The organism is Streptomyces sp. NBC_01497 (genome assembly GCF_036250695.1).
In the GTDB taxonomy this organism is placed as follows: domain Bacteria; phylum Actinomycetota; class Actinomycetes; order Streptomycetales; family Streptomycetaceae; genus Streptomyces.
On sequence record NZ_CP109428.1, the window covers coordinates 115,344 to 346,029 of the forward strand.

General features: G+C 64.1%; 124 protein-coding genes and 80 pseudogenes (1 of these 204 running past the window's edge). 102 read left to right on the forward strand and 102 right to left on the reverse strand.

The window, feature by feature from the left end; all coding sequences use genetic code 11:
• Positions 1-16, forward strand: partial view of an N-acetyltransferase gene (locus OG310_RS36550; RefSeq protein ID WP_329460588.1) — the 3' portion only. Its footprint begins 824 nt before the window's first position; only the last 16 of its 840 coding nucleotides appear in the window; its start codon lies beyond the left edge, outside the window; its stop codon occupies positions 14-16.
• Between the two features lie 373 nt (positions 17-389).
• Positions 390-575, forward strand: a pseudogene (locus OG310_RS36555) (hypothetical protein); the annotation flags it as partial.
• Between the two features lie 23 nt (positions 576-598).
• Here the strand turns inward: OG310_RS36555 and OG310_RS38710 are convergent.
• The 3 genes and pseudogenes from OG310_RS38710 to OG310_RS36575 form a co-directional block, all read right to left on the reverse strand.
• Positions 599-1,997 (reverse strand): annotated as a pseudogene (locus OG310_RS38710) (transposase); the annotation flags it as partial.
• A gap of 488 nt (positions 1,998-2,485) precedes the next feature.
• A complete protein-coding gene (locus OG310_RS36570; protein WP_329460591.1) occupies positions 2,486-3,082 on the reverse strand; it encodes a hypothetical protein in 597 nt (198 codons plus the stop codon).
• Positions 3,083-3,196: 114 nt separating this feature from the next.
• A complete protein-coding gene (locus OG310_RS36575) occupies positions 3,197-3,802 on the reverse strand; it encodes a DUF4158 domain-containing protein (protein WP_329460592.1) in 606 nt (201 codons plus the stop codon).
• 134 nt (positions 3,803-3,936) lie between these two features.
• Between OG310_RS36575 and OG310_RS36580 the strand changes: the two are divergent.
• A pseudogene (locus tag OG310_RS36580) lies at positions 3,937-4,425 on the forward strand (transposase family protein); the annotation flags it as partial.
• Positions 4,426-4,648: 223 nt separating this feature from the next.
• Here OG310_RS36580 and OG310_RS36585 read toward each other — a convergent pair.
• Positions 4,649-5,845: an acyl-CoA dehydrogenase family protein gene (locus tag OG310_RS36585; RefSeq protein WP_329460593.1), complete on the reverse strand. Its 1,197-nt coding sequence runs from the start codon at positions 5,843-5,845 to the stop codon at positions 4,649-4,651.
• Positions 5,846-6,120: 275 nt separating this feature from the next.
• Positions 6,121-6,890, reverse strand: a pseudogene (locus OG310_RS36590) (transposase family protein).
• A 77-nt stretch (positions 6,891-6,967) separates the two neighbouring features.
• Between OG310_RS36590 and OG310_RS36595 the strand changes: the two are divergent.
• Positions 6,968-7,725 (forward strand): annotated as a pseudogene (locus OG310_RS36595) (transposase family protein).
• 105 nt (positions 7,726-7,830) lie between these two features.
• On the opposite strand, the gene OG310_RS36600 reads toward OG310_RS36595, so the two are convergent.
• On the reverse strand, positions 7,831-8,991 hold the full coding sequence (locus tag OG310_RS36600; RefSeq protein ID WP_329460594.1) for a GDSL-type esterase/lipase family protein: 1,161 nt from the start codon (positions 8,989-8,991) through the stop codon (positions 7,831-7,833).
• A 1,895-nt stretch (positions 8,992-10,886) separates the two neighbouring features.
• Here OG310_RS36600 and OG310_RS36605 point away from each other — a divergent pair.
• Positions 10,887-11,627 carry an SDR family NAD(P)-dependent oxidoreductase gene (locus OG310_RS36605; protein ID WP_329460595.1) on the forward strand — a complete coding sequence of 247 codons (741 nt, stop codon included), beginning with the start codon at positions 10,887-10,889 and terminating at the stop codon, positions 11,625-11,627.
• 630 nt (positions 11,628-12,257) lie between these two features.
• Here OG310_RS36605 and OG310_RS36610 read toward each other — a convergent pair.
• A complete protein-coding gene (locus OG310_RS36610) occupies positions 12,258-12,746 on the reverse strand; it encodes a hypothetical protein (protein ID WP_329460596.1) in 489 nt (162 codons plus the stop codon).
• 972 nt (positions 12,747-13,718) lie between these two features.
• On the opposite strand from OG310_RS36610, the pseudogene OG310_RS36615 reads away from it, so the two are divergent.
• The 5 genes and pseudogenes from OG310_RS36615 to OG310_RS36635 all read left to right on the forward strand — a co-directional run.
• A pseudogene (locus tag OG310_RS36615) lies at positions 13,719-14,159 on the forward strand (IS110 family transposase); the annotation flags it as partial.
• A 167-nt stretch (positions 14,160-14,326) separates the two neighbouring features.
• Positions 14,327-14,666: pseudogene (locus OG310_RS36620) on the forward strand (transposase); the annotation flags it as partial.
• Positions 14,667-14,700: 34 nt separating this feature from the next.
• Positions 14,701-15,356 (forward strand): annotated as a pseudogene (locus OG310_RS36625) (ISAzo13 family transposase); the annotation flags it as partial.
• Positions 15,357-15,425: 69 nt separating this feature from the next.
• Positions 15,426-16,784 (forward strand): IS4 family transposase, encoded by a 1,359-nt coding sequence (locus OG310_RS36630; protein WP_329460598.1) that lies wholly within the window; start codon positions 15,426-15,428, stop codon positions 16,782-16,784.
• 17 nt (positions 16,785-16,801) lie between these two features.
• Positions 16,802-17,149 (forward strand): annotated as a pseudogene (locus OG310_RS36635) (ISAzo13-like element transposase-related protein); the annotation flags it as partial.
• 379 nt (positions 17,150-17,528) lie between these two features.
• On the opposite strand, the pseudogene OG310_RS36640 reads toward OG310_RS36635, so the two are convergent.
• Positions 17,529-18,610, reverse strand: a pseudogene (locus OG310_RS36640) (IS110 family transposase).
• A gap of 524 nt (positions 18,611-19,134) precedes the next feature.
• Here OG310_RS36640 and OG310_RS36650 point away from each other — a divergent pair.
• Complete coding sequence (locus OG310_RS36650) at positions 19,135-20,346, forward strand: IS110 family transposase (RefSeq protein ID WP_329460601.1); 1,212 nt, start codon at positions 19,135-19,137, stop codon at positions 20,344-20,346.
• Positions 20,347-20,405: 59 nt separating this feature from the next.
• Here OG310_RS36650 and OG310_RS36655 read toward each other — a convergent pair whose 3' ends face one another.
• A complete protein-coding gene (locus OG310_RS36655; RefSeq protein ID WP_329460602.1) occupies positions 20,406-20,711 on the reverse strand; it encodes a hypothetical protein in 306 nt (101 codons plus the stop codon).
• Positions 20,712-20,904: 193 nt separating this feature from the next.
• Between OG310_RS36655 and OG310_RS38715 the strand changes: the two are divergent.
• The 3 genes and pseudogenes from OG310_RS38715 to OG310_RS36670 form a co-directional block, all read left to right on the forward strand.
• A pseudogene (locus tag OG310_RS38715) lies at positions 20,905-21,332 on the forward strand (ISAzo13 family transposase); the annotation flags it as partial.
• Between the two features lie 991 nt (positions 21,333-22,323).
• Positions 22,324-24,114, forward strand: coding sequence for an AfsR/SARP family transcriptional regulator (locus OG310_RS36665; protein WP_329460604.1), 1,791 nt, complete (start codon positions 22,324-22,326; stop codon positions 24,112-24,114).
• A gap of 315 nt (positions 24,115-24,429) precedes the next feature.
• Positions 24,430-25,251, forward strand: a complete 822-nt coding sequence (locus OG310_RS36670; RefSeq protein ID WP_329460605.1) for an aquaporin — start codon at positions 24,430-24,432, stop codon at positions 25,249-25,251.
• Between the two features lie 223 nt (positions 25,252-25,474).
• Here the strand turns inward: OG310_RS36670 and OG310_RS36675 are convergent, their stop codons facing one another.
• Positions 25,475-26,506 carry a DUF4331 family protein gene (locus OG310_RS36675; protein ID WP_329460606.1) on the reverse strand — a complete coding sequence of 344 codons (1,032 nt, stop codon included), beginning with the start codon at positions 26,504-26,506 and terminating at the stop codon, positions 25,475-25,477.
• Between the two features lie 363 nt (positions 26,507-26,869).
• Between OG310_RS36675 and OG310_RS36680 the strand changes: the two are divergent.
• A pseudogene (locus OG310_RS36680) lies at positions 26,870-26,989 on the forward strand (IS5/IS1182 family transposase); the annotation flags it as partial.
• Here the strand turns inward: OG310_RS36680 and OG310_RS36685 are convergent.
• From OG310_RS36685 to OG310_RS36725, 9 genes and pseudogenes are all read right to left on the reverse strand, one after another.
• Positions 26,990-28,018: pseudogene (locus OG310_RS36685) on the reverse strand (IS1380 family transposase); the annotation flags it as partial.
• A gap of 411 nt (positions 28,019-28,429) precedes the next feature.
• Positions 28,430-30,346: a transketolase gene (locus OG310_RS36690; RefSeq protein ID WP_329460607.1), complete on the reverse strand. Its 1,917-nt coding sequence runs from the start codon at positions 30,344-30,346 to the stop codon at positions 28,430-28,432.
• A 234-nt stretch (positions 30,347-30,580) separates the two neighbouring features.
• A pseudogene (locus OG310_RS36695) lies at positions 30,581-31,846 on the reverse strand (AlkA N-terminal domain-containing protein); the annotation flags it as partial.
• Positions 31,847-31,994: 148 nt separating this feature from the next.
• Positions 31,995-32,399, reverse strand: coding sequence for a RidA family protein (locus OG310_RS36700; protein ID WP_329460608.1), 405 nt, complete (start codon positions 32,397-32,399; stop codon positions 31,995-31,997).
• 1,266 nt (positions 32,400-33,665) lie between these two features.
• Positions 33,666-33,995, reverse strand: coding sequence for a thioredoxin (trxA, locus tag OG310_RS36705; protein ID WP_329460609.1), 330 nt, complete (start codon positions 33,993-33,995; stop codon positions 33,666-33,668).
• A gap of 545 nt (positions 33,996-34,540) precedes the next feature.
• A complete protein-coding gene (locus OG310_RS36710) occupies positions 34,541-35,314 on the reverse strand; it encodes an SDR family NAD(P)-dependent oxidoreductase (RefSeq protein WP_329460803.1) in 774 nt (257 codons plus the stop codon).
• Positions 35,315-35,403: 89 nt separating this feature from the next.
• Positions 35,404-36,705: a cation:proton antiporter gene (locus OG310_RS36715; RefSeq protein WP_329460610.1), complete on the reverse strand. Its 1,302-nt coding sequence runs from the start codon at positions 36,703-36,705 to the stop codon at positions 35,404-35,406.
• Between the two features lie 31 nt (positions 36,706-36,736).
• Complete coding sequence (locus OG310_RS36720; RefSeq protein ID WP_329460804.1) at positions 36,737-38,470, reverse strand: thiamine pyrophosphate-dependent enzyme; 1,734 nt, start codon at positions 38,468-38,470, stop codon at positions 36,737-36,739.
• Between the two features lie 26 nt (positions 38,471-38,496).
• On the reverse strand, positions 38,497-40,080 hold the full coding sequence (locus tag OG310_RS36725) for an FMN-binding glutamate synthase family protein (RefSeq protein ID WP_329460611.1): 1,584 nt from the start codon (positions 40,078-40,080) through the stop codon (positions 38,497-38,499).
• A gap of 503 nt (positions 40,081-40,583) precedes the next feature.
• On the opposite strand from OG310_RS36725, the pseudogene OG310_RS36730 reads away from it, so the two are divergent.
• Positions 40,584-40,930, forward strand: a pseudogene (locus tag OG310_RS36730) (transposase); the annotation flags it as partial.
• Between the two features lie 17 nt (positions 40,931-40,947).
• On the opposite strand, the gene OG310_RS36735 reads toward OG310_RS36730, so the two are convergent.
• Positions 40,948-42,144 carry an IS110 family transposase gene (locus tag OG310_RS36735; RefSeq protein ID WP_329460805.1) on the reverse strand — a complete coding sequence of 399 codons (1,197 nt, stop codon included), beginning with the start codon at positions 42,142-42,144 and terminating at the stop codon, positions 40,948-40,950.
• A 237-nt stretch (positions 42,145-42,381) separates the two neighbouring features.
• Here OG310_RS36735 and OG310_RS36740 point away from each other — a divergent pair.
• The 3 genes and pseudogenes from OG310_RS36740 to OG310_RS36750 form a co-directional block, all read left to right on the forward strand.
• Positions 42,382-42,864: pseudogene (locus OG310_RS36740) on the forward strand (IS5 family transposase); the annotation flags it as partial.
• A gap of 44 nt (positions 42,865-42,908) precedes the next feature.
• A complete protein-coding gene (locus tag OG310_RS36745) occupies positions 42,909-43,235 on the forward strand; it encodes a histone-like nucleoid-structuring protein Lsr2 (RefSeq protein ID WP_329460612.1) in 327 nt (108 codons plus the stop codon).
• 471 nt (positions 43,236-43,706) lie between these two features.
• On the forward strand, positions 43,707-44,555 hold the full coding sequence (locus tag OG310_RS36750) for an alpha/beta fold hydrolase (protein ID WP_329460613.1): 849 nt from the start codon (positions 43,707-43,709) through the stop codon (positions 44,553-44,555).
• A gap of 226 nt (positions 44,556-44,781) precedes the next feature.
• Here OG310_RS36750 and OG310_RS36755 read toward each other — a convergent pair.
• Positions 44,782-45,173 (reverse strand): annotated as a pseudogene (locus OG310_RS36755) (transposase); the annotation flags it as partial.
• 93 nt (positions 45,174-45,266) lie between these two features.
• On the opposite strand from OG310_RS36755, the gene OG310_RS36760 reads away from it, so the two are divergent.
• Entirely contained in the window at positions 45,267-46,454 is a 1,188-nt protein-coding gene (locus OG310_RS36760) for an acyl-CoA dehydrogenase family protein (RefSeq protein ID WP_329460614.1), read from the forward strand.
• 208 nt (positions 46,455-46,662) lie between these two features.
• Here OG310_RS36760 and OG310_RS36765 read toward each other — a convergent pair whose 3' ends face one another.
• Positions 46,663-47,889, reverse strand: coding sequence for an RNA-guided endonuclease InsQ/TnpB family protein (locus OG310_RS36765; RefSeq protein ID WP_329460615.1), 1,227 nt, complete (start codon positions 47,887-47,889; stop codon positions 46,663-46,665).
• A gap of 24 nt (positions 47,890-47,913) precedes the next feature.
• Between OG310_RS36765 and tnpA (OG310_RS36770) the strand changes: the two genes are divergently transcribed.
• Together tnpA (OG310_RS36770) and OG310_RS36775 are read left to right on the forward strand one after the other, a co-directional pair.
• Positions 47,914-48,342 carry an IS200/IS605 family transposase gene (gene tnpA, locus OG310_RS36770; RefSeq protein WP_329460616.1) on the forward strand — a complete coding sequence of 143 codons (429 nt, stop codon included), beginning with the start codon at positions 47,914-47,916 and terminating at the stop codon, positions 48,340-48,342.
• Positions 48,343-48,456: 114 nt separating this feature from the next.
• A protein-coding gene (locus OG310_RS36775) for an IS5 family transposase (protein WP_329460043.1) occupies positions 48,457-49,274 on the forward strand; the annotation gives its coding sequence in 2 pieces (ribosomal slippage) (positions 48,457-48,799 and positions 48,799-49,274; 819 coding nt in all).
• A gap of 33 nt (positions 49,275-49,307) precedes the next feature.
• Here OG310_RS36775 and OG310_RS36780 read toward each other — a convergent pair.
• Complete coding sequence (locus OG310_RS36780; RefSeq protein ID WP_329460617.1) at positions 49,308-49,430, reverse strand: hypothetical protein; 123 nt, start codon at positions 49,428-49,430, stop codon at positions 49,308-49,310.
• 1,604 nt (positions 49,431-51,034) lie between these two features.
• Positions 51,035-51,210, reverse strand: a pseudogene (locus OG310_RS38720) (IS982 family transposase); the annotation flags it as partial.
• Positions 51,211-51,223: 13 nt separating this feature from the next.
• Between OG310_RS38720 and OG310_RS36790 the strand changes: the two are divergent.
• The 4 genes and pseudogenes from OG310_RS36790 to OG310_RS36800 form a co-directional block, all read left to right on the forward strand.
• Positions 51,224-52,293 (forward strand): annotated as a pseudogene (locus OG310_RS36790) (IS630 family transposase); the annotation flags it as partial.
• The gene (locus OG310_RS38725) at positions 52,229-52,795 is read left to right on the forward strand and encodes a SitI3 family protein (protein ID WP_443078959.1); all 567 of its coding nucleotides are present in this window, start codon (positions 52,229-52,231) and stop codon (positions 52,793-52,795) included. The pseudogene OG310_RS36790 and the gene OG310_RS38725, both read left to right, overlap by 65 nt.
• Before the next feature lie 188 nt (positions 52,796-52,983).
• Positions 52,984-54,819, forward strand: a complete 1,836-nt coding sequence (locus tag OG310_RS36795; protein WP_329460618.1) for a serine/threonine-protein kinase — start codon at positions 52,984-52,986, stop codon at positions 54,817-54,819.
• A 172-nt stretch (positions 54,820-54,991) separates the two neighbouring features.
• Entirely contained in the window at positions 54,992-56,932 is a 1,941-nt protein-coding gene (locus OG310_RS36800) for an FHA domain-containing protein (protein WP_329460619.1), read from the forward strand.
• 1,143 nt (positions 56,933-58,075) lie between these two features.
• On the opposite strand, the gene OG310_RS36805 is transcribed toward OG310_RS36800, so the two are convergent.
• The 3 genes and pseudogenes from OG310_RS36805 to OG310_RS36815 form a co-directional block, all read right to left on the reverse strand.
• Positions 58,076-58,895, reverse strand: a protein-coding gene (locus OG310_RS36805) for an IS5 family transposase (protein ID WP_329460806.1) whose coding sequence is annotated in 2 segments (ribosomal slippage) — positions 58,076-58,444 and positions 58,446-58,895 — 819 coding nt in all. Because the reading frame shifts where the segments join, the coding sequence is not laid out codon by codon here.
• 841 nt (positions 58,896-59,736) lie between these two features.
• Positions 59,737-60,045 (reverse strand): DUF6510 family protein, encoded by a 309-nt coding sequence (locus OG310_RS36810; RefSeq protein WP_329460620.1) that lies wholly within the window; start codon positions 60,043-60,045, stop codon positions 59,737-59,739.
• 675 nt (positions 60,046-60,720) lie between these two features.
• Positions 60,721-61,559 (reverse strand): annotated as a pseudogene (locus tag OG310_RS36815) (IS5 family transposase).
• A 189-nt stretch (positions 61,560-61,748) separates the two neighbouring features.
• Between OG310_RS36815 and OG310_RS36820 the strand changes: the two are divergent.
• A pseudogene (locus tag OG310_RS36820) lies at positions 61,749-62,402 on the forward strand (transposase); the annotation flags it as partial.
• Positions 62,403-62,436: 34 nt separating this feature from the next.
• On the opposite strand, the pseudogene OG310_RS36825 reads toward OG310_RS36820, so the two are convergent.
• The 7 genes and pseudogenes from OG310_RS36825 to OG310_RS36855 all read right to left on the reverse strand — a co-directional run.
• Positions 62,437-62,797: pseudogene (locus OG310_RS36825) on the reverse strand (transposase); the annotation flags it as partial.
• A 269-nt stretch (positions 62,798-63,066) separates the two neighbouring features.
• Positions 63,067-63,834, reverse strand: a complete 768-nt coding sequence (locus tag OG310_RS36830) for an ABC transporter permease (RefSeq protein WP_329460621.1) — start codon at positions 63,832-63,834, stop codon at positions 63,067-63,069.
• Complete coding sequence (locus OG310_RS36835) at positions 63,824-64,843, reverse strand: ABC transporter ATP-binding protein (protein WP_329460622.1); 1,020 nt, start codon at positions 64,841-64,843, stop codon at positions 63,824-63,826. Before OG310_RS36835 ends, OG310_RS36830 begins: the two co-directional genes overlap by 11 nt.
• Before the next feature lie 88 nt (positions 64,844-64,931).
• Positions 64,932-66,149: a cytochrome P450 gene (locus OG310_RS36840; RefSeq protein ID WP_329460623.1), complete on the reverse strand. Its 1,218-nt coding sequence runs from the start codon at positions 66,147-66,149 to the stop codon at positions 64,932-64,934.
• Between the two features lie 899 nt (positions 66,150-67,048).
• The gene (locus tag OG310_RS36845; RefSeq protein WP_329460624.1) at positions 67,049-67,969 is read right to left on the reverse strand and encodes a DUF2332 domain-containing protein; all 921 of its coding nucleotides are present in this window, start codon (positions 67,967-67,969) and stop codon (positions 67,049-67,051) included.
• Between the two features lie 32 nt (positions 67,970-68,001).
• Positions 68,002-69,006, reverse strand: a complete 1,005-nt coding sequence (locus tag OG310_RS36850; RefSeq protein WP_329460625.1) for a polyprenyl synthase — start codon at positions 69,004-69,006, stop codon at positions 68,002-68,004.
• 181 nt (positions 69,007-69,187) lie between these two features.
• Positions 69,188-69,325: a hypothetical protein gene (locus OG310_RS36855; protein ID WP_329460626.1), complete on the reverse strand. Its 138-nt coding sequence runs from the start codon at positions 69,323-69,325 to the stop codon at positions 69,188-69,190.
• A 396-nt stretch (positions 69,326-69,721) separates the two neighbouring features.
• Between OG310_RS36855 and OG310_RS38730 the strand changes: the two genes are divergently transcribed.
• Positions 69,722-69,904 carry a hypothetical protein gene (locus OG310_RS38730; RefSeq protein WP_443078939.1) on the forward strand — a complete coding sequence of 61 codons (183 nt, stop codon included), beginning with the start codon at positions 69,722-69,724 and terminating at the stop codon, positions 69,902-69,904.
• Positions 69,905-70,241: 337 nt separating this feature from the next.
• On the opposite strand, the pseudogene OG310_RS36865 reads toward OG310_RS38730, so the two are convergent.
• Positions 70,242-71,608 (reverse strand): annotated as a pseudogene (locus OG310_RS36865) (IS1380 family transposase).
• 367 nt (positions 71,609-71,975) lie between these two features.
• On the opposite strand from OG310_RS36865, the pseudogene OG310_RS36870 reads away from it, so the two are divergent.
• Positions 71,976-72,224 (forward strand): annotated as a pseudogene (locus OG310_RS36870) (methyltransferase domain-containing protein); the annotation flags it as partial.
• Positions 72,225-72,241: 17 nt separating this feature from the next.
• On the opposite strand, the gene OG310_RS36875 reads toward OG310_RS36870, so the two are convergent.
• On the reverse strand, positions 72,242-73,867 hold the full coding sequence (locus OG310_RS36875) for an ISAzo13 family transposase (protein WP_329460627.1): 1,626 nt from the start codon (positions 73,865-73,867) through the stop codon (positions 72,242-72,244).
• Between the two features lie 106 nt (positions 73,868-73,973).
• Here OG310_RS36875 and OG310_RS36880 point away from each other — a divergent pair, with 106 nt between their 5' ends.
• The 3 genes and pseudogenes from OG310_RS36880 (at position 73,974) to OG310_RS36890 (ending at position 76,510) form a co-directional block, all read left to right on the forward strand.
• Positions 73,974-74,405: a hypothetical protein gene (locus tag OG310_RS36880; RefSeq protein WP_329460628.1), complete on the forward strand. Its 432-nt coding sequence runs from the start codon at positions 73,974-73,976 to the stop codon at positions 74,403-74,405.
• Between the two features lie 190 nt (positions 74,406-74,595).
• Positions 74,596-75,364 (forward strand): annotated as a pseudogene (locus tag OG310_RS36885) (transposase family protein).
• A gap of 13 nt (positions 75,365-75,377) precedes the next feature.
• Positions 75,378-76,510 (forward strand): annotated as a pseudogene (locus tag OG310_RS36890) (IS630 family transposase).
• A 400-nt stretch (positions 76,511-76,910) separates the two neighbouring features.
• On the opposite strand, the gene OG310_RS36895 reads toward OG310_RS36890, so the two are convergent.
• The 3 genes from OG310_RS36895 to OG310_RS36905 all read right to left on the reverse strand — a co-directional run bounded on the left by OG310_RS36895 (position 76,911) and on the right by OG310_RS36905 (position 79,537).
• Positions 76,911-77,372, reverse strand: a complete 462-nt coding sequence (locus tag OG310_RS36895) for an LmrA/YxaF family transcription factor (RefSeq protein WP_329460629.1) — start codon at positions 77,370-77,372, stop codon at positions 76,911-76,913.
• 680 nt (positions 77,373-78,052) lie between these two features.
• Positions 78,053-78,706 (reverse strand): TetR/AcrR family transcriptional regulator, encoded by a 654-nt coding sequence (locus tag OG310_RS36900; protein ID WP_329460630.1) that lies wholly within the window; start codon positions 78,704-78,706, stop codon positions 78,053-78,055.
• A gap of 204 nt (positions 78,707-78,910) precedes the next feature.
• Entirely contained in the window at positions 78,911-79,537 is a 627-nt protein-coding gene (locus OG310_RS36905) for an RNA polymerase sigma factor (protein ID WP_329460631.1), read from the reverse strand.
• A 785-nt stretch (positions 79,538-80,322) separates the two neighbouring features.
• Between OG310_RS36905 and OG310_RS36910 the strand changes: the two genes are divergently transcribed.
• Positions 80,323-80,763, forward strand: coding sequence for a DUF5709 domain-containing protein (locus tag OG310_RS36910; protein WP_329460632.1), 441 nt, complete (start codon positions 80,323-80,325; stop codon positions 80,761-80,763).
• A gap of 102 nt (positions 80,764-80,865) precedes the next feature.
• Here OG310_RS36910 and OG310_RS36915 read toward each other — a convergent pair.
• Positions 80,866-81,558, reverse strand: a pseudogene (locus OG310_RS36915) (IS5 family transposase).
• Between the two features lie 8 nt (positions 81,559-81,566).
• Here OG310_RS36915 and OG310_RS36920 point away from each other — a divergent pair.
• A pseudogene (locus OG310_RS36920) lies at positions 81,567-81,895 on the forward strand (transposase); the annotation flags it as partial.
• Here the strand turns inward: OG310_RS36920 and OG310_RS36925 are convergent.
• Positions 81,803-82,210, reverse strand: a complete 408-nt coding sequence (locus OG310_RS36925; RefSeq protein WP_329460633.1) for an RICIN domain-containing protein — start codon at positions 82,208-82,210, stop codon at positions 81,803-81,805. The pseudogene OG310_RS36920 and the gene OG310_RS36925 overlap by 93 nt on opposite strands.
• A gap of 45 nt (positions 82,211-82,255) precedes the next feature.
• Between OG310_RS36925 and OG310_RS36930 the strand changes: the two are divergent.
• A pseudogene (locus tag OG310_RS36930) lies at positions 82,256-83,119 on the forward strand (IS5 family transposase).
• A 158-nt stretch (positions 83,120-83,277) separates the two neighbouring features.
• Here the strand turns inward: OG310_RS36930 and OG310_RS36935 are convergent.
• The gene (locus OG310_RS36935) at positions 83,278-85,206 is read right to left on the reverse strand and encodes a DUF5010 domain-containing protein (protein WP_329460807.1); all 1,929 of its coding nucleotides are present in this window, start codon (positions 85,204-85,206) and stop codon (positions 83,278-83,280) included.
• 1,215 nt (positions 85,207-86,421) lie between these two features.
• Between OG310_RS36935 and OG310_RS36940 the strand changes: the two are divergent.
• Positions 86,422-87,625, forward strand: a pseudogene (locus OG310_RS36940) (IS3 family transposase).
• Between the two features lie 333 nt (positions 87,626-87,958).
• Positions 87,959-88,278 (forward strand): annotated as a pseudogene (locus OG310_RS36945) (IS110-like element IS110 family transposase); the annotation flags it as partial.
• A 678-nt stretch (positions 88,279-88,956) separates the two neighbouring features.
• Here OG310_RS36945 and OG310_RS36955 read toward each other — a convergent pair.
• Positions 88,957-89,559: a GNAT family N-acetyltransferase gene (locus OG310_RS36955; RefSeq protein WP_329460634.1), complete on the reverse strand. Its 603-nt coding sequence runs from the start codon at positions 89,557-89,559 to the stop codon at positions 88,957-88,959.
• Positions 89,560-89,906: 347 nt separating this feature from the next.
• A pseudogene (locus OG310_RS36960) lies at positions 89,907-90,722 on the reverse strand (IS5 family transposase).
• 129 nt (positions 90,723-90,851) lie between these two features.
• Between OG310_RS36960 and OG310_RS36965 the strand changes: the two are divergent.
• Positions 90,852-91,007: pseudogene (locus tag OG310_RS36965) on the forward strand (IS701 family transposase); the annotation flags it as partial.
• Positions 91,008-91,044: 37 nt separating this feature from the next.
• Here the strand turns inward: OG310_RS36965 and OG310_RS36970 are convergent.
• Both OG310_RS36970 and OG310_RS36975 read right to left on the reverse strand, forming a co-directional pair.
• Positions 91,045-91,422: a hypothetical protein gene (locus OG310_RS36970; protein ID WP_329460635.1), complete on the reverse strand. Its 378-nt coding sequence runs from the start codon at positions 91,420-91,422 to the stop codon at positions 91,045-91,047.
• Positions 91,419-92,264: an ISAs1 family transposase gene (locus tag OG310_RS36975; protein WP_329460636.1), complete on the reverse strand. Its 846-nt coding sequence runs from the start codon at positions 92,262-92,264 to the stop codon at positions 91,419-91,421. The genes OG310_RS36970 and OG310_RS36975 overlap by 4 nt, the downstream gene beginning before the upstream one ends.
• 88 nt (positions 92,265-92,352) lie before the next feature.
• Between OG310_RS36975 and OG310_RS36980 the strand changes: the two are divergent.
• Positions 92,353-92,988, forward strand: a pseudogene (locus OG310_RS36980) (transposase); the annotation flags it as partial.
• Between the two features lie 427 nt (positions 92,989-93,415).
• On the opposite strand, the gene OG310_RS36985 reads toward OG310_RS36980, so the two are convergent.
• The 4 genes from OG310_RS36985 to aroQ form a co-directional block, all read right to left on the reverse strand.
• Complete coding sequence (locus tag OG310_RS36985; RefSeq protein WP_329460808.1) at positions 93,416-93,988, reverse strand: sigma-70 family RNA polymerase sigma factor; 573 nt, start codon at positions 93,986-93,988, stop codon at positions 93,416-93,418.
• A gap of 450 nt (positions 93,989-94,438) precedes the next feature.
• Positions 94,439-94,672: a WhiB family transcriptional regulator gene (locus OG310_RS36990; RefSeq protein WP_329460637.1), complete on the reverse strand. Its 234-nt coding sequence runs from the start codon at positions 94,670-94,672 to the stop codon at positions 94,439-94,441.
• 1,189 nt (positions 94,673-95,861) lie between these two features.
• Positions 95,862-96,782: a phosphogluconate dehydrogenase (NAD(+)-dependent, decarboxylating) gene (gnd, locus tag OG310_RS36995; protein ID WP_329456878.1), complete on the reverse strand. Its 921-nt coding sequence runs from the start codon at positions 96,780-96,782 to the stop codon at positions 95,862-95,864.
• A gap of 471 nt (positions 96,783-97,253) precedes the next feature.
• Positions 97,254-97,829: a gamma subclass chorismate mutase AroQ gene (gene aroQ, locus OG310_RS37000; RefSeq protein WP_329460638.1), complete on the reverse strand. Its 576-nt coding sequence runs from the start codon at positions 97,827-97,829 to the stop codon at positions 97,254-97,256.
• A 719-nt stretch (positions 97,830-98,548) separates the two neighbouring features.
• Here aroQ and OG310_RS37005 point away from each other — a divergent pair.
• Both OG310_RS37005 and OG310_RS37010 read left to right on the forward strand, forming a co-directional pair.
• Positions 98,549-99,517, forward strand: coding sequence for an SDR family NAD(P)-dependent oxidoreductase (locus OG310_RS37005; RefSeq protein WP_329460809.1), 969 nt, complete (start codon positions 98,549-98,551; stop codon positions 99,515-99,517).
• Positions 99,518-99,695: 178 nt separating this feature from the next.
• Positions 99,696-100,464 (forward strand): annotated as a pseudogene (locus OG310_RS37010) (IS5 family transposase).
• Positions 100,465-100,578: 114 nt separating this feature from the next.
• Here the strand turns inward: OG310_RS37010 and OG310_RS37015 are convergent.
• A pseudogene (locus OG310_RS37015) lies at positions 100,579-101,002 on the reverse strand (transposase); the annotation flags it as partial.
• Positions 101,003-101,162: 160 nt separating this feature from the next.
• Positions 101,163-101,399 carry a hypothetical protein gene (locus OG310_RS37020; RefSeq protein ID WP_329460639.1) on the reverse strand — a complete coding sequence of 79 codons (237 nt, stop codon included), beginning with the start codon at positions 101,397-101,399 and terminating at the stop codon, positions 101,163-101,165.
• Between OG310_RS37020 and OG310_RS38735 the strand changes: the two are divergent.
• A pseudogene (locus tag OG310_RS38735) lies at positions 101,292-102,241 on the forward strand (IS701 family transposase); the annotation flags it as partial. The gene OG310_RS37020 and the pseudogene OG310_RS38735 sit on opposite strands and share 108 nt — an antisense overlap.
• On the opposite strand, the gene OG310_RS38740 reads toward OG310_RS38735, so the two are convergent.
• Positions 102,162-102,392 (reverse strand): ricin-type beta-trefoil lectin domain protein, encoded by a 231-nt coding sequence (locus OG310_RS38740; RefSeq protein ID WP_443078940.1) that lies wholly within the window; start codon positions 102,390-102,392, stop codon positions 102,162-102,164. The pseudogene OG310_RS38735 and the gene OG310_RS38740 sit on opposite strands and share 80 nt — an antisense overlap.
• Positions 102,393-102,409: 17 nt before the next feature.
• Here OG310_RS38740 and OG310_RS37035 point away from each other — a divergent pair.
• Positions 102,410-102,649, forward strand: a pseudogene (locus OG310_RS37035) (transposase); the annotation flags it as partial.
• Here the strand turns inward: OG310_RS37035 and OG310_RS37040 are convergent.
• Both OG310_RS37040 and OG310_RS37045 read right to left on the reverse strand, forming a co-directional pair.
• Positions 102,582-103,574, reverse strand: coding sequence for an IS3 family transposase (locus OG310_RS37040; protein ID WP_329460640.1), 993 nt, complete (start codon positions 103,572-103,574; stop codon positions 102,582-102,584). The pseudogene OG310_RS37035 and the gene OG310_RS37040 overlap by 68 nt on opposite strands.
• Positions 103,571-103,879, reverse strand: a complete 309-nt coding sequence (locus OG310_RS37045) for a transposase (protein ID WP_329460641.1) — start codon at positions 103,877-103,879, stop codon at positions 103,571-103,573. The genes OG310_RS37040 and OG310_RS37045 overlap by 4 nt, the downstream gene beginning before the upstream one ends.
• A gap of 69 nt (positions 103,880-103,948) precedes the next feature.
• Here OG310_RS37045 and OG310_RS37050 point away from each other — a divergent pair.
• From OG310_RS37050 to qcrB, 6 genes and pseudogenes are all read left to right on the forward strand, one after another.
• Positions 103,949-104,194, forward strand: a pseudogene (locus OG310_RS37050) (zinc ribbon domain-containing protein); the annotation flags it as partial.
• A pseudogene (locus OG310_RS37055) lies at positions 104,175-104,966 on the forward strand (IS5 family transposase). The pseudogenes OG310_RS37050 and OG310_RS37055, both read left to right, overlap by 20 nt.
• Before the next feature lies 1 nt (position 104,967).
• Entirely contained in the window at positions 104,968-105,351 is a 384-nt protein-coding gene (locus tag OG310_RS38745; RefSeq protein ID WP_443078941.1) for an IS3 family transposase, read from the forward strand.
• Positions 105,348-105,884: a DDE-type integrase/transposase/recombinase gene (locus OG310_RS37060; protein ID WP_329460642.1), complete on the forward strand. Its 537-nt coding sequence runs from the start codon at positions 105,348-105,350 to the stop codon at positions 105,882-105,884. The genes OG310_RS38745 and OG310_RS37060 overlap by 4 nt, the downstream gene beginning before the upstream one ends.
• Positions 105,885-106,823: 939 nt before the next feature.
• The gene (locus tag OG310_RS37065) at positions 106,824-108,035 is read left to right on the forward strand and encodes an acyltransferase family protein (protein WP_329460643.1); all 1,212 of its coding nucleotides are present in this window, start codon (positions 106,824-106,826) and stop codon (positions 108,033-108,035) included.
• 1,351 nt (positions 108,036-109,386) lie between these two features.
• Entirely contained in the window at positions 109,387-111,015 is a 1,629-nt protein-coding gene (gene qcrB, locus OG310_RS37075; protein WP_329460644.1) for a cytochrome bc1 complex cytochrome b subunit, read from the forward strand.
• 593 nt (positions 111,016-111,608) lie between these two features.
• On the opposite strand, the pseudogene OG310_RS37080 reads toward qcrB, so the two are convergent.
• Positions 111,609-112,581, reverse strand: a pseudogene (locus OG310_RS37080) (IS701 family transposase); the annotation flags it as partial.
• Positions 112,582-112,727: 146 nt separating this feature from the next.
• Between OG310_RS37080 and OG310_RS37085 the strand changes: the two are divergent.
• The 9 genes and pseudogenes from OG310_RS37085 to OG310_RS37125 form a co-directional block, all read left to right on the forward strand.
• A pseudogene (locus tag OG310_RS37085) lies at positions 112,728-112,874 on the forward strand (IS5/IS1182 family transposase); the annotation flags it as partial.
• A 35-nt stretch (positions 112,875-112,909) separates the two neighbouring features.
• A complete protein-coding gene (locus OG310_RS37090) occupies positions 112,910-113,281 on the forward strand; it encodes a DUF488 domain-containing protein (protein ID WP_329460645.1) in 372 nt (123 codons plus the stop codon).
• A 1,036-nt stretch (positions 113,282-114,317) separates the two neighbouring features.
• A pseudogene (locus OG310_RS37095) lies at positions 114,318-115,612 on the forward strand (IS1380 family transposase).
• A 263-nt stretch (positions 115,613-115,875) separates the two neighbouring features.
• Positions 115,876-116,184, forward strand: coding sequence for a transposase (locus tag OG310_RS37100; protein WP_329460557.1), 309 nt, complete (start codon positions 115,876-115,878; stop codon positions 116,182-116,184).
• On the forward strand, positions 116,181-117,098 hold the full coding sequence (locus tag OG310_RS37105) for an IS3 family transposase (protein WP_329460646.1): 918 nt from the start codon (positions 116,181-116,183) through the stop codon (positions 117,096-117,098). Before OG310_RS37100 ends, OG310_RS37105 begins: the two co-directional genes overlap by 4 nt.
• 2,908 nt (positions 117,099-120,006) lie before the next feature.
• Positions 120,007-120,360 (forward strand): annotated as a pseudogene (locus OG310_RS37110) (helix-turn-helix domain-containing protein); the annotation flags it as partial.
• Between the two features lie 126 nt (positions 120,361-120,486).
• Positions 120,487-121,040: pseudogene (locus OG310_RS37115) on the forward strand (transposase family protein); the annotation flags it as partial.
• A 678-nt stretch (positions 121,041-121,718) separates the two neighbouring features.
• Positions 121,719-122,105, forward strand: coding sequence for a GNAT family N-acetyltransferase (locus tag OG310_RS37120; RefSeq protein ID WP_329460647.1), 387 nt, complete (start codon positions 121,719-121,721; stop codon positions 122,103-122,105).
• A gap of 666 nt (positions 122,106-122,771) precedes the next feature.
• A pseudogene (locus OG310_RS37125) lies at positions 122,772-123,976 on the forward strand (IS110 family transposase).
• Here OG310_RS37125 and OG310_RS37130 read toward each other — a convergent pair.
• Positions 123,968-124,291: a hypothetical protein gene (locus OG310_RS37130; protein ID WP_329460648.1), complete on the reverse strand. Its 324-nt coding sequence runs from the start codon at positions 124,289-124,291 to the stop codon at positions 123,968-123,970. The pseudogene OG310_RS37125 and the gene OG310_RS37130 sit on opposite strands and share 9 nt — an antisense overlap.
• A gap of 1,113 nt (positions 124,292-125,404) precedes the next feature.
• Positions 125,405-126,202 (reverse strand): IS5 family transposase, encoded by a 798-nt coding sequence (locus OG310_RS37135; protein ID WP_329460811.1) that lies wholly within the window; start codon positions 126,200-126,202, stop codon positions 125,405-125,407.
• A gap of 2,651 nt (positions 126,203-128,853) precedes the next feature.
• Between OG310_RS37135 and OG310_RS37145 the strand changes: the two genes are divergently transcribed.
• From OG310_RS37145 to OG310_RS37160, 3 genes and pseudogenes are all read left to right on the forward strand, one after another.
• Positions 128,854-129,591 carry an HAD family hydrolase gene (locus OG310_RS37145; RefSeq protein ID WP_329459449.1) on the forward strand — a complete coding sequence of 246 codons (738 nt, stop codon included), beginning with the start codon at positions 128,854-128,856 and terminating at the stop codon, positions 129,589-129,591.
• On the forward strand, positions 129,588-131,942 hold the full coding sequence (locus OG310_RS37150; RefSeq protein WP_329460649.1) for a glycoside hydrolase family 65 protein: 2,355 nt from the start codon (positions 129,588-129,590) through the stop codon (positions 131,940-131,942). The genes OG310_RS37145 and OG310_RS37150 overlap by 4 nt, the downstream gene beginning before the upstream one ends.
• Positions 131,943-132,496: 554 nt before the next feature.
• Positions 132,497-133,414, forward strand: a pseudogene (locus tag OG310_RS37160) (IS630 family transposase); the annotation flags it as partial.
• A 483-nt stretch (positions 133,415-133,897) separates the two neighbouring features.
• Here the strand turns inward: OG310_RS37160 and OG310_RS37165 are convergent.
• The 8 genes from OG310_RS37165 to OG310_RS37200 form a co-directional block, all read right to left on the reverse strand.
• Positions 133,898-134,314, reverse strand: a complete 417-nt coding sequence (locus tag OG310_RS37165; RefSeq protein ID WP_329460650.1) for a DUF4913 domain-containing protein — start codon at positions 134,312-134,314, stop codon at positions 133,898-133,900.
• 102 nt (positions 134,315-134,416) lie between these two features.
• A complete protein-coding gene (locus OG310_RS37170; RefSeq protein ID WP_329460651.1) occupies positions 134,417-135,394 on the reverse strand; it encodes a DUF418 domain-containing protein in 978 nt (325 codons plus the stop codon).
• A 265-nt stretch (positions 135,395-135,659) separates the two neighbouring features.
• Positions 135,660-137,453 (reverse strand): type IV secretory system conjugative DNA transfer family protein, encoded by a 1,794-nt coding sequence (locus OG310_RS37175; RefSeq protein WP_443078943.1) that lies wholly within the window; start codon positions 137,451-137,453, stop codon positions 135,660-135,662.
• Entirely contained in the window at positions 137,450-138,940 is a 1,491-nt protein-coding gene (locus OG310_RS37180) for an ATP/GTP-binding protein (RefSeq protein ID WP_443078944.1), read from the reverse strand. The genes OG310_RS37175 and OG310_RS37180 overlap by 4 nt, the downstream gene beginning before the upstream one ends.
• Positions 138,937-140,433: an SCO6880 family protein gene (locus OG310_RS37185; RefSeq protein ID WP_329460653.1), complete on the reverse strand. Its 1,497-nt coding sequence runs from the start codon at positions 140,431-140,433 to the stop codon at positions 138,937-138,939. The genes OG310_RS37180 and OG310_RS37185 overlap by 4 nt, the downstream gene beginning before the upstream one ends.
• A gap of 55 nt (positions 140,434-140,488) precedes the next feature.
• Positions 140,489-141,712 (reverse strand): hypothetical protein, encoded by a 1,224-nt coding sequence (locus tag OG310_RS37190; protein ID WP_329460654.1) that lies wholly within the window; start codon positions 141,710-141,712, stop codon positions 140,489-140,491.
• On the reverse strand, positions 141,702-142,040 hold the full coding sequence (locus tag OG310_RS37195) for a hypothetical protein (protein ID WP_329460655.1): 339 nt from the start codon (positions 142,038-142,040) through the stop codon (positions 141,702-141,704). Before OG310_RS37195 ends, OG310_RS37190 begins: the two co-directional genes overlap by 11 nt.
• A gap of 416 nt (positions 142,041-142,456) precedes the next feature.
• A complete protein-coding gene (locus tag OG310_RS37200) occupies positions 142,457-142,750 on the reverse strand; it encodes a hypothetical protein (protein WP_329460813.1) in 294 nt (97 codons plus the stop codon).
• 1,131 nt (positions 142,751-143,881) lie between these two features.
• Here OG310_RS37200 and OG310_RS37205 point away from each other — a divergent pair.
• The 3 genes and pseudogenes from OG310_RS37205 to OG310_RS37215 form a co-directional block, all read left to right on the forward strand.
• Positions 143,882-144,658 carry a transglycosylase SLT domain-containing protein gene (locus OG310_RS37205; RefSeq protein ID WP_329460656.1) on the forward strand — a complete coding sequence of 259 codons (777 nt, stop codon included), beginning with the start codon at positions 143,882-143,884 and terminating at the stop codon, positions 144,656-144,658.
• 483 nt (positions 144,659-145,141) lie between these two features.
• Complete coding sequence (locus OG310_RS37210) at positions 145,142-146,281, forward strand: hypothetical protein (protein WP_329460657.1); 1,140 nt, start codon at positions 145,142-145,144, stop codon at positions 146,279-146,281.
• Between the two features lie 564 nt (positions 146,282-146,845).
• A pseudogene (locus tag OG310_RS37215) lies at positions 146,846-147,648 on the forward strand (IS5 family transposase); the annotation flags it as partial.
• On the opposite strand, the pseudogene OG310_RS37220 reads toward OG310_RS37215, so the two are convergent.
• From OG310_RS37220 to OG310_RS37230, 3 genes and pseudogenes are all read right to left on the reverse strand, one after another.
• Positions 147,647-147,748, reverse strand: a pseudogene (locus OG310_RS37220) (IS5/IS1182 family transposase); the annotation flags it as partial. The pseudogenes OG310_RS37215 and OG310_RS37220 sit on opposite strands and share 2 nt — an antisense overlap.
• 30 nt (positions 147,749-147,778) lie before the next feature.
• Positions 147,779-149,013, reverse strand: a protein-coding gene (locus OG310_RS37225; RefSeq protein WP_329460658.1) for an IS3 family transposase whose coding sequence is annotated in 2 segments (ribosomal slippage) — positions 147,779-148,734 and positions 148,734-149,013 — 1,236 coding nt in all. Because the reading frame shifts where the segments join, the coding sequence is not laid out codon by codon here.
• Positions 149,014-149,083: 70 nt separating this feature from the next.
• Positions 149,084-149,776 (reverse strand): annotated as a pseudogene (locus tag OG310_RS37230) (IS5 family transposase); the annotation flags it as partial.
• 869 nt (positions 149,777-150,645) lie between these two features.
• Here OG310_RS37230 and OG310_RS38750 point away from each other — a divergent pair.
• On the forward strand, positions 150,646-151,239 hold the full coding sequence (locus OG310_RS38750; RefSeq protein ID WP_443078945.1) for a ricin-type beta-trefoil lectin domain protein: 594 nt from the start codon (positions 150,646-150,648) through the stop codon (positions 151,237-151,239).
• A gap of 22 nt (positions 151,240-151,261) precedes the next feature.
• Here the strand turns inward: OG310_RS38750 and OG310_RS37235 are convergent.
• Positions 151,262-152,073: pseudogene (locus OG310_RS37235) on the reverse strand (transposase); the annotation flags it as partial.
• A 66-nt stretch (positions 152,074-152,139) separates the two neighbouring features.
• Between OG310_RS37235 and OG310_RS37240 the strand changes: the two are divergent.
• A pseudogene (locus tag OG310_RS37240) lies at positions 152,140-153,337 on the forward strand (IS3 family transposase).
• Between the two features lie 492 nt (positions 153,338-153,829).
• Here the strand turns inward: OG310_RS37240 and OG310_RS37245 are convergent.
• The 3 genes from OG310_RS37245 to OG310_RS37255 form a co-directional block, all read right to left on the reverse strand.
• Complete coding sequence (locus OG310_RS37245; RefSeq protein ID WP_329460659.1) at positions 153,830-156,877, reverse strand: helix-turn-helix transcriptional regulator; 3,048 nt, start codon at positions 156,875-156,877, stop codon at positions 153,830-153,832.
• Positions 156,878-156,965: 88 nt separating this feature from the next.
• Entirely contained in the window at positions 156,966-158,207 is a 1,242-nt protein-coding gene (locus OG310_RS37250; protein ID WP_329460660.1) for an ATP-grasp domain-containing protein, read from the reverse strand.
• 31 nt (positions 158,208-158,238) lie between these two features.
• Complete coding sequence (locus OG310_RS37255) at positions 158,239-159,558, reverse strand: MDR family MFS transporter (RefSeq protein WP_329460661.1); 1,320 nt, start codon at positions 159,556-159,558, stop codon at positions 158,239-158,241.
• A 939-nt stretch (positions 159,559-160,497) separates the two neighbouring features.
• Here OG310_RS37255 and OG310_RS37260 point away from each other — a divergent pair.
• The 3 genes and pseudogenes from OG310_RS37260 (at position 160,498) to OG310_RS37270 (ending at position 163,438) form a co-directional block, all read left to right on the forward strand.
• Positions 160,498-161,267, forward strand: a pseudogene (locus OG310_RS37260) (transposase family protein).
• Positions 161,268-161,920: 653 nt separating this feature from the next.
• A complete protein-coding gene (locus tag OG310_RS37265) occupies positions 161,921-162,331 on the forward strand; it encodes a carboxymuconolactone decarboxylase family protein (RefSeq protein WP_329460662.1) in 411 nt (136 codons plus the stop codon).
• Between the two features lie 245 nt (positions 162,332-162,576).
• A protein-coding gene (locus OG310_RS37270) for an IS5 family transposase (RefSeq protein ID WP_443078946.1) occupies positions 162,577-163,438 on the forward strand; the annotation gives its coding sequence in 2 pieces (ribosomal slippage) (positions 162,577-163,062 and positions 163,064-163,438; 861 coding nt in all).
• 506 nt (positions 163,439-163,944) lie between these two features.
• On the opposite strand, the gene OG310_RS37275 is transcribed toward OG310_RS37270, so the two are convergent.
• Both OG310_RS37275 and OG310_RS37280 read right to left on the reverse strand, forming a co-directional pair.
• Entirely contained in the window at positions 163,945-164,343 is a 399-nt protein-coding gene (locus OG310_RS37275) for a hypothetical protein (protein ID WP_329460663.1), read from the reverse strand.
• Positions 164,340-164,879 (reverse strand): annotated as a pseudogene (locus OG310_RS37280) (transposase); the annotation flags it as partial. The gene OG310_RS37275 and the pseudogene OG310_RS37280, both read right to left, overlap by 4 nt.
• Before the next feature lie 268 nt (positions 164,880-165,147).
• Between OG310_RS37280 and OG310_RS37285 the strand changes: the two are divergent.
• A complete protein-coding gene (locus OG310_RS37285) occupies positions 165,148-165,888 on the forward strand; it encodes a hypothetical protein (protein ID WP_329460664.1) in 741 nt (246 codons plus the stop codon).
• Between the two features lie 736 nt (positions 165,889-166,624).
• Here the strand turns inward: OG310_RS37285 and OG310_RS37290 are convergent.
• The 5 genes and pseudogenes from OG310_RS37290 to tnpA (OG310_RS37310) all read right to left on the reverse strand — a co-directional run bounded on the left by OG310_RS37290 (position 166,625) and on the right by tnpA (OG310_RS37310) (position 170,424).
• On the reverse strand, positions 166,625-168,133 hold the full coding sequence (locus OG310_RS37290; RefSeq protein WP_329460665.1) for a dihydrolipoyl dehydrogenase family protein: 1,509 nt from the start codon (positions 168,131-168,133) through the stop codon (positions 166,625-166,627).
• A 505-nt stretch (positions 168,134-168,638) separates the two neighbouring features.
• Positions 168,639-168,719: pseudogene (locus OG310_RS37295) on the reverse strand (IS5/IS1182 family transposase); the annotation flags it as partial.
• A 10-nt stretch (positions 168,720-168,729) separates the two neighbouring features.
• Positions 168,730-169,521, reverse strand: a pseudogene (locus OG310_RS37300) (IS5 family transposase).
• Positions 169,522-169,575: 54 nt separating this feature from the next.
• Positions 169,576-169,904, reverse strand: a pseudogene (locus OG310_RS37305) (transposase); the annotation flags it as partial.
• Between the two features lie 112 nt (positions 169,905-170,016).
• Entirely contained in the window at positions 170,017-170,424 is a 408-nt protein-coding gene (tnpA, locus tag OG310_RS37310; RefSeq protein WP_329460666.1) for an IS200/IS605 family transposase, read from the reverse strand.
• Positions 170,425-170,497: 73 nt separating this feature from the next.
• On the opposite strand from tnpA (OG310_RS37310), the pseudogene OG310_RS37315 reads away from it, so the two are divergent.
• Positions 170,498-171,660 (forward strand): annotated as a pseudogene (locus OG310_RS37315) (RNA-guided endonuclease InsQ/TnpB family protein).
• Here the strand turns inward: OG310_RS37315 and OG310_RS37320 are convergent.
• A protein-coding gene (locus tag OG310_RS37320) for an IS5 family transposase (protein ID WP_329460043.1) occupies positions 171,650-172,467 on the reverse strand; the annotation gives its coding sequence in 2 pieces (ribosomal slippage) (positions 171,650-172,125 and positions 172,125-172,467; 819 coding nt in all). The pseudogene OG310_RS37315 and the gene OG310_RS37320 sit on opposite strands and share 11 nt — an antisense overlap.
• Before the next feature lie 745 nt (positions 172,468-173,212).
• Between OG310_RS37320 and OG310_RS37325 the strand changes: the two genes are divergently transcribed.
• The 3 genes from OG310_RS37325 (at position 173,213) to OG310_RS38755 (ending at position 175,240) form a co-directional block, all read left to right on the forward strand.
• Positions 173,213-173,968, forward strand: coding sequence for a ferredoxin reductase (locus tag OG310_RS37325; protein WP_329460667.1), 756 nt, complete (start codon positions 173,213-173,215; stop codon positions 173,966-173,968).
• A 250-nt stretch (positions 173,969-174,218) separates the two neighbouring features.
• Complete coding sequence (locus tag OG310_RS37330; protein ID WP_329460668.1) at positions 174,219-174,548, forward strand: hypothetical protein; 330 nt, start codon at positions 174,219-174,221, stop codon at positions 174,546-174,548.
• Between the two features lie 545 nt (positions 174,549-175,093).
• Positions 175,094-175,240, forward strand: coding sequence for a TraR/DksA family transcriptional regulator (locus tag OG310_RS38755; RefSeq protein WP_443078960.1), 147 nt, complete (start codon positions 175,094-175,096; stop codon positions 175,238-175,240).
• A gap of 165 nt (positions 175,241-175,405) precedes the next feature.
• Here OG310_RS38755 and OG310_RS37335 read toward each other — a convergent pair.
• A pseudogene (locus tag OG310_RS37335) lies at positions 175,406-175,938 on the reverse strand (IS5 family transposase); the annotation flags it as partial.
• A 175-nt stretch (positions 175,939-176,113) separates the two neighbouring features.
• Here OG310_RS37335 and OG310_RS38760 point away from each other — a divergent pair.
• Positions 176,114-176,419: pseudogene (locus OG310_RS38760) on the forward strand (PAS domain-containing protein); the annotation flags it as partial.
• Positions 176,420-176,791: 372 nt separating this feature from the next.
• Positions 176,792-178,075, forward strand: coding sequence for a PP2C family protein-serine/threonine phosphatase (locus tag OG310_RS37340; protein ID WP_329460669.1), 1,284 nt, complete (start codon positions 176,792-176,794; stop codon positions 178,073-178,075).
• A 67-nt stretch (positions 178,076-178,142) separates the two neighbouring features.
• Here OG310_RS37340 and OG310_RS37345 read toward each other — a convergent pair.
• Positions 178,143-178,987 (reverse strand): IS5 family transposase gene (locus OG310_RS37345; RefSeq protein ID WP_329460814.1). Its coding sequence is split into 2 segments (ribosomal slippage): positions 178,143-178,262 and positions 178,265-178,987, totalling 843 coding nucleotides; the frame shifts between segments, so codons are not numbered across the junction.
• A 789-nt stretch (positions 178,988-179,776) separates the two neighbouring features.
• Between OG310_RS37345 and OG310_RS37355 the strand changes: the two genes are divergently transcribed.
• Positions 179,777-181,168 (forward strand): mercuric reductase, encoded by a 1,392-nt coding sequence (locus OG310_RS37355; RefSeq protein ID WP_329460670.1) that lies wholly within the window; start codon positions 179,777-179,779, stop codon positions 181,166-181,168.
• Positions 181,169-181,356: 188 nt separating this feature from the next.
• Here OG310_RS37355 and OG310_RS37360 read toward each other — a convergent pair.
• Together OG310_RS37360 and OG310_RS37365 are read right to left on the reverse strand one after the other, a co-directional pair.
• Positions 181,357-182,075 (reverse strand): annotated as a pseudogene (locus OG310_RS37360) (IS5 family transposase); the annotation flags it as partial.
• Between the two features lie 14 nt (positions 182,076-182,089).
• Positions 182,090-182,224 (reverse strand): hypothetical protein, encoded by a 135-nt coding sequence (locus OG310_RS37365; RefSeq protein WP_329460671.1) that lies wholly within the window; start codon positions 182,222-182,224, stop codon positions 182,090-182,092.
• Between the two features lie 357 nt (positions 182,225-182,581).
• Here OG310_RS37365 and OG310_RS37370 point away from each other — a divergent pair.
• The 6 genes and pseudogenes from OG310_RS37370 to OG310_RS37400 all read left to right on the forward strand — a co-directional run bounded on the left by OG310_RS37370 (position 182,582) and on the right by OG310_RS37400 (position 190,230).
• Positions 182,582-183,783: pseudogene (locus OG310_RS37370) on the forward strand (IS3 family transposase).
• A 351-nt stretch (positions 183,784-184,134) separates the two neighbouring features.
• Positions 184,135-184,734 carry a sulfite oxidase-like oxidoreductase gene (locus OG310_RS37375; protein WP_329460815.1) on the forward strand — a complete coding sequence of 200 codons (600 nt, stop codon included), beginning with the start codon at positions 184,135-184,137 and terminating at the stop codon, positions 184,732-184,734.
• A 507-nt stretch (positions 184,735-185,241) separates the two neighbouring features.
• Complete coding sequence (locus tag OG310_RS37385; RefSeq protein ID WP_329460830.1) at positions 185,242-185,496, forward strand: hypothetical protein; 255 nt, start codon at positions 185,242-185,244, stop codon at positions 185,494-185,496.
• A gap of 1,724 nt (positions 185,497-187,220) precedes the next feature.
• Positions 187,221-188,315 carry a bifunctional DNA primase/polymerase gene (locus OG310_RS37390; RefSeq protein ID WP_329460816.1) on the forward strand — a complete coding sequence of 365 codons (1,095 nt, stop codon included), beginning with the start codon at positions 187,221-187,223 and terminating at the stop codon, positions 188,313-188,315.
• Entirely contained in the window at positions 188,312-189,832 is a 1,521-nt protein-coding gene (locus OG310_RS37395) for a DNA primase family protein (RefSeq protein WP_329460672.1), read from the forward strand. The genes OG310_RS37390 and OG310_RS37395 overlap by 4 nt, the downstream gene beginning before the upstream one ends.
• Positions 189,829-190,230 (forward strand): DUF6009 family protein, encoded by a 402-nt coding sequence (locus OG310_RS37400; protein ID WP_329460673.1) that lies wholly within the window; start codon positions 189,829-189,831, stop codon positions 190,228-190,230. The genes OG310_RS37395 and OG310_RS37400 overlap by 4 nt, the downstream gene beginning before the upstream one ends.
• A gap of 1,832 nt (positions 190,231-192,062) precedes the next feature.
• Here the strand turns inward: OG310_RS37400 and OG310_RS38765 are convergent.
• A pseudogene (locus OG310_RS38765) lies at positions 192,063-193,008 on the reverse strand (transposase); the annotation flags it as partial.
• 269 nt (positions 193,009-193,277) lie between these two features.
• On the opposite strand from OG310_RS38765, the gene OG310_RS37410 reads away from it, so the two are divergent.
• Both OG310_RS37410 and OG310_RS37415 read left to right on the forward strand, forming a co-directional pair.
• Positions 193,278-193,799 (forward strand): RNA polymerase sigma factor, encoded by a 522-nt coding sequence (locus OG310_RS37410; protein ID WP_329460674.1) that lies wholly within the window; start codon positions 193,278-193,280, stop codon positions 193,797-193,799.
• A gap of 10 nt (positions 193,800-193,809) precedes the next feature.
• On the forward strand, positions 193,810-194,622 hold the full coding sequence (locus tag OG310_RS37415) for a hypothetical protein (RefSeq protein ID WP_329460675.1): 813 nt from the start codon (positions 193,810-193,812) through the stop codon (positions 194,620-194,622).
• A gap of 132 nt (positions 194,623-194,754) precedes the next feature.
• On the opposite strand, the pseudogene OG310_RS37420 reads toward OG310_RS37415, so the two are convergent.
• Positions 194,755-195,973, reverse strand: a pseudogene (locus OG310_RS37420) (IS701 family transposase); the annotation flags it as partial.
• A 210-nt stretch (positions 195,974-196,183) separates the two neighbouring features.
• On the opposite strand from OG310_RS37420, the gene OG310_RS38770 reads away from it, so the two are divergent.
• Both OG310_RS38770 and OG310_RS37425 read left to right on the forward strand, forming a co-directional pair.
• A complete protein-coding gene (locus OG310_RS38770; RefSeq protein WP_443078947.1) occupies positions 196,184-196,510 on the forward strand; it encodes a maleylpyruvate isomerase N-terminal domain-containing protein in 327 nt (108 codons plus the stop codon).
• A 33-nt stretch (positions 196,511-196,543) separates the two neighbouring features.
• The gene (locus OG310_RS37425) at positions 196,544-196,879 is read left to right on the forward strand and encodes a hypothetical protein (RefSeq protein WP_329460676.1); all 336 of its coding nucleotides are present in this window, start codon (positions 196,544-196,546) and stop codon (positions 196,877-196,879) included.
• A 191-nt stretch (positions 196,880-197,070) separates the two neighbouring features.
• On the opposite strand, the pseudogene OG310_RS37430 reads toward OG310_RS37425, so the two are convergent.
• Positions 197,071-198,384, reverse strand: a pseudogene (locus OG310_RS37430) (transposase); the annotation flags it as partial.
• 896 nt (positions 198,385-199,280) lie between these two features.
• Here OG310_RS37430 and OG310_RS37435 point away from each other — a divergent pair.
• Positions 199,281-200,089 (forward strand): annotated as a pseudogene (locus OG310_RS37435) (IS5 family transposase).
• 189 nt (positions 200,090-200,278) lie between these two features.
• Here OG310_RS37435 and OG310_RS37440 read toward each other — a convergent pair.
• From OG310_RS37440 to OG310_RS37450, 3 genes are all read right to left on the reverse strand, one after another.
• Positions 200,279-200,710: a hypothetical protein gene (locus OG310_RS37440; RefSeq protein ID WP_329460677.1), complete on the reverse strand. Its 432-nt coding sequence runs from the start codon at positions 200,708-200,710 to the stop codon at positions 200,279-200,281.
• A gap of 734 nt (positions 200,711-201,444) precedes the next feature.
• Positions 201,445-202,524, reverse strand: a complete 1,080-nt coding sequence (locus tag OG310_RS37445) for a ParA family protein (RefSeq protein WP_329460678.1) — start codon at positions 202,522-202,524, stop codon at positions 201,445-201,447.
• A 1,976-nt stretch (positions 202,525-204,500) separates the two neighbouring features.
• Positions 204,501-205,317 (reverse strand): IS5 family transposase gene (locus OG310_RS37450; protein ID WP_329460679.1). Its coding sequence is split into 2 segments (ribosomal slippage): positions 204,501-204,974 and positions 204,976-205,317, totalling 816 coding nucleotides; the frame shifts between segments, so codons are not numbered across the junction.
• 840 nt (positions 205,318-206,157) lie between these two features.
• Between OG310_RS37450 and OG310_RS37455 the strand changes: the two genes are divergently transcribed.
• Entirely contained in the window at positions 206,158-206,712 is a 555-nt protein-coding gene (locus tag OG310_RS37455) for a VOC family protein (protein WP_329460680.1), read from the forward strand.
• A gap of 1,491 nt (positions 206,713-208,203) precedes the next feature.
• On the opposite strand, the gene OG310_RS37460 is transcribed toward OG310_RS37455, so the two are convergent.
• Positions 208,204-208,980, reverse strand: coding sequence for a hypothetical protein (locus OG310_RS37460; protein ID WP_329460681.1), 777 nt, complete (start codon positions 208,978-208,980; stop codon positions 208,204-208,206).
• A 320-nt stretch (positions 208,981-209,300) separates the two neighbouring features.
• A pseudogene (locus OG310_RS37465) lies at positions 209,301-210,677 on the reverse strand (IS1380 family transposase).
• 831 nt (positions 210,678-211,508) lie between these two features.
• Between OG310_RS37465 and OG310_RS37470 the strand changes: the two are divergent.
• Positions 211,509-212,750: a PP2C family protein-serine/threonine phosphatase gene (locus OG310_RS37470; RefSeq protein ID WP_329460682.1), complete on the forward strand. Its 1,242-nt coding sequence runs from the start codon at positions 211,509-211,511 to the stop codon at positions 212,748-212,750.
• 161 nt (positions 212,751-212,911) lie between these two features.
• Here OG310_RS37470 and OG310_RS37475 read toward each other — a convergent pair whose 3' ends face one another.
• Positions 212,912-213,631 carry an IS5 family transposase gene (locus tag OG310_RS37475; protein WP_329460683.1) on the reverse strand — a complete coding sequence of 240 codons (720 nt, stop codon included), beginning with the start codon at positions 213,629-213,631 and terminating at the stop codon, positions 212,912-212,914.
• A gap of 299 nt (positions 213,632-213,930) precedes the next feature.
• Positions 213,931-214,032: pseudogene (locus OG310_RS37480) on the reverse strand (IS5/IS1182 family transposase); the annotation flags it as partial.
• 79 nt (positions 214,033-214,111) lie between these two features.
• Between OG310_RS37480 and OG310_RS37485 the strand changes: the two are divergent.
• The 3 genes and pseudogenes from OG310_RS37485 to OG310_RS37495 all read left to right on the forward strand — a co-directional run.
• Positions 214,112-214,929 (forward strand): IS5 family transposase gene (locus OG310_RS37485; RefSeq protein ID WP_329460817.1). Its coding sequence is split into 2 segments (ribosomal slippage): positions 214,112-214,454 and positions 214,454-214,929, totalling 819 coding nucleotides; the frame shifts between segments, so codons are not numbered across the junction.
• A gap of 50 nt (positions 214,930-214,979) precedes the next feature.
• A pseudogene (locus OG310_RS37490) lies at positions 214,980-215,797 on the forward strand (IS5 family transposase).
• Between the two features lie 1,403 nt (positions 215,798-217,200).
• A pseudogene (locus OG310_RS37495) lies at positions 217,201-217,718 on the forward strand (transposase); the annotation flags it as partial.
• A gap of 298 nt (positions 217,719-218,016) precedes the next feature.
• Here OG310_RS37495 and OG310_RS37500 read toward each other — a convergent pair.
• The 3 pseudogenes from OG310_RS37500 to OG310_RS37505 all read right to left on the reverse strand — a co-directional run.
• Positions 218,017-218,202, reverse strand: a pseudogene (locus OG310_RS37500) (transposase); the annotation flags it as partial.
• A 38-nt stretch (positions 218,203-218,240) separates the two neighbouring features.
• Positions 218,241-218,459: pseudogene (locus tag OG310_RS38775) on the reverse strand (transposase); the annotation flags it as partial.
• A gap of 265 nt (positions 218,460-218,724) precedes the next feature.
• A pseudogene (locus tag OG310_RS37505) lies at positions 218,725-219,258 on the reverse strand (transposase); the annotation flags it as partial.
• Positions 219,259-219,791: 533 nt separating this feature from the next.
• Between OG310_RS37505 and OG310_RS38780 the strand changes: the two are divergent.
• Together OG310_RS38780 and OG310_RS38785 are read left to right on the forward strand one after the other, a co-directional pair.
• A pseudogene (locus tag OG310_RS38780) lies at positions 219,792-220,881 on the forward strand (IS110 family transposase).
• Between the two features lie 16 nt (positions 220,882-220,897).
• Positions 220,898-220,984: pseudogene (locus OG310_RS38785) on the forward strand (transposase); the annotation flags it as partial.
• 4 nt (positions 220,985-220,988) lie between these two features.
• On the opposite strand, the pseudogene OG310_RS37520 reads toward OG310_RS38785, so the two are convergent.
• A pseudogene (locus tag OG310_RS37520) lies at positions 220,989-221,546 on the reverse strand (ISAzo13-like element transposase-related protein); the annotation flags it as partial.
• A gap of 614 nt (positions 221,547-222,160) precedes the next feature.
• Between OG310_RS37520 and ctaD the strand changes: the two are divergent.
• From ctaD to OG310_RS37535, 4 genes and pseudogenes are all read left to right on the forward strand, one after another.
• Positions 222,161-223,849 (forward strand): aa3-type cytochrome oxidase subunit I, encoded by a 1,689-nt coding sequence (ctaD, locus tag OG310_RS37525; protein WP_329460686.1) that lies wholly within the window; start codon positions 222,161-222,163, stop codon positions 223,847-223,849.
• 487 nt (positions 223,850-224,336) lie between these two features.
• On the forward strand, positions 224,337-224,765 hold the full coding sequence (locus tag OG310_RS38790) for a hypothetical protein (protein ID WP_443078948.1): 429 nt from the start codon (positions 224,337-224,339) through the stop codon (positions 224,763-224,765).
• Between the two features lie 77 nt (positions 224,766-224,842).
• A complete protein-coding gene (locus tag OG310_RS37530; RefSeq protein ID WP_329460818.1) occupies positions 224,843-225,475 on the forward strand; it encodes a glycosyltransferase in 633 nt (210 codons plus the stop codon).
• Between the two features lie 324 nt (positions 225,476-225,799).
• Positions 225,800-226,204 (forward strand): annotated as a pseudogene (locus tag OG310_RS37535) (DDE-type integrase/transposase/recombinase); the annotation flags it as partial.
• 291 nt (positions 226,205-226,495) lie between these two features.
• Here the strand turns inward: OG310_RS37535 and OG310_RS37540 are convergent.
• Positions 226,496-226,730: pseudogene (locus tag OG310_RS37540) on the reverse strand (ISL3 family transposase); the annotation flags it as partial.
• 568 nt (positions 226,731-227,298) lie between these two features.
• Here OG310_RS37540 and OG310_RS37545 point away from each other — a divergent pair.
• From OG310_RS37545 to OG310_RS37555, 3 genes and pseudogenes are all read left to right on the forward strand, one after another.
• Entirely contained in the window at positions 227,299-227,694 is a 396-nt protein-coding gene (locus tag OG310_RS37545; RefSeq protein WP_329460687.1) for a hypothetical protein, read from the forward strand.
• Positions 227,681-228,058 (forward strand): winged helix-turn-helix domain-containing protein, encoded by a 378-nt coding sequence (locus OG310_RS37550; protein WP_329460688.1) that lies wholly within the window; start codon positions 227,681-227,683, stop codon positions 228,056-228,058. Before OG310_RS37545 ends, OG310_RS37550 begins: the two co-directional genes overlap by 14 nt.
• Before the next feature lie 389 nt (positions 228,059-228,447).
• Positions 228,448-228,670: pseudogene (locus OG310_RS37555) on the forward strand (cold-shock protein).
• A 28-nt stretch (positions 228,671-228,698) separates the two neighbouring features.
• On the opposite strand, the gene OG310_RS37560 reads toward OG310_RS37555, so the two are convergent.
• Together OG310_RS37560 and OG310_RS37565 are read right to left on the reverse strand one after the other, a co-directional pair.
• On the reverse strand, positions 228,699-229,148 hold the full coding sequence (locus OG310_RS37560) for a transposase (protein WP_329460689.1): 450 nt from the start codon (positions 229,146-229,148) through the stop codon (positions 228,699-228,701).
• Between the two features lie 884 nt (positions 229,149-230,032).
• Positions 230,033-230,287, reverse strand: a pseudogene (locus OG310_RS37565) (transposase); the annotation flags it as partial.
• Positions 230,288-230,686: the final 399 nt, after the last annotated feature.

Consider the following 230,686-nt stretch of genomic DNA (forward strand, 5'->3'; position numbering starts at 1 on the left):
CTGGCGCGAACGGTGACGCCCGGTTCGCTTATGGCTACGGCTCGGTGTCGCCTGGAGGCCTTCGCCCTGGTGAACGGGCGGGACCTCCGCCGGGCACTCAGCGCTTCAAGTCCCTTCATTACCCGGTCACAGCCCGAGAACGGAACCGGACACGGACGCGCAGGTGAAGTACCAGGCCACGCTCGCGGAGAAGGTAGGTAAGGAGCTAACCAAGGCGAGGGCCCACAAGCCCATCACCGTCCTGGTCAGCCACTCCTAGTCGGCCCGCCTCCGTCGTCGTCATCGTCCAGCTCCGACCCGTCTGGGTCGCGCAGCGGGCGCAGGGCGCCGGTGGCGGGGACGTCGGCGGTGAAGCTGTAGCGGCCGAGCAGGTTGAGGTTCCTGTGCTTGAGCGCGCCCGCGGCCCGCACCTGACGAGAATGCTGGCCACGGGCCGCTTCCCGGTGCTGACCAAGGCCGTGTACGAGGGCATGGACGTGGACGCCGAGGCATCCTTCGCGACCGGCCGCCGACGTGACGCTCAGCTCCTGCCGAATGCGAGCGAGGCCGAGGGCCGTACTGCTCAACGGGCATGACAGGGTCGTCACAGAGGTGACGGTCAGGCGGCTGTGCTGAAGCCGGAGGCGGCCGGGTCCTGGTCGCGAAGCTGGGTGAAGTCGACGTCGAGTTTCGGGTCGTACGCCTCGGGCTGGATACCGAGTTCGTGGGTGGAGTACTCGCCGAATCGTTTGATGTGCTCGGTCAGGTACGGCGAGATGTGGGCCAGGTCCTCCGGGTCGATCTCCCAGCCCTCCTCAAGGAGCTGGCGGATGATCTCCGCGATATCCAGGGCGTTGTGGAAGATCACCGCGTTCGTGAGCAGGGCGTTGAACTTCATCGCCTTCTCCTGCTCGATGGGGTCGTTGTCGGCGAGGACGCCCTGATTGCCGAAGCCGACCCACTGGGAGAACCGGTTGAACGACTCGACCTTGTTGGTCGCCGCGGTCACCCGCCGGCGAAGCGGCGCGTCCGAGAGGTAGCGCAGCAGCTGCACCGTGCGGATCACGCGGCCGACCTCACGGAAGGCGGTGTAGGTGGAGTTCTTGTGCGAGCCCGACCGCAGCCGCTTGAGCAGCGTCGAGGACGAGATGGCGCCCTCCCGCACGGACACGGCCACCTTCATCAGGTGCCGGAACTGGGACTCGATCAGATCCCAGTCGATGACGTTCTTGCCCGGCTCGCCGAACAGGGACGATGTGGACGTACTCGCTTTGCTTGGACGGACGGTAGAAGGTCAGGCCCTTCCAGTTCCTGATCCTGGGCATCAGATCGAAGCCCAACAGATGCGCCAGGGCGAAAACGGGCACGCTCTGGCCCTGGGTGTCGGCGTGCACGGTGGTTGGCTTGACCTCGGAGGTGTTCTTGAGGAGGCCCTCGATGATGTAGACGGCCTCCCACACCCCGCACGGGATGAAGTGCGTGAACAGCGCGATATAGGTGTCCGAGATGTGGTGGTAGGCGATCCCGCCCGCCTTGCCGTACCGCACGCTCGTCTCGGCGAGCAGGTTGTTGAGGTACGTGTCCATGTGGGTGCCGTCCGCCGCCACGGCGGTGCCGTCGCCCCACGCCTGGGAGATGTCGAGGCGGGCGTGCGCGTTGACCAGGTCGGCGACGGCCTCGTTCAGCAGCGCGATGGAGAAGTGCCGGTTGGCCACGTACGACAGCTCGTGCCCGGACACCCCGGGGATGTGCTCGGCCGCCTCGTACGGGCCCATGTTGGTGCCCTTGACGAAGGTGGTGAGCACGTACCGGCCGATCAGCTTCGGGTCGTTGCCTGAGGGCGGACCGAAGCGGCGCCACCACTCCACCCAGTACGCGGTGCGGGCCACGATCCCCATCAGCGTGCGCTCCGGCATCCGGGCCTTGACCTCCTGCTCCAGGCGCTTCGCCGAGGGCCTCTGCCCCTCGGAGCGGTGCGGCTTGAGTGACGGGATGCCGGTCTCGGGGTCGATGACCAGGCCCTCGTTGTCCGGGTACCCGGCATCCGCCGCCGCGGCAGCATTCCGCAGTTTGTCTTCCAGCTGCCGGCGGAAGGACGCCGCGTCGAAGGCACCGGCCTCGCCCTCCTCGCACAGCCCGACCTCCACCAGGTAGTCGGCCAGTTTCTCCTGGATGTCCTCCCACGCGAGCAGCTGCTCGGACCAGTCGGCGTACTCCTCCGAGCCGACCACCGCGACGTCGCCGGTGCGCAGCTCCTCGGCGAGGTGGGTGAAGACCATCGCTTCGAAGTGCTTGCGGACGAACCGGCCCGGCCGCGTCTTGTCGAGTACGGCCTTGCGCCAGTTCTGCGTGGCGAAGGAGATGTCGATGGTCTTGCCGTTCTCGCCGAGCGCGGTGATGTACTCGCCGCGGGCGCTCTCGTGCCGCATCGCGTGCGCGAGCGCGGTCAGCACCCGCCCGTCCTCGGACGTGGTGGTGAACTCAAGCTTCTCCGCCAGGTCAAACATCACCGACCGGTCCCGGCCGAGCTGTCCGTACAGCAGCACTTCCCAGAAGTTGCCGTGATGCGCGGAGACCTTCTCGATCTGCTCGTACTGCCCCGCGAACCCGCCGAAGCCCTCGACCGCCTTGGTGACCGCCCCCAGGCCGCCGCCTGCACCAGCTGGGCCTTGGCCAGGGCAAGCACGGCCGGGGAGACCTCCCCGCCCAGGCGCCGGGCAACCTCCTCCACCGGCGCTGCCTCGTCCAGCCCTTCCAGGGCCTTCACGGCCTTGGCGGTCATCGCCGCGGCCTTCGCCAGAGCCTCCTGGACGGGGCCGCCGCCGCCGAGGTTCTTTAACACGATGCGGTAGTTCCCGATCAGGGCCTCGACGATCTCCCGCTCGGCGAGCCGGATCTCCTCCAGCTCCTCCTTGGCCTTCTTGATCTTCATGGTGACCCGCTTGCAGAACATCGTCGCCAGATCGTCCCGTACCCGCATCCGTGCCTTGTGGGCGAGGCAGGCCAGCAGCGCGATCCGCTTGACGGCCGCGTAGTCCCGCAGTTCGGAGGCGTCCGCCGCGTCCGCTTCCCCGGCGAAGTCGGTGACCTTCGGCGCCGCCACGCCGTCCACCCACACCGCGGTGTCGCCGAGCTCGTCCAGCCACTCCAGGTGCGTGAACAGGCGCTTGAAGTGCGACCAGCTCGGGCCCTGGGCGGTCTGCTTCAGTCGGTTGAACTACGTGGTGCCGTCGCTGTCGCGTTCTTCCAGCAGCCGTAGCATCCCCGCCTGCTCGGCGAGGCTCATCCGGTCGTGGATGCCGCAGCAGATCGAGACGTTCACCTCGGTGCGGATCGTGGAGGTCATCGTGTCGAAGGGGGAGAACGCCGGCAGTTCCAGCCCGGCCGCCACCACCTTCTCCAGTGCGATATTGATCAGGTCGGCGGGGCGGTTCTTCGCAGCGGCCTCCTTGCGGATCGCCGCCTCAGCGATCTGCCGGGCCTGGGACTGCTGGTACTTCCTCCCCACCCGCTGGCGCACCTCCGTACGCTGCCGCTCAGCGGTGCGGCCCGTCTCGTACAGCGGGAGCGTGCCCTCCGGCAGCTCGACCGTACGGCGGACGAAGTCGACCACCATCTCCGGGTACTCGTCCGGCTTCGGGAACCAGCCCATCCGCTGATACGACTTCAGCGCCAGCAGCAGCGCGAGCTGATGCCCGTCGGAGTCCATCCGCTCAGCCGCCCACGCAGCTTCCTCCCGCGTCGGCGCGAAGAAGAGATGCAGCTCATGTGCGGTGATCAGCCGCTTGAACCGCGGGTAAGCGGTCCGCTCGATCGAGGTCATAAGTCCCGCCCCAGGCCCAGAGATCAGTCAGTATCAGCACCAACGACCTTCGGCTGAATGGGTGACGGCCACTACTGCACAGGGCGCCAAGATCAAGTACTGGCGGCTTTTGGGCTTACCTCGGCGCTACCCCGTCGATGAAGGCATTCGTACCGCTGGACGGAACACTCCTGTCGATCGACCGGATTGCCGCCGACCGCCCGTACTACTCCGGGAAACATCGCAAGCACGGGATGAACGTCCAGGTCATCACCGACCCGTTCGGCGAGCCCCTGTGGGCCTCGCCAGCGCTGCCCGGCGCGATTCACGATGTTCGCGCCGCCCGCGAGCACGGCATCGTCGAGACCCTCGACCAGGCCGGGCCCATCTACCGGGCCGACAAAGGCCACCGGGGCGCCGGCGGAATGACCCACGTCCCCCTCCGCGGCCGTTGGAACACGCTTCCCACAGGTCAACAGGGCGCGAATCGACCGCAGGCCAAGATTCGATCCTTCGTCGAACGAGCCATGGCCACCCTCAAGAACTGGCGGCCCCCGCGCAAACCCCGGTGCTCGACCACCCGTATCACCGCCGTCCTCCACGCCATCGTGACCCTGAACCAAGCCAGCCCAGCCGCACGATGAAAAAGGCTCACTGCACGGAGCAACACGGAGGGGAATCCCCCACGATGTACAGCGACACCCCAACGGGGGTGTTCCGTCAAGTCTCCAATACCCCTTGATGTGCATCCCGGAGTCAACGCAGCAAACTAAATTGACTTAGCCAGTCGGCCGGGGCAGCCTCAGGGCCTGACGCGGGGTGGCTGCCCTTCTCCTCGTTGAAGTTCCCCACGCGACACACGTGAACTTAAACCATGGAGTTGGCCGGTTCGTCGCCGAACAGCACTCGCGTGTAAACATCGTGGTTCCGCTCGGGTGACAGCAAGACATGCCGACTTACGAACTCGACATCGCGCCATGCACGTTGAATTCGGCTCTGGCTGGAGAACGATCGGTTGCCGGCTGCGGTAAGCAGGATGCCGACAGCCTCTCGAGCTGCTTGAGTGGCCCGGCCGATGTCCATACGTACGCGCGCCCGGTCCTGCAGACTAAGTTGTCGGCCGGCGAGCGCTCCCGCTTCGACATCACGCAGGGCGCGGTCCGCGTGCAGCCGCGCAGTATCCATGAGTGAGAGGGCCGCTGCGAGGAGGGAGTGCGCCTGCGACAAGAGCCTGCCCGAGGTTGTCGGAGCGTGATTTTCAACGACGAGGGTTCGTACCTCAACAGCTACTGACTCCGCCATGCCGATGAGCGGCGCTAGGGTCGTCACCGCTAGCAAGGACAGCCATGTCGCTCCGTAGACTGAGCCCCCGGTCGCAGGAGCCCCCTTCCCGAGCAGAAGGCGGTCGATGGTGACGAAGCGATGCTGAGGTACGAAGACGTCGTTGGCGACCACAGTGTCACTGCCGGTGGCTCGCATTCCGACCGTTTCCCACGTTCTCTCTACAGCCATGTCTGTCATAGGGATCAAGGCAAGGCTCACCGGGCGTCTACGCGGATCTTTTTCTGCGCCCTGTACTGCCGCGATGATCCACTGCGAGTGGCGCACGCCAGACACCGGTTGCCACCTGCCGGATACCGTGCCGCCTCCCAGCGTGGGGTGTACTGTGCCGCCTAGTGTGAAGTTGCTGCACACCAGTGCGCAGCGGTCCGTACCCCAGATGTCTTCCCGGGCCCTGTCCTCGAATAGCGCAGCCGTATAAGCGCTACCGGAGAGGATCATCGCCACCCAGGCGCTGGAACCGCACCCGTGTGCAAGGTTGCGATAAACCTCAAAAGAGGTACGCGCATCCGCCTCTGGCCCGCCGAAACGGCCGGGCTGTTGCAGCAGGAAAAAGCCAGCCGCCCCCAGTATATCTACAGACTCGTCGCTCAAGTGGCCGCTACGGTCGGCTTCGTGGGCCCACTCCCGCAACGAGGATGCTGACCTGGCGGCTACAGTCGTGAGACTCTCCATGCGACCCAACTGAGTTGTGGGGGAATGCGCATCACTGACGTCGTTCATTTTCCTCCGAGCGCCGATGACACCTCAACACGCACTCTTATTGGCGAGCATATGCTCCTCCCGCTGCTCCGTGCACGTCCCTTCACCCTCAACTAGCACGCCGTACTCACCCCGGTGGCGTCCCCCCGGGCGTCGATGGGCTCACGCCACTTTAGTGACTTCCAGAGCAAGGGTCCACCAGCGCGCCGGGGGGACGCCGCAGGGCGCGACTGAGGGGAGTGTGCTTTGTAGCCCTGCTGGCCTTGGTCGTGTCCGGCTAAGACAGTGAGGCTTTTTCAACCTGCGGTTGAGCTGGCGTGATGCAGGGTGAGTACGGCCTGGACGAGGCCGGTGATGCGAGTGGTCGAGCAGCGAAGTTTGCGGAGTAGTCGCCAGGACTTGAGGGTGGCCATGGCTTGCTCGACGAGGGCTCGGATCTTGGCCTGAGATCGGTTCACGGCCTGCTGACCGGCGGAGTGAGCCTCCCATCGGCCGCGGAAGGGGACCCGGGTCGTGCCGCCGGCGCCGTGGTAGTCCTTGTCCGCCCAGCAGGGGGGTGGGCCTGGGCAAGAGCATCGATGATGCCGTGTTCCCGGGCTGCGCGAACGTCGTGGACGGCCCCAGGCAGTGCCGGCGAGGCCCACAGCAGCCGGCCGAACGGGTCGGCGATGACCTGCACGTTCATGCCGTGTCTCTTGTGCTTGCCGGAGTAGCAGGGCCGGTCGGCAGCGATCCGGTCGATGGGCAGGAGAGTCCCGTCGAGCAGGACGTAAGCCTTCGTCGATGCGGCTTGGACAGCCTCGTCGAGGGTCGGTGCGAGGGCGGCCAGGAGGTCGACGGCCTCGCTGATGTAGCGGTAGACCGTGCTCGTCCCCATCTCGAAACCCGCTGCGAGCTGGGCGTACGTAGTCCCGTTGCGCAGATGCGCCACCACCAGCAGAGCTTGACGGCCGACCGATAGCCGGCGCCAGCGGCTTCCGATCCGGCGACGGTGTCCGCGCAGACGAGTGGCGAGGTACGTCAAGGACCGACTGGACACGTCCAGCCCGCACCGGTAGACAAGCACGTGAAGCCTCTGGTGGGTATCGGGTGATCTTGGTCGTGAACCCGTCTACCAGAGGCTTCACTCATGTGTCGAACCAACTGAGCCGCTACCGGGCGCAAGTTGGCAAAGGCTCCTTGTGTTTCCTCGCTGCCCGTCTCCGTGAACTCCGCCGGATCGGGAGCCGCTGGCGTCGGCTGACTGCTGACCGGCAAGCTCTGCTCACGCTTGCGCATCCGCGGAACGGGACGACGTATGCCCAGTTCGCGTCCGGTTTCCGAGTCGGGACGAGTATCGTCTATCGCTATGTGGTCGAGGCCGTGGACCTGCTCGCTGAACTCGCGCCAACCTGGCCGAGGCAGTCCGTGCCGCGTCGATGAAGGCATTCGTACCGCTGGACGGAACACTCCTGTCGATCGACCGGATCGCTGCCGACCGCCCGTACTACTCCGGGAAACATCGCAAGCACGGGATGAACCTCCAGGTCATCACCGACCCGTTCGGCGAGCCCCTGTGGGCCTCGCCAGCGCTGCCCGGCGCGATTCACGATGTTCGCGCCGCCCGCGAGCACGGCATCGTCGAGCCCTCGACCAGGCCGACACCCCCCTGCTGGGCGGACAAAGGCTACCAAGAAGCCGCCGGCACCGTCCGCATCCCGTACTGGGGGCGACGGGACAACCTTTCAGCAGGTCAACAGGCAACGAACCGCTCTCACGCCAAGATTCGCGCACTCGTCGAACACGCCATGGCCACCCTCAAGTCGTGGCGGCTCCTCCGCAAGCTGCGGTGCTCCACCACCCGGATCACCGCCTTCGTGCAAGCCGTCCTCACCCTACATCTGGCCAGCTCAGAGCGATGATGGAAAAGGCTCAATGCCGGCGTCTCCCACGGCACAACCGCAGTCTGCCGGACAGCTGAGGGATAAGCTCAACCGCCCAGCTGAACTGGGGCAGTTCAGTGCAGACTACCGCCCTGGACGAAGGAGAAGAGCAACGTCGATACTGTCAGCCATTGCCTTGGCCCCCGCGTCGTTGGGGTGGACAAAATCTCCGCTATTGAAGTGCGGGTGCAGCCTGTCGACATCTTCCGGGTCCGCAAGGACCTGCGCGAAGTCGGCAACCGAATCTACAACCGAGGTGGTACGAATCCATTCGTTGACTTCACGGCGCACGTCGCGGCCTTGCGGAGTGTCAAAACCTGGGTACAGCGCACCCGCGAATGGCGGGATCGTCGCCAGGATGACCAGGAGACCCTGAGCATGGCACGTGTCGGCCAACTCGGTGAATCCGTCAATCAGATTCTTCTGGGTCGGCGGCGGACCTGGATTAGCATCGGCCAATCCCAGGCCGCCAGCTATTCCAAGATCGTTGACGCCCAAGTTGACTAGCACTGTTCCCGCTCCGGGCGTTGCGAGAACATCGTGCTCCAAGCGCTTCAACCCCCGCTGACCGATCTCGTCAGTGAGCAGCCTGTTCCCGCCCAGGCCCTGATTGACGACCCAACTGTGCTCCAACCTGCGGTTCAACCGGTTCGGGTATCGATGATTGGTGTTGATTGTAGTGAGAGCACCGGCAGTCAGGGAGTCGCCCAGCGCAACGCCAACACGGGCACCAGATTCGGCGGCTACGTCTACCCCGCTCAGGAAATAACGTTCCGTGACCGGCTCGACGTTCCGTAGCGACGGCGCGGACACTTGATCACCGTCCGCGACAAAAGCCGTCTCCAGCGCCGCATTCGAGTAGGTTGCCAGTCCGGTGTCACTGGGCAGGTACATGCTTACAGCCAGATCGTCTCCGGCTTTCACAGAAAGCTGAACCGAGTCGCTGACCGTCTCCTGTCCGGCCGGCACGGTGACCGCAGAGGAGCCATCGAAACGTACCCCGGCGTCTGTACCAAGATCGACCCTGTCACCCGAGATCCGGAGGGCCACTCGCGCAGCGCCTATCTCCAGGGGCTTCTTACCGAATCGATTATCGATTCGGAGCCGCAGGCTCTGCCCACCGCCGTCGAGGTGGGCGATCTGCCGAAGCGTCTGGGATGAGAAGGAACGGGAAGGGATTAGAACCAGCGTTTCGAACGGGCTGTTCAATGCACAACGCCAGCCTGCTATCCATTGTGTATTCACACCACGGACGCTAGCAGGGCATGTGCTGCTCGGGTGACGTCATTGTACCGATTCACAGGTACGCGCCACGCCTGACCTGATGTTGAGCCAGCTTGTACGAGAGTCTACCCTTCGCCTCGCGAAGTCCAGTGTTGAATAATCGGCAGCCCCGAGCCGAAACCACTGTCGACGGCCTTCCACGACGTCGCAATCCTGAATATGACCGAGGATGGTCCGGGTCGCACTCATCACAGCAAGCCGCTCAATTCCGCAAAGCGCTATCCACCAAATTCACCGGCCGCGAATCTTTAGAGACAAGAGGCCACGCAACGCAAAGTGGACTCAGGGCACTGAAATCCATTCGGAGCACCGGACACTTCAGTCTCGACACCACGCAGATGAGGACCGAGCCAAACATAGCCTCCCTGTGCTCGGCCCGCCCCCACGCTTGTCGGGTCGATCCGATCGATTCACGGCAGACGCGTCGGGATCTCCTCACCCAGTCGGAACGCACGGCCGCGCTCGACGGCGCAGTCATGCCTCTGCCTGACCAGATCCAGGACCTAGTTACTGCGACACCATGCTGGGACGTGACCTACGCCCGAGCAAGTGCCAACTTAAAGCACTAACTGAGACCTCGTCGAAATCAGCTGGAGCGTCACGGCCCGCATGCCAGCCGCCAGTCGTCACACTCACAGTGAAGCCGCCCGCTGAGGCGCCGCCTCCACTACTCCAACGCCAAAAACGAGCAGCGTGGCAGTGGCTGGCTCCTAGGTCGGTTGTCGCGGATTGCACAGCAGTACAGCTGCTTCACACCCCTAGCTTTGCAGCCCCTCCGCATCAGTCAACGCGGCCCCTGTCTACTGGACGTCTACTGGCGATAAGTTAGTGTCCCCTGTGCGACTGTCGTGTCGCACGTGACGTCTGGGCTTGGATCCTCTTGAGGCGCACGGTGTTGAGGCGCGGGCCCGCACTCTGGCTGGTCGAAGACCGCGTCACCCCCTGGATCAGAAGGCGGCTGCATCGGGTGCCCCACTAGATTCCGACTTAAGACATGGCCGTTAGCATCCCCAGGTTCGACAACTTGGACGCTCAGTTGGTGGGGGCCCCGTCCGCGCCACACCAAAACAGTGACCGTGCAAGGCAGGCCGACCATGCGAGCCGTCGTTCACTCCCCTCTGAGGTGAGCCCGACCAGGCCCCTTGAGGCAAGGCCACCCCAGTTAAGCCGCGGGCGGCGACTAAGACGCCGTACACCGCAGCACGCTACTGTTCCGCCCCTCTCCACTCCGGATCCACAACCACCCTGAGGAGCGCGTCACTGAAAGCAAGACCCGGCGAGACACATACTCATTGTCTCAAACACGCCCTCGTCTCTACACGTCAGACGATGACGATCCAAGCGAGGCACCGGCCACTCGGCAATCGACGCATGCCTCAGGACCTGCAAGGACCACAGCACCACCGCTGCGCCCGGCCGGTCCCGCTCGGGCTCTGAGTTCGGAGCCCGCCCAGATGACGTTCCCACTCCCTCACGTAAGGCGTGGCTGGATCTCGACGCTGACAACGAGGCTGCGATGTAGCACGCTTCCGCATTTTCGGCTTCTGGCCAACGGACGAGGCGCTGAAGGCACGGCTAGAGCCCGGCAAGCGCCGTGGACATCACGTACTGCCCCTCAGGTTGGATGTTCGCGCGCGACGCGGTGGATGGTGCCTTCCGGAAGCATCAAATTTCACAACTCCAACAGCCACGGAACTTACCTACTTCGCACGTAGGACGTACCAACCGAGCTTGAACCCCAAGCGCCAAAGTCCAGCACGAGCAGTGGCAAACTTCACCGCGCAACGCACTATTTACTCGGTGAAGACTCGAAGATCTCCCGACTAATGAATATGCAAATAAGGAGCGGGACAGCTATGGAATTCAATGGCAGGGTCGCTCTCGTTACGGGAGCGACCAGCGGCATCGGCCGAATGGTGGCAGTCAAACTTGCCCACGAGGGCGCCCACGTTCTCGTCTCCGGCCGGAGTGTAGCCCGAGGTCAACGAGTGGTCGAATTCATCCGCACCAATAGAGGAAGGGCCGACCTTCTTACCGCCAAACTCGGAACGGAAGAATTCGCTCGGTCTCTGGCACATAGAGCCGAAGCAGTCAGTAATGGCGGCGTCGATATTTTGATAAACTGCGCAGGGGTGGGCGTCGTGGCCTCCACGGCTGAAACGACGACTGAAATGTTCGACAGTATATTTGACATCAACGTTCGGACGACCTTCTTTCTTGTCGCCGAACTCGCACCTAGGATGGCAGCCCGCGGCCGCGGGGCGGTTGTTAATGTTTCAACCATGAGCGCAGGCCTCGGAATACCGGATAGCGCCGCGTATGGAGCAAGTAAGGCGGCGGTTGGCCTTCTAACAAAAGCATGGGCCTCAGAATTCGGACCACGTGGCGTACGGGTAAACGCCGTTGCACCGGGCCACACAGCCACGAGGGGGACCGAGCGAATGAAGGGCCTCGACGGACTCGCATCAAAGACGCCAGTGGGCCGCCCCGCGACCCCAGACGAGGTCGCAGATGCCATCGTTTATCTTGCAGGCGACCGCGCCAGCTACGTTCAAGGAGCGATCCTCCCCGTCGATGGCGGACGCAGCGCGCTCTAGCGGCGCGGAGCAAGCCGCCGCCACGCTGGGGTCCGTCGCACTGACCAGCCGGCGCCCATAGCCAGGTTGATCACCATTGCTGCGAGGAAGACCATGTCCATCGGTCAGGTCGCGGAAGCATCTGCGGGAGCAGAGGATGGTTCCCAGGCGCAGGGAGGTCAGATCGTTGCCCGCCGCCGCTCGTAGCGACGGTGGAGTCGACGGCAGCCGGTGCAAGAGGCAGTGCGTTTCGATGCCCTAATCGTGCGCTGGACTCGATGCCTCCGCAGGCAGCGTGGACATGTCGATGTGTTTACCCCAAGGCCATCACCGCATATGCGGGCGCTTCATAGTCCTTGCCGGCGTAAAGGCAAACGAGCCCGGAATCCAGAACGTGAACCTCTTGACCCTTGCAAAAATAGCCCGTTGGGGTCCGTAGGCTGGGAACTTGAAGTTGGATTACTCCGGACGAGGCCGTTACCCCCGTCACGTTTTCCGCGTCCTGCAAGGGGACCGCTGACCTCCGAGCCCGGCACCACTACTCCCCCTGTCGGGGAGATGACAATGCCGTTGCTTGAGCGGCCACGCCACTGGTTGCTCAAGGCCACCACAACCGGTGGACGGCGACGGCCGGCGGGTGCGTCTGGGGTTTCACTGGTGTAGTCGGCGATGCGCGACCGGGTCTTTCGCGGGCAGCCACCGGATCTTCGGCGCGGCACCAGGCTGCGGCCGATCTCGACGAATCCGAGGCACCGGTGCCGGCTGATCAGCGAGGCGGAAAAGACCGCTCGGCGAGATCGCTGAGCGGCGGACGAAGTGCAGGGCCCCCGTGAACAAGGTCCGCTCGGCGGTACTGCGCTGCAGGCGGGCGGCCTTCAACAGATCCCAGGTGGCGTGGTGCACGATCAAGTGCGCCGCGCAGATTTCCTGCCGCACGCCGTCCGGCGTCTGCGATCTGAAGACTGGTCGACCGCCTCGGTGGGCCTTGACGTCGTCGAAGAGGAGCTTGATCTCCCAGCGCCGGGCATAGACGAAGGCAAGTTCTTCGGCGGGGTACTTCTCGTGATCGAGCAGGATGGTGATGAGCCGGACGGCATCGGGCTGTCCGTCGACGCGGTACTCGATCACCCGGACCAGCACCGGCGGGGCCTTGACCGCCCGGCTGCCTCGCTGTGCTTGTTCGCCTCGATTCGGGCGAGGTAGCCGCCGGCGGGCAGGACATCCTGGACCCGGCGGGCCTTGCGCCGCTCGATCCGCCAGAGCAGATGCGCGCCCTGCTCCCGAAGCCGGTGCCAGCGGACCAAACCCCACAGACCCCGGTCGGCCGGCAGCAGCGGTCCCGTCCCCGTATGCGTCGGAGACGATGCGCTCGGAGTCCTGGAACCCGCCAATCGCGGCGTGGGAGGAGCACTCGGCATACGGGTATCCCATAGAACCGCGATGAGAGCCGGACTTGCCGAAGGCGTCGTTGTTGCCCCCAGAGTCGGGCACGGCCAGCAGCATCCTGTCCATGGCTGGCACCCGCAGTCCCTGAAACAGCTCACCGACCGTGCCGAGTGGTCGGGCCACGGACTGGAACAGCTCCCGCATCACCGGCCAGCCGAGCCGCCCCCGGGCCCTGGCCAATGACGACTTGTTCACCCTGGACCAGGTCCGCGGCCCCTTGTCGCCGGTCTTCACCAGCCGCAAGACCTCCAGTAGTCCGCTGCGGAAACAAGCACACCGCTAGCACGAAGTACACCGTGACCGGGCGGAGAACAGGCGACGGCGCTTCTCCGAGCGCCCCGCCCCACCCACCACCCAGTCCACCAACTCGGGCGGACACGCCGAGTCAGGACCCCCAACCCCAGCCGCTCCAGACGTGACATCAGCACACCGCTACAACCACCCGACCCTCCGCAAGGGCAACGGCATTACAACGGATGGCTCGGGGGGTGCCACCGAGCCCGAGAGGCGCCATTGGAGACGCTGATGAGAGGTCCGACCACCGCCCGGCCCGGCGCAATACTCGGCATTCCGCAGGCGCCAGGCCCGCATAACGTGGACGCGCGCATACGACGCCTACGGTAACGCCCTGGCCAGCACCGCACGAACCCAGTTCGGGAGGATGGGTTGGACGACATCGACGACGTAGGCGACTTCCTCGGCCTGGACGCCGGCAAGAGCGCCCGCCACAGGCGTGGGCTGATTCCGGTCGGCGAGGAAGTCTTCGACAAGCAGCTCCCCAATAGCGAGGCGAAGCTTCGGGCCGTCTTCGACAGGCTGTCCGCGAAGTTCGGCACCGTGCTGGTGATCATGGACCAGCCTGCCCCCATCGGAGCACTCCCACTCACGGTCGCCCGGGAGGGAGTCTGCAAGGTCGCCTACCTGCCCGGCATGTCCATGCGGCGGCTCGCCGATCTCTACCCGGGCGAGGCGAAGATCGACGCGAAGGACGCCGCAGTGATCGCGGATGCCGCCCGGAACCTGCCGCACACACTGCGTTCTTTGGAACTGGCCGACGCGATCAGCGCCGAGCTCACCGTGCTGGTGGGCTTCGACCAGGACCTGGCCCTCGCTGGCAGGAGTGCTCCCGCGCCCACCTCCTGCGCCGCACCGCGGAGGGCAAGACAAAGCGCGAGGTCATCCGTTGCCTGAAGAGGTGCGTCGCCCGCGAGACCCCGAGGCCTAACGCTCCGTCCATCTCGACAGCCTCGCGACTTGACATCCATAGGGGCATCGGCTTGAAGGATTTCCCGGACGCCGTTGAGGCTGCCTGGCCCCGAACCATCGTCGAAACCTGCATCGTTCACGTTCTGTGCAACAGCTTCCGCTACGCCGCCCGGCAGGACTGGGACAAGAACGCGAAGGCACGCAAGACCGTCTACACCGCGCCGAACGAAAGCACGGCGATCGAACGCTCCGGAGAGTTCCAGGACGCCGGCGCGAGGGCGCAGCAGTCATAAAGCTGCGGGAAGCGGCCTCGGCCGAGTTCGTGCCCCTCCTCTCCTTCAACGTCGAGATCCGCAAGGCCATCTGGCCGACGAAGCAATCGAGAGCTTGAACACCTGCATACGTAAGCCAAGCCCGCTTCCCGCACCAAGCCGCCGCGTTGCGCGGTGATCCGATGTCGCCGCTGCACTGGACGACGAAGTCGCTGCGGCACCTGGCCGCCGAGCTGTCCCGCCGGGGACACCGGGTGAATGCGCCGACGGTGGGCCGGCTGTTGAAGGAGCACGGATTCAGCGTGCGGGGCACCGCCGAGGCCCTGGAAGGTGATCAGCACCCTGACCGGGACGCGCAGTTCCGCTATACCAACGAACAAGTCAAGGACCGCCAGGCTGCCGGCGAACCGGTGGTCAGCGTGGACGCGAAGAAGAAGGAGCGGCTGGGGCAGCCGCCGCCGGCCGGGCGTGAGTGGCGACCTGCAGGGCAATCCGTCGAGGTCGAGGACCACAGTTTCTTCGCCGGCCCGAGCGTCGATAGGGTGATCCCGTACGGGATCTACGACATGACTACGACACGACCGCGAACACCGGCTGGGTGAATGTCGGGGTCGACCACGACATGGCCGCGTTCGCGGTCGCCTCGATCCGCCGCTGGTGGCAGGCCTGCGGCCGAGACGGCTACCCGCAGGCGTCTCGGCTGCTGACCACCGCGGACGCCGGCGGGTCCAACAGCTACCGCTACCGGCTCTGGAAGGCAGAACTTGCCGCGTTCGCAGCCGCGTCCGGGCTGGCGATCACGCTCTGCCACTTCCCGCCGGGCACCCAATGCCGTTGCTTGAGTGTGGCAAGCGGTTCGTGGTGACGTTGGAGGAGCGCGGTCGTTGGACCCGGCATGCATCCGTGGGTGGGGTTATCTGATCATGTGCGGCTGGGGGTGGTGACCCGATGGGTGACCCCGGAGCTCGTCGCTGAGGTGCTGGAGAAATGCGGGGTTCGCGACAAGAAGTCCGGTGCCCTGCCGGCCGGGCTCATGGTCTACTTCACGCTCGCCCTGGCCCTGTTCCAGCAGGACTCCTACGACGACGTGGCGGAGCAACTGGTCGGCGGTATTGCAGAGTTGAGCGGAAGCATTCCCAACAAGTCTTCGTTTACGCGGGCGCGCAGACGCCTGGGGCCGCTGGTCCTGGAAACTATGTTCCGCGAGCTGGCCGGCCCGTTGGCTCCTGTCGGTTTGGAGAGCGCCTTCTATCGCGGGATGCGTCTGGCTGCGGTGGACGGGTTCGTGCTGGATGCGCCGGATACGACGGCCAACCGGGCCGCGTTCGGCGGGCCAGTCAAGAACGGGCAGCCCGCGGGGTTCCCGCAGGTGCGGGTGGTGACGCTGACCGAGTGCGGCACGCACGCGCAGATCGATGCGGCGGTGGGCGGGTTCAACGGCGGCGAGCCGGAGTTGGCGATCAAAATGGCCGGCTCGGCCGCCGGGATGCTGGTGATCATGGATCGGGGATTTCCCGGGGTGGCGCTGTGGAAGGCGTATACCGGGGCCGGGGCGCATCTGCTGATCCGGGCCCGTTCGAGTGTCGCGGCTCGTCCGGTCCAGCATCTGCCCGACGGCACCTATCTGGCGAGGATGAACCTGGCCGGGCAGAAAGGCGCGCATCCCGGCGGTGTGCTGGTCCGGGTGATCGAGTACCGCGTCGATGGCGGCGAGGTGGTCAGGCTGTTGACTGATCTGTTGGACCCGGTTGCTTATCCGGCGGCGGAGTTGGCAGGGCTTTACCATGCGAGGTGGGAGGCGGAATCGGCGTTCCGGCAGATCAAGACGTTCCAGCGTGGCCCGGTCGAGGTCCTGCGCTCGGGCGACCCGGATCTGGTGCGTCAGGAGGTCTGGGCGCACCTGGCCGTGCACCACTGCCTCACGCAGGTCATCGTAGGTCTGGCTGACGACAACGGCATCGATCCGGACCGGGTCTCGTTCGTCAAGGTCCTCAAGCACGCACGGCGCAGCGTCGTCCGCCAGTCCTCGGACACGCCTACAAAAATCAAAGAGTTCCTGGCCGTGCTGGCGGCGAAGGTGCACCGGAAGCTCGACAACGGCGCCAGGCGCCTGCGCGAGGCGGACCGGCACCTGAAGCGTCCGGACTCGAAGTACTCCTCGAAGCTCTCCTACCGGATCAACACCCGGGACCGGCGGCCGACGCGACAGATCACAGCCAAGGTCATCACGCTGCAGCCCGCAATGGTTCAGTAGTCAAGCAACGGCATTGGCCGGGCACCTCGAAGTGGAACAAGATCGAGCACCGGCTCTTCTCGCACATCACCATGAACTGGCGCGGACAACCCCTGACCAGCCACGAAGTCGTCCTCAACACCATCGCCACGAACACCACTCGCACCGGACTGCGCGTCGAGGCCGCTCTCGATCGCGGCTCCTACCCGACAGAAATCGCTGTGAGCCGCGAACAGCTGCAATCCCTGCCGATCACCACACACGCCGACCACGGCAAGTGGAACTACAGCATCGCCCCCGACGGCGGCACGGCCCTCACCCCCGAGCCGATGAACGGACCGCCGCCCGCCAGCGCACCCTGCGGATACTCGCTGGCCCCCGCCTGACCGGCGTGACCACCACCGAACCGGATCAATTACGGGCAAAATTGGCACCGGTCCAGGAAGCCCAGGCCGAAACAGCGCCGCTACGTACTGCGCGGAGAGCGACGCGTCGCCACGACCGGCCGCAGCCGAGCACTGCTGTCGGACGCCGACGAGGTACTTCTCACCTGCGGCAGGTCTGCCCGCAGAAGGTGCTCTGCGACCTGCTCGGGATCAACCCTGTCACCATCGGCCAGGCCATCAAGGCGCCCCGGAAGCCGCTAGACGAACACAAGATTGACATCACGCCGACCGCCGTGCGCTACTTCACCCGCGCCGAAGACCTCCGCGACTGGGCCACCAACACCGAACCCGGCCGAGCCCCCGAGGCTGCTATGTGGTGTCAAGCAGCTTGTGCAAGCTCCTCGACGCTTCCGATCTTGGTTCGGTGAATCCGTTCGAGAATCTTGAAGATCTGGCGGCAGATGGTGCGCTTGAGACATCGCTGAGCGTCGCGGGAGGTCTTCCCCTCAGGGATTCTCCGGGCGACGTACACCGTCGTTGTGGGGTCAAGCCGCATGCGGATCAGGGTGATCGTGTGCATAGCCCGGTTAAGCTGCCGGTCTCCGCTGCGGTTGAGCCGGTGCCGGTTGGTGAGCCCGGAGGAGGCAGGGATCGGTGAGACGCCGGCGAAGGACGCGAAGGCAGCTTCCGAACGGAAACGGCCCTGGTGGGACCAGCTGACCAGGATCTGAGCCGCGGTGATCGGCCCGACCCCGAGCAGGCCGAGGAGCGCGGGAGCGACTCCCTTGACCAGGTTGAGGATGTCCTTCTCAAGGTCTTTGGCCTCGGCCTGCAGGGCCTGGATGCGTGGTGCGGTGGAGCGAAGGGCCCGTGTTGTCATCCGGTGCTCAAGGTCCTGGACGGGGCGGCCCCGGAGCTGGGCGCAATAGGTGACCTGGGCCGGGCATTTGAGTTTCCGCAGCTCGGCGCGAAGGTCGTCGGGCGCGGAGACGATCAGGGCCTTGAGCTGGTTGATCGCGGCCGTGGAAGCGAGGACCGCCCCTTGGCGGGTGGCGAGAAGGACACGCGGCGCCTCGCGCTCCCCGCGGAGTCGGGGCTGGATCAGGTGCTCAGTGGACAGGGCATCCTTCGCGGCGCGGATGGCATCGACCATGTCGGTTTTCGTCCGCCCCGGTTGGCGGCCCGCTTGGGCCGGCAGACCTCGACGACATGCTCGCCAGCCTGGTCAAGGAAGGCGGCGAGTCCGGCGCCGTAGCTGCCGATGCCCTCCAGAGCCCAGCAGCAGCGTCCCTGGACGTGCTCGCCGGCGAAGTCCAGCAGGCGCCGGTAACCGCGGGCGTTGGCCGGTGAGTCGGTGCTGGCCAGGACGGCGCCGATGGGACTGACCGCCGCCGCTGCGAGGGTGTCCCGGTGGGTATCGACGCCGATGACGCCGTCGACCTGTTCTGCGAGGATGGCCACTCGGTTGTTCTCCTTGATAGGCGGACGGCTGCAGTCGGCGGCGGCCTGGATGGAGTCACCGCGTGGCGGAACTGTGATGAGTCACGCCGCAAGGCGGACAAGCTGCTGATCAAGCCAACGGGTGGGCCAGTCCGACGCCGATGTCCGGCAGACGTCTCGGGGGAACGACAGCCCCTGACGGGTCGCCAGTTATGTTTCGAGTCATGCCGGATCACCAGCGCCGAGCCTGGCAGCAACCCATCCCGGGCCGCAGAAGAACTCTCACAGTTATGTTTTTCGCGGTCCTGCAACGGGACCGCCGGCCTCCGGGCCCGGCATGACTGTTGCCTCCTGTCGAAGTCATGACCTGGGGGTGGTGTCACCAGGCCCGGGAGGTGCCGTCGGAGACGCTGATGAGAGGTCCGGCCACCATCCGGTCCGGCGCAATGCCGGACAGCCCTTGGGCGGCAGGTCTGCATAACGTGGATGCGCGCGTACGACACGCTCGCCGAGGCCAGCACGTTTAACTCGACTGGAAGGGACCGATGTTCGATACCGAAGACGTGGGCGCGTTCCTCGGCCTGGGCGTCGGCAACAGTGCTCATCACGGCCATGGGCTCACCCCGGCCGGTAAGAAGGTCTTCGACAAGCCGCTCCCGAACAGCGAGCCCAAGCTCCGGGCAGTCTTCGACAAACTGGATGCGAGGTTCGGGACCGTGCTGGTGATCGTCGGCCAGCCCGCCTCCATCGGAGCACTCCCTCTGACCGTCGCTCGCGATGCGGGCTGCAAAGTCGCCTACCTGCCCGGCCTAGCCATGCGCCGCATAGCCGACCTCTACCCGGGCGAGGACAAGAGCGACGCCAAGGACGCCGCGGTGATCGCCGACGCCGGCCGCACCATGCCGCACACCCTGCGCTCCCTGGAACTGACCGACGAGATCACAGCAGAACTGACCGTCCTCACCCCCTTCGACCAGGACCTCGCAGCCGAAGCCACCCGCACCTCCAACCGCATACGCGGCCTGCTCACGCAGTTCCACCCCAGCCTCGAACGCGTACTCGGGCCACGCCCCGACCACCAGGCCGTCACCTGGCTGCTGGAACGCCACGGCTCCCCCGCAGCTCTGCGGAAAGCCGGCCGCCGACGCCTCATCGAGCGCATCCGCCCCAAGGCCCCACGCATGGCCACCCGGCTGATCCACGACGTCTTCGACGCCCTGGACCAGCAGACCGTCGTCGCGCCCGGGACCGGCACACTCGACACCGTCATCCCCTCCCTGGCCCGCTCCCTCTCAGCCGTCCATGAACAGCGCCGGGCCATGGAAACCCAGATCAACACCCTGCTGGAGGCTCACTCTCTTTCCCAGGTCCCGACCTCGATGCCGGGCGTCGGCGTCAGGACCGCCGCCGTGCTGCTCGTGACAGTCGGCGACGGCAGCGACTTCCCCAGCGCCGCCCACCTCGCCTCCTACGCCGGCCTCGCCCCTGCCACGAAGTTGTCGGGCACTTCCATCCACGGCGAACACGCACCCCGAGGAGGAAACCGGCAGCTTCAAACGCGCCACGTTCCTCTCCGCCTTTGCCTGCATGAACGCCGACCCAGCCTCCCTCACCTACGACGACCGGCACCGCGCCCGCGGCAAAACCACACCCAGGCGCCCCTGCGCCTCGCCCGCCAACGCATCAGCGTCCTGTCCGCCATGCTCCGCGACGAAACCTTCTACGAATCACGAGCCCCCGAAGCAGTCGTCGCATGACCAGCCCATCAGCAGTCCGGGCCGCCAGCACAACATTGCAGCAGCCGTCACGGCCGTCGTCAGCGTGCTGCGCCGCCCGCCCACACCAAGATCTCCGCAGCCGCGTGACGGACAGCCACCTCACCGTCCCCCGCGAGCTGCACGCAGACCGCCGCAACATCAGGCAGGCTGTCCGCTCCGGCGAGGGCGTCATCCACCCCGGTCTGTATCCAGGTGGTGTGGCTGTCGTCGGCCGCGGCGAGCGCCAGAGCGATGAGTCGCACCGCTGCCAGCGTCCCCACCCGTGCCAGCGCCTCTGCCGTCTGTCGAGTCACTGCCGTGTCCTCGCGGTCCAGCAGCAGTGCCAACAACACTTCCGCTGCCACGGAGACAGCAGCAAGCGGAGCAAGGTCACGCCCGGCTCGAACACGCCGCGACGACAAAGGGGACAAAGTCCCAACCAAGGCCGTATGCAGCCCGATCATCGACTCCGACACACCAGACGCTCTCCACGCCGCACCGAGAACATCGAACCAAGACCGCAGCCCGCTATGCACATAACGAAGTACATAGAGGCCCCCGGCGACAACCATCCACCACAGCCTGACCGACCCGACGCTGACCGGCATGCGCCGCGAGGCACTGCACGCCCTGCTCGAAGAGCTGATCGTGCCTTACGCCTCGATCATCGAACAGCGACGTCACCGCCAGCGCGGTGGCAACCGCCGCCTGGGCACTCCTGCGGCGTCTTCCAGCAGAAGATCACCGACGGTGACCGGATCCTCTCGACCATCCTCTACCGACGCCGCGTCTGCACCCTCAACGTCCTCGCCGAACTGTTCGGCATCAGCCGCAGCACCCTCTGGAACGCGATCAACGACGTCCAGCCGATCCTCGACGCCCGCCGCGTCACCATCACCCCAGCCGAGCACCAGCACTCCACCGCAGCTGGCCTCCTCGCCTGGATCGACGAGACGCATCCTGAAGACCACCGAGATGGGGACTGATAACCAACGTGTTGTTTTGTGACGGCTTCAACTACGGCGGAACCCTCTCCTCTACGCCGGCCGTCAAGTCGGGGACGAGATGACGAAGGGGCTCAAGCCTCACAGGCGTTTCGGGGCAGGTGACGCCTGTACACCGATCGCGCGGCATCGGAAACGTTGGACCTCAGCCTGTGGTGAGACGTTCCGGCGCGGCTGGAACCGTCGCCGAAGGCATCCTTTGGCCGTCGTAGGAGAGCCGCTGGTCCCTGACGCGAAGGGTAGTACCAGTACGACCTTGCAGTACTATACACGCAGTGAGTAGTCCACTGCCCCTCTGCCGCACCCAACTGGACCCCTCCGGTCACGTACGCAATACGGACCGTCCACCCCCGATCCGCGGCAGCATGCCGATCACCCTCCGCCGCCCCGAACGCTGCCCAGCCCTCCTCAATCACCGCCCCCGAAGCACGCCTGAGGCCGGCCGTCTCCGGCGATCGTCTAGACAAACTTGCCCCATAGCTACCTGCGCAGTACGAACTACCGTTCGCCGAGGCCTAACGATCACGTACTCCGGAGCGAGTTGAGCCCCCTTCACGGACAGTGGCCGGCGCGCCCTCGACCCGCTCATGCAGCTGCACGACACTAACGCGACCTAGAAACTGAACTTGACAGTCCTCTTTCGGAAACTCGATAGTGGTGCGGCAGGGGCACCTCACGGCTGGGGAAACTCCGTCAACAGGCTCCGAGCTGGGTGTTTTGATCACTTAAGGGTGGCGGCACATCATAGGCGACCATCGCCGTTGTGGCCGTTAAGGTCCGTTCTAAAGGACGGTGCAGGGCGTTGGCCGTAGACCTTGAATTTTCACTACTGGGCCCGCTCCGAGCGTGGCGCAACGGGACGGAAGTAAGCCCAACCCAACCTCTTCAATGCGCAGTTCTGGCCTCACTACTCCTGCGCGGTGGGGCACCGGTAAGCCTGCCCACCCTTGTAGACGACGTCTGGGGCCAGGAGGTGCCACCCTCCGCGATCGGGTCCCTTCGCACCTACATCTACCGCCTCAGGCAGGGCCTCGGCGGCGAGGATGGAGCCGCGATCAAGTTGACAAGCGCCGGCTACTCCCTTGAGGTCGAGCCTGGCAGCCTAGACTTGGACCGGTTCAAGACGCTGACGACGGCGGGTCGGGCGGCCCGCACAGCGGGAAACCACACGGAGGCCGGCGAGCGGTATGCAGCTGCCCTCGCTCTGTGGAAAGGCGCAGCCCTGGCGGGTGTCCCTGGACCGTACGCGCGGGCGCAGCGCACGAAACTGAGCGAACTGCGACTCGCCTCGCTCGAAGAAAAGCTGGCTGGCGACGTCGAACGAGGCCAGCATGTCGAGGCAGCCGCAGAGCTCTCAGCCCTCGTGGAGGAGTACCCCCTGAGGGAACGATTCTGCGAGCTGTTCATGACTGCCCTGTACCTCGCGGGACGCCAGGCAGAGGCCCTCACCGCGTTCCACGTCGTCAGTCACACACTGCGTGAGGAGCTGGGCGTCAGCCCCTCTCCCAGTCTTCGACGTGTGCACGAACTGATCTTGACAGAAAGACTCGGCCAGGAGCGCCCGAACCAGAACGATACCGCGACGCAGTCACCGATCTCTACATTCGTCACACCAACGCAGCTCCCAGCCGCATTGCCTCACTTCGTAGGCCGCCAGGCCCAGCTCGATCGGGTGGAGAGTCTACTGAGTGCCGAACGGACAACGCCTGGCCCATTGACTATGTGCGTCATCGGCGGCCTCGCTGGCGTAGGGAAGACAGCATTCGCCGTCCAATTGGCCCACCGTCTAGCGTCCCGCTTTCCTCATGGCGTGCTCTTCTCAGACTTGGGCAGCTTCGGTCCGACGGTAGAATCACAAGCCTCCGACGGCCCCGGACGAGCAGCATCCGACGTACTTGAAGAATTCCTCACAGCACTGGGCACCGCCCCAAGAAACATCCCCCCAAGTCGAAGAGCCAGATCGGCCCTCTTCCGCGGGCTCACCTCTGAGCGGAAGATGCTCATAGTTCTGGACAACGTGCACGGGTCCCACCAGGTCCGAGAGCTATTGCCGGGCGCGGGCGGATGCGCGGTAATCGTGACAAGCCGCAATCGACTGCCCGGGTTGCTTGCAACGCATCAAGCAGTGCCTTTGACCCTCGGCCCCTTCACCCGGGATGAAGGCCGAGAGTTGCTTACACACCAACTCGGCTATGCCCGGACCACGGACGATCCGGCAGCCACCAATGCCATCGTCCGCTTGTGCGGCGGTCTCCCGCTCGCCCTTTCCATTGTCGCAGCCCGGGCGGTTTACCATCCAGCTCACGCCCTGTCGGGAATTGCTCAATCAATCGGAACACACCCTAGCCGTCTCGACGCCTTGAAAAACGAAGATGAGCCTGGGCTCGACACCAGAGAGGCCCTCTTCCAGTCCTACTCCATACTGGACTCTGCCTCTGCTCGTCTGTTCCGGCTGCTTGGCCTGCACGCTGGCCTTCGTTTTACAGATGACTGCGCAGCCCGACTCTCCGGAATCCCACTCTCACGTGCGCGATCCCTCTTGGGACGCCTCTCCCATGGCTCCCTGATCGAAGAGAACGACGATGGCCTGTACAGCTGCCACAAGCTGGTACTGGCCTACGCGGCAGAACTCGCGAAGGAGCACGAGACGATGGAACCGCAGCACATTCATTGCCTCTGCGTCGAGCGTCGCATCCGGACTACCCAGTCCAAACCACCCTGTCTACCCAAACCCACGTCGTCGCATCTTTGCACAAAAAGCTGAAGAGCCAAGCGAGTGCATTCAAATTTTGGCCCCCTCCTCCAGAATGTCTGCAACTGACAGAGGATGCAGGGAGCCAAACGGGTGAAAGAGAACTGTCGGCGACGCATCCAGTGGTATGGTGCTCGCTCGATCGAGCGCAGCAGAGATACTTGAATCGACCACGGACTCATACTCCCCCGAGCCTGCCGACGAAGTAAACCACGACGACGTAAGCCCGGTATGCCAGGACTGCTCTGCACCCCGAGCCCGGCGGCCAAACAAAGTCTGCGGCCTTGAGTCCAAGGCAAAGCGATGCATCGAAGCTGAGCCTGAAGCGTGGCGGCCGGAGCGGAGGCGAAACTATTGGCCAAGCGGGATTACCTGGCAGAATTTCTCGGCACAGCCGTCTTGTTCGGGCTCGGGCTGTGCTGTTTTGCGCTCGGCTTCTCTCACGGCTCACCTCTACTCCGTGCCGTACCGAATAGTTACCTACGCAGCTTGATTACTGGAACAGCCTTCATCAGCATCAACACTGCCTTGATCTACTCACCACTCGGGAAGGTGAGCGGTGGGCACTTCAATCCGATGCTCACTGCGGCGTTCTATCGGCTCAGTAAGCTGACTGGGCCAGCCGCTGCAGCCTACGTTGCCGCTCAAGTAAGCGGCTCGCTGCTGGGATCCTGGGCAGCAGCGGCTGCCTTACATGGCCGCGTCGACGAGCTGGATCTCGGAGCGACGATACCCCGTCACGGACAAGCCGTCTGGGTTTTCTGTATCGAATTCACAGCGACCCTTCTACTGACGACGATCATCGTGAGGTTCGTTGATAGTCCGCGACTGATCCCGTTCACTGGCCTGGCCGCCGCCGGGCTAGGTATCCTCGTAATGGCCGTCGAGGCACCCATCTCGCGGACAAGCCTCAACCCTTTGCGCACACTCGGACCGGCAGTAATGAGTGACAGCTGGTCATATGCCTGGCTCTACCCTGCCGCCGCGCTCTCGGGAGCGTTTCTCGCCGCCGAAGGTTATAAGCACCTGCGCGGAGAAGTGGCATGCGGAAAGCTCATTCACGACAACAGGTACACATGCCACTTCGTGAACTGCCGTTATACACCGCAGAATCTAAACCCAAAGAGCGTTAATACCACGCGTGACTGACGATTTATGAAGATGCGCCTCGGCCGGTGCAGCGTTGAATATCTGCGACGTAAGATCAGCCTCAATCATTCCTGATCGGCCGGCGGCGCCAAGCGAGAGTAGCGAGACAGTCCCGCTTCAAACCAACTCGCAGGGCGCCGTCGAGGCGAATCAGCCCTGGACTCATGGGCGACTTAGCTAAAGCGTCCCGGCTCCCCCCGTAGAGACGCTTCACTCCTTACCGTCAGTCCGTCGCAGGGTGAGCGTTAGGCGATCCGTAGTACGGGAACTCATTGATGATCCCATCACGATCGACAGCCACACCGTTATCGATCGGCGTATTCGTCTGCAGCGACAACATAACATTCATCACGTTGTCAGTCAGAGTCCGGCCATTGAACCCCGCGAAACCGAAGGAGGCCTCGGAACCGAGCACGTAGGGGAGGGTGCTCGGGAAGAGGCGTGCCACGACCCGTTCAGCGTAAGCGACAGAGTTTTCCGTCGAGGCCGCCAGGTCGCACACCTTCCGCACGTTCTCGGTGACGATCTGCGAGAACCGCGGGGTCTCCATCGACGGAACAGTCTCGTTGTAGGCGTCTTTCTCCTCGGGGCCAGTGATGAAAATGTGCGTCATCAGGGGCAGGCCCCACCGGGCAACCTGGACCTCCGGCGCGTGGCCGTGAAGGGAGACCGTTGCCCAGGCGCGAACCGGATCTCCAGCATTGCCGATCAAGTCCGATGGGACTTCAAGCACGATCGCAGTAACGTTCCGGTTGCCGAAGTAGTTCTCACCGTTCCTGAAGGACTCCGGGGCAAAACGGCCCTGCACGTAGGCGTCATGGAAGGCGTGGAGCCCAGACCGATTGGCTGCGAACAGCTCCGGCGCGATTCCCGCGAATACCTTCACATCGGAGGCTGCAGAGATGACATCGCCGGTGGTGCCGCGCGCGATCACCTCACCGCCGGCTCCTTCGCTGGCGTCTGCCCCGACGGCTCGTAGGACTTCGACATCCTGAACGTGCTGGTCACTACTAGAGTGATCGACTTTCCCGAACCGAATTTTGAAGGTGACTTCTTCGCGGGCATCACCATTGACATCGAACCGAAACGCGTACAGTCCTTCCTCGTGGAACGTGTCAGGGGCCTTAACGCCCGCATTCGGGTTCACTGCCAATGCCATGACGGTCTTCCCGGGTCCTCCGCGGAAGAGGTAGAAGTCCGTGATGTTCAGACGCGGGTCTTCCCTAGCGATGGTGGTGTCAAAGTGATGAGACATGACTCTGGCCTTTCTTTCGGGTTACGGCAGTGACGCATTGACGAGGGTCTTGATTGCACCGCACACCCTCGTGAGCTTCTTGCACATTAGGGGTCGGCTGTGATCTGTCATGAAGAGGCCGCCTGAAGACAGCTCGCGGTCGCTTCGTTCTGACAACCAGAGACTGTACCCACTCGACGCGAGCAGGCAGGGTCGGCACGCTCGGCTCCGCCATCAACAACGTTAAAGTAATATCCCAGCGACCTGTCTACGGAACATCCTTAGAGGGTCGGTCGGGCTACGTGAGAAACACGTCCCCAAGGCAATAGCACCCCGCTCAACGCCGCACCTCGACGTCTTGCTTTGGCCTGATCGTTCGTTGGACTGAGCACGGAGACCCTTGCTGAGCGGTTGGTACCGAATGAGTTGTGGGAACTGTTTTGGCCGGTAGTGCCACCGACGGAGGACATACGCCTGCAGCGCGGCGGGCGCAGGCGAGTCGGGTTCGGCGAGCTGACCCCCTTTGGTATTGGTGGCGAAGCGGGTCAGCCGCAGTCCGTCGAGGTCGGTGAACCGCAGTTGGGCAGCGCGGGTGCGGGCGTTCCTTGCGGACGATCAGGCGCATGCCCTTCGCCCATGAAGAGAGGTCGGGCATGTCGGTGATCTCTGCGACCCAGGCGCCGGGCCGCTCGGTGCTGTCGGCGTCGTATGCCGGTGTCCATGCCTTCCTCAGGATCTTCAGGACGGCCTGGTGGATGAAGTCGGTGATGGTCACTCCGACGGAATAGGACAGACACCGGCCCGTCTCGGAGAGCCAGTCGAGGAAGGCATGGGTGCCGCCAGCGGAATCGGTGCGGATCAGAGTCTTCCAGCCTCGCCGCAGGCGCTTGGGGAGTTGGGCCAGGGCGAGTCGGGCGGTTTCGACGTGATCGCTCGCGGTGTTTGCGTTGCCGGACCGCAGCAACGCGGCGGCCGGCTTACCGGAACCGGCCTGGCCGTGGTCGACGAACGCGACGAGCGGACGATGGCCGAACGTCTTCTTCCAGGTCCCAGTGGCATCCTGCTTCTCGGAGTGAGCCAAGGACGAGCACGCCGTCGATGTCCACAGTCACCGAGCCCCCGGCGGCCGGACTTCTCGCCCCTGCCAGTTCCCGGACCCACGAGCGTACTTCGGCCCGATCCGACCGGATCGCGGTCAGCGCCTTCGGTCCGGCTGTGGCAAGGACGTCGATGAGCCCGGAGACCGTCGAGTCGGGTGCCACCGGGCCGAACACGTCCGGCTCGGCCTGCAGCACGCGACATCGGCGAGGCACTCCCCGCCCAGAGCCGCCGCGAGCGCGACATCCAGCAGGACCTTGCCCGGATCGTGCACCGCAGACGGCTTGCGCCACGGCGCCAGTACCGCCGCCACGCGGTGTCGAGACCACACCTGCGGATCGGCTCGACCAGCAGCACCGCTCCGGCCTGCGAAACCGTCCCGCTGCCCCCGCCCTCGACGTGGACACGCGGGTACAACCCGATACGCTTACCCACTTGGAGAGTGGTTCTTTCCTGCAGCTGACTGGACCCTAGAAAAGTCCCATCGTTTCAGGTCAGGGGCACTCTGCGCCCATTTGATCAAGGCATGGGCGAGCCCGCTCGTGAAAGCGTGATCCTAATATTGTAAGCAACAATCGAGTGAGTTCGATGTGGCTGCTGCCATGCTGACCCCACTGTCGTACTCACGGTGGGGCCAGCACATGTCAACCGCACTAAATTCCGCCATACCCGCTCGACTCGGCCTCACCGCGGGGCTCGAGCACCGCGAACGGCTATAGGCCGCAGGCCCCCAAGATCCGGTCCTGTCGGGCAACGGGATGGGCAACCACGACCTCTCAGCCTTGACATCCAAGACTGCTTCCGGCGACGACCGGCCTTACGAGTTGGTGACGTCTGTCTTCATGACTAGGTGTTCTGAGCTACCAACGCCCGCGCTGCGACTTCAATGTGATCCGCGTCGATGCCTGCCGACGCAAGGAGTTCCCCGGGAGTACCCGATTGGGGGAGATCACGTACGCACAGGTGAATGACCTTGTAAGGCCCCGACCCCTCTTCGTCGACCAAGGCATCCTTGACTGCCGAGCCGATACCGCCCTCTGCATGATGATCCTCTGCCACCACTAGCCTGCCACCCGTCGCATGTACCGCGCTCTTCAGCAGTGCCTTGTCAACCGGCTTGACTGAATAGAGATCGACCACTCGAGCGTGGATGCCGGCCTGCGCCAGTCGATCGGCTGCCTCCAGACACTCATGAAGTGTGACACCCGCCCCGATCAGGGCAACTGTGTCCTCTTCGTGTGAACGAAGGACCTTCGCTCCGCCAATGGGGAATGTCTCGTCACCCGAGTAGAGGACCGGGTACGCCCCCCGAGTGGTCCGCAGATAGCTGATGCCGGACGTGTCCGCCATGGATCGCACAAGCGCGGCAGCGCTTGTCGCATCGCTCGGGTAAAGAACTGTCGCCCCCTGTACAGCACGCATCATCGCCAGATCCTCAAGGGCCATCTGTGAGGGCCCGTCAGCGCCGATCTCAACGCCCGCATGGGAACCAACAAGCCGGAGGTCGACCTGGGAGATAGCAGCCATCCGAATGAAATCGTGTGCCCGCGTGAGGAAAGCAGCAAAAGTGGAGGCGAAGGGGCTGTATCCACAAACGCTGAGGCCGACCGCCGCGGCCACCATTTGCTGCTCGGCGATGAACATCTCGAAGTAACGATCAGGATAGGCTTTAGCGAACTGATCAGCGTGAGTCGAGTTGCTGACCTCGCCGTCCAGGGCAACCACCCTTGAGTCCAGCGCTCCCAGGGCTTCAAGGGCGTCACCGTATGCTTTCCGCGTGGCGACACGCGTCCCCAACTCGTAGCGCAGGGGTTGAGTTGCGCCGACTGCCGTGGTCGCCGACGCTGGCATGTCAGACTCACGAGGCTGAGGGAGCGGCCCACGGACAGTCAGGGAACTTTCCCCCCCGAGCTCCGCGATGGCTCTCTCAGCCATATCTTCAGGAAGAGCCTTCCCGTGCCACCCCTCACGGTCTTCGATTTCAGCGAAACCGCGTCCCTTAATGGTACGGGCGAGGATTACAGTTGGGCGATCGCCGTCAGTCGGCGGGAGCGAGGCAAACGCATTATCGATTTCCTCGATACTATGGCCGTCAAGGACAACCACATTTGCGCCGAACGCCCTCGCCCTGGCCGCGTAGGTCTCAGTGTCCCAGCCGAGCTCCGTCGGTCCCCGCTGGCCAAGCCGGTTTACATCAACGATGACGATCAAGTTTGCCAGTTGGTAGTGAGAAGCCTTGTCAAGGGCCTCCCACACTGACCCCTCCGCCATCTCACTGTCCCCGCACAGAACCCATACGCGATAGGGCAGCTTGTCAAGATACCGCCCGGCAAGGGCTACACCGACACCATCCGGGAGCCCTTGGCCCAGCGAACCAGTCGCCACGTCCACCCAGGGCAGCTCGGGCGTGGGGTGGCCTTGCAACCGGCTCCCAAACCTTCGGTACCCAGTCATGAGCTCTTCGTCAGAGACGACACCAACGGCCTTGTACACAGAGTACAGAAGCGGCGAGGCGTGTCCCTTGGAGAAGATGAGGTGATCATTTCCGAGCTCATCCGGTTTATCCCAGTCGTATCGCAGGTGGGACGAAACCAGCGTCGCGAGGATGTCTGCAGCGGACATGCTCGACGTCGGATGCCCCGATCCCGCACTCGTGCTGCACCGAATCGAGTCAACACGCAGCTGGCGCGCCAGGGCGGCGACGTCCGCATGCTGTACGGAAGGGTGTGATGGACCTTGCGACTCAAAGGTACTCACGCTCATTTTCCTTTCAGTGTCTCGAGTCATGCCGTAACCCGGACTGACTCGGATCAAGAGACCACGCAGTGGGATAGAGAACCTCGAGCAACGCTGCCATTACGGACGATCTATGAGACCAGTTATAGCCGGATCGAGATGAGTGGCGAGCAAAGCTCTCGTACGCACAGAATCGTCGCCTCATCTGATGACGTGCACGTACAGCAGGGAGGGGACCGTTTCACGCTTCCTGACATTTCGTCAGAGGCTTCCGGCCACCTTCGGTAGGAAATTGATGGGATGACTGTCGGTGGCCCAAAGGTACTGAGTTGCGTAGGCACGCCACGGGCGCCACGCCCGGCTTCGTTCGACGAGAGCCGCCGGGGCCGCGGGCAGCGCCAAGAGCTTGGCTGCCTTCTTGACACCGAGATCGGTAGACGGGAACGCGTCTGGGTCACCAAGGGCACGCATCGCGATAACCTCCAGCGTCCAAGGGCCGATCCCCGGCAGTGCGGCCAAACCAGCACGAGCAGCCTTATGGTCGCCCTTTGGGTCGAGGTCCAGGTCGCATCGCGCCAGAGCATCTACAAGGGTCGTGAGCGTTGTCCTGCGGCTCTTCGGCAGAGCCAAGGACTTCGGATCGAGCGTCGCTAGCGCTGAAGACGTGGGAAAGAGATGGGTCAGCTCTCCCTCAGGGTCGGGCACGGACACACCATGCGCTTCCACCAGCCTTGCCGCGTGTGTCCGTGCTGCTGCAGTGGAGACCTGCTGTCCGAGCACGGCGCGCACAGCGAACTCTGCCGAATCCACGGCGCCCGGTACGCGCCTCCCCGGCGCCTTGTGGACCAGGGGGGCCAGCACCGGGTCCTCACGCAATCGCGCGTCCACCGCAATCGGATTCACGTCCAGATCCAGCAGACGCCGGCAGCTGCCGATGGCCGCATCCAGGTCACGGAGATCCGTCAAGAACAGACGGCAGGCGACGTGTTGCGGCCAAGGGGCGAGAGACACCACCGCATGTCCGTGCGGCAACCGGAGGGTGCGGCGGTAGGCGCCATCACGCCACTCCTCTACGCCGCGCACGCTCGTGGCAGCCAGGTGCCCAAACAGATTGTCTGGGTTGAGTGGGGCCGTAAACGGCAGTTGCAGGCAGATGGCATCAGCAGGCGGGCGCATGAAGGCCTGACGGCATTCGCGACTCCGAAGACGCATTTCCCTCGGGGAAAAACCGAACTCCTGCCGCATGCTGTGCTCGAATGCGCGGAGGGATGAATATCCTGCTGTGAGAGCAGCTTCAGTCATGAATAGGGACGATGCCTCGACAAGCAGTCGGGCCGTACGGACCCGTTGGGCATGAGCCAGCGAGAGCGGACCAGCACCGAACTCGTCCTTGAGTAGGCGTCGAATCGCGTCAGCGGAGTATCCGAGGCGCGCCGCCAACCCAGTGACCCCTTCCCGGTCGACGGCACCGTCTTGGATGAGCCTCAACGCACGTGCCGCAGTGTGCGTCCGCGCTTTTGGAGCGGGCTCTTCGAAGGGCATCACGCCCATGCATCTCGCCGCCGGGCACCAACAATCAAAGCGGATGACCGAACTACCATGCCCCAACCTCGCCGACGTCGACATGCTCCAGCTGACGCACCGCTCACAAGCTTCCTCTGCGGCGAGGGTGGCATCAGCCCTTAGATTCTTCTGCAAGGACCGCAGCCACGACTTCAATCTCAACACGAATCTGCGGCCAGACCAGCGCAGGGATAACGGCAAGCATGGATGCTGGCTCATGTTTGATGAACTGTGTACGAATCGGCACATAGGCAGCGATATCGTCCGGGCTGATAAACCACTGCCGGATACTGATGATGTCAGACAGTCCGGCTCCCGCCTGAGAGAGAATCGCCTCGACGTTGCGCCACGCCTGAGTGGCTTCGTCAGCGAAGCTTTCGGGCAGCGTCCCATCCGCGGTCAAACCAGGTGTCCCCGACAAAACGATCGTGTCGTATCCTGCCGGCACGCGAACCGCATCCGCGTAACGACCAATCTGATGCGAGATTCCTGCGTTGATCGACTCCGGGCTTTTCATCAATGTTCAACCTTTCAATCATCAACCCCGAATAGGGCTTTGAGGTGTGCCAGGATGAGGCTGACGCCACAAGCCAGTATGCAGGGGTGAACACTCACCTGTCACCTGCAGCATAAATCGGGCTCACGTCCACGCCGTACAGTGAATAGGTGACGCCGCGGGATTCACGGGGCATCAACAGGGGTGCCGGCCAACTCACCCCGCAGGTGTCGAGGTACGGCCAAGCGCGCCACGCTTCGCCACTATGCACTACAGGGGACAACCTGATGAGCACGAGAGGCCGCAATGCTCCGCACACTGCCGATGAGCCCACGAACGCGCGCCGCCAAGGTGATCCCGTTCACGTGGCCGACTTGGCACCCCCTTCACTCTTGCTCGGTGGAGTGGCCCATCAAGTAGCGTCTGACGTGTCCATCAACGGACTTCTCTAAACCAACCAACTGCGGACAAGAGAATCACCCCACCCGTCGCCGAGCTTACCGAACGCACAGAAAGAGAGCCACGATGCAGCGGGAGACCGACTACAGCCAGATTCTTAATGACCCCGGAGATCCAGAGCAGGCCCCCCGCCGCCCCCGTCGCAATCGGGTTACCCCTATGGGCGATATTGAGGCAATCCCGCTACGCGGCGCTTGGACAGGAAATCGAGGAATTCTCCACTCGGGAAAAAACATTGTTCGATTCCACGTCAGCAACCTCTGGATTACTTGCGCTCTTGAGTTCCAAGGGCGTTATCATGAGGACCAGTGGCTTCCTCACCACTACACGTTCCTCTACTTTCACGATGAAGCAGTCGCCTTCGCCGCCGGCCACCGCCCGTGCGGTGAGTGCCGGTATCGTGACTACCAGATGTACCGCTACTCGTGGTCAGCTGCATTGGGCGTGGATCTGCCTTCTGCGCGCACCATGAATCGGCAATTGCACAGTGAACGAATCGTACGAGGCACGCACCGTAGGCGCCTCCACACCATGCCGTGGGGCGAGCTCCCCGATGGCACTTTCGTTCGCGTCGGCGCCACAATCGCTGTAGTGGTCGGACCAGAGTTGATCGAGTGGACCCGGCAGGGCTACGGGCTGAGGCACTCCAGGCCCTGGACCGGTGACGCCACAGTGATCACACCCCCGTCCTCCGTTGCCGTGCTCCAGGCAGGCTACCCAGTGCAGCTCGATGACTCAGCACAGGCAATAGCGCCAGGCATCACAGCCCCCAAGACGCACGAGCTGTGACGCAAAAGGAGACTCGCGCACGATGCGCCGAACAACGCCTCAGAGGTGCTTGAGCACGACCTCCTCAACGGCCGGACGAGGCTGCGCGCCGAGAATTTCCTCGACCACGACCCCTCCCTTGAAGAGCAGAAGCAGCGGGATCCCCTGGACACGGTACTTCTCTGCAGTAACGGCATTCGCGTCAACATCGATCTTGGCGACCTTGAGCCTGCCCACGTAATCGTCCGCGATCGCGTCGACGACAGGGGCCAACGCCTTACACGGCCCGCACCATGCGGCCCAAAAGTCGACCAGAACAGGAGACTCTGAGCTAAGCACCTCCGACTCGAAGTCGCCGTCCGTTACATTTGTGACGTGGACACTCGCCATAGCCAACTCTCCTTTGAAATCCATACAGCACAGCGGCGGAGCGTATTTCAACCTGCCCGCCGATCTTCTGATACGCCCTGTTCAAAACCTCTCGGCAAGGATGGAATTTTCCTCACCGAGAGGTTTGGAGATCCTCCCGGCGCCCAGGCCTGCACAGGTCACTCACCATCAATGCAATGGTTTTTGCAGGGACACCGCCGAAAAACATCAACTCACGAGGATCAATCAGCACGTGCGACCTCGTAATGAATTCGACTACTGTCCAAGCAGCGGAACTCGGAAGTTCACTTCCCATGGCGGCAAGCCGAGCAGTACCTCGCCACTCGGCATGCCGCCTTTTCACTTCAGCGGGGGCTCGAACTGTTGCCGACCGGAAACAACGTCCGGCTCAGGGGGCGGGCAGCCTCTATAGAGATCGGCATCTCCCCTAAGGTTCCGGCGCCGCCCTCGGCTGTTGCGTAGCTGCCACGCGTCTGCGCATCCAGGACGCCACTTCGCAGATTCCCCAAGTGAACCGGAGTTTGTGTGCTGGCCAACCCCGGCAGTTAGTTGCGACCCGCCATGACCCCACCATCGACGTTGAGGATCGCGCCCGTGGTCCACCCGGACTCCGGCGACAGCAGGAAGGTGATCGCGGCTGCGACCTCGCCCGCCGTGCCGATCCGCCCGAGCGGGTGGAGGCCGCCGAGGCCGTCCAGGGCGTTCTTGAGCTGATCGGCAGGAAAGACCTTCTCGAACAGCGGCGTGCCGGTAACAGCCGGAGCAACTGCATTGACCCGGATTCCCTCGCCGGCCAGCTCGATGGCCAGGTTGTGCGTCAGGGCGTGGATGCCGGCCTTCGCCATCGAATAGGCAGAAGAGGGGGTCACCGCCAAGGCCTGCTGGGCCCACATGCTCCCGACGTTGACGATGGCTCCCCCATTACCGGCGGCAATCATCCCCCGCACGATGGTCTGAGTGAGGAAGTAGAGCCCTCTGTTGATGTCGAGGTAGGCGTCGTAGTCGTCCCCCTCGACATCGAGGAATGCCTTAGGGATGTAGAAGCCCGCGGCGTTCACCAGGAGTGTCGCGTCCGGGTGGTCTTCGGCGAGCTCCTTCTGCGCCTCCATGACTTCGTCCCGGTTGGTGAGGTCTGCACAGACCGACCAGGCGGTGCCTGCCTTGGACAGGTCTGCTACCGCATTGTCAAGCTTGACACCCTTTCGTCCTACAATCACGGCGCTGCCCCCGCCCGCGAGGACCGAGGCCGCTGCCTCCTTGCCCATGCCACTCGCGCCGCCGATCACTACAACCTTCTGACCCGTGAAGTCGTACGTCACCATAGTTCGCTCCTTTTGCTCGTAAAGAGACGAGGCGGGCTTGGCCCGACAGGTCAGGACGGGGGTTGGAATCCTCGGAGCAGCGCGTCTTACATACCCGGAGGGAATTCCCCCTCTGTCTCGCCCACGCCTCCTGCGGCGGGCACTCCGACGCCGGGTATAGACCCATTTGACGCGACTTCCCGGCTCGTCGCATCTTCGCCCTCGGCTCCCGGATCCTGTCGCGCTCTGAGGAGCCTCACTCCTGCGGCGGGGAACAGCAGCACAGAGAGGACGCCGGCGCAAGTGAGAGCCCCGGCGTTCAGCGGCGTGATCAGCCCGACTTGCACCCCGATCTGCGTGGCGCTCACGATCACCGGCAGAGAGGTTGCCTGAAGGAGGGCAATGGCCGTCGTTCCCCTCCGGCCGAAGGTGGGCCAGTACAAAAGCGCCGGGAGCCCGCGGACGACCAGGAGGGCTGCAAGGAAGAGGACAACACGGAGGAGTGCTGCCGGGCTCGTGACGAGATCCCGCAGGTCCAGGCGTAGCCCACTGCTGATGAAGAAGACGGGAATCAGGAAACCGTTCCCAATCGCGTCGAGCTTCGTTCGGAACTGTGGGTGGTTGCTTCCGTCGCGGTCCACTACCCCGATGAGCGCTCCCGCGAGGAACGCACCGAGGATGTCTTCTAGTCCGAACTTCTCCGCCAGAGCGGCAAACCCCACCAGCAGCAGCATGGCCCCGCGTACCCGCACCTCGGCCGCGGTGTCCTGTAGTCGGGTGAGCACATTGCCGAGTTCGCGTGACCGGGAGGCCAGCCAAACTACGACACCGGTAACGGCAACCAAGAGGCCAAACGCCGCCAGCAGGACCGCACGTCCCGATGCAGAGCCTCCTGCGGTAGGGAAGGCCAGGGACAGCAGCAGAACGGCCCCGAAGTCAGCCACGGCGACTGCGGCGATGATCGTCTGCCCGATGTCGTCACCTGTATGGCCGCTGTCGGAGAGAAGCGACACCACGAGTCCCGACGATGTCGCTGCGAGAGCTACGCCCACGAGCAGGGGGCTGTGTACCCATCCGACCAGATTGAAACCGTAGCCCGCTGCCAGGCCAATTACGAAACTGATGGCGTAACCGAGAACCGCGAGCTGCAGTGTCCGCCCACGCAACCGGTGGAGGTCGATCTCCAATCCCGCAAGGAACAGCAAGAAAGCGAACCCGAGGAGCGACAACACCTGCACTGGCAGGTCAATTTTGACCCACCCAAAACCGGTAGGGCCCAAAACTATGCCGACCACGATCTCGACCACGACTGCGGGAACCCTGATTTTCGGCATCAGACCGAGGGCCAGCGGCGCTATCAGGGAAATCGCAGAGATCACCAGCAAGTTGATGAACGCGATGTCCTTCATTCGAGCTCTCTACCTACCTGAGGAAATATCTTCATATCTCCTCACCTGGGCTCTGCAGGAGCTCCTTGACCTTCGCGATCGCATACCCCCACCCTTGCTGAACGGTCGCCCGGGCCGGCACGGAGATCTCATCCGGATTGGTCAGAACGTCGAGAAGTACGGGCCCTTCGGTGGCGAAGGCGCGCTTCACGGCGTCGCGCACGTCCGCTGGCGCTGTCACACGAATACCAGGTATACCGAGGGCCTCGGCGACTGCAGCGAAGTCAGGGTTGTGCAGCTCGGTCCCGAACTCGGGTATCCCCGCCTGCTCCTGCTCGAGTTTCACCATGCCGAGCCTCTTGTTGTCGAACACGACCAACTTCACGGGGAGCCTATGTGTGCTGATGGTGATCAGGTCTCCAAGAAGCATACTCAGCCCCCCATCTCCACAGAAGGCAACGACTTGCCGGTCCGGGTAGGTGAACTGTGCACCGATCGCTTGAGGCATAGCGTTCGCCATCGATCCAAGGTTGAAGGAACCGACCAGGCGTCGACTGCTGTGCATACGCACAAACCGAGCCAGCCAGACCGTGGACATACCTGTGTCCGACGTGAAGACAGCATCGTCCGCTGCTACCTCGTCCACTGCGGCGGCAAGTGCCTCCGGCCTAATGAGATGGTGCCGGTTGTCCAGCGCTGATCGAACTTCCCCTACCGCGTGGTGCTCATAGTCCGCAGCAGCGAGCCTCTTCTGACCGCTCCGCCAGCTGTCGTACCGATTCCTGGCGTGACTCAAGTGGCGGCTGTCCTCCTTATGCGACAGATGCTTCAGCAACGCCCGCACCGTCGGCCCCACATCTCCAACCAGTCCAAGATCGACGGCCACCCGTCGACCTATATGCTCCGCGACCGTGTCCACCTGGATGACGGTCTTACCCTTGGGATACCAATCCCGATAAGGAAAGTCGGTTCCCAGCATCAGCAACGTGTCGGCCTGCTCCATCGCGAGCGCCGCAGCCGGGTTTCCAAGCAACCCCGTCTGCCCGACCTCGTAGGGATTGTCACCATCGAACCCCTCCTTGGCCTTCAGGGTCAGCACCATCGGTGCCCTGAGCTTCTCAGCCAGCAGAAGCACGTCATCTCGCGAAGTGCGCGCACCACGGCCGACAAGCAGGGTGGTGCGGTGCGACGCGTTCAGAAGCTCTACCGCCTGGTCAACGTCAGGATCGTCAGGCCGCGCGTTCGGACGGGTCAGGGAAAATCGCGTAGGCCGGTCTCCAGGCACCGTCTGGTCCCCGAGGTCACCGGGGATGCTGAGGACAGACACTCCGCTACGGCCCACAGCGCTGCGGACGGCCAACTCCAAAACTCCGGGCATCTGCTCTGGCGACGTGACGGTGGCGCAGAACTCCGCGACGTCATTGAACAGAAGGTCGTTGTTCACCTCCTGAAAGTAGTCAGAGCCGACGTCCACCAACGGCACCTGGCCAACGATGGCTAGCACCGGTGTCCGGCTCTTGGCTGCGTCGTACAGCCCGTTCAGCAGATGGACAGCGCCAGGCCCGACAGTCCCCATACACACAGACAGCTCTCCAGTGAGCTGAGACTGTGCACTGGCGGCAAAAGCTGCTGCCTCTTCGTGTCGACAACTCACCCAGGTGATCGACGTACTGCGGCGAATGGCGTCTGTCAACGGGTTGAGCGCATCACCAACTACGCCGAAAACCTGCCGTACGCCAAGTTGTTCAAGCGCATCAATGAATACCTTAGCCACTGTGCGGGCCATCATCTCTCCTAAAGTTAATGAGAACGTCAGACGTGGAAGCTGTCAGGTTCAGCGGACTTCCAATCAGCAGCCCAACCCGCCGGGGCCTCGGCCAGCAACTGCCCGGGCTCCAGCCAATCGTAGAGCTCCTGATAAGAGCGGATAACGGATGGTCCGAGGCGACGCATCAACATGTGGGGGCGCAGCTCCGCCGGATTGATGACCCCCATGGACGCCATGATCTGCTGTGCGCTGGAAACGGTACTGCGCTGGAAACGCTCGACCCTCAGTGACTTATCCGGGACATCAAGCGCTCTCGCGCGGCGCGAGTCTTGCGTAGCGACTCCAGCCGGGCAGGTATTCGTGTGGCATCGCTGCGACTGAATACAGCCAACAGCGAACATCATTGCGCGCGCCGCATTGGTGTAGTCAGCACCTTGAATGATCCGTTTAACAATGTCAGCCCCGGTCGCAATCTTTCCGCTCGCACCGATCCTGACACGGTCACGCAGACCGACCCCGACCAACGCATTATGGACCGTTATCAGCCCCTCAGTCAGGGGCATCCCGAGGTGATCGGCAAACTCCAGGGGGGCAGCTCCGGTGCCACCCTCTGCACCATCGACGATGATGAAGTCGGGAGTACTGCCTTCTTCGAGCATCGCCTTGCAGACGGAAAGAAACTGCCTGCGTGAGCCGACACACAGCTTGAAGCCGACAGGCTTGCCCTGCGCCAGCTCTCTCATTCGCCTGATGAACTGTACGAGTTCGCGGGGGGTTTGGAATACCTGATGGTAGGGGGGAGATATAACAGTCTTGCCTTGGACGACACCCCGGATCCGCGCTATCTCCGCATTAACCTTCTCACCGGGAAGGACTCCGCCAATGCCAGGTTTCGCTCCCTGCGAAAGCTTCAGTGAAACACACCTGACCTGTTCAGTTGCCGCCTTCTCCGCGAACAGGTCTGGTGAGAACGCGCCTTCTGGGGTACGGCAACCAAAGTAACCTGTCCCAACTTCCCAGATCAGATCGCCGCCTGGCAGGAGATGGTGATCGGAGAGTCCGCCTTCTCCTGTGTCGTGCGCAAACCCGCCTAGCCTCGCCCCTGTATTCAGTGCAAGAATCGCTTGAGGGGACAGCGCACCAAAACTCATAGCTGAAACGTTGAGCAGCGCCATGTCATAGGGCTTTTGGCAGTCGGGACCTCCAATATGCACGCGCGGGGGGGCAGCGGCAGTCTGGCGGGGGTGGAGCGACGGGGTAAGGAATTCGTAACCGCTGGCATACACATCGCGCTCGGTCCCGAAAGGCTCTTCAGCGTCGGTCCCCTTGGCCCGCTGGTAAACGATGCTACGGACACTTCTGTCATAGGGACGGCCGTCGAAGTTGCGCTCAACAAAATACTGCTGCAGCTCAGGTCTGATGTACTCCATCAAAAAACGGATGTGGCCTACCACGGGATAGTTCCGCAGCACAGAGTGCCGTTTCTGCATTAGATCGTATGCACCGACCACCGCCAGTACGGCACACAGGGAGGCGATGATCCACCACCAGGGGGAGACCGCCACCGCGGCTTCTACCGTAACTGCGGACACGAGGCCCGCAAGAACCACCAAACCAGTTCTGATCACTCGACGAGGTTATAAGCAGCTGATAGACGCGTCGTCTATCAGCTATGAATCAGCCAACCACGCCCTTGGCGTGGGTATCGACGGGACCCGGCAGGCCGAGCCCCGGCAGGGAAGCGGCACAACCCGGGGATGGGAGAGTCCAAGCCGAATCGCACAGTCGGTCCCGCTTAACACCTAGCGACCATGATCGCACTCCGCCTGCACTGATCGATCGAGGCCGAGGCGAGTACGAATCCATGAGGGGCCGCCCGAAACTACGTGGCCGTGGCGTGACACATAACATTCAAGCTGCCGTGCGTCAAGAAACTGCCTGGAGACGACCCAGTCAATCGCCGCCTCACCTACTAGCCCAAGTACTACATAATGCGATTATTCATATAAAATGTAGCAAGTTGACCGTGTCAGTCTTTCACATGTATCTCATGGTTTTGGCCGTCCAACGACACCGATCTTCTCCAACCTAAAACCGCGTCCGATGTGGTCTCTGGCCCGTTGATCTGAACATGGGTAGAGGTACCTGGAGTTGGATCGTTCTGGACGGTTTCTGGGAGATCGCGGAGCCATTGATCCCGCCGTCCAAGGTGCGTCCGCAGGACGGCGGGACACAAGACACGTCTGATGGGACGGTGTTCGCCGCGATCATCTACGTCCTGGTCAGCGGCTGTGCCTGGCGGGCCCTGCCGCCCTGTTTCGGTATATCGAAGTCCACCGCGCAGCGCTGCCTCCTGATCTGGTCACGGGCCGGCGTCTGGGGTCGACTCCAGACGCCGTGCTGGATCGGATCGACGAGTACGGACTACTGGATCTCACGCGCACGGTCCTCGACTCGGCGCACGTGCGGGCTAAAAAGTGCCCCTATCGTTTTCGTCAAGCAGTGGCAGTGGATGGAGCCGCGTAGAAGGTGCCGTCGCGGAGCATCGCGAAGAGCACGTCAATTCGGCGTCGGGCGAGGCAGACGATCGCTGCGACGTGGTGCTTGCCCTCGTGTCGTTTCTTGTCGTAGTAGGCGCGTGAACCGGGCTGGGACAGTGAGGCGAACGCGGCGAGGTAGAAGGCTCGCTTGAGCTGTTTGTTGCCTCGCCAGGCCGGGTGCCCGCTGCGGATCGAAGAGCCGGAGCGGCGGGTGGCGGGCGCGAGCCCGGCGCAGGCGGCCAGGTGGCCTGCGGTGGCGAAACTGCTGCCGTCACCCACGTCGATGAGAATCCGGGCCGCGGTCCTGACCCCGATGCCGGGCATCGAGGTCAGGACCCGTGAAAGAGGGTGTGTCTCCAACAGTTCCTCGACCCTTGTTGCGAGGCGACGGCGTTGGTCGAGCACGGCCGTGAGTGAAGTGGCCAGGCTGGGGACGATCAGCGCTGCAGCATCGGTGCCGGGGACGACGACGCTTTGTTCGTCGAGTGCCTCGAAGACGTCTGCGCCTAGTCGTTCAGTCATGCGCGGTGCTTTGGGTAGCAGCCGGGAAACCAGCCGCCGTCTGCCGGCCTTCCTCAACTCGGGTGGGGATCCGTAGCGTTCAAGAAGGAACAGGACGGCCGAGTGGTCCAGCCGGGGACCCAGGACCCGCTCAAGTGACGGGTGGATCTGGGTCAGCAACCGACGCAGACGATTCTTGGTGACCTCGCCGGCCAAATCGTCGTCGAAGCCCACCAGCATGTTCAGCTCGGCAACGGTCTCGTCGTCCGGCGCCAGGTCCCGCAGCGTGTGTGGCATGGTTCGGGCGGCGTCCGCGATGATCGCCGCGTCGCGGGCGTCGGTCTTCGACTCACCGTGGTAGAGGTCGGCGATCCGTCGCATCGTCAGCCCCGGAAGATAGGCGACACGGCAGCCAACATCCCGCGCCACAGCCAGCGGCAGCGCCCCGATCGAGGCCGGCTGGTCCACCACAACGAGTATGATGCCGTGCCTGGCCTGCAGTTTAGTGAACAGCTCACGCAGCCGCGGTTCACTGTTGGGCAGCGGCTTGTCGAACACTTTCTTGCCCGCCGGAGTCAGCGCGGTGCCGTGATGCTCCCCCTTGCCGACATCCAGACCGAGGTAGATGTCGATCTCGCTCTCGTCGCTGATAGGCCCCTCCGAAGCAGATTCTTCCCAGCCTCACCTGCGGCATCCACGTGCCGGCATCCACGTTACGAAGGCCTGCCCACCCAATGAGTACGGATGAAGAGGTCGTGCCCCCGATCAGCGGTCTGCCGATGCTTCCGGTCCGGTGACACCACTTTTTCGACCATGATCGACAAGGGGCAACAGTCATGCCGGACCCGGAGGCCGGGAGCCCCATTGCGGGACCACGAAAACGGTAACGGGGGCGAACTTGCAGGTCCGAGCCCCGTGGGCCGAGGTAAGCCGGGCTCCACGATGCACGTCCTGTCGGACGCGAACGGGCTGCCCCTCGTCGTCGGCCCCTCCGCAGCCAACGTCCACGACAGCCAAGGTCTGAAGGCGGTGGTCGCCGGTCTCCAAACGAGACACGTCCGAGAAAACGGTTGGCACTACAAGCCGCGCAAACTCCACGCCGACAAGGCGTACGATCAACCTGACCTGCGACGATGGCTCGGCGGCAAACGCATCGGCGTCCGCATCGCCCGCAAGAGCATCGAGTCCAGCGAACGATGAGGCCGCCGAAGGTGAGTGATCGAGCGGACCATGTCGTGGCTGACCGGCTACCGCAGACTCAACCACCGCTACGAACGACACCCCCGCAACTACCTGGCCTTCCTCGGCCTCGCCGCCGCCCTCTGCTGCTACAAACGACTCGTGCACCTCACCACACAGGACACAGTCTGACTAAGCGGTTCTATTTCTCAAACAGGCATAGAAAGGGGAATGTGATGATACAGAAAGTCCAGGCGCTCCTTATCGACGACCTCGACGGAAGCGAAGCTGATGAGACCGTAAAATTCGCGCTGGACGGTAAGGCCTGCGAGATCGACCTGTCGAAGGAGAATGCTGACAAACTGCGGCAGCTCCTGGCGCCGTACATCGAGAAGGCCCGGCGTGCCGGTGGCTGGCCGAAGCCCGGCCACGCACCAGCCAGGACGACGGGGGTAGACAGCGCCGAAATTCGGGCATGGGCAACTGACAACGGGTATACGCCTCACACTCGCGGGCGGGTTCCGATCGAGATCAGAATGGCCTACGAGAAGGCCAACAGCTGACCGTTCAGTGCCTCGATGCGACAGGGACTTCCATGGTCTTGAGGAAGCCAGGACAGCAGGTCCGAGCCTCGCTTCTGCGTCTGCTGCTGTTCCATCGCAGTCCGAGCGCCTTGGGGCTTCTTCGGCAGCGTTGAGCTGAACGGCGGCAACTGTCCGGCGTAGCCGGGCCGTCCAGGTCGGCCCCAACAGGAGTTCTATGCATCTCACTGTAGCGCCCGGAGCCCGCCTGCGGCCGCTCGGCTCGCGCGCCCAAGCGGCCGACGATCACGGCTGCGGCGTGGATGTCACCGACCGTGAGGGGCGACAGGCACACGCGAGTCAGGATGCGCGTCAGCGGGTGGCGGGCACGACCCGCGCCGGGACCGTCTTCGCTTGACGGCAACAGTCGACCGACACGGGCGCAGGGGAGCTGTGGGTGGCTATGGTCAGGCTGTGACTCAGCACCGTGACACCAGAGAACTTATCCATGGGATGGCCGACATCGAGCCCGGCCTCCGCCTTCACTACGTCACGGCGGGGCAGGGTGATCGCACCATCCTTCTACTGCACGGTTTTCCGCAGACCTGGTGGGAGTGGCGCCGCGTCATCACGCCGCTCGTCGAGGCCGGCTTCCGGGTGGTTGCCCCCGACTACCGAGGGGCCGGGCACTCGTGGAAACCCGTTGGAGGGTACGACAAGCGCACACTTGCGCGGGACACTCACACCTTGCTGCGTGAGCATCTCGGAATCAAGGGCCGGGTTGTCGTAGCGGGCCACGACATCGGGTTGATGGTGGCCTACGCCTTCGCGCAGGCCTACCGGGAGGAGGTCTCGCACCTGGTGCTGATGGACGCCCCGCTGCCGGGCACCGAAGTCTTCGACCGACTGCGCAGCGACCCTCGGGTGTGGCATTTCGCGTTCCATGGCGCGCGGGATGTTGCGGAGATGCTGGTCGCAGGACGTGAGCGGCAGTACCTGCACACATTCTTCAACGTTCGGAACTCCGATCCGTCGGCGATCAGCGCTGAGGACTTTGACATCTACGTTGCGGCGTACTCGGCACCGGGTGCTATGCGTGCCGGGTTCGAGCTCTACCGCACGTTCGACCAGGACGCGGCGCACAACCGGACGGCGCAGAAGAAAAACGGCCGCCTGAGCATGCCGGTGCTCGCCATTGGTGGCGCCATCAGTACGACGGGCGCACTCATGGGCGAGATGATTCGCGAGGTGGCCGAGAACGTTGTCACGCGGATCATTCCAGGGACCGCCCACTGGATCGCGGAAGAGGACCCCGAGGCGCTTGTCCACTGTCTGCTGGAGTTCCTCGAGAGCGGCTTCTAAGGGCTGTCCCGTAACCCTGGGCAGCGCTTGCCGATGCCCGGTTCGGCCTACTTGGTTAGGATCCAGTTTAGGCCGCGACTCGGGGCGCAACCGGACAATCAGATCTGCTTGTGGTGACCTACCGACCTCCGCCCCGGGTTACGGGACAACGCTTAGCTTGAACTTTAACCTCGGGGTCCGAACGGCTCGTCGTACTTGATCACTCGGACTGGTAACTGCGGTACATACCACGGTCCACGGGGCTCGGACCTGTGAGTTCGCCCCTTTTTTAGCCCTCACGTGCGCGGAGTCGAGCACCGCCCGGGACAGGTCGAGCAGGCCGGCGTTGTCCAGGCGATGCAGGATCTCCTCGTGGAGCCGGCCCCAGACATCGGCCCCCGACCAGATCAAGAACCTGCGGTAGGCCGTCGACTTCGATATCCCGAAGCAGAGCGGCAATGCCCGCCAGGAACAGCCGCTGACCAGGACGTAGATGATCGCCGCGAACAGCGTCTCATCAGGCGTGTCCTGCCTCCCGCCGCCCTGCGGTCGTACCCTCGACGGCGGGAGCAGCGGCTCCGCGATCTCCCACAGGTCCTCCGGAACAACCCAACCCCACGTACCCCGCCCCCTGCGCAGACCAACGAGCCAATCCCACTAGGACACGGTCTTATTGAACTTATTCCACTTCAGTGACGTGAGGAAGGGAAACGAGAGCGGAATGAAGGACTCATGATGGGAAATAGTGTGATGGCTTCGGGTGTGACCGGTGACGCGGATTTGCTTGATGGCGCTGGGAAGCTGACTGAGCAGTTGCGTGCGCGCGCGTCGGAAGCGTCTTCTTCTGGAACGCTGCCTGACGATGTCGTCCTGGCGCTTGAGTCGGCAGGCATGTTCCGTCTGGGATTGCCGAAGGGGCTCGGTGGGTTCGAGGCGGACCCGATGACGCTGGTGGTCACTGCGGAGAAGCTCGCTTATGCGGACGGGTCCGCAGCATGGGCCACCATGACTGGCAACAGTTCGATGTTTTTCGCCTGGCTTGACCAGGATGTTGCAAGCAGCTTGCTGGACGGTCGCCCCGGTCAACCGGTCGCCTCGTCGTTCGCTCCGTCAGGGCGCGGTGTCGAGGATGGTGGGGGTTTTCGCATCTCAGGCCGTTGGTCCTATGTGAGTGGTTCATCGCACGCGGCGATGATTCTCCTGGCTTTTATGGTGGCTGGTCCTGATGGTTCTCCCCGCATGGTGGACGGCAGACCGTTGATGCGGTGGGCAGTGCTACCGTCGGCCGATGTCGCTGTTCAGCAGACCTGGGCGGATGCGGCTGGCCTGCGTGGCTCGGGTAGTCACGACGTGATTGTCGAGGACGTTTTCGTTCCTGCGGAACGGACGCTGATGCCGTTTTTCGAACCGCCGAGGGCTGAAGGCGCACTTTATCGGATGCCTTTCTTCACGGGTGTCCGCTCGCTGTTGGTGGGAATTCCCCTGGGTCTGGCTCGTCGCGCGCTGGACGAGCTGACTATTCTCATTCAGCACAAAACACGTGAGATGGCACCGCTTGTGCAGGATCAAGACGTGCAGGTCAGACTTGCTGAAGCGGAAGCGTCCTTGCGAGCCGGCCGTCATTTTGTTCTTGATGCGACGGATCGGACATGGGCGAGCGTTCGTTCGTCCGACACGGTGTCTTTGCCGTTGCGTACCGAATACACGCTGGCTGCCCAGTTCGCGATGCGTAGCGCCGTTCAGGCTGTCAATCTCGCTTTCGAGATCGCGGGAGTGTCCTCCGCACTTGTGAACGACGCGATTGGCCAATGCTGGCGGGATGTGAACGTCGCCAGCCAGCACATCGCGTTCTCTCGAAATCGTTGGCGAGGTGCTGGACAGGCCCTGCTCGGAGTGGATGTCGACCCGTTCTATCTGTAGGAGGCGAGGCCGTCATGAAAGCCTGCGGGGTATCAGCGGATCCGGGCGCGGGTGCGCTCGACGACCCACGAACCGCACCTGGGTCACGGGGTTGGTGATGGTCAGCCGTGTTGTGGCGCCTGACATGAGGATGATGTCCTGCCATCAACGACCTCATGAAGCGGCCCGTCGGAGGCCGTTTCTCTGAGCCAGTGACATCCTCTCCGCCCTAAAGGACGGAGATTCCCGTCTGCCTGCTGGTGGTCGCCGGCTGGGGCTTCGGGTGGGTTCCTGTTTCTTCGCGCTGTGCCGGGACGAGTCCCGGTCTTACCCGCGCTCCGCAGGCTGATACGGCCAGTCCGGCCGCCTTGGCGACGTTGACCGCCGCGTTGATGTCCCGGTCCAGGTGGGCGCCGCAGGCCCTGCATGTCCACGTACGGACGTGCAGGGGCTTGGGGCCGTCCTTGACGCCGCACTGCGAGCACACCTGAGACGTCGGCTCGAAGCGTGCGATGCGGATGAAAGTGCGGCCGTACTTCACCGCCTTGTACTCCAGCATCGTGGTGAACGCCGACCATCCGGCGTCGTGCACGGATGTGGCGACGCGGGTGCGGGCGAACCCTTTGACCGCCAGGTCTTCCACTGCAACCGCTTGGTTTTCGCGGATCAGCTTGGTGGAGAGCTGGTGGTGGAACTCACGCCGCGCATCGGCCGTCCGTGCGTGGGCACACGCAACCTTGACCCGGGCCTTCGCCCGGTTCTTCGACCCCTTGGCCTTGCGGCTGAGATCCTGCTGCGCCTTCTTCAGCTTCTTCTCGGCCCGGCGTAGGAAGCGGGGGCTGTCGATCTTCGTGCCGTCCGAGAGGATCGCGAAGTGCGTCAGTCCCAGGTCGACGCCGACCACGCTGTCCGTGGCGGGCAGCGTCCCGGGCTCGGTTGCGACCACGAACGAAGCGAAGTACCGTCCCGCGCTGTCCTTGAGCACGGTCACCGTGGACGGGGTGGACGGCAGGGAGCGCGACCACCTGAGCGGAACGTCACCGACCTTCGGCAGCCGGAGCTTCCCGCCGGTCGTGATCTTCCATCCGGCGTTGGCGGTGAACCGGACCGACTGCCGGGTGTCCTTGCGGGACTTGAACCGGGGCGGCCCCATCTTCGGCCGCTTGCCCTTGAGGCCGTCGAAGTAGTTCTTGTAGGCGGTGTCCAGGTCCGTCAGAGACTGCTGCAACACGACCGAGGACACCTCGGCGAGCCAGGCCCGCTCGGGGGTCTTCTTCGAGGCGGTGAGCTGCTTGGACAGCTCACCTGGCCCGATGAACGGCAGCCCGGCGGCACGGGCGGTCTCACGGGCCTGGAGGGCGTCGTTGAAGGCAACCCGAGCACACCCGAACGCCCGTGCCAACGCGATGCGCTGACCGGCACTCGGGTACACGCGGAAGCTGTACCGAAGCTGCATGTCGATCACACAACCCTTTGGTTCATGTCACCACGATGGAACCATAATCCCGATGTACGCACCGGACGTCACGTTGTCTACAACCTGCACGTCCACTTGGTTTTCGTCACCAGGTACCGGCGCGAGGCCATGACCGACGCCATGCTGACGCGGTGCGAGGAGATCATGCGGGAGGTCTGCGCGGACTTCGAGGCCGAGCTGAAGCAGTTCAACGGCGAGGACGACCACGTGCACCTCCTGGTGCACTACCCGCCCAAGGTCCAGCTCTCGAAGCTGGTCAACTCCCTCAAAGGAGTGTCGGCCCGGATGCTGCGCAAGGAGTACGACGCACACGTGCGCCAGTACCTGTGGGGCGGACACTTCTGGTCCGGCTCCTACTTCGCCGGGTCCTGCGGCGGCGCACCGCTGACTGTGGTCAAGCAGTACATCGAGAACCAGAAGCGGCCCGTCTGACCGTCACAGCGGAGGCGCAGCGAACTCCGGCGCTTCGCGCCTCCGCCCCAAGAATGGCCTTCACCCCCTGCCCTAAGACAGTGTCCTATGTGGGAGCGTCTCGTTGAGCTGAACATGGGGCGAGGTACGTGGAGTTGGATTGTTCCGGATGGTTTGTGGGAGATCGCGGAGCCATTGATCCCGCCGTCGAGGGTGCGGCCGCAGGGCGGCGGGACGCAGGACACGCCTGATGAGACGCTGTTCGCGGCGATCATCTACGTCCTGGTCAGTGGCTGTGCCTGGCGGGCCCTGCCACCCTGTTTCGGCATTTCGAAGTCCACCGCGCATCGCCGGTTCCTGATCTGGTCGAGAGCCGGGGTGTGGGGCCGGCTCCACGAGGCCGTGCTGGATCGGATCGACGAGTGCGGACTGCTCGACCTCACACGCACTGTCCTCGACTCCGCCCACGTACGGGCTAAAAAGGGGGCGAACTCACAGGTCCGAGCCCCGTGGACCGAGGCAAGCCGGGCTCCAAGATGCACGTCTTGTCGGACGCGAACGGGCTGCCCCTCGTCGTCGGCGTCTCCGCAGGCAACACCCCTGACAGCCAGGGCCTGAAGGCGATGGTCGCCGGTCTCCAAACGAGACACGACCCCGAAAACGGCTGGCACTACAAACCCCGCAAGCTCCACGCCGACAAGGCGTACGACCAGCGCGACCTGCGACGATGGCTCCGCGGCAAACGCATCGGCGTCCGCATCGCCCGCAAAGGAATCGAGTCCAGCGAACGATTAGGCCGACGACGATGGGTCATCGAGCGGACCATGTCCTGGCTGACCGGCTACCGCAGACTCAACCACCGCTACGAACGTCATCCCCGCAACTACTTGGCCTTCCTCGGCCTCGCCGCCGCCCTCTGCTGCTACAAACGACTCATTCGGCTCACCACATAGGACACTGTCTAAAGGACGGAGCACTGGCGAAGATCAGAGGTAGACGCCCGGCGCGACGTCGGGGCGGATCAGCTCCCCCTTGGTCGTCAGTGTTCCCGCGTCCGGCTTCTTGGCCGGTGGAGTCGAGCAGCAGGAACGCGGCGCTGGCAAGTACACCGCCGGCGGTGCCTTTCGTGATGACCCCCAAACTGCCCGCGTCCGAGGACGGTGCCTCGGCGGGCGCGGCCATCGAAGAGGGAGCCGGACCGGAGGGCTGGGCGCTCGTGGCCGGCATCCAAGTGAGGGTGCCGGCCACGACGACAGGCCGGACGGGACGTGCGGGCACGAGGAAGAGGACTCTTTGGAGAGGGGGCAGGGAAGGTCGGCTGGACCGGTCGGAGGGCGGAGCGGGGGCGGCAGCACACAACGATCTGTGGGACACCACTTTTTCGACCCTGCTCAACGAGGGATTCCCGGAGATCGGGAACCTCATTGCGGGGCTGCAAAGAAGGTAGCTGTGAGACTTCTTCTGTGGCCCGGGATGGGTTGTTGCCAAGCTCGAAGCTCGTGATCCGGTATGACCCGCAAGATAACTGGCGCCCCTTCAGGGGCTGCCGGTTCCCCGGAGATGTCTGTCGGATGCGGGCATCGGCCTGGCCCACCCGTTGGCTTGATCAGCAGCTTGTCCGCCTTGCGGCGTGACTCATCACAGCCGCCACGCGGGGTAACTCCATCCAGGCCAAGCCCGTTAACGGCCGTCCCCTGGGGGGATCAGCGGCGTGATCATGCTCGCGGAACAAGCTGCCGGACGTCATCGGCGTCGACACTCACCGCGCCACCTCGCCGCGGCTACCGGCGCCTGCTGGAATTCGCTCGTCAGCACATCCGGGTCGTCGCTGCCGGGCCCCGGAGGGCATCGGCAGCTACGGCGCTGGCCTTCCCGGACCACGCAGGTGAGCAGGTCGTCGAGGTCCGTCGCCCGAAACGAGCCCCCAACCGCGGAGGCCGCAAGACCGACGTGCTCGACGCCATCAGCGCAGCCAAAGAAGCTCTGTCCACCGAGCATCCGATCCAGCCCGGCCTCCGGGGCGAACGCGAGGCACTACAGGTGCTTCTTGCCACTCGGCACGGCGCGGCCATCGCCTCCACCGCCGCGATCAACTACCTCAAGGCCCCGACCGTCTCCGGACCGGACGAGCTCTGCACCGAGCTGCGCAGGATCAAGTGTCCCGATCAAATCGCCTACTGTGCTCAGCTCTGCGACCGTCCGGCCCAGGACCTCGAGCACCGGATGACGGCGCGGGCCGTGCGGTCAACTCCCAGCGCATCCAGGCCCTGCAGACCGGCGCCAAGGAATTCGAGAACGAGCTCCTCGCCCTGGTGCGACAGCAGGCTCCCACACTCCCCGATTTGCTCGGTGTCGGACCGATCGCGGCTGCCCAGACGCTTCGAGACGAGACGAAACCCTGTCGACCGGGGCAGGACAGGCAGTAAGCACCATCTGATCACCGACGCCACGGGCATCCCGCTCGCCGTTACCTTGACCGGCGGCGACGGCAACGACGTCACTCAGGTGACCCTGCCCTTCAGGCCGTGCCTCCGGTGTGAGGCAAGCGCGGGCGGCCCCGACGCCGCCCGAACGTGACGCTCTCCGATTGCAACTATGAGCATGACAAGTACCACCATCTGGTCTGGGACCTTGACGTGAAGCCACTGATCGCTCACCGGGGCATCGAGCACGGCTCCGGGCTCGGCGCCTAACGCTGGATTGCCACCGCTCCAGTGTGCTGGGCCGGGAGCCGGATCATGCTGTTGGGTAGGGGTGATACGGCGCGCAGTCGTTTGCCGTAGCCGGACTGCTGGGCACGTAGGGGAACGGGCTGCGGAAATCAGGGCCAACGCGACGCAGCCAGTGCCGCTCGAAGGTGTAGCCGAGCAGCGCCGACACTACGGCGATCCCTTGGACTCATTGGGCCTTGTGGTGCAGGATCATCCTGGTCTGTGCAACGGGGGCTTCCAACAGGGATGTTACGGCCGAGTTGAGATCGACACCTCATGCCGTGGGCCGCTGGCGGGCCCGGTTCGTCGAGCACACGATCTCCGGCCTGGGCCGCACTCCCCGTTCGGGCGGCCCACGCACGGTGAGCGACGAGCAGGTCGCGGACCTTGTCGCGAGAACCCTGGAACGTACCCCGAAGGACGCCACGCATTGGTCGACGTGGTCGCTGGCCAAGGAGACGGGCCTGTCACAATCGACGGCGTTCCGGATTTGGAGGGCTTTCGGTTTGCGGCCACACCGCTCAGAGACGTTCAAGCTGTCGACCGACCCGTACTTCGTCGACAAGGTCCACGACGTCGTCGGCCTCTACCTGGACCCGCCGGAGCGGCCCCTCGTCTTCTGTGTGGACGAGAAATCCCAGATCCAGGCCCTGGACCGCTCCCAACCGGTCCTGCCCATGATGCCCGGTGTGCCCGAACGCCACACCGCCGACTACGTCCGCCACGGCACCACCACCCGCTTCGCCGCCCTCGAGGACGCCACGGGCAAGGTCATTGGCTCCCTGCACCGCCGGCATCGGGCCAACGAGTTCAAGAAGTTCCTGAACAAGCTCGACAAGGGCCTCCCCGAAGGCCTGGACGTGCACCTGGCCCTGAACAACTACGCCACCTGCAAGACCACGGCCATCAAGACATGGCTGCTGGCGCACCCCCGCTTCCAGCTGCACTTCACACCGACCAGCTCCTCCTGACTCAACCTCGTCGAGCGGTGGTTCGCCGAACTGACCAATAAGCAGATGCGGCGAGGCGTCCACAAATCCCTCCAGGCCCTGGAGACCGACGTACCCCAGTGGATCGCCATCTGGAACACCGACCCCAGGTCTACACCTGGATCAAGACCGACGGAGGACTGGATGGAGCAGGGCGCCACGACGAAGCGGTCCCCCAGGCGTTCGAGGAGCACCCACAACCGCGACATCCCGTGGTCACCACCGACCGTGTCGGCGTCGTTCCGCCTCGACAAGTTTACCGACGTGACTAGCCAGCAGGACGACTTGGTCCGCGCGGTGGACGTCCTCCTCGCCATGGCCCCGGGCGACGCACTGCTCGAATACCAATCGCAGAACATCTGGCTGCTGCACCGGTCGACTTGTCGATCGCCAGCCCGGCGGGCCTTGCTCACAACCCACTTTCTGCTCAAACTAGTCACCCATCCAATCTCAGCCCTGTTGGCGACAGACCAAACAGGCCGGAGAACGTCGCGGCAGCGACCGTCTACATGGACCTGGGCGTGCCGAGTCGTCCTGCGACGACCTATCCACGGGCCCCGCCCGTTTCGCTGGCTGGACCGTCAGCGGGACGGGCGGGCAAAGCTCTGCCCCGGGCAGCGCGAACGCCTCACGGACCTCGACATCGAGGCGCCCGCGGGGCAGCAGGCAGGCCACAGAAAGGCCAGCGCCCCGGACGAGCCGACACGTCCCCGCGTGAGAACGGGCGTGGCCTGTGCCGAACACTCGGCACCCGTGCGCCACCGGACCGTGTAAATGCCGGAACGCCGGTCGCCCCACGAGCGCCCGTCGCCTGCGCCGGGCTAGTCAGAGGCGGCGCAGGCCGGGTCACGGGGGGCGCTAGGCTAACCGAGCCCGCACGGGCGATCCGCGAGCGACATCGTGCATGTCCGGAACGAGGGAGAACCGCTGCGATGCACCATCAGGACTCAGAATTCCCGGCAGTGGGATCTGAGCGGCTGATCGCTGATCGCTACCGTCTGCTCGGCGCCCTCGGCGAGGGTGGCATGGGCACGGTGTGGCGCGCTCACGACGAGACCCTGCAGCGCGAGGTCGCGGTCAAGGAAGTCCGCGCGCCGACAGGACTGTCCGGCGCCAAGGTTGAGCTCATGTACACGCGTCTCCAGCGGGAGGCATGGGCCGCAGCCCGCATAAACGCATCCAACGTCATCACCGTGCACGACGTGGTCACCGACGACGGACGTCCCTGGATCGTCATGGAACTCGTCCAGGGTGGATCGCTCGCCGATCTGCTGCGGACGCGGGGGGCACTGCCAGCACGAGAAGCGGCACGCATCGGCGCCAATGTCGTAGACGCACTGCGTGCGGCGCACACCGCCGGTGTCTTGCACCGTGACGTGAAACCCGCGAATGTCCTGCTCTCCGAGGACGGCAGGGTGGTACTCAGCGACTTCGGCATCGCCATGGTCGAAGGTGACACGTCGCTGACCATGACCGGCGAGCTCGTCGGTTCTCCCGAATACCTCGCACCGGAACGGGCCCTGGGCCGCGCCCCGGGCCCCGAGTCGGATCTGTGGTCAGTCGGCGTCCTGCTCTACGCCGCCGTTCAGGGGCGTGCGCCCTTCCGTAAGGACACGGCCCTGAGCACGCTGCGTGCCGTCGTCGACGACGACCCGGCGTTCCCCGACAAAGCAGGCCCCTTGGCCGCCGTTCTGGAAGGTCTTCTGCGCAAGGACCCGGCCGAGCGGGCCTCCGCCGGGCAGGTGGCGCGTGACCTCCGGCTGATAGCCGATGGCGCCCTGCCCGACACCGTCACCACGCCGCGCGCACCGCTCGGCGAGAGCCCTCCACCGATACCTTCCTTGGCGACGGAGAACACCGCCACGGATACGGTCACGGCCGCGCGACCCGATGGTCCCAGCGAACGGCAGTCCGCTGTTCCGTCCATGGATACGGACACGCTCACGAGCGCGGGCGCGATCGCCGTCACTGGCGCTGGCACTGGCACTGCACCAGTGGCAACGGACGACACCTCCACGGCCGTGCGTAGGGCGACTTTCCAGCGCCACAACGTGGTACCCCCCTCCAGAATTTCGGTCACGCCAGAGCACCAGGCGGCCCCGTCAGCGCCCCTGGCCGATCCCCTGCCGCCCATCCCACCGACGGCCACCACGCCGCACCCCCTCCCCTCGGCCACGCCCTCGCCGGCCGCCGCCGGATCAGCCGCATCCGGGCCCAGGTCACGTGACAGGCGCAGGACGTACGTACGGGCGTCGACGGCCGCGGCGGCCGTCCTGCTCCTAGCTGGCGTGGGGTACGCCCTCACGAGCGGCGAAGGCCAATCAGGAGAGGGGGCCGGCGTCACGGCGGCGACACCGGCGGCGGGGACGGGGAGGACCCCGGGCAGCGCCTCCCACACTGCGGCGGACAGCGGTTCGAGCGCCTCCGCCCGTCAACCGGTTACGGTGAACGTCACGGGCGCAAACACGGCGTTCACGGGCGCCTGCCCACCGTCGGCGGGCCAGGCCCCCACGTTCACCGCAACCTTCAACGTGGTTCAGCTGCCTATGCAGTTCTCCTACCGGTGGGTGTCATCGAGCGGAGCCGTGGTCGACCCGGACTGGCGGACGCTGTCGTTCCCGGAAGGCGGCCCCCACAGCCACCAGGAGACCGTGAGCCTGACGACGTACGCGGGGAGTGTCCAGCTGCGCAGCGCCATGGCCGTGGAGATCAAGTCGCCGCTCCACGCGGTGTCCAATACCGTCCCCTTCTCGCTCTCGTGCGCGGACCCTGCGGACGAAACATCCCTCAAGCACTGACGTTGAGGCGGTGCGGACACACCGACACCCTCGCCGCTGCCCCTGGAACCCGGGGCTGACATTCTCCGACAGCGTTGGATTCCGCTTTTATGACAAGCCAGTTCGCCCTGGTTCCGGCTGACCGCGTGGTGTGGTCGCGTACGGCAGCCGGGCATGTTCGCAAGGAGTACGAGTGTCGTCGGTCATCGTGGGACGCACAGGTCCCTTCACAGGACAGAGCGTTGTACTGGGCGCCGCACCCCTGCGGTTCGGACGCAAGGGCGACAACGATGTGGTCATCGTCAGTGCCAGCGCCTCCCGCCTGCACGCCGAGGTAACCCCTGAGGACGGTGCGTTCGTCCTCCACGACCACAACAGCAGGAACGGGACGTACGTCAACGGACAGCCTGTCACGCGGCACGTACTCCAGGCCGGTGACGTCATCCAGATCGGCGACGAAACCTTCCTGTTCGAGACTCAAGAAGCGCTGGAGACGGTCATGGACCTCTCCCATCTCGACCGGCCCGGCGCGGGCGGCCCGCCGAAGCCCGGCGAACTGCTCGTCACCGTCGCCGGCGGCGGCCCGGTCGGACTGGCCTTCGCCCTGATGCTCGACGACGCGCTGGCGGGACGTGTGTCCATCGCCGTCCACGACGGACGGTGGATCAAGAACGGGCCCACCATCACCTGGAAGGACGAGACCCAGGGCAACTCCCGACGCCAGCAAGTCGTGACCATCCAGAGCCGCCAGTACCTCGCTCTCACCGAAGAGATGCGCTCGGCCCTGTTCGACGCGGGTGAGTACTCCGAGATGTGGCCCGTCGGGCCGGACTCCGTAGACGGCATGCCGCCCCGCAACATCCGGATCGCCTACATCGAGGACCGGTTGCTGGAACTGGCCAATCGCAAGAAGTCGATCCGCCTCGTGCCCCGGCGCTTCGACCCTTCCGAGAACGAGGACCAGCTCGCGCAGGACCACGTCCTCGCCATCTGCGACGGCGGTCGGTCCCACACCCGCGAGCACCACGCCGACCGCTTCGGCGCGGCCGACGCCTCCATCTACTCGCTCGACGGCGAGCACCTCCAGGACGTGGTGCTCGGACTGCGGGTGAAGTCGTCGCTCCCGGACCCGATGAGCGTCCTGCTCACCGTGTCGCAGAACAGGTTCCTACTCAACTCGCTGCGCGGCGAGGGCTTTTTGAACATGCGACTCACCCGCGACGAGATCAAGAACGTCATCGGCATCGACCCCGTCCGCCAGGTCTTCGAGGAGTGCATCGCCTCCCGGCCCTGCGTGATGAGCCGTGACGAGGAGAACGAGTTCGTCTGCCCCACCCATGGGACCCTCTTCCTGCCGGCCCTCCTTCGCAGCTCGCCGCTGTGGAAGCAGATCCAAGAAGGCCTACGGCTGTTCGGGGTTGCCGAGGAGGATCTCAGCGCGATCACCTCGTTCCGGCTGGACATGGTGCAGCGTCCCCGCTTCACGGCGCAGCTCAGGCGCACCACCGCGACAAGTCCCGGCACCTACGGCTTCCTGCTGGGCGACGCGGCGAACGCCATCCACTTCTGGCCCGGCCGCGGCCTCAACAGCGGGCTCGCCTCCGCTACTTCGCTCGCCCGCTCGCTGGCCCGCGCGTGGCGGGGAAGGCCCTTGCGGGACGCCGACTTCATCCGGCACGAAGCCGCGATGTCGATGTTGCAGTACCGGCACAAGAGCCGGGCGTGGAACGCCATGGTCACCACCGATGAGCGCGGCGCCACTCACGCCATCAGGGACCTCATCGCCCGCAGTATCGACCAGGGCCCCGCGGCCGGCCGGGAGCCGGAGCAGGGAGACCTGGACACACTGCTCGATCGCATGCGCGCGGTGCGTGAGCGTCTCGCGCCGCGGCTTCCCGGAATGCCCACCGACGAGGAGCTGCGTGACCACCTCGCAGCGCTCGCACCCTCGACCCTCCGGACGCTCCAGCACAGCGGCGCGTGGGACACGCTGATCGTCGGCGGCGAGGAAGCGGATATCGACCTCTTCTATCAGTCGGAAGTCCCCGTCTTCGTTCCCCGCCCCGCAGACCCGCGATCGACCATAGAACCCGACGCGGACCCGCAGCCGCCCGCGGCCCTCACTCCGGCCTGACGCGCCCGCGTCCGGTCGCCGCCGGACCGACCGGCCGGCTGTGGCCCCGGCCGGCCCGGCGACGGGCAGCGCCACTGCCGCCGATGCAGGCCGCCGGACGCATATCCTTGGCGGTGCATGGGGTTTTTGTCCGCCGTCAAGCCCAGCGCGGCGCGAGCGGATGCAACCTCTCGGCGCCCGCCAGCCGGAGGGCTGACGGGTTTCCTGGAAGCAAGGCTCTACGGGGCCGGCGTGAAGGTCACTCTGGTGCCATCACAACCTGAGGCCACACTGTCGAGGACGGCGACCTCGGAGGCGTCGGCCGCCAGGCCCCAGCGCAGCCTCGCCGATCGCCACCCGTTGCGTGCTCGCCGACACTTCACCATGGGTCGACCGGCCGTACGGGCACGTGCGCGCGACCTAACGCCACTGGCCGCCGCCTAGCAGAAGGCCACCGAAGCGCGCGGTAGCCGATGCTGCCGAGCGAGGGGCCGCCGCGCTCGGTGCGGTCCTCGACTCCGATCAGCAGCCCGCCCGTCTGAAGGTAGCTGCCGCGGCCGCGCGCCTGGACACAGCCGCGGGTAAACTCGCCGCCGCTGACGACCACAACCGGCGGGCGAAAGGGGTCTACGGCGAGATCGGCGGCCTGTACGAGATCAACCGCAGCGAGATCGCGACCGAATCCGCGATCGGCGCCCGGGCCGCGCTCAAGCGGTCCGCCCTGCTGAGCACCACGGCGGCCTGCTGCGTGACGCCGACGCCCTACGCGAACGGATCAGCGTGCGCATCGGGCAGATCGTGGCCCTTCGCTGGGACTCCGCTGCAGTCCCCGACCAGGCGCGTGTGCAGCGCGAGCAGACATAGGGGCCTGATCGCGTAGGGACGTGACTACACCTCCCGCAAGCCCTTGACCGCCCAGCCCTCCGAGCAACGAGCCGCGCCGCGCGCTTCGACGGCGACGACCGCCGTCAGCACCGGGCGTCCCTGCAAGAAGCTACCCGCGCCCGCAAGGAGACGGCCACGCGGGCGCGGCGGGCGAGCGGCCTACGGGACGAGGCCGCGCCGCGTGCCGGCCCGACGCCTCAGCAGACCATGCAGGAAACGAGAAGGGCATAGACAGCATCTGGCGGCCGGACCACAGCGGACCATGACTCGGACCGTGTCCTATGTGGTGCGGTGGCTGAGTCGTTTCTGGCAGCAGCGGGTGGCTGCCAGTCCGAGGAGGGCCAGGTAGCTGCCCGGATGCCGCTCGGATCGATGGTTGAGCCAGCGGTAGCCGGTCAGCCAGGACATCGTCCGTTCGATGACCCATCGTCGTCGGCCTAACCGTTCGCTGGACTCGATTCCATTGCGGACTATGCGAACATCGATGTGTTTGCCGCGGGGCCATCGTTGCAGGTCGCGCTGGTCATAGGCTTTGTCGGCGTGGAGTTCGCGGGGTTTGTAGTGCCAGCCGTTTCCGGGGTCGTGTCTCGTTTGAAGGCCGGCGACCATCGCCTTCAGGCCCTGACTGTCGGGGGTATTGCCTGCATGGGACGCCGACGACGAGGGGCAGCCCGTTCGCGTCCGACAGGACGTGCATTGTGGAGCCCGGCTTGCCGCGGTCCACGGGGCTCGGACCTTGTGAGTTCGCCCCCTTTTTAGCGCGGACGTGAGCGGAGTCGAAGACAGTGCATGTGAGGTCGAGCAGTCCGCACTCGTCGATCCGATCCAGCACGGCCTCGTGGAGCCGGCCCCACACCCCGGCTCTCGACCAGATCAGGAACCGGCGATGCGCGGTGGACTTCGAAATGCCAAAGCACGGTGGCAAGGACCGCCAGGCACAGCCGCTGACCAGGACATAGATGATCGCCGCGAACAACGTCTCATCAGGCGCGTCCTGCGTCCCGCCGCCCTGCAGCCGCACCATGAACGGCGGGAGCAGCGGCTCCGCGATCTCCCACAAACCCTCCGGAACAACCCAACCCCACGTACCTCGCCCCATGTTCAACTCAACGAGCCACAACCCACATAGGACACAGTCTTAGTAGGCAGCTCGGAAGACCCTCACTAAGGGCTGTCCCGTAACCCTGGGCGCCGCTTGACGATGTCCGGTTCGACCTACTTGGTTAGGATCCCTCTTAGGCCGCGATTCGCGGCGTAATCGGACAATCAGATCTGCTTGCGGTGACCTACCGACCTCTGCTCTGAGTTACGGGACAACGCTTAGCTCACACGCCCGTTTGACGCTGTGACCCTCGCGTTTCTCCGCCTCGATGAGCAGGTGCACGCCCACCAGGACCCCTTCGCGAAGAAAGCCACGGCCGCTTGAGAATGTCGACATCCTCGCGCAGCCTGCGGTTCCCCCGCCGCAACACGGCCAACTCCTCGCGTTCGCCACGAGTCAAGCCCTGGCATTCGCCAGCGTCGACCTCGACCTGCCTCACCCAGACACACACCGCGGTCTCCGTCAGATCGAAGTCCTTGGCGATCCAACCGACCGAGCGGTCACCGCGCCGGCACAGGTCAACGATCTACGGCGTGAACGAGCGGCAAGGGCGAGACTTCTTCTTCCCCATGCTCTCCCTGATGGACACCCCCCGGGGGGGCAGAATCCCATGATCTCGAATGTCCGCCAAAGCGGATCAAGCCCAGAGCCCTGCAGGAAGACCCACGTCCAGGCTCTTCCCCACCTCGCCCGCCACCGCATCAGCGTGCCATTCGCCTTGCCCTGCAGGGACACCTTCTACCACCCAGGAACCACACGCCCCGCTTGACGAAAGGCATCGAGGCACCCTCCGAGACTTTGCAGACACAGTCCACAACTCCGTGGAGACAGACGCGGCCTACATGTCCGGTAGGCGCATAGTCAGCGTCACGGTGCCCCGAAGATCGATCCTCGCAGTCTCTGGCGTACGGACCAGCTTCAAGACCACCCCCCCACACTCTTGGCACCGTGCGACGTAACCAGGCGCATCTGCATAGACCACCAGGCACGCAACTGGTCCGATACAACCACACTGGGCACACTCTGTAGTCGCAACAGTAATATCGGTCGTGAACAGCTCCGCGAAGGCTCCGGCTAGAGCGTTCCCATCCACGTGGTTGTCAGATGCACTCTGTCCTCTTGCGGCCTCCATGCCAGCCTCCTTCATCGTCGGTTCTCACCGTGCAACTAAATCTGAGACCCCGCTCGCGGCCGAGAGAGGTCTGACCTCAAGAGGCTAGCGGGCGAGTCTTTTCACAGCGAACATATCGCAGACGCACAGAGCCTCATAGCCCTATCGTTACGCGGCTTCAAAGCCATCCCACCCGAAGAGTGACCGACCTGACGTGACCTAGCCAGACCAAAGCGCGGGCCTCTCCGCATAGTCGCACGCCAAGCCAAGGGTAGGAGCAACATCACGACCCACAGATGAATCCGGCTCTGCCCGACCCGCCGAAGGGTCTACGGTATCGAATTGGAACATGTAAGCACCGTTGGTCTAAGCGAAGAGTCAAGGAGCCCAGACCAACTATGGAGGCGACCCTGGCGACCGCCGGATCCACAGGCCCGCGACCTCCCACAGCCCGCCAAGAAATTCATCCCTACCCTCCCGGCGACATTATCGAGGCAACGACCGAGTTCCGCATAAGAAGCGGGCAGAGGAACCATCTCATTTGACGGGCCCTGCAGTCAGAGTGAGCACGCAAGCTACACTCATCGGGGCGAATGTACGCTCGGCTTCTCGCGAAACGGCGGTAGAATGAGTCCCGGTCCGCTAACCTGCCCGCAGTGCGTTCAACGCCCTGCCGGTGGCGACCCAGTCGCTCTGAGGACTTAAGAGGTTTTAAGAAAGCCGCTGGACGTGGCGGTGGGTGATGAGGCAGGCGGCGAGGCCGAGGAAAAGGCTTCGTGGATGTCGTCACGTCGTTCCCAGCGGATACGCAGATGTCGGAAGCCGTGGAACGAGGCGATCGTGCGCTCGACGACCGAGCGCTGAGCACCGAGGCCGGAGCCGTGTGGAATGCCGCGGCGGGCGATGACCGGTTTGATGCCCTGAGCCCAGACGAGGCGGCGGTACTTGTCGTGGTCGTAGCCGCGGTCGCCGAGCGGGACGTCATGGCGGCGACGGGGACGTCCCGCGAGGCCCTGGATAGGTGGGATCTTGGCGAGCAGGGGCGTGAGGTGGGTGACGTCGCCCACGGTTTCCGCCGGTCAGGGACACCGCGAGCGGTGTGTCCTGGCCGTCGATGAGGAGGTGGTGCTTGCTGCCGGGCCGTGCGCGGTCGACCGGGCTGGGACCGCTTTTGGGCCCCGTCGGGCGGCCCGGGCATGGGAGGAATCGCTTCCCCGCCCGAGACCAGTCGAGCTGCTTCGCCGCCCGGGGCTTGGCCAGCAGCACGAGGTGGAGCCTGTCCCAGACGTTGGCCTCGTTCCACGCTGCCAGCCGCCGCCAGCACGTCATGCCCGAGCCGAAGCCCAGCTCCCGCGGTAGGTACTCCCACTGGATCCCGGTATGCAGCACGAACAGGATCCCGCACAGCGCCTGACGGTCAGGAACTCTCGGCCGGCCAGGCACCAGCTTCGGCGCCGGGAAGGCAACAACGCCTCGACCAACGACCACAGTTCATCCGAGACGATCCACGGACGCGACCCTCTCTTCCCCACGGACAGCCCAACGAGCATCCAAGTCGACAGTCACATCGTCTGAGGCTTCTGTTAGGGCCCCTAAGTTAGGGCGAAGCGGGCGACGTCGAGTGCCCTTGCGAGTTGCAGGACAGTCCCTTGATCTTTAACGTTCAGCGTCGAATGGTGCGTCGAACTTGATCATTCGGTCCGGGAACTACCGTACGTGGATGCGGCCTTCGTCTGAATATGCGCTCCGGCCAAGGAACACGCACGTTCAGAACGAAGGCCGTGAGGACGAGTCTGCTGCATCACCATGCCCGGGCGGACACATTGGCGCAACTGTCATGCGTCCGGGACGAGTTCCACTCGTGCCTGGCCGCTCGCTCGGACGCGTTGTTCGATCTTGCTGATGCCGTTCTGTGCGGCGACGGCCCGGCAGGGTCGCTGGCGGAGCTGTCGCTGGTGGGTGAACACCGCCGGGGCCATGTAGGTCTCTACGCCGCCCTCGTCCGTGGAAGCATCGATGCTGGCCGGCTGCGGCGGGTCCTGGCCGAAGTCCCGCTGCCACGGGCTGCCGACGGCCGGCTGGTCCGGGCCATCGAGGTCCCCTGCTGGCTGCGGCCCGACGCTCACACCTCACCGCAGCGGATTCCGTGCCACACCTACGGCCGGGGAAGGGACCAGCACATCTCCGTTCCCGGTTGACCTTATTCGATCGTCTGCGCACTGAAGCCGGGCCGCAGTTCGTGGACCGCGCCTCTGGATGCGCTGCGCCTGGTGCCTCGGGAGGACACCGCCCGGCAGCTGCGCGATCTACTTCGGCAACTGATCACAGCCGGGCAGTGGCACAAGGGCGACCCGGACATCCTCATCGTCGCGGGTGCCGGATACGACGCTCCCCACCCCGGCTGCCGCACACCCAGGGCCGACCGCCCAGGCGCGGAGTCGAGCACCGCCCGGGACAGGTCGAGCAGGCCGGCGTTGTCCAGGCGATGCAGGATCTCCTCATGGAGCCGACCCCAGACACCGGCTCTCGACCAGATCAAGAACCTGCGGTAGGCCGTCGACTTCGATATCCCGAAGCAGGGCGGCAAGGCCCGCCATGCACAGCCGCTGACCAGGACGTAGATGATCGCCGCGAACAGCGTCTCATCAGGCGTGCCCTGCGTCCCACCGCCCTGCAGCCGCACCATGAACGGAGGGAGCAGCGGCTCCGCGATCTCCCACAAACCCTCCGGAACAACCCAACCCCACGTACCCCGCCCTCTGCGCAGACCAACCAGCCAACCCCACATAGGACACGGTCCTTTAAGCGTTGTCCCGTAACTCAGGGCAGAGGTCGGTAGGTCACCACAAGCAGATCTGATTGCCCGGTTGCGCCCCGAATCACGGCCTAAACCGGATCCTAACCAAGTAGTTCGAACCGGACATCGGCAAGCTTCATTTCTGACCGCTGCCCGACGCGGTGCAGTCAGGCTCGGTCCGGCGGTCAATGCGGTCCCCGGGTCTGATTACGAAACAGCACGATCACTTGAGGGGCCCTTGCCTTACGCCAAAGGGTCTGTCAGAGATTCTGCCGAGAAAATGTACGAACTGCCCACAAGAAGGCCACCGATGTCATGACTGCCAAAGCGGCCATTCCGGGAAACAGCGCGTGAACTGAGAAATCGCCACGGAAGCTTGCCCTGCTGGCATCCATGACGTAGGCGACTGGGTTTAGTCTGGAAAGTTCCCATAGCCAAACCGGTGCAAGCTTAGCGGTGATTGGCAAGAGTGTTCCCGAGAGCAGAAACAGGGGTAGCAGGAGTGCGTTCAGTACTGCGGGGAACCTCTCCTCGCTCTTCAACCGCAAGGCCAAAGCATAGGAACTTGATGCGATGGCGATGGATAGGAAAGCGACGATAGACATACACAAAATCACGCCCAGGACTGGAGGCTCGACACCGAACACCACGACACATAGAAGCGTGATCGCACCAGCCTGAGTCAGCACGTTGAGGGCAACTGCAAGCAGCTTTCCTGTTAGCAGAGCAGTCGGCCTCATAGGGCTAACACTGAACCGATCAAATACGCCAGAACGGTACTCTGCAAGCAGGCTTCCGCCCACGAATGAGCTGCCGATAATGACCATTTGAACCATGAGGGCCGGTGCGAACACCGTCCAAATCCCGCCGGGCGGGAAACCAGGTGTATATGTTACAAACTTGCCGACCAATGGGCCGAAGAAGAACATGTATAGGACAGGTTGAGCGAGACCCATCACGAGCCAGGCTGGCTGACGGTATTGGTGGACCATCTCTCGACGGAAGACCAACCATATATCAAGCGACAACGTAGGAGTCAGCCTCTTCCGGTTGAGTTTCCTTCGATCGAAGGATACCTTTTTCTGCGGAGCGGAGGCTACGGCCGGTGAGGTTAAAGAAAACATCATCCAAGGTCGGCCGACTTACCGCGAGCGCGAGTGTTGGGATGGCGGCACTATCCAGTGTACGCAGCAGCTCTGGCATCACGGAGTGAGCACGCTGGACGCGGAACTGTACCTGCACTCGGGAGGAAATGACATCTTGGGTGCCGACAATCTGCTTGACGAGGTCAAGGACAGCTTGCACGTGGTCGGGCGCTACCTCTACAACTATGTTGTCTCCCGAGATCTTCGCTTTGAGCGAGTCCGGACTTCCTTCACCTACGATTCGTCCGTTATCCATCACCAGTATCCGATCACATAGGGCGTCAGCCTCCTCCAGGTAGTGGGTGGTGAGGAAAACCGTTGTGCCTTCCTCGCGATGCAGGTAACGGATGTGGTCCCACAGGTTGGCGCGGCTTTGTGGATCGAGTCCGGTGGTCGGCTCATCGAGGAAGATAAGTTCTGGCCTGTGGATCAAGCCCATGGCAATGTCTAGGCGTCGGCGCTGCCCTCCTGAAAGCTTCGCGGCCAGGCGCCCCTCTAGGCCCACCAGCTCGAACCTTTGCGCTAGCTCGGCGACGCGCTGCCTGGCGACCCGCTTGGTGAGGCCGTATAGCCGGGCTTGCATCTCGAGTTCCTCCGCAACAGTACTTTGCGGCGAGCTGCCGAATCCTTGGGCCACGTACCCGATTTTTCTACGTACCCCGCGCGGGTCCTTCAGCAAATCACAGCCGCCCACGGTTGCCTCTCCCGTAGTGGGCCGCAGCAATGTCGTCAACATACGCAAGGTTGTGGTCTTCCCCGCGCCATTCGGCCCAAGGAAGCCCACGAGCTCACCGGGTGCAACAGAGATATCGATGCCGTCAACGACATTGATCGGGCGGTCCTTTCGGCTCCCCCCCGGGAACTGTCGCGTAAGCCCTCTCGCTGTGATCATGCTGCTCTTGGTTTTCCTTCCCAGGCTGCCGGCTTGTCGGCTGTGGATGCGATGCGCGGATGCAGGACCTGGCAGCGCAGGGTATTATCTACCAGGAAACGGGTAGGCTGCCGACCCCGTAGATCGCCGATGAACGTCGAAAAGGAACCTTCTCAAGAGGTACATCGAGACGGAGTCCCGGAAATCGCCTGAGGAGTGCAGGGAAGGCGATCTGCATTTCCATTCGGGCGAGTGGTGCCCCTATGCAGTAGTGGATTCCATAGCCAAAGGCGAGATGTGTCCTGATCCCGCGCGCAGGGTCGAAGCGGTCACCATTTGGGCTGAGCGCTTCGTCGTGGTTTGCTGAAGGAAGAGAGCACAACAGCCGCTCCCCCCGCCTAATGCTTTGGCCGGCGAGGACTGTGTCGGTCCGGGCCACACGCGGAACGCCAGTCTGCACCACGGACAGGTAACGCAGCATCTCCTCGATGATGTCACCGGTTCCCTCATCGGCCCGCATTGCAGCTGCGTGTTCGGGATTTAGAAGAAGCAGTAGTGTACCGAGCGACAGCATGTTGACGGTTGTCTCGAATCCGCCGAGCAACAGCAGGTCACCGACACCAGCAAGCTCCCGATCATCGATCTCACTGCCGTGCTCACGCACAAGCATACCGAGAACGCCTTCGTCAGGGTCGACGCGTAGGCGGGGCACGAGCCGGGTCATGTAGGCCAGCGAAGCACGAGCTGCTGCCATGCGAGTTGCTCGGTCGCGTGTCCCATCAAAGCGGACGACATTGTGCTCATTGAACTCGGCCCTGTCCTCGTAAGACACGCCAAGCAACTCGCAGGTCACCATTGCCGGTACAGGTAGAGCGAACGCCTTGACGAAATCCGCTGGCGATCCGGCATGTTCCATTGTTTTGAGGATTCGCTCGACGGTCTCCTCAACTTGAGGCCGCAGTGACTCGACACGCCTAGTAGAGAAGGCTGGGGCGATCATGCGACGCAGCCGCCCATGTTCCGGTGGGTCATAGGTTGTGAGGTCGCCGTGGCGGGCTGGAGCTCCAGTAGCCATAACGTCTACTCGACCCGACGGGTCGGGTAGGGTGCCATCGCTGCCGAACCTCTCTGGGTCCGAGAGCACCTCGCGGACGTACTCGTACCGGGTGACGATCCAAGCCAGCGCCCCCGTGGGTAGCATCAGCCGCTTCACAGGCTGCTCCGCGCGGAGGGTGGCGAGCTCGCTCGATAGACCAAAGGCATTTCGTCTAATGTGTGGCGGAACTTCAATGTCTTCTTCGACCGGCACGGACTCTTTGTCAACCATTCGCTGATGTCGTTTCTCGTTGACCAATCGCCAGGCCAGCCGGGCCGCGGTGCCTAAGTCGCCTCCCAGCTCTCTGGGTTCACAGCACCGGGCACGTAGACCGTTTCATACATGGCGAGTTGGTCGTCGTCGTGGGCATTGGGAGTGGATGGTGGCGGTGGACCGTTGCAGACGGACTATGCGCGATTACCCGACCGTTGTTGCCACAGGCGCATGTGCCTTCAGGGCAGTGGAGTGAGGAACATTGATGATGATGCGGTCTTCGAGGCGGTCATCTATGCGTCAGTCAATGGCTGCGCCTGCCGTGTGTTGCAGCCGCGTTTCGGTGCGTGGTGGTCGACGATGCAATCGTCTGTTCGTCATCAGGTCTCAGGCAGGACTCTGAGGCTGGCTGGACCAGTAGATCCTCCGGCTCCTGGACGAACGGGGACTGGTCAACCTGTCCTGCGTGGTCCCGGACTTACGGGTTCGAGCCTATGAGGTGAGCATGTCCTGTCCGATGCAGACGGATTACTCTCACGCGTTGCTTTCTCCGTAGCTAAGCTGATGCTGTCCCATTTCCCCATTTGACACGACGACCACGCGACCGGTTCCAAGCCCAAACGTCCGCATGCCGACAAGGCGTAGGGTGTCCGCCATCTGCGGCGGCGGGTATGGGGTCGACACATCAGCGTCCGCCATGGCTCGCAAGGGCATCGAGTCCAGTGAGTGATGAGGACGGGACGTCGACGGCGGGTCATCGAGCGCACCGTACTGTGGCTGACCGGCTCCCGCCGACTCCACAACGGTTGCGGACACCACTCTGGCAACTGCCTGGCTTTTCTTGAGCTGGCAACCGCCCTTTGCCGCTACAAACGCTTTCGCAACCCGACCAAGTAGGACACGGTCCAAGTCCAGCATTACGAAAAAACCGTGACCTGTAGCCGCGGCGCTGCTGCCCAGGCGTTTGGTTCGTAACAAATACGGGCCAGCCGCATGTTTCGTGCAGCTGAAGCGAGGATCTCCTCGATTGCGGCCTGATCCCCAGTACTTAGGTACCACCAGAAGAGGCTATGCCACACCACTGTGTAAGTTCCGGGTGGGACAGGGAGGGAGAGTTGTTCCTTGAGCCACTCCACAGCGTTCGCCTTATCAATCTGCACGCCAGAATGGACGGCGAGCGCTATAGCGTCGTCCAGTTCGAGTTGTTCCACATAGCTCTCTTCTGCAATGAAGGAACGCAAGATCATCGCGTCCTGAAGATTGGAGGCGTCGCGCGGGGAGATGTCACATCCCGCCCGGTGGACAATCTGGATCTCGCCAGGTCGTGGCCCCATAGCAGTCAAACGTACGGAGGATGAGGTGTCACCCCATTGCCAGCCGCTTCCGAACCACCGGTAGTGGTCGAAGATGAGGTTCAGGCCGGCACATGCACCGATCTCCAACAGTCGCACTTTGGGTGCGGCTAGCATTCCTAGGCCGCGTAGAAGGTAGCCAGCGCGACGAGGTTGGTGCTGTTGAACGGGACGGTCCATGGCTTCGCGTATTGCATCAGGATGGTCGAGCAGGGTTCGCCGAAAAAGGTGGCGAGTGCGCTCTGAATAAACAGGGTCACCGAGGCGTGCCGTCAGACTTTTAAGATGTACAGCCAGTTCAGGTGCACGACCGGTAATGGTCAAGAGCCTAACGCCTGCTAGCGCACGTAGATAGTATAGTGGCGTGGCGGAGTCTGCATGGTTGGCAAGAATTTGAGCGACGGGTCCGAAGGCCTCCAATTCATCGGTGAGCATGGTGAGCATGTCCGCCGACATCGGCGCGGACTGCACCATCGATGCAGCCATGGACCTCAGTTCCCGGATACTCTGTTCAGGGATCACACAGCACCTCTTTCAGCCGTGAGGCGTGCATCCTCTGCGGAAGCGTCAATCATCCACTGGATGAGGTCTCGGTGCTCTGAAGGCTTGGCCAGCGCCCCGAGCAGGCCTGATAGTTTCCTACGAATGACATAGATTCGGTCGTTATACGCAATGGCCGCGCTTGTTCGAGACAGATGTTCACGAATCTCTCTTCGAGCTACGGTATCCAGCCTCGCTCGGTCGCGCAGCGCCGCGAGAGCATCCGCCTCAGTGGGGTTAGCCATCTCTACTGCCAGAGCCATCAGCAAGGTCCAGGTGCCATTTTCCAGGTCCCTATCTTCACCAAGGCCATGCGAGGCACGATCATTGGCCATCTGACGCAGGATGCCGAAAAGCTTACCGAAGACCCGCCAACCTTCGATCGCTTGGTTGCCGACGCGAGCAAGCATGGCTGTCATCGCAGCGTCTCTGCCGTACGGAGCGCCGGACTTGCCAGCATAGATCCGCATAGTAGTAGACCAGGTAATCGCGTTCGGACTTGCAGAAACATCGTCGAGTTGACCCTCGGCCGAACGGAGCGAACTTGTTACAAACTCACGCGCCCACGCGGCTCGCAGCTTTGCTGGAACGTCTAGATGTTCGATTAGCAATTGAGGAACCAAAGTGAGGCATGCTGCGCTCGAGATGCTTGCCTGGGCTGATGACAGCCCCACTTGCTCTGGGTCAAAGTCGCCATCGGTAAGATCGTCAAAGCTCTCCGCGCCAGTCCACCACAGCCTGGACAGCATTGCCACTGGCAGTGCTGACTGGGGGTCTGCAGTGATCGCTCCAAGCACAGGGAAAGGCAGCAGGCGAAAAGGGCTTTCTGTGCTGCCGTCGCTGTCGAGTAGCTGCAATATTGCTGCAGACAAAGACGGTCGGTCTCGGGCAAGTAGGGCAAGCTCCGAAGAAAGAGCAGCGGTTACCATCCGGCGACGCTCCAGCAAGGTCCGGTAATGCTCAGTCACGTCTTTATCGGACATACACGCCTCCTCGGCAACCCCACAACGAGAAATCACAAGCGCAGCGGCGAGTAGCCTATGAAGGCGAGGAGTTAGACGGAACTCAATTACCTTTGCCACGCTCCCACCTCATCCGATCCCCCTCGAATTGGGAGGATCGGATGAGGTGCTACACATGCTCAGCGAAACCGAGCGTGGTCGGTCAGCACCAGGTGTTGGACCCGCCGCCATGCTCGTTCGTTACCACGTAGGTGGATTCTTCCTCGGCGCCGACAGAACCGGCCTCCCAGCTTCCATCGCCGTCAAGCAGCAGTACAACTTCCTCAATTTCAGCGTTCATGAGTCTCCTAAGTTAAAAGGACCAAATAAATACTCACTGAATGAGTTCAGGAGCATCTCGCATCGGCAACTTAGCATCCATTCTTCTTTGTGATCAAGCAACCCAGCATCGTCGCCTGCAAAAAATGATCGCCTGTTCATAGAAAATAGATATTGAGCCTTTGCCAACTTGCTTGCGGCTGTGAGTCAGTTGGTTCGACACATGAGTGAAGCCCTGGGTGGACGGATTCACGACCAAGATCACCTGTACCCACCAGAGGCTTCACGTGCTCGTCCACCCGCGCGGACTGGACGTGTTTAGTCGGTCCCTGCCGTTCCTCGCCTCTCGTCCGCGCGAACACCGTCGCCGAATCGGAAGCCGCTGGCGTCGATTCCCGGCTGGCCTCAAGCCCTGTTGGTGCTGGCCCATCTGCGCAACTGGGCCGCGTATACCCAGCTCGCAGACGGTCTCGAGATCGGGACCAGCACGCTCTACCGCCATGTCAGCGAGGCCGTCGACGTCCCGGCCGCTGAAGCGATCGCCGATGCGGCGACCGCCCTTACAACCCAACATAGGGTCGGACAGGCCGTCATCACGTGAGCCTCGCGTGTTCGCTAACCTCGATCTTTCGTCACGGTCCGCTGGGCTCTCTCTCACGGATCGTTTCGGTTGTCCGGGCTGAGCCTAAGGGTTGTCCCGTAACTGGTTCGACGTCTTGCGCGCGTCCGGTTCGACCCGATTCGCGGCGATGTCGTCGAGCCTCGAAACTCAGGCCAGAAGCGGACAACCCGTCCGAGTGACGATGACCGTCCGCCCCTCCAGTGACTTACGGGACAGCCCTTAGGCAGTTCGGAGGCCCGACTGTCGCGTCGGGTGGGCGCCCGGTTCCACTGGCCCGGTGGGGATGGTGCGGCTCGAAGGGGCGGGTTGCTGCTGGTCAGCCGGGGTTTAGTAGGGCTTGGAGCCGTTGCAGGGCCTCGGTGATCACGTCGGTCCAGGGCCAGTGGCCGGCGAGACGGAGGATGCGACGGCGTCCGGTGGTGACGACCTGGCCGGCGGCGGAGAACAGGCGCAGTCGCAGGCGGCGGGGCTCCTACCGGCGAGCCGCGCCGCTCAGTGCGAGCGTGGGCATCCAGGCGAGCAGGTCAAGGGCGATCTGGACGATCTCCAGCCAGATCTGGTTCTGCGCCGCGTCGTGCAGGGGGAGGTTGCGCAAGCCGATAGCGCGGGCGTTTCGGATCCGGTCTTCGGCAAGGGCTCGCTGGCGGTGGCGTAGGCGATCGGCGTTTTGGTGGTGTTGGTGGCGAAGCAGGTCAGGCGCAGTCCGCCGGCGCCTGTGAGGCGCAACTGAGCTCCAGGGTGCGGCCGTTCCTTGCGCACGATCATCCTCAGACCCTCGGGCCAGCCGTCGAGGACGTCGCCGTCGAGTCCGGCAACCCAGGCGCCGTCGCGGATCTCGCCATCGGGTTCGACGGCCGGTGTCCAGGCCGCGGCCGGCATCTTGAGGACGGCCTGGTGGAGGGTGTCGGTGATGGTCATGCGCACCGAGTAGGACAGCCACCGGCCGCGCTGGGCGAGCCAGTCGACGAACGCATGAGTGCCGCCGTCGGAGTCGGTGCGGATCAGCGTGTGCCGTCTGCGCCGGTACTTCTTGGGGAGCTGCGCCAGGGCGAGTTGGGCGGTGGTGATGTGGTCGGCGACGGTGTTGGAGCCTGCGTTGCCGGGCCTGAGCAGACCGGCGGCGGGTTCTCCGAACCCGCCGCGGCCGTGGTCGACGAACGCCACCAGCGGGTGGTGGCCGTAGGTTTTCTTCCAGGTGGCGGCGGCGTCCTGCCTCTCGGAGTGGGCCAGGACGAGGACGCCGTCGATGCCCACGGTCACCTGCCCGCCGGCATCAGGCGCCTCCCGGCCGGTCAACTTCCATCCTCGATTGCGGACTTCGAAGCGGGCCTGCCGAAGCGCGGTCAGGGACCGCTGCCCGCCCGAGGCGAGGGTGTCGATGAGGCGGGAGACTGTCGGGTCGGAGGCCACCGGACCGAACGCTGCGGGCTCGGCGCGCAGCATGCCCACATCGGCCAGGCAGTCCCAGCCGAGGGCGACCGCGAGCGCCACGTCCGGCAGGATCTTGCCCGGGTCGTGCACCGCCCGCGGCTTGCGCCACGGCGCGAGCGCCACCGATATCGCCGTGTCCAGGCCCGACTTACGGACTGTCTCCAACAGCAGCACCGCCCCGGCCTGGGCGACCACACCACGACCGCTGCCCTCGACGCTGACATGCGGGTAACACCCGATACGCTTCTTCACCTGGGAAGTGCCTCCGACGGTGGCGGGAGCAAGGGCCTCAACAACCCTTACTCTCGCTGGTCAGAGGCACTTTCTGCCGCCCTGATCACCTGCCGGACAGCGCGCTTCATGAAAGCGCGAGGCTAACGAGATCATGACCTATCGCGGCCCTTGCCATACCCGTCCGTCAGGTCGGTTCGTGACGGGGCGCGGCCCGGCGGCTGGTCGCCTGCTCTGAAGAGCCTCATGAGTCACCCAGCGCCGCTGGCTATCGACGTGGACCTTCGGGCTGCCATGCAGGAGCGCGATCTAGTGCCGCATCAGGCAACGTTCGCCTCGTTGTGGGAAAACAGTTGGTAGCTGTCGGCGCTGCGTGGATACCGTCGCGGTGTTCTCCGACGCTGACGCCGCCGCGCCATACGACCTGCTGAACCCGTGGGACCCCCTGCGGTGGCCCAGCGACGGTTTCTATGACGAGTTGGTCATGGCTGCGGGCTCGGTCCTGGACGTTGGCTGCGGTACCGGCTCCATGCTGCACCGGGCACGTGAAAACGGTCATACCGGCCCTCTCGTCGGCCTCGATCCGGACCGTGCCGCACTTGCCCGGGCCCGGCGCCGCACCGATATCGAGTGGGTCTAAGGGCTTGCAGATCATTAACACGTTGTCTTGATCATGCTGGGGTCGTTGGTCAGGTATCGAACCCGCGACTGGAGGGCTGTGAGGGCGGAGGGCGGCGTGGCCGCCGGGGAGATGACGATACTGCGCGCCTTGAGCAGTGTCCTGATCTTCCGCAAGGTGCGGTGCATGGCGGCCCGGCTGCTGTCGAACAGCACCGCAAGGGGTTCTGCGGCCAAGGCGAGCCGCAGGTGAAGAACGGCCGCCAGGACCTGATCGGGGAAGGAGAGCCGGGGCGGCCGGCCGCGCTTGAGGTCGCCATCGACGGCCAAAGTGTCGATGAGATCGCTCAGTTGCTGCCGAGACATGCCGGTCAGTACGGGGTCGGACAGCAGAGCACGGTCCCACTCCGGGGCTGGCTTGTGCGGAGCGCGGGGCGCTGGGACGGCAGGGCGCGGCTGGGGGTGCAGGTCATAGTTCCAGTCGCCGTGGAAGGCGTGTCGGGTCAGAGGCAGGGCCGCCATCTCCGCGTCGTCGATCTGGACTCCGGTGGGGTAGATGTTGGTGTCCAGCTCGGCCGTGACGCGCAGTCCAGTGCGAGTGGCGGTCGCGGCGATGGACTGGACAATGACTTCGTGGCTGGTCAGCGGGCGGCCACGCCAGTTCAGGGTGATGTGTGAGAAGAGCCGGTGCTCGATTTTGTTCCACTTAGATGTGCCCGGCGGCAGGTGGCATACGGTGATCGTCAGTCCTGTTTCGGCAGCGAGCCGGGCGAGTTCGAGCTTCCAGGCCCGGGTGCGGTAGCCGTTCGAGCCGCCCGCGTCGGCGGTGATGAGCAGTCGCGTCGCCTGCGGGTAGACGGCCCGGCCCTGGCCGGACCACCAGCGGCGGATCGACTCAACGGCGAACGCGGCGGTGTCGTGATCGGTGCCCACGTTGACCCAGCCGGTGTTCGCCGCGAGATCGTAGATCCCATACGGGACGGCCTTGCCCAGCTGGGGGTCGGCGAAGTCATGGACGTTCACCGGCACCGGCTCAGCAGCAGTCCGCCACTGGCGGCCGTTGTTCTTGAACTCGCCGACGAGCTCCTTCTTCTTGGTGTCCACGCTGATCACCGGCTGACCGGTGTCCCTGTGATCACGGGCCTGCTCGTTGAGATAGCGGAACTGCTCTTCCCGGTCCGGATGTTGGCTTCCCTCAATGGTCTTGGCGTTGGCCTGCAGACTGAAACCCTCCTCCCGCAGCAGATCCGCGACAGTGTCCGCACTGACTCTGTGACCGGCCCGGACTAGCTCCCGCGCCAGCGTGCGGGTCGACTTCACCGTCCACCGCAGCGGCGACATCGGATCACCACGCTCGTCCGGCTCGACCAGCGCCAGCAGTGCCGGCCGCAGCCCCGGATCGAGATCTGCGACCCTCTTGCGGCCCCCGCCCGGCCGCCGCACCCGCCCCAGAGGCTCCTCGCCAGCCTCCAGCTCGAACACGCCCTTGCGGACCGTGGTCTCACTCACCGAGGCCACCCACGCGACGGCCCGAACACCACCGTGTCCCAGGACACGGGCCTCTGCGGCCATCAGCAGCCGGCGCTGCCGCTCATCCAAATGCGGGAACAACACCACAAACCTCATGGCGAGTTGAGTAAGGATCTCGTCCGGGATGCGCATACCACATCAACGAGCCATGGGACGGGAAGCAACACGTTGATGATCTGCAAGCCCTAAGGGCACTGCGGCGGACGCGGAGTGGAACGCCGAGTTCGGCCTCGCAACGATGGCCAGCCATGCGTTCCAATGCCTCCTTACCGACCGCGATCTGCGTGCCTCGCTGGTGGCGATTCACGCCGCACTTCGACCGGGTGCCCACTTCGCCTTCGAGACCCGTCATCCGCAAGCACGTGCCTGGGAGAACTGGACCCCTTCGAACGCAACCGATATCACCGACACATACGGCCGTGCCCTGCGCGTCTGGCACGAGATCGACTCGGTCACCGATGACGTGGTCACCTTCACTGAGACGACGGCAGCGCCCGACGGCGCCGTGCTGCGCGTCGACCGCACAAGCCTGCGCTTCTACGACGTCACGACTCTCGTCGCTCTGCTCGTAGAAACGGGGTTCGAGGTCGAGACCCGGTTCGGGGACTGGAATCGAGGGCCCGTCACCGGTACGAGCCAGGAGATCATCACGATCGCCCGCCGGACATAGCGCAGTCAGGTCCGCCGTGCCAAGCGTGTCGCCTCGTCAGCGCTACGGCCGAATGGTGCCGGACCGTCATGCTGTCCCAGTGAGCCTTTTCCAACCTGCCTCAGCAGTCTGCCGGTTGGGCTGACAACAGGGTGAAGCCCCTGGTAGATGGGTTTTCGACCAAGAGAACCGTCTCCACCAGAGGCTTCGCATGCTTGTCTACCCGCCGGGCGTCAACGTGTCCAGCTCCACCCTGCGCTTCCTCGCGCAACAACTGCGACGGCACCGCCGTGCGATCGGGTCCAGATGGCGGCGGCTGAGCGCGGGTCGCCAAGCCCTTCACGCACTCGCCCACCTGCGCGTGGGACACACCCACGCCCAGCTCGCTGCCGGATTCCGCGTCGGGACCACGACCGCCTACCGCTACGTCGCCAAGGCCGTCGACCTCCTGGCCGACCCCGCGCCCACCCTGGCCGACGCCGCCCGCACCGCGTCGATGAAAGCCTTCGTCCTACTGGACGGCACCCTGCTGCCGATCGACCGCATCGCGGCGGACCGCCCCTACTACTCCGGCAAACACAAGAAACACGGCATGAACGTCCAGGTCCTCACCCATCCCTTCGGCCGACCCCTATGGGTCTCGCCGACCCTGCCGGGCGCCGTCCACGACGTCCGCGCGGCCCGGGAACACGGCATCATCGACGCCCCCGCCCAAGCCGACACCCCCCTGCTGGGCGGACAAAGGCTACCCAGGAGCCGCCGGCACCGTCCGCATCCCGTACTGGGGGCGACGGGACAACCTTTCAGCAGGTCAACAGGCAGCGAACCGCTCTCACGCCAAGATTCGCGCACTCATCGAACACGCCATGGCCACCCTCAAGTCGTGGCGGCTCCTCCGCAAGCTGCGGTGCTCCACCACCCGGATCACCGCCTTCGTGCAAGCCGTCCTCACCCTACATCTGGCCAGCTCAGAGCGATGATGGAAAAGGCTCACTGGCAGAACGAGTACGCGTCCGTGAGATCGATAACGACGAGGGGCAGTGTCTGTTGCGGCCCGTCCGCAGAGGCAGCGGGACAGTGGTGACCTGGCGACGGGCCCAAATGGTGCTCTTGTCCGCGCAGGGCATGGCGGTGGCAAAGATCGCCGAGGTCACCTTCACCAGCGCCGACCATGTCCGGGATGTGACCACAACTTCAACGCCGACGGTTTCGACTCCCTGTATCCGAAGTACAAGGGCGGGCGACCGAGGACATTTACGCTGCCAGAGCGGCGTGAGATCAAGAAGATCGCGAAGTCCAAGCCGTCCGAGCATGACTTGCCGTTCTCCACCTGGAGCCTCACCAAACTGGCAGGCTTCCTGGTTGCCGAGGGGGTGGTCGACGACATCAGCCACGAGGGCCTGCTCATTTTGCTCAGCGAGGAAGGCGTCTCTTTTCAACGCCTGAAGACCTGGAAGACCTCCCCCGACCCCGACTACGCGGCCAAGAAGGCGCGTATCGAACACCTCTACGCGATCGCCGACGGCGAAGTCATACCGGAGAACCAAGAGCCCGAAGTCGTCTTGTGCATGGATGAGTTCGGACCGCTGAACCTGATGCCCCACCCTGGCCGGCAGTGGGTCGAACGTGGTGGCAAGCACAAGGACCCCAACCGGGAGCCGCGCCGCAGGCGGCGGGCGACATACAACCGCTACGGCGGAGTACGTCACCTCTTCGCCGCCTACGACCTGGCCAAGGACAAGCTCTACAGCCACATCAAGCCGGTCAAGAAGCGCAGCCAGTTCCTCGAGTTCTGCCGCTACCTGCGCACCCTCTACCCGCCGACGGTACGGATCGCGATCGTCTGCGACAACTTCTCCCCGCACCTGACGACGAAGAGATGCCAGCGCGTCGGCACCTGGGCTGCGGCCAACAACGTCGAGAGCGCCCACACGCCGACCAACAGCTCCTGGCTGAACCGGATCGAGGCCCAGCTCACCGCGCTGCGCTACTTCACCCTCGACGGCACCGACCACGCCACCCACAAGGAACAGGGCAGCATGATCCGCCGCTACATCCCCTGGCGAAACCGCCATACCGACGACCGGCACCTACGCACCGTTGTCGACAGGGCAAACGTTGCCTGATGCTGCACTAAGCGTTGTCCCGTAACTCAGGGCAGAGGTCGGTAGGTCATCACAAGCAGATCTGATTGTCCGGTTGCGCCCCGAATCGCGACCTAAACCGGATCCTGAACAAGTAGGTCGAACCGGACATCGGCAAGCGGTGTCCAGAGTTACGGGACAGCCCTTAGACGGCATGGAGTCCTGGCAGGCCGAGCAACTATCGCGCCGAAAGCAAGACCGGCCGCGAGGAAACGGTGGACGCATGCAGGGATCCGCGCTGCGAGTCTACAATTGGCCACACCGGTTGCAGACCACCTCTTTCGGGTCGCCCGAGTCTGGTTACCGTCGCGATCGGTCCATTGCCAGCCGCAACCGTCGACAGTTCCACTGGCGAGTCCCTGCTGTCTGCAGGCCGCCATCACTACGGACAGGCAAACGTCTCAATGTGATCGAGTGCCATGTCGAGGGCTATCCTCATCGGCCTAGCATCACGCGCAGTACGCATGAGGAGGTATCCGCCTTGCATGGCTGCCATCAGGCCGGTCGCGAGGTCCTCCGCGCCAATGTCATTTCTCAGCGTACCTTCATGCTGCATACGCATCAGTCCCGCTGCGATGAGGTCCCTCCAGGCTTTAAACCCCTCCGCGAGCGCGGTGCGTTCATCAGCGTCGACTGGGGCAAGTGCAACTATCGATCCGATGTCGCCGCCAAAGCTTCCTTGCTGCACGTCGAGTTCAACGAGTTCCTCAGCCCATCGACGTAGCTCTCCAATGGTTCTCAGCCCCCCCAAGGATCGCCTCTCACGCTCAAGCAATTCGCGTACCTGCAAGGCGACAACCCCGCGCACCAGAATATCCTCACCCGTAGATACCGATAGGGTCATAGCAGGCCAGGTTCCTTCGGTACATAAACGCCAAAAGAACGTCCTTGCCCTTTTCAAGCACTGCCGAATTAGGGGGTCCATGATATGGATCCTCACCTGACTCTGTGGCCTGAAAGCCCGCATTGTTCAGCCCTGTCAAGAGCATTTCATGCGGCAATCACATTCTCGGTCCCCAGCTCTACAGCACAGACTGGACCATAGAGTCCCACTTTACCAGCACTCAAACGCCCACGTCTCACGAGCCGGAACATCGAGGAGGTCCCTGGTCCGCCGGCCTGCGCTCTCGCTGAGGCAGCCACCGCGAGCTGTGTTCAGCGTCCTACTGAAGGGCCTTGCCGCAGGCGGTCGACTGACGCAAACCACAATCCGGGGTCTCACATCGCTTCAGGGAATCATCTGGTGCATACCAGGTCACAAGAGTAGGGAATAATCGGCCCTCGCACTGTCGGCCGCAGTACGTGATGACAACCGGTCATCCTGCAAGCGGAGTCTGGTTGAACAAACCGGTCTACGATGCCGCCCTTGACTGCCCGGCACCACTAGCGACTGCCGTGCACGAGCTCGACCGAGAGAATGCTCCACAGCCCCGCGACACGTGGCGGCGCACGGGCGCCGCTCACGCCGGCGTGCGAGCCGCACAGGCGTCAGGCCCACACCCTGGCGCCTTGAACCACATGTCGCTACAGGACGCTCTCCCCGGACCTAGACTTCACTGCATACAGTTTGACGTGGTCAATGGCCATGTCAAGGGCCACCTTCATAGGGGTGACATCGCGGGACGTCTGGGCTAGTAGGTAGCCCCCCTGCAGGGCAGCCATGAGGCTGGTCGCAAGCTTGTCAGGGTCGGCGTCCGGCCGAAGAGTGCCTGAATCCCGCATGCGGGTCAGGCCCCTGACCAGCAGCCCGAGCCACTCTCCGAAGTGGCCTGCGAACGCTAGGCGCACTTCGTCATCACCATCTACCAGTTCACTGGCCAGTGAACCCAATGGGCATCCGTACGCGCCGCCACGCAGCGCATTGCGCTGGACGAGCGCGTCACGCCATCTTTCGAGACCCCGCAGAGAATTGAGACGTTCCAATTGCTGCCGCTGCCGCTCGATCAGCTCGGTGGCCTGAAGCTCAATGACCTGGGAGACTAGGAGCTCTTTGTCGGGAAAGTGGCGGTACAGCTGTGACTTACTGGTGGCACTAGCCGCTCGGACGTGGTCGAGTGTCGTCGCCGCAACACCCTTGACATGCATGAGGTCCGCGGCCGCACGGAGGATCCGGTCCCTTGTGACCATGCCCCGTGCCGTGAGCCGCGACGCCTCAGTTCTTGTCTCCCGTTCCGCCACAGGTCAAGGCTACCCCGACCACCGACGGGTGGCACTATAAAGTGGACTAAAAGGTCCGGTTGTAGCTGCGGAGCCCGATCGCGGTGAGGGCCGCATCGTGGGTCAATCGATGCGAGAGACAAGGCCTCTCACCTCGACAGCCTTAACGCTGCTTCCCGGGCCGACTCTTGCCGCCCGAGTTACGCAGTCCCCTACTTAAGGGACTCATAATAATCTCGGCTGGGGGGCGATGTGCCCGTCAGCAACTAGCCGGGCACGTAGCTTCTTCCGCGCGTCGAACATGCACTTGTAGACTGCATTCCTATTGGTGTCAAGCTCGTCAATCAGAGCATCAACCGGATCACCATTGACGATCAGTGCAGTGAAGATCCTTCGCTGCCGTTCACTGAGCACCGTCTCCACTGCCCTGCGAAGCGCAACCAATAGCTCCCGCGCCTCCACCTCACCTGCAGGGTCAAAGCCAGGTCGATCCGGGAGACCGATCCATTGGTCCAGATCAAACGCTACTCGTTTCTTCCTCCAATGATGTCTGCCGAGCTTGGTCGAAATCTCTAGTACGACAAACTTGAACGCCCACGTCGTGAACTGGCTATCACCACGGAAGCCATCAACCTTCGCAATAATACGCATAAGGGCATCGGCTGCTGCCTGATGCGCCAGATCCGTCAGCTCCGGTCCATAAATTCGGTAGGCTGGCCCACGCCGAAAGGCCTCACCCAGGGCGATACGGAGCAGCAGCGCGTGGAGTTGCCTGCATGCCAGCTCATAACGCGGATTGCCTTCTTTGAGCACGTCTGCCCAGTCGGTCGCATTTGAATCAATCGAATGCACCTAGCATCCCTTCTCGGCACGTCCCCAGAACGGATGGGCTGGGTTCCGCGGTATCGACAGAAACATGCGTGCCCCCCGCGACCCATGCTGATGGCTGAGTACTCTCAGTCGACCACGCAGGCATCTATTTTAGATCTACGAGCACTGAACAGTGCGAAGGCTGAAAGGAGCCGATAATGCCCCACTCACACATTCACTTGCACTCTGACCGGTCATCAGCTCGCGAAGGGAATCAACGCATGCCACAAAAGAGCTCGGGAGATTAATTTCCACTAATCGAATCGTCAGTCACAGGCCACGGGAGCGGGCATACCGATCCTGCATGGACCACCGGCCGAAAAGGCTCCGATGCGCGCGGGCGAGCAACCCGAACCTACCTTCCTGCTGATGGGCGCCAACTCCAGAGACCCGCACTGATCATTGAGAGGGGGAGGGTGGGCAATGGCGTCCGCCTGAGCCGGCCGGTCTCCGCGGCCCCATCTTCGAGACCGCCTGGACGAGTAGGGGGCGGTAGCACAGGCCGGCGTCAGGCACCATCCGAACGCATGAAGGAACCATCTGCCAGAGGGAGTGGCGAAGGATGAGGCCACTCCCTATAGACACCCCGTAGATTTACATGTGGGAGGATGGTGAGCAGCGATAAGTTTGGGATCAGGTTGTGACGCCTAGAACCCAGGCGCCGATCCGCAAGCGAAACCCTCCCACGCAGGGGGCTCGTACTGCAGTGCTGTCAGGCAGACCTGATTACAACCTGCCTCCCCCCACCTCCACCCGGAAGGATCGTTATGAGTGAGGATGACCAGGAGCTTGGGCTCCTCAGGGAGTCGGAGGAATTCGATGAGGACGAGATCGGAGACTACTTGGACGCTGGCTACTCACCGGCGGAACGTCCGCAGGCGGTAAACGATTGGGGCATCACTGAACGCGAGTCTCACGGGCATGAACCCCTCTCCAAGCGGTTGGCCCGCGAAGCTAGAGACAGCCAGGACTTGGAGGACGATGGTGACGGGATCGGCGACACGATCGGCACAGATGGCGAGGCCATTGACGATCAGGTGGGATCGGCTCGTGCTGGTCGCCTCCTCTCATGGGATACCGACGTGACCGGGGTGCGCTATGACGGCGACGACTACTGGGCCAAGGACGTAGGGATTGATGGCGGTGCCGCGTCCGCCGAGGAGTCGGCTATCCATGTCATCGATCCTGACGGTTTCCGTACCGAGTGACAGGCTGATGCCGGCTAGGCGTCTAATGTTCAGCCACGAACGGAGGCCTGCCTCTGCCGGATCGCGCACTTAGACCGTTTCCTACATGGTGAGTTTGATGAGTCATTTGTAGCAGCAGAGGGCTGCGGAGGCCGAGAAAGGCCAGGTGGTTGCCCGGATGCCGGCGTTCGTATCGGGGGCTGAGTCTGCGGTTCCCCGTCAGCCACGACATCGTCCGCTCGATCACCCACCTGCGGCGCCCTAATCGTTCACTGGACTCGATGCCCTTGCGGGCGATACAGACCCCGAAGTTTGCGGGGTTTGTAGTGCCAGCCGTTTTCGGGGTCGTGTCTCGTTTGGAGGCCGGCGACCATCGCCTTCAGGCCCTGACTGTCGGGGGTGTTGCCTGCATGGGACGCCGACGACGAGGGGCAGCCCGTTCGCGTCCGACAGGATGTGCATTGTGGAGCCCGGCTTGCCGCGGTCCACGGGGCTCGGACCTTGTGAGTTCGCCCCCTTTTTAGCGCGGACGTGGGCGGAGTCGAAGACAGTGCATGTGAGGTCGAGCAGGCCGCACTCGTCGATCCGATCCAGGACGGCCTCGTGGAGCCGGCCCCAGACGCCGGCTCTCGACCAGATCAGGAACCGGCGATGCGCGGTGGACTTCGAAATGCCAAAGCACGGTGGCAAGGACCGCCAGGCACAGCCGCTGACCAGGACATAGATGATCGCCGCGAACAACGTCTCATCAGGCGCGTCCTGCGTCCCACCGCCCTGCAGCCGCACCCTCGATCTTGGTCGGCAGGGTGTCCGAATGCGTGCTGATCCTGTTCGTGCTGCGGACCGGCGTTGCTTGGCAGGACGTCCCGGCGGAGACCGTGGGCTGTTCCGGTGTGACTGCCTGGCGCCGGCTGCGGGACTGGACCGAGGCCGGCGTCTGGCAACGGCTGCACGCCGCCCTTCTGACCGAGCTTCGCCGCGCCGACCTGCTGGACCTGGACGACTGCTCCGTAGACGGATCGCACGTCCGGGCCCTCAAAGGGGGGACCACGTCGGCCTCTCACCCGTCGACCGCGCCCGCCCCGGCTCCAAGCACCACCTGATCGTCGACCGGCACGGAATCCCGCTTGCCGTCATCCTCACCGGCGGCAACGTCGAGGCACTTCCTGGAGGCGGAGCCGACCACCGTGCCATCCGCCTTGATATTCCACTGCTGGGCACTGCCGGCGTCGCAGTCGTTGATCTCCACACCGGCTCCGCTCGCAGTGCTGTCACCCACGGGCGCGAGGCACTTGGTGCCGTAGACGCTCAACTGGTTGGTGGTGGTTGAAGTCCAGGCCTGGTTGCCTCCGCCATTGCAGCTGTAGAGGGTGGGCATGGTTCCGTTGGTCTGACTGAGCGCCGGCACGTCCACGCAGCGGTTTGACTGTTTGCCTCGCAGGAGGCCGTCAGCATCCCTCGCCACCACTGTTGGTCCTGACAGAAGTCTCGGATGATGTGACTGTCGGCTCGGATGCTCGTTGGGCTGTCCGTGGGGAAGAGAGGGTCGCGTCCGTGGATCGTCTCGGATGAACTGTGGTCGTTGGTCGAGCCGTTGTTGCCTTCCCGGCGCCGAAGCTGGTGCCTGGCCGGCCGAGAGTTCCTGACCGTCAGGCGCTGTGCGGGATCCTGTTCGTGCTGCATACCGGGATCCAGTGTGAGTACCTACCGCGGGAGCTGGGCTTCGGCTCGGGCATGACGTGCTGGCGGCGGCTGGCAGCGTGGAACGAGGCCAACGTCTGGGACAGGCTCCACCTCGTGCTGCTGGCCAAGCCCCGGGCGGCGAAGCAGCTCGACTGGTCTCGGGCGGGGAAGCGATTCCTCCCATGCCCGGGCCGCCCGACGGGGCCCAAAAGCGGTCCCAGCCCGGTCGACCCCGCACGGCCCGGCAGCAAGCACCACCTCCTCATCGACGGCCAGGACACACCGCTCGCGGTGTCCCTGACCGGCGGAAACCGTGGGCGACGTCACCCACCTCACGCCCCTACTCGCCAAGATCCCACCTATCCAGGGCCTCGCGGGACGTCCCCGTCGCCGCCATGACGTCCCGCTCGGCGACCGCGGCTACGACCACGACAAGTACCGCCGCCTCGTCTGGGCTCAGGGCATCAAACCGGTCATCGCCCGCCGCGGCATTCCACACGGCTCCGGCCTCGGTGCTCAGCGCTCGGTCGTCGAGCGCACGATCGCCTCGTTCCACGGCTTCCGACATCTGCGTATCCACTGGGAACGACGCGACGACATCCACGAAGCCTTTTCCTCGGCCTCGCCACCTGCCTCATCACCCACCGCCACATCCAACACCCTTGTTAGGACCTCTAAGCGTCCAGGCACTTAAGGAGTGGCGCTCTAGACGCTGGGTGCGCTTCGGACCCCCAGAGATGCGGCCCGGAGGGCGGTCGAATCAACGCTTGGGGCGGCCGAAGACAATTGCTCCTTCGACCGCCCCGCCGCTGACCGATGGCTCCATCGCCACCATCGGTCAAAATCGATCTTTCACTGAGTAGGTACGGACCACTTCTGGTTGGCACCGCCTGTGCATGTCCAGATCTGCAAGGGCGCGCCGTCCGAGGTGTTCTGCCCGGTCACATCCAGGCAACGGCCCGACGCCGGGTTCATCAGTTGCCCCGAGGCAGTCACGGTCCACTGCTGCCCCTCGCCACTGTTGCAGCCCCACAGCTCGACCTTGGTTCCACTTGCGGTGGCGCCACCCGCAACGTCCAGGCACTTGCCGAGAGCCTGCACGGTACCGTTGTTCGCCATAGTCCACTGCTGGGACGAACTAGTGCCACAGCTCTCCATGGCTATCGCGGCTCCTGCTGTGGCGTTCGACGCCGTTGCGTCCGCGCACTTGCCGCCGAGGCCGCTAACGTGTCCTGTCGGAGCAGGCCGGGTAGTTCCCGCCCAGTAGTTGAGGGCGAAGCCTCCAGCAGGGAACTGGATCTGGACCGTGTGGTACGTACCCGGGGCAAAAGTGAACGTCCCGGCATCAAGGGTCTGCCAGTTCTGGGCGCCGCCAGTGTCGGGCACACTGACGGTGGGCCCAGCAACCCCGTCAATTACAAAGCGGAGTTGACCCCCAGCCGCCGGGGCGGCGACGCGCGCTGTCAGGTCAACTGTTCCCTGTAGCGGTACCTGCTGCCACTGAAGCCACTCGCTGGGAGCAATGTTCCCGACATCCCAGCCTTCGCCAGTGTCGGTACTGTCCTGGACATCAATGTCGCCGGCCCTGTAGTCGTTGAACTGGTTACCCGGAGTCGTATCACTGAAGGAGTCGGCTCCTTCTGCCTCTACCCGATAACTTGCAGGAAAAGGATTGCGTGAGAATCGCCGCAAGATGTTGATCGACTGGTTGGGGTAGTCGACGTGTCTCTGATCATAGGTACCGTCGGCCACTCGGAATCCGGCAGCATTCTCGAGCACATCAGTGAATCCCTCCATGAGGGTCACTGTTGCCTGGTTGTTCACTGTCGCGGTGAGGTTTTTGACGAAGGTGTTGCCGTGATCGGGGTCAATCACCATGTTCGTGCTTCCTTCGACAACGTTGAATCCGGGGACCGCTACCCCGTACTTCCGGCCATCGAAGGTGTCGAGCGTCTCACCGCCGTTGTTAAGACTGAACCAACCGTTGGCCCCCATGACTTGCGAACTCACGGTGGAATCGTTGTTGAGCCAGCTCTGATCGACAATCAGATAAGGATCGACGCCGAACTCAGACTGAGCCTGCTGCCGGACGTACGCCAGCATGGCGGCAGAGTTTCCGTTGCCTTGATCCGTGAAATCCGGCGAATTATCCGACCACTCATATATGACAGGACGGCCGTTGAGTTTGAAGCGCATACTGTCGGGAACTGCTTGAAAGTAGGCTTCTTCGTTCTGCTGCCAGATGTACTTGTAGCCGCCTTCGGGTGAATTAGCAGCCATATCGAACGGCGGCGACGCGCCCCCGGTGTTGTGCACCAGCTGGTTTTTTTTGTCCGCCAGAGATGCAGCCGTGTCATCAAGGGCAGCAATTTTTATCTGCCCAGCGGCTCCTCTCCGGTTAATTGCGTCCACCAACTGAGTGAGGAAGCGCGGGTCGCCTGCCTCGTCCGGGACGGGTTTGCCGGGCCGGAAGCCTCGAAGATCCGCCGCTACGAAGTCAACGCCGGTGGCGAGGAGCTGTTCAACGTAGTTGTCCCAGAACTTAGTAGTGTCCGACGTGGGGATGTACTGGGGAAGATCGTAGAGCTTGTTTTTCTGGTTGCTGTAATTACCCGACAGAGTGCTCCCCTCGTATCCGAAAGTCACACCCAGATATCCCGTGTTCACAACGGTGCGGCCCGGTAGGACTGTCCCGCCATTGTCAACGATAGGAGCTGAGCTCGAAGGGCCCGATGCGGTGGCTAGGGGTGACAGGGCCGCAAGCACGGCCAAGCCGATCACCCCCGCTCCAATGGAAAAAATCCCTCTGCGTCTGGTCCTGGCGTGGGTCCTGATGGATTTAAACAAATCCGTTCCTTGCTAACTCGGGGGATGGGAGGAACGTGGGACGGGAACACTGACGCCTGATCTGACCTACCAGCCTGACAGAACTTTGGTCGGCCGATAGATGCGAACCCCGTTCGCTCATGTCTGCGGAACGTGTCCGCGGCTGTTGATTCAACTGTCGACTGCGGAACGCAAGGGCCTACCCACGCATGTAGAGGCAGACCCCTACCTCCGAGGGGCACGCCCGATGATCCCCAGTGTTACAGCAGCCCGCCCAGCAACACAGAGCGGTCCGCAGGAGCACACCTGACGAGCACACCTGGTCTCAGTGCCTTCTCACCCCGTCAGAGCCGAGGCGAGCGCTACGGTTTCTACCACATCCATGACCACTGGCCGCACTGGTATATATACAACCAGGTGCGCTGCGCGCCCGTCGGCCCACGTCTCCAACTGCCGTTCTCACGAAGGTCCTCCTTCACCGCGACATCGTCAGGCGCCAGGGAGACGGAGCCTAGGCACTGGGACGCACCCAGGTGATCCGACGCCACTGACCACGACACCCCCATGACCGGAATCAACTAAAACGTCAACCCTGCAGGTTCGGTGCGAGCCAGACCTCGGGAATCCCGCCCGTGCAAGTCGCCTCGTACAGCACAACATGGGTCTAAATGACTCGGAGGCGGAAGGCGGATGTACCGCCGTTGGGCAAGACACGATTGAACATGCGGACAAAAGGCGTCTCCGCCCCTCTCTATGACCTTCCCGTGTGCGATGCACTGCCTAAGGGCTGTCCCGCAACTCGCGATGGACTCTCCAGGGTTCGGTTGATCCCGACTCGAGGTAGGTCCACTCGCGACGGAGGGACAGGGCAAAAGTGGGCAAACGTCAGCTGTGATGTCGATCTGACTGCAACCTCGAGGAATACGGGACGGCCCTTAGCGAAGCGGGTCGGCAAGCCTTGCTCGCCCAGGAGGACGACGGTATGCGATGGTCACCCTCATCCCTGCCCACGCAAGACGGAGGCGCACGGGTCGGGGCGGGCACATGATCAGCACCCGCCAGCATCACGATCACACCGATGTCGGTTACGACCCGCAATTACCCGGGCCTTGACCCCTGATGTTGAACACACGAGACACTGGATCCTGAGGATCTGAGAACGGACACCTCGTGGTCATGAAGAACCACCCGCCGGAGTTCAAGGCGGACGCGGTCGCGCTGTACGAGTCGCGGCCCGGTGCGACGATCAGGTCGGTCGCCGCCGATCTGGGGATCAATCCGGAAACCCTGCGGAACTGGGTGAGGGCGGCTGGAGCAAGCCGGCCCCGGGGACGCCGGACGCAGGAGCCGGCCCAGCCGCCGACCCCGTTGGAGGCGGAGAACGCGGCTCTGCGGAAGAAGGTCCGCGACCTGGAGGAGGAACGCGAGATTCTGCGCAAAGCGGCGAAGTATTTCGCCGGGGAGACGCGCTGGTGAACCGCTTCCAGTGCGTTGCCGGCCCCCAGCGCCGTTATGGCGTGAAGCGGCTGTGCAGCATTCTCGGCGTCAGCCGCTCGAGCTTCTACTACTGGCGCCGGACAGCCGCGGACCGGGCCGCCCGGCAGGCGGCGATGCGAGGCTGGCCGCCCGGATACGGGCGGTGCACCAGGAATCGGACGGCACCTACGGAGCCCCACGGATCACCGCCGAACTTCGCGAGACGAACAGTGAAGCCGTCAACCACAAACGCGTCGCAAGGATCATGCGGGCGTCCGGGATCGAAGGGGTCCGGTTGCGCCGCCGGCACCGCACCACCGTCCCCGAGCCATCCGCGGCCAGAGCTCCGGACCTGATCGGCCGCGACTTCAGCGCCGAGAGGCCCAACACGAAGTACGTCGGCGACATCACCTACCTGCCTGTCGACGGCGGGAAGTTCCGCTACCTGGCGACCGTCATCGACCTCGCCTCGCGCCGCCTGGCCGGCTGGGCCATCGCAGACCACATGCGCGCGGACCTCGTCACCGACGCCCTTGCCGCGGCGGTCCGCACCCGCGGCAGCCTCGCCGGATCGATCATGCACACCGACCACGGAGCCCAGTACACAAGCAGGGCCTTCGCTCAAACCTGCAGGTCAGCAGGGGCCCGACGAAGCATGAGCGCGGTCGGCTCCAGCGCAGACAACGCACTCGCCCAGTCCTTCAACGCGACCTTCAAACGCGAGGCCCTGCAAGGACGAAAGAGCTGGAGCAACGAGCGCGAGGCCCGACTCGACGCCTTCAGATGGCTGAACCGCTACAACACCCGACGCCGACACTCCCGCCTCGGACAACGATCACCGATCGCCTTCGAGAACGCCTTCCACCTCACACCAACTACATTGGCACAAGCCGCATAACCCGTGTTCAGGATTCGGGGTCAAGGCCCGATGTCGGTCGGGCCACCCCGGGCCGCAGACGAACTCTCAGGGTTATCTTTTCAGGGTCCTGCGACGGGACTGCCGGCTCCCGGGTTCGGTATGACTGTTGCCTTTCTTTCGAAGGTGGGAATTGGCGGGCGGTGCCATTGGGCCCGGGAGGAGCCGTTGGAGACGCTGACGTTGAGGCCTGACTACCGCCTGGCCTGGCGTAAAACGGGGCTGCTTTTGGGCTGTAGGTCCGCATAACGTGGTTGCGTGGGGACAACCCGATGCCGAGGCTGCCACCGCGCGAGCCCGGTTCGGGAGGATGGGCTGTACGACACCGACGACGTGGGCTTCTTCCTCGGCCTGGATGTCGGCAAGACCGCCCGTCACGGGCACGGACTGACCCGGACCGGAAGGGAGGCCTGCGACAAGCCCGTGCCCACAACGAAGCTGAACTGCGGCCTGGCTTCGACTAGTTGTCCGTCAAAATCGGCATCGCCCTGGTGATCATTGGCCAGGCCGCCCTGCTGGAGCCAACCGGCAAAATCACCGCCGAGCTGCTGTGTTCGGCGGGTTCGACTACGACCTGGCGGCCGAGGCGGCCCGCAGCAACCGGATTCGCGGCCTGCTCACCCGGTTCCACCCCACCTAAGGGCTGTCCCGTAACTACGGGCACCGCTTGCCGATGTCCGGTTCAACCTACTTGGTCAGGATCCGGTTTTGGCCCCGATTCGGGGCGCAACCGGACAATCGGACCTGCTTGTGGTGACCTACCAACCTCTGCCCTGAGTTACGGGACAACGCTTAGGAACGTCTCCTCGGCATCCGTCTGGACCACCCTGCGGTGATCTGGCTGCTGGAACGCTACGGATCCCCAGCCTCCCTGCTCAGGTCGACACAGGTTGGTCGTGATCCGCCCCAAATCCCCGCGCATGGCCCAGCTGCTGATTGACGAGGTCTTCGACGCGCTCGACGAGCAGACCGTCGTCGTATCCGGCACCGGGGCCCCGGCATCGTGATCCCGTCGCTGGCCCGCTCGCTCGCACGAACAGCGACGCGCTGCGAAGCAGATCGCGCCAGCTGAGCCCTCTGAACTTTGACAGCAGGTCGTGCGGACCGCCTCGCCAGCACACGCTGTGACCTGACGGACCCGGTGTTCCTTGCCTGCAAGGATCGCACCAGCCCCGCGTCGCCTCGTCAGCTGCTGAAGTCGTGTCCCCCTTCCCCGACCAGCCTTTCGTCGTCAGTTCGGTCAGATCCAGCGACGGCGGCTTAATTACTCCGAGGTCTTCATGATCAGCTTCGGGGAAAACGGACGCAGGATGCTAAGGGCGCGCCTCTGGGTGTGCGGGGTCGGATGGATCGAGATCACTTTTCCGCACACGATAGACCTGGAGTCGGAGACCGTAGTACTTATCCGTCTCTCCCACCCACTCCATTCCGACACGTTTGGCCGTGGCGGCTCCGCGCTCGTTGCGAGGTCGGACCACTGCGAAAAGCTCATCCGCGCCCCCACAGAAGGCGTAGTGGGTAGCTGCGTGGCCGGCTTCCGCCGCATAGCCCTTACCCCAGGCGCGAGGGGCTAGCTGCCACGCGACTTCGAGGTCGACGTTGTACGACGGGAGGGGGAGAACCGCTGCACCTCCGACGAGTTCACCAGTGCTTCGTACCTCCACAGCCCAGCGCCCCATCGGGACCGTTGTCCTGGCGTCCTCCTCTATCCAGCGTGACAAGGTCTCTGCCATCGCGGCTGCATCTGTGATCCTGTCCATGGCGGGCGTAAGCCACTGTGAGACGTGAGGGTCTCCGTAAATCTCCAGAGCGGCATCGACGTCCCTCGATTCCCACGGCCGGAGCAGCAGCCTCGGGGTCTCGACCAGCCGACCTGTCACCGTCACACGGTGTTCTGGTCCACTCTTCGCTGACATGATCGTCACGTCCTACCTGCAGGGTTTGGCGGATGGAAGCCGCTGTACATCGGTCGCTCGTACCATACCGGCGGCGGAATTGTCCGGCGTGCCGAAGCACTCGCTCTTGCGTGTGGTCCGCCCTGAGGCTGGGGGGTGTCTACGTGAGTGCACCCTCACGCCTAAGGGCTGTCCCGTGACTCTGGACACCGCTTGCCGATGTCCGGTTCGACCTACTTGGTCAGGATCCGGTTTTGGCCGCGATTCGGGGCGCAATCGGACAATCAGATCTGCTTGTGGTGACCTACCGACCTCTGCCCTGAGTTACGGGACAACGCTTAGCCTCAACGCTGGTGACAGACCGTGTCCTACGTGGTGGGTTTGGTGAGTGCTTTGTAGCAGCAGAGGGCTGCGGCGAGGCCGAGAAAAGGCCAGGTAGTTGCCGGGGTGGCGTTCATATCGGAGGCTGAGTCTGCGGTAGCCGGTCAGCCAGGACATGGTCCGCTCGATCACCCACCGTCGACGTCCTAATCGTTCGCTGGACTCGATGCCCTTGCGGGCGATACGGATGCCGATGTGTTTGCCCCACAACCATTTCCGCGGGTGGGTGATGTTGGACGCTTTGTCGGCATGGAGACGCTGAGGCTTGGACTGGGCTGCGTGGGCTGCGTGTCCCATGTGGAAAGGGGACAGCATCGGCTTCAGCCCTTGGCCGTCGTGGGTGTTGGCCGCGGAGGGTCCGACGCGTAGGGGCAGTCCGTCCGCATCCGACAGGACATGCATTGTGGAACCGGGCTTACCTCGGTCCACGGGGCTCGGACCTGCAAGTTCGCCCCCCTTTTCGCGCGTACATGCGCCGAGTCCAGGACTGCCCTGGACAGGTCGACCAGGCCCTGTTCGCCGAGGAGTTGCAGAACTCTCTGGTGCAGCCGGCCCCAGACACCGGCGCGGGACCAGATGACGAACCGGCGGTGCACGGTCGACTCCGACACTCCGAAGCACGGTCGCAACGCACACCAAGCGCAGCCGCTGACCAGCACATAGATGATCGCGGCGAAGACCGCCTCATCGTCGATATTCGCCACCCTGCCGCCCTGCGGCCGCACACGCGCTGGCGGCAGCACCGACTCCGCGATCTCCCACAAACCGACCGGAACAATCCAGTCCCATCGCCCACGCTCCATACACGCACGGTCTACCCCAACTCGCCATGTAGGACACGGTCTTAGTACTGCAGCGACACTCCGTGACGTGGTGCGTGCGGCGTCGTTGACCTCTTCGTGGTGGAGGAGATAGCTGACGAGTGGTCAAGTATGTTCGATGACTTCGTGGCGCGGTTCTCAGGGCGCTTCGGGCGGGTGGAGTCTCGGCGACGGATGGTGTCCTACCTGCGGGGACGGCTGAGTGAGACGGAGCGCAAGAACGGCGGGATGCTGGCTGAGGCTGCCGAGGACGCGGGTCCCCAGGGGGCAGGGCTTCGGCGTAGTTCGGTGTCGTCCGTTTTGATCATGTGAGGCCGAGGAGGGCGAGGGGTCGGGTGTGGTCTCGGGCTGCCCGTCGGAGGCCGGCGGCGATGTTGCGGATGCCGGCGAGGCGGAGGGCTCCGATCGCGAGGTTTCTGCAGGTGGCCATTGCTCGGGGTGCGTTTCCGGTCCGCACCTGGGAGGCGTCCTCGGTGAAGGTGACGTCCCTGACGTGGTGCAGGGCCTCGACGGTCCAGTGTCCTCGGATCAGTCGGGTGAGTTGAGCCGGGCCGGCCTGCCCGGCGGTGAGGCTGGTGACCGCGTAGACGGTCTTGAGACTGATCTTCCCGGTCTTGCGGTCCACGCGGCGACGGACGATCTGGACGGCCTGACGGGCCCCGGGGAAGAGCAGGTTGCTCACCGTGCAGACCTCAACCGGCGGATCTCATGACGGCCGTGACCGGTCGAACGAGTCCTGTCCTGCAGCGGAATCCGCTTCCAGGGAAGGGACTTGAGCTGCTTGCGAAGCTTCTTCGTGTTGCGCTTCACGATCACGATGTAGTGAGCCTGCCGGTCGAGCAGGTAGACGGCGTGGGCATGCTGGGTGTGCATCGCGTCGCTGGTGACCGTGTCGGCCAGGTCCTCGAGGGTGTCGAGCAGAGGCTGGAATCGGGTGATCTCGTTGGTCTTCTCACCGACGTCCATCTGGGCGAGGACCAGTGCGCTCACGTGGTCGCAGGCGGCCAGGAGGTGGATCTTCCGTCCCTTCGCGCGGGCAGCACCCCGAAGCGACTTCCCGTCGACCGCCAGTCCCCGTAGTCCTTCCTTTCCGCTCTGCCGGTCCGCGAGCCAGGCTCCGACCGCGTGGTCCAAGGCGTCCGCGTCAACTCTGGCCAGCAGCCGCCGGATCGTGGATTCCGCGGGCCAGGACCGTTTCGGCACCAGTGGGTCGATGACCGTGCCGAGCCGTTCCAGCAGGGCCGGCGGTGCGTCGGACACCCATTCACCCACCGCGAGCAGGGATCTCGCTCCGGCGAGGACCGCGCAGGCCGTCAGCGCGAGGAGCGTAACGAGCGGATGCCGAACTCCCCGCGAATCACGCGGGTCCGGGACCTGCGCGAGGCGTTCCAGCAAATCCGGAAGCTCGCTCCCGGACACTTCCGGATGCGGCCTGAGCTGGTCAAAGACAGGGGAGATCAGAGAAGATGCAGCGGCAGGCACGGGCAGTCCAAGGTCACAGAGCGTAGAGAACTCCATGATCATGGACGTCCGTGCCTGTGCTGTATCCAACCCTGCCCAACGCGACGAGACGTCAGCAACCGGGCGTCAGCCGACTACGCCGAAGCCCTGCCCCAGGGGGATGCAGCTGCGGCTGTTGAACCACTACCTGTGGGACGCAGATGCCCTGCGCGTGATGTCCGTGACGCGGTGGTGGAGCACATCGGGGATCCGGTGCGGGGTACTGATTCTTGACGAGACGGGATTCCTGAAGAAGGATGCCCGGTCGGCGGGAGCGGGCCGGCAGTACGCGGCCTTCGACCCGGCCATCAGCCAGGTGAACGGGCCCCTCCACCGACACCACCGGGCTGCGGAGTTCAAGAAGTTCCTGGTCACGATCGACAAGGTCGTGCCAGCCGGCCCCGACGTCCGCCTGATCTGTGACAACTACGCCACCCACAACACCGCCGAGATCAAGACGCGGCTCGGAAAACACCCACGCTTCCACGTCCACTTCACCCCCACCGGCTCACCATGGATGAACCAAGTCGAGCGGTGGTTCAGTCTGCTGACGGACAAACTCATCCGCCGCGGGGTGCACACCTCCACGAAGTCCCCGGAACAGCACATCAGGACCTGGATCGCCGGATGGAACGAAAACCCCAGGCCCTTCACCTGGACCAAGACCGCCGACGAGATCCTCGACTCCCCCGCCGACTACCTCACCAAAATCGCACCACAGAGCAGCAGCAACCAGCCACAGACCTAAGCGTTGCCCCGCAACTCAGGGCAGAGATCGGTAGATCACCACAAGCAGATCCGATTGTCTAGTTGCGCCCCGAATCGCGGCCTAAACTAAACCGGATCCTAATCAAGTAGGTTGAACCGGACATCGGCAAGCGGTGCCCGGAGTTACGGGACAGCCCTTAGACGCCATCTGGCCGTAGCTATATGAGAACAGGGCCGTCATCCCTTAAGGTCCCAGGCCATCCAGACCCTCGTGAGCACCCAGCCAGCAAGAACACGCAGACGGTGCCCATGCCTCCTGTACGCCGTCTCTACAGCAGCCCAACCATGCACAGCCAGAAGCGCCCTCAGCGGGATCCAAGCAGTCCCGACCAGCGGCCAGCCATCGACTCATCAAACAGCCTCGCCGGGACAAAATACTCCTCAAGCCGCCTGCGTGCCGTCCCCTTTCAGCACTCGCTGACGTGGCCCTCCAGCAGTGCTCGCAACCTGCGCCGTCCGCGGTGGAGCCTGGACATAACCGTACCAATGGGTGTTTCCATGACTTCCGCGATCTCCTTGTAGGAGAAACCCTCTACGTCGGCGAGATAAACCGCCATACGGAACTCTTCCCGGATCGCTTGGAGTGCTGCGATGACATTGGAGTCAGGAAGTCGGTCAAGGGCTTCAACTTCAGCGGACCGCAGCCCAGTGGACGAGTGCGACTCAGCGCGCGCCAGCTGCCAGTCCTCAATCTTGTCAGCAGCACTGTACTGGGGCTCGTGCTGGCTCTTCCGACGCGTGTTAATGAATGCGTTCGTGAGGATGCGGTACATCCACGCTCTGAGATTGGTGCCCTCTCGGAACTGATGGAAGGACCCGTAGGCCTTGGCGTACGTTTCCTGTACGAGATCCTCCGCGTCCGCCCGGTTGCGCGTCATACGCAGAGCAGCTGAATACATCTGACTGAGGTAGCCCAGAGCGCCACGCTCGAAGCGCTGGTGACGCTCCGCCCTGTCATCCTCCTCACCGACCGGGCCCATTCGAGGGCGGGCATCAGGACGAAGACAGGGGTCGGTCTCCACGTCACGCATGTTGCACCCTCTGTAGGTGAGGTGGAATGTGGTCAGCAACGTTCCTCACTTACCCTAGTCGTGCGGCGGCAAGACATCGATCTATTGCCGCCGAGGCAAGAACATCCCAAAGACTCTGCCTCATAGCAGGTACCACTTGCCAGAAGGGCAGCATGAGGATGACACAGCAGAGAACCGAGGAGGAAGGCGCCTCGGCGCCTCGTCCGTGTTGGCCCCGCCGGCGGCTCACAGGGCTGGTGGGACGCGGGGTGGACTGGAAGTAAAATTCGCCTTCTGAGGAAGACACTTTCCCTGCAACTACACGCGAGGGCATTCCTCGAATTTGCCGGGCATGAGTCAGGCGATAATAACGGCTGAAAGGGCCCCCAGAGGCGACACCACGACTCCCCCAGTAGGTCACTAAGCTGAAGGGCGACGAATCTCAACTATCCGCTCGTGCTCGTCAAGTCCGCCCCAGATTCCATATTCCTCTCGGTTCAACAGCGCCCAGTCAGCACACTCCTTGCGGACACGACAGCGGGAGCATATCTTCTTTACTCGCTCCGCTTGTTGTCGCCCAAGGCCGCGCGCACTTATGGGAAAGAATTCATCCGTATCCACCCCTAGACATCCCGCGCGAGTCCACCATTCCAATTTTTGATCCTTAGCCGCCGGGGGAATTTCCCATCCCGAGTTTTAAGAGCGTACGACGATGTCCAAAGAAACCGCCCGCCTCGCCATGGAGGGGCGCTTACCGGCTAGATGAAGAAGAATCTCAAGCCTATACGCGTCGACAGAGACCGACCCTTCACCTGCACTGGGCCACGAAACGACGCACTGAAATTTTATCGACGACCCACCACCGCCCATGGGACCCGCCGATCAGTTCTCCACAATCAGCTTCACAGCCTCCACCAATAAACTTCTTAAACGCCGGATCGCATCTTATGGGGTCGCCAATCGACTTCCGCTCCAACTACTATCAGTTCACGATCTATCCGGGCTCTACTGCCTGTCGGCGGCGAGCAGTGACGCTTCTAGAAGAGTTAGCATGGTAGGCAGGGTGTTGCACTGTGAACTGGCAGTCGAAATGTAAATCGACGGTCATGCTCTCTCGAGTGGAACGGTTCACGCGTGCTCGGTCATGCGATGCCAGGATCATCTTTCAGAATGACCCGGGCTTGCGGGAGGCAGTTCATGGCGTGTGACGCAAGTGATCAATTCATTCAAAGACGGTGATGGCTATGGGGGAGGTGAAATCCGTAGGTCGCGGGCCCTTCAGGCGTCGAGATTCGCACCTGCAGTCGCGAGTTGTGTGCAATCCAGAGGACGGGCCGGATACAAGGTCGGCAGATGACTCGCATGCTTCGTGGATGCCCCCGCCGGGCCAAAGTGGTACTCCCACTCCATTCCCGCATTTCTGGAGTGGCAGTGGCCGGGGACCCGGTACCTCTGGCGTCTTGCATGATCCCACCTGTCGGGTTACTCCAGAGATCTCATCAGCAGACCCATCTCTAGCGCGCACGCTGTGGCGAGCTTCGACCAGCGCCGTACCCAGAACCGAGTGCGGTTCCAACAGCACTCATATGCATTGTCCCCTGGGAGCCCAGTCGGTACCGACTGGGCTCCCAGGGGACGGGTCTAGATCCTTGCTACAAGCGCCTGCTGATTTCAGACAAAAACCTCCTAGCAAGTATCTCCGAGGAACTAGCTTCCGTCTAAAACGGCTGACGTTAGGGCGTCAACCATTCGCAACCATCACCATGCTGCAGACTCAGTCTGCGGCCCGGTCGCGACGGCAATCCCCTGCCGTTTCTGTTTGATCTATCCACCAGCCGTCCGACTACTTGTCGGACTTCTTGGACTTCTTCATCGCCTTCGCCTCCGCGGCGTTGGCCTCGACGGCGTGGCCGCCGAACTGGTTACGCAGAGCGGCGATCATCTTCATCTGCGGGGAGTCATCCTGCCGCGAGGAGAACCGCGCGAACAGCGACGCCGTGATCGCGGGCAGCGGGACCGCGTGGTCGATCGCCGCCTCCACCGTCCACCGGCCCTCGCCGGAGTCCTCCGCGAAACCCCTCAGCTGCTCCAGGTGCTCGTCGTCGTCGAGCGCGTTGACCGCCAGGTCCAGCAGCCAGGACCGGATGACCGTGCCCTCCTGCCAGGAGCGGTACACCTCGCGCACGTCCGTGACCGAGCCGACCTTCTCCAGCAGCTCCCAGCCCTCGGCATACGCCTGCATCATGGCGTACTCGATGCCGTTGTGGACCATCTTCGCGAAGTGGCCGGCACCCACCTTGCCCGCGTGCACGGCGCCGAAGTCGCCCTCGGGCTTGAGCGAGTCGAAGATCGGCTGGGCCTTCGCGACGTCATCCGGCGTACCGCCGTACATCAGCGCGTAGCCGTTCTTGAGGCCCCAGACACCGCCGGAGACACCGCAGTCGACGAAACCGATGCCCTTGATGCCGAGTTCGACCGCGTGCCGCTCGTCGTCCGTCCAGCGCGAGTTGCCACCGTCCACGACGACGTCACCGGGGGACATCAGGTCGGCCAGCTCGTCGATCGTGGACTGCGTGGCGGCGCCCGCGGGCACCATCACCCACACGACGCGCGGGCCCTTCAGCGTGTCCACAAGCTCCTTGAGGCTGTGCACATCCGCGATGTCGGGGTTGCGGTCGTACCCGATGACGGTGTGGCCAGCGCCGCGAAGACGCTCGCGCATGTTGCCGCCCATCTTGCCGAGACCGATGAGACCGAGCTCCATCAGGGAATCCTTAACGTCGTGGCGATGCGTACGATTGCTTGGGCCCACACTCGGAGGAGTCATTCCCAAACTTGGGGCTGCGAACCAGGCCCCGGTCCCAAAATCACGCTTGGGGGCAAGGGCGAGTACTCCGTTCCGCGTCTACCTCGGGTCGCCGTTTGATCATCCACTCGCTACCCGCACGCATTGCAAGATTTTCACCCGGACAGACTCGGCCGAACGCGCCCTGTTGTCCCACAATCGATCTAGATCGCTTCTGGATTCCTGAAACGTGCCACAGCCGTTTCGTTCTTCACAAGCAAGCACACCATCCCCTAGATCAAAGGGCTGCTCAATCATTCCCACTCGTGGTGGCCTACGACCCCTCTCCAACGTAGCTCCTCAATGGGCGGGCGCCTAGAATCTTTGGTGAATTCTTCTGCCGACAACTACTCACGAAAGTCAAAAAAACTGCCCGCGCCAATGAACGACCTACCCTGCACCTTGATTGCACACGGATTTCAAAGCCACACTGAGCGCGCGGCGATGCAAGGAATCAAGTTGATGGAATGATGAATTAAATCCCGCAGAAATCATCATACCGATAGGGCAATTAGATAGACGGATTTGCGGGATCTGTGCGGATTTCAACCCATAGAGGATCTCTGTAGTGATCCGGTCGATGACTACGCGGATCCGATTGAGATCCGGTCGTACGAGAGGCGCCTCAGCAGGACGGGTCGACCACTGATCGAATAGTCCTCTCTGCACTAGCTTGCTTGCGGCAATCTGATCTCGAAAAAATCCCACCGCACCGTCTGGGGCAAGGCCAAGTGCACCCGCCTCGCACTTCACCTGTTCGAGTGCCTGACGCTCTCGCGCCGGATGATCGATCGGTGAATCCGTGCCGAACTTTGAGGCCGCAACATGATCGCTGACCAAGATTCGTCGCATGACGGAGTTGAGCAGCGGACTTAGCCGATCCAATTCGGCCACAATCACATCCGCATTTCTTATCGAATGGAGACACTCACCGGGCACAGACGTATCGAACATCGCGCCCTGCATGATGCGGTCACCTGATATTTTTTGATACCTCAATTGCATACCCTCGCTAGAACTGTTATTGAGAGACCCGCAAGGACCGTCCCGCACCTCACCTTGGGGAAATTACCGTCAGGGCGACATCGCTTTAACCAGCCTACCGTTACGACTCAGTGGCAGAATATTTAGTCGGCTTGAAATTGACGGCTCCGGAACCCTATAGTTGTTGCCGGACAGTCCTTAGCTCTCGATCACAGGCACGAACCGTGCCCAGTTACGTCGTAGGCGTCATCGCAGCGGCAGTCCTTACCGCGAGTCTTCGCGCTCCCTGAGACCCGCCTCACGCTCGCCTTGCTCCTACGAGGCGCTACTGGAAGTCACTGACGGCGTAACTGTCGACCCAAACGCAACCCCGACTGACTGCTTCGAGGGCGTCGAGGCCAGCCTGCTGGCAGTGTTCGATGATGCGGCATCGACCGGCCAGCTGGGCGAGGAAAGTGCTGGCCCGAGTGATCTCCTGTTTCATTTGGTTGGCGTGGGAGCGTCCAGGCGGTCCCCTGTCTCCCTTACTCCGCAGCCGCCGCTCCTGGTGCCAAGCGGCGAAGCGTTGAGTACGTGCTTGCCGAGTTCCGCTAGACGTCAGGTGCTTATGGCAGGCCAGTGGCTACCGAACGTGACGAGGGTCACCTGCATAGCTGTCGCGTAGCGTGAACACATCGGTGCTCGAACACGTTGGCTTCTATATGACGCTATTCACTACCCCTTTCGGCGTGCGTGCTACGGCCGCAGAGGTCCTTGCCGGGCTCGACCTGACTGGCCGACGCATGATTGTCACAGGAGGCGCTTCAGGGCTGGGGACGGAAACGGTCCGTGCTCTGGCGGACGCGGGCGCACGGGTCACCATCGCTACCCGTAACCCTGCTCTCGCCAAGCCGATCCTTGAGGAATTCCCGAACACCGAGGCCGTCGCGCTCGATCTCGCCGACCTGAGCTCCGTTCGCGCCTTCTGCGACGCCTGGGACCGACCCATAGATGCCATCGTTGCCAATGCCGGCGTGATGATGCTGCCCACCCGCCAGGTCAACGCGCAAGGGTGGGAGATGCAGCTCGCCACCAACTACCTCGGCCACTTCGCATTGGTGACCGGTCTACACAATGCCCTCCTGGCCGCGGAGAAGCCTCGTGTGGTCGTTGTCAGCTCCGGCGCTCAGCTGATGGCGGACTTCGACTTCGATGATCCGCAGTTCGAGCGGCGGCCCTATGATCCCTTCGTCGCCTATGCCCAGTCGAAGACGGCTGATGTGCTGCTTGCCATCGGGATCAGCCACCGCTGGGCCGCCGACGGCATCTCCGCCAATGCTTGTGCCCCAGGCTCGATCCACACCAACCTGGCACGCCACCTCGACCAGGCTACCGCGAAGGCTTTGGGCGCCATGGATGACGAGGGCAACCTCGTCACTCCGGACTATTTCAAGACGCCCGAGCAGGGCGCTGCCACCAGCGTTCTACTTGCCGCATCGCCACTCCTTGACGGCGTGACCGGCCGCTACTTCGAGGACAACCAGGAGGCCGAGATAATCGATGGCGGTCCCCACCTGATGGCGCGCGGCATTGACAAGCTGCCGGGTCTCGTCGCCAACTGGTCGATCGACCCGGCCGCCGCAGACAGGCTGTGGGACTACACGCTGCCTGTTGTGCGAGAGCCTGCGTAGGGAACCGTGATGGCTCGTTGATTATGCAGGGCAGCTCCGAGGAGCTGCCCTGCCGCCGCTGTCACTGAGCCTTTGCCAACTTGCGCCCGGTAGCGGCTCAGTTGGTTCGACACATGAGTGAAGCCTCTGGTAGACGGGTTCACGACCAAGATCACCCGATACCCACCAGAGGCTTCACGTGCTTGTCTACCGGTGCGGGCTGGACGTGTCCAGTCGGTCCTTGACGTACCTCGCCACTCGTCTGCGCGAACACCGTCGCCGGATCGGAAGCCGCTGGCGCCGGCTATCGGTCGGCCGTCAAGCTCTGCTGGTGTTGGCGCATCTGCGCAACGGGCCTACGTACGCCCAGCTCACAGCGGGTTTCGAGATGGGGACGAGCACGGTCTACCGCTACATCAGCGAGGCCGTCGACCTCCTGGCCGCCCTCGCACCGACCCTCGACGAGGCCGTCCAAGCCGCATCGACGAAGGCTTACGTCCTGCTCGACGGGACTCTCCTGCCCATCGACCGGATCGCTGCCGACCGGCCCTACTACTCCGGCAAGCACAAGAGACACGGCATGAACGTGCAGGTCATCGCCGACCCGTTCGGCCGGCTGCTGTGGGCCTCGCCGGCACTGCCTGGGGCCGTCCACGACGTTCGCGCAGCCCGGGAACACGGCATCATCGATGCTCTTGACCAGGCCCACCCCCTGCTGGGCGGACAAGGGCTACCAAGGCGCCGGCGGCACGATCCGGGTCCCCTTCCGCGGCCGATGGGAGGCTCTCTCCGCCGGTCAGCAGGCCGTGAACCGATCTCAGGCCAAGATCCGAGCCCTCGTCGAGCAAGCCATGGCCACCCTCAAGTCCTGGCGACTACTCCGCAAACTTCGCTGCTCGACCACCCGCATCACCGGCCTCGTCCAGGCCGTACTCACCCTGCATCACGCCAGCTCAACCGCAGGTTGAAAAAGCCTCACTGACGGTGTCGGCAGTCGACTCCGACGGTGTTTCTTCCCCCGCAGGGAGTCGGGCTGACGGTTCTGCCAGACAGCGCCCTTATCTTCGCGTCTACCGGCTTGGCGTCAGACACACGGTCAGGAGGATGATGGCCGCCCAGGTGATACGTGTTTCGGAGTGCTGGACGAGCCGTTCGTAGTACCGCGCGTGTCGGCAGGCGTGCACCATCCATGCCCACGTCCATACGACAGCCCAGCAACGGGGCAGCACGACGAACCCAGAGGCGTTCTTGGGACGCCTCACGGTCTCGATCGTGAGGCTGAGGTATTTCGCCACCCAGATCACAAGCTCTCCGGCGTAGGCGAAGTCGGCCTCAGACGATAGCGATCCCGGGCTGCATCAGACAGAAGCGGAAGAGAGGCTCCTTGACCGCGTCGCGGTCGGTCAGCGAGGCCGGGGTAACCACAACCAGCAGAAGCAAGCCGCGTGTGTCGACCACCAGGTGCCGTTTGCGTCCTTCGATCTCTTTGCCAGCGTCACAGCCGCGTGGGCAGGCCCTTGCCCCGTACCGCGATCACCGTGACCCGCGGCTCCGAGCTGTGGGAGTTGTTCCGACGGGTGGTGCTGGTACTCCAGCAGGCTTTCTGACCTGGAAGTTTCGCCGGGCGGCGGGAGTGTAGCGAGGCCCGGAACGACCTGGGGTGATCTCACGGAGATCGCCCCTCGATCGTGCGACACCGCCCGGCATAGTGACAGTGGCGGGGCAGCCTCCCAAGGTGATTACCGAGCATGCCGCCGCGCAGTGAAACCTTGAACTGGACGACCTCTTCGCAGCCATCGGTCATCGTTTCGACCGCGTGGAACTCCGCCGCCGTATGCGCGACTACGTGCGCGGTCTGCTCGCGCCGGTAGCCCGCAAGAACAGCTGGCAGCTGGCTGAGCATGAAGGGCATCGCACTCCCGACGGACTGCAGCACCTGCTCGCCGGCGCAAAGTGGGAGACGACCGCATCCGCGACGAGCTCCAGGAGACGTCGCTGACCAACTCGGCGAGGACGGCGGAGTCCTCATCGTCGATATACGGGGTTCATCAAGAAGGGCACCGCCTCGGCCGGGGCTCAGCGTCAGTACTCCGGGACCGCCGGCCGTACCGAGAACTGCCAGATCGGCGTTCGCCGCCTACGCCACCGCTCGCGGTCGTGCACTGGTCGATCGCGAGTTGTATCTCCCCAAGTCCTGAGCCGCGGACAGTGAACGCTGCCGGGCGGCCAAGGTTCCCGACGACCGGGAGTTCGCCACCAAGGGAGGACTGGCGCGGCGCGTAGTACTGCGTGCCCTTGCCTCACCGCTTCCCATAGCCTGGGTCACTGCGGATTCCGCCTACGGGTAGGAACCGCTTCCGCCGACTGCTGGAACAGTCTGGCGTCGGCTATGTGCTGACCGTTCCCAAGTCCCAGTTCACCGTGGGCTGTCCTCGCATCAACGGCCTGTTTGACAGGCCCCGGCGGAGGCGTGGGAGAAGATTTCCTGCGGCGACGGCGCGAAAGGTCCCCGCTTCTACTGCTGGGCGGCTGTGCAGTTGCCGGCCGTCGCCGAGTTCGACTATCAGGGCGAGGCTCCCCACCGGATGCGGCCGGCACTGGCTCGGCGCAGCATCAGCAAGCCCGACGAGATCGCGTGCTACCTCGCCTACGCCCCCCTTGGACGTCACTGTCGAGAAGTTGGTGAGGATCGCCGGGTCACGCTGGGCGATCGAGGAGTGTGTCCAGGCAGTACCGGAGTGGTGTCGGCCGTTGCGCCCCCTGACGGTGTTAGGCACTTACCCGAGGAAGTTTGGCTGATGCTGCCGTCGGCGTTAGTCAGCCACCGCTGGGTTGTGGAACCATTGCACGGCGCGATCACCACCGGCGTCCCGTCAGTATTGGAGGCTGGACTCACGTCCAGGCAGCCCGGGTAGGGTTGCGCGTGCCCACGAACGGACGGCCGATGCGCGGCGTGAGTTCCACCATCAGCCCTCCACCAAACTGATCCGCGAAAACCAAGCGGTCGCCGTGGAAGACCTGGCGGTCAAAGGACTCGCCCGCACCGGCCTGGCCAAGTCCGCACACGACGCCGGATGGCAGACGTTCACCACGATGCTGGAGTACAAAGCCGCCCTGTGCGGGCGGGCCTTCCACCGCATCGGACGCTTCGAAGTTTCCCCGTGATCATGGACACGTCTTTGTTATGCCGCGAGGGCTTGGTCTGTCGGTAGCGCAGGCGTGTCTCGTGGGGCGTGAGGTATCCCCAGTCGATGTGCTTGCGCAGGCGGCGTCTGTTGTAGAAGGTTTCGATGAAGTCGAAGATGTCGGCGCGGGCGGTGGCCCGGTCGGGCCAGAAGCGGGTGCCGATCTCTTCTTTCAGGACAGCCCAGAAGCTCTCCGCGGCGGCGTTGTCGAAGCAGCTTCCGGTCCGGCCCATGCTTTGGTGGTGCCCCAACGCGCCAATTCTGTGCCGCAGTTGACTGGAGGTGTATTCGGATCCGCGGTCGCTGTGGATCACGCAGCCGGGCTCCAGGCGGCCGAGCGCGGCGGCCACGTCGAGGGCGTCGATGACGAGGTCGGCGCGGTGGTGGTCGGCCATCGAGTACCCGATCACCTCGCGGGTGGCCAGGTCCAACCACGAGGCGAGGTAGAGCCAGCCCTCGGCGGTGGGGATGTAGGTGATGTCCCCGACGATCTTCGTTCCGGGGCGGCCTGCGGTGAAGTCCCGGCCGACCAGGTCGGGCGACGGGGCGGCCTTGGTGTCGGCCTTGGTCAGGCTGCGGCGTCCAGTGCGCCGGCTGTTGCCGGCGATGCCGTTCTCCCGCATGACCCGCTCCACCCGTTTGCGGCTGACCACCCGTCCCTGCCGGCGCAGTTGGGCGGTGACGCGCGGGACACCGTAGTTTCGCCGGGACGCGATGTGGATCACCGTGATCTCGTGCGCCAGAACCCCGTCCGCCCGTCGCCTCGCTTCGCGGGCCTCGGCTCCGGCAACCCACGCGTAGTACGTCGAGCGGGCGGTCTTCATCACCTTGCAGAGCAGAGTGATCGTGTAATTCGCCTTCTCCGCGTGGATGAACCGGCATATCTCGCTCACCGGTCGCTCTCCTTCACGAAGAAGGCGGTCGCTTTTTTCAGGATCTCGATCGTCTTCGCCTGCTCAGCCGTCAGCTTCCGCAGCCGCTTCAGTTCCTCGTCCCTATCGTCGGCGGCCCGCACGACACCGGGCCCCGATCCGTTGTCCTGGGCGGCGCGGGCCTTCTTCGCCCAGCCCCGCAGGGACTCCGAGCTGATCCCGAGTTCCCGGGCGACTTCGGTCACCGTCCGGCCCGACGACCGCACGAGCTCGATCGCGTCCCGCTTGTACTCGTCCGAGTACCGATTCGTGTACTTGCTTCCCACCTGGCACTACTTCCTCTGGAACCTCAGATCCCAGTCTCCAGGTGTCCGTGATCAAGGGGACGCTTCAGCTTCGAGCCGCCGTCCCAGGTGTGCTCGCAGTGCGGCGTCAAGGACAGCCCCAAGCCCCTGCACGTCCGCACGTGGACATGCAGGGCCTGCGGCGCCCACCTGGACCGGGACATCAACGCGGCGGTCAACGTCGCCAAGGCCGCCGGACTGGCCGTATCAGCCTGTCGAGCGCGGGTAAGAAGACATCTCATTTGGCTAGTCGGGGTATTCTGCGCTGGTGGGGATTGTGGAGCGTCTTGTACCTGATGACTTGTGGGATCTGTTCCAGCGGGTGGTGCCGCCGGCTCCGGTTCGGCCGCAAGGTGGTGGCCGGCGGCGACATGGGGAACGTGAGGTGTTGGCGGCGATTGTCTTCGTTGCCACGTCGGGCTGTACGTGGGCGCAGTTGCCGCCGTCGTTCGGGCCGTCAGGGCCGACAGCCCACCGGCGCTTCAGCGAGTGGTCGAAGGCCAGGGTGTGGGCCAAGCTGCACCGCCTGGTCCTGGACGAACTCGGGGCGCGCGGCGAGCTGGACTGGTCGCGGTGCGCGATCGACTCGGTGAACATGCGGGCCCTGAAAAGGGGGACCTGACAGGTCCGAATCCTGTGGATCGCGGTAAGTACGGGTCAAAGATCCACTTGATCACCGAGCGGACTGGTTTACCGCTCTCGGTCGGCATCTCCGGCGCGAACATGCACGACAGCCAGGGCCTGGAGCCGCTGGTACGAGGTATCCCGCCTATCCGCTCCCGGCGCGGCCCCAGGCGGAAAGCCGGGCAAGCTGCACGGCGACAAAGGCTACGACTACCGCCACCTGCGTCAATGGCTCAGCAACCGCGGCATCACCCACCGCATCGCCCGCAGAGGCGTCGACTCCTCCGAGCGCCTGGGCCGTCATCGCTGGGTCGTGGAACGGTCGATGTCCTGGCTCGCCGGCTGCCGCCGCCTCCACCGCCGCTACGAACGCAAAGCAGAACACTTCCTCGCCTTCGCCGGCATCGCCGCAACCCTCATCTGCTACCGCCGACTAGCCAAATGAGATGTCCTCTAAGACCGGTACTCGTACCGGCGCAGCGCGAAGAAACAGGAACCCACCCGAAGCCCCAGCCGGTGACCACCAGCAGGCAGGCGGGAATCTCCCTCCTTCAGGGCGGAGAGGATGTCCATACTGGCGCGCCAGGGCCGCGGACCAGCCCGGCCGGCAGGTAGCCGATACGGCGCTCGCCGAACGGATGCGGGCCGTGCATCGCAAGTCGGACGGAACCTACGGCGTCCCGAGCTTCACCGCCGAGCGCCGGGAAAGGGGACAGCATGTTAACCACATGCGGATCGCGCGCATGATGCGGAGCATCGGCCTGGAAGGGTGCGGCTGCGTCGCAGGCACTGCACTCCGGACTCGGCCGCAGCGAAGGCCCCCGACTTGATCGGCCGCGTTTTCACCGCGACGGAGCTGAACACGAAATATGTAGGCGACATCACATATCTCGCGCTGGAGGGTGGCAAGTTCCTCTACCCTGCGACCATCATCGACCTCGCCTCGCGCCGGCTGGGCGATCGCCGATCACATGCGCACCGAGCTCGTCACCGACACTCTGGCGGCCGCCGAGACAGCCGTGGCAGCCTCGCCGAGGCGGTCATGCACAGCGACCACGGCACCCAATACACCAGTCGGGCCTTCGCCGACGCCTGCCGCACAGCCGGCGTCCACCAATCCATGAGCGCGGTGGGTAGCTCGGCAGACAACGCGCTCGCCGAGTCCTTCAACGCGACGTTCAAACGCGAGACACCCCAGGGCCGAAGGATCTGGTCTAACGAGCGCGAGGGCCGCCTCGATGCCTTCCGCGGGCTGAATCGCTACAAGGACCGGCGCCGTCACCCCAGTCTCGGGCAACGTAGCCGGACCGCCTATGAGACAGCCTCAACAACGACATCAATTACGCTGTCGCCAGCCGCATAAGCCGTGTCCAGGAGTCAGGGTCAAGGCCCGCCGGCAGTTCAGCCCGGTCCTGGACGAGATCCGCGTTCCCGGCCTGGTCAGCCGGTCGCCCACCCGGCCTCACGTGGTGGTCGCCGATAAGGCGTACTGCGTCCCGCAGGAACCGTTTTCACTTGCGTAGACGCGGGGTCGAATTGACCGTGGTCGAGAAGAGGGATCCAGCTGCCCATCGCAAGAACCGCAGCTTACGCGGCGGACAGCCTGTCACCTGGGGTAAATCGCTGTAGAAGCTCCGCAGCAGTGTCGAATGCACCATCAACAACGTCAAGCATGGCGCCGTCGCCCGCTACGACAAAAACCCGAAAGCTACCAGGCTGGGCGTGCGTTGCGAGCCAGTTCCTACTGATCCGATACTCTCGAATCACGGCGTCGATCACAACTCCACGGGGACGCTTGTCGGTCAGGCCCCGCCCGCGGCTGGCTCTGCCGCTTGAATGTGAGGCGGGGTATGTGCCATGAGCGCAGCAGCGGCGATGCCGCTTGTGGATCTCGATCACGGCCCGAGCCGCTCCGGCAGATCTTGCCATTGCAGACCCGCCCCGCCCGGTAAGGGCTGTCCCGTAACCCTGGTCAGCGCTTGCCGATGTCCGGTTCGGCCTACTTGGTTAGGATCCAGTTTAGGCCGCGACTCGGGGCGCAACCGGACAATCAGATCTGCTTGTGGTGACCTACCGACCTCCGCCCCGGGTTACGGGACAACGCTTAGGAAGCCTGGTTGCCCACCCGGATGGTGATCGCTCCCCCGACCCCCACGCATGCCACCAGAAGGCAAGACCGGCTCTAGCCGATCTCGTGCGGTGTTATCGATGTCCCAGTCTTCATTGGCGTCGTCAGGTGGCACTATACACGGCATGTATAGTGCCACCCAATCTTGAATCCGTCATGTACTACGGAGGCTTCATGTTCGGGCAGACATCGATCGGCCGTCGACGGGACCACCACCAGCGTCGAGTCGCTGTCATTGCTCAAGTACCCGCACCAGAGCCACCTCACGGGACAACAGGAGTGGGTCGACTGGCAGCGATTGATGGGTTGCGACTCGTTGCCGCCCTGTCAGTGGCGATGTTCCACTACTTCGGAAGTATCACTCACGGCTTTTGGGGGGCGCACGACCTGCAGCAGTTCGCTCCAACGCTCCACGAAATAAGTCGATATGGCTGGCTGGGCGTGGAGTTTTTCTTCATGATTAGCGGGTTTGTTATCTGCATGAGCTGCTGGGGTCGCAGCCCTGTGCAGTTCGCAGTCTCCAGGGCTTCGCGCCTTTTTCCGGCGTACTGGTGCAGTCTCCTGCTGATAGTCGCTCTCGTTCTGATTGCTCGTGTAGTACACCTGAAGACGGCCACGCTTATCGATCCGCGCACTGATTTGGCTAACTTCACGATGGCGCCAGGACCCCTAGGGGTGGGGCTGACTGACGGTGTGGCCTGGACCCTGTGGGTAGAAGCTCGTTTCTACCTCCTCATGGCCATCATGCTTTGTGTAGGGCTCACTTACCGTAGGATTGTGGCTTTCTGTGGCATCTGGCTGACGCTTTCCCTTGCCGCCCAAGAGCTCGACTCCACTGTAATGAAAGAATTTCTCATCCCTCAATACAGCGGTCTGTTCATTCTGGGAATATCTCTTTACTTGATGCATCGTTTCGGGCAAAATGCTGTACTGTGGTTGCTTGCAGGATTCTCCTGGTCCTATGAATTGACCCTACTTCAGCAGCGAGTTGATAGCCACGGAGCAAACGCCACGTCAGGTGGGCACCTCTCGTGGGGGGTCTGCGCACTAGCGATCACCATCTTCGCGGTGGTGCTGGCATCCGTCGCGGTCGGTCCACTCTGCCGTACCCAGAGCCGGTGGCTGGTCCGGGCGGGAGCGCTCACGTATCCCTTTTATCTCGTGCATCAGAGCCTTGGTGTACCGGTAGCAAAGGCCCTGGTACAGCATGTTCCAGGCATGGGTGTCCTGAAGGCGTCCTTTACCGCAATCGGCCTATCCCTGGTACTGGCCGGGATCATATATCGTTGGGTAGACAAACCAGGTGCCCGAAAAATGCGCTACTGGTTGACGCGTGGAATGAATCCGGAAGGGCCCGTTCCCGCATCACCGTCAAGCGCCATGTAGAAGAGTGCTCCGGACCGTGGGATTTGACCCCAGCCGCCCGTACCGGTTCCCGTTGCAGACGCTGCGTCCAGTTTCCGTCGCGGCACCCGCGGCGCGCCCGCGCTCTCCGACCACAGCCGTCGTTGTCGAACGCGGGGCGTGAATGCCCAGCAAGTCGCTTGCATGGCGCACGAATACCCACACATCCCCTAACCGAATTTACGGGTTTTCCGGGTGGTGAGTCTCCACGGTATTTGACGAGGCTGGTGGCGATGACTGTGAAGCCCAGGACTTGTTCGGGTTTGCGTTCGTGGCCGCGGTGCAGACGGCGGCAGCCGGTGAACCAGGACGTGGTGCGGTCGGCGGTGTCGGGCGGCCCGCACGGACGTCGGACGGGCGCTACACCACTACGAGAGGCTGCACGGCGAGTTTTTGTGGTTGTTCGCCGCAGCGACGGAGATCGAAAAATTTAAACGTTGCGCCGAGTTCTTCGAGGGGCGCGGAACGCACGTGGCCATACGCAGGCCGTGGACTGTTGGGCGAAAGTAGCTCAGGCCGGCCCGGACACGGCGGCAACTGTCGGCCGGATGGCTAAATCTAGCGACGAACACGATCGCCGTCAGTACTTCCTGGTCGCCGGCCCTCTGCCGGCCGCCATCCTGTGGGTGCACGATCTCCGCCGCTAAGCGTTGTCCCGTAACTCAGGGCAGGGGTTGGTAGGTCACCACAAGCAGATCTGATTGTCAGGTTGCGCCCCGAATCGCGGCCTAGACCAGATCCTAACCAAGTAGGTTGAACCGGACGTTGGCAAGCAGTGCCCAGAGTTACGGGACAGCCCTGAGGTAACAGGGCGTCGTCCGCGCGGGCCGCGGGTCTCGCATGAAAGCCTTCATCTGCGGCATCAGATGAGTACGCGGGTTTTCCCGGACCAAGACGATCGAGCCCCTAGGTTGGTTAGGCGCCCGCGACCAAGCTGCTCTGCGCACGCGGGCCATCTCCGGCACCAGCCACTCTCTGGAGCATCCCAGGCCGTCGCTGCGCCCCTGCATCTACGTTTGATCCAAACAACCTCTACCCATGAGGCTTGCAGCTCATGGCGCAACCAGCCCTAGTAGATGGGCCCGTCGCTGTTTCGGCAGAGACAGCCAAGGTCAACGGCCTGCGAGTCGGCCGGCAGCAGCCGCAACGTTTCGGCCTGCACGTGCTGCGCCCTTTACGACACCTTCCGAAGGGATGCGCTACCGGCTCATCCCTGCCAGGATCCGCTTGGTGGCTTCGGCTGACCGGGCCTCTTGGCTTGGCCGCAAGTGGAACCAGCATCGGCTCTGTTTCCGAGCGCACTGACTCAGTTTCAGCACCCATAGGAGTACACGTGAGTACTGCCGTAGGCGACAGCGATCGTCCAGCCGCTCCCGGAGAGCGGCTCGCGGACTGGGCCGACAGTAGATTGGGAATTTATTCTCTAGCCAAATCGAACATGCGGAAAATATTTCCAGATCATTGGTCATTTATGTTGGGTGAGGTCTGCCTCTACAGCTTCATCATCATCATTCTCACAGGTATCTATCTGACCCTGTTCTTCCATCCTTCGATGAACGAGGTGGTCTATCATGGGAGTTACATTCCTCTACAAGGCATACGAATGTCGGAGGCGTTCAGCTCGACGCTGGACATCAGCTTCGACGTGCGCGGCGGGTTGCTTGTACGCCAAATTCATCACTGGTCCGCCTTGGTTTTTATTGCGGCAATGCTGCTGCATACTATGCGCGTTTTCTTCAACGGATCTTATCGGAAGCCACGGGAAGCGAATTGGATATTTGGGTTCCTGCTCCTCGTACTCGGAATGTTCACCGGGTTCACCGGATACTCACTCCCGGACGATCTCCTCTCAGGAACCGGCGTACGCTTCATGGAGGGTGCGGTACTGTCCGTACCGATAGTAGGAACGTACCTCTCTATGTTCCTGTTCGGTGGAGAGTTTCCAGGGGGCGACTTCGTCGCTCGATTCTACTCCATCCACATTCTATTGCTGCCGGGCATCATGCTCGGACTCCTCACCGTGCATATGATTCTGGTTTTTTATCACAAACACACTCAGTATTCCGGCCCCGGTCGGCGCGAAGAAAATGTAGTAGGCAGCCCGCTTCTTCCGATTTATGTCGCGAAGGCCGGCGGATTTTTCTTTCTGGTCTTCGGAGTTCTCTCCATTATTGCAGCTGTCGCCACCATCAACCCGATTTGGGCAATCGGCCCCTACAGACCTGATCAGGTATCTACGGGGGCGCAACCCGACTGGTACATGGGCTTCTCTGAGGGTCTCATCCGTATCATGCCAGGCTGGGAAGTAAATTTCGCGGGACACACCCTGGTCCTGGGCGTGTTCATACCGCTGATACTTTTCCCCATGGTCCTCATGATAATCGCCCTGTATCCGTTCATCGAAAGCTGGGCCACTCCAGATACCCGCGAGCATCATTTGACGGAACGCCCTCGCAACGCACCCGTCAGGACTGGCTTGGGAGTCGCCTGGATCGCTCTTTACCTCGTCTTGCTGATGGGGGGAGGCAACGATATCCTCGCCACCCGATTCCATTTGTCCATCAACGACATCACCTGGTTCGTCAGGATCGCACTCTTCGCCGCTCCAATCGCCTCGTTCACCGTGACCAAGCGATTCTGCCTTGCCCTTCAAAGGCGTGACCGTGAGAAGATTTTGCACGGCCGCGAGTCGGGAATCATTAAGCGGCTACCGCACGGCGAGTTCGCCGAAATTCACGAACAGCTAAGTCAAGGTGAGCTGTACAGGCTGACATCTCACGAACAGCCTCGGCCCATCACCGTTCAGCAGATCGTCCACGAAAGCCATCACCGTAGCGCGGCTAGCCTCCTAGAGGGACTCCGTGAAAGAATCAGCAAAGCATTGTACGGAGGTTCGGCCCGGGTAGATCTCCCTACCGTTGAGGAGTACCTGACCGCTCAACAACACGAGTCGCCACAGTGACTCGCGCACAGGACACGGCATCCAGGGCGTTATCTAGTCTTTTCCGCCATGCCTGTTGCACCTGAGGTTGTTGGGGTCGCGACAGGACTGGGGCGCACGGGCCAAGGCCCTTGTGATGTCGTGGTCCGGCTCCGCCGCTTCCAATCCAGGGTGCCGGGTGTACGCCGTGAGCTCAGGTGCCGCCGCGTCCCTGCCGGATCCGTCGGCCGTCAGATAATACGTTGGATCGTGCCTGACTATCGTGATAGTCCCTGTGATCTGTCAGATGTCTGCTGGGCGTTCGGTTGAACTGGTCCTGCTGCGGCGGAGCGTTGTGCACCGAGGTTCCCAGTCGGGCCTCAGCCAATCACTTGATCATGGTCTGTACATCCTGTTCCGCTCAGTTCTACGTGGGAACCGCAACACGACTACTTGTACCGGGAGTCCCGCCGCGACTTAGCACTGCAACGACACTCCGTGATGTCCTCTGCGTTTGTAGTGGCGGATGCGGGCCCGGGCTTGGCTTTTTCTCCGCCATAGTGACCAGGCGAGCAGGTGCTGGATGCTGTGGCGAACAGGAGAAGAGATGCGATTGAAGATCCGCCGGGCCTCGTTCATGTTGGCGGGTATGAGGGGTTGGTTGCTGCGGGTCTGCGGATCCCCTTTTCTGCCTCGGCCCGTCCGATAGCGAGAAAGGCGAGGGCTGCCGTGGAGAGGGTTACGTGCCGGCACCACGCCACGTAGCCGCGGACTTGGTAGTGATCGAGTCCCGTTTCACTCTTCGCGCTCTGGAAGCACTCCTCGACTATCCACCTCGATCCCGCGACTCGGGCGAGCTCTTCCAGCGAAGTCCCGGCCGGGCAGAAGCAGATGTAGTAGGCGATGTCCGTGGGATCCGTGAGGCTGCGCCGTGCCAGCAGCCAGTGGCCCCAGCCCTCTCGCCGCCAGGGCCTGATCGGGGCCGCCGCCCAGTCATACTCGCGCGGGCCGTGGGCACCCCCCACGGCAGCTCAGGCGTGTCCACGCACCGTCACAAAGCTCGCTGACCAGCTGGTGGGCGCGGGCCTGGCCGAAGAATTCCATGGTCATGACCATCTGTGATTTCAAGGCCCGTGAGAACATGAGGGATATCGTGTTCCTCCGGCCACATCCGCAGGCGGCTCGTCTGGCCGTATACCTCGTCCGCGGTCACCCACCCGAAGGGGATACCGGAAGCAACGGCACCCTGCAGCATGCGTACGCCCATATCCGGCTTGGTGGCGAACTCGACCTCGTCATTGATACCCGCCGCCCGGCACCGCTCACGATCCGATGTCCAGTCCTTCGGCAGATACAGCTCCCGGTCAACCAACTCCCGCCCCCGGCTGGATCCATAGGCCAGGAACACCCCGATCTGGGCATTCCCGATCCGGCCAGCACTCCCCGAGTACTGCCGGCCCACCCCCGCCGACCGGACACCCTTCTTCAAGAATCCCGTCTCGTCAAAAATCAGCACCCCCCGCACCGGATCCCCGACATGCTCCACCACCGCGTCACGGACATCACACGCAGGGCATCCGCGTCCCACAGGTAGTGGTTCAACAGCCGCACCGGGATTTCGTCGAGTAGGCCACAGCTCTTCGCACCAACGCAGGCGTCGCCTCGATGCGGGGGTTCGCCCAGCGGCTCCTGAAGAAATGCCTACTTACGGCTTAGATCGTGTCCTATGTGGGTTGTGGGTCGTTGAGTTGAACATGGGTCGAGGTACGTTGAGTTGGATTATTCCGGATGGTTTGTGGGAGATCGCGGAGCCGCTGATCCCTCCGTCCAGGGCGCGGCCGCAGGGCAGTGGGACGCGGGACACGCCTGATGAGACGCTGTTCGCGGCGATCACCTATGTCTGGCTACCGCCTACAAGTCCTAGGAGAATGACGCAATGAAGAGCCGACCTCACGTCCGAGCGGCACGCGTCTACGAACCGCCCCAGCCGAATGATGGCATCCGCATCCTGGTAGACCGGCTCTGGCCGCGAGGCCTATCGAAAGAAGTCGCAAGGCTGGACGTGTGGTGCAAGAATGTGGCCCCGTCCACAGAGCTACGCCGATGGTACGGACACGAAGCACAGCGGTTCACGGAGTTCGTCGCGCGCTACGAGGCCGAACTGACCAGCCCCTGCCAAGCCCAGGCACTGGGCTTCCTTGCTGAGCTATGCAGGCAGGGACCAGTGACCCTTCTTACCGCGACGAGGGAAGTGAGTCTAAGTCATGCGGCAGTGCTCATTGACGCCCTCGTCAACGCCTCGGATTGACCCCGTCCCCAGCCCTGCGAGGCCACCGAACGAATCGGACTGGGGGCGCTCTGTCATAGCGGAGGTCGCGGGGGTCAGAGCAAGGCCGCCACCGGCGCGCTCTCTTCAACTCGCGCGCCTAGACGTCATCAACCCGGCCTTCACGTCGACCGCGTTGCGTCCTCTCAGCTCCAGCGTGCACGCGGGCGGCGTGACGATGCACCACACTCGCCTGCGCGTTCTACGTCTGCGTCGCCATATGCCGGCTCCTCCCAACGCAGGCGTCGTTCGGCCGCCTCCGTCCTCTCCACCCACCTCAAACCCCAGGACATCACGTCACGCTTGAAACCCACCACGCGACCGCGAGGGCTCAGCTACGAACGCCATCACCTCTGCACCGCATAGACTGTCGTGCGTAGCACTCGCGCTGCTTCGCGTCAGCGGCCCCGAGTGCCACCGCAGTTTCCGTGAGCCTGCACGCGTCAGGACCTATCCTGGTTGTCATCGCTTTCGAGGCCCCCTCACCATGTGTGCGCACATGCCTCGGATCACAGCGTCACCGTTACTGTCGACCGCCACTCGCGGCGCCGTGGTATTCCGCTTCATCCTTAGTACCAGTCCGTGCGTGTGTTCCCTGTCAGCACGCCTTCGCTCACTGAGACTTCCGGTTCTCACCGGCCACCTGGGGGGCAACCAGTCTTGGGCACAGTAATCACTGCGTTAACCTCGCGCCTTCATGAGGTGGCCTGTCCGCGGACTGGTCAGGAACGCAGAAAGTGCTTTTGACCTGCAACGATGGGACTTACTGAGGATCCTGTTGGCTGCGAGGAAAAGAGCACTTTCCAGGTGCGAGACTGCCGCATTGTTCCCGCGTGTCCGTGTTCAGGGGGACGGCCGCTAAGGGCAGTCCCGTAACTATGGGCACCGCTCGGCGATGTCCGGTTCAACCTACTTGATTGGGATCCGGTTGAGGTCGCGATTCGGGGCGCAATCGGACAATCAGATCTGCTTGTGGTGACCCACCGACCCCTGCCTTGAGTTACGGGACAACGCTTAGGTGGTCTCGCAGACCGGCTCGGTCCTGCTGGTGGAGACAATCCGCAAGGTGGGTCTTGACCAGGCAATATCCGCGGCGCTGGCGCCGTGGCGCAAACTGCGGCCCGTCCATGATCCGGGGACGGTCGTCCTGGACGTCACACTCGCGGTCGCGTTGGCCGGGGACTGCCTGGCCGAGTCGGCATGCCAGGGGCCGAGCCGGCTGTGTTCAGGCCGGTCGCCTCCGATCCGACGGTTTCCCGCCCCATCGACACCCTCGCTGCCATTGGAGAGAAGGCACTGCGTCGGTCCGCGACGCGCGGGCCGAAGTACGCAAACAAGCCTGGCAGTTGGCTGACCGGCAAGCGCCCGATGCCGACAGGGCGGTGACCGTCGGCCTTGACGGGGTGCTGGTGATCGCGCACTCGGACAAGAAGGACGCCGCGCCGACGTGGAAGCGAACCTACGGTCACCACCTGCTGATGGGGGTCGTCGACTACGGCTCGGGCGGCACCGGTAAGCCCGTGGCGGCCCTGCTCAGGCCAGGGAACGCGGGCTCGAACACGGCAGCCGGCCACTCACTGCCACCTGCCTAGCGCTGACCCAACTGCCGAAGAAGTACCGGCGCGGGCGCCAAACCCCTGATACGCACCAACTCCGCGGATGGCACCCATGACTTCGTCGCCTGGCTCGCTCAGCGAGGACGGTGGCTGTCCTCTGCGGTCGGCGTGGTGATCACCGAAGCGATCCACGAGCACGTACTCAAGGTTCCGGCCTCGGCCTGGACGCCGGCTGTCGAGGCGGACTGCGAAATCCGTGACGGCGTTTGGGTCCCCGAACTCACCGATGACGTCCTGGACGGCTGGTCGAGCAGGATGCGGCTGATCATCCGGAAGGAACGGCCGCACCCTGGAGCTCAGTTGCGGCTCACGGACGCGGACGGCATGCGGCTGACATGTTTCGCCACCAACACGTCGGGCCGGCCGATCGCCGAAGCACCTCGAGCCGCGTCGCCAGCTGCGGGCCCGGGCCACCGGCCTGCGAACCCCGCTCTGAAGCACACAGCCCAAAACCGGGTCTGCCTGGAGATCGTGCAGATCGCGTTGGACCTTTTGGCCGGGATGCCGATGCTCGCTCTGACCGGCAAGGCCAGGCTCTGCGAGCCCCGCCGGCTACGGCTCCGCCTGTTCACCACGGATGGACAGCTCGTCACCACCGGCCGCCGCCGGATCCTCCGCCTGGCCCGGCACTGGCCCTGGACCCGGCCGCATAACCACCGCCCTCGAACGGCTCGCGCCCCTGCCGAACCCGGGCTGACCAAGGGTTCTCCCGTCCCTACTACAGCAGCTCAACAGCCGGAGCAATGGAACCCGGCACCACCACGAGGCGACAATCGCGCCCTCGGCCTGCACAGCCTTCGCCCACGGCACGAAAACGGTCCAGCGACTCCATCGGCGGACCGTCACGAAATTTCGAGGTTAACAAGTGTGACAGTACAGACGCCTGCAACCTGAGGTTCCCCCGAGATGCGGAGGAGGTTGACAGGGGGTCAGATGGTTCTCATGAGAGGAACTCTGACCGTGGCTGCTCCCAGGAAGTACCCGCTCGAATTGCGTGACCGTGCGGTGCGGATGTATCGCACATCTGATCCGAAGCCGCAGATCAAGAAAATGGCCGTCGATCTCGGGGTGCATCCGGAGGCACTGCGCGGCTGGATCCGGCAGGCCGAGGCCGACGCCGGCGAGCGCGATGACCGGCTGACCACCGACGAACGTGCCGGGCTCACCGCGCTGCGGAAGGAGAACGCCCAGCTCAAGCGAGCGAACGAGGTCCTGCGAACGGCCTCGGCGTTTTTCGCGGCGCAACTCGACCCGACCCGGCCCAGGTGACGGCGCTCATCGCAGAGCACCCCAACCTGGGGGTCGAGTGCGTACTCCGGGAACTGCACATCACCTCCTCCACCTACTACCGCTGGCGCCGAGCCGAGCGTGAGCCGTGTGAACGGCGCCGCCGGGATACAGAGCTGACCGAGCAGATCAAGGAGATCCACGCCGATTCGGGCGGGATCTACGGCTCGCCGCGGGTGCATGCCGTCCTGAAGCGCGAGGGCGTCCACGTCGGCCGGAAAAGGGTCGAGCGCCTGATGCGTGAGGCCGAAATCGCGGGCGTCAGCCCTCGCCGCAAGGGCTTCACACGCCGGGATCCCAACGCCACGCTCGCCCCTGACCTGGTCAATCGGAACTTCACGGCACCCGGACCGAACCGGTTGTGGGTCACCGACCTCACCATGATCACCACCGGTGAGGGGCCGCTGTGGCTCTCCGCCATCCGCGATGCCTTCTCGCGGCGGGTGGTGGCCTGGGAGACCTCCGCCCGCGCGGACGCCGACCTGGTCCTGTCCTCGCTGGAGTACGCGCTCGCCTCCCGCGAGGTCGAGCCCGGCAAGCTCATCCATCATGCGGACCACGGCTGTCAATACACATCGATCAAGCTCACAACCCGCCTGGTCCGAGCGGGGATTGAGGGATCCATGGGATCCATGGGCGACTCGTATGACAACGCCCTCGCAGAGAACCTGTGGATGCTGATCAAGACTGAGTGCATCCGCGGCCGCGTCTTCGCCACCCACGCCGAGGCGAACCTCGCCCTGTTCGAGTACATCGACGGCTTCTACAACAGCCGGCGCATCCAGAAACGACTCAACTACCTGAGCCCCGTCGAGTTCGAAGAGAGACACTACGCCAACCAGGCAACGGCCGAACCAGTGAACCAGAAACCCCGTCAACCCGTACTGACCAGCTGATCAGCACCTCCCGCACACCGGGGGAACCTCAACCTTCGAAGGATCCCACGACTTGAATGAAGTCTTTCTTGGCCCCCTCGACAGGGACTGATTGTCGCCCAGGTGTCAATTGGGTTTCCCGCCCCATGGGTAATCATCGAGTGTAAATTCACGTTTCCCGTAACATCCTCGCTGCCGAAGCCTGAAACAGTTGGCCCATCTTCGTTCAACCCGAGAAAATCTAACCTGGGGCCAGCGAGACAGTCAGTACTGTACGCACTCTGCCCAGCGTCAGAGCCGCGGCCGAAGAGCCGCGTCGTTACATATCATCTAAAAACGCGCCGGGGCCCCCGCTCCACCCCGAGCGCGGATGAGCACAACTCCCAATGACCCTCCGTAAGAATGGTCCAAGAATTGTGACACGGCTTCCAGGTCGATGACCTGAACGGTAGATGCTTTCCACAGACCGACAAGAACCTTGCCTCGGGGACCGGGGCGACCTACCCAGCGAAGAGGAGGTGTGCGGTCCCGCTGATGCCGGGACGAGCCAAGGTAACGTGAGGGGCAACTCGCCGACCAGGACTAAATAAGGGACTATTAGGTCCTTTTGGTCGGACTGAACGGCCTCCCGCCGGATGCGATCCGTTGACTGTGGGAACCGGCGACGCCACTTGCGGACTATATCCAAAAATGAGTCTCTTCAGTCGCTGCAACAAGAACATAGTGCCCCTGAACTGCACTTACAGACAGAGGCTGAGAACCAAGGAGCGATGGAGCTCGATCGCTCCAAGCTAGCGGGCGGTCGTTTGATCACCAGCGACTCGAACCTTCACGAGCAGTGCACTCAAGATGAGGAACTTGGTCGGAGGCGGCGACGGGACTCCGGTCCCCACTTACCCGGCTGTGGTCCTGGTTGACGTTGGGGGGTTTGCATATCTCCACGCCAAGGCATCCGCAGGCATATTCCGGGCGGCGTTTACGGAAAAATTCCATCGTTAGAACCCGAGGTAAGCAGGACGCGCCACGAAACGCCCTACCACTCAGAACGGACCTGCCACAACGGGCCGAGGTCCGCCATGTTATTGCTTAAGACAATGGTTGAATCAGCTCACCACAGATCAATTCCCCTCCGACCGTGCGGAACTTCTCCTGGACCCTACTCCAAGGGACCCAGCACCGACTCAGATTTGCCGACCCCGGCCCCAAGCCAAGAACATCTGAATCAGACGGTCCCTGCCCCTGCTCAGCTTCCCCGGCAGAAGCTCAAGAGGCCCTACGCTCGGCCAGCAGCGCGCCTCCCTTGTGGCCCTCGGGCTGAATCCACACGCGACGCAGCCAACCTGCAGCTGACCTCCCAACCAACGAGGTACGCCTACTACCGCTTGAGGCGGAGCGCGCTTACATAAGAAGCGGCCTCCCGTACAGCAAGACAGCGCTACCTCGGCGATCTGTCCGATGCCTGCGGAGAACTCACGCGACCCCCTGCCAGCGTTACAAATTCCTGCGCCAGCGTTCGTTACCCCACCCATCACCTATGCGCCCAGACCGCAAACAAGACATCACCACCCACGCCCTCGCCCTCGTTGTCCCGGCTCCAACCGCCAGCAATCACGGCCCCGCGGGCAGCGCCCCTTCGACCAGCCTCCTGCCCACTACACCCACACATGAGCCCACGAAGACCACAAGTGCGAAGCCATGGAGCACGCCGTAGCCTGCGACATCGCCCAACGTCCCTTCGTGGCCGCGGGCTTCACGTCCAAGCGCAGCGCCGCGCCGCCGAATGCACCTTCAACCCGTCCACCCCACACCGCAACTTCATCCAAGGCCACGAAGCTTTCCCTTCACCGGGCCGAGGCCATGATTCACATCACTGCCGTCGAGCTCGTGCTCCACCAACTGGCCACCGGGGACACACCCTTCCGGTGACCTACCGGACCCAAAATCACACATGCGACGAAGCACTCAAACATCTACACAGAGGCGACCGGGCTCCCGTCTGGCCCCTGATGCGCAGCAGATCTCTGACCCGTCCATCGAGATCGAAGAGAACCCCCATCGAGCCAGGAACACATTTAAAAGCCGAACCGCCTAAGGGCTGTCCCGTAACCCTGGGCGCCGCTTGCCGATGTCCGGTTCAACCTACTTGGTTAGGGTCCGATTTAGGCCGCGATTCGGGGCGTAACCGGGCAATCAGATCTCCTTGTGGTGACCTACTGACCTCTGCCCTGAGTTACGGGACAACGCTTAGTATGTCGGGTCCATGCCGGACCTCTGCAACTGTCGAACCAAGCATCCCACCAACAACGGACGTCGTTCCCGCTCGATGCCCCGGCCCCACAGTCGCCGAGAACAAGGAGGACTTCCGGCTACCAAGTGCGTACTCCCCTGGCTTGGATCATGCCGCCACGACGTGGGGCCCCGTCGAGGCAATCGACACCCTCCCCATCCGCGGCCGCTTCAGGCCGAGGCGCCGGATTGCATCTCTGCCCCGACGACCAATCGGAAGGCTGGTACCGCTGGACCGCTACCTCAGAGCCTCCGAGCCGCGCTGCCGCACAGATGCCCGTCGGAACATGTTCAGGAAGCGGGCGCCATTTCAGATGGCCCTTGGAGCCGATCACCGGGCTGGGTTGTCGTCTCGGTAGCAGACTGTCGTCACGGGACAGCCCGATGTGAACAGCGGCAGCGGCAGCAAGCCGGCGCGATGACACTCTTTGACCAGTTCGGGGCCCGCTGGGCCACAGAGCGGCCATACAGGGCTTGAGATGCAACGGAGCCAGTAGGTCGGGCCATGGCTCTACCACGCGCCTCCCCACGTCCATCTCTCCTACGATCCGACCACCCTGCCAGTGGGGCTACTTTCGAGTTGGTGGGTGATTGCGCGTGTGGTGTTCTCGCTGGTGGGTGGCGTGATCCGGATGTGGTGGTCGTGGTCAGTCGGACGGTTCTCGCGCATCAGGCGTTCGTGGGGGTCTCTCGGGGGCATCTCGCCTCGGTGGTTGAGGAGTTGCCTGGCCCGTGGCAGGCCGTGGTCGAGGGGCGTCGTTATGAGGCTCGCGGCGGGGCCGGGTAGCGCGAGGCAGGAGCGGGTGTCCGGCATCGGCTGGTGTTCGTCGACCGGCTCGTGGCCAGGCTGATTCACTGGCGGCACGACGTGCCGCAGGCGGCGTTGGGGCTGCTGTTCGGCGTCGACCGCTCCACCATCACCCGTGCGATCGGCGAGATACGAGGCTGGCTCGCCGAGCGGGGATGCGCGGTCCCAGACCGGCCCGGCCTGCGGCTGCGGCTGCGGCTGCGGCTGCGGCTGCGGCTGCGGCTGCGGCTGCGGCTGCGGCTGCGGCTGCGGCTGCGGCTGCGGCTGCGGCTGCGGCTGCGGCTGCGGCTGCGGCTGCGGCTGCGGCTGCAGCCGCGGACCCTGGCGGATGTGTTCGCCTACGCCCAGGCCGAAGGCGTCCAACTCCGGTTGGACGCCACCGAAGTCCAGGTTCGCCGGCCCCCGGCGGCGGCAGGCGGGCGTTCGTCTCAGGCAAGAAGAAACAGAACACGATGAAGGCCACCGCCGTCGCCGGCCATCAGGGCCGCACGCCCTGGACCGATGCCCTGCGACCAGGGCGAACGCCTGACACTACCGCCGCACGCAACGAAAGCATCCCTCCCTGCCTCCACCACTTTCGCGACGCGGAAGTCCTCTTGGACGACCGCCGCCCCGGACTCCGTCACAATCATCCGGGCCAAGCGGTGACCCCGCCCCGGAAGGCAAACAAGATCAGTCCGCCCGAGGTCCCCGACGCCCGCCCACAACCGCGACACCAGCACCCCTCGAAGCGCATCACCGTCGAACACGCCCCCGCCGATCACAAACGCTGGAAGCAACCGATCCACCAGACCCACCGACGAGAAAACCCGCCCGCCACCTACCGGGCCAACGCCGGCCCCGACTCCAACCGCAACACCACCGACTGACACAAACCCCCAGGTCAGAGACCCACGCCTCCAACACAATCACGCACCAGCTCGTTAAGCATTGACGCCGGTGTCTTCCGTGAGATGCCCTGCTTCAGGTTGCTCGGAGGGGCTTCTGGGTCGCGTCCAAGGTGCTACTGCCGCCGAAGGGTTGTCCCGTAACTCAGCACAAGGCTGGCGAGGGTGCCGCTACCGGATCAGCCTGTCCGGGTCCGTCCGGATCTACAGCTCCGCTGAGGCCCTCACCAATTGGGGCGAACTGGACGCCCACAAGGCACTCACAGCAGTTACGGGACAGCCCTGAGTGTGGGCCGACGGTTCAACAATCCGTACTGCCATGGCACACCCCTGACCAAAGGTCCGTTCCAGATCGCCCCGGTGGCCCCGAGGCTGCCGCCTGTCTGGGGCGCGCACTCACCCCCCAGCGCGCCTGCGCTATCAGCCACTAGGGCCACAGGCCTCTCGGCGTAACAGCCGCGTCTGAGCACCAACCGAACGTCCGGCCCAGGGCACCGGGCCTACCCTTAAGGGAGCAGCAGGCCAGCCCATCAGATGCCAGCTGGATCGCGGCCGGGGGTCCCTGGGCGTATAAAGAATGATCGATCCAGGATGAAACAGCCTGCCGCCGCGGGGGCCACAACACGGGCCCAGCAGCTACACACGGCATCGGAGGACAAAGTGAACAGCAAAGAGCACACAGGCGTCTCTCCCGAACACATCGAAGTGCGAGAGGACACCGAGAATCGGTACTACGAACTACTCGTGGACGGCGTCCACGCCGGCTTGATCGTCTACGAACGGAAGGGCAGCCGACGTTTGTTGACACACACGTTCATCGTCGAGCAATTCCGTGGTCGGGGTTTCGCGAAACGACTCGTAAAAGGAACTTTGGACAACATCCGAACGCATCACGAGACGATCACAAATCACTGTGGTGTCGTAGACCGTTACATCCGGGAGAATCCTGAGTACGCAACTCTCATCGATCCTGATCAGCCCGGCAGCTGGAAGGTCGCTTCCGGACCTGCTGCAGGTAAGGCGGACAATCCCTCGAATCCCGACTGACAACCGCCCCGACACCATTACTCAGAGCACCCGGTCGCTGCGAAGAATCCTTCGTTGACCGACACGCGACGGATAGAGATCGAAATGGTGGCCCCGAGGAGCCGCGCCGGGGCGGAGCAAGGAAACAGCCAAGTCAGCGTCAGCTATGCGATTTCCCGAATATCCCAGCCTGGTCCACGGACGTGCACGTCAGAGTGACAGCGGTTGTCAATTGCCGTCGCATCAGGTGATGTTTTTAATGAACTCCGGGGGATCTGATCCAACATCGGAGGGTTTCTGCACGCGCTCGGCTGGGGGCCCAGCCGAGCGCGTGTGCGACCGGCAGTCTTCGCAGTCGAGCGCGGAGATCGCTGTCCTTGGGGAAGCACTGTCAAATCCAGGCATTCACCTTCTTATTCGAGCCTGGCTGCCGGGGGCCGCTACCTGCCCTCCCATTACCGTTTTCGTGGCTCCGCAATGGGGCCTCCGGCCTTCGGGTCCGGCATGACTTCCCCCTTTGTTGTTGATGATCCGGGGGGTGTCACCGGGCCCGGAGGCATCGACGGGCCGCTGATGAGGGGCTTGAGCACCGGCTTCACCCGAGCCGGAAGAGCTCTCCGTAACGTGGGTGTGGCAGCTCGATGCCGAGGCAAGGCCGGACGAAAGCGTGACCGGAGGGGCCTGCACGTGATCGAAACCGGCGACATCGACGTCTTCCTCGGCCTTTACGTCGGCAAGGGCGAACACCACGCCACCGCCGTCACCCCGGCCGGGAAGAAAGCCTTCGACAAACGCCTGCCCAACACCGAACCCAAACTCCGCGAGCTCTTCGCGAAACTCCAGGCCAGGCACGGCACCGTGCTCGTCGTGGTCGACCAGCCGGCCCCAATGGGGCCCTGCCACTGGCGGTCGCGAGGGACATGGGCTGCCCCATCGCCTACCTGCCCGGACTAACGATGCGCCGGATCGCCGACCTCTACCCGGGCGAGGCCAAGACGACGGATGCCTGGGACGCGTTCATCATCGCCGATGCCTCCCGGGCGATGCCTCACACGCTGCGGGCCATCGACGGCGAGGACGAGACGATCGCCGAGCTGGAGATGATCGTCGGCTTCGACGACGACCTGGCAGGCGAAGCAACCAGAGTCGCAAACCAGCTCCACGGCCTGCTGACCCAGATCCATCCGTCGCTGGAACGAGTACTGGGGCCGCGGTTGCAGCACCCGGCCGTCCTCACGCTGCTGGAGCGGTTCGGATCACCGGCCCAGATCCGCTAGGCCGGCAGGCGACGGCTGGTCACCCTGTTACGGCCGAAAGCCCCGAGGATGGCCGAGCGGCTGGTCGAGGAGATCTTGCCGGCCCTGGACGAGCAGACCGTCACCGTTCCAGGCACCGAGGCAGCCGCGCTGATCGTCCCGAGCCTGGCTGGCTCACTCGCTGCCGTCCTTGACCAGCGCAAACTCATGGTCGTGAGGATCGAGGAACTCCTGGAGGACCACCCTCTTTCGAAGGTCCTGACGTCCACGCCTGGAATCGGCGTCAGGACCGGAGCCCGCATCCTGATCGAAGTCGGTGACGGCAGCACGTTCCCGACCGCCGGTCACCTCGCCGCCTACGCCGGTCTCGCGCCGGCAACCCGCAGCTCGGGCTCCTCAATCCGCGGCGAACAGCCATCCAGGAGAGGAAACAAGCAGCTCAAGAGGCCCTTCTTCCTCTCCGCGTTCGCAGCCCTGGGCGACCCGGCATCACGGGCCTACTACGACAAGAAGAACGCCCAGGGCAAGCACCACACCCAGGCCGTGCTCTGCCTCGCCCGACGACGGGCAGACGTCCTCTTCGCGATGCTCCGCAACGGAACCTTCTACGAACCTCAACCCACCAAGTCAGGCTGAATCGCCGCGAGCCCGCCGTGCTTCGGCCCACAGCCGCTCGAACTCCTCGGCGGAGATCTCGGCCGCCTGCGGCTGGTCCTGCCAGCCGTCCATGGGACCCTCGGCGAGAACGCCGTATTGCCGTTCATAGCGGAACATCGCCGCGAGATCTGCATGATCACGCAAGTGCAGCACCTCCTCCAAGGAGGCCGCCGTCACCGGACGCGAGTCCTGCCCCCGGACCTCAACCTGTCGCGCTGCCCAGCCTTCGTCATCGGCCTCGAAATACAGCCACAGATCTTCGTCCTCGTAGTAGGTGCGGAACCAGGTCGCCATGCCGCCATCCTGACCCACGACCCTGACCAAAGAGATAGGGGCACCCCTCCACGCGGGAGCAGTGGGCCGCTTCAAGTGCTCATTCTTCGCTGGGTATCGGTACCAGTACAGAGTTCAGCTGCGCTCGACGGCCGTTTGGGGTTTCTGCCTGTTCGTCGGCGATCTCATCCCCCGATCCCGACGTCGATCGCGGAGCTCACATTGCTGCCGAGGGCGATTCCACAGGCCCCGCACTCCCACTCCCGGACGGTGGGAAGATCCGGCCCACTCTTCCTCGCAGCCCACCCAGCAGGGCTGCGAGGAAGAGAAGAACCCGCCCACCCGAGTGAACGTGCAGCCGCCCGTACCGGCCGCCTGGTACTGCAACACCGTCACGAACGCCGGCCGTCCGGCTCCGTGCACGGCCTCTACGGGGCGAGTGCAAGCGAGACTGCTCACGCGCCGGCCCTCCACGCTGAAGGAAGTACCAAACCTGCGTTCGAGGAGCGGGCTGACCACACAGACTCGGTTGCCTTCAATGCAGCCCAGGGTGCTGGACTAATAGGGCCGAAGACCTCCCAACACCAGCGTGCCTTGATACGGGCAAGCTCTGCAGGCAGCTTCAAAATCCGCCTGTACGCGGACGGGACCCGCGGACGCCAGTGCTTTTGGCGTTCGCCAACAGCTCGGCGCCGGCCACCGGCCTGGACGTCCTATCTCAGTGGTTGTGGAACGAAGCACTTGCCCAGAGCACGGCGGACCGCGCTCGTAGCGTAGTGGTCACCTACAGGCGTACCGCTCACCTGCGAGGGCCTGGACGAGACGCGAGATCGCGCCGACTCACAGAGGCCGACCAGCGGTGTCCGACCTTGACGACGTTGGAACTTTACATAGAGCTCCACTGCCGACCCACGAATCGGGGGCCGCCACGCAGTGCCGTGGAGCTTGGGCTATGTCCAAATGACAGCTAAGGGCTGTCCCGCAACCCTGGGCACCGCTGCCGATGTCCGGTTCAACCTACTTGGTTAGGATCCGGTTTAGGCCGCGATTCGGGGCGCAACCGGACGATCAGATCTGCTTGTGGTGACCTACCGACCTCTGCCCTGAGTTACGGGACAACGCTTAGAAGTTATCTCATTTGGCTAGCCTGCGATAACAGATGAGGATCGCGGCGATACCTGCGAAGGCGAGGAGGTGTTCCGCCTTGCGTTCGTAGCGACGGTGGAGACGGCGGCAGCCTGCGAGCCAGGACATCGACCGTTCCACGACCCAGCGGTGGCGGCCCAGACGCTCAGACGATTCGATGCCTTTGCGCGCGATGCGAGGAGTAATGCCGCAGCTGCGGAGCCATTGCCGCAGGTGACGGTAGTCGTAGCCTTTGTCCCCGTGAAGCCTGCCGGGCTTTCGCCGACGCGGTCCGCGACGGGAGCGGATGGGCGGGATACCCCGCACGAGCGGCTCCAGCCCCTGGCTGTCGTGCATGTTGGCGCCGGAGATGCCCACCGAGAGCGGTAAACCGGTGCGTTCGGTAATCAAATGGATCTTCGACCCGTACTTGCCGCGATCTACAGGATTCGGGCCCGTCAGGCCCCCCTTTTTCATGGCCCGCATGTTCACCGATTCGATCGCGCACCGCGACCAGTCAAGTCCTCCACGAGGACCCAGTTCGTCCAGGACCAGGCGGTGCAGCTTGCCCCACACCCGAGCCTTGGACCACTCAGTCAAGCGCCGGTGGGCCGTCGGCCCCGACGGGCCAAAGGATGGCGGCAACTGAGCCCACGTGCACCCTGACGTGGCAACAAACACGATCGCCGCCAACACCTCACGGTCTCCATGCCGTCGGCGACCGCCGCCCTGCGGCCGAACCGGAGCCGGCGGCACCACCCGCTCGAACAGCTCCCACAACTCATCAGGCACCAACCGCTCCACAATCCCCACGACCCAAGACTATCCGGCCCGCCAAATGAGATGAGTTCTCAGTCAAGGGCCTCTTGCCCCGACAACTGTTGGATGGCGAAGCATCCGCAGACAGGATGTAGACAGCCCGCCGATCCGCTCGTGTTTGTCTAGCCAGCATCAGCCATCGCACCCCGAGTGGTGCAACGCGGCAGCGGGGCAGGCGCCGACAGGCCCAGAACAGATCACAGTGAGCACGCGGGCGTGGTGCCATCGGCATGCTCAACAGGGCTGCATCTGGTGTTTGTGCTCCCGTCCTCTCCTTCCACGTATGGAGCGCCCGCTCGGCACCGCGGCGGCAACTCACCACCCCCGACGCGGAGGATGTACCAACGCGATGATTGACAGCAATGACGCGCAGGGCGTCGCCCTACTGCTCGCTGTCTCGCCTGCCAACAAGCATCGTCTCGTAGACGCTGAAGCGGTGCTGCCTGCGATGGCTGCTGTGCCGCCTGCGATACTGACCGGCACGAGAATGTCAACTCTCATTGAGTTGGCCAACCCTTTCGAACCGCAGGGCGTTCTCGCTCGCCTGCGTGCAGCCGCAGCGGCTCCATCTCCACTGGCCCTCTATCTTGCGGGGCAGATCCAGTTGGATCGCAAGAGCGGGGACCTCTACCTTGCCCTGGCTCGAAGCACCCCGGCCTCTATGCGTTCCACAGCCCTCCCGTGGAAATGGCTCGTCGACGCCCTCAGACAGCGGCCCTACGGAAGCCCGACCACCGCTTTTGTAGATCTGACAGCCGAGCCCAGTGCATGGGATGCGCTTCAGAAACGCGCCCTCACAATCGGCGGCGACGTGATACTCCGGGGACGCGTGGGACGACCTCCATCTCGCGGTGTTGCTGAGCCGGTCTACCTAAAGACCTGTGCGGCCATGCTGAAGAGCGACCGGAACATCGGGCTTGACGAGCTACACGAGCAGGCCGTGGCCCGCCTCCGCCCCGACAACAGCCTCATACTCAGCGACCCATCAGCCGAGCTGCCCCGGCCGCATGCCACTTCCAAACGCCCAGGTCAGCATGCGAAAACGCCAGGTAGCAGCCACCCAGATAGGTCTGCGACTGCAGGAGACCCACACGCGCAAATCCTCTCTGCTGCGAGGGCGGGGCGGCATAGTGAGGCTGCGGACATAGTCGCGATGTGCGAGAGCACTGACATCCGCCTGCACGGCACAGCCTCCTTGGAGGCCGTCCACTGGGTTGAGGTACGCGCCGACCTGGCCCGGTTGGCGGGTGATCCAGCCCGCAGCTGTTCCCTATGGCTGGCTGCGGCCAGGACACGTCTGGCACTCCACCAGGAGCTCGGCGCCAAAGAAGTGGTCGACGCGGTCGATCGCGCCCACCACCAGTGGGAAAGAGTAGCCAACGCGTCCATCATGCGGTCCCTCGCAGCGGAACTACTCCTGCTTCGCCGGCTGTTTCCTGGGCGCGCGGGAACACTAGCCGCCATTCAACGCAGCCTTGACAAAATCGAGGAAACGCCCTCCCGAAAGCCCTCTCGGGTGAAACGGGCCATCCATCGGCCCCTCGGACAGACCCTGCCTTCGGGCATGAAGGAACTACCGAGTGAACCGCGGCCAGCACGCGCGTGAATTAACAGGCCATATACGCAGCACCGCCAAGTGAGCCCTTAGCGCGAAGGCCACGACACGTGGGGCAGTCGGTTTGCATTGGACAGGACACTTGCATCCCGGTCGGATCCGGCCGGGCCCACGCGCTTTCGACGTGCAAGTTCGGCCCAAACCTAGCACGAACGCAGGCGGACCCCGGGACCGTCCGAGAAAAATTGGCCCAGCCCTGCCAATCCAGAAATTAAAAAGCCTTCTGATACGGGCAGCCCGTGTATTCCCCCTCCCGACCAGATGAAGGATCGACGGTGCGCCGCTGTGCCTCTGCCTTCCCGAAGCACAGCAAGAAGGCCCGCCAAGCGTTGACCCGTAACTCAGGACAGAGGTCGGTAGGTCACCAGAAGCAGATCTGATCGTCCGGTTGCGCCCCGAATCGCAGCCTAAACCAGATCTAACCAAGTAGGCCAAACCGGACATCGACAAGCGGCGCCCAGAGTTACGGGACAACCCTGAGGGAGCCCGCCGACCAACACATAGACGATCGCCGCGAGGACCGTCATCATCGATGTGCGCGACTCCGCCGCCCTGTGGCCGCACACGGACCGACGGCAGCAACGACTCCGCTATCCCCCACAGCCCGTCCGGAGTAATCCATACGCATCGGCTCTGACTTGATGCCTACAATCGACAAGGCAAGGGTGCTTAGCCACATAACGCAACCAGCGATTAAAAGCAGTGTTCCGAAGACACTGAAGCAGCGGCAAACAACCCGAACCTACTGCACTCCCCCAGTCTGAGCCTTCGACTAACGCCCGGCCCCAAAGCGGCTCCGCCATCCGGAGTCCCGATTCTCCGTCAACGGCTAACCCGCCACACGTACCCGCAGCAGGTACACACGCTACGCCCACCAAACTCCTCGCCAGTATGGGAAGCTATGCCCTATCGACCCTGCCCTGCCGATCGACTATTGCGGCACACCGCGCCGAGGCGAGCAAACCCCCCGCTTACCTGCGCGTCTTCGGGAGGGGATCCATCCTGGCGGGGGAAGGTGGGTGCCATGAAGAAACTCGGTCTGCCGGAACACATCCGGGCGTGTCTGTTCGACCTGGACGGCGTCATCACCAAGACCGCCGTCGTGCATGCCGCGGCCTGGAAGGAGATGTTCGACGAATTCCTCCGACGACGTGACGGCGACGGCTTCCGCCCGTTCACCCCGGACGACTACGACCGGTACGTCGACGGCCTGCCGCGCGCCGACGGCGTCCGCTCCTTCCTCGCCTCCCGCGACATCGAACTGCCGGAGGGCAAGGACAGCGACCCGGAGGACAAGGACACCGTCCACGGACTCGGCAACCGCAAGAACACCCTCGTCCTTGAGAAGATCCGCACCGACGGCGTCGAACCGTACGAGGGCACCCTGCGCTACGTCCGGGCCGCCCGCGAGCTCGGCCTGCGCACCGCAGTGGTCTCGTCCAGCGCCAACTGCCGGGACATCCTGCGGTCGGTGAACGCGGAAGACCTCTTCGAGGTCCGGATCGACGGTGTCGTGGCCGCCGAGCGGCGCCTGCCCGGCAAGCCGCGGCCGGACACCTTCCTCGCCGCCGCGCACGACCTCGACGTCGCGCCCGGGGACTGCGCCGTCTACGAGGACGCGCTCGCCGGCATGGACGCGGGCAAGTCGGGGCACTTCGGCTACGTCGTCGGGGTCGACCGGGTGGGCCAGTCCGACGCGCTGCGCGAACACGGCGCCGACATCGTGGTGAAGGACCTCGCGGAACTGGGGGCGGACGCGTGATCACGCACTCCAACTACACGGTCGAACCCTGGGTCCTGCGCGAGTCCGGGATCAACCTCGACGTCCTGCCGCAGAGCGAGTCCGTCTTCGCGCTCTCCAACGGCCACGTCGGCTGGCGCGGCAACCTGGACGAGGGGGAGCCGCACGGTCTGCCCGGCTCGTACCTCAACGGTGTCCACGAACTGCACCCCCTGCCGTACGCGGAAGCCGGGTACGGCTACCCCGAGTCGGGGCAGACGGTCATCAACGTCACCAACGGCAAGGTCTTCCGGCTCCTCGTCGACGACGAACCGTTCGACCTGCGCTACGGCGACGTCCGCTCCCACGAGCGCGTCCTCGACCTCAAGACCGGCCTGCTGCACCGGACCTGCGAGTGGGTCTCGCCCGCGGGCTGCGCCATCAGGGTCCGTTCGACCCGCCTCGTCTCCTTCAGCCAGCGCTCGATCGCCGCCGTGCGCTACGAGGTCGAGGCCGTCGACGCGGACGTACGCCTCGTCGTGCAGTCCGAGCTGATTGCCAACGAGCAACTCCCCGGCAGCGACGGCGATCCCCGCGCGGCCGTGGCCCTGGAGTCGCCCCTCGTCTCCGAGGAGCACTACGCCCACGAGGGCCGATTGCGGCTCGTGCACACCACGGCACGCAGCGGGCTGCGGGTCGCCGCCGCCGCCGACCACGGCATCACCGGCCCCGACTCGACCCGTACGAGCAGCGAGAGCGGCAAGGACGTCGGCCGGGTCACCATCACCACGCACCTCCAGCCGGGCGAGGTGCTCCGGGTGGACAAGGCCGTCGCCTACGGCTGGTCCTCCACCCGTTCCCTGCCCGGCGTGCGCGACCAGGTCGACGCGGCCCTCGCCCAGGCCGTCAGTACCGGGTGGGACGGGCTCGTGCGCGAACAGCGCTCCTACATGGACGACTTCTGGTCCCGCGCCGACGTCGAGGTCGAGGGCGACGAGGAGATCCAGCAGGCCGTGCGTTTCGCTCTCTTCCATGTTCTGCAGGCCGGTGCGCGCGCCGAACAGCGGGCCGTCCCGGCGAAGGGACTGACCGGCTCGGGTTACGACGGGCACAGCTTCTGGGACACCGAGATGTTCGTCCTCCCGCTGCTGACCTACACGGCCCCGCACGCGGTGGAGGAGGCGCTGCGCTGGCGTCACAGCACCCTGCCCGCCGCGCAGGACCGCGCCGAACAGCTCGGCCTGGAGGGCGCCGCGTTCCCCTGGCGCACCATCGAGGGCTCCGAATGCTCGGCCTACTGGCCGGCGGGCACGGCCGCGTTCCACGTCAACGCGGACATCGCGAGCGCGGCCGTACGGTACGTCAGCGCGACCGGCGACGAGCGGTTCGAACGGGAGATCGCGGTCGAACTCCTCGTGGAGACAGCCAGGTTGTGGCGTTCTCTCGGCCACCACGACCACCACGGTGTCTTCCACATCGACGGGGTCACGGGCCCGGACGAGTACAGCGCGGCGATGGACGACAACACGTACACGAACCTCATGGCGCGCGCCAACCTCCACGACGCGGCGGACGCGGCGGAACGCCATCCCCGGCGGGCCGCGGAACTGGGCGTGGACGACGAGGAGAGCGCCGCGTGGCGGGATGCCGCCGACGCGATGAACATGCCCTACAACAGTGAACTGGGCGTGCACGAACAGCACGCGGGCTTCACCGGCCACCAGGTGTGGGACTTCGCGGGCACCCGGCCCGACCAGTACCCGCTGCTGCTGCACTTCCCGTACTTCGACCTCTACCGCAAGCAGGTCGTCAAACAGGCGGACCTGGTCCTGGCGATGTACACGTGCGGTGAGCAGTTCGACGCGGACCAAAAGGCGCGCAACTTCGCCTACTACGAGCCGCTGACCGTTCGTGACTCGTCCCTCTCCGCCTGCGTGCAGTCGGTGATGGCCGCAGAGGTCGGCCATCTCAGGCTCGCCTACGACTACTTGGTCGAAGCGGCCCTCATCGACCTGGAGGACAAGGAGAACAACACCCGCGACGGCGTCCACATCGCGTCGCTCGCGGGCACCTGGATGGCGCTCGTCGCCGGCTTCGGCGGCATGCGGCACCGCGGCGACAAGCTGGAGTTCACCCCCAAGCTCCCGGAACGGCTGCGCAGGCTCGCGTTCAAGGTGCACATCTTCGGACGCCGGCTCGCGGTGGAGATCAAGGCAACGGGCGCCACGTACACACTCATGGAGGGCGAGCCGCTGACGCTGAAGCACTGCGGCGAGGAGATCACGGTCACCGTCTCCGCGCCGGTGGAGCGCAAGCTGCCGTCCTGGACGGTGCACCCGGCCCCGCTCCAGCCGCCGGGCCGCACCCCCTCACGCGACCACGAACCGACCTGACAGAGGGGACTGTCCAGCGAGTAGCTCCGTTCCGTAGTCGGTGGTACCGGCAGGTGACGGACATCGTTGGCGTTATGTCCGGGATGCCGACTCCTCTGTGGCAAGGCTGTCTTCAGGGCTCCCGGCGCTGGTCATCGAAGATGTGGCGGACGACGGTGAGGTGATCCGGGTCTTCGCCCGGACCCGGGATTTTTTCCGGTGCCCTCCCCGCTGCACCGATATCCCGTCCGGACGGTGGCAGGTGTCCCGTCCGGACGGTGGCGGGTGTCCCGGTGGACGATGCCGAGACCGGGAAGGCGCCACGTCCTGCACAACCGCGCGGCCGCCACTCTGCAAGCACGGCCACGCGAGAGGAAAGGGGGGCGAGGTGGAGTGCCGGGACGCCTCGCCACCTACGCCGAGGCGATCCCCCGGGCCCCGCCCAACGCGGTGCAGGCCAGCGATCGCCGCCAGCTGTAGCAGAACTTGTACGACAAAGCCCTCGCCGAGATCCGCACCCACGCCCCCTGCCGGGCCACCATCAACCCGCACCGCCCCGGCCCAGCGGGGATACGAACCGCTTGCGGTCGAGGTTCATCCGGTTGCGGCAGGACGGGCTGACCGATGAGCCGCGTCCCGGCAGGCCGCCCTCCATCCTGTTGGACCAGGTCGAGGACGTGCTCACGGCGACGCTGGAGTACGCTCCGGGCCAGGACACGCACTGGTCGCGGGCCTCGATGGCGAAGCACTCCGGGTTGTCGAAGTCGACCATCAGGCGGACCTGGAAGAAGACTGACCTCAGGCCTCATCTCCAGGACGCGTTCAAGCTCTCCACCGATCCGCAGTTCATCGCGAGGGTCGTCGATGTCGTCGGCCTCTATCACCATCCGCCCGAGAAAGCGGTGGTGCTGTGCGTGGATGAGAAAAGCCAGGTCCAGGCGCTGGACCACTCCCAGCCAGTGCTGCCAATGATGCCCGGCACGCCCGAGCGGCGCATCCACGACCACTACCGGCACGGCATCACGAGTCTGTTCGCCGCCTTCAACACCGCCGACGGCAGCGTCATATCGGAACTGCACCGCCGACACCGCGCCATCGAGTTCAAGAAGTTCCTGGTCACGATCGACAAGGTCGTGCCAGCCGGCCCCGACGTCCGCCTGATCTGTGACAACTACGCCACCCACAACACCGCCGAGATCAAGACGCGGCTCGGAAAACACCCACGCTTCCACGTCCACTTCACCCCCACCGGCTCACCATGGATGAACCAGGTCGAGCGGTGGTTCAGTCTGCTGACGGACAAACTCATCCGCCGCGGGGTGCACACCTCCACGAAGTCCCCGGAACAGCACATCAGGACCTGGATCGCCGGATGGAACGAAAGCCCCAGGCCCTTCACCTGGACCAAGACCGCCGACGAGATCCTCGACTCCCCCGCCGACTACCTCACCAAAATCGCACCACAGAGCAGCAGCAACCAGCCACAGACCTAAGGGCTGTCCCGTAGCTCTGGGCGCCGCTTGCCGATGTCCGGTTCGAATTACTTGGTTAGGATCCGGTTTAGGCCGCGATTCGGGGCGCAACCGGGCAATCAGATCTGCTTGTGGTGACCTACCGACCTCTGCCCTGAGTTACGGGACAACGCTTAGCCTCGCCATTTCTGGCGCAGAACACTAGCACCGTCTGCAGGACCGGACCGAGGCGGGATCAGCCCGCCCGAAGTCTTGCGGGCAGAACCCCGCAAGTCACGGTCTACTGGACACGGAGGACTCCGCGATCGATGCCTCGCACGTCCGGTCCTCCGAGACGGCGTGCCTTCCATCAGCCATCGAACCCCCCGCCTCGCTTGACGAGAAGCCAGGGGCACTGCCATGCCAACGGAAAGCAAGCCGCTACGCCTCGGAAGGGGCGTGAAGTAGGACTTTAGGCGATCGTCCCCTTGACTCCAGTTCTCAAGGATGCACAGTTCCGAGATCTCAGGAAGCGATAGCGTCAACCATTGGACGCTTATCCCGGTGAGACCCTGGCTTGCATCCGGCAAACGGACCTGAGGAATCCCGTAGGGTCGTCATCGCGGTTTGGAGATAATCACGATGCCAGTTCGCCGGGGCGCACATGCCCTCAGTCGGCGATGTCATCTCTTGCCAAGCCATCCAGAGACTGTAGAGGTAGGCGATAGCATCGACGTGTAGCCACCATCGCGTGCACCAGGGCGACGATGAGGTGTGCTCGCCCACGTAGACCGGTACCAGGAGGTCCTCCACCCACGTAACCAAGTTACCTAGCGCCGCGTCGAACTCTTCACCCTCTAGGAAAAGAATGAAAGCGGGACGCACAGTGAGGCTCGATGCGAGCTCCGATCCGACCGGTGTGTCTGAGCTTACTTCTGTCACAGCACGCTCCCATCTCTACGCCATCTGCATTGTTTGTCTAGTATGGGCTGCGTCTCGTCAACGCCCCCTACAGTAGGACAACGCGTGACTTGCGAAGTCAGTTCAATCTCTCCCCTGCCGTAATGCGATGCCACGCTCTGGCATGAACGTGACGAACCGCACGAGCCACTCAATCGGGCCGTGCTGGAACCGCCGCAACAGTAGTTGACTGAGGTAGAGGCCACTGATGTATATCAGTACGGCTGCGACGAACGTTCCGAAGGGGCCGACACGCCCATACAACCCCGCCCCATACCCCGTGAACATGAGACAGAAAAAGAGTGACTGCCCTAGGTAGTTCGTCAGAGACATGCGGCCTCCGGCCGACAGGAGCTGCATCACCCATTCGAGCTTCCGGAATCGGAGCAATGACAAAACCCCCAGGGTGTAGGCCGCCGTGAGTGCCGGTGCGGTCAGTACCTCGATAGCCAAGTGAACGAGGTACTCCTTTCCAGGAGTACGGCGTGCCTGATCTGCAGCCAAGCTGTAACTTCCTGCCAGGCCAACAAACAAGCACGCCCACATCGTTTTCGATGTAAATCGACGGCACGTGCCTCCCGATTCTAGGACGTGCCCTCTACCAGCTACAAGCCCTGCAATTAGTGCTGCCAGGACGTCGGGAGCCATGACGATGTCCCCAGTTATGCGCCCCGGAATCTCACGGACCCGCGCTGCGAGCGTACTGACAGCGTTCTCCCTGTACAGGGCTACTGCCGCGTGAAAATCACTGGCAATTGGCGCCGCACCCCCGCCCTTTGACAATAGCGCTGAGGATAGGATCAGTGCTGTCGTGAACATTAGGCAGGCTGCGGCGATTCCTATCGATGTGCGCGTGGTGGCTCGGTGCAGGGACGCCAGAGTGATCGCCCCGAGTACCGCGTAGGTCGTAAGGATGTCCCCAGAAAAAAGGAAGAACATGTCTGCGACGCCCAGTATGAGGAGGGTCGCTAGTCTCCGCGCCTCACGGGCTGGGAACCCCGCTCCCCCGTACGAGGGGGACTCGGTTTGAAGGATGTAGCTGTACCCGAAGATGAACGCCATCAGGGGATAGAACTTGGCGTCAAAAAAAAAGTTACTACCCACGCTGCAGCTTTCGTGGCAGTACTAGCGCCAGCGGAGGCGCCCACTGCCGTGACCGGGATCCCAGCGATCGCCTGAGCGTTACAAATTGCTACTCCGAGCAGCCCGAAGCCTCGGAGGGTGTCCACGGTTGTCAGTCGAGCATTGGTGACCTTGCGAAACTTTGCCGGCTCCTGCCCGCGCGTACAGCGGATGTCACGTGATTCAGCTAGAGCCGGGCTTTCTGTCATGAGTGCTGCTCCACGGGAACCCCGGTCAATGTCGCGTCGATGTGCGTGTCCTTTGCGATAGCACGCTGCGTGATAGCTGCTGCCTCGGCCTTGGCGGCGCGTGAGATCTCGCCCGCGTTCGGCTCCTTGTACCACGGTCGGAGCTTTATAAGAGCTGGCCTTATCCCGGTGGCGAACAACAGAGCTGTCCCCTTGGGCAAGGCACGGATGGCATCTGGAGCGAGTATGGGATCCAAGCGATAGGAGACGGAGGTAGATGTCCCGTCGCGGCTTCTTGAGATGCTCTTTGTAGCAACGTCATTCTGTCCGACCAGTTTTGATATCTTGTCGACGAAGTCAGCGTCATCGAGTCCCGCCCCGAGCAGCTTGATGGTCGCAGCGCCCCACATGGCGTCCATGCCGGCTTCTCCCCACACCCTGCTCCCCTGCCGGTAGCTCTGAAGAAGGGTGACCACGTTGATGCCTCTGGACCCTAGGTGGCTGTAGAGGTCCGGTAGGTCTGAGATCCGGCATACGTTCGCTGCCTCGTCGAGTACGGCCGTCATAGGGGGGTCGAGCCTTCCGCCCATTTTTTCACCAGCGATCACGCCCGCGCGCATCGTCACATCCGCGAGGCCGGCGATGACACCTGCGGCTGATCCGCCACCGTCTTTGGACAAGAGGAAGAGGGTGTCCCTCCCCAGTACATGCCTCTCCGGTCGAAACTGGGGGCGGTCGGGGTCGGGCGTGACCCAGGCCAGGATCTCAGGATCCAGCAAGCACGCGACACACTGGCGGGCGGTTTCGTAGATTCCGTCCCTGGTTTCGACAGCACCGAGGGTGGTGCCACGCAGCTGCTCGCTCATCGCCATGAGTCCAGCGTCCTTGAGCAGGTCGATGGGCGTGCGGTCCGCTGGGTCGGCAAGCCAGGCGAGGAGTTCTTGCAGGGGTGCTTTGCCGCGCGACGCCGCGAGAAGCATCGCTGTCAGTGTGTTTTGTGCGGCTGAGATCCAGAAATCCTTCTTCGAGGCATCGTCGTTGACCGAAGCAACGAAGTGTCCAGCCAGGCGTCGTGCCCCCTCGATGGTCGAACACTCGGCAAGAATGTCCCACCACATTGCTCGCTCCGTGTGGGCAATTCCTTGTGGATCAAACGTCCACACGGTACCAACCTTTGCTCGCTCGGCTGTTGTTGCCGCGTAGACGTCGGATTTGTTGGACGTAAGGAGGACTGCTCCACGTGCGCGAAGTACGCGCGGGATGGCGATTCCGGTGGATTTTCCAGCTCGTGGTGCCATCAGGTCGAGTTCTACGTCCTCGAAAGAGGATCGGAGCTCCGGTCCGTGCGGTGCCAGGTCACCAAGCAAGTTGCCGGTTTCATCGGGTGGGAGGTCCACCATGCCGTTCAGTGACGGGCGAAGGTCACGGGCTCTTTCAGCGATTCCCTTGGGCGCTAGGGATGCCAGTTCCGTAGGTCCTGCCAAGCCTTTGGAGGCTGGGGTTCGGTTAAGTACGGCCCGGACCACGCGGAAGACGATGTATGCGAAGAGGGATGTGACTGAGATAATTCCGATTACAAGCACTGCAGTTGGCACGCCCGCCCATAGGGTGGAAGGACCTGCGGTAACCAGTGAGAATGCGGTCGTCGGCGTGAATCGTGGAGGGTGCCAGCCCGCACCCCAAGCTAGTGCGGCCAGTGTGCCCCCGACCCACACCAGGGCGGTGGCGAACCAGACAACCCCCGCTATTGCCACAACAATCCAGGCCATGACTCCAGCTGAGTCGAGGCCACCGGGATTTCGTCCGCTCATCGCACGCCCCCCCTTCCTTCGGGCTTTACAAGATCTGCTCCGGTCCAGCGGGTGTTCGTGTTGTGGAGCTTCTTCTCCACATCGGTGATGGTGGCGCGGATCGGGATGCCCGGGCGACCGCCGACCTTGATGAGGAAGCGTCCCCGTCCAGGCGGCTCCTCCGTACCTTCGGTCGCGGCCCAACCAGGTGGGGAAGACCACGACGAAACGAGGTCGATCTCGCGTTCCGACAGCCCGACGATCTTGGCCAGGTCAAGCATCTCGCTACGCGGCAGCCCCGCGCAGACAACCATGCCGGCGCGCTCGACGAAGCCTCGGGCCTTGGCTCGATCGGCATCTGTACCGAGCGCCTCTGCGTCTTTCAGTGTGTGAGTGATTTTGGCATCCCCCAGCCCGAGTGACCGGTTCAGACGGGTCAGTGCGTCGATGCGGTCGACGATTCCAGTAGCCGCTCGCAGCGGCCTCCACAGCTCGTCGAGGACTGTGAAGAACCATCGCCTGGGGGTAAGCCCCGCATCGGCGAGGGCGTGCGAGGCTGCCACGCTGCCCAAACCATCCGACCAAGCGGCCAGCATGGCGGCGGCTGTGAGTTGTGTGTCTGCCTCGCCGATCCGGGAGATGTCAATGCATACGGCAGGAGCCGCCGGGTTGATCCTCGTCGAGGTCTCCGACGCGAAGGTGCCCCCCAGAGGACCGTCGAGAATACCCAGGAGCGACCGGTGTAGCGGATCAACGGCGTCGCGGTAGCGGTCCTCGTTACCGCGGTCGAGTGTCACTGCTCGGATCCGTTCGGGGCCCTCGTTCAAGAGCGCCAGCAGATGCGGCAGCAGTGGACTCTGGCCTGGTGGCGTACGTTCTCGTAGCAAGTGAAGAGCGGCTGACAATACGGACTGCTCGTGATCAGTCATCGGCTGCCCGCGCACGATCGCCACAAGAGCGGCCACCATATTAAGAACACGACCGTGCGCCTCCGCGAGTAGCTCCGCGCCGGCGGTTCCCCCGATCCTGCGGGCTGCGGAACCTACGGCACCGGGGTCAAGGATGTTGATTCCCCCGACGCCACGACCGATGGAGATCACCTGCCCTCCGAGGGCCCGGACGGTATCGGCGTAGTCGGGCTTGAGGTCCCCCAGAACCAAGGGCACCACGCCCATCGCAGAAAGGCCTATGAGCATCCTGTTGATGAGTGTCGACTTGCCGAGCCCTGGCATCCCGAGCATGAACAGTGATGGGTTGGATATGTAGCGCGCCCGACTGAACCAGGACAGCGGGTCGCCGCAGACTGTCGCGCCGGTGTAGAGGTGCTGCCCGAGCGGGACCCCGGTCATGGGGGCACCCGAGCCGGCGCTGAAGGGCCAGAGGCCGCAGGCCTGGACAGTCGTTGCCCGCCACAGAGACGGGGGCGTGAAGTTCCCGATGTAGCCGCCCCCGGGGCCGCGCCATCCGCGCGTGGTCTCAGCGCTACCGCTCTTACCAGTACGCTTCACAGCGCCTCCCTGAGTGCGCCCGGCACCAGCACGTATTCCCAGGGAAGAATGCCCACGGGAAGTGTGCAGCAAAATGCCGCCGCCTGCATGCGATCTGCTGGCCGGAGTGAGAGCCTTGCGTTGGCCTGGAGGTTGCGAACCAGTACGTTGGCGTCGGGGAGCTGTTCCTCCGAGTCCATGGTGACGGTGACCATCAGCGAGAATTCGACGAGGCCCGCTCCTGCTGCCTCCTCTGTTGCTGTCTGCTCGGCCGCAGCGACGGCCGAAGCGGCGCGGGCGCGGACGAGCCCCTTGCCGGAGCTCGCCATGAACTGGGCTGTGCGCCGGTCTGCCTCGACGATGCGTGCCGAGGTGGCCGGGTCGATCGGTCGATATAGGAGCGTGACACGCTTACGGCACGTTCCTGCCGCGGGGTCCAGAAGACCATGCAGAACGTTCGAACGTACGGTGCCTCTGGGTGCCAGTGAAAGCATCCAGGTTCGGGATACGGCGGAATCATGGTGATAGGCGCCGACGGTCTCAACGGCGGCCGTAGGCCCGGCGTCGTCCCATTCCAGCCCCGTGCGGCCGTGCTCGGCTCGCGCGTTGAGTATCGCCGAACTCGACGCAGGGTCATAGGCGACCCTGACTGCTTCTGCCACGCGTTCAGCGGACAGGGCCATCGCGGAGCCTCCCCCCGCCTCAACCAGCCCGGCCAGGAGCCCTGGGATGCGGACGGCGAGGTCGGTGATGACCTCTTCACTGCTGCGCTTCTGCCCGGCCTGAGCGCCGTATGTGAGGCTGACGTAGGTGTACATCTCCGAGGATGCCGACGGATAGGTCTCGACGACCTCTTGCAGGACTGCCCGTGCCGTGGCCGGTGCGTCCGGGACGATCCGGGGCAGCGTCTCGAGTGCGAGCCTCATACCCGGGTCGGGTGCCGTCTCGACGGTTACGGACGCACCGCGAAGGTCAGGCTCATGGGAGAGGCGAGAAAGCCACTGCCCCCAAGCAGCCACCCACTGGTCGTTCTGCTCCGGGTCGACGAGGGACCCGCCGTCCGGCTCGCATCCGAGCACAACGGTGTAGGTGTTATTGACTCGGTGGTGGACCACTCCGAAAGGGCGATCGTAGGCGTCGCGCCCTTCGACCAGAGTGACTCGGGTCAAGAGGCCCGGTGGTCTAAACTTTCCGCCCGGGCGAGGCGAGAGCGGCCCGGAGACATAGAGCGTCGCCTTTTTCCGCTTGCGACGCAGCCAGGCGACCCTCAGAGCGACAATCTGATACACATTTCGGCCGTCTTGTGTGCGGATCATCAAGGGAAGAAGCGAGACGGCGACAGGCACCAGGATTGATAGGGCAGCTACGAGCGAGATGAGCGAGGCGATCAGGGTGGCGACGATGCCGCCAAAGGCTACGAAAGTGCCGAGGAGCCCCAGTGAGCCGAGCCCAGGGCGTCGGGGCTGCCTCCAGTTTCCATATGTGGGTTGCACTGTTGCGGCCGAAGCTGTCATAACCCTGGCCCTCCTGTAATCAGTCGTGATGTTCCACTGCGGGGTACTGTTTCCGTTAGTTGTGGCCGAGTTCGCCGTCAGCTCCCTCAACTGACGACTCGATGAGTCTGGACGCGTGCATGAGCGCCGAAGTGGCTACGTTGGCGGACGCCATGCCAGAGCCTGACCCGCCAGGGTTGAGTTGGGGTGAGGTTCCCCCACCCCCGTCTCCTCCGGATTCCGCACCGCGTCTGCTCAACTGGGAGTCCCCGCCCGCTCCGCCAGTCCCGGTGACCCTGCCCCCGCCAGAGCTTCCGCTTCCCCCGGCGCCACCGCCGGCAGATCCGCCCCCACCAGCAGCCCCCGTGGGCGCACCGCCGCCACCGGCGACCAGCCCGCCTGCCTTGGCGGCACCGACCGCACCAACTGCTCCGGTAGCCAGACCGCCCGCTGCGGCGAGGACTTGCCCGGCCCCCATTCCGCCACCGAGTGCGGCGGTAGCAGGGGCAACAAGCTTCAATAGGGCGGGCAGTGCAAGTGCGGACAGCAACAGCACACCAATGCCGGCTATTTTTTCCTGCTCTGCTCCATTTTGGCTCTGCCCGTCACTGATCATGGCTGCGCCGGCGTAAATCACGAGGGCAGCTGCGGGTTTGTACAGCAGCCACGCTGTCATCCAACCGATGTGCTTGCGCCACCAGGAGCCGCCCCACCCTGTCATCGAAGCTGCTGCGGCCACAGGCAGAGTCCCCAGAAGCAGGATCATGATTCCGAGACGCACGTACATGAGGATCGTTTGCACGATTGCCGCAATAAGGAGGAGGAAGGCCAGGATGAGGAGGAGGAAAGCCTGCAGGCTGCCACCGCCGCTACATCCCACGTGTTGCAGTGTCTTGTCCGCACCCGTCTTGAACAGGAAGTCGGAGTACTTGTCGGAGAGGCTTGCCAGTCCGCCCACCACTGTGGTGGCTCCGCCGGCTACCAACACCACCCTGAGGAGGCCCTTGAGCGCGGTGGTTCCTGCCTCACCCCGACGCTCGATTGCCATGCGGATCGCGGCGAAGAGCATTGAGGCTATAGCGGTATACACCACGATCCACTGTGTCTGACCGCTGATGTCCTCGTAGGCGCTTGGGTCGGGGCTCAGGGTTGGAACGCTGAGAACGAGGTCGCCGAAGATGTCAATGGCAGCTGACATGACGGCTTCCGCGATCGCCTTGAGAATCGTCCCGATGGGGTCGCCAAGGAATTGAAAGAAACCCTTGACGACGTTGGCCGGATTCCCCGCATCACACGCCACCCTTACCCCCCCAAGGCACGTATCCAACCGGTGAAGCCTCCGTGGAGACCGGGGTGAACAACTCTCCGTCGCCACTCGGGTCGATCTTCCAGTCCCCTTCAGCCCACTTCATGCGAACTGTTGTCGAGGCGTACCCTCCCGAGCTTTCCATGATCATCCCGACAGTGGCCTCCTTCTTCGAGTAGCCGTTGACAGAGAACCCGTAGTAGGGGCTGAGGGAGTACCCACTGACAGCCTGGACAAATTGGCGTTGAAAGACGAACTGGTCTTTCCCAGAGCCAGGAACCAACTGCCGGTTCGCCACCGGTTTCCAGTCGGCAGTGCTCATGTGGGCAGTGATCGCGTGCGCCGCCATCACGGCGCCCATAGGGGTCCTCGAGAAGCAGGTCCACACAGGCCCGCGCCGCTGGCGTGGGCCGGCGCTGGGAGAAACCGGCACTCTGGCACCATCCACCGAGACCCATTCCACATCGGCGGGAGCGTGGGCCGGCAGCTTCTGTTCACGATCATCCGTGGAACAGCCTGGCGGCCGTGTCGCCGCCGGGTGGACTGCGGCCTTGTCAACTCCCTCGCCACCTTCAGCAGATGTCTCGCCGTGGGCTGACAGGGCGAATACCGTTGCGCCGAGCAATAGAGCGAAGGCCAGTACGCAGGCGGAGAAAAACCAGGTGCGCCGCCCCTTAAGGTCGACATGGCCACTCTGTGACTCATTCGCTGCAAGAATGCGACCCATTTCATTACCCCTCACTGGAAGACGAAGTTAATGAGGGGTCCTGCCGTTGCCACGAGTACGCAGCCGCAAAGCACCATTCCCAGCCTGCTCATGTGCTCGGAGCTCTCGCCCCTCTTCACCGATATAGCCATCATGGAGCCTGTGACAAGGACCCCGGCAACGCCCGCCGCCGTCCCTGCCCACGCAGCCAGACCCAGGACTGTGTTCACCTTCGCCGTCAGTTCCCCGGGAGCTTGCCTCGTCGGGTTGGGCACTGCTGCAAGATATTCAACCGGAAGGGAGGCTAGAATATTCGACGCTGCCATGAACATAACTTCTCCTTTACTGGATTCCGAGAGGGCCGAGAAAGCTCACCAAAGGGCCGGCCGTTGTCGCGAGAACGCATGCTCCCAAAACTGTTACAAGTCCGCGGAAGTATCCGGCCCCCTCTCCGGGCTCCCCGCTATTCAGCCGGAGGGCCAGTTGTATTCCCACCATGATTACGCCGGCAACGCCGGCAGCACTTGCACACCAAGCCAGGAGGCCAAGCAGCGTGTCAGCGCTTGTACCGGCAGGGTTGAAGTGCCCTTGGTCAGCCAGAATTTCAATCATTCAACAAGTCCTCCCTTTCTCGCGCTGGTCCTTGCGGCCAACTTTTGAAGTTCCTTGGGAAGTTCGCGAGGTAGTTCGTCGGTGCGAAGAGAGGAGATCCATGAGAGCCGGTGCACATCGGCCACCGACCGCAGTACGCGAATCCTCCGCTGCAGCTGGACAGGGAGACGACCGGGCGCATCCGGAACGAGTACCACCCCCAGAACCCGAAGGTCAGGCGCGTTCTCTCCGTGTTTCAAAACGTTCAACATCTGCGAAGTAGCGCGCAGCCCGGCAGCGTGGGTGCGAGCGACGAGATAAACGGCGCGAGGATCATCTCCTCTGGGCCACCTGGAACCTATGTCCACCCCGCCGAGGAGACGTGTCAGTGTTGTGGCGCCCGCGCCCCCGTGGACACTGAGCCATCCCACTGACCCGTGCGTGCGACCCGCACTCCGCGGCGGCCTTCGAGAGGCAGCGGGTGCGGGCATCCGCTGGCGCTGACCACCTATGTCAGCTTCTCGGCTCGCCGGCTGGGGCGGGGCCTCCCGCTGGTGTTCCTCGACCGCCCGACTCTGGGGGGCTCGGGGCTCGGACGGCCCGCGCACCCAGAGGTCAGGACTCCTGGACTCGACGACTATCGCCTCCACACCCGTTGCCTCCTCGCATGTGTCTCGACTCCCCTGGTAATGACACCCGTTGAACCCGTCTGGCCTCGCCCGCCGTCACGGTGTACAGGAGCAGTCGCCCTGCCAGACACCACGACGACAAGGACCCGCCTTAGGTTCAAGGTGGCTTGCGATGGGTGCCTGAAACACACCGGAGAGGGGACACGAGTGGACAGCGAGCCAGGCCAGCAAGGAGGCGTGAGAACATCAGCAGGGACGAAGGCTGCCGTGGGTGCAGCGGGTTGCGGGTGTCTGGCGATACCCATGACGGCGACACTCGGAATAGTCGCCGTGCTCATCATCGGTGGGCTCGGGGTTCTTTTCTACCCGCTCGTCATCCTCATCCTCATTTTTCACCTCGGGGGTTCTACGGGGCAGTCCGCCGATCAAGCCAAGGAGTCAGTCAAATTGATTGAGGGTGATGGATCAGGGAGCCTGGCGGTCGACGCGGTACCGGGCAATTACGTGGATGCAATCCAATCTGCGGGCCGGCAGTGCAAGGAGATAGGCCCAGTGGTGATCGCATCACAGCTAAAGGTGGAGTCTGATTTCGACCCAAACCATACCGGAACGGACGGAACGCAGGGGATAGCAGGACTGTCTCCCAGCGTTTTTCAACAGTACGGATCCGACACCGACAACAATGGGAAAACCTCCATCTTCGACGCCAAAGACTCCATCGCCGCGGAAGGCAAGTACTTGTGCGCACTTGTCGATCAGGTAAAACCGTACGCAAACGACGGTTCATTTCAGACCTCGAACTTGTCTCTCGCACTGGCCGCGTACCGCGTCGGTGCCGACGCGATCAAACAGGCAAATGGCATGCCTAGTACGGACGAGGCCCTCTCGTACGTGACTTCAGTACGTGACTGGTTCCCCGAGTTCGACGGCCTCTTCCCGCCGCTCCCCAATCCCACATCGACAGGTCAGACCCCTACGCCCGCCCAGCCAAAGCCCACAGTTTCGGCACGTTGAGTCACCGCATCGGGTGGGGCGGTCGCTCATGACCTTGAGGCGCTGGGTTCAAACTAGGACGCCGTCCCTGCGACGGCGCGCTGTGCTGCTCGCGGAGCGGACTCGCTCACCTGCTGAACTAGGCGTTGGCTCCCAATCACCGCGATGCGCATGTCTCATCAGAAGCCCCCCGTATACCGTTTGACTGGCAAAGTCCGGGATCACGCTGCTCGCGGCCGGCCTTGGTGGCATCGAACCCGACACCCTTGGCCGGCAGACGCGCCTGTACCGCTCCTGGTCAAGGAAGCCGCCCCGAGACACCCCGGTAGAGGCGGCAGGGTAGCGTGCCAGCAACCCTTCTCTAAGATCGAGCCAGAGCACACCACGCCGAGAAGGTTCAGGCGTCCGCTCGCCCATCTGCAGCGCCCAGCCCAGGTTGCAAGACATGCGGCCACCCTCTGAACTACCTGCTGAGACACGTAGCGACCGATTAGGAAACCAAAGATGCTTCCTCTGAAAAACTCTACGCAAGTCCGCAAAGCATCCCTCAGCAAGCCTGACAAGCAACAGGACGGCAGGAGCGACTTGCGTGTCTTCATCACGGAGGAAGGCGCCCTCCTGCTGAACGATAAGCCTTCTCAGATCGGCTCTCCCGAACAGTTTCACGACATCATCCTCGATGCCGCGCAAAGTGAGGCACAGCGCAGGGGACGGCCGGTCACGGTCTCTATCGACGACCGCCAGGCCGGATACTCAGCCAGGATCACCGTAGACTCGGACGGCTCCAGCCAACTGACGACCGGACCAGACCTCGACAGCCACGATGGTCATGCTGCGGAGGAGGCCTCTGCCGAGGAGCAGCCTTCGCCCGTCGCCGTGAGCATGCCCGGCGGCGAGGAGGCCTACCAGACGGATAAGCCGTCTCCCCGTGTAGCCGCCGAGGGCGAAGCCACGCCAACCGAAGGTGGCCAGGGTTCTGGAGAGGTGCCGAATCAGGACAGTCAAGGTACCGAGGAGGTGCCGCATCAGGACATGGAAAGCGCCATCGGGGAGGACGCGAGCCAAGTCGAGCACCTCTCATTGATCTCCACTCGGAATCCGAAACGGTCTATGACGCCCAAGGTGCCCACACCTGACGCGTCCCCGACCTCGTGGGGCTTTCCCGAGGCTCGAGACACGTCGGTCGTCGTGAGTCCCGCGCCGGTCAGGGATCGACGCACGCACACGGGTCGAGACTGGCTACTGGATATCGAGGACTTGGTCGAGGCCAGGGTCGAGGAGGTAAAACAGCTCTACGGGGAAGACCACGTAAACGCCTCAGAGGTCTTTGGCCTGGCCGGATACCTCGCTCACATGCGCAGTGACCAGGAACAAGCAGCCAGCCTGCTCCTGGAGGTCGCGCGGATCAGGCAGTCCTCCGGTGACACGCGCGCTGTTGATGCACTGAAGTGGGCAACCGCTGCGTGGCTCACGCTCAAGCCCTTCCAGGCACGATCGCACCTGGACACCCTCTTGGACATCTGGGAGAGGCTGGCAGAGGAGGGCCTCACCGATGTCGACGAGGTGGTCTACGACTGCGTACAGCAAGCCAGCGAACGCCTGGCCCGCCTGCTCATTAATTCTCCCGTACGCGGAGGCAGTTGATCGGACAGCGCCGCTATCCGCAGACGGGCACAGCCTTGACAAAGACAAGTCGTTCGAGTCCGTTCCGTCTGAACGTCGGCACAGTCAGGGAGCAGCCTGGTGGAGGCAGCGACTGCGCCTCGCCCACACGACGGGCACTGACCACCTGCCCGTAAACGACGGGACTGACGGCGCGCCAGGCGTCGTGGCTGGGGAGGACCGACTCGATGTTGCTCCGTGTCCAGACCGGCGGAACTACCAGATGACGGTGTCCCACCTGGTGAGCTCGAGTATTCGTTTGTAGGGGCAGCAGGGTCAGGTGACCGAGGAAGGCGATGTTCAAAGCGGCGTTGAGGCGGCAGCGGCAGCATCGTGTTTTCGATTACGCCCTGCTGACGCCCTGTTCATTCGCGGCGTTCCATCTCTTCTGGGGCCGTGTGGTTGCTACGCCATCGCCGCGAGTTCAAGCGGGTCGCATGTCTTGTCGGCATGAGGTTCGCGGGGCTTCCGCACCGCAGAGTTCGCCGTAGACACACCTCTTAGAGGTCCTAACAGAAGCCTCTGATGATGTGGCTGTCGGTTCGGATGCTCGTTGGGTTGCGCGTGGGGAAGAGGGGGTCGCGTCCGTGGATCGTTTCGGACGAACTGTGGCCGTTGATTGAGCCGTTGGTGGCCGGACCGGGTCGAAGCCGGTGTCCGGCAGGCGGCGGGTGGCGGACGGGCAGGCTCTGTGCGGGATCCTGTTCGTGCTGCACACCGGGATGCTGTGGGAGTACCTGCCGCAGGAGTTGGGCTTCGGCTCGGGCATGACGTGCTGGCGATGGCTTGCAGCATGGAACGAGGCCACTGTCTGGAACAGACCCCGCATCGTGCCACTGGCCAAGGTCCGGGCCGCCAGGCAACTCGGCTGGTCTCGGGCGGGCAAGTAATTCCTCCCATGTCCGGGCCGCTCGTCGGGGCCCAGAGCGGTCCCGGCCTCGTCCGCGCACGTCCGGGCAGCAAGCACCACCACCACCTCCTCGTCGACGGTCAGGGCATACCACTCGCGGTGTCCTTGGCCGGCGGAAACCGCGGGCGACGTCACCCAACTCATGCCCCTGCCGGCGAAGACCCCGTCGGTGCCGGGCCCCGTGGGGCGAGCACGGCGACGGCCGGACACCCCGCCCGAAGACCGGCGACCACGACCACGACAAGTACTGCCAACAGGCCCGGGCTCGCGGCATCAAACCAGTCATCGCCCACCGCGGCTTTCCCTACGGCCCCGGCCTCCACGTTCAAAGCCGGGTCATCGAACGGACGATCGCCTGATCCACCGATTCCGACGTCTATGTACCCGCCGGGAACGACACAACATCCACGAAGCCCTCCCCAGCCACGCCACCTGCCTCACCCGACGAGTCGTTTGTAGCAGCACAGGGCGGCGGCGAGTCCAAGAACGGCACGGTAGTTGGAGGGTTGGCGTTCGTAGCGTGGGCTGAGCCGACGGTATGTCAAGCACCGGGTTTCGTGGAGAGTGGGTTAACTGGTTTTCTGGAGTGATGCAGGGGGTTCGGCCGCATTGTGGGCGGCCTCGCGTTCGGCCGGGGTGACGTGCCCGAGTTCGCCGTGCAGGCGGCGCTGGTTGAACCAGTCGACGTACTCGGCGACGGCGATCTCGACGTCGTTGATCGAGGTCCAGGGCCCCTTGTTGCGGATCAGCTCGGCCTTGAAGAGGCTGTTGAATGCCTCGGCGAGGGCGTTGTCGTAACTGTCGCCCTTGGAACCGACTGAGGCCACGGCCGCCTCGTCGGCGAGGCGTTCGGTGTAGCGGATGGCACGGTATTGAACTCCGCGGTCGGAGTGATGTGTGAGGCCGGCCAGGTCGGCGCCGGTGTGCCGGCGGCGCCAGATCGCCATCTCCAGGGCATCGAGGGCGAGATCGGTGTAGAGGCTGGTGGCGACCTGCCAGCCGACGACCATGCGGGAGAAGACGTCGATGACGAAGGCCGCGTAGACCCAGCCGGAGAACGTTCTGATGTAGGTGATGTCGGCCACCCACAGCTGGTTGGGGGCAGTTGCGGTGAACTGCCGCTCGACCAGGTCGGCTGGACGGTCGGTCTCCGGGGCGGGTCGGGTGGTGCGCGGGCTCTTGGCCCGGATCACGCCGCGAAGTCCCGCCGATCTCATGAGGCGTTCGACCGTGCATCGGGCCACCTCGGCTCCCTCACGCCGAAGGGCGGCGTGGACCTTGCGTGCGCCGTAGACGCTGTAGTTGTCGGCATGGATGCGGCGTATCTGTTCGGTGAGTTGCTCATCGCGCAGGCTACGGGCTGACGGCGGACGGGTGTGGGCGGCGTAGTAGGTGCTCGGCGCGATCGGCGCGTCCGTCTCGGCGAGGACATCGCAAATCGGCTGGACGCCGAACGTCTCCTTGTACTGGTCGATGTAGGCGACCTTCATCGCAGTGGACGGTCCAGCTCCGCGGCGAAGAAAGCCGAGGCGGACTTCAATATCGCGTTCGCCCGCCGCAGTTCCTTCACCTCCCGCTCCAGTTCCGCGATCTGAGCAGCCTCCGCACTCGTTGTGCCGGGCACGACGCCCTCGTCGATCTCGACCCGCTTCACCCAGCCGCGCAGGGCCTCGGGGTGCACGTCCAACTGATCCGCGATGCGCTTGATCGCACCGGCCCGACCAGCCGGGTCTTTGCGGGCCTCGACCGCCAGACGCGTCGCGCGTTCACGCAGTTCGTCGGGGTACTTACGGGGAGCAGCCATGATCGGCATCCTTCCGGGTCTTGACGATCTCCATCAAACCCGGGGCGATTCAGTAGCCGGACAGCCACTACATGGTGTGCTCGATCACCTACCCTTCGGCGTCCCAGCCGTTCGCTGAACTCGATGCCTTTGCATGCGATGCGGACTCCGATGTGCTTGCCCCATAACCATTTCCGCAAGTGGGGGACGTCGTATGCCTTGTCGGCGTGGAGGCGTTGGGGCTTGAAGTAGCGTCCGTGGTAGGGGTCGTGTCTCGTTTGGTGACCCATGATCATGGGCTTCAGTGCAAGGCCGTCGTGGACGTTGGCGGCGGAGAGGCCGACGGCCAGGGGCAGTCCGTTCGCGTCCGACAGGACGTGCATCTTGGAGCCCGGCTTACCTCGGTCCACGGGGCTCGGACCTGTGTGTTCGCCCCCTTTTTTGCCCGCACGTGCGCGGAGTCGCGCACGACACGGGAGACGTCGATGAGGCCGGCGTCGTCCAGCCGGTGCAGGACCGCTCCGTGCAGGCGGCCCCAGACTCCTGCTCTCGACCAGATCATGAACCGTCGATGCACCGTCGACTTCGACACCCCGAAACACGGCGGCAACGCCCGCCAGGAACACCCACCGACCAGTACATAGATGACTGCCGCGAACAGCGTCTCATCAGGCGTGTCCTGCGTTCCACCGCCCTGCGGACGCACTTTCGACGGCGGGATGAGAGGCTTCGCGGTCCCCCACAACCTGCCCGGAACAATCCAACTCCACGTCCCCTGACCTATGTTGGACAGACCTACCCAGCCTCACGACATAGGACACTGTCTTAGGATTCGCAGGTCGGCGGTGCCCGCACTAGCAGCATCGGCCGGGCCCGGGCGCGGCAGTTCACTTGGAAACCCAGGGCGAGTATGAAGTGTGTATGTTAAATGTACGAGGCTTTGGTTGACTCTTCACGTACCTTGACGGGGACACCGCGCCGTTCGGTGGTGCCACGCGAGAACATGCCGCAGATACACAGGACACCGCCGGTGGGGGTGACTTCCGAAACAATGCACTCGTCAGCACTTGCGCAATGGCTCCTGGCTGCCAGCATCTGCGCTACCAGGCGGGGGCGCCGGATGCCTTCGATCGAGTCGGCCCCGTGGTCGTCTCATCAACTCCCTGCTGACTGCGGCAGTCATGGGGTGCACACGTCACACCTGTCCATGCCGGGCTGCCCATTGGCTATAGACGTAGCGCGACCGCTGAAGGATCCGAGAAGATGAGCAACGTGTCACGAGCGCCGAGACGCGGATGGACGGCGCTGGAACGCCTTATGACTCTTTCGAGAGACAGGGCCGACGGATCGAGCGAAGATCTAGACGGCGAGGCAACAGTTGACACTCTGATTGATGAGGTTCCCAGCGGACGCGCGCCGGGGATTGCGACGGTACACACCACACACACTGCGCCGGTGACGCCAAAGCTGCACGGCGGCGGCAGCGTGGGTTGGAGCAAAAGGCGAGAGGTGGTGGTCATGGCTGCGGCGTGCGCAGCTGCCGCTACTGCCGTAGCAGCTGTAGCCTTCGCCATCCCCCTTATGAGGGGGGGGCAGGGCGACCACGTTGTCCAGACAGCTGAAGCCGCTACCCCCCAAAGCGAACCGAGTCCGATGACGTCACCGAGTAACACCGTCAGCCCTCAGCCCAGTGACTCGGGCACCCCATCTCCACACCCCCTTAGCCCGCAAACGCCTCTTAACCGGACAAAGGCCCTCCCCACCGCACCCGTCGAGCACGCAAATGCACCTCAGGCCTCGTCTCATACGCAGGCTGCCGCTCCTCCGCCGCCAACAACCCCGCAGCCCTCATCTGTCGCCATCCTCGGGTACGGATCGGGGCGATGCATAGCTCCGCCGGCCGGAAGTGCGGCAAATGGGACAGGACTAGATATTTGGGATTGTCAAGATGCTCCCCAGCAGCATTGGCAGTTCCAGGCCGACCTCACCGTTCGCGTGATGGGCAAGTGTATGGACGTCGCAGGCCACTCGGGTATTTCTGGTGCCGCCATCGTATTGGCAACTTGCGACGGCAGCCCATCTCAGAAGTTCGACCTCAACAAGTCCCTCGACTTGGTCAACGTCGTAGCCGACGAGTGTGTCGACGTTCACGGCGGGGCGACTAAGTCCGGCTCGCCCCTCGATCTTTGGCCATGCAATGGCCACTCCAATCAGAAGTGGCGGACGGAGGGTTTCGCCCATAACTGACGGTACTTAGCTTGTTCTTTATCTACCAGGACCTGCCCGGCTTGCCGATGGCCTTGAGGATCTCGGGGCGTCTGACGGTTTTGCCGACGTCGTAGCGGGGTGCCCGTTGTTTGTTCTTGGCGCCGGGTGGCCGTCCGGGACCGGCGCCTCGGGGTTTGGGAACACGGGCCGGGCAGGCGAGGTGAGCGCGGATGTTTCTGAACCCCCAGCGGACCCGGGCCGGGGTGAGCCGGTCGGAGGCGGTGGGTTTCTCCCAGGGCCGGCGGAGGTCTTCGGCGAGAGGCCGGGCGAGTCGGAGCTGGGTGTGAGCGACGATCAGGAGCCAGGTCCAGCGGTCCGCCGCCTCGGGAGTGCGGAGCTTCGGAGCGGTCCAGCCCAGGGTCTGCTTCGCGAAGCGAAAGGTGTGCTCCAGGTCGAGCGGCGGAGAAACGCCTGCCAGAAACGGTCCACGTCGTCCGGTGTGGCACCGGTCTTGGAGGACCATAACCACACCGGCGGGGCAGTCCGTTCCTTCGACAGATGCTCGACCTTTAACCGGATCAACGTGCCCTCAACCAAGGGGAGTTCACCATCGTGGTCGAGCCAGGAGGAGCAGTGGGTGAGCCGGGGGTGGACCCGGTCCCATGCCTGTGTCTCGGCCTTGCCGTAGTTGGTGGTGGCGGTGACCGTGGTGATCGCGGGCTCAGGCCAGGTGTCCGGCTTGCTGAAGTGGAATTCCGGGCCGTGCTTAGGCGGCCGGCCGCCCTTCGGGTCGTAGACACGAGGCGGCTTCGGCAGTCGCATGACACGGTCGGAACGGACCCGGCCGACCAGCTCGACGGGCAAGTCGCGCAGGGGCCTTGACCCCTGATGTTGGACACACGAGACACTGGATCCTGCGGATCTGAGAACGGACATCTCGTGGTCATGAAGAACTACCCGCCGGGGTTCAAGGCGGACGCGGTCGCGCTGTACGAGTCGCGGCCCGACGCGACGATCAGGTCGGTCGCCGCCGATCCGGGGATCAATCCAGAGACCTTGCGGAACTGGGTGAGGGTTGCCGGAGCAAGCCGTCCGCGGGGATGCCGGACGCAGGAACCGGCCCAGCCGCCGGCCCCGCTGGAAGCGGAGAACGCGGCTCTGCGGAAGAAGATCCGCGAGCTGGAGGAGGAACGCGAGATCCTCCGCAAAGCGGCGAAGTATTTCGCCGGGGAGACGCGCTGGTGAACCGCTTCCAGTGCGTCGCCGACCTCCACCGCCGCTACGGCGTGAAGCGGCTGTGCAGCATCCTCGGCGTGAGCCGCTCGAGCTTTTACTACTGGCGCCGGACAGCCGAGGCCCGAGCTGCCCGGCAGGCGGCCGACGCACAACTGGCCGCCCGGATACGGGTGGTGCACCAAGAATCGGACGGCACCTACGGAGTTCCGAGAATCACCGCCGAGCTCCGCGAGACGAGCGGTGAGGCGGTCAACCACAAGAAGGTCGCCAGGATTATGCGGGCGTCCGGGCTCGAAGGGGTCCGGTTGCGACGCCGGCACCGCACCACCGTCCCCGACCCGGCCGCGGCCAAAGCACCGGACCTGATCGGCCGCGACTTCAGCGCCGAGAAACCCAGCACGAAGTACGTGGGCGACATCACCTACCTGCCCATCGACGATTCTGCTACCTGGCGACCGTCATCGACCTCGCCTCACGCCGTCTGGCCGGCTGGGCCATCGCAGACCACATGCGCGCGGATCTCGCCACCGACGCTCTGGCCGCGGCGGTCCGCACCCGCGGCAGCCTCGCCGAATCAATCATGCACACCGACCACGGAGCCCAGTACACGAGCAGGGCCTTCGCCGAAGCCTGCAGGTCAGCAGGGGTTCAGCGAAGCATGAGCGCGGTCGGGTCCAGCGCGGACAACGCACTCGCCGAGTCCTTCAACGCGACCTTCAAACGCGAGACACTGCAGGGACGAAAGAGCTGGCCCGACGAACGCCAGTCCCGACTCGACGCCTTCAGATGGCTCCACCGCTACAACACCCGACGCCGACACTCCCGCCTCGGACAACGATCACCGATCGCCTTCGAGAACGCCCTCCACCTCACACCAACTACGCTGGCACCAGCCGCATAACCCGTATTCAGGATTCGGGGTCAAGGCCCCCCGCCATTTCGCCCCGTTCCTGAACCGCCCCACGACACCCTCGAAGTGCGCCCGCAGGTTCTCCGCATACGGCCTGTACTGACCGGCCGGCAGGAACGAGGAGGTGAACTCCCATTCGGAATCAGAAAGTTGACGCCGAGACACCCCATCGTTCTACCTCAAGACCCCGGCCTTACCGAGCCAGGGCGCCGCCGATCCCCGCGTCACCACACATTCGAGTCCGGCCCTCACCGCCCAGGCTGCGGGACCGGTATCCCGGGTCTTCATCTGATTCCCCAGCCTGAGGCGGCCGGCTGCACCATGGGGAATGCCGGGATCCGTGGTGTCCGTCCTGAGGGGGCTACTGCGCCGGCTCGGATGGAAGACTCTGCACACTTCACGACCCTCCCGGGCGCGTCATCACGGCCAACGGCGGGGTACAGAGCCGTGATCCGCCTCAGCTGTACGAGCCCAGCCTGGCTATCAGTCCGGCGATGGTAGCCCACTGCGGTGGGCGAGGGCGACAGCCTCGCCGCGCCCGGTAACTCCCAGCTTGGTCAGAATGTGGGACACGTGAACACTCACCGTTTTCGGCGAGATGAACAGCTCCTTACCGATCCTGCGGTTGCTGTCCCCGCGAGTGAGCAGCCGCAGGACATCCAACTCGCGTGGCGTCAGACCGAGTAGGTGATCCTTCTCCGACGATCCTTGTCCGTCGACTGCTGAAACGGCACTCCGGTCGACCGTGGCGGACTGGCCGGCGCTGGGGGCGAGATTTACGCGAGCCCGGGCCGCCAGCAAAGAGAGCTCATCCATCAGCAGTCGTGCACCGAGCGTGGTGGCTCCTGCGTAGGCAGCACGTAGCAGATCGGTCGCCTTGGGCCGCTGGTTACGGGTCGGGAGCAGGGAGGCGGCCCATCTGGCATGGGCCAGGGCGAGTTCGTAGGGGCGCTCCAGTTCTGCAAAGGCTGCCGCGGTGCTTGCCCAAAGCCGCGGGTCCGGCGCGCCGGATGCCCGGCGTAGTTCGGCTTGCAGCATGAGGTAGTAGGCGCGCTGGACCGGAACGAGCAGCCGTAGCTGTGCGGCGTGTTCGCCAATGCGGTGGATCACCGCCTCGTGTTCATTGTCGGGCCGGGCTGCGTCCATGGCGTCCGCCTCGACCGCCGCCATGGTGCACAGCAAGGGGAGTGCGTAGCGCTCGGTCCCTGGCGGAAAGCCGACAGCTTCAATCTTGATGAACTCCGCGCGGGCCTGCTCGAATAGGCCTTCTGCTGCGGCGACACGGATCGCGACATCGGCGAGGCCGATCAGCAATTGGGGCTGCGGGTCATAGGTGCCGAAGTACTCTCGGGCGAGGACCAGCTGGTGCTTCGCCGTTTCCAGATCGCCGCGCATCAGGGCCATCTGGGACCGTCGCGAAGATACTAGGCCGTATGCCTTGTGGGACCGGGCGAGGTTGATCGCTTCTTCGAGCACCTGCTCTGAACGATCCCAGTAGCCCAGCGAGAACAGCGACAGGGACAGATTGCAGCGCACCCAGGCCTCTTCATCGGATAGCCCGAGGGCTGCGCAAGCCTTGATGCCCTCCTTCGCGGCGGCAACCGCTTCTGCGGACTTGCCCATGCCTTCCAGCGCCGATGGGAGGATTATGCTCACCCGGCCCAGGACTCCGACCGCGCTGAGCTCTTCGGCCCGTGCCCGCACCCGGTACAGGTCTGCCAAGCTGCCCTCGAAGCCCCCTGCGTCGGCAGTGAGCCATCCGCGGATGAGTCGAGCGTGAAGCTCGGTGTACTCGGCGCCCACCTGGTGGGCGTAGGCGACCGCACGCTCCGCGCTGGCCAGACTGTCTGGGCCCGGTTCGTGTCGCGCTCCCCAACCGGCCAGGGCAACCAGCACCTCGGCGTGGAAGGCAGAGGGGGGCTGCCGGCGCACCAGCTCGTATGCGTGGTCCAGTTCCCAGCGGCCGTCGTTGAGTTCGAGTTCCTGGACCAAATACGAGCGCTGGATCCAAAACCATGCTGTGCGCAGTTCGTCTCCTTGCGCGTCAGCGTTCGACGTGCCCTGCTTCGCGATGACGAGGGCCCGTTCCCGGTTGCCTCCCAGTCGCGCAGCAATTGCTGCTTCGGCGAGCAGGTCAAGGTGGTCGAGGACAGCGGGTGCGGACCCGTCGCCGTCGCCGGACCGGAAAGTCTCCGTGCGGTCCGGTGGCCGCAGGGTGGTCAGCACAGTGGGCGGTACTACATCCCACAGCTCCATCGCGCGTTCCAGCAGCCGGGATTGCTCGGCGTACGCATAGCGGCAGCGGGCCTCGACCGCTGCTCGCAGGCTCATCACTAGTGCCTTCTCATGGTTATGGGCGGCATACCAGTACGCGGCTAGTCGAGCGGTCCGCTCACCAGGTCGCGCCAATGACGGGTCGGCTTCCAGCGCCTCGGCGAAGCGCCGGTTCAGCCGAGAGCGTTCCCCGGGCAACAGTTCATCGCTGACCGCCTCTCGTACCAGAGAGTGCCGGAAGCGATAGCCCTCCCCATCGGGTGTCGGCAGCAGGATCTGTGCGTCCACCGCGTTCCGTAGCGCCTCGATAAGATCGTCCTCGGACACCTTTGTCACGGTCCGTAGCAGCGGGTATTCGACGTCGCTGCCGCCCTCCGCCACCACTCGGGCAATCTGCTGGGCCTCTTCTGGAAGTGACTGGAGCCGGGCAAGCAGTAGACCTCGCAGCGACTCGCTCAGATACGCCTGGGACCCGGATGAGAGGGCGCGTACCAGCTCCTCGACGAAGAAGGCGTTTCCGTCGGATCGCTCGAAGATGCGGTCGACCGCTGTCGGCTTCGGCTCCGCGGACAGGATTCCAGTGATCTGCCGCGCTACCTCGCCCCGGGTGAAGCGTGGCAGGCTGATCCGGATTACGGTGCGCAGCCTGTCGAATTGGGCGAGGAACGGGCGCAGTGGGTGTCGGGGATGAAGGTCGTCCGCCCGGTAGGTCGCGATGACCAGGACACGGCTGCCGCGCAGCGTGCGGAAGATGTGCGTCAGCATGGCCCGGGTAGAGGCGTCGGCCCAGTGCAGATCTTCGAGGATGATCACCACGGTGCGTTCGACTGCGAGCCGTTCCAGTAGCTGGACGGCCAAGGCAAACAGGCGCGCGGCGCCGCCGGCTGGCTCCAGGTTCAGCGGTGCGGAGTTTCCCCACTCCGGCAGGATTCCGGCCAGCTCGTCCGGGAGATCGTCAGCGCCAGTGACGCATGACTTCGTTGACTGCCGCACCAGCGACCACAGTACGGCCGGGAACGGGGCATAGGGCAAACCTTCCGCTCCGGTTTCTATGCACTCTCCCGAAGCCACTAGCGCTCCGTTTTCACGCGCCATTACTGCGAATTCCTCCACCAGGCGGGTTTTACCCACCCCGGCCTCACCACTGATCACAATCCGTTGCGGCTCCCCGCAGTCGCTGAGGCGGAACGCTTCGGCTAGCGCGGCGAGTTCACCGCTCCTTCCGACGAACGCGGAGCTAGTGGGCACGTTCTGCATCGCAGGCACTATGGAAGGAACTACACGATCTGTAGGCATCGATTCCATCCTATAGCGGGTGTCCTGCGGACGATAGGTCCTCGCTCGGTCAGCGGTCTCCGGCGGGATCTCCTGTCTGCATCCGGGCACCCAGCTTGTTGGCAGCCGACACGGCGTGGTGAAAAGCGAGCTCCGAAGTGTCGCCTCCCGCCAGGAGAAACGCGAGGGCGCCGCGCTGGTCCGTGGTCGAGGGTATCCATGCCCCCGCCTCCCGCAGCGGATACAGAACGGGGTTACCCGGGTGCGCGGGCAACAGATCAGTGCCCGTGAATCCCTCGAATATGCCGGCCCTTGGCGCGTACACGCAGACTTGGGCCATCCCACGCCGTGGCTCCAACAGTACGTCCATCAGCGCGGGACGCTGGCCAAGCGCCAGGTCGAGGTAGGCGTCGTGCACATCCACATCGAGTGATTGCCGGATCGCCTCTCCGATGAGCGCCCCGCCCAGTCGGGGATTGATCTCTACAATTTCGAAACCGTGCGAGGTGACGATGAATTCAGTGTGCGTGAAGCCTTCTCTGTAACCGGTTGAGAGCAAGATGGCGGAAACCCAGTCGGAGAGGCCACGCAGGGTTTTTTCCGGAAAGTCGACCGGGAAGCTGCCCGCTTCCTCCCGGAAGTACGGTTCCGCCGACACGACGCGACTCGTGACCCCCAGCAACCGGGTCTCGGAACCCCAGGTCAGGGTCTCAGCGCTGTACAGCGGCCCGAGGAGGTAGGGCTCGGCTGTGATCTTCCCGCCGCGTGCCCCCACCGTTCGTGCGGCCTCACCGAGGACGGGTGCCAGTTCCGCGGACTCCTTGACCAGCCAGACGTCTTTGCTCCGGCTCCCGCTTACGTCCTTGATCACGCAGGGGAAGGGCAGGGTTCGGCTCAGTTCCGCGGGGTCGACGCTGAGCGGTTCGAAGGTGACAGAGGAGACCGCCGAGAATCCGTGACGGTAGAGATGGTCACGCAGCCTCCCCTTATCCCGTAGCAGCGCGACTGCCTCAGGGTCTTCGTGCGGCAGCCCCAGGGCTTGCGCGGCAGCCAGGGCCTGTGCGGTCCACTGATCGGTCATGCGCACGACTCCCGCCAAAGTGGGAATGCGTCGTAGCGCCGCAACGATCTCAGTGATGTCGTTCGTGTCAACGCTCGTAACCGTGACCGACGCGGCTGACGGCTGCGACAGCTCGAACGCGTACCGGGACCGGTCCGCGGTCAGCAGGTGCAGGTCGTGGCCACGCGCGTGGGCGGCGTCGGCGAGGCGGCCCAGGCCGAGATTAAGAGATTCGATCAGTGCGAAAGTCACTATATCCTCCAAGAATGAGTGGCTTGTCAGGTTATTGGGACTCCTGCTCCCACAGGAGCTCGCCGGCTCCGGGGAGCGCCGCCGCTTGTTCTCCCGTGCCTGTCGTAGGCGGTATGGCTGCCGCTTCATCTCGCCGATCGGCAGACAGCATCAAGAAGGCCAGTGCGGCGGCCGCCCCGAGTAGAGCGCACAGACCCCACAGCATTTTGGGCCCGCCGTAGTCGAGGATCAGGCCGCCGGCGAGTGGGGCCACGCACGAGGCGGCCGACGAGCTGAAGGCAAATACGCCCTGGTAGCGGCCTCTGGCGTCGCGTGGCGCGAAGCCAGCCACGGCCGCAGAGGCGGCAGGCGCATACACCATCTCACCCAGTGTCCAGACCACTACCGTCAGCGCGTAGACGACTGTGGCGCCACCGGCGAATACATCCAGCCCGAAGCCACCCCCGATCAGCAGAGCAGCCACAGCCAGCGACCGACTCATGCTGCGCTGCCTGATGAATCTGGTGAGCGGAATCTGCAGCGCCACGATCAGCAGTCCGTTAAGACCGATTACCAGACCGTAGTCATGCGACCCCAATCCGTGGCGGGCCATCACGAGCGGCAGCGATGTCGAGCCCTGGAAGAAGATCACCCACAAGACGAAAGCAAGGGCGGTAAGCGCCATGAAGCGGGAGTCCCGCAGCACACCCCTGGCGCCCCCCTTCAACGCAGGCACCGCCGTCTCCAGCTCGGGCGGTACTCGCGCCGACGCAGTCGCACACTCTGCAGGACGACTCTCCGCGAGCTTGACCCACACAATCATCGCGCAGGCCAGTGTGGTCGCGGCGTCTCCAAGGAACAGCCACAGGTACCCGTGCTGGGCAAGGAAGCCGGCTGTCACTGTAGACAGCCCAAAGCCGATGTTAATTGCCCAATAATTGACGGCGAAGGCCCGGAGCCGGTCAGCGGGCCCCACCAGGTCCGCGATCATTGACGATACAGCCGGGCGGGAGATGCTGGACGCCGCTCCTACCGCGAATGCCAGAGCCGCTATAGCAGCGGCATGCGCCACCAAACCGAGGACAGCAGTCGCCGCTGCGGTCGCCACCTGGCCACCGACCATCGTGACACGCCGTCCGACCCGGTCCGTAAGCTCACCACCGGCCAACGCGCCGACCGCCGAGCCAACGCCGAACACCGACAGCACCAGACCCGCACCGGTGGCCGAGTACCCTCGGCTTGTCGTGAGGTAGAGAGTCAGGAACGGAAAGACGAACGTACCCAGCCGGTTGACCAGTGTGCTGGACCACAGCCACCAAAAACCGGAGGGGAACCCTCGCAGACTGCCGGCCTGACGTGTCGTGCCGCGCACAGATTCCCTGCCCCTTCCCCGATCGTGCAGTTGTGCCAAGGCTGCGGGAAGGGTGCGGGCGCGGCATCAGGCGTGTGGCCTATTCTTGGCGGCCCCCTACCCCGGTCCGCTGCATACGTATAGGACTGCTGCCAGTCGGCGCGGACGTCAATCGCCACAGGAGGGGAAGCGACCGTTGCGCTCGACCTCGTCTGCCTTCGGGACAGGAGAGCGTGCCGGTTGTCCCATCGCTGCGCTGCGGCCAAGGCATAAGGCCGACCGTGCGGGGAACATTTCCCCTCGGTGGAGCCGGATAGCCCCTCGTGGTCGCCGGACAGGATCAGCTCGTTCCAAGCCACGTCCTCCGGCGCGAGCCACCGCGATCTGCAGTGTCGGCCACACTCGTCCGAGCCGGGCAACAGCAGGGTCAGTGGAATGGCCTTTCAGTCCGGGACAAGGCTGCTTCGGCAACCCTGCCGCTGCCGCTCGCTGCACATCAGGATCACTCTGCTAGGTCGGGCGAAGCGGCCGGCCGACCTGTCGGATTCCTTCTGCCAGCCTCGCATCGACTGAGGATGCTCAGCCTCTGCAAGTGCGGGTGCCGCCCTCCTTGGCCATGGTGGCGCGCGCCCAGGGGGAGCAATTTCACGGCGAGGGTCTCGAACACCCGTCTGCCGCCTACCGTCATCTGGCAGGTCGCCGGCTCAGCCTGCGCCCAATGGCCCCGGTCGTTGAGGTTTGGACGGAGTGTCCGGTGCGGCGCGTCCGCGGGCCGAGCAGCGCACTGCTACCCGGGTGACGCTGTCGTACAGACTTGCCTCGAGGGTGCGACTCCGCTCCTCCTCGTCAGTGAGCCTTTTCCAACCTGCCTCAGCAGTCTGCCGGTTGGGATGACAACAGGGTGAAGCCCCTGGTAGATGGGTTTTCGACCAAGAGAACCGTCTCCACCAGAGGCTTCGCATGCTTGTCTACCCGCCGGGCGTCAACGTGTCCAGCTCCACCCTGCGCTTCCTCGCGCAACAACTGCGACGGCACCGCCGTGCGGTCGGGTCCAGATGGCGGGCGGCTGAGCGCGGGTCGCCAAGCCCTTCACGCACTCGCCCACCTGCGCGTGGGACACACCCACGCCCAGCTCGCTGCCGGATTCCGCGTCGGGACCACGACCGCCTACCGCTACGTCGCCAAGGCCGTCGACCTCCTGGCCGACCCCGCGCCCACCCTGGCCGACGCCGCCCGCACCGCGTCGATGAAAGCCTTCGTCCTGCTGGACGGCACCCTGCTGCCGATCGACCGCATCGCGGCGGACCGCCCCTACTACTCCGGCAAACACAAGAAACACGGCATGAACGTCCAGGTCCTCACCCATCCCTTCGGCCGACCCCTATGGGTCTCGCCGACCCTGCCGGGCGCCGTCCACGACGTCCGCGCGGCCCGGGAACACGGCATCATCGACGCCCCCGCCCAAGCCGACACCCCCCTGCTGGGCGGACAAAGGCTACCCAGGAGCCGCCGGCACCGTCCGCATCCCGTACTGGGGGCGACGGGACAACCTTTCAGCAGGTCAACAGGCAGCGAACCGCTCTCACGCCAAGATTCGCGCACTCATCGAACACGCCATGGCCACCCTCAAGTCGTGGCGGCTCCTCCGCAAGCTGCGGTGCTCCACCACCCGGATCACCGCCTTCGTGCAAGCCGTCCTCACCCTACATCTGGCCAGCTCAGAGCGATGATGGAAAAGGCTCAGTGATCTCGATTGCCCCAACTCGCACCTGACTGTTAATCACCACGTGGAGGCCACCAAAGGCGACGACCGGCCGTCGTACGCTTCAGTGAGTGCGCGCTGGTTGCCGCGCAAGTCGATTGCGGTGATCGTCAGGCGTCGGCGCCGACTGCTAACAGTTACTTGCGCCCGAGCCCGCCGTTTGCGGGTCCGTGGCGCCGAGAACACTGTCCGCCAGGGCGGCTGCGGTCAGGCAGGTGCTATCGGGGCCCTCTTGTCGCGCCAGCGACGACTCGCGCCTCTCCCACCCAACAAATAACACATTAATGTGGTCAATTGTACACGATCTGCTACATTGTCGAAACAGATTGAGGCGGGCGGCCCATCACAATGCGGTTGCCCGCGGCGAGGAACGTCCAACGTATGCCTCCTCGAGTGCGCCGACCCTCGTATAGCTGGCAATGTCGAGGATTCCTCCTGGAGGAGCCGTAACGAGGTGACCCAGAGGGCGCACGGGTGACAGCCAGTGCAACGGCCATACCAGCAGCGTCCCACCGGGAGCATTTACACTCAGGGTTCACATAGACCAAGGAGTCGGCAGCGCTGTGGTCGGCTCACCAAATCCGTGCGGAGGCATCCGCCCTTCACATGAAGGAGAGCAGCGTGGCCCGAGACGGTGCAGAACCTAGTTACGCCAGAGCGCTGGCGATGGCCGAGCAACTGTTGGGCATCCCCTTGGAGCAGTTCTTGGAGCTCGGCCCTGGCGAACCCGAAAACGCGGCCGACTTCAAACGCCTCGCCACAGCACACACCTTCGGCGACTCCTGGCCTCGAACTGACGTTCTCGACACGCAGACCCGAGCCCTCGTCTCCGTCACCATTGCCGCGGTCCTCGGCACTCTTGAACCGCTGCGCGGGCAACTCCGGATCGCACTCAACCGTGGAGTCACCCCTGAGGAGATCGTCGAAGTATTCATCCACATCGAGGCATACGCCGGTGCTGCACGCGCCTTCGAGGGCTATCAGATCGCCAAACAAGTCTTCGAAGAGGCAGTGGACACGAAGAAGGTCTGACTGCAGCCCCGCCGACAAAACCCGACCACACGTGGGTGCAGTCAGCGAGGACGGAATCCAGTCAGCACGAGTGGGGCCTCCGGCGCCGCCCAGGAACCCGTCACAGTCCGGAGTTGGAGCAGCGACCTCGAGACGGTCCCCCTGACCAAGGCGCTGTCGGCACTCATTTGCCCCGCAGTGCGAGCATCAACGGTCCACTCTTAGAGTCCTGACAGAAGTCTCGGATGATGTGACTGTCGGCTCGGATGCTCGTTGGGCTGTCCGTGGGGAAGAGAGGGTCGCGTCCGTGGATCGTCTCGGATGAACTGTGGTCGTTGATCGAGCCGTTGCTGCCTGAGCCAGGACCGAAACTCGTGGCCGGCAGGCCGCGGGTGCCGGACCGGCAGGCTTTGTGCGGGATCCTGTTCGTGCTGCATACCGGGATCCAGTGGGAGTACCTACCGCGGGAGCTGGGCTTCGGCTCGGGCATGACGTGCTGGCGGCGGCTGGCAGCGTGGAACGAGGCCAACGTCTGGGACAGGCTCCACCTCGTGCTGCTGGCCAAGCCCCGGGCGGCGAAGCAGCTCGACTGGTCTCGGGCGGGGAAGCGATTCCTCCCATGCCCGGGCCGCCCGACGGGGCCCAAAAGCGGTCCCAGCCCGGTCGACCGCGCACGGCCCGGCAGCAAGCACCACCTCCTCATCGACGGCCAGGACACACCGCTCGCGGTGTCCCTGACCGGCGGAAACCGTGGGCGACGTCGCCCACCTCACGCCCCTGCTCGCCAAGATCCCACCTATCCAGGGCCTCGCGGGACGTCCCCGTCGCCGCCATGACGTCCCGCTCGGCGACCGCGGCTACGACCACGACAAGTACCGCCGCCTCGTCTGGGCTCAGGGCATCAAACCGGTCATCGCCCGCCGCGGCATTCCACACGGCTCCGGCCTCGGTGCTCAGCGCTCGGTCGTCGAGCGCACGATCGCCTCGTTCCACGGCTTCCGACATCTGCGTATCCGCTGGGAACGACGCGACGACATCCACGAAGCCTTTTCCTCGGCCTCGCCACCTGCCTCATCACCCACCGCCACATCCAACACCCTTGTTAGGACCTCTAAGAGGCCGGTTTGAGGGCTTTTGGCCGTGACTTGCCTTGAAGGGCTCTCGTCAGCGGGTACTTCGAAGGCGCTATCCGATGAGGCGACAGGTGATACTCGCCCTGTGGACTGGTTGGAGCGAGCTCGGGCAGCGGAACAGCTTCAGGATTGGGACGTGGCGACCGCACTGGTAAGCGCCCGCGCCGAGTGCTTCTCCGACGATCCAGGCATGCACGACAACCACCTGTGGCACATGGATCTGCTGGCCCGAGCGGGACGGATTCCAGAACTTACGGAGCGCGCCCTCACGGATAAGCACGCACGTCGAAGACTTAACAGATCGCTTCGAGAGCGGGCTATGGAGGCGGCGCTGCGTGACCGCGCCAAAGGCGGTGACCATGACGCCCTGTATGTCCTTGTTCGAGTGATGTGCGAGACGGGCCGGGTGCAAGAAGCCCGGAGTGTGGTCCAAGACATCGGCCCGAAGGACCAGTACGCACACCAGATTGTGGCCGGACACTGCTGGCCATAGACGGCCGGTTAAGGCTGTCTCGTGAAGTGGCCGGTGTCGACCTCGGTGAGAATGTCGAGCTTGACCAGGCGTTTCGGCTTGGCACGGGTGCCCTCGATGTTCTTCGCCAGCAGTTCGTGGTCGAGGGCTTCGCAGACGTCCCGGGCCCGTAGCGGTCCGGTGGCCTCGTTGAAGACACCGAGGATGCGGGGGTGGTCCGGGTGCTCGGGCAGGTCCGGTGGGGCGGTCGGGAGCCGGTCGGCGATGGCGGTGACGGTCTTCCGTGTGATCGCGAGGTTTTTGAGGTGGGACTTGGTCTCCCGCAGCCGGCTCTGCAGTTCTTCGATCTGGGTGCGGAGGTCTTCGGCCATGGTCCGTGCGGTTTCCTCCTGGAGGCCGAGCGCGGCGAGCAGGGGCCCGATGTTCACGCTGCCACCGCCTTCGGCTCACGCCAGGTGGGGGTGTTCGTTCCGGTGAGGCGGCGGGCCATGACGTGGGTCATCGCCCAGTAGACGCGGGAAGCGGAGGAGGACGGGCGGTGCTCGTAGTCGCGGACCAGGCGTCGGTGGAGTATCAGGATTCCGTAGGTCTGCTCGACCCTCCACCGCTTCGGCTGCGGGACGAAGCCCTTCTCCTTCGGGTTGCGTTCGACGATCTCGACGTCGATGCCCAGGCCGGCTCCATGCGCGAGGACCTGGTTCTTGAAGCCCTGATCCACCAGAGCCTTCTCGACGGTGCCGCCGGTGTTCCAGGCGACTTGGTCCAGCAGGGCGACGCCCGCGGCGTTGTCGTGCGCGTTCGCGGCGAGGACGATGACGGCGATGACGAGCCCGAGCACGTCGACCGCCAGTCCTCGCTTGCGGCCCGGCACCTTCTTCGCCGGGTCCCGGCCGGTCGTGGAGGAGGGGACCCCGGCGGCCGCGTGGACACTCTGGGTTTCCAGCACCACCAGGGTCGGGTCCTCCGTCCCGGCGACCGATCCTGCTCACCTCTTCCGCGCCCAGAGGGGAGATCAGCTGCGGTGGGCATCGGTTTCCGGACAGGGCCGCGCGGGGCGCACGCACGTACGGCTCGACCGCCCGACCGAGCCCCGATCAGCCAAATGATCAGGGTTGACTGTTTTTGACGCGTGGCCGGTGAGACGGAAGCTACCCCCGCAAATGATGATGTCATGCGCAAGTCATTTCATACGACTTGTAACGATCGTACGGGATATGTCGAAGGTCGGGAGGATGACCAGTAGCGACCAGGAGGGGAACCCCATGTCTGAAGACTTCTCCGTCGACGAGCAGGAATCCTCTGAAGAGGGCACCGCGTCGACCAAGGCAAAGCGGAAGTACGTGCCGGGCAGCGGCGATGAGGCTCCGTTCAAGCGCCTGAAGAGCGGCACGGCCGACTCCGGCGAAGACAGCGAGGACAAAGAGCCGTCCCAGGAGGAGTACTCCGGCCAGCCCGTCGGCGACTACGAGCTCCCGGACGAGTCGAGCGACGAATCGGAGAGCTCCCAGGGCACCAGAGCAGACCTCGAATACCACGAGCTGTTCATCCGAACGGCCGTCGCTTGGGCGAAGGACAACCAGGGTCGCATCGCCAGGGTCTGCCAGACCGCAGGCGGCTGGGAATCCTGGCTGGAGGTCGAGCTCTACCTCGCGCTGCAAGACGCAGGTGTGGAGGTGACCCGACAGCCGCCCTTCGAGGTGGACACCACCGGGGGCTCCCGCGCGGACCTGTTCCTCGGCAATCGCTTCCTGATCGAGATGAAAGTTGAGACCGCCAAGGAGAAGGCATCCGCCTTCGCGAAACGCGTGGTCACCGACCTCAACAAGGTCGACAAGAAGGCCAAGGACCGCCCCGCCTCGGTGGTGGGCTTCGTCTGGTCGCAGGAGAGCAGCGCCGCCTGCACCACTCAGATCGGCCAACCCATCAGGGCCGGCATCCTCAGCATCTTCCACGACGCCTCCCTCGGCACCTGACCCTCCCCAGCCGAACGGCGCCCAACCGGCGTCCCACACCCCCGAACCGCGGCCCGGCGCGGGCGGATTGCCCTGGCCGGCGACCCGCCCGCGTCAGCCATACCGGCTGACAAGGCTCACCGGCGTCTGCAGCCCCTGGCGGAATGGTCACCGGCGACCCCCTAGCCAACTCTGCATCGCTCGGCACGCGTTACCGGACGCCCAGTCCTCAGCAGGGGCCTGCAGTCCCTTTCGGCGGTATCTCGGCTCCCCCCCCGCTTCACGAAGGGAACGCACGGCCGCCCCCTCTCCCGAGGGCGCTCGCCGTCCCTCGCGATCACCGCTAGTGAGCTCGGCCTGGACGTAGCGAACCCGATCGGCGTGCTGTCCCAACCCGCATCAGAGGTCGACAACGCGGGAACCCCTCACCCGAAATAGATGTCCCATGGTGCGGCATACGCCGTAATGCACGGACCTCTCCCGACATTCGACGTACCGGCCGTAGCTTGGAAGCGTGAATCCTTCGACCCGCGCGGCTCCAGGGAAGGCCATGCAACATTGCAGCGTAGAGTGCGGCGCTGCGCCTGCCAGGCAAACCCTGATCCACAGAGTGTGCATCCTGCTGGGACAGACGCACGCGGGGCCTTGCCTGCATAAGGCGCTTCCGGCCGACAGCCCTGCCCAGGTTGCCCCTGGCGGAGCCAGCATGGCTCCCTACCCTGCCAGAACATGGACGCCTGACGATCACCCCGTTGCGTCAGCCGTCCAGACGCCTGACGCGCTGCTGCCCCAACGCCTCCAGTAGCCGAAGCCACACCTCGCTCGGTGTCGGATAGCTCGGAACGGCATGCCACAGCACTGTGAGCGGGACGCAGCCAGCGATCGCCATGGTGGCTGAGTGCACCAGGTCGGCGATACCCGGCCCGACAAAGGTGGCGCCCACGAGGGTGTCCGTTGCCCGGTCCACGACCAGTTTGGCACGCCCTGTGTAGTTGTCCCGCAGTACATAAGTGCCGGCGAGCGCAGCCATGTCGTACTCAACCGTCTCCACGTCTAGGCCCATATCTCTTGCCTGTCGCTCCGTCAGCCCCGAGGAGCCGACCTGCGGATCGGTGAACGTCACTTGGGGAACGGCCCGATGGCCCTCCGCACTACTCAGTCGGCTCTTGTCGTGGCCTTCGGGCTGGGCGCCGAGGGCGCGGGCGGCAATAACCTCGCCTGCAACCCGGGCCTGGTACTTGCCCATGTGGGTCAGCAGCGCACGGCCACAGGCATCGCCAATTGCATAAAGCCATCGACCGCCAACACCGCGGACCATCTGTTGGTCGTCGACGTCAATGTAGCCGCTGTTGGGGAGCCCTACGGTCGCAAGCCCGATGTCCGTGGTATTTGGAACCCGTCCCGCCGCAACGACGAGTTCGTCCGCACTGAGGGTTGTACCGTCGTCGAGTACGACCGAGACCTCCCCTCCGTGCACCTGGCCGATACCGGTGTCCTCCACGGCGTCACGGCGTACCTCGCTGATGTTCCGGCCCGGATAGAGCAGGACACCTGCGGCGGCCAGCGCATCGCCCACCAGCCTGCCGGCGAACGGCTCTTGCCTCTCCAGCAGCGCCTCGCCACGGTGCACCACGCTCAGTTCCTCAACTCCAAGACCACGCAGCCACGTCGACGCCTCGCAAGCCACCACACCGCCGCCGAAGATGACTACACGGCGGGGTACCCGGTGCAGGTTCGTAACGTCTTTGGACGTCCAGGGCAGGGCTTCGCGCAATCCAGGCACGGACGGGAGCGCCGCAGAGGACCCAGTATCGATGACGACCGCGTGCCGGGCCGTGATGGTACGGGTGGCACCACCCGGAGCAGTGACGATGACAGAGCGCTCCCCAGCGAGGCGGCCGTACCCTCGGACAACGTCAATACCGGTGGCCAGGGCCCAAGCGACCTGGGAGTCGTCACTGAGGTGGTTAACGATAGCGTCCCTGCGGGCCAGGACTGCGTCCACGTCGATGCGTGCCGCATCGGTGATCGAAGACAGGCCGGGAATGTGGTGGGTCGCGTTGAAGACTTCTACGGGATTTAGCAGACCCTTGCTCGGCATGCAGGCCCAGTATGAGCACTCCCCGCCCAGTAGTTCCGCCTCCACCACGACAGTTTCCAGGCCGGAGAACTGGCTCGCGTACTGCGCCGCGTTCTCTCCTGCGGCAGCGCCCCCCAGGACGATGACGTCCCACTCGGAACGGTCTGGGTCTACAGAGGGTTTCATCGGATCCCACCGGCTCTCTCGTACGCGACTGCTCGCCACCGACAGTATGGGCGTTGGCGGCTCTCGGCCGTACCATCACGAGGCGATAAGGAGACACCTCATCATCCCCTAGGGATGATGTGCCGTGAACGGAGCCGGCCCTCCGGGTTGAGGTGGACCCTCCCCCTGGGTGACGCGGCACTTTCCCTCCATTCTCCAGTGAACCGTCCTCAGGGGAATGGAGACGGAGCCTCGTAGCGCTCCTTCGGGAGCCGGGTTGCGCCAGCCAGCCCGTTCCCTAAGTCTCCGCCCGTACTCCGCTCAGCGCATCGTGCACCTAAGGGCTGTCCCGTAAGTCACTGGAGGGGCGGACGGTCATCGTCACTCGGACGGGTTGTCCGCTTCTGGCCTGAGTTTCGAGGCTCGACGACATCGACGCGAATCAGGTCGAACCGGACGCGCGCAAGACGTCGAACCAGTTACGGGACAACCCTTAGGTCCGTCTTTCTAGTGCTTATACGGCGGTGAGCGGGATGCCGGTGGCATCGGTGATCAGGTGGTGCTTACTGCCCGCCCTGCCCCGGTCCACAGGACTTCGTCCCGCCTTAGAGGACATCTCATTTGGCTAGTCGGCGGTAGCAGATGAGGGTTGCGGCGATGCCGGCGAAGGCGAGGAAGTGTTCTGCTTTGCGTTCGTAGCGGCGGTGGAGGCGGCGGCAGCCGGCGAGCCAGGACATCGACCGTTCCACGACCCAGCGATGACGGCCCAGGCGCTCGGAGGAGTCGACGCCTCTGCGGGCGATGCGGTGGGTGATGCCGCGGTTGCTGAGCCATTGACGCAGGTGGCGGTAGTCGTAGCCTTTGTCGCCGTGCAGCTTGCCCGGCTTTCCGCCTGGGGCCGCGCCGGGAGCGGATAGGCGGGATACCTCGTACCAGCGGCTCCAGGCCCTGGCTGTCGTGCATGTTCGCGCCGGAGATGCCGACCGAGAGCGGTAAACCAGTCCGCTCGGTGATCAAGTGGATCTTTGACCCGTACTTACCGCGATCCACAGGATTCGGACCTGTCAGGTCCCCCTTTTCAGGGCCCGCATGTTCACCGAGTCGATCGCGCACCGCGACCAGTCCAGCTCGCCGCGCGCCCCGAGTTCGTCCAGGACCAGGCGGTGCAGCTTGGCCCACACCCTGGCCTTCGACCACTCGCTGAAGCGCCGGTGGGCTGTCGGCCCTGACGGCCCGAACGACGGCGGCAACTGCGCCCACGTACAGCCCGACGTGGCAACGAAGACAATCGCCGCCAACACCTCACGTTCCCCATGTCGCCGCCGGCCACCACCTTGCGGCCGAACCGGAGCCGGCGGCACCACCCGCTGGAACAGATCCCACAAGTCATCAGGTACAAGACGCTCCACAATCCCCACCAGCGCAGAATACCCCGACTAGCCAAATGAGATGTCTTCTTAGAGCCCCCTTAATGCCCGGATGTGGGAGCCATCGACAGCCGCCGGGAGAAGTCCAGAGCGGTCGCGCCACGCAGCTCTTGGCGAGCAGAACCTCGTGCAGCCGGGGCCACACCCCGGACATCGGTCCACTCGGCCAGGCGCCGCCAGCAGGTCATGCCCGAGCCGAACCCCATCTCCTGCGGCAGGTGTTCCCAGGCGATCCCGGTATGCAGCACGAACAGGGTGCCCTGGAACACCAGCCAGTCCGGATGCCGCTTGCGCCCAGGATGCCGGACCCGGCGCTCGACTTCGGGCAACAGCGGCTCGACCACCGCCCACAACTCGTCATCCACTTCCCACGGCCTCTGATCTTGCGCAGTGCTCCGCCCTTTAGGGCGGGGGTGAAGCGCATCCTTGGCCCAGAGGTGCGAAGCGCCGGAGTTCCCTGCGCCTCCGCGGTGACGGTCAGATGGGCCGCTTCTGGTTCTCAACGTACTGCTTGACCACGGTCAGTGGCGCGCCGCCACAGGACCCGGCGAAGTAGGAGCCGGACCAGAAGTGCCCGCCCCACAGATAGCGACGCACGTGCCCGTCGTACTCCTTGCGCAGCATCCGGGCGGACACGCCCTTGAGTGAGTTGACCAGCCTGGAGAGCTGGACCTTCGGCACGTGGTCGTCCTCGCCGTTGAACTGCTTCAGCTCGGTCTCGAAGTCCGCGCATACCTCCCGCATGATCCCCTCGCACCGCGTCAGCATGGCGTCGGTCATGGCCTTGCGCCGGTACCTGGTGACGAAAGCCAAATGGACATGAAGGTTGTACACGACATGACGACCGTTGCGTACATCGAGATTCGGGGCCCATCGTGGTGACATAAGCCAAAGAATCATAGTGATCGGCGTGCAGCTTCGGTACAGCTTCCGCGTGTAGCCGAGCGCCGGTCAGCGCATGGCGTTTCCAGGGCGTTCGGGTGTGCTCGGGTTGTTTTCAACGACGCCCTTCGGGCCCGCGAGACTGCCCGTGCCGCCGTGCTGCCGTTCATCCCGTCCGGCGGGCTGTCCAAGCAGCTCACGGCCGCGAGGAAGACCCCCGAGCGGGCTTGGCTTGCCGAGGTGTCGGCGGTGATCCTCCAGCAGTCCCTCCGGGACCTGGATACCGCACACCGAAACTTCTTCGACGGCCTCAAAGGCAAGCGCCCCAAGACGGGGTCGCCCCGGCTCACGTCGCGGAAGGGCACTCGGCAGCCGGTCCAGTTCACCGCGAACGCCGGATGGAAGATCATGGCCGGCGGGAAGCTCCGGCTCCCCAAGATCGGTGACGTGGCCGTGAAGTGGTCCCGCTCCATGCCGTCGGCCCCGTCCACAGTGACCGTGGTCAAGGACAGTTCGGGCCGGTACTTCGCCTCGTTCGTGGTCGAGACCGACCCTGAGACGCTGCCCGCCACGGACAACGTCGTTGATCCTCTCCGACGGTCGGAAGATCGACAGCCCGCGCTTCCTGCGCCGGGCCGAGAAGAAGCTGAAGAAGGCTCAGCGTGACCTCAGCCGGAAGGCCAAGGGATCGAAGAACCGGGCCAAGGCCCGAATCAAGGTCGCACGCGCCCACGCACGGGCCGCCGATGCGCGGGCGCGAGTTCCACCACAAGCTCTCCACGCAGTTGATCCGCGAGAACCAAGCGGTCGCCGTGGAGGACCTGGCGGTGAAGGGGCTCGCCCGCACGCGTCTGGCCAAATCCGTGCACGACGCGATGGTCCGCGTTCACCACGATGCTGGCGTACAAAGCCGCCCTGCATGGGCGGACCTTTCACGCAATCGGACGCTTCGAGCCGACCTCACAGGTGTGCTCCGTGTGTGGCATCAAGGACGGCCCCAAGCCCCTCATCGTCCGTGTCTGGACGTGCGGGGCCTGCGGAGCCGTCCTGGACCGGGACATCAACGCGGCGATCAACGTCGCGAAGGCCGCCGGACTGGCGGTATCAGCCTGTCGAGCGCAGGTAAGACCGGTACTCCTACCGGCGCAGCGCGAAGAAGCAGGAACCCACCCGAAGACGAGCCGGACATCCGGCAGTCAGGCGGGAATCGCCCCCCTTAGACAGTGTCCTATGTGGTGAGCCGAATGAGTCGTTTGTAGCAGCAGAGGGCGGCGGCGAGGCCGAGGAAGGCCAAGTAGTTGCGGGGATGACGTTCGTAGCGGTGGTTGAGTCTGCGGTAGCCGGTCAGCCAGGACATGGTCCGCTCGATGACCCATCGTCGTCGGCCTAATCGTTCGCTGGACTCGATTCCTTTGCGGGCGATGCGGACGCCGATGCGTTTGCCGCGGAGCCATCGTCGCAGGTCGCGCTGGTCGTACGCCTTGTCGGCGTGGAGCTTGCGGGGTTTGTAGTGCCAGCCGTTTTCGGGGTCGTGTCTCGTTTGGAGACCGGCGACCATCGCCTTCAGGCCCTGGCTGTCAGGGGTGTTGCCTGCGGAGACGCCGACGACGAGGGGCAGCCCGTTCGCGTCCGACAAGACGTGCATCTTGGAGCCCGGCTTGCCTCGGTCCACGGGGCTCGGACCTGTGAGTTCGCCCCCTTTTTAGCCCGTACGTGGGCGGAGTCGAGGACAGTGCGTGTGAGGTCGAGCAGTCCGCACTCGTCGATCCGATCCAGCACGGCCTCGTGGAGCCGGCCCCACACCCCGGCTCTCGACCAGATCAGGAACCGGCGATGCGCGGTGGACTTCGAAATGCCGAAACAGGGTGGCAGGGCCCGCCAGGCACAGCCACTGACCAGGACGTAGATGATCGCCGCGAACAGCGTCTCATCAGGCGTGTCCTGCGTCCCGCCGCCCTGCGGCCGCACCCTCGACGGCGGGATCAATGGCTCCGCGATCTCCCACAAACCATCCGGAACAATCCAACTCCACGTACCTCGCCCCATGTTCAGCTCAACGAGACGCTCCCACATAGGACACTGTCTTAGGTGGGCGAGGATGTCAAGAGCGTAAGTGCCAGAGCACGGACTCAGACCGCACGACATGCGCAAGCGAGCGAGCACTTTCAGGAGCGCGAAGGCTCTGACGTGAGCCTAAGCGTTGTCCCGTAACTCAGGGCAGAGGTCGGTAGGTCACCACAAGCAGATCTGGTTGTCTGGTTGCGCCCCGAATTGCGGCCTAAATCGGATCCTAGCCAAATAGGTCGAACCGGACATTGGCAAGCGGTGCCCAGAGTTACGGGACAGCCCTTAGTTGCTGCTGGCTGTGAGAGGGCTTGCGCCGACGTGGGAGCTAAGGCGAGCGCTATGATTGAGGTGGCATAACCTGGTTGAACGGAAGGACGCCACGAACTGCGAGACTTGGGCCAGCGGCGTTTTGGACCGTGTCTTACAAGGTGGGATCGAGTACTGTCAGCGGGAGTGGCCGCTTCGCCCGATAATCCAGGGAAGGGGTACGGGTTCGCCTGCATCGCGTCGTCCTCGACGAACCAGGTGACCGCCACCAGATGGACCGGTCGCGCTGTGACCTCGACTTGTCAGTGCCGCGTCCACACCGGGCCCCGAGAGGCATCGTCATGCGCGGGGCGTCTGATCCCTATCGAGGTCGTGCGGGTCGGCGAGGTGCAAGAATATAGTTCCTCCATATGCCGCAGTCCCTCTTCGAGAGGGACGCCACTACAACGGAGGCCACGTGGCGAAAGCGACGGTACAGAGGACGCTGGGTGACCGGCTGCGCTGGAAGACAGCTGAAGTCGTTGGGCGCCGCGAGGAGTCGGCCGCAGCCGTGACTCTGGTCCTGGACGTACCTGACTGGCCCGGGCACCTAGCGGGTCAGCACATCGACCTGCGGCTGACGGCCGAGGACGGCTACAGCACACAGCGAAGCTATTCCATTGCGTCCTCGCCCGAAAACAAACACCTCGAGCTCACGATCCAACGACTGCCCGACGGTGAGGTCTCCCCCTACCTGGCGGACGAAGTTCGGCCGGGAGACCAACTGGAACTGCGCGGACCGGTGGGCGGATGGTTCGTCTGGAGACCGGAGCAGACAGAACCTATCCTGCTAGTGGCAGGTGGCTCGGGGCTCGTACCTTTGGTGTCGATGATCCGGAGCCGCGAGTCCGCCTCCAGCAGGGCGCCGTTCCGTTTGCTTTACTCACTACGCTCACCCGCAGACGGTCTTTACACGAATGAGCTACGGAGTAATCTGAGCGGCGTCGATGTCGCTCACCTTTATACGCGCGAGGCGCCGCAGGGTGCAAAGCGTCCGCCATGCCGCATTGTCCCTTCAGATCTAGTCAAAAACGGGTGGCCGCCGGAGCTCGAGCCAACGTGCTACGTATGCGGCCCAACCGCGTTCGCAGAGAAAGCATCCAATTATCTCCTACTCCTGGGGCATAATTCTAAACGCATTCGTGTCGAACGCTTCGGTGGCAGCGGTAAGTGATCCAGCAGCAGGCTGGCACCCCTTAGCCAGCACATCTCTCACACATAAGAGAATCGTGGGCCTGCCATGCCTTCCGGCCCAGGCCTCCCTCGCGAGTGAGCCGTCACCTCAATTAGCCCAGAGTGAAACGGCCGAGCTGTGGCTACGGAGTCGTTGTAGGTCACAAACACGCCAGGAAGCCCTCGTCAGCGCCCTCGGCAGGGTGTTGAATAAGCCGGGGCAGCAGAAGTTGCGGCAAGAGGAGGAAGACATGCGGAGAGAACTCGAAGGGCTTCAAGTCGAGGATGGAGAGCGCGTCTCTGTCGAGCAGATCCCGATCGCCGTCACCGCTGGTGAGTTGATCTACGACAACGGGTCTGTCCAGACTTTCGCCCCGGACGGGTCTACTCGTTATATCGAGGCGGGCCGTCCCACAGAAGGTGAATGGAGAGTGGACGAGGATGGCAACTTCTGCTCGTTCTGGCCGCCGAGCTACCGGGCTTCCTATGATCTGCGATGGATCGTAGAGGCTGGCAGCGTTGTCGGCCTCCGGTTCTCAGGCGTGGAGGGAGGCACTCAATTCGACGGCCGCTACCAGTAACTCGAAGCAGGTGCGCCGACCGTTAGTGCCAGGCATGCGGGGGAGCTACTTGCCAAAGGGCTGGGGGTGTCTCGATCGCGGACTGGCCTTCCGGCAAACGGATAGGGCGCGATCACTGACACCCGCTCAAACTCCTCCCGATCGTGAGCGGGGGTCACTCGGTGCACCATCTCAAACCTTCGCTCGGCGGCCGCTCAGCGTGGTGTCGGCGATACCATCCGGTAGCGTGCACTGCTGCTAGGGACTATACAAAAGACTGACCGCGCCACCGGGCCCGAGTGAATCCTTAAGTTCTGGAGGGAGTGAAACAAGGCGTGAAGCATCTCGCTGGAAACGACCCACTGGACAGTAAGCAAGAAACTGAGACCCTTGACCGTCTTGAGCAAGAGGAAAGTATCCTTCGCGACTTCCTCGCGACGGTAGATGCCCGCAAGGGGGAAATCCTGGCCGATTGTTCTCTCAATGCAGGGGACGCGGGCGAGGTGCAGCAGGCACTCCGTGATTTTGATCGGGAAGTAGCCGGTGTGCAATCCAGGCTGAAGAAGGTGTCTGAGGCCCAGGAGCGGCTAGAGGACGGTACCTACGGCGTTTGCACGGCTTGCGCCCAGGAGATTGATCCGGAACGCCTTGCACTGGTACCACTTACGCACCTTTGTGTAGCGTGCGCAGCATCGCCTGAGCCTCGCCGGTAGAGCCGCACCAAGAGACCGGGTGCCGGGGTCGAATCACCAGGACTCGGCCGGCTACTCCCCGGGATCAAGTATGGCGGTCCGCCGTCCTACGTTGCGGAGTCGCCGTGACAATCGAGTGCAGTGCCGATTGAGCAGGGGTATCCACGACCCTCATCGATGCCGCGGGCGGCCGCGATGAGGGTCGTGTCTCGTTTGGTGACCCTGAACCATGGGATTCAGCGCGAGGCTGTCGTGGGTGTTCGCTGCGGAGACGCCGACAAGGAGGGGCAGCCCGTTCGCGTCCGACAAGACGTGCATTGTGGAACCCGGCTTACCACGGTCCACGGGGCTCGGACCTGTGAGTTCGCCCCTTTTTTAGCCCTCACGTGCGCGGAGTCGAGCACCGCCCGGGGCAGGTCGAGCAGGCCGGCGTTGTCCAGGCGGTGCAGGATCTCCTCGTGGAGCCGGCCCCAGACACCGGCTCTCGACCAGATCAAGAACCTGCAGTGGGCCGTCGACTTCGATATCCCGAAGCAGGGCGGCAATGCCCGCCAGGAACAGCCGCTGACCAGGACGTAGATGATCGCCGCGAACAGCGTCTCATCAGGCGTGTCCTGCGTCCCACCGCCCTGCAGCCGCACCCTGAACGGCGGGAGCAGCGGCTCCGCGATCTCCCACAGACCCTCCGGAACAACCCAACCCCACGTACCCCGCCCCATGCGCAGACCAACAAGCCAACCCCACATAGGACACGGTCTAAGTGGGCGTTGAGCGCGTGCAGCGGTTGAAGTGATCTTTTACCACTCCCGCTGAGTCCTCGCGTCAACAGCCTGCCGCTCGTAGGTGTAATTTGAAGAGGGACGCTCTAGTTGTCGTCTCCCGTTGGGAGTGGTGATGGATGCCTCGGAGGACGTTCTTCGCAGGCTGAGCCCGTCGGCTCTTGTTACCCTGGACGGTACCGTTCGTTCTGTCAACGCCGCGATGGCTAAGACGTTGGGCAAGACGGCTGAGCAGTGTATTGGACAGACCTTCTCCAGTCTCTTCCCGGAATCGCAGCGGCAGGTGGCGGAAGATCTTGTGACCCACGGGGCCACGACAAACTCCGTAGCTATGCATGTGCTCGGATTCCCAGAGTATGGTGGCATATCAGTAGTTTGCCTTATAGCGGCGCAGCCGTTGCAAGCCTCCCCCGGCGGGGAGGGATTCGTGTGGTTGTACTCATTGGAAACGGAAAACGACCTGGGGAGCCTGCTGATCCCGCTCGGGTTGGCAGCCAAGGCAGCCGGCCTCGGAGTGTCTGTCTATTCACCGCACGATCAGAACCTGGAATGGCTGGGGGGGGCGTCCCGTCTGGCGGCACTATTTCCACAGGCAGCCGTGACCCTTTCCTGGGTCTTCCGACACGTCCATCCAGATGACAGGCATGCCCTTCGACGCCTTATGCGTTCATATGCCACGGAACCTCAGTGGCTTCGGTTCCGATTCCGTGACGAGCTAGACAACTGGCGGAGCCTAGCTTGTCAGTTGCATCGTGTTCGACTGGGGTATGACGGACCTCAGCGCATTTTCGGGGTGGTCCGTGACGATACTTTGCAAGAGACGCGTCGGCAGAGGGTGCTGGCGGATTTGAGTGCGCAGCGCCAGCACGCTGCGGAGCTGGCCGATTTCGCCTCCGCTCTGATCACCGCAGCCACTGAGCAGGAGCTGCAGCAGGTTGTCCTGACGCGTGCTGCCTCATCTTTCGGGGGCACGGGCGCCTTGTTCGCGGTTGTCGACGACAAGCGCCGCCTACGCGTGTCTTCCGACGCTGCTGTCACCCCACAACTGGTCGACGCTCTGCATGGTCTCTCCCTGGATGCGCCGAACCCTCTCCCTCACGCCATCCGTACCGGAGAACCTCAGCTCATCCACGATCGCGAGGACTACGTCCGTCGCTGGCCCGAGGGGGGCAACTTGCCATCGTTCGGCCCCGATATGGCGCTGGTGATCACGCCTCTCGGGCCCATGGGCATCCAGCCTCAAGGGGCCTGCATGATGACCTGCGATAAAGGCCGTCATCCTTCCCGGAATGAACGAACCCTGATCAATATGGTGGCTGAGCTGACAGGCCAGGCACTCAAGCGCATAGGTGTGCACCAGGCTCGTGTGGAGCTGGCCGTTGCGCTCCAGCACGCAATGCTTCCCAGGCTCCCCGATCATCTCCCTGGACTCGATGTCGCCGCCCGCTACCAACCCAGCCAGGACGGGCTGGACATCGGTGGTGACTGGTATGACGCCTTCGTGACGCGCGACGGAGCGGTGACGGTAGAGATCGGAGACGCCCAGGGCCACGACGTAGACGCTGCAGCGGTCATGGGACAGGTTCGTACGTCCCTGCGAGCGATAGCCAATCAGGAGTCAGATCCGACGACAGTACTTACACGTATCAACGATCTACTCGTCACCATGGCCGCAAAACGGTTCGCCAGCTGCACCATGCTGCACTTCGACCCACGCAACGGACTGGTCACGGGGGCGAGTGCGGGCCATGTCCCGCTCCTATCGGCGCATGAGGATGGGAGCTACGACGTTCACATGCTGCCGGGCGGCCCAGTGCTTGGGGTTCTGAGCCACGCAGCCTACCCAGAACAGACATTCACCCTCGAAAGAGATACCGCATTGATCATGGTCACCGATGGCCTGGTCGAGGGGCCAAACTTGACGCTTGATGCAGGACTCGACCACGTGGGAAGACTGGCAGCTACAGCACTCCACGATGGATTGAATGCCGAGTCAACCGCCGACCGACTCATCGAGGGCGCGATTGCCATGGACCACCTCGATGACGTCGCGGTCCTGGTTATCCGACGTACCTGAACCCGTTGCCGCGGGCATTCACAACCCTGGCAGCTCTGCGCCAGGATTGGCTACTTAAGACCGTGTCCTACATGGTGAGGTCGAGGAAGCGTTTGTAGCAGCAGAGGGCGGCTGCCAGCCCGAGGAAGGCCAGGTGGTTGCCGGGGTGGCGTTCGTAGCGGTGGTTGAGTCTGCGGTAGCCGGTGAGCGCCAGGACATGGTGCGTTCGATGACCCAGCGTCGGCGTCCGGGTCGTTCGCTGGACTCGATGCCCTTGCGGGCGATACGGACCCCGATGTGCTTGCCCCACAACCATTTCCGCAGGTGGGGGACGTCGTAGGCCTTGTCGGCATGGAGACGCTGAGGCTTGGACCGGGCTGCGTGGGATTCGTGTCCCGTGTGGAAAGGGGAAAGCATCGGCTTCAGCCCAAGGCTGTCGTGGGTGCTGGCCGCGGAGAGTCCGACGCGTAAGGGCACTCCGTCCGCATCCGACAGGACATGCATTGTGGAACCGGGCTTACCCCAGTCCACGGGACTCGGACCTGCAAGTGCGCCCCCATTTTTCGCGCGAACATGAGCCGAGTCCAGGACCGCCCGGGAAAGGTCGACCAACTCCTGCCTGTCCAGGGGTTGGAGGATCTTCTGATGCAGCCGGCCCCAGACACCTGCGCGCGACCAGATGACGAACCGGCGGTGCACCGTTGACTTTGAGGCCTCGAAGCACGGCGGCAACGCACGCCATGCACACCCGCTGACCAGTACGTAGATGATCGCTGCGAAGACCGCCTCGTCATCGATGTTCGCCACCCCACCGCCCTGCGGCCGTACACGCACCGGCGGCAAGAGCGGCCTAGCGATCTCCCACAGTCCGTCCGGAACAATCCATCCCCACCGTCCACTCCCCCATGCCCGCCTCAACGACCAACTGTCCATGTAGGACACGGTCTTAGAATTAGATGGACAGCACAGGACAGCCGCTGAGCCTGTTCCAGCCTCAGCTTGACCAGGTCAGCTGCGAGGTGGGCGGCCTGAACGACGCCAGTAGTGCTGCTGCAGCAGGGTCTGTGTGGCAGGCGCCAGCTCTTGACGGCAGTCATGGGCTACTCACGGACGTCGCAGGGCGGGCGCGAGCGACATTGACGACCTGCTGGCCGCCAGAGGCGGCTTCGGCGCCCGCCGCGGAAAGACACTCGTAGGTGTGGACGGCCTTGGTGTCGTGCATGGTGCCGGGCAACACGGGCGAGGCCCATAGTAGGCGGCCGAACGGTCCGGTGACGGCCTGTACGCGTATGCCATGCCTCCACGGCTCTGGGAGTGGCAGGTCTGATCCGAGGCGATGTGATCGATCGGCGACGTCGGAGATTGCGCGCTGTCGTACAGGTTCGGGTGACTCAGCCAACCAGCCGGCGCGCACCGCACCGACCGCTTCGGCCAAACCCGCGTAGTCGCCAAACAACATGAGAGGCCCGCGGGGGCTGTGACATAGAAAGTGCGATTGCCAGATCAATGTCCGGGGGGATGACGACGGACCCAAGCAGCCCCCGGAGCAGGCGGGCGCCGGCCACGATGCAGGCGGAGACGAGGGTGAAGCCGATCACGCTGAGCAGCCAAGGACTGGGGCGGAGGCGGTCGCTCAGTGGGTGGGTGTGACTGAGCGGGGGTGGGAAAGCCACTTGTTGTCACCTCAGTGCACAAGGGGCGACACAGGGTTACGATCAACCTATGACGGACGAGCGCTATGACGTGATTGTGATCGGTACCAGCCAAGGCGGCCGATTCCTGCCCGTAGATCTCGCCAAGGCAGGCAAGAGAGTGGCCCTCGTCGAGCGCGATCATCTAGGTGGGGTCTGCGTGAATACCGGGTGCACCCCGACCAAGACAATGGTCGCCAGCGCGCGCCTCGCTCACCAGGCGCGGCGCGGGGCGGAATACGGCGTGCGGACCGGTCCAGTATCAGTCGACCTCGTAGCCGTGCTGGAGCGTAAGCAGGCCATGGTCGCGGGCGCGCGGGAAAATTACGCAAGCCGTCTGGCACAGGACGGGCTCGACCTGATTGAAGGAGAGGCTCGCTTCACGGGGCCAAAGACAATCGAGGTCGCCTTGAAAGACGGTGGGACGCTGGGGATCAGCGCGCCGGTGATCGTTATCGACACGGGCACGAGACCCAAGCCCCTGGCTATCCAGGGTGCACACGACGTCCCTGTCTTGTACTCCACCTCGATCATGGGGCTGGACGTGCTCCCGAAGCATTTGATTGTCCTCGGCGGCGGTTACATCGGGCTCGAGTTCGGGCAGATGTTCCGCAGGTTCGGAAGCAAGGTCACAATCATCCAGACGGGTCCGCGCCTACTGGCAGCAGAGGACGATGACATCAGTGACGAGGTTGCTGCAATCTTGCGCGACGACGGGATTGCCGTCATGACCTCGACAACCCCGGAACGGGTCGAGAAGAGTGACTCCGGGGGAGTACGGCTCACCATTCGCACAGCCGATGGCGAGCAGCAGATCGAGGGCTCCCACCTGTTGTCGGCCATCGGCCGGATTCCCAACACAGAAGCCCTCGCACTGACCGCGGCCGGTGTCCGGCTGCTGGACAACAGCTCCATCGAGGTCAATGAGTACTTGGAAACCTCTGTCCCCGGTGTCTACGCAATGGGAGACGTCAAGGGTGGTCCGGCCTTCACTCACCTGTCCTACGATGACTACCGGATCCTGCGCGCTAACCTGCTGGGCGGCGAAAAGGTAAGCACACAGGGGAGGCTCGTTCCGTACGCTGTGTTCATCGACCCGCAACTTGGTCGTGTCGGCATGTCCGAGCGGCAAGCGAGGGAGCAGAACCTCACCGTACGCGTTGCCAAGGTGCCGATGAGTTCTGTCATCCGGGCTCTTGAAACCGGGGAAACACGTGGCTTTATGAAGGCTGTCATCGACGCGCGCACCCAACAAATCCTCGGTGCCGCTGTCCTAGGCGCCGAAGGCGGTGAGATCATGACAATCATCCAGGTCGCCATGCTCGGCAAGCTCCCGTATACCGCTATGGCGAATGCCATCTTCACGCATCCGTTGCTGGCCGAGGGCCTCAACAGCCTCTTCCAGGCAGTCGACTCTCACTGATCATTCAGAACGAAGGATCTTGTGGGCCAGAGTTGGTTGAAGTGTCGGCAGGATTTCTCTGCTATCTGCTGATCTTGTGCCTGATGACCTCTGGGAACGTAAGGATGCGTTGCTCCCGGTTCATGCGCCGCGACGGCAGCGATACCCAGGGAGGCAGCCAGCCGTCCTGCCCTGCCAGGCGTCGTTTACGTGAGTCTGCGGTAGCCGGTCAGCCAAGACATGGTGCGTTCGATGACCCAGCGTCGGCGTCCGGGTCGTTCGCTGGACTCGATGCCCTTGCGGGCGATACGGACCCCGATGTGCTTGCCCCACAACCATTTCCGCAGGTGGGGGACGTCGTACGCTTTGTCGGCATGGAGACGCTGAGGCTTGGACCGGGCTGCGTGGGATTCGTGTCCCATGTGGAAATGGGACAGCATCGGCTTCAGCCCAAGGCTGTCGTGGGTGTTGGCCGCGGAGAGTCCGACGCGTAAGGGCACTCCGTTCGCGTCCGACAGGACATGCATTGTGGAACCGTGCTTACCCCGGTCCACGGGGCCCGGACCTGCAAGTTCGCCCCCTTTTTCGCGCGAACATGAGCCGAGTCCAGGACTGCTCGGGACAGGTCGACCAGGCCCTGCTCGCCGAGGAGTTGCAGAACCCTCTGATGCAGCCGGCCCCAGACCCCGGCACGGGACCAGATGACGAAGCGGCGGTGCACGGTCGACTTCGACGCTCCGAAGCACGGCGGCAGCGATCGCCAGACGCAGCAGCTGACCAGCACATAGATGATCGCGGCGAAGACCGCCTCATCGTCGATGTTCGCCACCCTGCCGCCCTGCGGCCGCACACGCGCCGCGGGCAACAACGGCCGCGCTATCTCCCATAACCCAGCCGGCACAATCCAGTCCCGACGAGCCCTGTCCATAGAAACGATCTACCTCAACCGGCCATGTAGGAGGCGGCCTTACCCGTGAAGCCGGTCGGGCGCAGTGAAGTGACGGCCGAGGCGAGTTTGTCGAAGCGGGTCGCGATCGCGCGGAACTGCTTGAGGCGGTTGAAGCAGCGTTCGACCACGTTACGGTTCTGGTAGAGCTCGCGGTCGAAGGTCGGCGGTCCGCCGCCGGCCTCGCCTCGCCGCCGACGGTTGGCCTTTTGGCCGACCTACTCGGGGATCACGGTCTGAATGCCCGCGCTTGCGCAGGCCCTGGCGGATCGTCTGGGACGAGTACGCCTAATGGGAAGTGAAGGCCCAGTGGCAGCTGACCTTCAAGGGCGCGAGTCGAGCCATTGAGTGTGCCCGGGCCTGAGAGCGCTGTTGACAAGACGAGGCTGCCTCGCGCGCAGCAAGTCTGGGCATGGGTGCTCGGGCCTTGTCTCCTGATGTTGAACACTCGAGACACTGGATCCTGAGGGTCTAAGAACGGACATCTCGTGGTCATGAAGAACTGCCCGCCGGGGTTCAAGGCGGACGCGGTCGCGCTGTACGAGTCGCGGCCCGGTGCGACGATCAGGTCGGTCGCCGCCGATCTGGGGATCAATGCGGAGACCCTGCGGAACTGGGTGAGGGCAGCCGGCGTGAGTCGCCCTCGGGGACGCCGGACGCAGGAACCGGCCGAGCCGTCGGCCCCGCTGGAGGCGGAGAACGCGGCTCTGCGGAAGAAGGTCCGCGAGCTGGAGGAGGAACGCAAGATCCTGCGGAAGGCGGCGAAGTATTTCGCCGGGGAGACGCGCTGGTGAATCGCTTCCAGTGTGTCGCCGACCTCCAGCGCCGGTACGGCGTGAAGCGGCTGTGCAGCATCCTCGGCATCGCCCGCTCGAGCTTCTATTACTGGCGCCGGACGGCTGTGGCCCGGGCCGCCCGGCAGCGGCCGACGCACAGCTCGCCATCCGGATACGGGCGGTGCACCAGGAATCGGAAGCTCCTACGGAGCCCGGAGAATCACCGCCGGGCCCCGCGAGACGAACGGTGAGGCGGTCAATCACAAGCGGGTCGCCAGGCTCATGCGGGCGTCCGGGATCGAAGGATTCCGGTTGCACCGCCGGCACCGCACCACCGTCCCCGACCCGGCCGCGGCCAAGGCTCCGGACCTGATCGGCCGCGACTTCACCGCGGGCAAGCCGAACATGAAGTACGTCGGCGACATCACCTACCTGCCCGTCGAGGGCGGGAAGTTCTGCTGCCTGACGACCGTCACCGACCCCGCCTCGCGCCGTCTGGCCGGCTGGGCGACCGCCGACCACATGCGCACGGATCTCGTGACCGACGCGCTGGCGGCAGCGATCCGCACCCGCGGCAGCCTCGCCGGATCGATCACGCACACCGACCACGGAGCCCAGTACACGAGCAGGGCCTTCGCCCAAGCCTGCAGGTCAGCAGGGGCCCGACAGAGCATGAGCGCGGTCAGGTCTAGCGCGGACAACGCACTCGCCAAGTCCTTCAACACGACCTTCAAACGCGAGACCCTGCAAGGACAAAAGAACTGGCCAACCGAGCGCGAGGCCCACCTCGACGCCTTCAGACGGTTCCACCGCTACAAACCCGACGCCGACACTCCCGCCTCGGACAACGATCACCGATCGCCTTCGAAAACACCTTCCACCCCACACCAACTACGCTGACACACGCCGCATAACCCGTGTTCAGGATCCGACGTCAAAGCCCTCAAACATCCGCGACAGACGGCCGTACCCCTGGCCCGCAATCAGCCGAACTGACTCACCGAACCTCCCCGCAACACATTGAGCGTCAGGTCAAACGTAGCTCGGAACGCCGCGCCTCGCCGTGCTGGGCCAGGCCGCTCACCTGCGAAAAACCCGTTGTGACAGAGATCGGACGGCAAGGCATCATCGGCAACCGCCCTGAAAGCCCACACAGGAGGTGGCGAGCTGGGCGCGATCATGGGACAGTTAGGGAGTACAGCTAGAACGTGTGTAACGTCCGCACCTCACTATGTGAGCACTTGACCCTCCTGGGGGCCATCGACATGCCTGTAATTTCCCGCGGCTTCCACGGTAGGCGCTCGGAGTCCGAGCACAAGCTGCCGCCAGGCCAATACGAGACCCACGACTTCCCAGTCCTATCAGCAGGGCCGACCCCAAGGGTTCCTGTCGATACCTGGCGTTTCAAGGTGAGGACTGAAAGCGGCACTCTCCACGAGTGGAGTTGGGCAGACTTCTTGGCGCTGCCGACTGAAAAGCCGCGGGTCGACCTACATTGCGTCACCAAATGGTCCAAGTTCGACACGCGATGGACCGGGGTCTCACTTGACCTGCTACTCGCGGACGTGGAGACGTCCGCCGAGTACGCGCTCGTCCACTCGTATGGCGGCTACACAACCAATCTCCCCCTTGAGGACCTCCTCGACGGGAAAGCATGGATCGTCCACCAGTTCGAGGGCGAGGAGCTGGACCCGGAGCACGGAGGCCCGGCGCGCCTACTCGTCCCGCATCTCTACCTCTGGAAGTCAGCGAAGTGGGTTCGCGGAATCGACATGCTCGTCGACGATGAGCCTGGGTTCTGGGAGAGCGCCGGATACCACGAATATGGAGACCCGTGGCGGGAGCAACGCTACCAGGGCGACTAGAACCGCTCCAGGCCGTTGCGCCGCTTTTGCCCGGTTCTTCATCCCAAGCAGGGATGGCAGTCCTGACTGATAAGTGGCAGGGCGTTCCAGTCTTCTGAGTCAGGAATCCTATCTGTGCCAGTCCGCACTCAGGCGTGAGCCTTGCGGTCTCGGATCATCCTGGCCTATGCAACCGGGACTTCCAACAAGGACGTTGTGGCGTAATTGGGGTCAACGGCGCCCGCGGTGGACCACTGGCAGGCCCGCCTCGTCGAGCACAGGATTGCGTGGCCTGGGCGGCACGCCCGGCCCGGCAGCCCCGCACGGTGAGCGACGAGCAAGTGACAGACCCCATGGCCACAACCCTGGAACGCACCCCGAATACGACGCACTGGTCGACCCGGTCTATGGCCGAGAAGACGGGCCTGTCCGCAGTCGACGGTCTCCCTCGTCTGGAGACCCTTCGGCCTTTGGGTAACACCGGGATCCTGTGATCCGTCGCGGGGTGGAGCACCGAAGGCTGTGGTCGTGGACTTGGTTCGTCAGGGCGTCTTGCGCGATGAGTTCGCGGAAGTGTCGCGCTTCCGTTCAGAGTTGTACGACGGGGTGCTGTGCACGGACGGGCCAATTCGAGTGCTGGTCGATTTCGCGCTGGTGCCTGACTATACCGCCATGATCACGAAGCTCTGCACGGCGGGGTTCAACCAGCGGGCCGGTATCGCACGGCTGCGTCATTTCCCGGTCGGGGTATCGCTACCGAGAGCGGTGAATGGTGAATGGTGAACTGATTGTGGCCGACGTAGCTGCAACCCGGCACCCACACAACGGCAGACCAGGCCTTTTGCCACACGTTCGGCCGAGGCGATAGCCACGCTGGAAACCGGCCGCGCGTTCGGGACCACGCTGCTCGACACGGTCCACAAGGCGCCCGCCGCGGGCGTCCCGGCAGTAGCCTCCGTGCAGATCCGAGAGTGGCCGAACGGCCGGACGACGTAGAGGTCCTGGTCGTGCTGGACGCCGGATGCGACACCCCGCGCGTCGCCCGCCCGCTGGCGGGCTGCTGCCCGTCGAGATCCTCAGCCAGCTTCACTCGGAACGAGTGATTCGACGTCCGAGACCCTCCGCAAGGAGTTGAGCGTGGCCAAAACCACGAGTGGTCGGGTGCGCAAGCGCAGCGGCGGGGTCGTCTTCGGCGACACCGCAACCTGGGGCACCGAGCCTCCGTGACGGTCACGGACCCCCGACCCTATCGCAGGCGACCGCGTCGGCATGAAACTGATTGCATCCGCAGCTGACCCGCGGGGCCGCACAGCTCGGCCACGCCGGCCTGCCTACCGTCCCCGAGGGCACTGTCATCCCCGGATTGAGGAGAAACTGCCCAGCGGCGGGGTCGACAAGCCAGTACGGCTATGGCAGTCGCGCGCCGCCACCGCGGAAGCAGACGCCGACCACTGCCGGCGGTCCTACCTCCACCGCTTCGACATCAAGCGGACATTCCGGTTCATTGCTCTTGGATGAACCGAGCCTGGGTGAATCTAGGCTTCGCAGCCGGGAAGCGGCTGACCGGTGGGCTCGGCTTGTGCTCGCCGCGTGTGCCCAGCTCCGACTCGCACGACCGCTACTCGCCGACCTCCGCAGGCCGTGGAAGAAGCCGCCTGAAGGCGAACAGGCTGACATCGCCCGCGTCCGGAGATGGCTCGGGACACGCACGCGAAGGCCAATCCACCGACGGATACACCGAAGCCGACCCGCCCCGGGCTTGAGGAAGCACAGCCTGATCCTCCGCCACGGCCTGGGCAGAATCTTCGGCACCGGGGAGGCGTTCAGCCGCCCTGCCCATCACAAAGTCGGCACGAACCGCGTAGAGCCTCGAGCTGGGATGGAGAAGCTGGGGACCGCCGCTCACCGCGCGGGTAGCCACCATCGGGCGCGTACTGCACGGATCGTCAGGCATCGCGGCGGCCCCTGCGAAGGCCATCTCGCCGGGAGCAGAGGACGCTTCTGCGGGCGAGGGTGCCATGACGCAGAGGGCAGCTTCGTATCGCCCGTTCAGGCAAACGACTGAGCAGTGGTCGCTTGGCGTCTCCTTTGGTGGGGGCCGGGGAAGAGGCCAAGCCGATCTGGCGTAGATGGATCATGCATAGAAACAGGCCAGAATGGGAGGGTGGAGGTGCTGACGGGCATCTTGGACGGAGACCCCCAGCCCCAGTGGCTTAGGTGACCGGTCGTTCACCCGGGCGGACTGAGTGCCACCTCTCGGTCCGCCTGGGCCGGCGAGTCCCGCCGAGACGGCATGATGGACTATGTGGGTGCTTCAGTCGCTTCGGTCGCTTCAGTCGCTGGCCGCCCCCAATATCGTCGTCGTGGACCGGACGACCCCGGCGACACGCGCGGCAGTCCACGGCTCGGCGTCCCACTCGAATAAGGCTTCGCTAGTCTATGTTCGCCATTGGGTCGCTTCAGTCGCTGCAAAGGGGGTGCGCCCTATGCCCGTCGACCAGGCTGTGATGCCCTACAGCAGTTCAACGTCCTCAGCAAGGGCCCCAGTCGTCCCCGATCCTGCGTCCGTCGCGCACTGGTGCGCCAGCCAGGGGTGGCCGGTGCATCCGCTCACTCCAGGACGCAAAACACCTGCCGCGAACTGCCGCCGCTGCTCCGGGGCCAACCACGAACGACCTCGGTGCACTTGCAAAGAGTCCGGGCGGTGGTGCCACGGCTTCCACAGCGCCACGCTAGACCCCGCCCTCATCGACCGATGGTGGCGCCTTGAGCCACGCTTCGGAATCGGTGTCGCGTGCGGCGCGGCAGGACTGGTCGTAGTAGACATCGACGCCCACCCCGGGCCACTCCCAGTACGGAGCCAACTACTCCCCGGAATCCCCATTCCCGAGGGGGTTGACCTCTCCGGCCTGGAAAACGGCTACCACACTCTGGGTGTGCTAGCTGCGCTGCGCGACCAGCCCAGTCCGGCAGACGACCTCGCGACGCTGCGCGTGCGCACGCCTTCAGGAGGGCTGCACGTCTGGTACCGGGCCCGCCCAGGGCGGCCGTTTCAATCATCATCAGGTTCGGGCGGGAAGCGCGCGCTTGCCTGGCAGGTCGATATACGAGCCCGTGGGGGCTACATCATTGCCCCCGGAACGCGGACGGACGCGGGACGTTACGTTCCGGTGAGCGACGTCCTCAAGCCAGCCGAGCTACCGAATTGGCTAGCAGACGAACTGGACCGTACCCATCACTCCCCGACGGCCCCGTCGGCCCGGGAGGCGAGCCTCCCGCCGCGGGCCCAGCTCGCCGTCGCTGCTGCCCGCGGCGAGGGGTCAAAGGGTGCGTTGCGCCTTATGGGCAACACACTTGCTGAGGTCTCACTCTGCGGCTCGCAATCAGAAGGCGCGGGGTTCAGCGAGAAACTTAACCGCGCCGCCTATACAGCGGGCGGGCTGGTGGGGGCAGGACTCCTCTCAGAAGCCGAAGCCCGCAGCACGCTCCTGCATACGGCCCTTTCCGCCCGGCCCGGGCAAGAAGCCCGTGCCAGCAGTATCATCCGCAGCGGCCTCGCAGCGGGGATGCGGGCGCCCTTCCGACCGGGAGGCCTGCCGTGACACAGGACAATACAGACTTCCTCTTCCAGTTCGACCCTGCCGCAGTGGCAGCGCAGATTCGAGAGCAAACCGCGACCCTGCTGCCGGCGCAGAAGCCCCCCCGCGCTGCAACAACAGAGAACGACCCAGCAATCACAGCAGCCGGGCTAGTACCTGACACCCTCACGGATCGTGGCAACGCCAAGCTCTTCGTGAAGCTCTACGGCCGGGACTACCGTCATGTCCCGGGCATGGGCTGGTACAAGTGGGACAAGACTCGCTGGCAAGTAGACGAGGACGACACTGTCCTTTGGGCTGCTGGAGACCTCGCCGAAGCGATGGCCACCATTGATCCCCACGGGATGCACTCGGCCCACGAGCTACGACGGCATCGCAAACGCGCCCTCAGCACCACAGGCATCAACGCGATGCTGACACAGGCGAAGTCCGCTCCGGACATCGTCCTCAATGCGGCACGCCTGGATGCAGACCCTTACGCACTCTGCACTCCGGCGGGGATCGTCGATCTGCGGACGGGCCTCGTCCACCCACCTGACCCGAACAAGGACTTCCACTCCCGATCCACCAGCGTAGGCGCAGAGGAAATGCCTACCCCCCGGTGGGAAAGATTCCTCCGGGACACCTTCGGGGAGGACACTGAAGGAGAGGAGATGATCGACTTCCTCCATCTCCTCCTCGGGTACTCCGTCACTGGAGATGTCGGAGCACAAGTACTTCCGTTCCTCTTCGGGTCTGGCAAGAACGGGAAGTCCGTGCTACTTGACGTCCTCATCAAGCTGCTCGGAGACTACGCGGATGCTGCCCCGCCAGGCTTCCTCATGGCCCGCCCTTTCGAAGGCCACCCCACCGATCTCGCCGAGCTTCACGGCCGCCGGGTCATCGTCTGCTCAGAGGTGAAGCCCGGCGACAAATTCGATGAAGCACGGGTCAAACTTCTGACCGGTGGAGATCGGATCAAGGCCCGCCGCATGAGGCAGGACTTCTTCAGCTTCACCCCCACCCACAAGCTGTGGCTGCTGGGGAACCACCAACCGGAAGTCGGCACGGGCGGCTTCGCCTTCTGGCGGCGCATGCGCATGATCCCCTTCACCCGGGTCGTCTCAGACGACCGGAAGATCGACAATCTTGCCGACATTTTGGTGACCGAGGAGGGTCCCGGGATCCTGAACTGGCTCATCATCGGAGCCCGTCGCTATCTCAATGGAACACGCGACCTGTCAGGGGCTGAGCGGGTCCGGATCGCGACAACGACATACGCGGAAACGGAGGACCACACCGGACGCTTCTACAGCGAGTGCTGTTCGCTCGCTCCAGCACGACGCGTCGAACAGGCCAGCCTCTACGCCGCCTACAGGTCTTGGTGCGTCGGGGAGGGCTCTACACCGCTGTCCTCACGCGCCTTCGCGTCCAGGACCAGGGAGCTACTGGGATTGGCCTCCCCCAAAGACATGACAGTATCCAATTCGCGGAAGTATTACCCAGGGATCGGCCTACTGACGGACGAGGAGGCAAGATGAGCTCTCTGATCACTGAAGACGAGATCAAGGACGAAGTCGAGCTAGTCTGGCTCGAGGACATCTCGCTCTTGGACTACGTACGCCAGAGCTTGGACCGCCTTCCCACACGCCGTGGGAAGCCCGCCTATCACAGGGCAGGGCGGCTTGTTGGCTACGCCAACCTTGCGCCCGAAGCGAAGGCATCACGTTCATCGGGCACATTTCGCAGGAGGGTCTTCTGGCTCCTGCCGCACGACCGGGACAGCGTACCGGAGGGCCTGTACTCGTCAGGAGCTCCCGCTGAGGCGATCGATCCTACGACGGTAAGCTCTGCGATAAAGGGGCACAAAACTGAGCGTTCTGAAGGCGGACCCCCTTCGACAGCGATGAAAGAGCTGGGGATAACGCTGCCTCTCTAGAGTTCGGGCGGTCCCACCGTGGATGCCCTGCCAGGAGAAACGACCTCCACCGTCTCAGTGGAGCTCCGTACATGGCGACCCATGATGGGCACAGCGGGGTCACGGCGACGATCGTGTTCGTAAGGACGTCCGCCGGCTTGTTGCAGCAATGAGCGCTGAGGGTCCAAGCGTTGTCCCGTAACTCAGGGCAGAGGTCGGTAGGTCACCACAAGCAGACCTGATCGTCAGGTTGCGCCCCGCATCGCGGCCTGAATCGGATCCTGACCAAGCAGGTCGAACCGGACATCGGCAAGCGGCGCCCAGAGTTACGAGACAGCCCTGAGGTCTGGCCGGTGCGGCCTGTACCCACGAAGCCGACGGGGGCGGCCGCACCGTGCTCATCCCGCCGTGGGCGGAGCCCACGGGGAACTGCCCTGGTTTAAAGCTGCAGTCCTAACCCCGTCAGCACGTGAGCCTTTGCGGGGAGGCAGCCGCCAGGGCGGGAGAGGACCCGCACCCGGAGACAGGTCAACTTCCGGTCCCCCTCGCTATCTCCGCAGCGACAGCCCACGACAAGTCTGTCCATACGCTCGCACGACGGCTACTCGAGCCACTACGCCGTCTCTGAACTGGACCGCGAAGGGGCTTCCCCTCAAGGGGAGACACCATGTCTACAGCTCGTCCCGGCACGCTACCGGCATTACCTTCCACAGACGAAAGCTGTGCGGCCTTCCTCTGAGGGATCTGCTTGCTTGGGCGCAGTCCCTCAAGAAAGGGACTGCGCCCAAGCAAGCAACAAGTCGACACACATCGGGGAGTCGGCCCCCTCACCGTGGGAGCGCTGGGCGGGCGCCAACCGCCGGCGGATGCCGGCGCCTATCCCCCGGTGCTCCTGCGTACGCCAGGAGCCGACAACTGGGACGCTCCGCGCAGGAGGACACGCCGCTCCGGGCAGGGACAGTAGTTGAGTCGCTGACGTGCGTTCAGTCCCTCTGATGGTGGCGAGTTACTGCAGGTCAGGGGCACGCCCCACACAGGACAGCGACTGAAGCGACTGAACTGCTATATATCGTCCAGGTAGGGCAATTGCTAGTTGGCGTCATAAGATCAGGCTTCAGTCGCTTCAGTCGCTTTCTGATGCCATCCACCCCTGTGACCTGGGCAAACGTAAGAGAGACTGAAGAACTAGAGTCTCTCTTAATCAGTCGCTCCGCCGCAGTTGCATTTTGCACCTTTTAGACATAGATGCTCCTCTTTCAGTAACCCCCGCCACAGGCTGATGTCCCTCCTCCTTGCGGATCGCGCCTACTCCTCCGGAGACCCTCTCCGACGCTGGCATCCGCACGGTCATCCCACAGCCGACCGACCAGACCAAACACTGCCTGCGGCGTAGCCCCCTATGCAGGCTGCCCGGTTTTGGTGCGGACACATACCAAGAGCGCAACGTCATCGAACGGCGCATCGCCCCCCGCGGAGCAATAGTCAAGAGTCCCGGGTGAACTGATTCGAGCTTGCGCTGCGGTGGGCAAGGCCATCCCTAGGAGCGTTGCGAATCCGCTTGGTGCAGGCGGCCTCAGCGACGATCTCGACGACTTCAGCGTTCATCCCGTCGGCCAGCTTGAGCTAGAGCCAGTTGGATGGCGCGAGCAGGTCGTCCCGCTGCTAGTGCAGCTTGAGCGTGGTGGCGCGGAAGAGCGCCCCTCCCAGCAGTCGCTCAGCGAGGAAGAGGTGGTCGATCGTGGCCAAGGCCATCGTCCCCGCTCCCCCGGCGTAGGTGGGAGCGGGGATAAAGCCTGGCCGATCTGCGGTCCAGGTGCTGAAGCACGCCGGATTGGGCCAGTGTCTGTTCCGGATCAATGAGCACACAGCTGATCAGGTCGACCTTCTTCGGGTCGCCGATGTGCTCTAGCTTGTCGAGGTAGGCCGTAAAGCGGACGTGACCGTTTTCCCCTGCAGGATGTCGTGGATCTCCGTGCGGCCTGCTCCTCCCCCGAGGCCAGGACCCCGTTCCCGAAGCGGGTGCCGGACCAGGCCAGAGCGACGAGGTTGGCGCCGGTGATCGCACATCAGCGTTCCCGGATGGACTCGACGAGCTTGAACAAGGTCGTCAGGGTGGCGGCTGGGCTCCCTGTACCGTCGGTGACCTTGGTGCCGGAGCCTAACGGTGGAGGACGTCGACTCGATCGGGTTCGTGGTCCGCAGGTGGATCCGGCGCTCGCCGGGCATCGTAGAACGCCAGCAGCTCCTCAGCGTCGTCGGCGATCTTCGCGACGGCCTTCGGGGACTTCGCGCCGTTGGCGCAGGCGAACGGATCGATCGCCTTCCCGGCGTGGCCCGGTCCTCGGTGTTGCGGGTCTCCTGCATCGCTTTTTTACGCGCAGGAATGAGCGGACCACGGTCGGGCATTCGGGACATTCCGAGCCCTGTCGATCCAGCACCCTTGCTGCCGTGCAGCAGGGACAACCTCAGTCAAGGCACGCCACGGCCCCATCGCGAGGTCGTCGGCCACGAGTTCGAGGTCGCACGTGTCACATCCGCGGCAGACCTGCAGCCCCATGTCTGGGACATGGCGTCGCCGTCCCCTACTGCTTTTTCAGCCGGGTCACCGGCGGCTGCGGCAGAGTGGAGGAACTGCTCCAGCGCCGGCGCGAATTCTCCGGAGGACAAGCAATGGAGGTAGAGCAGTGGGAGTACCTCGCTCACCGTGAGCGACTTGAGGCACCAGGATCTTGACGAGAAGCGCTTGCGCTCGCCGCAAGCCTCGTTGACGCGGCGAGCGTCCACCTGCGGCGCAGTCACCAGCCAACCGCCGCGGAACCTGTCTGTCCCGGGTCGTGGTGCCCGGTCAGAAGTGGTTTTGGTCAGAAGCGTTTCGTGTTTTGGTACTGGGGTGGCCCAGACGGGGTTGGATCGAGATCATGCCCGGTGTGCTCCCTGGGGGTCCAGCCCTCAGGGAGCACACCTGACCGGGATATGAGGGGCCGACCCGCTTGCAAATTTTTTCAGGTCGAGGTGTTGCACCCCCCGAGGGGCCGGACATGTACGGGTGGAAGCAGCGAGAGGGAGTCATGGCCAGCGACGTCGAAGCGCAGTTCACTGATGTGTACCGGGAGCACTATGAGGATGTTTTGCGGTTCGTCCGCAGACGTGCTCACCCGATGTACGTCGATGACATCGTCAGTGACACGTTCCTTACTGCATGGCGTAGATGGAGGGAGCTTCCGGAGGAGCCCCGTCCTTGGCTGTTTGGTACTGCACGCAAGGTGATGCTGAACGCGCATCGTGGTCAGCACCGTCAAACGGCTGTTGCGGTCCGCATCATGGAAGTCGGCGGCGACGACAGTTACGACGGGATGATCGCGGCGGAAAACCGGATGGACCTTGTTTCCGCCTGGCGGCAGCTTTCGGCCGCAGACCAGGAGGTACTGGCTCTTCATGTGTGGGAGGGGCTCCCCGATCGGGCTGCGGCTTCCGTACTCGGATGCTCACGTGCCGCTTACACGATGCGGCTTTCCCGCTGTAAGCGCCGCTTGGCCAAGGCTTTTGGGTCAACCAGTTGCCCCGCTCCCATCTTGACTTCCGCGAACTAAGGAAACTGAAGTGAACAAGGCTGAGAAAGATCCACTCCAGATGCTGACTGCTCTGGATGCTGCCCCCTCTCGCCCTCTTACCGGCTTCGAAGCCCGCCAGAAGGAAGATCTCTTGCGTACCGTGTTGACCGAAACTGTCTCTGCCCCACAGCCCACCTCCCGTGCTCGCCGCCGGCGTCCGCTGCTTTTGATGGCCGCAGGCGCGGTCGCCGCGACCGCGGCCATTGTGACCGTGGCTACCGTCCCGTCGGGTACCACCAGTGCGACGGCCGTCGGCTCGGGAGGGCCGCTGTCCTCCATCGAGCTCGCGAGCTGGACAGGCACTCCGACTCACCCGACGAGTACTGCCCCTTCGGCTACCGCCGCCGAGAAATGGTGCCTCCAAGCATTGGACAAGGACCCTGCCAACAAGGACGTCTCCTACAGCAACCTGGACGTGCGCGGCACAGTCACCTCTGTCGTCGTCACCGACGGTTCGACTATTTCGTACTGCATCACTGGCAAGAAGGGCGATGGCATGGCGGAGGTGATCGACCCGGTTAAGAAGCTCAGCGACGATGCGGTCAAGGTGGGGTCGGCTGGCGCTCGGGGCAAGGGAAGCACGGGTGTGAACTACATGGAAGGATCCGTTGGGTCGGACGTCAAGTCTGTGACCTTCCACGACTCCGGTCGGACGGTCAACGCGACTATTGAAAAGGGCCGCTTTGTGGCCTGGTGGCCGGCCGCCAAGCCTTCAGGCGCTGTCAGTGGCAAGGTAGTCCTGACCCTTCAGGACGGCTCTACCCGAACCGTTTCAGGCAACTCACTTTTTGAGACGAAGTAGCGGCCTGGCCCATTTGACCCAAGCTGCCAACTACCCATCGTGCTAATGCGCGATGGGTAGGGTCATTGCACACTGTGCAACGCGACGCCCCCTAGCTAGTACTCCAGCTGTAGATCGCGATCTACATACTTGAGCGGCTTGCCGCTGATAGTGGCCAGCCTGGGATAGTACCTGGTCGCCACTGGGACCAGTCGAGCCGGTGGGCCGTGTCGTGGACGAGCGGGACGACGAGGGCGATGAACAGGCGCTGGATTCGTTGCAAGCAAGCGGTATTAGCTCGTCCGGCCCCGGGTGGCGGGTGTGTCCGTCAGCGCGGACGATGGTGAGGAAGGCGTGGGCAAGCATTGCGAGGGTGACCCAGCGGTGCCAGGACGTCCAGCGTCTGACTTGGTATTCGTCCGGTTCGGCCAGACCCTTGCCGGACCGGAAGGTCTCCTCAACTGTCCGCCTGCGCCCGGCGACCCGTACCAGGATGGACAGCGGCACCTGGGTGGCTGAGTAGCAGCGGTAGAAGGCGAGTTCGCCGGTGCGCCGGTTGCGGCGGACGAGCAGTTGGTGGTGGCCCGGCCAGCCGTCGGCGAGGTCGGCCAGGGCCCAGTCGTAGAAGCGGTGTCCCTTGGCTCCGGAGCCGGCGGAGAGTTTCTGCCAGGCCCTTTCGGTAGCTTCTTGGCCAGGGCATCAGCGTGGACCTTTCCCGCGCGGGTGGTGATCTGGTGGTCACGGGCTACGGCGAGTACGTAGCCGATCTGCCGCTTCTCCCGCTCGGTCCGCAGGTGCGGGCTGCCTCCGTAGACCTCATCGCCGGTCACCCAGGATGCGGCGACACCGGCGTCCAGTACCCGGCCGATCATGCGGGCGGTGAGTGCGGGTTTCGCGTGGTGAAGCCGACGGAGTCGGGTGTCCCGGTATCCCGGCAGCGGGCCGTGTCCTCGGTCCAGGAACGCGGGACATACAACTCCCGTTCGATCGCCGCGTGTCCGAGCGAGGTGGAGCAGGCGAGGTAGACGGCGACCTGACTGTTCTCGATGCATCCGGCGGTGCCGGTGTATTGTCGCTGCCCGCCCCCCGTGTGCGTGCCCTTCTTCAGGTCGCCGGTCTCGTCCACGACCAGCACCGCGTCCTCGTGGTGCAGGTGCTCGACGACGAAGCCGCGGATGTCATCGCGTACCGCGTCGGCATCCCACTTGGCCCTCGACAGCAGGTGCTGCAGGTCGTACGGGGTCGCGTCCCCTGCCTGCTCAGCGAGCGTCCAGCAGTTCTTGCGCGGCAGGTCCGACAACAGCCCGAGCACCAATGCCCGTGCCCAGCACCGTGGTTCCACTCGGCCGAACCGTCTCGCGATACGGCCCATCAGGACCACGAACGCTTCCTGTCAGCGGGCAGGATCTACGCTGTGCCCTGCGGCCACCGTCTGATCTTCCGTCTTCACACACTGATGATCAACGGTGGTCACACCCATTCCCCGGAGCGACCCCCAACGGGCCTACCACGAACCGCTGTTAGAGCAATCGCAGGTCAGCGGTAAAGGGCCAATGTCAGTGCCGGGTGATAGGAAGCGGGGATGACCCCGACACCTGCCTTCGAAGACCTGCTGGTCCAGGACCGCTCCCCCGCCCTGCGCAGCAGTGTCGCAGGCTCCCCCGGTCTGGATGTCCGCGTCCCCAGCTGTCTCGACTGGTCGCTCCACGACCTCGTCGAGCACCTCACCCAGGTCACCGGTTCTGGGCGGCGGCGGTCGTGGCCGGTCCCAGCGAGAAGCCACCGACCGTGGCACCGGCCGGTGCCACGCTCTCAGCCGACCTACTGGCCCGTTCGGCCGCAGCCCCCCCAGGAACTGATCGCCGCCCTGCAAGCCGCAGGTCCTGCGGTGGACTGCTGGACATGGTAGGGCGACTCCGACGTCCCGACAACGAATAATGCCGTGGCGCGCCATCAGGTCCACGAGGCCGCCGTCCACACCTTCGACGCCCAGCTGGCCACCGGAACTCCCCAGCCCGTCCTCACGGTTGTCGCACTCGACGGCATCGCTGAGTTCATCGGCCTCAGCCACGGCAACGCCGGCCCCCGGCCGCACAATCCCACCCGGATCGGCCTGCACGCCGCCGAGGGCCAGTCATGGCTGGTCGACCTCACGGCGTCGGGCTCACACCTCGTCGACGGCCAACATGAAACGGATGTCGGCCTCCACGGATCCGCAAGCAACCTGTTGCTCACCCTGCACGGCCGCCCCCCTGGACAACCTGCGAAGCGAGGGTGACCGCGCCCCCCTGGAGGACCTCCTGAACTGGCCAGACCTGGGCTGACCTCCAGCCCGAGAAATGCCCTGCGGGGCGGGGCGCCTACGCCCTGGCCTGCGGCACCCCGCCAGCAAGATCGCGATCTACGGCTGGAGTACTGCTCCGGACAGGTGCGTTCCGCTCGCAGGGACGGGAAAGCTACTGGTGAGACTGGGTTGGAAGGTTGGTCGAGCCATTCGAGGGCACCGGTGATGACCTGGGTTCAGGGCCAGCGGCGGGCGGGCGGAGGATCTGCCGGCGGCCGGCCGAGCTGAACAGGCAGAGCCGCAGTCGGCCGGGCTCCCAGAGCTGGATCTGGCCGGTCAGCGCGAGCGGCGGCATCCAGGACAGCGGGTCGAGTGCGATTTGGACGATCTCCAGCTAGATCCGGTGCGGTGTGTGTGGTGCAGGGGCAGTCGCGCGGGCGGCCTGGGTGCAGTCCTCGGCCCGTGCCCGCAGGCGGTGGCGGAGCTCGAGTTCGGCGATCGGCCGGCCGGTGGTGTTGGTGCGAAGCACGTGAGCCGTTTGCGGTCGGCGTCGGTGATCCTCAGCTGGGCCCCGGGTTCGGTCGTTCCTTTCGGGTGTTCAGCCGCATGCCCTTCGGGCAGCGGTCGAGTACGCCGCCGGTGAGTTCGGCGACCCAGGCCCCGTCGCGGACCTCTCTGTTGGGCTCGGCAGCAGGCGTCCATGCTGCGAGCGGCACTGTGAGTACGGCCTGGTGGATTGTGTCGGTGATGGTCTTGCCGACCGAATACGACAGCCATCGTCCGCGTTTCACGAGCCAGGCGACGAACTCGTGGGTGCAGTGTCCGGCGCCCGCGCCGATAGGGCTTGGGCAGCTGGGCCAGTGCCAGTTGGGTGGTGGTGATGTGATCGGCGGCGGTGTTGCTGCCGCGTTCCCGGGCCTAAGCGGAGCGGCGGCTGGCTCACCGGATACTCCCTCCCATGGTCGACGAAGCCCATCAGCGGGTGGTGGCTGAAGGTCTTCTTCTTCCGGGTCGCGGCCGTGTCTTCCTTGCCGGTATGCGCGTTCACCAGGACGCCGTCCGGGTCCGCAGTCACAGAGCCGGTCGCATCCGGCGCCGTGTGTCCGGCCAACTCCCATACGTGCTGGCGCACATGGGACGGACCGTTGCGGATTGCGTCCAGGGGGCGTTGCCCGCCCGCTGCGAGCGTGCCGATCGGCCGGGAGACCGGCGGGTGACGCCACCGGCAGCCCGAACATGGCCGGCTCGGCCCGCAGCATGCTGACGTCGGCCAGGCGGTCGCCGCCGGCGGCGACCGCGAGCGCCACATCCGGCAGGATCGTGCCGGGATCGTGCACCGCACGCGGCTTGCACCAGGGTGCCAGAGCCGCTGATATCACAGTATCCAGGCCCGTCTTGCGGGCCGTCTCCACCAACAGCACGGAATCGGCCCGCGAGACCACTCCACGACCGGTGCTCTCAACGCGGACATGCGGGTACGACCTGGTCCGCTTTTTCACCGGAAAAGGGCTTCTTTCTACGGCATCATCTGGACCCTCGACAAGTCCCATCGTTCCAGGTCGGGGGCGATTTTCGCGTTTGTGATCAAGCCGCGGCCAGATCACCTTGTGAGAGCCCGAGGCTAGTGCCGGATCAAGCGACGTTGGCCACGTTGGGGGTAACCCTCGCTGCCTGCGAGCTGGATCACTGGATGAACCGTAGGTTCTGGGGTCGGTGAGGCCTTCCACGAAGCCCTGAAAGCTCGCAGCCAGGGGGGTTCGAAACCAGGGTCAACGTCAAACTACATGAGCGTTGGGATCGGACCTGTCCGGTAGCCCAGCCCGATCCAGCAGGGCTCGTCACTGCTGAGAAGGGCAAGCGGGGTGGGTAGGTCCCACTCATCGATCAAGTACGCGCTGTGGGACAGGGACAGAGTTATATGACTGGGCATCTGTACCCACTGGGGGCATGGCAGTCATAACGGTCCCCATTAACCTCTCGGGTCCGTAGCAATGGGACCTTGAAGTCGGAATCCTGCCCGTGCTCATCATAGAGGAGCGGGCGCTGCGAAGCCTGAGTGCCGACTCCCTGGACGGTGAAAGCACTCAGTCCAAGGGGGACGGGGCACGAGAGCAGGGGCGGCTGCGATCGACTTTGGCAGCCCTTGACCTCGACAGCACGGGCGCAGGGGTATGAACGGTGACGAGCCGGCTCGGTGACAGGTCCGGCCCGGTCCGGACCCTGCCACCCTGGAGCTCAGGAGGTATGTGAGTGGCTTGCTGCCCCTGCTTCAGTACGCGACGCAAAGGATAGCGACGGTGCCAAGATGGAGCGGGGCGGCTCTACCGTCGGAAACGGGGCCGGTGTGATGCCTAAGACGTCGTTTCCTTTGGCTTGATCGTTCGTTGTGCTGAGCATGGCGACTCTTGCTGAGCGGTTGGTGCCGGATCAGTTGTGGGAGCTATTTCGGCGGGTGGTGCCTCCGACGGAGGTCATACGACCGCAGGGCGGTGGGCGTAGGCGGGCTGGTGATCGTGAGGTGTTGACGGCGATCGTGTTCGTGGCGACGTCCGGCTGCTCTTGGCGGCAGTTGCCGCCGATGTTCGGGCCGGCCTGGCCCACCGTCTACCGGCGCTTCGCCCAGTGGTCCAAGGCCCGTGTGTGGGCCCGGCTGCACCGAGTCATCCTCGACGAGCTCGGTGCGCGTGGGGAGCTGGACTGGTCGCGCTGCGCCATCGACTCCGTCAGTGTCAGGGCCCTCAAAGGGGGCAGCTGACGGGACCGAATCCGACCGACCGCGGCAAGAACGGATCGAAAATCCACCTGATTGTCGACCGGTCGGGCCTGCCGATCTCCGTCACCATTTCCGCGGCGAACACTCATGACAGCCTCGCCCTGCAGCCCCTCGTGCAGGGCATACCTCCCGTCCGCAGTCCGCGTGGGCCGCGGCGGCGACGACCGCACAAGCTGCACGGCGATAAGGGCTACGACTACGCTCACCAGCGGCGATGGCTGCGTGAACGCGGCATCACGCCCCGGATCGCTCGTCGCGGCAAGGAAAGCTCCGCCCGGCTGGGCCGTCATCGCTGGGTCGTCGAACGCACCATGTCCTGACTCGCCGGCTGCAGGCGTCTGCACCGCCGCTACGAACGCAAGCCGGAACACTTCCTGGCTTTCACTGCGATCGCGACCAGCCTCATCAACTACCGCAGACTGACCAACTGAAACGACGTCTAACTGCTGGCCGGACCACGCTAGGGCTGAAGCCCTACCCTTGGCGCAGCCCGCAACCGTATGACTTCCGTCGCCACGGACCTCCAGCGACAGGGGATCCCAGAGGTACTCCTGGTTCGCTACTTATGCGTACCCCGAGCCCGGGCAAGGCGCTGTGCCTTTCTTGCTCCGGGGGGCGGATCATTGGACTGTTGTCACCACGTGTTCTTGGAAAAATGCTGTGACGGACTGCCGTTCGCCGTCGAGACCTTGAAGGTATTCGGCCAGGCAGGCACTGACGATCTCGAACGGTTTGACAGGAAGCTGACCTGGCATCGTCTTCATGATGTCAATCATGCGGTCGAAACGGGCGTTGACGTCGGCACTGAGTTTACATACGGGACGCTGCTCTGGAAGGGTCTGCGCATCCCTGTCGCCCAGGATGTACTCCCTGTAGTTGGAGCCAGTTTGGGCGAGGGACCACACTAGATCTTTCTCGGCCTCCATTTGGGCTAGATCGGTTCCGAACGGTTGTAGGCCTTTGAGTCTCGCAGCCAACACCGCGTCGATGTAGTTGGCCTGTGTCAACCTCGGCACCTGCTGAGTGAGGGCTCCGAACAGCGCTTTGTCCACAGCGATCTGACTGCCGAGCTGTTCTGCAACGAGCCCGTACAGGTGGACGTTCCTGTTCCTATGAGAGGCAGACTGCAGGCGAGCGGTCCCGTAAGAGTTGAGCAGTCCGGCGTAGGCGGGGGCCGTTCTCGCGAGGGCGTGGAAAGAGTCCTGCCGTCGTTCCGATGCACTGCCGGCCCGGTAGGGGCGGACAGGAGCGCGGCGCGTGGGGCGACGGACCGTCGTGGATTCGGCGGGTGACCACGTCGCCACAGCACGAGAAGGCTGGGGCGATGAGGCGAAGGGCTCCCGTGTGGGCTCTGCAATGGGCTCTGATGTGACTACGGCATCCTCTGCTTCGTCAGAAGGCGGCGCAGTCGGGAAATGATCTGTACTGTCTTCTGTTTTCGATGGAGCCGGCAGGGGCTCCATCGGTGTTGTGGTCGGACTCCCGGTTGTCGTCGTCCGAGTCCTCGACACCTCTGACGGTGGTTCGGAATCTTCGGATGATGCAGCTGTTGCCGTAGCGGTGGTCCTGTTAGCCCTGTTGAACTCGGGCGGAGGCACCCCGTCGAGTGGCGGCGCCGGGTCAATGTCCGGCGGGGCCATTTTTTGAGTTCCGATCACCTCCGCTGCCCTGAAGGGAGTTGGCGGCAGTACTGCGTCCTCATCCTCCTCGTCGTCGAGACTCAGGCTGATTGGAGGCAGCTTGGGTGTGTCCTTCTTCTTGCGTCGACGTGCGGAAGCGCTGTCGCTCATGCCTCTCCCCGCAATTGCTTGTTGCGACGGCGGATCTGGTGTAGGACCGCCGCTGCGAAGTGTGTGTAGTCGTCCGCTAGGTCTGTCGCTCTTTGTGGCTCTACAAGCCTGTCATTTTCGTCCCGCGGGCGCGGAACAAGAACGCCCGTATTTGGATCGGCCAGCTTGCCGGATGCTGCGAGCGCCAGCTCCTTCGCAGGCATTCCAGTGTTACGACAGAGAGCGGCCAGCACCGGAGCTTCTCGTACGTAGGCTGAAATTACGACCTCCGGGTCGAGACGTGCATTCGCCACTAGAAGTTCAATCTTCTCCCTGAGATTAACAAGCTCGCTCGTGGGCTCCCCCTTGACTTTCTTGAAGCCGAGAAAACCAATGGCCGCGATCGAGACCTCAGGGTTGATAACGCGAACTCCCCGCACGAGACGGGCCAGGCTCCCCAATCCCTCGAGGACGCCGTCGTCCGACCCCTTCACGGGGGCCACGAGATGGGTCGATGCCGCGAGGCCTAGACGCTGGTTGTTTTTGTCGCTGGGGGAGAAGTCGATAATGATCCATTGATAGAGGTGCGAGATTTGGACCAGGAGGAGCGCCAAGAGTAGAAAGGCGGCCGGTCCGTGTTCGGCGCTAACCTTGTCTACTCTTCCGGAGATGTCGGCGTTAGACGCTCCCGATGGCACCACATCCAGGAATGGGCGGACATTTTTCACGATTGAGAGCGGTCGATCGTCTGTGACGGCATCATAGAAGGAAATACCGTTGTCGTCGAACTCGCCACCTCTTATTCCGAAATCGTTACGACTGTTGCCGTTGCTGTCTAGTTCGATGTAGAGAATTGGACGCGGAGACTTACCTGCGGAACTCCGCCGATCTTGTTCTTCGGCGAGCGTGTATGCGAGGTTGGCGGCCAGTGTCGTCTTCCCGACCCCCCCCTTGCCGATCGTTACGCCGATCACGTTCCTCAGGTGGGGCCTCATTCGGGTGACGAGTGCGTCTAGCTCCTCTTGAGGAGTCAGGTCGCTGAAGCCCTTGACTGTGCTAAGTCGGCTTTCGAGATCGTTATACTCGTACTTCTCCAACGCTTTCTCGTTTCGATAGCAGGTTGATTATTCGTCAGTTGGGCAGCGAGGGCTTTGGGCTGATTGGAAGTTATCTCCGCGAGGCGCCACGAATGGAACGCTACACCTGACTGGACCGATGTGTCACGCACCGCGTCGATCGAGACCTTGTTCGCACTTACCCCCTGGGAACCCCCGCGCCGGGCCCCGTTGCGCTGCTGAAGTCACGCAGCAGCGATCTCGTCGGCTCACGACCCCATCAACGCCATTGCGGTTTCTGGTGGTCGCCAATCCCGCGTTTGGAGAAGCGGCGGCCGACCCGCATGATCTGGTCGTCTGATGTCACTCTGCATCCCCCTCCCTCTCTGCCAAAAAAATAAATGTCAGTCCCGTCGGCGTGAAGGGCGTTCGACGCGATGAGTGAGTGAGTAAAGTATGTGATTTTGTGAACTCGCAGGTCAGAGGCGTGCTTTACTCTTTGTTTGCTTTCCTTGATGATCGCCGTGCCCGTATAAACCTCCTGGGCGAGGCACTCGGAGCCCAGCGGCCCGTACCTGGGGGCAGCTGAGAGTCCCTCTGATAGGTCGCTTGCCTCGCCGCCGACAGCCTGTTGGTCCAGTGATCCGTCGGGGTTGGACGTGTATCTGCAGCCCTTGGCGGTCGGGGTCGGGGGACCGCTCAGCCAACGGGATCTTGCTCAGGTGAGGGCGCGTGCTGTCTGGCACGACCTGCCGGAATGGACAGGACGACAAACGACTCCGGCAGGAGGCCTTGGCCGACCCCAATGCCCGGCCGGATAGGTCAGGCCATGGTCGGCGCCGGCTTGACGTCGTGGCGGGCCTCAACGGCACGCGGCCCATGCTCGAAGGGGCCGGGCAGGGCCACGCTTCCTCGGGGAAGTGGGATGGGCGTGGCTGCCTGCTAGATCCGTCCTGACAGCAAAAGCGGCTGCCGTCCCCTGGGCCTCCTGTTCACGCTGGCCGGCGGTGCTACACCTCGAAGGCGATCGAGCTCGATGAACCGGTTCGGGGAGCCGGAGCCGCAACGAGGCATCCACCTCCCGCCGAAACGACCGTCACTTTCGGTGGCCTCCCATGTGCCGGCCGATGAGTACAGGCGGTACTCGGCGAATCTGGGGGCGTACTTCGGGGCGTCGCGTGGCGGTTCGGAGCGGCGAGAGTCGCCCGAGCGATTCGGGCATTGGCCCACGATCTGCGGCCGGTTTCGGCAGTGGTGGGATGCTGGGGTCTTCCGAACTGGGATCGCGGAGGCAGCGAAGCGGGGCAGGGTGGACTTGTCGCTTGTCAGCATGGACTCGACCACGATGCGGGCCATCATGATGACGCGGATTTGATCATGCGGTCTCCGAGGCTCTGGGTGCAGTGGAGAGGGGGCGTTGGCGAGGAACAAGGCGGGCACTTGGCCCGGGGCGGGAAGAATAAGAAGGTGTGAGAAGTCGCCGCAGGGCCCGGCTCCGCGCTGCCGACGTGAGGCGGTTTCGTGGCGGTTGGCCATCGGGAGGCGGCTGTCCTGCAGGCCGCGGTGCCCGCCCGTCTCGTTCAGGATCGTCGCGAGGCAAGGGGGACACGGCCGGCAGTTCATCCCAGTCCTAGACGAGATCCGCGCTCCCGGCCCGGTCAGCCGATCACGCACCCGGCCCGACGTGGTGGCCGGCGATGAGGCGTACTCGTCCCGCGGGAACCGTTTTCACCTGCGCAGACGCGGGCTCAAACTGACCGTAGCCGAGAAGAGGGATCCGGCTGTCCATCGCAAGAACCGCGGCTTACGCGGCGGACGGCCTGTCACCTGGGGGCAAGTAGCTGTACAAGCTCCGCACCGACGTCGAACGCACCATCCATGAGGTCAAGGACTGGCAAGGCAGCACCGTCCGCTACGACAAAAGCTCGAAAGCTACCAGGCCGGGCGCGATCTATGAGCCAGCTCCTACGGATCCGATGCCTCGAATCACAATTCCACATAGGCCCTTTGACCGTGTCCTACGTGGTCAAGTTTCGGAAGCGTTTGTAGCAGCAGAGGGCGGCTGCCAGCCCGAGGAAGGCCAGGTGGTTGCCGGGGTGGCGTTCGTAGCGGTGGTTGAGTCGGCGGTAGCCGGTGAGCCAGGACATGGTGCGTTCGATGACCCAGCGTCGGCGGCCTAATCGCTCGCTGGACTCGATTCCTTTGCGGGCGATGCGGACCCCGATGTGCTTGCCCCAGAGCCATCGCCGCAGGTGGGGGACGTCGTAGGCCTTGTCGGCATGGAGACGCTGAGGCTTGGACCGGGCTGCGTGGGATTCGTGTCCCATGTGGAAATGGGACAGCATCGGCTTCAGCCCAAGGCTGTCGTGGGTGTTGGCCGCGGAGAGTCCGACGCGTAAGGGCAGTCCGTTCGCGTCCGACAGGACATGCATTGTGGAACCGTGCTTACCCCGGTCCACGGGGCCCGGACCTGCAAGTTCGCCCCCTTTTTTTAGCGCGTACATGCGCGGAGTCCAAGACCGCGCGGGAGAGGCCGATCAGGGCTTGTTCGTCCAGGAGTTGGAGGACTCCCTGGTGCACTCGGCCCCAGACCCCGGCACGGGACCAGATGACGAAGCGGCGGTGCACGGTCGACTTCGACGCTCCGAAGCACGGCGGCAGCGATCGCCAGGCGCAGCAGCTGACCAGCACATAGATGATCGCGGCGAAGACCGCCTCATCATCGATGTTCGCGACCCCGCCGCCCTGCGGCCGCACCCTCGCCGCGGGCAACAACGGCCGCGCTATCTCCCATAACCCAGCCGGCACAATCCAGTCCCGACGAGCCCTGTCCATAGAAACGATCTACCTCAACCGGCCATGTAGGACACGGTATTTTAAATCCACTGAGGTATGCCCAGACATCGTTGGCCCCAGCCGAATGGGAGGCGACTGGGGCCAACGCGGGCATCGCCTTGGGCCAGAGGTGTCGAGGCCCGCAGCCGACGATGCACTCCCACCCAAGCATCACAGTGTCTACCTGGCCTCTACAGCACGTCGTCGGAGCGCTCACTGCCTGCCCCGCTCCTTTTGGACGGAACTGACACCCGTGTAAGAGCCTGTTCAAAAGGCCCGCTCGCTTAGATGCGAGGGAAGGGGCCCAGTGTGCTATCTGGACGGCTATCGGGTGGTTGAACGACGTCGCCAAGCCCGCGTCGCGAACACGCCTACGAGTGGCATCGGCTTGCAAGTTGTCCGCAGGCTCGATGGCCAAGAGTCATGATGGTCCGCCCCAGCGTGCATCTGTTAGAGCAAGCGGACTGGGCCACAAACCTGCCGCGCGTCTGCATATCAGCGGCCATGGGCAGGGTGTCTGCTTCATCACCCGCACGCTGTCTGTGTCGACGAGGCGGCTGGGAACGGAACCGATGTGAGCGGATGGACAATATCTGTGCGGTGCCCAACTCCCGCGCAAGGACTCCACGGTGGGGCTAGTTCTAGCATGCCGAACCTGCCTGGCAGCGAAGCGGCTCCATCGTGCAGATCTGACATCGAAAGCGTTTCCTGTAGACGGATACGTCCAGGAGCGGCGTAGATAGGCAGTGCACCCAATAAACACACCCCTTCGCGATACTGGTTTAGGGGGCTCCATCCAGCTCCATCCCCACCTACGCGACCTTCACAGGAAGGAGGGTTATGAGACGTGAAAATCAGCCCGGCGGCGTGCGAGCCGGTACGCGGGTGCCGCACCATCTCACCTACCTTGTGGAAGACCTTCCTGCCGCGGCACTCAAGTGGCACACGATCCTGGGTGTCGGTCCCTTCCTGTTGCATCCTCACGTTCCGTCCGAGGAGATCACCGTGGGTGGCCGCTCCGCGCAGGTGCGGCACGTCAGTGCCTTCGCACAACACGGGCCATCCTTCGTTGAGTTGCAGCTGATCGAAGCGTTTGATCCCCCCTCCGCGTTCGAGCAGTACAGGAGCCTAGGGGGACAGGGCCCGCACCACGTCTGCTATGTGGTCAACGATGTGGAGGCCGAGTCGCTGCGACTGGAAGGTGCCGGGGCGCGGTGCATTGTCCGCGCTAAGGGCGCAGGGGTGGACATGGCCATCCACGACGGCCGCTCAACTTTTGGTCTTGGGATTCAGGTGCAGCAGGACAACGTTCGATTTACATCATTCTTCGGGCGTGTCCGTGCAGTGGCATACGACTGGGATGGGGAACAGCTCTTGAGGGAGTTCAGCCTCTGACCCCGCTGTTCCCTGAGGTGTGGCGAGGGGGGCCACGCATTGCAAGCTGGCAGCAGCCCCTTCAACGGGGCGACCATTGTGAACTCCTCAATGGCGACGCCTCGCGACTACGCCGCCCTCGGTGGGCTGATGCGAGTGCCGCCGTCTGGCGAGGCAAGCACGCTACGGTGTCGTCAGGGTGTTCACGTTTGGCTGGCTCGAAAGCGAACGCCAACGAAGGAACTGGCAGAGCACCGGAGTCATAAGAACGCAGCCGTGAAGCATGGGGGAGCGAGCCTCCTCGCGGGCGCCGATGGCTGCATGCCCTGAACGGTCCTAGCCAAGGCGTTGGGCTGGGCGTGGTGAAGCAGCTCGCGAGGCTCAGGAAGGCCTTGTAGAGGTCGGCCTTCCGCTCCCATCGAATACTTCAGATACTGAAGCTGTGGAAGCAGGCGATCATCTGCTCGATTACTCAGCGCAGAAAACCGAGGCCAGAACCGTGCGGGACTCCGCGATGGCAGCGACCGGATTGATGCCTTGAGCTCGGACCGCGGTGGTACCTGTCGTAGGCGCAGCCAACGGGGGACATGCCAGGCCGTCGGCGGGGCCCCCACGGGGCCCGGAATTGAAGCGATCTCCGCCAGTAAGGGCATGAACGGTGTGACGGCGCCAGCAGCCCTTGCTAAGGGCTGTCCCGTGACCCTGGGCGCCGCTTGCCGATGTCCGGTTCGACCTACTTGGTTAGGATCCGGCTTAGGCCGCGATTCGGGGCGCAAACGGACAATCAGATCTGCTTGTGGTGACCTACCGACCTCTGCCCTGAGTTACGGGACAACGCTTAGTCGCGGGACCGCTAGCGGAGGTGCCCCATTCACTGAGCAGGGGTTATGCCTTGCCACCCGGTGGTGTGCGGTCGAATGGGCTGGGATTGCCTGGGGCCCGTCGTGCACTCCAATGTAGGAGGGGCGGCTGCCCCACGGACGACCAGTAGAGCTGGTTACTGTAGCCGCTCGAACATCGGCCAGTAACACGTGCTGGGCCCGGAACGGCGCCTCCGGGGCCAGCACGCACGGCGGGCCGGCGACCGGCCCCGGCCCTCGTGTCAACGGTTGGATCATGCCCGTAGTTCATCCGATAGGACCTACGAACGTGTCCTCTCTCCCGCGAACCCCATCGGGAAAGCTGGTCCATGCCGTCTTGCCACCCGGACCGCAAGAAGGGCCGCCACGGCCGTGCCGTGTGCCTGCTGTGGTGCGCTGCTGTCGCATACGTGACGTCGGCTGCTTCCGGGGGCTCGTCTCGCCCCAATCCTTGTTGTGGTCCGTGGCCCTAGGCGACTCAGCGGACCGTCGATGGGTGGGGTTACGGGAGAGGGAGCACTCTTCGCAAGGAGGCAAGGGGCCGTGGTTCTGAGCTGTGAGTCTCGCTTCCAGCAGGAGAAAGCGCTGCTCAGAGGGCAGGTGACTGTGCTTGGCTGCAACAGCAGGACGGCACTCACTGGTCAAGGCAAGGTCATGATTCACCCTTGTTCCCAGTTTGGGAACGAGGATCCTGGCGATACAGTCCCGGAGGGTCCTGATATGTGAATTCGGTGGCAAGCGCGAGGGCTTGCCGAGCGTCCTCTGTCGTGGTCACGGGCTCACCGCGTTGGCGGGCGTAGCCGTGAGCGGCCCGAACAAAGCTTTCTACCCAACCCGTGAACCTGGCGCGTTCGGCAGGGTCATTGCGGTCGTTCATGGTCTCGGCGAGCTCATCGAGCCAGTAGACAGCGAGGTCGTCCAGCGCGAAGCCTTCTCGGTGTTCAAGGAGACGGCGCGCAACATGGTGCGCGTTTGTGAAACGGCGCTCCTGTGCGAGAACCATTACCTGCTCGGCTCGTGCCTCAGCAAAGGCGCGCTCCTCGTGTGCCCGGGCGACCTCGGGAGTCCGACGCTCGCTCGGCGAACGGAGCTGCTCTGCCTTGAGCCGGCGAGCCTTCTGGTACGCGCCCTGCCTGGAGGTCACGCACAGCGCCTCGACGAAGTGATGCCAAGGCACGCCAGCGGCCCGCCCGTGCTCGATCGCCTTGAGTTGACCGATGTCGGCCTGTTCGTGCAAGTACTGCCACAAGGTGGCGCGCAGCACAGCCGCCTCGCCCGCGATGTTGACCGGTACGTCATGCGGTTGCTTCAAGTCGCTCGCCCACCGCTGTGCGTGTACAAGCACGAGAAATAGCTCGTCGGAGGCCGGGAACCGCTCGATCGCAGGATCACCGCCCTGCGCGTACAACTCCCGGAGACGATCAGTCATCTTGACCGTATTGATGGGGCCGAGTCGTACCGACGGACGCTTCGGGCGAGGGGCACTTGCGGTCCTTCTCTGCTTCTTAGTCACGATCACAGTCTGCTTGTCCCGCAGGGCCCCGTGCGATCACGGTGACGATGGGGCCTTTGAGTGACCGCTTAGCCTCGATTTTTCGTGACGGGCCGTCGGGTTCTCCGGCGGTCCGTTTCGGCTTGTCGAGTCGGTGACAGGTAGGACGATGGCCCGGCTGTCGCGTCGGGTGTGCGCCGGGTTCCATGGTCTCGGTGAGTAGTTCGAGTTCGTGGGGGACGGGTCGTTGTTGCTGGTCATCTGGGGTTCGGGAGTGCATCGAGTCGTTGGATCGCGTTGGTGATCACGTCGGTCCAGGGCCAGTGGTGGGCGAATCCCAGGTACTGGCGGCGGGCGGTGGTGACGAACTGGGCGGCGGCGGAGAACAGTCGTAGCCGCAGGTGGCGGGGCTCCCAGAGCCTCGGCTTGCCAGCCAGGGCGAGCATTGGCATCCAGGCTGGCAGGTCGAGGGGCGAGCTGGACGATCTCCAGCCAGATCTGGCTCTGTGCGGTGTCGTACAGGGGCAGGTCGCGCGGGCCGGCGGCGCGCGCATCGCGGATCCGGTCCTCGGGGCGCCCTGGCGGAGTGCCGCAGTTCCAGGGCGGCGATCGGCACGTCGGTGGTGTTGGCGGTAAACGCGGTGAGCCGTAGACCGCCGGCGTCGGTGAACCGCAACTGGACTCTAAGATACGGCCGTTCCTTGCGGACAATCAGCCGCACCCCTCGCGGCTAGTCCTTCAGAGCGTCGCCGTCGAGCTCGGCGGCCCAGGCGCCATCGCGGAGCTCGCCGCCAGGCTCGACGGCTGGCGTCCAGGCGGAGGCCGGGACCTTCAGGACGGCCTGGTGAATGGCGTCGGTGATGGTCATCCCGACCAAGTAAGACAGTCACCGGCCCCGCTTCGAGAACCAGGCGACGAACTCATGAGTGCTGCTCGCGGAATCCGTACGAATCGGTGCGGACCGGCGGCGCCGGTGACGTTTCGGGAGCTGGGCCAGGGCGAGTTGGGTGGCAGTCACGTGGTCGGCAGCGGTGTTGCTGCCCGCGTTCCCGGGCCGTAGCGGCGCGGCCACCGGCTCCCCGGTGCCGCCGCGTCCGTGGTCGACGAAGCCCATCAGCGGATGATGTCCGAAGGACTTCTTCCAGGTCGCAGCGGCGTCCTGCTCCTCGGAGTGGGCTAGGACCAGCACCCCGTCCAGGTCCACGATCACCTGGCCGCCCACGTCCGGCGTCGATGCGCCGGCCAGCTTCCAAACCCTGCTCGCGCACTTCAGCCCGCGCCGTCCGGATCGCGGTCAGAGTCCTGTGCCCGCCCGCGGCGAGCTTGTCGATAAGCCGGGAGACGGTCGAGTCGGAGGCCACCGGCCCGAATACGGCCGGCTTGGCCTGCAGCATCAGGACATCCGCTAGGCAGTCCCCGCTCAGCGCGACCGCCAGGGCCACGTCCAACAGGATCTTCCCCGGATCATGCACCGCCCGAGGCCGCCGCCACGGCGCGAGCGCCATTGACATCGCGGTGTCCAGATCGCTCTAGCGGACCGTCTCGACCAGCAGCACCCCGCCGGCCTGGGAGACCACTGGCCGGCCAGCGCCCTCGATGCGGACAGGCGGATAGGACCCGATACGCTTCTTCACCTGGGGAGTGCTTCTTTCATGCGACGACCTGGACCTGAGAACAAGTCCCATCGTTGCAGGTCAGGGATATTCCTCGCGTTTCCGATCATGCATCGGACACCCCACCCCGTGAAAGCCCGAGGTTTAGGCCTGGCCGCGAGGGCTGCTTGCCCGCGTATCCCGAGCAGCGGTTTGCAGGCCAGCACCCAGGACGCCGCGCTGACCTGCTTGGCTCCTGCATTGCACGAGGGTCTCGGGCCTCCGGGAAGGAGCATCGTGGCCCGTACTTCGTGCGATTTACCGCACGTTTGGGCGAGACAGCACATGTGACCCGGCCTGGGCTGATGGCGCCCTAAGAAGGCGGCCGCAGCTCGGGCCCCTCTGTGTTTTCTGGCCAAGGGACGGAAGCCAGTCGTATCGCTTGGGGCAATGACCCTGCATTCAGCGAGGGACGCGCTGAGTTGCCGGCGATTTCGTGTGCAGCTTGAATCCGGGTGCAGATGATTTTCTCGTGCGGGTGCGGCTGAGTAGGGCGGGCCGCGCCGGGGAGAGGCTTCTGTTTCTGGCGTGACGGCGGCTGCGGCGGTCCTCACGCCGATGCCGGGCGTCGACGTTAGAAGCAGGGGAGGGGACCGCGCCCCGTGAGGCGTGCCCTTGTTCCAGGTGTGTCGTTGCTCGCGAGTACCTGTTTCTCAACCTCCGGCCCTTGTGATCAAGGAATGGGCGGCGGGTCGCCTGGGGTGAACCGGTACGGTGACAGTCAGTGACGTGTTCTGCGATGTGGGTGCCCGGTTGACGCTCTTCGTGGTACTCCTCACCCTGGTAGGTGGGGGTCGCCAACGGGAGCGGTGCGTGGTGGATGGGCAAGGTGATCTTCCCCGGCTGCTGACGGCAGCGGAGACGGCGGCGCCGGTGGAGGCCGTCGACGTGGTCGCCGAGGACCTTCTGCGGCGTTTCGGCGCCACGCGGGTCTCGTTCCTCATCGTGGACCTGACCGGGAAAGCGGTGGTGTCGCTGTCCACGGCGTCGCGGGCGAAGGCAGGGGCCGGGCGGCACGCTGCCAAAATCGACCTGTTCGGCAGCGTCTACGAGCATGTGGTACGCACCCAGCGGCCATACCAGGAGACGACCCACCAGGGCGAGCGAGTGATCTTTCCGGTCACCAACCGCGGCGATGCCATCGGTCTGCTGGAACTCTTGCTGCCGGCAGGCTCAGGTCAGGAGGTGCTCGACGCAGCGGGTGAGGCCGCGCACATCCTGGCCTACATCGTGATCGCCAACCAGCGTTTCACCGACCTCTACACCTGGGGGAAGCGCAGCAGACCCCTGAGCCTGGCCGCGGAGATCCAGCACCAGTTGCTCCCCCTCTCGCTTACCTGTGAGGCGGCGCAGTTCGCGCTGTGCGGAAGCCTCGAGCCCTCCGAAGACATCAGCGGCGACACCTTCGACTACACCCTCGACCGCGACACCCTCCATCTGTCCTTGACCGACACCATGGGCCACAACCTTCAGGCCGCGCTGGCGGCGACGGTCCTGGTGGGGGCCCTGCGCGGTGCCCGCCGCCAAGGGACCGACCTCATGGAACAGGCCCGCCAGGCCGATCAGGCCCTGGCCGACCACAGGCCACACGGTCACGCCACCGGGCAACTGGTGCGCATCGACCTCCACACCGGTCGAGCCGAGCTGGTCAACGCAGGCCACCCCCGGCCGCTGCGCATGCGCGACGCAGAGGTGGAGGAGATCGCCTTGGAAGCGGACCAGCCCTTCGGACTGCTCATGCCCATCTCCCACTCCTACCGTGTCCAGCAGCTCGACCTGCGTCCCGGCGACCGGCTGATCATGCTCACCGACGGCATGCTCGAACGCGGCGTGGAGAAGGTGGACCTGTCCGCCCTTGTGAAGGACACCCGCCACCTGCACCCTCGCGAGACTGCGCTGACGCTGAGCACCGCCGTCCTGGACGAGGCCGGCGGCCACCTGGAAGATGACGCCACAGTGATGTGCCTGGACTGGCACGGCCCCCAGGAGACCAAGCGGTACGTCGGCTCCGGCGCGGACATCCAGCAAGCTTCACCCCGCCGCACGAAGCGGTAGCGTCACTCACCGTGCGGGCAGGGTCGACCCGGCCGTGTTGAAGATCCAGCCAGCTCGAAGGCGCCACTGACAGGCTTCGGTGACGGTGGGAAAATTCGGCCCAGGGCCCGAGGAACCGGGCGGCTTCCGGGTGGCGGTGGTGACCGCCACGGCCGTTTCGATCAGTCCCGTTGCGCTTCCCGAGAGTCTGGCTGCTCGGTTCTGCGAGAGCTTCTGCGGGTGATTCGCCTGGTCATGAGCGTTATCGCGGCCCAGGTGATGAGCGATTCCGAGTGCTGGATGAGCCGTTCGTGGTCCCGCGCGTGTCTGCGGGCGCGCATGATCCAGGCGTGTGAGCGTTCGACGGCCCAACGCCGGGGCAGAACGACGAAACAGGGGACGTCCTTCGGACGGCTGACGGTCTTGATCGTCAGGTACAGGTAGGTCTTGGCCCAGGTCACGACCTGTCCGTCATAGGTGGAGTCGGCCCAGAAGATGGTGATTTCGAGGTGCATCAGTCGCAGCCGGAACAGCACTTCCCTGGCGTTGCGGTCGGTCATGTCGGCCGGGGGTGACCATGACGAACAGTGGCAGGCCCTTGGTGTCCACACCAGGTGCCGCTTGCGGCCGTTGATTTTCTTGCCGGCGTCGTGGCCGCGGGAGTCCTTGCCGACAACGTTGGCGGCCTTGACCGACTGGGAGTCGATCACCGTGGCAACCGCGCCGGGGGCTCGGCCCATCTCGCGGCGGATCCGCTTGCACAGCTGGTCACGGATCTGGCCGACGACGCCGCAGGCGGCCCAGCGGGCCGTGAACCCGTAACACGTGCGCCAGGGCGGGAAGTCCTGCGGCAGGGCATGCCACTTGCATCCGGTGTCCACGACATAGCGGATCGCGTCCACGATCCCCCGGCGGGATGCTCCTCAGGACGGCCGTCTGCCTTCGTTTCGCAGGCCAGTGTCGACAACATAGGCTCGATCAGGGCCCATTCGTCGTCCCAGGTGTCGGAGGGATAGCAGCGTCGCCGCGGCACCCTCAAGGCCGGCCCCGCCGGTCAGGCATCGGTGAAGTCGGCGATGACGTCGAGCGTGGACTCGACTGAGCTGAGTTGGGTGTTGAGGTGTTTGATCCACCGGCCCTTGGGCTGGAGGGCGGCGTGCGGAGCGACCGTCCCGGAGATGAACCGGCGGATTTCGCTGAGCTGTCGACGACCACCACCTTGCGGCCGAACCGGCGCCGGCGGCACCACCCGCTCGAACAGCTCCGACAACTCGTCAGGCACGAGACGCTCCACGATTCCCAGGAGCCGAGGCTACCGAACCAACCAAATGAGATGACCTCTTAGACAGTGTCCTATGTGGAAGCGTCTCGTTGAGCTGAACATGGGGAGAGGTACGTGGAGTTGGATTGTTCCGGATGGTTTGTGGGAGGTCGCGGAGCCGCTGATCCCTCCGTCGAAGGTGCGGCCGCAGGGCGGCGGGACGCAGGACACGCCTGATGAGACGCTGTTCGCGGCGATCATCTACGTCCTGGTCAGTGGCTGTGCCTGGCGGGCCCTGCCACCCTGTTTCGGCATTTCGAAGTCCACCGCGCATCGCCGGTTCCTGATCTGGTCGAGAGCCGGGGTGTGGGGCCGGCTCCACGAGGCCGTGCTGGATCGGATCGACGAGTGCGGACTGCTCGACCTCACACGCACGGTCCTCGACTCCGCCCACGTACGGGCTAAAAAGGGGGCGAACTCACAGGTCCGAGTCCCGTGGACCGAGGCAAACCGGGCTCCAAGATGCACGTCTTGTCGGACGCGAACGGGCTGCCCCTCGTCGTCGGCGTCTCCGCAGGCAACACCCCTGACAGTCAGGGCCTGAAGGCGATGGTCGCCGGTCTCCAAACGAGACACGACCCCGAAAACGGCTGGCACTACAAACCCCGCAAGCTCCACGCCGACAAGGCGTACGACCAGCGCGACCTGCGACGATGGCTCCGCGGCAAACGCATCGGCGTCCGCATCGCCCGCAAAGGAATCGAGTCCAGCGAACGATTAGGCCGACGACGATGGGTCATCGAGCGGACCATGTCCTGGCTGACCGGCTACCGCAGACTCAACCACCGCTACGAACGTCATCCCCGCAACTACTTGGCCTTCCTCGGCCTCGCCGCCGCCCTCTGCTGCTACAAACGACTCATTCGGCTCACCACATAGGACACTGTCTTAGACAGTGTCCTATGTGGGAGCGTCTCGTTGAGTTGAACATGGGGCGAGGTACGTGGAGTTGGATTGTTCCGGATGGTTTGTGGGAGATCGCGGAGCCATTGATCCCGCCGTCGAAGGTGCGGCCGCAGGGCGGCGGGACGCAGGACACGCCTGATGAGACGCTGTTCGCGGCGATCATCTACGTCCTGGTCAGTGGCTGTGCCTGGCGGGCCCTGCCACCCTGTTTCGGCATTTCGAAGTCCACCGCGCATCGCCGGTTCCTGATCTGGTCGAGAGCCGGGGTGTGGGGCCGGCTCCACGAGGCCGTGCTGGATCGGATCGACGAGTGCGGACTGCTCGACCTCACACGCACTGTCCTCGACTCCGCCCACGTACGGGCTAAAAAGGGGGCGAACTCACAGGTCCGAGCCCCGTGGACCGAGGCAAGCCGGGCTCCACAATGCACGTCTTGTCGGACGCGAACGGGCTGCCCCTCGTCGTCGGCGTCTCCGCAGGCAACACCCCTGACAGTCAGGGCCTGAAGGCGATGGTCGCCGGTCTCCAAACGAGACACGACCCCGAAAACGGCTGGCACTACAAACCCCGCAAGCTCCACGCCGACAAGGCGTACGACCAGCGCGACCTGCGACGATGGCTCCGCGGCAAACGCATCGGCGTCCGCATCGCCCGCAAGGGAATCGAGTCCAGCCAACGATGAGGCCGACGACGATGTGTCATCGAGCGGACCATGTCCTGGCTGACCGGCTACCGCAGACTCAACCACCGCTACGAACGTCATCCCCGCAACTACTTGGCCTTCCTCGGCCTCGCCGCCGCCCTCTGCTGCTACAAACGACTCATTCGGCTCACCACATAGGACACTGTCTAAGGGCTGTCCTGTAACCCTGGGCGCCGCTTGCCGATGTCCGGTTCGACCTACTTGGTTAGGATCCGATTTAGGCCGCGATTCGCGAAGTAACCGGACAATTGGATCTGCTTGTGGTGACCCACCGACCTCTGCCCTGAGTTACGGGACAACGCTTAGGCGGCTGCTCGCCCACCGAAGTGGCATCGTTACACAATCATTACGATCGGCTCGACTCCAGGCCTCAAGAGCGCGGCCCCCTCGGGAGCCGCTGGGGCAGCGCACCGATAGAGCATAGGCGTCGCCGATTCCCGCCGGGCGGGTGGAACGGATTGACCTGGGAAGATCGGGCGGCAGGAGGTTGCGAAGGCCATGCCAGGAAGGAGCGTGGCTTGAGGAGGCGAAAAGATCTATGAACACTGCGTGGGCTGCCCCCTGCCGACTTTCTACAGCACGGCCCAATGCGTGTGCCGGGCAACAGAGAGTCTCTCACGGGCGACGGAGGAGGCCGCAGCGTTGAGGCTCGGCTCCACCCATGCCGCATGCGGTAGGTAGCATCCGAGGTTAGGTCTACCCGTAAGGAGAGTTGCCTGGTGTCCGAAAACCCTAATCAAACGCCTATCCGGGACCGGTATGTATCCCAGATCTCGGAGGACCTGGAGCGTAATCGCCGACAGCAGGGGGAACTGAAGTCGCAACTGGAGGTTCTTCACGCTGAGGAGACTTGGCTATCCGACGTCCTGTCCTTGTCCGGGGACAAGCCTGAGAGCAACCGTCCAGCCGTTGTCGCGCAGAGCGGCCCGGCCTCGGACCGGGAGGAATCCAACCATGCTCCTCAATCACAGAGGGCCCGCAAGCGGGGTGCCCACCCTCCCTTGGGAGGTGTCATCTGGCAGGTCCTATCGACACACGACGAACCACAGACCGTGACCGCCGTACATCGCGAGGTAACAGGGCTCCATCCTGAGCGTGAGGTCTCGCAACAAGTGGTCAGGAACGCCCTGGAGGCGCTCGTGGCGAAAGGACGAGTGGCACGGCTCAAGGATCAGCGGAGCGTGACGTACACGCAAAGTCTGTCAGCGGACGGTACCGCCGATGACGCGCGAACCGCGTAAGGCCCTCCGACGGAGCGAGGCCTGCTCTTCATGAGTGAAGCCGAAATGGGAGTCGGCTTCACACTTCGAGGGTCGACAGGGAGCAGTGCGATACGTACCTGCCCCCTGTTGGCCCTTGAGGCCTGAGACAGCTCTGCGTACAAGGGTGGTACTGCGTGGTCCTCGTGTGTGTATTCGTCGCCATGCGCGGGCTCGATTGCGGGGGCGCCTTCTCGCTCGCCCTTGACGCACCCGCCGCACGCCGGCCACGGGGCTGTGAGTAGTCGTTCGGTGTAACTCCCGATCGTGGAAGATGCATCGATGACCAGTGAGAAGGTGGCCGAGCACGAGGCCGGCCAGTCGGCAGAGGCTGTGTCGGCGAAGGCCGTGGACGACCAGCTGATCGACGAGCTGGTGAGCTGGGCCCAGGCCGAGGGTCTTCAGCTGACCGGCGAGGGCGGGCTGTTGCAGCAGCTGACCAAGCGGCTGCTGGAATCTGCCCTCGCACTGACCACCTCGGCTATGACAAGCACGACCGGGCGGGCAAGGACGGCGGTAACTCCCGTAACGGCAAACGCTGGAGATCACCGTGCCCCGCGACCGTGACGGTTCCTTCCGAGCCGAAGATCGTCAAGAGGCGGCAGAAGCGCCTGACTGGCGTCGACGAGATGGTCATCTCACTGGCCGCGAAGGGCCTGACCACCGGCGAGGTCCAGGCCCGTCTGGCCGAGGTCTATGGCGCCGAAGTCCCCCGCCAGAGCATGGCCGAATGACAGGGTCGGCCCCTCGACCCGGTCTATCCGGTCGTGTTCATCGACGCCATCCACGTGAAGGTCCGGGTTCTGTTGGCGGTGGCGGAGTCCTTGGGCGACTGCGCGGTGCCGCTCTTGCGAGGCATGCTGAGGATGGTCATGTGCCTGTCTCGATCGGTTCACGGGCGTATGGCCGCCACCGGACCGTCGGGCGGTCAGGACTGTGAGGGTGCCTGTCGCGAAGGCCCCTATCGGGACACGCCCGCCGGGCCGGCGGCAGCGAGCCCCGCACAGGACCGGGCCGACAGATCGGCGCTCAGGACACCTTGATCAGTCGCAGACCGGGTCAGGCCGCAGCCCCGTGCGGAACGCAATCATCCTCACAGTCACAGACCAGCATCAGTACATCGTTCACGCCGCGACCCTTGAGCGGGGTCAGGATGTGCAGCCAGTGCTTGGCGCCCTCGCCGCCGTCCCCGGCCCACAGCCCGAGGATCTTCCGCCGGCCCTCGGTAGTGACAGCCAGGGCCACGTAAATGGGCTGGTTGGCGACCGCGCCATCGCGGATCCGGGTTCTGCCGACGATCTTGTGATCCGGCGGATTGGGTCTCATCGGGTGAGCAGTACGCGATTGCGGAGGAGATCGAGGCTGGCGCGGCCGAACATCTGGCGCTTCAGCATTTTCGACCGATTGACGTTGCCCTCGACGGCACCGGAGCTGTGAGGCAGGGACAGTCCGTTGCGGACGGCGGCGTAGTCGCGGCGGAGATTGCAGGCGAAGCCAGCAAGCGGAACCAGGCTGTCCCGTTCGACGGCGGTGATCCAGGCATCGAGGCGGTTGCTGTGAGGTCGTCATCATCACGGCGAACTTCCTGACCTGAAGAGTGAGCCGGTCGAGTTCGGGATCGCGCTCACGCAGCCGGTGTAGCTTGTCGGCGTCCTCGTCTCGCAGGTGCTCGGGGTGGGTCATGATCCATAAGGTGACCTCGCAGACCGACGGGGGCTTGGGTCCCGGGGCGGGTGTATGTCCACGCCCCTCCCGATAGCGCCGTAGGTGGCGCAGGACGGCCAACTCGCCACCTGTATAGCCGAGTTACTGGATCCCCCGGTAGAGCTGGACGGAGTTTCGGATGCCTTCGTTCCAGCGCCGGTCAAGGCGGCTGACGTATGGGTCGACGATATGCGCCCGCTGCAGGCTCTTGGCGACGACATCGTCGGCGGAGCGGGCGTCCACCAGCTTGCGGACGGTCGCCTGGTGCAGACCGAGTTTCCGGCCGATCGCCGCCTTTGACAGCTCCTGTTCCCACAGCTCATGGGCAGCGGCATGCTGCTCACGCAGCCGAACCACGATCTTCAGTTCTTCCGGCGGCTGCACCATCTCTGGTTCCGCCGCGTCAGTGTCGTGAGCGCTGGCCCGGGCTGGAGGCGGGTTTGCCAGTCGGGCGCGATGGGCGTTGACCGTCTTCTCGACCGCTTGGCCGAGGTTCGCCCACAGGTGATAGCAATCCGCGACCTGTTCGGCCTGCGGCGCCCCGACCCGAGCGCCCTCCGCATATCCGCTGGAACGGTCCCGACAAATGACCTTCACCTCGGGCTGATCGCGGAGCCAGACAGCGAGGTCTTCCCCGTCGCGGCCGTCGTAAGAGGTGCAGCGGCCGGTGGGTGGCCATCTCGATCAATACCGTGCCGTAGTGGCGGCCCTTGCGGAAAGCGAACTCGTCGACGCCGAGGACCTCCACGTCGCCGATCTCCGGCTCGGGCAGGGACCTGACCAGCCGCAGCAGCGTGTCCCTGCCGATGTTGAGGCCGACTGCGGACGCATCTTCCTGCACGGGGGTGACGTTCGCCGAAAAGGTCTCGGGGCTGACAACCCCGCACAGCCGGCACACCCCGCTGCTGCGCGAGGCGTTGACGCGGATCGGGTTGACCCTGGCCGGCCGGGCAGGGGCCCGGCTTCTCGATAACGACGCCGAGCCCGCCCACGGCGACATCACTCAGCCTGCGTACGTAACGACCGTGCGCCCAGGCCGAACTCTGGCCACGCCGACACGAGCCGATCCTCGCCCGCATGCGCGTTCTCAGCACCACCTGGTCCGGTCGCCGCTCCACCTCCTCGATCAGCAGCGCGGACAGGTACGGAAACAGCGCCAGGAGCACATCATGAGAGCGTGCGGCGCATGCTCGCGAAAGGCCGAGCAACGAGTTCAGCCGTCCGGATTACAAGATCGTCGCGGGGTGGACACCCGCAAGGACGTACACGTCGCCACAGTCGTCAGCCATCTCGGCGCTCTACTGGGCACTCAGTCGTTCCCCGACACGGCCTCGGGCTACCGTCAAATCACCGAGCGGGAAGTTTTGTTGGGAGTTGTCCGGCAGGCCGGAGTAGAGGGAACCGGTTCCCACGGTGCCGGGCTCGCCCGACACCTGACTGCCGAAGGCATCGAGGTCATCGAAGTTAACCGGCCCGGCCGGGCGGCCCGACACCGTTCAGGCAAGACCGACCCAGTCGACGCCGAAGCCGCTGCCTGAGCTGTGCTGGGCGGACGAGCCACTGGGGCTCCGAAGAGCAAGGATGGCCCCGTCGAGGAGCTTCGCGTGTTGAAAGTCGTCAAGGACTCCGCGGTCCGCAACCGCACCCAGGCCATCAACCAGCTTAATGCCCTGCTGGTCAGGCGCGCCGACGCAGCTGCGCGAGTCCCTCGCCGGACTGTCGAACCCGACGCTGTTCAAGGCATGCGCCGCCCTGGACGCACAGGCGAGCGCGGTGCACCAGTCCCTGAGCCTACTGACCCACCGCATCAAGCAGCTCACCGCTGAGACCACTACGCTCACTCGCCGGATCACGGCGATCATCCGGGCCCACAACCCGAAGTTGCTCGAGCTCACTGGCGTCGGCCCGGACAGCGCGGCCACCTTGCTCCTAGCCGCCGGCGACAACCACGACCGCCTCTGCGACGAGGCGTCCTTCGCCGCTCTGTGCGGCGTCAGCCTGGTCGAATGCTCCTCCGGCAAGAGTCAATGCAGACGGCTCAATCCCGGCGGGAACCGAGGGGCCAGCGCCGCCCTCTACCGCATCATGCTCTCACCTCTACGCTGGGAGGAACGCTCACGCACCTACCTCGTGCGACGCACCGTGGAGGGCAAGACGAAGCGGGAAGTCATCTGCTGCTTGCAGAGGTGCGTCGCCCGCGAGATCCACCGGGCCATCGCCTCCGCTGCACTGCCTGTTCCCGACGCTCCCGCAGTTTGACAACCATAGGGGCATCGGGCTCAAGGGCCTGCCTGAGGCAGTGGAGACGGTCTGGCCACGGACCATCGTGCAGACCTGCGTCGTGCACCGAAGCCGTCAAAACAGCACGTGATCACTGGAGCTCTGCCGTCCTGGTGGTCGCGGTCCTGTTCGTTGAGGTAATGGAACTGTGCGTCCCGGTCGGGATGCTGCTTGCCTTCCAGGGGCTTGGCATTGCTCTGCAGGCTGAAGCCCTCCTTGCGTAAGAGGTCGCCCACCGTGTCCGCGGAGATCCTGTCATCCTGCCGGGTCGGTTGTTCGGCGAGCGTACGGGTGGATTTGGTGGTCCAGCGCAGCGGCGACATGGGATCTCCGCGGACGTCGGGCTTGACCGGCGTGAGGAGTGCTTCTCGTACGGCTGGGTTCCGGTTGACGACACGTTTGCGGCCGATGCCGGACCGGCGGATACGTCCAGACGGGGCCTCTCCGGAGCAGAGTTCCCGCACCCCGACAGAGACAGTTGCCTCACGGACACCCGCGGCATGGGCGACCGCTCTGATCCAGCCGTGGCCGAGGGACTGGGCCTCCGCACCCATCAACAGACGACGCTGCCGCTCGTCAAGATGCGGAAGAATCACCCCGAACTCGGCCGCCAACACGGCCTGTTGCCCTTCCAACCCGCCCATACCAGTCCAACGAACCGCCGAGCCGAAAGCCACGACTCAATTCTCCGCGAGCCCTAGGGCCCGGCGGACTGCGATTAGGCCTGGTAGCTCGTGCGTTCCGATACCAGGGCCCAAGGCTTCGGTTATAGAATGATACGTCCAGATTCGTCCGTAAGCTGAAGGTTTGTTGTAGATCGCCAGGTCGCGTGCAAAGAGAGGCCAAATGCTGTTCTGGCGAAGTAAGGCTGCGTCCGGTGCGGATTCTAACCGACAGTAGTGCCGGTCCCACCCAGGTCCGCCCGTAATTGCTTTGGCATCATGGAAATGCCCGCCTCGATCTGACTGGCCACGCCTCAGCCCATTGCGAAGAATCAGCTGAAGGCGGATGGCTCGGCAAGTCGGCGCCCGCTCGACGGCGGTGAGCGAGTCACGGAGCGGTCGTCAGGTCACCTGTCCGCGCGTTCGCATATGTGCTGACAACGCCGTCAAAGATCCGTGAGGGGATGCTGTAGTCAAATAACGAGTCCGCACGTTGAGAAGATAGGCTAGAGGCGCTTATTAAATCATGCCAGAATTATGTTCCCCGAACACTTACTAGCCTTTTCGATACCTGAAAAGGCGAGGAAGGAGCGTGTATGTCTACGACCGCAAAATCCGAGCGAACCCCGCTGCCTCCCGAGATTAAAGGGTATGGCCAAGGTGCAATCATCGTTAAGTGGATCACGACCACAGACCACAAGGTGATTGGTTCTCTTTACCTCATAACCTCCTTCATTTTCTTCATCGTAGGCGGTCTTTTTGCCCTTGTCATGCGTGCAGAACTAGCTCGTCCCGGTCTGCAAATAATGTCCACAGAGCAGTTCAACCAGGCATTCACGATGCATGGCACGATTATGCTGCTGCTTTTCGCGACACCGCTTTTCGCAGGGTTTGCCAACTGGATCATGCCTTTGCAGATCGGCGCTCCGGACGTGGCTTTCCCGCGACTCAACGCATTCGCGTACTGGCTCTACCTCTTCGGGTCTTTGATTGTGATCTCCTCCATGGTGACTCCCCAAGGTGGCCCAGGCTGGGGGTGGACGGCCTACTCACCACTGTCGGGTCCAATCAGCAGCCCCGGCGTCGGGGGTGACTTGTGGATCACGGGACTCGCACTGTCCGGCTTCGGGACGATCCTCGGATCAGTCAACTTCATCACAACAATCGTCTGTATGCGCGCGCCAGGCATGACTATGTTTCGCATGCCGATCTTCACGTGGAACGTACTCCTGACTGGCGTGCTGGTGCTTATCGCATTTCCAACATTGGCTGCGGCCCTCCTGGTGCTGGAAGCCGACAGAAAGCTCGGGGCCCACGTCTTCGATGCTGCAAATGGTGGCGTGCTCCTCTGGCAGCATCTGTTCTGGTTCTTTGGACACCCCGAGGTCTACATCATCGCGGTGCCGTTCTTTGGTATTATCACCGAGATAATCCCTGTCTTCAGCAGGAAACCTGTGTTCGGATACATTGGGCTCGTGGCGGCAACAATCGCTATTGCTGGTCTTTCTGTCACAGTCTGGGCCCATCATATGTTCGTAACCGGCGGCGTCCTTCTCCCCTTCTTCTCGTTCATGTCGTTTCTTATCGCCGTGCCCACGGGAGTAAAATTCTTCAACTGGGTCGGCACCATGTGGAAAGGGTCCCTCTCCTTTGAGACTCCTATGCTCTTCTCCGTAGGGTTCCTCGTCACCTTTCTATTCGGGGGTCTCACCGGTGTCCTCCTGGCGTCGCCGCCGCTCGACTTCCACGTATCTGACAGCTACTTCGTAGTAGCTCACTTTCACTACGTTCTGTTTGGGACCATTGTCTTTGCAATGTTTGCGGGGTTCTACTTCTGGTGGCCGAAGATGACCGGGAGGCTACTAGATGAGCGTCTCGGAAAGATTCATTTCTGGACACTGCTTGTTGGATTTCACATGACCTTCCTTGTCCAGCACTGGCTCGGAGCCGAGGGCATGCCCCGGCGCTACGCCGACTATCTTGCGTCCGACGGCTTCACAGCACTCAATACCGTCTCTACCATCGGGTCCTTCCTTCTGGGTCTGTCGATGCTGCCCTTTTTCTACAACGTCTGGAGGACGAACCACTACGGGCAGCGAGTGACGGAGGACGACCCTTGGGGATACAGTCGGTCGCTGGAGTGGGCCACTTCTTGCCCACCGCCAAGGCATAACTTCCTGTCCCTGCCGCGTATTCGTTCGGAATCGCCTGCATTTGACCTGCACCACCCTGAGATTGCAGCGTTGGAGTCCCTTGGGAGCTTGCCCCCTGAGGGGGGCCTGTGAGGCCCCCCGTCACACGTCAGGCAGACGGCACTTCCGTTGATTCCCCGAGCTGTCAGCTCGGGGAATCAACGGAAGCGAGCACTTGGCCAACCGTGCAGGGGAGCTCGATGGCACTGGCTGCCCCGCCGGCTCCGGTCCCCTTTCCCTGGCCTGATATGCCACGACCGCCAGAAAGCACGGGTGAGCATGGCAAGGGCGGTACGCCGGTACCAGCCAACGTAACGGCGGCGACCTCACGCTCATCGAGGCCGTACTCGTTCTTCGCTGTCTGAAATCACTCCTCGATCGCCGAGCATGACTCGGCAGCCCACAACGAATCCTCGACGGTGGCGTCCAGGGGGCTCGGGCGGTAGGAGGCGATTTTGTCTGGCTTGCTGATTCTGTGCCGGGCGAGGTCCCCCGGCTTCGTTAGCTGCCGCGCGCGCAGCTCGATCGTGTGCTGTGTCAGCCGCCGTAGGCGCCTGCAGACCAACAGTATGGAGTGTCAATGCGTGTACTTTTGGCAACGACAGCGGGCTGGGGACACTTTCTCCCCCTCTTGCCCTTCGCGCACGCCCTACTTGAAGCGGGGCATGAAGTAAAAGTCGCGGCGCCGGGGTCCTTCGCTGCCTCCGTCCGGTCCAGGGGACTCGAGTATCTACCGTGCGACGACCTTGATCCCGCGGAGCTCGACGGACTTACCAGCGGTCCCAACACGGGGCAACTCCGTGCCGCTCACGTGTTCGCGAACCTCGGTCCCCGGGCGATGCTCCCCGGACTTCTTGGCGCCATGGATTCTTGGCGGCCCGATCTCGTTCTACGAGATGTAGCCGAAATCGGATCACTCGTGGCTGCGGCGATCCGGTCCATACCTCAAGTGCAGGTCCTCTTCGGCCTGGCATCAACACTCGACATGTCGCCGCCTTGGTCCCGTTGATCGGAAATTGGGCCAGCGACTACGGCGTTGACGCCGAGGGAGTGGCCGCAATGCTAACTGCGACCACGTCCCTCAGCATGCTGCCGGAGGCCTACGACACAGTCCCTGACAATCCGTCCGGCCAAGTGCAGCGCTTTTGTATAGGCCCCCGACCGAGGCTGGCACCGCATCTGCCGAGAGGGGAGGGCAAAGCGCTGGTTTTTGTCACGTTCGGTACTGAGGCCCACAAGCTGCCCTTTACCGAGTCCATCCTTCGCCAGGTCGTTGAAGGTGCCGCGAGCATGCCGATACGTCTCCTGGTCGCGGCCGGCGGTGCGGACACGAGTCGCTGGGGACCGCTGGCGGACAATGTGCGTGTCGAGCCTTGGGTGGATCAGGACAAGGCCATCGCAGCGGCAGCTGCAGTGGTCTGCCATGCCGGAGCGGGGACAGTCTTCAGCGCCCTCCGAGCAGGTGTACCGCTAGTGGCGATCCCGCTCTTCGCCGATCAGCCCGACAACGCCAAACGGGTCCACGACACCAGAGTTGGCTTGAGCGTAGTCCTAGGTCCAGACCGTTTCGTCACTCCCGTTCACATCCGTGAGTCCCTCGACCGCGTCCTACATCTAGCCGACTACCGCATCGCCGCCAGCCAGACCGCGAGGGATATCGAGGGCCTGCCTTCCGTGAAGGAGGCCGTCGTCCTACTCGAGGCGGCAGCGGGGTGCTAGTACCGGGCGTATGCCCCCGCGGGCCTGGCATCGCTTGGCCCTTGAACACCACCGAAAGCTTGCAACGGCTCTGGCCCACGTGAGCGGGGGCCGACGGAAGCTGCTGAACCTAAGGGCTGTCCCGTAACTCGCGATGGGCTCTCCAGGGTCTGGTTGTCCCGATTCCAGGTAGCTCCACTCGCGATTGAGGGTCGGGGCAGAAGTGGACAAACGTCAGCCCTGATGTCGAGCTGACCGCAGCCTCGAGGATTTACGGGACAACCTTTAGTGTTTCGATCAGGAATCCTGACCATAACTTGCAGGTACACGTTGTGGGCGTTGCCTGTGGGCGCTGACGGGTCGCCCGGCGGATGCGGGCCGCCGGGCTGGCCGCCCCGTCACCGCAGACGACGGCACCTGACCACCATCCCCGCCCCCCGAACGGCCGCCCGGCCCGACCTCCTCGTCCGAGACTTCCAGCCCGATCCCGCCGCACTGGACGCCCGCTGGTGCGGCGACATGACCTACATCCCCACCGACGAGGGCTGGCTCTACCTGGTCACCGTCATCGACATCGCCGCGCGCGGCGTCGTCGGCTGGGCAATTGCCGACCACATGCACACCGGCCTGGTCGCCGGGGCCCTGACCGCGGCCTGCCGACAGCGCCGTCCGAGGCGACGGGTGATCTTTCACCCTGATCGCGGAAGTCAATACACCAGCCGGCAATGCGCCTCCCTCGCGGAGGAGTTCGGAGTGCGGCTGCCGGTCGGCCCGCACCGGGCAGTGCTGGGACAACGCGCTCGCCGAATCGTTCTTCGCCACCATCAACGCAAACTGCTCGACACGGCCGCCTGGCCCAGCCGGACGGCCGCCCGCACAGCGATCTTCGATTTCATCGAAGGCTGGTACAACTTGCACCGAGTGCACAGCAGTCTCGGCTACAGCAGCCCGCCGACTACGAGACCGCACTCGCAGCCTGACCACCACACCAATGATGTCCGTCAAAGCGGAACGCGCTCAGGTCTGCCGCCGGCGGCCTTGGCGCCGCACTCTGACACGCGCCACGACCGGCCGTCCGTCCACCGGCACACCCGCCACCGTCCCGACGTGATAACCGTGCACCTTCCCCGTCAGGACCCCGCTCACCATGGGCGCACCGGAACACCCGAGTTCGGGCGATCACTCGGATCACTCCACCGTCATCCGCCACATCCACGATGACCAGCGTCGAAAGCCCTGAAGACACCAGCGTCGCGCAGGAGTTGACATCTCGCATATATCGTCAACGATAGCTGTCACCTGCCGTAACCACTGACTACGGAACGGAGTGGCTTCTCGCACGGTCCCGTTGTAGACAGTGTCGCGTGGTGAGGGCCGCGCGGCAGGTGGTCTCGCGGAATGCCAGCGCGATTGACGTGAAGTCTCCCGTTGGCAGCCTTCAGCAGGCCATGCACCGAGCGGCAGTTCCGGGTCGGTTAGCGTGACCCAACCGGCGTCGAGGGCCGGTTCGGTCAGGGTCGAGCAGGCGCCTGGGGCATTGCCAACCACCCGCCGCGACGATGTGACGCCATCTGGGCCTTGGGGGCATGTGTGGAGCCGTAGAGGTTTCCGCGCCTGTTTTGAGGCGGCAGACAGGGCAAGCCGCTGTTTGACGACCTCCCCTTCGGGGAAGTACTTTCCTGGTAGGAAAGTACTTCTCGCTAGGAACCGATGGAGGCAGTGGCATGACTGAACACCCCACACCCGACGAAGCGGCACGTGCTCTGAGCGACGTGCGGCAGCGCAGGACTCAGGTCCTTGACTCACCGCGTCAAGCTCAGTGGGTTGGCGTGGTAGCCGGGGCTGTGATCTTCCTGCTCCTTGCGGCGCCCGACTTCTTTGGGAACGGCGTGACCGCCTGGACCAATTGGGCCTTCCTAGGCTTGGCGGTCGCCTACTACGCCATGCTCCACTCACGTCGGGGAGCCGCAGTGCTTGGCCGACCGACACACCTACGCGGTCGGAGTGTACCGCGGCGCATCGTCCTGTCGCATCGACTGATCATTCTTGTGCTGATCCTGATTACCGTCGTAGGTGTCATGGTGCCGCACCCGCATTTGATGGTGCCGTACTGGCGCACGATCACCGGGGTTGTCCTCGGGGGTGGCCTCGCCCTCTTTGGTAGCCGCCTCCAGTCCGGCGTGAATACGGTGGTCAATCGCGCCGACGAGCGAATCAACGCGGGCCATGGCTCACGCTGACTTCGATGCACTGCTACTGGACCCAACGAGGCTCTCCATCGTCTCGCTACTGGCTGGGGTGAAGTGGGCAGAGTTCAGCTGGGTTCGCGAGTCCGCGGATATGTCAGCATCAGCCTTGTCCAAGCAGATCACCACGCTCGGCACACGGGGATACGTTGAGGTCCAGAAGGGCTATGTGGGCAAGCGGCCTCGAACCTGGCTGAGTCTGAGTGACAGCGGTCGACTCGCGCTCGAGATGCACGTGGAAGCTCTGCAGCAAATCGTCGTGGAGTCGCGGCGGGCGGCTCAGACACATGTCGCTCCACCCGATGACGGCAGGACGAATCAGCCGCCGACGGGAGACCATCGGGTCTACCCCGGGTAGGCCTGGGTGTCGACGTACTCCTGTGAGTGCTCCACCAAGTACGGAAATACATGCACCAGCAGAGAGGCTTTGAGCCAGTCACGTCATTGCGCGGACATAGCGGCGGCAGGGGGGTGAACCTCCAAGATGACTGCGATGCCGGCCACGGTTCGGTCCTCGTGCAAGGTGATCTGCTGGCCGGGCTGGATGTGCGTCCAGTGGGAGGGAGCCAGAGGCACGAGGCGAACAGTGGCTCGTCCGCCGAGCTCGAGAACGGGCATGTTCTCGATCCAGAGTGAGGCGATACTGACCGCACGTCCACCGGTAGGTGAGAGCCTGACGCCGTCGGGGATCTTGAAAAGTCCCGCTCTCCTGCGCTCGGTAGCCTCAGGACTCGTAGGGTTCTGGTCATGGTGACTGCGACTGTCCGATGGTGGAGCGATGAAGAGAGGTGGTGGGCTCGACTCGCCCGAAACTCCCGGCGGCCGTTTCGGCCACTACTCCAACATCCAGATGACCGGCTTTCGAGCTTTGTCGGTCGGGCAGCAGGTAAACCTCACGTGGGAAGCCCCCGGCTTCAAACAAGACGGTTACGGCTACCGAGCGGTGAGCATAGTGCCTTTGCCGGCCTGACCTCCTGACCCCGCCACCGGGAGAATGATCAGCTCAGCCTGCGGGATGGATGGCGACGCGCCAGGACCGAGACCGCGGGATGGCTGCCAGTCGAGGAAGCCCGGAAGGCTGTCGGACTTCGGGGCTGCCGAGTCGGCGACGACGGCAGGTGGACGTCGCGTTCGAGGTTGACGGCGATGGCTGTCAGGACGTGCTGGACGTGGGCCTTGTCTTCGCTGCGGTAGCGGCACTGGCGCACGCCGTGACCGTTGACGAACTCGCTGATCGTGCCCTCGATGGCGGCCCGCAGAGAGTAGCGCGAAAGCCATTCCTGGGTCTGCTGCTCGGTCGGGGACTCGGACTGGATGTCGTAGAGCTCGCGCGGCAGGAAGGAGACCTTGCGGGCGTCGGTGCAGGCGGCCCCACCGGGCACTGCCGGCAGTTGCTGGGGGCGAACTCGGCGTTGACGTAGGGCGCGAGGGAGGGCGGTGTTGACCACCGGCGGCTGACCTTGCCCTGCGGGCAGGTGACCTGCTGGGCGTCCCAGTCGATGGTGAATGCTTCGCGGTGGAAGACGGTGCCCTTGCGGGAATGGCGGGCGCTTCTGGCTCGGATGGCTCCGACCAGGCCGAGGCCGTGCTCGCGGGCGACCTGCTGTTTGAGCGCGACGGAGAGGTAGCCGCCGTCGACGAAGTGCTCCTTCGACAGCAGGTTCCGATCATCGAGGTTGGCCAGGATGCCGGGCAGGGCCTTGGTGTCGTGGACGGGGGCCTTGGTGGTGGTCACGTCGGTGATCACGCTGGGGGTGTCGGGGTCGCTGGTCTCGGTGACGTGCGCGAGGATGCCTTTCCAGCTGGTCTCACCGCGGCGTGCGTAGCGGGCGCTCACGTCGTAGGGCGAGACGATGGCGAGAGCTGAGGGCGAGGGCCGGCCTCCTCGGGCTCGCGCCACTCGGCCGGTCCTGCGAGGATGTAGTTCTGCACGAAAATCTGACGTAGGGCCTGAACCTGCTCGCCGTCGCGCAGGGCGGGCAGGTAGCGGTGGACGTAGCGCAGGAGCAGGCGGGCGTCCTCGCCGGTGTCCTTGATCCGGGTCTTGGGCTTGGAGGGGTTTCTTACCGAGCCGGGCCGCACGGCCGTAGCGCTTGCCCCAGTCCTCGGTCACCAGGCCGACCAGTTCGTGTGGCGCCCGCCGGGCGAGCTCTTCCAGGGCGGCGCGCATGGCCTCGGTGACCAGCTCCAGGCGGGTCAGATCGCGGACCGCTCGCCGGGACGTGGGTGGAGTCGGCGCGCTGCCGGCCGCGCTGCCGCACCAGGCCGACAGCCTGATCTTCTCCAGCGCCAGGTCGCGCAGCTTGTCTACCCGGCCCTCCACGGCCAGACGCTCGCGGAAGTCGGCCAGCACGCTGTGGTGGAAGCCGGGGTCCTCCAGATCCATGGCCAGGGCGCACTTGAAGTCGATGCGATTGCGCACGGACTCGGCGGCCTGCCGGTCGGACAGCTCCAGCAGGAACTGCAGGACCGACACGGTCGCCAACTGGGCAGGTGACAAGCCCGGCTTGCCGTCCCGCGGGAACCCCTCCTCGAAGTCCTCATCGCTCCACAGGCCGTTGAGGTGGTCGCGGACGGCCACGGCCATGGTGCCCTGCGGGTTGCTTGCCCGCGCCACCAAGACCACTACCGTCGCCCTCCACCGACCCCGAACAGGGCGGCGGAAGACTGGCGCGATCCCAAGCCCACCACATCAAGAACGGTGCAACTTCATCCGTACACGGTGGTGCACGTTCACTTGTACGCCGACACTGGGAACCGTTCTCATCGTCAGACCAGCCGGTCGGACGGGTGGTCTCCTCGTCCTGCGGCGTCGCTCGCTCGGTGGCACAGCGTGCCGACCGGTTACCACCACCTCCGTTCCGGGGAAGTGAGCTGGCGCCGATTGGCACGTTCTAGTCGATGCTTGGTTGTGTCCGGTGGCCGTGCGAAGTGAAATTCGTCGAGGCTGGAAAACCCGCCTCCACGGCGCGGTCGCACCGTAAAC

Coding starts and splice junctions, on each gene's coding strand:
- OG310_RS36880 (WP_329460628.1), top strand. CDS start 73,974: ATGGCCAGCCATGCGTTCCAATGCCTCCTTACCGACCGCGATCTGCGT.
- OG310_RS36810 (WP_329460620.1), bottom strand. CDS start 60,045: ATGAAGGAGGCTGGCATGGAGGCCGCAAGAGGACAGAGTGCATCTGAC.
- OG310_RS36605 (WP_329460595.1), top strand. CDS start 10,887: ATGGAATTCAATGGCAGGGTCGCTCTCGTTACGGGAGCGACCAGCGGC.
- OG310_RS36910 (WP_329460632.1), top strand. CDS start 80,323: ATGAGTGAGGATGACCAGGAGCTTGGGCTCCTCAGGGAGTCGGAGGAA.
- OG310_RS38790 (WP_443078948.1), top strand. CDS start 224,337: ATGCGTGTACTTTTGGCAACGACAGCGGGCTGGGGACACTTTCTCCCC.
- tnpA (WP_329460616.1), top strand. CDS start 47,914: ATGTCACCACGATGGAACCATAATCCCGATGTACGCACCGGACGTCAC.
- OG310_RS36715 (WP_329460610.1), bottom strand. CDS start 36,705: ATGAAGGACATCGCGTTCATCAACTTGCTGGTGATCTCTGCGATTTCC.
- OG310_RS37020 (WP_329460639.1), bottom strand. CDS start 101,399: ATGCTCAGCCAGCTGCCAGCTGTTCTTGCGGGCTACCGGCGCGAGCAG.
- OG310_RS38745 (WP_443078941.1), top strand. CDS start 104,968: ATGTCCTCTAAGACCGGTACTCGTACCGGCGCAGCGCGAAGAAACAGG.
- gnd (WP_329456878.1), bottom strand. CDS start 96,782: ATGGAGCTCGGTCTCATCGGTCTCGGCAAGATGGGCGGCAACATGCGC.
- OG310_RS37090 (WP_329460645.1), top strand. CDS start 112,910: ATGAAGAGCCGACCTCACGTCCGAGCGGCACGCGTCTACGAACCGCCC.
- OG310_RS36750 (WP_329460613.1), top strand. CDS start 43,707: ATGGCCGACATCGAGCCCGGCCTCCGCCTTCACTACGTCACGGCGGGG.
- OG310_RS37455 (WP_329460680.1), top strand. CDS start 206,158: ATGAGACGTGAAAATCAGCCCGGCGGCGTGCGAGCCGGTACGCGGGTG.
- OG310_RS36700 (WP_329460608.1), bottom strand. CDS start 32,399: ATGAAAAGCCCGGAGTCGATCAACGCAGGAATCTCGCATCAGATTGGT.
- OG310_RS36875 (WP_329460627.1), bottom strand. CDS start 73,867: ATGCGCATCCCGGACGAGATCCTTACTCAACTCGCCATGAGGTTTGTG.
- OG310_RS37200 (WP_329460813.1), bottom strand. CDS start 142,750: ATGGCAGCGTCGAATATTCTAGCCTCCCTTCCGGTTGAATATCTTGCA.
- OG310_RS36835 (WP_329460622.1), bottom strand. CDS start 64,843: ATGATCACAGCGAGAGGGCTTACGCGACAGTTCCCGGGGGGGAGCCGA.
- OG310_RS38750 (WP_443078945.1), top strand. CDS start 150,646: ATGACGTCACCGAGTAACACCGTCAGCCCTCAGCCCAGTGACTCGGGC.
- OG310_RS37145 (WP_329459449.1), top strand. CDS start 128,854: ATGAAGAAACTCGGTCTGCCGGAACACATCCGGGCGTGTCTGTTCGAC.
- OG310_RS36720 (WP_329460804.1), bottom strand. CDS start 38,470: ATGGCCCGCACAGTGGCTAAGGTATTCATTGATGCGCTTGAACAACTT.
- OG310_RS37410 (WP_329460674.1), top strand. CDS start 193,278: ATGGCCAGCGACGTCGAAGCGCAGTTCACTGATGTGTACCGGGAGCAC.
- OG310_RS37550 (WP_329460688.1), top strand. CDS start 227,681: ATGGCTCACGCTGACTTCGATGCACTGCTACTGGACCCAACGAGGCTC.
- OG310_RS36955 (WP_329460634.1), bottom strand. CDS start 89,559: ATGTCAGCGAAGAGTGGACCAGAACACCGTGTGACGGTGACAGGTCGG.
- OG310_RS37375 (WP_329460815.1), top strand. CDS start 184,135: ATGCCTGTAATTTCCCGCGGCTTCCACGGTAGGCGCTCGGAGTCCGAG.
- OG310_RS36840 (WP_329460623.1), bottom strand. CDS start 66,149: ATGGTTGACAAAGAGTCCGTGCCGGTCGAAGAAGACATTGAAGTTCCG.
- OG310_RS36585 (WP_329460593.1), bottom strand. CDS start 5,845: ATGAACGACGTCAGTGATGCGCATTCCCCCACAACTCAGTTGGGTCGC.
- OG310_RS37390 (WP_329460816.1), top strand. CDS start 187,221: ATGCCCTACAGCAGTTCAACGTCCTCAGCAAGGGCCCCAGTCGTCCCC.
- OG310_RS36745 (WP_329460612.1), top strand. CDS start 42,909: ATGATACAGAAAGTCCAGGCGCTCCTTATCGACGACCTCGACGGAAGC.
- OG310_RS37005 (WP_329460809.1), top strand. CDS start 98,549: ATGACGCTATTCACTACCCCTTTCGGCGTGCGTGCTACGGCCGCAGAG.
- OG310_RS36895 (WP_329460629.1), bottom strand. CDS start 77,372: ATGACCCTATCGGTATCTACGGGTGAGGATATTCTGGTGCGCGGGGTT.
- OG310_RS36845 (WP_329460624.1), bottom strand. CDS start 67,969: ATGGCTGCATCGATGGTGCAGTCCGCGCCGATGTCGGCGGACATGCTC.
- OG310_RS37130 (WP_329460648.1), bottom strand. CDS start 124,291: ATGGCGACCTGGTTCCGCACCTACTACGAGGACGAAGATCTGTGGCTG.
- OG310_RS38770 (WP_443078947.1), top strand. CDS start 196,184: ATGACCCCGACACCTGCCTTCGAAGACCTGCTGGTCCAGGACCGCTCC.
- OG310_RS37065 (WP_329460643.1), top strand. CDS start 106,824: ATGTTCGGGCAGACATCGATCGGCCGTCGACGGGACCACCACCAGCGT.
- OG310_RS36675 (WP_329460606.1), bottom strand. CDS start 26,506: ATGTCTCATCACTTTGACACCACCATCGCTAGGGAAGACCCGCGTCTG.
- trxA (WP_329460609.1), bottom strand. CDS start 33,995: ATGGCGAGTGTCCACGTCACAAATGTAACGGACGGCGACTTCGAGTCG.
- OG310_RS37170 (WP_329460651.1), bottom strand. CDS start 135,394: ATGGCGTTCATCTTCGGGTACAGCTACATCCTTCAAACCGAGTCCCCC.
- OG310_RS37210 (WP_329460657.1), top strand. CDS start 145,142: ATGCTTCCTCTGAAAAACTCTACGCAAGTCCGCAAAGCATCCCTCAGC.
- OG310_RS36630 (WP_329460598.1), top strand. CDS start 15,426: ATGCATCCGTGGGTGGGGTTATCTGATCATGTGCGGCTGGGGGTGGTG.
- tnpA (WP_329460666.1), bottom strand. CDS start 170,424: ATGTCACCACGATGGGCCCCGAATCTCGATGTACGCAACGGTCGTCAT.
- ctaD (WP_329460686.1), top strand. CDS start 222,161: ATGTCTACGACCGCAAAATCCGAGCGAACCCCGCTGCCTCCCGAGATT.
- OG310_RS36855 (WP_329460626.1), bottom strand. CDS start 69,325: ATGAACGCTGAAATTGAGGAAGTTGTACTGCTGCTTGACGGCGATGGA.
- OG310_RS37175 (WP_443078943.1), bottom strand. CDS start 137,453: ATGAGCGGACGAAATCCCGGTGGCCTCGACTCAGCTGGAGTCATGGCC.
- OG310_RS37530 (WP_329460818.1), top strand. CDS start 224,843: ATGCTGCCGGAGGCCTACGACACAGTCCCTGACAATCCGTCCGGCCAA.
- OG310_RS36690 (WP_329460607.1), bottom strand. CDS start 30,346: ATGAGCGTGAGTACCTTTGAGTCGCAAGGTCCATCACACCCTTCCGTA.
- OG310_RS36975 (WP_329460636.1), bottom strand. CDS start 92,264: ATGATCATGGAGTTCTCTACGCTCTGTGACCTTGGACTGCCCGTGCCT.
- OG310_RS37285 (WP_329460664.1), top strand. CDS start 165,148: ATGACCAGTAGCGACCAGGAGGGGAACCCCATGTCTGAAGACTTCTCC.
- OG310_RS36765 (WP_329460615.1), bottom strand. CDS start 47,889: ATGCAGCTTCGGTACAGCTTCCGCGTGTACCCGAGTGCCGGTCAGCGC.
- OG310_RS36650 (WP_329460601.1), top strand. CDS start 19,135: ATGTTCGATACCGAAGACGTGGGCGCGTTCCTCGGCCTGGGCGTCGGC.
- OG310_RS37195 (WP_329460655.1), bottom strand. CDS start 142,040: ATGAGCACTGCCGACTGGAAACCGGTGGCGAACCGGCAGTTGGTTCCT.
- OG310_RS37460 (WP_329460681.1), bottom strand. CDS start 208,980: ATGACTGATCGTCTCCGGGAGTTGTACGCGCAGGGCGGTGATCCTGCG.
- OG310_RS36575 (WP_329460592.1), bottom strand. CDS start 3,802: ATGACCTCGATCGAGCGGACCGCTTACCCGCGGTTCAAGCGGCTGATC.
- OG310_RS37245 (WP_329460659.1), bottom strand. CDS start 156,877: ATGCAGAACGTGCCCACTAGCTCCGCGTTCGTCGGAAGGAGCGGTGAA.
- OG310_RS37400 (WP_329460673.1), top strand. CDS start 189,829: ATGAGCTCTCTGATCACTGAAGACGAGATCAAGGACGAAGTCGAGCTA.
- OG310_RS37355 (WP_329460670.1), top strand. CDS start 179,777: ATGACGGACGAGCGCTATGACGTGATTGTGATCGGTACCAGCCAAGGC.
- OG310_RS37330 (WP_329460668.1), top strand. CDS start 174,219: ATGCGGAGAGAACTCGAAGGGCTTCAAGTCGAGGATGGAGAGCGCGTC.
- OG310_RS36850 (WP_329460625.1), bottom strand. CDS start 69,006: ATGTCCGATAAAGACGTGACTGAGCATTACCGGACCTTGCTGGAGCGT.
- OG310_RS36760 (WP_329460614.1), top strand. CDS start 45,267: ATGATGGGAAATAGTGTGATGGCTTCGGGTGTGACCGGTGACGCGGAT.
- OG310_RS37290 (WP_329460665.1), bottom strand. CDS start 168,133: ATGAAACCCTCTGTAGACCCAGACCGTTCCGAGTGGGACGTCATCGTC.
- OG310_RS37185 (WP_329460653.1), bottom strand. CDS start 140,433: ATGACAGCTTCGGCCGCAACAGTGCAACCCACATATGGAAACTGGAGG.
- OG310_RS36985 (WP_329460808.1), bottom strand. CDS start 93,988: ATGGGCCCGGTCGGTGAGGAGGATGACAGGGCGGAGCGTCACCAGCGC.
- aroQ (WP_329460638.1), bottom strand. CDS start 97,829: ATGCAGGGCGCGATGTTCGATACGTCTGTGCCCGGTGAGTGTCTCCAT.